The following is a 230,686-nucleotide window of genomic DNA, read 5'->3' on the forward strand; positions in this document are numbered from 1 at the left end:
GTTTTCGGCGTGGTGAAAATTGTAGAAAATTACAGCCCGGGCTTGTTGAAAATTATTTTTAATGTCTTGGACGATGGCTTGTTTCTGACTGGTGGCAGACATATATATTATATTTTACAGTTTATGGTCTTACGAAATTGCTTTACTTTATTTGGGTTTTTCGTTTTTTTCACTCGGTTAAAAACAAATCCTTATTCTTTTTTACAATTCTTTCAGTTTCGTTTTGCTCCTGCTCCGAGACTCGTCCTTTAATTTTTTTTATCCTTATTTCGTCCTTTGATTTAGTGTCAGTTGGTTCCAATCAAAACTCTATTTCGCCGCACGCAACTTCTATATGAATGTGAGCAGGCTTATTTTTAGTTAAATCATTAACTTTAAAATAACATCAATAACCCTTTATCTTTCAACTTGGCATAAATTATTCACACGGAGCATCAAAACCATGGATAAAAACTTCCATCCCCAGCACTTCATCTATGTCCGGAAAATAAATGTTTTTTCCTCTTTTTATCTCGTAATTTTTCAATTTATTCGCGTTAATTCCTTTTACTCCCCACTTAGCAAACCAATCAATAGGAATACTCAATTCTCGTCCATCGCTTAACTGAGCCGTCAATTTTTCTAAATGAACCGCTAAATTAATTATTTTTGGTTCTTCTTGTTTGGTTTTGACACGAAAAGTAATTAGTGGTTGCTTAATTTCTCTTTTACTTACAGTAATATTTCTTGCCTCTTGAGTTCTGGTTCGCATATTATTATTTTCTCCTCATTTAACTTCTCCAGCCTTACTATTTCTGATTGCTGTTTCAAAAGCAAGAAAAAGATTTTTTTATTCTACTGCTTTTCTCTTTCGTGAACGAACAATTAATATTGCTCCTGCCACTATACCCACTACTGCCACTCCTGAAACTCACATTAGCGGATTATTAGGACGGAAAAACCCTTCATTATTTTGACTATTTTGAGTAGAATAATTTTTGGCTTGGTCTAATAATCGCTGAACTTCATCTCCTTTCTTTTCATAAGCCGATTTTTTGTAATCAACTTGACTATTCACAAACTCTTGTAATTTTTTACTTTGGCTTTCAACCTCATTTTTATTTTTGTTTTTAATCGCTTGTTCGAGAGTAGCGATTAATTTTTCGAGAGCCTTTTCTCCCATATCATTAAAAATCTCGGTTCGTATGGTTTGGGCTTGGCTCGTTTCGATATTATTATTATTATTATTATTCAATTCGTCGTATTTTTGTTTGACCTCCGTGCTTAAATCCTCTGGTTTTATTCCGTTTTCGTCTAAAACACCATTTACCTCATCTCGAATAATTTCTTGGACTTTTTGTTTATTTCTTTTTCCTAATTCTATTTCTTTTTCCTCTTTTTGTCTTTTTAATTCCTCGTCTGAACTATTATTGGCGATGTCACGAGTTTTTTTCAAAGCCTCTGCCAATTCTTCTTCACTTTTAGCATTTTTCAACTTTTCTGCAGCCTCGTCAATTTGCTCCTTAGTTGGTCCCTTGGGAGTTTGGTTCTGCTGGTCGTCTTGACCTTTTTTATTTTTGGCAATTCAGTCGTCAATGGCTTCTATTCTTTCGGTTTTGAAACCCTCAATTTCCTCCTCTTTTGAACCTGTTGCTCCCATCGCTTTATAAGTATTTTCTCAAACATTACCCAAGATTTCTATTTCCTGTTCGGTGGTAATTCCAGCCGCTTGTAATTTGGCCTTGATTTCTTTAATGTATTTATCAATGAGGGCCTGTTTGTCGGTATCACCGCTTTTTTTCTTAGTTTGGTCGCCTGATTGATTTTGGTCTTTCCCTATATTATTCTGATTATCGTTTTGCTGCTCTCCTTTAACAGTCAGAGTAATTAAATTAAGTTCTCATATTCTTAATTCCTTTTTATCAGCACTTAATAAATGCATTTTTTTCTTTTCCGGGCCGTGTTTATTTGGACCGGAATCAGACGACATGCTCGCCATCATTTCAGGTCCTTCCTCTACTTCTAAATCCTCGTCGTCATACGCTAACTCGAATTCTTTATTTTCGGTCCCGTCGGACTTTTTACTTTCCAAAATATTTTTTAGGTCTCCTCTTTCAGAGGGAGGAATAGCAAAAAAAATCTTTTCTACTGCCTTTTTGCCTTCTTTTGTTTCGAGTTCGGCACTCTCAATGGTTAATATTAATGGTCCTGATTCGTCTATACTTTTTACTGTAAATGTAATTTTTTTAGTTGACATATTATTATTTTATAATTTTTTGTATGATTTGTATAATTCCTTTTTTACTTGATTTCTAAACTGCTGCTCTTTAATTATATTTATTATGTATACATGGTAGCAGCGAGAGGATTTGAACCTCCGACCTAACGAATATGAGTCGTTTGCTCTAACCACTGAGCTACGCTGCCCCTTTGAAAATTATAATAAGATTTTAAAGAAAAGATGTTTACTCGCTGGCATTCGCTTCGCTAGAATAAGGTTTTCCAATTTGTTTTAAATAAGGGGCAAGGAGATAATAATTTCATTTGCTTAAATGACAACTGATTACATGAATAACTTCCTCTTGGAGGCCTTTTCGATGATAAACGGTGTAGTAAACCGGAGAAAATTTTTTCAACAATTTCAAACCTTTGTTGCGATTTTCTTCGGTTAGGGAATGGAGACGTAAGAGGATAATTTGGTCTCGGGGGAAGATTTGGCTAATCAAAAACGAGGAAAGAAAAATGTAGACCATGGTCGCTCATAGCCGCTCATTATTGGTAATATAACTTAAATACTTATGAACTACGCTTCTTTCTTTTTCTTTGTCTAATTCTTTAATTCGGTTTTCTAAATCATTTTTTCTCCGTAATTTCCGGACTAGCTTTTCACCGCTCACACTATTTATTTTTCTCTCAATTTTGTCCCTTTCGGCTTGTAATTTTTCTTTTTTTTCGTCGGGACAGGCTAAATAATATCGGATTTCTTGGGGATAATTTTCTAACTTTTGAAAGCCGGTTTTATTTTTAAGAAGGGAGGTAAGAGAACGATTTTTTTCTCTGAGAGCGAAAATTTTTTTCAGGTCTGGATTTTCGTTTTTTTCTAATCGCTTGGCCTTTTTTATGTCCTCTTCTCAACTTTTCAGGATAGCGTCTGTTTCTCGACCCGTGATTTTTAGCCCATTTTCCTCAAATTTTTCCTTCTGTTCTTCGATTTCTTTTTGAAGTAGACTTTTTCTCATTTGAGAGTCGTCCTCAATCACGGCGAAATTAATCAGAGTAACTAAAAAAATAATACCCAGCCCAAAAATCTTCATCAAAGTGCTAATCGAGACTTTTTTTTTGCCTTTTTGGGAAGAAAAATGAGAAGTAAAAATCTCCAGGCCGCCGGGGGTTGCTTGGGCCCGAAAAATTAGGCTGTATCCATAGGTATGAATAATCGCTGCCACAATGGCGATAACTATGTAATAAGGAAGGGTAAAAGATAATTGACTATTAGCACTTAATCCTTGCCAACTGCTGGGATTAAAGCGATTGAAAACGTATTCTCGCAGTTTAAAGGCTCCAAATATTTGGGTTCAAATAATCTGGGATAAAACATAAAAAATTGAGGTGCTGATTATTTCCAATTTTGCTTTGAAGAGTGCCCGCAAAATCAAAATAAAAAGTAAATTAGTAACAAATCCTAAGCCATAATAAATGAAGTAATAACTGCCTCAACCGATATTGCTGCGACCAACTATTAATTTAGAAACGGCTTGGAGCAGACCGTTTAACCCGCTATTGTAGAGACCATTCGGATCAATTAAAAAATAAAAGGTTAGGGTGGTAAATAAAGCCCCAAAAAAGACAATGGCTAATTTGCTCAAATATTTGAGAGTTAACTGTTTGCCAGTAGGTCGTTTGAGCGGTCTTTCTAAGTAAAGACGACGAATAAAATCATTGTACTTATGTCAAACGTTATACGTGCCTTGGTCGGGCGAATTATTATCTACAGGAAGTTTTTTTGATTTTTTTTTGATTTTATCCGACTTTTTCATCATAATTGTTAATTTAGTAAAGGTGTATAAGGGGAAATTTGGTTGATGAAGATGTAATTAATATCTTCTTTTTGGAGAGAATTTTTGGCTAAAAGTGCGGCTGCCAGCAAGTGTAATGCTCTTTTTTTTTGGCGTAATATTGCCTTGACTTTTTTTCAACATTGATTCATTATTTTTTCTCGCTCCTGCTCGATTCTTTGCTTGGCAACTTCGGGCAATTCTGGCGGTATCTCTTCACTAGAAAAAAAAGTTTCTTGGGTCGGAACAATCCCCAAATCCGACATTCCATAACGCAGAATTAGGTCTCGAATAATGCTGGTGGCTTGCTTAAAATCGCTATAAGCACCAATCGTGATATATTCCAAACCGAAAATTAATTCCTCACTGGCCCGTCCACCTAAAAAAGACATCACTTGGGCTAGCATCTGACTTTTGTTGATAAGATAATCATCACCTTTCTCCCCATACAAATCAATCCAAGTATAACCACCGGCTGACAAGCGTGGAATAATAGTAATTTTTTTGACCGTTGTTTCTGGTAAACTCAGGCCAATAACCGCATGACCGGCTTCATGATAAGCCACTATTTTCTTTTTGGCTAGAGTTAGAGTTTGACTGGTCCAAGAAGGCCCCATTAATACTCGGTCATAGGCTTCAAAAATCATTTCGTAGTCAATGTACTTTTTGCCGCTGCGGACACTTAAAATATAGGCCTCATTAAACATACTAGTAATTTGAGCACCACTTAGGCCTTTGGTTAGAGCCGCAATCTCCTCTAAGTCAACGTCAGGTTTGAGTGGCAGTTTGCGGACACAAAGTTTAATGATCTCACGCCGACTTTTTAAATTAGGAGAAGGGACATAAATCTTGCGGTCAAACCGACCGGGCCGCAATAGGGCATTATCTAGTACATGTAGGGAATTAGTGGCTGCTAGGACAATAACGTTATCACGAGGATGAAATCCATCCAACTCAGTTAGTAATTGATTAAGGGTCTGTTCGGCGTGTCCGGGATGGGCCGAATATCTTTTACGACCAATTGAGTCAATCTCATCAATGAAAACAAAACAAAATCCATATACTTTGGCTAGTTCACGGGCCCGGCGAAAAAGTTCCCGCATCCGTCGGGCTCCCAACCCCACTACTGACTCCTCAAATTCGGAACCTGAGCGAAAGATAAAAGGCTTCTGACACTCGCCGGCAGTAGCCCTAACTACCAAAGTCTTGCCATTGCCAGGCGGCCCATATAATATCGTGCTAGTAGGAACCTTGATTCCTCTTTGTCAAAAGGGTCTGGGATTCTTAACGTATTCGGCTATTTCGTTCAATTCCTCTTTTACTTCATCGTAACCTCCCACGTCTTTGTAGCCAATTTTCGGAACATCTACTTCTCCGGCTCTCCTTCCCCAATTGCGAAAAGGATAAGCAATTGTCCCGAGAATATTGGTGCCAAAAAACGTATCAAAAATGAAAAACGCTACTAAAAGAGAAGCAAAAGTAATTACTCATTTACTTATATTCTCAAAAGTAAACCACGAAGTTTCTTCTTTAAAAAAATCAAATTTACTGCGAGACTCAACAGTGGCAATTTTGAACTTTTTGGAGTTGGTAAAACCGACAAAATCGATTTCTTTGTCTCTTACTTCGTGTGGTTTGAGTTCACAAAGAGCATTGTAAATAGTAGGCTTGCCGACCAACCTTTTGAAGAAATTTTTTGCTTCTCCGTAAAGACGATAGTGGCCGTTTTTCCCCCAGGGATGGGCGGCATATTCAGCCTTTTGTCAATTTATTTTATCCACTTCGGCTTGGGTCAATCCAGCAATTTCCAAGGTCCCGTCCTCTTTCTTATGCAATTCAAAAGTTTGTTGGTCGGGTTTGGAAAAACGCACTATAAGAAAGCCGACCCCAATGACAAGAAGAAGTAAGATTATTAATGGACCGAGCCATTTTCATGAGTTTGCGGACTTTTTATTTTTTTTTGCTAGCGCTTGGTCTTTCATTATTTAATATTAATTAATTTTAATAGCCACAATACGGACTTGACCAGCGTTTTTTACTATCTGAAAATCATTTCCTAGTTCGATAATTAAATTGGCTTTGGGACTGATAAACAATTGTTTGTAAACCTCACACAGAAGTTTTTTTTTTCGTTGGTGGAGAATTCCGTCCGTGGCTCGGTTAATTCAAAAATAAAGTAAACGCAAATATATTTCAGGTTCGTATTCATTTTTTTTAGTAAGTTTGAGAGTCGAATGTGAAATGCCAGGCATTCCCGGAGAGCAAATGATTAATCGTTTAGCAGCAGTTTGCACGACCTTTTTGATTTCTTTTAATTCACAGTTTTTTTTTTCAATTTCTCGGTCCAATTGGGCTTTTTGTTCGGGGTTTAAATGGGCTAACTGCTGGCGAATAATATTGCGCTGATAAATCAGCAGTTGGTTAGTAGTGTCGGTTGCGTAATCTATTTTGTTTTCAATTAAATATTGATAAATCTGCTGCTTGTCAAGAGACAAAAGGGGACGGAGTATTCAGCATTTGCCGTATTTGGTGCGAGCGGGCAAACCCCAATATTCTACTAATGATTTTTTTTGCTTTTGGAGCAAGTAAGTTTCGCGGTGGTCGTCGCGGTGGTGGGCAGCAACGATATATTTAGTTTGGTATTTGGCGGCTAGTTCCTGAAAAAAATTGTAGCGAATTTGGCGGGCTCGGTCTTGAAAATTACTGATTGAATTGTATTCTGAATTTTGAACTTGGTAGATTTCACAGGGCAAAGAATATTTTTGACAATAATTTTTCACTATTTTTTCATCGTAATCGCTGTTTTCTCGCTTATGGTAGTTGATATGAGCGACCACCAAATTGTATCCTGCGAGACGCATTTTTTCGAGCAAAAAAAGGCTATCTGGACCACCCGAAACAGCTAGGATATACAATTTATTTTTGGCAAGTATTTTACTATCAATTAGCACTAGGGTTTGTTGCGTTTTTTACGTGCTTTCAAGAGAATAAGAGACTTTCGTTTTTATACTTCGATTATGAGGTCAAATTTAATCAATTAACAAACTATTACCTTTTTTATCTTTGAATTGGCGAGCAATTCGTTTTTTTTGACCGTCCTTTGCTTGAAAACTAATTCTGGTAGTTTGTTTTTTATCCTCTAATCAATAAGCAACATTCGAAATATGAACGGGGGTCATGATTTCTTTTTTTTCTTTATTTTTCTTGCTTTCGGGGGTTGATTTATCATATTTTTTGCGGCTGACTTTTTTCAAATAGACTACTTGATTTTTTGGGTCCAGACGAGAAATGAAATCGACTGTTCCTCGGTATTTTCCAGTAATAACTTTTACTTTATCACCACTTTTTAATTTAATTCTAAGACTTGACATGAGATTTATATTTAATATTTTTTAACTTTTTTTCTATTTGCCATCAATGAACTAAATGATACTACCTACTCTTTTCTTGACAATTTTGTATATAAAAAAGTTGAAATAACAACAACAATTCCAACCACTAGAAACCAAAATGTTTTACTTTGATAAAATGGCTGCTTTTGTGGAAGTGAAGGGTTAGTTGGGGGATTATCTTGGGGAGGATTATCTTGTGGTTTATCTTTTTTTTCACCTTTTAAAACACTTAAAACCTCATCTCATTCCTCTCGTAAATCCCCAAAACCTCATATCCCATGTTTGGGAGTATAATGCTTTCTACCTGATTTATGTTCGATTAGATAACAATCAAAATAAGGGTCTGAATTGGGTGCTTCTTTAAGTTGTCAGTCTTGGGGATTTTGCTTAATTTCTTTAAAAAAACCTTTTGCTATTTCCTCATATTTTTCTCATTTTTCCTCTGGTTCTATCACTTTGTTATTGTTTTCTCCCTCTCCTCAAAAAACTAAATTAAAATGCCCTTCTTTTCCTTTAATACTTCCATTATAACTTCATTTAGATAGGTCTTTTAGAACTTCACTACTTTTAACCATAATTGATTTTGTAGACTTTTGCTCGTAATAACAGTTTTTATTTATGAATTATTTTTGGCCTACGGCAAAATATTCTTATCTATTTTTCAGCCATGATATCTTTTTTTACTTTTCAAAAAGCCACAATTTTATCTCCTTCTTTAAAATTATCAAATCCTTTGAGGACAATTCCGCACTCCTGACCACTGCTGATTTCGTTTTTTTCTACTTTATTGCTCTCTAAACTTTTAATTTCACCGGTGAAAATTTTCTGGGCTTCTTTACCACGCAACACATAAACCCGTTTATTACGGCTAATTTTTCCCTCAGTCACTTGACAACCCGCAATATTGCCTTTGGAAAATTCAAAAACTACTTTCACGACCGCTGTTCCCACGATTTCCTCAACTTCTTCTATTTCTTGTTGGCTATCAATAATTTGGTCCAATTTTTCCCCAATTTCATAGATAATTTTGCTGCTAAAAAAAGAAATATTATTTTCTTTTAATGTTTTTATTTGAGATTGAGGAGGTTGATAGCCAAAAATTAAAACCTGGCTATTAGTAATTTTTGTTAAATCCAAGGCAAAACTGTTTAAATTTCCCACCGCTTTGTAGACTGCTGAAAGGTCACAATGAAGAGCATTTTTTTTTTTCACTAATTCAGTGAGGGCTTCCAGGCTATTTTGGCTATCGGCAACCAGGACTAAATTAACATTTTTTTTCTTGCTGGAGGGGGGCGTTGGAGTAATTTTTTTCTTTTTTTCTCAATAATGGGCTAATTCTTGTTCTACTTTGGCTGCGACTTTTTCGTCATTTAGCGCCAAAAATCGGTCGCCTAATTCGGCGGGAATATTAATGCCTGATACTTTAACTATATCGCTCGGTTGGGCAGTGGTGACTCTCTGGCCTCGAATATCAGACATTATTTTGGCCGAACCAAACTTGCCATTGAGGAAAATGCTATCCTTAATCTTTAGGGTTCCGTCTTGAATCAATAATTCATTTATTTGAGAGCCGGTTTGTGGGTGAAGAAAACTATCAATTACTACTCCGTGAGCCGGACTTTGAGGATGAGATTTAAAATCGGCAAAGAGTAGAATATTTTCGAGAAGATGATTAACGCTGTCTTTTTCTTTGGCGCTGCCAGAAACCACAATTATTTCTCCGCCTCATTCGAGAGGAGTTAATTCTTTTTCCTGTAATTGGGTTCGTATCCGATTTAAATTAGTTTCATTGTCTGTTTCACTAGGTTTTTTGTGATTAATGAAAACCAGCGTAGGCAACTGATAATTATGAAGATAATCAATAATTTCAGCAGTTTGAGACATTATTCCGTCTTTGGCGTCAATTACCAATACCACTAGGTCCGTCAGAGAAACCCCTCGCTGGCGCATTTTAATAAAATCACTGTGTCCAGGAGTATCCAAAAAAGTGATTTTTTGACCCTGAAATTCCGCTTGGGAAGCACTAACCTTTTGGGTTATGCCTCCAGCCTCTTTTTTTTGGACTTGGGTTTGACGAATAGTGTCTAATAAAGTTGTTTTCCCGTGGTCGATATGGCCCATGATGCTAACAATAGGTGGACGGTTAACCAAGAGTCCTTGGAGTTGGCTTTTTTGCGAATATTCTTGAATAATCTGGCGAAAATCTAATTCACCTTTTTTTTTTACTCTGATATTAACGCTACGGCAATAATCGCTTAATAAATCGTCAGTTAATGCTTGATTACGGCTGACACTTTGCCCTCGGTTTCAAAAAAAAGCAATAATTTCACTGATTGGACGACCAATGGTTTCTCCTAACTCTGCGGCAGTTACGCTTTCGTTCGCCAAATAAAGAGTGTTATTTTTTAACTCATTGTCCGTATTTAGAGTATGACGACGAATTATTTCCACCAACAAATCACTATTCGTGTTTGTTTGCTTATTAAGAGGATTTTTGATGTCTGACAAGATTACTTTGCTAATAATATATATTTTTGTCTAATGTTTGATATAAATAACTATTTTGTTTTTAACCAACCCCCCAATTATTTTTTTGAATCTTTCTTGATGGTCTTGATCCAACCCATTATCAGCCTCATCGAAGAGGAAGATTTGGGAGTGGGATTTGCGTTGGAGAGTATGGTTAATATTGGTTCATTGTTTTTGACCGGTAGAACCTTCTTCTAGGAGAGTTTCATGAGAGCAATAGGCTATATTATTTTTTCTCCAAGATTGGAGATTAATATCAGTAAGCAAATTATAATTATTACCTTGGTTGTCAGTAATAATTATTTTGCCTTTGTTGGGGGTTAAGAGACCTAAGAGGAGATAGAGGAGAGTACTTTTACCGGAGCCATTTTTACCGGTTAGGTGATTGAGAGTGCCAGGGGTAAAAGTACGACTGTAATTTTTTAAGAGTCATTCTTTTTGTCCGGGATATCTAAAAGAGATATTTTGGCAATCTATAGTTATTATTTTTAAGTTAGTGGGGAATTTTAATTGGGCTAAATTGTCGTTTTTTTGGGGGAGGGAGAGGAAGGTGTTGATGCGGGTGAGGGAGGAGGAGAAGTCAGCGTAGTCTCAAAAGCACTCAAAAATATCCCCAAAGTTTTGAAAAATAAATCAGATTCCCATTAAGTTCCCCTGTGCCACACCAAAATTGATGCTTACCAGAATTAAAAGGTAGGGGAACATTTGTGCCAAGAAGTAATTAGGAACTGTTTTGTTAAGTGCTTTGATCGGATTAAAAGAAAAAAGCAAATTTTCATTTTTTTTACTTATTTTTAATTGCTTGGTGCGATAATGAGATGTCAGGCCCATGCTGTCGATCAAAATAGAATGACTGGTTTCCTTTTCGCGCGCTGCCCATTCTTTCGTCAACTCTTTTTTGTATTTTTTATCATTCCTCAAAACTAATTTAGTAAAAAAATAACTAACAAAATTAAGTAAAATTAATCAAACAAAAGCAAAAGCGGCTTCTTTGACTCCCATTTGACTAAAATCTTCTCATTTTATTCATAATAAAAGAACAATAGTGAGAGCACTATGGTAAATATGATTAGGCAAATGTTCTCAATAACGACCAAATTGTCCCGAATCTAATTCGACCAGAGTGCTAATTTCTTTTTGTCGTGCCTTTCTTTCGGTCAAAGGCAATTGGCGAAATTTTTCCAAGAGTGTATTTTTGACATAATGTCCTCCTTTAATTCTTAATTCTTCCTCCCAGAGACTAGAAAAATAAGAAGTAAACGCAAAGAGGCCAACCAATACTAATCCCCAAAAAACAAGTTGCTTTAAGGTTAAATTAGGAAATAATCCTTGTAATTTTTCTGGTAATAGGAGGGAAAAATTATCACCAGCAAATTTTTTTTCAATAATGTTATTGATGAGAGCAAAGACTATAGTATAAAGTATCGTCCAAACGGTGATAAGTAGAAAATGTCTAAATACTTCTCATTTAAATTTCTTAACTAGGGTTCAAAAACCGATTTTTTTAGGTGGAGATTGGCAAACAGATGGATAATTTGGTGATTTTCTCGGCATAAAGATGTATTAATTATTTTTTTAGCCTATTTGCTTATATCTTTCTACTGTACCATTCCACTACTAATGAAGTATCAATGTCTCTATTTAACTCTTCAGGTTGAGGAACACGTAAATAATTAATAGCCAATTTTTGTTTGTCAAAATTTAGATAGGAGGGAAATTTAATATTCTGTTCTAAATTACTTTTAACCAGTTTATTTTCAGCCATTTTTTCTTTTTTTAGGCTAATAACCTGACCGGGTTCTACTTTAAAAGAGGGGATATTGACTGTTTTTCCGTCAACTAAAAAGTGCCTATGGTTAACTCATTGACGAGCACAACGAAGGGTGCTGGCTAATCCCGAACGAAAAATTATGTTATCCAAGCGTGACTCAGAACTGGTTAACAAATTAACACCAGTATCACCTGCCTTGGACTTAGCCTTTATGTACTCATTTTTTAATTGTTTATTGCGCCAGCCAAAGCCATGCATGAGCCTCTGTTTGGCTTGTAATCGCAACCCATAAGAGGACAATCTTCTCTTTCTTTTCCCACCGTGCATGCCGGGAGAAGTAATTCTCTTTTTGCCCCGACTAAATTCTTTTTTATTTCCTAGTAGGGAAAAATGCAAAGCGCGTGATTTTTTTCACAAGGGACCGAGTAATTTGGACATATATAATATTATTTTTACATTTATACTGTTTATTGTAGGTTTAACATTTTTGTTCCGTGCAGTCTGGCAGCATCAAAGCAAAAAAACTCTAAAATTAAAAAATAAGGAGGTGTGGCCGAGTGGTTTAAGGCGGTAGTCTTGAAAACTATTAATATGTGAGTATTCAAGGGTTCGAATCCCTTCGCCTCCTCCATTTTGGACTTAAAAAAGTAAAGATTAGAGAATATTTTCAATTAGAGGAGACATGAAAAATGTATTTAATTTTAGGGACCATTGGCAGAAACTATCCCCAATCGCATGAGTATCTTTGCTAAGAACTTTGATAAAATAATTGTATATGTCTTGAAAGTGAATTTTTATTACTTTAATTATAGCCATAGTTGCTGTTGTTATTACTTCTCTTTTTTCCTACTATCTTTCAAAATGATTAGCCAAATGAGCGAAAAACGTCAAAAGAATTGATGACCGTAGAGATTTGAATCCCAAACTAAAAGAAATAGTGAGAATAGTGCGGGAAATATCCCGCATTTATAAAATGAAAATGCCCGAAGTGGGTGTTTATCCCTCCCAAGAAATTAATGCGTTTGCTACTGGTCCGGCTGGCAATACTTTGATTGCCTTTTCCAGTAATTTAATTAATACCATGAGCCTCTCCGAAATTAGAGGGGTGGTCGGTCATGAGTTATCTCACCTTATCCATTATGATATTGCTCGGATTTTGGTAGTGCAAGGAATATTTGATGTTCTTCATTTTGTACTTTGCGTTTTAATTGCTTCCTGACTATTTCGACCCAGTGAGGAGGAGAAAAAAACCGGCGAACTTAATATCGTCAAATTTATTTTGAAATGGATATTTTTTGAAATACTTTCTGCTATTATGCGGTTGGGTGGGATTTTGCTGGTTCTGTGATATAACCGCAAACGAGAATTAGCCGCCGACAAAAGAGGGGCTGAAATAGTAGGAATAGACGATATGCTAGCGGCTTTACGGAAACTTTTGGAATTAGAAAATAGGTCTTGAATAGTGGACGGAATTGACTTAACCGAGGACGAAAATACCAAAGCGACCGGTGAGCCAAATTCAGTGTCCTTATTGAAATTCAACCCGGAAAAGAAAAAAAGGGGGCTACTTGAGTTATTCCGAACGCACCCTCGCTTGGAAGAAAGAATTGAGAGATTGGAAAAATTAAAAAAACAGCGAAAACTAATTGGTATTATTTAGAAAAATAGATAACGATATTTTGCCACGGGCTAAAAACAAACACAGATATTTTACACAAAGAGGATATTTTTCAACTGGACGGAGATATGAGAAAAGAAACAGAAGCAAAAACTAAAACACAAGGTTTCCAACAAGAACCTAAAAAAGAAGAAGTGGATATTTACCTCGAAGGAGAAAAACTTCCTTTGGCTAATCTCCACCCGTTAACGCAAATTACTCAAAAAATCTACGACATTTTTTGACGTTTAGGTTATCAAATTGTTGAAAGCCCCGAAATTGAAACAGAGGAAAATAATTTTACTTTGTTAAACATGCCGCCCGGCCATCCTGCTCGGGCCATGCAAGATACTTTCTACCTTAACCACAATTTGCTTTTACGAACACACACCACAACTATTCAGCCTTGAGTAATGAAAAATATACTCAATATTTTGCCTGACAAGGCCAAAAATAGACCTGATATTTTGTCTGAAAAACAGAGTTTTACCATGGGTCAAAAACAAAGTGTTGTCGAAGACCATAAGCCCAAAAATAAACACGGATATTTTCGAATAAGTGATAATATGAAAAAAATTAATGCTGAATTAAAAATCGTCAGTATTGGCAAAGTTTACCGCCGCGACGAGGATGATGCTACCCATACTCATCAATTTACGCAAGTAGACTGTTTTACGGTTGGCAAAAATTTTTCTTTTTCTCATTTAAAGGGAACTTTAGAATTAGTGGTCCAAGAATTACTGGGTAGAGAACAAGCCATTCGCCTTCGTCCTTCTTATTTTCCCTTTACCGAACCGAGCGTGGAAATAGATGCCTGCTGTTTGCTATGCCAGGGTCAAGGCTGCGAAATATGTAAAAAAACCGGTTGGGTAGAAATTGCGGGGGCTGGATTAATTCACCCACAAGTCTTAAAAAATTGCGGTTTTGACCCCCAAAAATTCACTGGATTTGCCTTTGCTTTCGGTTTAGAGCGATTATTAATGCTAAAATACGGCATTGAGGATATTCGTCATTTTTATCTGAATGACATCCGTTTTTTAAGGCAGTTCAGAGGTATAAATTGTCTTTAAAAGAGGATTGAATTTGAAAAAATATCCTGCTATTATTCGTAGTTTAACTAACAATAATCACCATTTCGAAATTTTAATTAAATAATGAGTCACTGCTAAATTGAAAACCACCAAAAAATTAAAATTAATGTCCGAGCAAAACAATCCCTTCCCTACTCGGGAATATGAAAATTGAATTACTTTTTATCTCAATTACTTAAGTCCTTATTTGGCTGAGGATAATTTCCCCCTTTTTCAAAAAAAATGACAATCCTACTGAAAACTTTTTCAATTGTGAAAAGAAAAAAGATTAGAAAATGAGGAAATAAAATCAATAGTTAAAGGGTTGGTAGAAACAAAAAAACCCTTGCCTTGGCTAGTAAAAAAATATGAAAAAAAAGGCACTATTAACGAAAATTTAATAGAAAAAGAATTAAAAAATCTGTGAAATGACGAATTGACTCAAATGGTTAGCACTAACCAACAAAAAGTTCACAATTATCTTTTAGGTCAAATAAGAAAAAAATTTCCGGACTACCCGCCTAAAGAAGTAATTTTAGTTATTGCTAGTTTTTTGAAAGAAAAGAGGGGTTAAAAGAATAAAATTACAATAATGGAGATATACCCAAGTGGCTGAAGGGGGCAGTTTCGAAAACTGTTAGGGAGTAAAAATCCGCGGGGGTTCAAATCCCTCTATCTCCGCCAGAAGTTAAAATAAAAATATATCAGCACGGAATGTGGCCTAGTGGCTAAGGCACCTGGTTTGGGACCAGGGGATCGCGAGTTCAAATCTCGCCGTTCCGACCATTTTGATTTTATAATAATAAATTGTATATATAGTCATATGACAGTAATTTCACAAAAAAAAAAAAAAAAAAACAGTTAGGCATAAAGCAGAAAAATCTTTTCTGACAATCCAGGACTAGTTTGTTAACAAAATTATAATGCCATGGTAAATTGAAAAAATTTTAAAAACTGACTAGAAAAGGAAGTGGTAATTTCCGACGGCTTAAAAGTTAAAATTAGACCGGAAAAACAAGTAATATACGGCGAATTGTCAGAAATTGTTTTGACTAATTTTTGCGATAGTTTGGAGGCTACTTTGGACCAAAATGGGAGTTATCATTTATTTCCTGATTTTGCTAACAAAAAATTTGGAGAATTGTTTGTGCGGCAAAATTGTTGCTTTGGCAAGAGGACTAATCAAAACAAAATAGACAATAACGACTGAGAATTGCTGGAAAAATTATTTGATGATTGAAAGAGAAGCCAAAATAGAACCGAATTGGCATGGTGATATGAAAGAGAATACAAACTAGTTGACGAGTTTCTTGGAAACAGAGGGACTTATTATGTAGATGCCGATGGATATATTTACAATGATTTAGATATAACATTTAGAATAAAACAAAAGGAGGTCGAAGTTAATTGACTAAAAGAAAAACTAAAAAATATTCTCGGCGAGGAGCAATATCAGGCTCGAATTGAGACTAATTACCCAACAAAATTTTTACAAAATCATGACACAAGGAATTAATGGACATTTAAGGTTACATATTTACAAAGTTTTTCGTCTTCCCAACAATGCTTCTAAAGCAGATGTCAAAAAAAGGTACAATAAATTATCCTTGCGGTTTCACCCCGATAAAATCAGTCAGGGAAAGGGTCGAGCGCCTACTCGGGATGAGAAAAATGCTTGAGATGACATCGCAAAGGCCTTTGCGATTTTTAATGATGTAGAGCAAAAAAGAGATTGAGACCAATACGATAACATTATGGATGCAGGTCGCACAGTTTTTCAATGTTTGTGTGATAATTGCATGCGAGTGGTTAGATGTATTGACCGCCATACTGGTTTTGAGTCCAACATCAGTTTACGTTGGTTCTGTACCCAAGCCGGAGCACAGCAGTGAGAAGCCCTTAATGGCTACACGACCGAAACTCATGGCTATGCCGAAGCCGGCGGAGCACCACCACCGCCTCCGCCACCACCACCGCTAGTCACGAGAAATTGTCCGCAGTGCGGTTATGATAAACCCTTTCAGGAGAACGGAAAATGGTGGGTTAATTTAAATAATGGAGACGAACTATTTTGCTCGCACGATTGTTTATACACTTATTGTCGCTCCCATGGAATTAATGCTAAAAAGTGCGCTTATTGTGGCATTGTTAAAACTTGGCGTAATAGTGCCTTGGCATGAGTAAGAGAGAAAGGAGAGATATATTGTGGTGATGAGCATAAAAGAAAAGGACCAATCAGTTCTGGTCTAGGTGGAGGTAGTGGAGGCACAGACCCATATCAAGCCGACCGAGACGCAGCCATCGCGGACATTGACAATGCCCTCAACCAAAATCCCACTATCAATACTAATGAATTAGAAACCACTAACCAAAATTGACGTCACGATATTCAAAATGCGAACGATTTGCCTACTATTACGGCGATTAAAAATCGAGTGTTGGCTGATATTCAAAATAAGAGGCATACTAAACAAGGAGGGGGTGGCGACCCTTTACTCGGTCTCAAAAACACCGCCATCGCTGAAATTGATGGGGAAATGCTAAAAGACCCGGAAATCCAACTTTCTGAATTAGAGGCTGCCAATCAGAATTATGGAGCTGACATTCTGGCCGTCAACAACCCCAACGGTGAAAACCAAATCAACCAAATCAAAGATAGAGTTCTAGCAGATATAAGAACGAAAAGACAAACCAAAACCGGAGGCGGTGGAGGAGGAAACAAAAATCTCGATACTCTCCGGCAGGAAGCCATCAACCAAATTCGGACCGAGTTAAGCCAACAGCCGGCCATTGACGAAAGCCAATTAGCCAATCAGAATTGAGAAGCCGAAATTAACCGAGCGTCTAGCGAAAATGCAATTAACGAAATCCGCGACCAAACTTTAGCCAATATTAGAAGCAAAAGAGCCGCATTAGCAGAAAAAAACCGCTTAAACGACCTCTTGATCCAAGCCCGCCAAGAAGAAAATTGAAATAATTATCAAAATCTGGCTAACATTCTCTCCCAAATCAAAGAATTGCGGTCTTCTAATGGTTATGAGGAAAAAGAATCCGAAATCCAAGCCATTGAAAATAGATTACGGGAACTAAATCCTGATGAATACAAGCAAACGCAAATAAAATTATTAGACCAACAGATAGAAAATAATAATTTAACCGACAGCAATATGGATGAGGAGACGAAGGCCGCTGTTGCGGAGGCCAAGGCCGACCCCACACCGGAAAAAATGGCCTATGCAGAAGAAAAAGTCGCCCAAAATGGAGTCAATAATTCTCTAACTAACCTTTTAACCCAAATCAGGGCGAAAATTAAAAATCTTTCACCGCAAGAAAAACAGGAAGCCATAACCAAGATTCTAGAATTTATTATTTCTGAAAATAAGTATCAAAAACAGGCTTATCAAAAAGAAAAACCACAAGTGGATGCTCTATTAGCTGAATTACGGGGTCAAAAATCCCAAGACAGTACTAATCCTGGGTTGACAAAAGTTCTGGTTCCGATTTTAATAATTGGTTTTCTGGGAATAGTGATAACGGGAGTTCTAATTTGACGAAAAAAGCGACAGCAAAAAAAGTTGCGGCGGCACAATTAGACTATAGTTGCGTGCGGGTATCGGAAGCAAATCTAAATAAAGTGACTTTTGTCGGTCAAAATTAGGTTAATTTAATTAATGGAAAGTGATACTGCTAACGCAAAAAATTTTTTTGTTCTGAAATTATTCAATAGTCGCAAAAAAAAGAGTACTGAATTAATTCTCCAATCCGGTCAAACTCTCAACATATACCTGTGCGGTCCAACCGTTTACGATCACATTCATATTGGCAATTTGCGCCCAGTCATCATTTTTGACATTCTTCACCGCCTTTTGCTACACTTAAATATTAGGGTTAATTATATTCAAAATATTACCGACATTGACGACAAAATAATCATCAAGGCCCAAAAAGAGAAAAAAACCGAGTCTGAAATCAGCCGGCATTATGCAAAATCCTACTGAACTAATTTAATTCGTTATAACATTTTATTTGCTACACGCTGGCCGCGAGTAAGTAATTATATCTCCCAAATCCAAGATTTTATTGGTTTATTAATCAAAAATGGTGCGGCCTACCAGCGAGTTGGTGAAGTATTTTTTCGTATAGAGAAAAATCCCGAGTATGGCAAACTCTCCGGCCAAGTTCTCACTAAATTAAAGGAAGGAACACGTGAAATTACTTCAGCAAATAAGGAAAGCAATCATGATTTCGTACTCTGAAAAAAGACCACAGTCGGAAAAAATTGACCCTCGCCCTGGGGAGCCGGAAGACCTGGTTGACATACCGAATGTGCCGCTTTTATTAATAAACTGTTGCATGGTCAAACACTTGACATTCATGGTGGTGGCAATGATTTATTGTTCCCCCATCACGAAAATGAAAGGATTCAGTATTTAGTTGCCAATGGCCGCGAGTTAAGCCAAACTTGGCTCCATATCGCTCATATCAATTGAGGTCAAGAAAAAATGTCAAAATCGTTGGGTAATGTTATTTCGGCTAAACAATTTTGCCAAAAATATGGGGCTAATGTTCTGAGATATTTAATTTTAAATGCTCAATATAATCAAGTAATTAATTTAAGCGAAGAATTAATTCAACAAGCCACAGATTACATACAAAAAATTAAAAATCTTCTCAAAAAATTGAGGTTTTTTTTGTACATGAATAAGACAAAAATTGTCGTCCAGAATACCACACCCTTACAGCAAGAAATAGTTGCTAATTTACTGAATAATCTCAATACAGTTAAGGTTCTTTTTTTTCTCGAACAAATAATCAATTTTCTTAATAGATTTATCGACCGGAGAGAGAATGACAAGAAAAACTTTTCCGAGACAATTAATAATTTTTACTTCATTCTCGACTTATTAGGGTTTAAATTTACTTTGCCAACTTATAATCTGGAAATTAAACTACTCATTAAGAAATGGCAGGATTGGCGAAACAAGGGTGATTATATTCAGGCTGATAAGGCCAGAAAGCGGTTGCAAGAATTAGATATTATATAAAATAATAATTTTTGCTGATAAATGCAAAGTGGAAACAATTAATTTTTCTCTTTCAAAATTTTAATTTCTTCCACAAAATCTTCGCGGCGGCGGGGTGTTTCTAATATTTTGGGTATTCCATTTAATTTAGGATGTCAAACTATTTTTTTTAAGGCTTTTAAACCAATATTGCCATAACCGATATTTTCGTGGCGGTCAACTTTGGCTCCTAATTCCTGAGCACTGTCGTTAATATGGATAACTCACAACTTTTCCAAACCGATTTTCTGGTCGAATTCCTTAATTACTGCCTCTAGATTATCCTTAATGTCATAACCGGCCGTATACAAATGACAGGTATCTCAACAAATACCCACCCGTCCTTTTTGTTCAACTCGGTCAATAATATATTTCAACTGTTCAAAATTTACTCCGACTTCGCTGCCCCGACCGCACATAGTTTCCAAAACGACACGAACTTGGGAACTTGATTGGAGAACCAAATTGATTCCTTTGGCTACCTGGGATAGAGCTTCATTAATGGGAGCATCGACCGCACTGCCGGGATGAAGAATAAGAGTTTTTAAACCAATTGCTTCCATGCGAGCAACTTCTTTTTTTAGAAATTCCGTCGATCAGTGAAAAATTTCTGCACGCGCAGGATTAGCTAGATTTACCACATATGGTCCATGCACTATCACATTATCAATATCAATGTTATTTTCTGCTAGAATTTGACGAAACTCCGGTATTTTTAACTCAGTTAGGGGCCGACGACGAGTGTTTTGAGGCGCTCCTAAATAAATCATTACGGCATTAGAACCATAACTTAATGCTTCCTTGACTGCCCCTAACAGGTAATTAGGGGCTTTGAAGGGGCAGTGGCGTCCAATTATCAATTTGTAATTATCATTATTTTTACTTGTGGTCATATATTAATATGATGTCTAACGTTTTTTTTTTTTTTTTTTTTTTGCCCTAATTTTAGTAAAAATTATTAAGAACAATATCGCTATAACTGTTCCCCCTAATATTCACGGTCAATATTTAGTTTTATTTTGGTTGGAAATGGAGATTTTCTGTGTCAGACATTTTTCCAGAAATTCGACTATGTCTTCGTCTTTTCAGCCGTGTCCCAAACCCGGTCTAGTTTTGAACTCAACATTATAATCTTTATTTTTCAAAATCTCGTAAGTTTTTTGACCGGTTCACAGGGGAACTCAGCGGTCATGCGAATTATTAATAATAAGTATCGGAGTGTTCTTATTTTTGTCTTGGGCTATTTTTAGTAATTTATCTGGTCGTGGTAAAAGACCACAAAGAGAAATAAATCCACCTAATTTATGCTGGGAAGTAAGGGCCATTGCCAAAGTTAATAAGCCGCCTTGGGAATAACCAGAAATAAAAATTTTTTCTGGTGGGATGCCGCTGGCAATTTCTCTTTCAATAATCTCATTAACATAAGCCATTGCCCGCCTCAATTGCGGATAATCTAAATGGATTGACTGGTCCACTTTCTCGTAATCTACTTGGGAGGGATTGTTTGGGACAACATCATTTTCCATAATTTCCCAAGCATCACCAGTAATATTGATTCAGCCTTTTTCTTGGCCACCTGGGGCTCTTGATGAACCATGTCACATATCGTATTGGAGAGTTGGTGAATGAGGATGAATAATTTTTAGACCCGGAATTTTTTCTACTAATTGGTTCAGAGAACCGGCTCCATAAGTGCCATGGAGAAAAATTAATGTTGAGGCATGCTTTCCTTTTGGCTTGCATTCTCTTGGTTCTCTGATTATGACCGAGTCGCCATTATATAGATAATCTCAATTTGTCCTTAAATCATCAATTATTCCATTAATTTGGGGATTAAAATAAATTATTTGTCCGGTTTCTTCATTGACTAATGTTTCTTTTTTAATTCTCCATTTTTGCCTCGAACCTTTAACATAATTAAAAACAGCATTTATATCTCGTTGGTATTCAACCTCGTCAATTTCATACTCTCAACCAGAAAAAATCATTTTTCTTGGTATAATTTCAATTCTCTCCTTATTTTTCTCGTCATAAATCCAGTCATGAAACTTCTCATAATCAAAATCAACTTCTTCTAAAACTTTATCGTATCTTTCTTTGACAATTTGTTCGGAGGTTTTTTCATGAAAACGAACCAACCCCCGATATGGTTTTTTTAAATGCTCGCGGATTTTGGTTAAATTTTCCTCAATTGCTGTTTCGCTATCTTTAATTCGCACAAAATCTCCACGGCGGGTAATAATTCATTCTCCTGGATTGGCGGTTATTCTCTGTTTTGTCATTTTTCTACTGGTAAGCAATATCTCCCAACCTACTGCTTAATTGTCTAAATCCTTGCTGGAAAGAATTAATGGTCTCTCAAAAAAAGGCTTCTTGGGGTTCTTGGGGCAGATAAGCCCTGACATTAACTAAAGTGCGGATTTTATTTAAAGATTCCAAATATTCCGACCAAAAATTGTCAATTTCTTTCACCAAACGGGCCTTTAAATATTCTTGTTCGATAGACACAATTTCTCCTTTTTTAGCCGAGGACTTTTTTTTGATTATTTTAGTTAGGTCATCTGTCTTTAATAATTTATCACGGTAATTATAAATGAATTGTCTTTGCCGATTAATAAGCAAGTCATAATTAAGGTGATATTGGCGGTTGGAAGCGTGAACATTTCGTAAAGTTTCTTGGGGTTCAGAAATGAGATAATTGAATATTTTGCCACTTAACGGCTTGTGAAAAAGTTCTTTTAATTGTTTTTGGTTGAAAAATTTGCCTACTTGTTCTTTAACCCCAAAATTTTTTAACATTTCATCCTCCAAAGAGACAAAAAATTGACTTTCGCCTGAGTCTCCTTGGCGTCCAGCCCGACCCCGCAACTGGTTATCAGCCCGCCGAGTAGTATTTCTTTCTATTCCTAATACTCCTAGACCTTTTACAAACTTATCAATTACTACTTGAACTTTTTTTGTATATTTTTTGCCTCGCAAATCTCTCAAAAATTCATTAATTTTTTCTCTAACTTTTTTCGTTTCCTCTTTATGCTCTGAACACCATTTTAAAAATTCATTAATTTTTTCTCTAACTTTTTTGGCCTCATCGGTATCGATATCACGAAGTTTTTCAGCCACAAATTTCAAGTTAAATAGGAGAAATTCCAGATCAAGAATGATATCAGTCCCCCGTCCGGCCATATTAGTAGAAATGGTAATGGTGCCAATTTGCCCGGCTTTGGCAATTATTTCGGCTTCTTGCTTATGATTGACTGCGTTAAGTAAATTATGAGGAATATTTTCTTTTTTCAATAGCGAGGATAAATGTTCGGAAACTTCCACGCTTGGAGAACCAATCAAAATGGGTTGACGAACAGTTTTCTGATTTTTTTTGATTAATTTGATGATATAATCATATTTGCTCTTTTTGTCCCAGAAAACTAAATCGTTGCGATCCTGACGGATTAATTTTCGATAAGGAGGGATGGCAATCACTTCCATGCCGTAAACTTGACGAAACTCATCCGCTTCGCTCGCAGCGGTCCCGGTCATGCCGGACAATTTATCAAAGAGGCGGAAAAAATTTTGGTAGGTGATAGTTGCAATGGTTTTGCTTTTGATGCTGACTGGCAAATTCTCTTTGCTCTCAATAGCTTGGTGAATACCAGAACTGTAAACTCGATTTGGCACCAAACGACCAGTCAAGGCGTCAATCAACACTAATTTTTGTTCCTCTCTATCAGCAATATAATCAATGCCCTTGAAGTAAAAATGTTTGACTTTCAGGGCATTATGAAGCAGAAAATTATAACGATGGTTTTTGAAAGCAAAAAGATTATCTATTTGTCAAAATTTATCACATTTTTTGATCCCTTTTTGCGTTAACCAAACCTCTCTTTCTTTTTGGTCGACTTTGTAATCTTTTTTTTCTACTAAAGCATTAGCCAATTTGGTAGCCAATTGGTATTCGGCTGGACTAATGACATTTTCTCCTTGAACCCTTTGGGAAATGATGAGGGGATTAGTACATTCGTCAATAAAAAGCGAATCGATTTCATCAGCGATCGCGTAATAATAGTCCTGTTTTTTTTTGTCCTCAATATTAGTCACTAAATTATTCCGTAAATAATCGAATCCTAATTCGCTGCCGGTAGTATAAATGACCGTGCAATCATTATATAGTCGTTTTTTCTCCTCAGTCGAAATATTAGTCAAATTAACTCCAGAACTAATTTGGAAAAAATCGAGAATAGGTTTAGCAAGACTTCAATCCCTTTGGGCTAAATATTCATTGACTGTAATAACGAAAACCGTTCGTCCCAAGAGAGCATTGAGGCAAATTGGCAAAAAAGCAGTCAAGGTTTTGCCCTCTCCCGTATTCATTTGAGCGATATTACCATAATGAAGTACTATTCCTCCAAATATTTGAGTAGGGAACAGAAAAAGCCCCGTTTTGCGCTTAATAACCTCACGCACCAGAGCAAAAACTGGAACCAGATATTTATCCAAGGACTTTTCACGGCCTTTTTTAGGCATCCGGCGAACTCTTTGCCGATAATAAGCAAACTTTTTCTGTAATTGTTCTTCAGTCAGTAGTTTAGTCTTTTTTCGCAAAGCGATTATCTTATCGCGTAGAGTCGAAAATTTTTTTAAAGTATTTTTTTTTCACAGGTAATAGAACATGTTCTAATATTATATTTTTTAAGGTTTTGAGTATAGCATCATTAATTTAAAAGTGTAGCAAGGATGTCAAAGTGCGTAAAAACAAATATATAGATCAATGAAATTCCTATTAGTAATAAGGAATTAATAATTCTATGTATATTGTGTAATTAATATCAATTGCTTATGGTCGGGACGATATGAGATAGCAAATTAGAATAACCTCGAAATCAATCACTCCTAATTTGCTATAATTTGACGTAATTGCTACAGTAGTGATTGTAAGAAATAATTTTTAAACATATTCAATAATTAAAATAAAACGAGTAAGAATAGCATTATGCCAAAGACGGAAATTGAAACAAGAATAGAAGAACTTTGAAAATTAATTAAAGAACAAGGTTCAGAATCCATAATAGTAGATGGAAAGACATTGACTGAAATGATAGATGGTTTAGTAAGTGAAAATGCCGATTTGAAAAAAAAGATTGAAAAATTGGAAACCGAATCCGAGGGGCAAGCAGCAGCGAGCGAAGTGGTTCCCCCAGCTACTGATGCGGTGACAAAAGAGGAATATGAGTTGCTAAAACAACAAATGGCAGATTTAGAAGATAAAATTGCTAATTTGAAAGTGGGTGGTAATGACATCGATTTGACCAAAGAATTTTCGCCAGAATTATTATCATTAAATCAAACTGACTTAGAACTAGATGAAATAAAACCAGCCATTAGCCCAGAAGCTCTGAATAAAGCCTTAAAACTAGATCCCAAAGGCAAAGGAGTAGCAGAGGATTTTCCTTTTCCTAGTGGTCGAGTAATTCCTAACCAGTATCCACCGCTAACCATGAGAGATTGAATAAATCCTAGTTCTAGCACTTCCAAGTTTAAGGTTAGTGGGACTACTGTAGATAACTCTTTTGATACCGCTAGCCCCGTGCAGGATGAAAGAATTGAAAAAGGAGCAGCCGTAAAATCAGCTCCCACCGGAGGAGGAAAGTCGACTACTCTTTTAAGATGTGGGGCTTTTCGAGGACTGAGTAATGAAGAAGTGGATGCTTTATCCGAAGCCGATCGAGCCAAATTAGGAGTTAGTTTAGTAGTTCCTGAAAAATCCTTGGTGGGTTCGGTTTTAAGCGGTCACAACGACTGGCTATCAGACGAAGCAGCGGCTCTAGACATTATTAAAAAAATGGAGCAGAAAATTGCTAATCAAGAACGGAAAGCAAATGGTGAACTTTATACCGAAGACGACATTGATTATCGAGTAATTAAGTGTCCAATCTGCTATAAAAAACATACTGCTGTTGGTGGCAAACCTTATGAAACGGTCCATAACGGAGCCAGCAATATGATTAATGTCTTCTTCTGAACCGAATTTTTAGATGCTTATGTTAATAATCCGAGCATTATTAAACCATGAGTATATTTTGATGAAGCTCATTTAAAAATACCGGTCATTTATCGGACTTTAATTACCTGTTTGATAGGAGGGCTGGTAGACGGAAAAGAAAAGGAACTACATCGTAATGTCCGAAAAGATCAATTTAGCGTGCTGCTTTTATCAGCCACTTATCCCAAATTACCTACTTCCATACAACTGTCGAGCAAGTATGTCAAGGATTATTACTTAAATGATTTTACTAAAATGGCTGGCCTCAAAGACGAAAAGGACCCATCAAAACCAAGACATCCTAATCTTTTTAAACGAAAATTATTAATCTTTGCTGATAAGCCAGAAAAGGATGAAAAAGGTGTCTCGATTGTCTGAAAGAAGCCAAATAAAGGAGAGAAAAAATTTGACAAAATAGATGTGGAACTATTAGAAAAAGATACGAAAGTCATAATTGCTAATAATGCCTTACGGCCCTATATCACTGATATCATTAAGACCTTGGAGCCTCCATTAATTTTTGTTCTTTCCAGTGCTTATGAGATGGGATTTAGTCTTGGTGATGTTGACTGCGTTACCACGGGGTATATAGTTATAACTATCGTAGTTGAGGAAAATGGCAAATGAGTAGAAAAAGAAATAGAGGTTCCGGCGGAATTTTATAATTGATTACAACAGAGGGGTCGTGTAGGCCGGGATGGAATATATATTGAACCAGTTTGAATGTCAACAACTAAGAAAGCTGAAGTTTATCCTCCTAAAGAATTAAGCAAGGATGTTCCCTCAAAACTGTTAGTAGCGGAGTTTGAAAAAAAGGGCGGTGTGGCAGCCATTGATAAAAATGTGATTAAAAAAATAGTTGACTTTTACAACCAAGACAAGCCTGTTCCTGAGTTGAGCCAAGATGAAGGCGGCAGATACCTTCACATTATGCTAATTAAAGATTTAAAAAGTAAATTAAGCCCCACTAAACTTTTTAATGTAACCAAAGAGGAAAAAGAGAAAGTGGCAGAAAAAAAGAAGTCTTTGCTGGCCAAGGCTGCAAAAACCAAAGATCCTGAAACGAAAAAGAAAATTACTGCTGCCGCCAATGCTCTAAAAGCTAGGGAGGCGGGAGAATATATTTTTGAAAGTGAAATGCTGAAGTATTTTCAAGAGGATAAATTGGAAAAAGTCTTAAAAGAAGCAACTAATGACAAATTAAAAAAGTGAAGACAAAACGAGAAAGATGAATATATATTTGACGCTACTGAGGATGCTGATGCAGCGATGTGCGGGTTTTTGTTAGGTTGTCGAGATAAAACTAAATATGAAGTCAAAGTAACGCAAAATTCCAAAGGAGAAAATGTCAAGTTATCAATTAAATTCAAACCTTACAAAAAAATCAAAGAAGGAACCCAAGCACAATTGCGGACATTAGAAGTGCCCAATGAAGTGGTTTACGAAAAAGAAACAGAAGAAGTTTATCGCGAAGCCTTGTTTGAAATTCCTCCAAAAGGTTCTGATGGTTGATGATAAAAGTTCAATTAACAAAAAAACGAGAGGGGATGGTTTCCCCTCTGTTTGATAAGATTCGAAAAAAAAGTTGATGATAAAGAAACAAAGGTCAAAGGTGAGGTAAGAGTTGAAAAATTAACCAGTTTAGAAAATAGAGTTGAATTAAAAACATAATTTTAATAAGTAAATGACAGAATCCGGGAAAAAACCAGGATCATCATTAGCAAAATGATAACTGATAAACAAAAAAATAAAATAAATCCTAAAATGAAACATATATAGAAGATACAATTCCTATAAATAAGGAATTAGGATTTTATATATATAGAGTAAAGTAAGTTAATTAACTCAAAAGAGTTTGATTACACCTAAAAAGTAGAATTAAATTTTAAGTCTAAACATATATTAAAGACATAAATATAAATAAAAGAATATGGTAACAAAAACAGAATTGCATCAAGCAAGAAAAAATTTATTAGATGCGGGGGCTTCCCTTGTTTTTCAAGGCGAGGGAGTGCTACATGTTGATTATCTTGGTAGCAAAAGCCCATATGACAACACAGACACCGAACTAGCACTATTAAAAAAAATATTGAGTATTTGAAAGAATAATACTTACAATGTTGACAATATTAAAAAAGTAAAAATTAGAAACTATGACAATTAACTGAAAAATAAAATTAACCAATAATAAATCCTCTTATTATGGTAGAACGGATGGGACAATAGTAGACGATTTGGATGTTATTTCTCAAAAGCTAGGAGTTAGTAAAGATAAATGTGCTGATACAATTACTAATATTAGAGTAGTAAAAGTAGTTGTTGATGGAGCAGGAGCAATCGACAGAGTTAAGTTTACTTATTTAGTTGAGACCAAAGATAAATCGCTTGAAATTGAAGGAAATCAACATGGAAATCCAAATGGAGGGGGAACAACCTACGAGTTTAAAAATGATTTATGACTTTTAAATGTTAAAGGAACTTGGGGAAATAATAGTTCAGGGCAGACATTATTTAACCGATTAGATTTTTGGGGTTGAAATGTTAAAAATAATACTCTTTGAACGGATGGTGCTGGAAACAAAGAGAGCAAAGGTAGCACTTGTGAACTTTTTTCCCCTGCTTGTTTTTTTTCAAGGACAGCAGGCCCAGAGACTAACACATGAAAGGTCACCTTATTAGGCGCTATTGGGTGCTATTGAGGAGAAATATCTGATGGTAATGTTCCAAAATTACAGGCTGAAAAAGCAACATCAGAACAAAAATGAACAGAATGAGCAAATTGGGGTAATAGTTTAACTAATGTTTGAATTAAGTATGATACTTTGAAAAAGTTTGGAGACGATATAACTGTCGCCAGACTAACCCAAGTCGCCGATGCTTTAACCCAATTAGAAAAAGATAAAACCAACCTTAATTCCCAAATAACCACCTTAACAACAGATAAACAAAAACTACAAACTGATTTAACTAATTCCCAGACTAATAATACCAAATTAACTGCTGATAATCAAGCCAAGGATACCACTATTTCAGACCTTAATCATACCATTAAGGACTTACAGAAAATAGTTGATGATAATAAAGATTTGCCCGACAAAATAAAAGACTTAAATAAACAATTATCCGATAAGGATACTGAACTTGGTAAAAGGAATGATACAATAAATACTCTAACTAATGAAAAAACCAAGGCAGAACAAGAACGAGATACTACCAAAGGGGAATTAAAAAAATATACTGATGTTTTTCCTAATAAAACCCCCGAACAACTAAAAGCCGATATTGAAACATTAAATAAACGACCAAATATTACCCAAGAGGAATATAATAAGATACTTAATAACCAAGAAAAACACACACCTGACCAATTGGAGAAGCACACCGAGACAGATTTAAAGCCCGCAGACTATGAGACAATTAAAACCGATTTGAATAAATGACTTGGGGCTTTTCCGGCAAATAAATACTCAGAGGGAGCGGAAGATGTAAGTCAAGCATTAACCGCAGCTGAGGCCAAAGTAACGAAATTAAAGTCTGATAAGGAAGAACTTATGAAAATTGTGCGACAAAATATTCGCAAAGAATTGACCCTGTTTTTCCAAGCAATGGAAATCTCCAGCAGTCTCATTGGTAAAAGATTTAAAAGTGATGAAGTTTGGAAAAAAACATATGGAACCAATTTTGACTATGAAGATATTGTTGATGAAAAATTAACCTTAGAAAATAGAGAAAGTATGAAAATGGCCTTTAAAGTGGTGGCCTGTATTTGTGCTACCGAAAAAGCTGAAGAATTAAAAGCACAATTAAAAAAAATTGACGCTAAATTAAAAAAGAGGATTGACAACATTAATGAGAATTGAAAAGTAGTAGAAAACTACACTCAAATAGATGCTAAAGATAATCCTTTCTATCTAAATGTTATTAACGAACGACAAAAATATAAAACCAAAGCAGAAAACTTAATGAATGAAGCCCTACAAGTCCAACCTGATAAATAATAAATAACGGGATAATCAAAATGATGAAAATTTTTAGCAATTAGAACCTAGACTATAAGACTATAAAAATAATATGAAAAGAACATTAACAGTTTCCATAAAATTTCAGGATTTAGCCAGCGAAAGAACCCTTTTTCAAGTTTTAAGCAAAGAAGGAGGCGGGACTAAAATAAAGATAGAAAAATACTTAGATTGGTTAAAAGAGGAATACCCCAACGCTATAAACGATATAGAAGCGAAATGAAATCACGACAGAACTAAGAAAGAATGAAATGAGTATTCAGATGCAACTGAGAAAAAAGATTTATTAAGTTTTATTCAACGGTTTACTGAGGACGACGATATAGTTGAAAAAATTAAAGAAGAAGCAAAGACAAAATTAGAAAATTTATTTTCCATTAACGAGTTAGATGATGATGTTGTTGTCAAAAATCTAAAGACCCAGAATAAAGACGATTTATTAAATGCGTTTTTAACTTACACGGGGGATGATGTGGCTTATACCACAGAACTTTATAAAAAATTCTATTTAGAATGACTACCTGCATATATTAAAAAAGGGCTAACTGATAAAAACTTAACTTTAGACGATTTGGAAAAGGAGAGTTGAGAACAATTTAGGCAAAAATTGTTTACTGATTTATATGAATCTTGAAGCAATACCAATGAAGAAGGAGAAATCGACAAATTACAAAAAAAGTTAGGGACAGATGTACTGGAATTGGATGGGTTAATCGATACGGCTACGGCTTTAAAAACGGCCAAAGAAAAGTACAAAAAAGAGCGTCTGGATGGTAAATCTTGAAGTCTAACGGAAGCAGAAAAATCTCAACTTGAAAAAGCAACTAATAAACAGGATTTAGAAGATACTGTCAAAACATTAATGGACAAAAAGGATGAAGCAGAACAAAAAATTAAGGATTGAATTGAGAAAAATATTTCCGGCAAGACCAAGAAAGAAGATTTACCCAGTGATGCTGACATTGATAATGACTCCGAACTGCCCGCTAATTTCAAGGAGGAAGCAAAATTGATTAGGGAAGAAAAAGCAATTGAACTTACTCCCACACCAACCACAACTATGGGAGAAATTAAAAAGCATTTAACTGAGACTCTGTTTAAATGAAAAAGATGAAAATTTTTAGTTGAAAATAACAAAAAGGATGATAAAAGTTATATCGTGGCCTTGATGTATAGCCAAAATTTTGGCAAAACGGTAGCGGAGGAAATGAAACCCAAAATTGAAAATGCGATAAAAACCGACACTTTGGATGGTTATAGAGAATTAGATAAGGAATGGGGACAGAATAAAGTGGACTCAGAGGGACAAGTAGAATACAATGCCGACCGGGAATATATGGCCGCCTGAGAAACCTTACGCGAATTGCTGAAAAAGACTGCTGTTTCTAAATACGACCAAATTAAAGAATACTTGATTACTAATTATTTTGGCGAACAAAGATGAAAAGAAATAGAAATCCAGGCTCAAATAGAAGTAAGTAATCCAAACTAATCATGGTTAACAAGCATCTTGCAGCAGCATGAATAAAAGGAGATAGATGAAAAGAAAAAAACGCGGGGAGTTAATAAATACTCCCCAACAAAATTAAATAATTACAAAGTAAAAATAAATCTAAAAATAATATGGTAAACACTCAAACATGGCTAACAGATAGTTACGAAAATAAGAAAAACGAAACAACCGCAATAAGAATTAGTAAAGGCACAGAATTAGAAGGAGTATTAGAAATTAAGGATTATCCCCAACTAAAAGAAATTTTTTTGGGTGGAGCCAAGGGAATAACCGAATTAAAAATCATTAATTGTCCAACTGTTGAAACACTTTTTGTATCCGACAATCAGATTACTAAAATAGAGGGATTGACTGACTTATCTAAACTGAAAAAATTGAGTTTTGGAGGTAATAAGTTAGAGGAAATTGACATTAGCAAAAATACTGAATTAGAAATGCTTTATTTTCGCGACAATCCAGCCACTCTCAAATTTGCTAATGGCATAAAAAATCTCTCTAAATTAATCAGTTGAGATAGTTATCAAACTTTTCCTCTGACGAAAATATTGGATCAGGCTAATGAAGAAGAATTAAAAGAAATAGCAAAAGAATTGGGATTAGACGGAGAAGGAAAAAGTTTAGATGAAATCAAACAGGCGATTAAAGACGAATTAGACAAAAATAAGGAAAATAAGGAAAAATTAGAGCAAGAATTACCGGGTCTATTTGGCACCGATGGTAAAGTGGATGAAAGTAAGTTGGGAGAAATAAAAGATAAGGCGGAAAAAGGCAATAACTATGACGATTTAGTAGAAAAAAATCCCGACCTGATTGTGGATGGCAAAATCGATCAAAGTAAACTTAATGATCTGAATGATAAAGGGAAAAAATTTGATGATTTGAAAAACACTATGGACGCAATTGGAATAGATCCTAATAATGCAGCCGAAGCCAAGCAAAAAATGGCAAAATTAAATAATTTAGAATTACGGATAAAAGAACTTTATGGTGAGAATTATGAGGAACGATTGGATATTCAATATCAGGCTAATATAGAAATAAATACAATTAAAAATTAGTATGACAAAAACAGCACAAAATTGGTTAGATACCAAATATTCTGACAAGACTGTTAGCAAAATAAAATTACACGACCAGGAAAACCCAGTGGAAGAGTTGAGTGGTGAATTAGTAATTAAGGACTATGCAAAGGTGGAAGTAATTGATTTTACTAGGCAAGATAAAAAAAATGTTAAGGATAAAATAACTAAAATAACTATTGACAACTGTCCGCAAGTAAAAAAGATTAGATTTAATGATAATGGAATTGCCGAGATTATTTTCCAAGGTGTTTTTTCTAATGTAGAATGACTGGAATTACTCGGCAATAATTTGACTAAAATTGACCTTAGTAAATTTCCTAATCTCGCCTGATTGGGTGTGGTCCGCAATCCTAATCTTACAGAAATAGAGGGTTGGGAAAATTTGACTAAATTGCAATCGGTTAATTTATTTGACACGCCCGGACTTAATGGCAAAAAGTTTAAGGAATGAAAAGAAGCCATTAATTCCGCATTGGGTTCGACTTCTGATGACCCTTTGCCGAACGATTGAAAAAATAAATTAGATGACTTAAAAAACCGACCGACCCAAGAGGATTTAAACAAAGCAGCAAAAGACGCAGAAGACAAAGCGGTAAAAAATACAGAGGACAAGTTCAAAGATTACATTAATCCGAACGACCCCGCTCAGAAAGACAAATTGGAAGCAGCAGCCAAAAATCAAGGTATGGTTCCTAAAAATGAATTTGATGGAGTGAAAAATGAGTTGGGTCAGTGAAAGGATAAATTTCCTAATAAAACACCAGACCAAGCGGCCAAAGAAACAGGGGGGGCAGGAACGGGTGCCACTCTCACGGCCGAACAACAACAAAAATTAAATGATTACGACAAAGTGGTAGCCGAAAGAGATGCCAGAGCCAATATTTCAGCAGCCGATTATGCTAAAATAGTAGAATGATTTTTAGAAAATGAGGGAAGTGGTTGACAAGCGCAAATACTACAAGGATAATAAGTAGAATATGGTAAACATTAAAAATGACATTTTTCCTTACGCAGAAGAAAAAATTATTAAAAATGAAAAATCCACCCAAACGGATTTAAAAACCCCAACTCCCATTCCAGATAATTTTCTGACCTTAACTACCGAAGTCGGCAATTATTGCGGTTCTACTAATCCAAAGTGGAAAGACAAGCTCCTGTGCGAAAGATATGGTTTTGCGGTTGACGGACAGTGAATCCAATTAGATATCCCACATGATCTAATGAAAGAACTTGATTTACCCCTAGGCGAGGATATTCCTCATACCGTTTATATCTCTCCACAAGTATTAGAAAAAAGCCCCACTTTTGGCGGAATTACTATTAATAGTAAGGAGGAGATATTTATTGCTGAACCTTTTCATAAAGAGCAAGAGACTCAAACAGAGTTGACCGGAGAAAAATTATTAGCACAAATTAAAGAAGTTCAACAAGAGAGTAACTTAAGTCAACAAACTATTGTTAACTTTCAAAAGGAAGTAGCGGAATTAGAAAAAAAATTATCCGACTTGGAAAAACTAAAAGAGGTTTGGAGAAATAAATGATTAAAGGAAAAAGAAGAAAATGATAATTTGACTAAGGAGAAAAAAGATTATCAAATCAAGCAGAAAAAAGTTGAAGAAGAGTTAAGGCAGAAAACGGAACTAATTGATAATTATTTAAAAAAAATAAGGGAATTAGGAAGAGAAAAAAAACAATTGAATGATGATTTACGAGATAAACAAAATGAGGTAGATGAGAAAGACGAGAAAATTAATCAATTAAACCTACGAGTTAAGGTGCTGGAAACAAGTTTGAAAGATTACTTTGGTGACAAGTATGAAGAACATTTAAGGATTGACAAGTACAAAAAATATTTGGAGATAGAATTAAAAAAATAATTTAATATGGCAGATAAAGACATTCAACAATATTTAAAAGACAACTACGACCCTAGCGGGGGAAATAAAATAATAAAAATAGATGATTCGAAAAAAACAGCACCAACAGATAAATTAACCGGCAAAGGAGTTATTGAAGGCTATCCAGATTTGGAAACAATTGATCTTAAAGGTAACAATGAAATAGAAGAATTAATTATCCGCAATTGTCCAAAACTTAAAAAAATAGATGTCAATGAGAATAAAAAGTTAAAAACATTAAAATTTGATGATATGGTGCTGAACGGTGATAATCAACTAGAAACTTTACTTTGTATAAATTGTGAGGAAATTGAAGAACTCTCGCTTAAAACTTGCAAGCATCTGAAAACGTTAAACATCAACAATTGCAAAAAGTTGAATAAGATTAAAGGAATTGAAGATGTTGATTCTATTGATGAACTTAAAGCACGCGGAGTTCCTAAAATTAGATTTATTCACTCGGACAAATTAGATGGATTTATAGAAGCCAAGGATGCTTTGAAAGAATTGCTAGGTCTGAGTCCAAACGACAAGTTGCCAGATTCAGTAAGAAATAACGGTAAAATAGATAAAGATAAGTTAAAAAATGAGTTAACAAGTAAAGTGGCCGGCAGTGCTAATAGTGAAAAAGACCAAGCCAAGCAAGAAGCCCAAACTGCCAAAGCAGAATTGACTACTGCAAAAGCTGAAAAAACTAATTTAGAAAGTCAATTAAACGCTATAAAAACCGAATTAGGAGTGGGGAATAATGCTAATCAACAGCAAATTATTGCTAAAATTAAAGAATTAATGGGTCGACCAGCAAGCACCGATTACAACACCATTAAGGCCGAAAGAGATAATTTAAAAACTGAAAAGGATACATTAAAAACTGAAAATACTCGATTAAAAAATGATAACAAAGAGAATGTTAACCCTAATACTTTAAGAAACAATACTAAAACTAACTTGGAAAAATGAGGAATTAAAATGTCCGAAGAACAGAAAAAAACTCTACAAAATGCCACTTCCTCTCAAAAAGTTGAGGAAGTTAGAAATAGCATAATTAGTGGTGAAATAAATAAATTAAGAAGTGAAAATTCTAGTTCTACAAAATTAAGTATCGGTCTTGGAGTTGTAACCATTTGTAGCCTGCTCCTTTTGGGTTGAGTGCTAATGCGACAAGCTGATTTGCCGGAAGAAGGACCGAAGAAAGAGGAAAAATAGATGTGGATATTTTACCGGAGGTTAAAAATAGATAAAATATTTTGGGGGGTGGTTTTATCCCCCCTACAAATTATAAATTATGATTACCGAAAATTATCCTTTAATTCACCCGAGTGAAATTCTCGAAGCAATTATTAAAACCATATAAAATTTAACGCCGAGCAATTGCACTAGAGTTAAGTAGAACCACAAGTAATTCAGGATTAATAAATGAGTGGGAGTGTTGTCCGCTGATTTAACTATAGCATTATGCAAATTAAATGTCAGTTCTAAAACAACTCTTAAAATATTTAGTTAAATCATGCTTCTGTAACTCCTTTATCGCTTCCTCAATAACTTTTATTAACTCTTTTTCGCTCCTAGGCCTTTGTTGTCTATAATAACTTTTTATTACGCTAAAACAATTCTCGACTGGATTTAACTTGGGTGCATAACCAGGTAAATATTTGAGTTCAATATTCTTTTTCTTAGCTAACTCAGCAATAGTTGATAATTTAACTTTCTTACAAGAATCAGTCGCATGATGAATGCGAGCATTATCCAGTAACAAGTATTTTTTTTCATCAGCAGGAAATTCAACACTACTAAGGAAGTGGTGAAAATCTGCTGACTTGGCTCCGCCTTTAATCATTTTCCAACTTATCGCTGCATTACTATTTACATTCCTAACACACAAAAGTAGTGTGTAATTTTCACCTCTCTTACCAGGTCTTTTAACTACTGCTCGCTGATTCTTGGGAGCGTAAGCATAACCAGGCACTGCTCCCAAGTTAAAACCACTTTCATCTAGAGCATAAAAAGAAGATGAAGATAGTAAACAAAAGTTATCAATAACAAATTGTCTGACTTTCTCCTTATCTTGCTCCGAATATTGCTTTTCAGCTTTTTTATAAGTGATATTGTGCTTTTTTAAAGTTCGAGAAATAGTTGATTGATTTACTTTTAGACCTGTTTCTTGAAATAGGTAATCAAGCATATCATGCTGAGTTTTAGTATTGTGTTTTTCTATATAATCATGCAAGAGTGGCAAAACAATTTCATTGATTTTTGGCTTACATCCTACTTTTGACTCAGTTAGTTTGATTGATTCGCCTAATTTATTCCAGCGATAAGCAGTTCTTTCACTAACTTGATAAAAGTCAGCAATTCATTTTCAAGAAGCTTTCTTCTCTCGCAATTTAGTTATTTGTTCAGTTCTAAGGTTATATTCTTGTATCATTTTGTAGGTATTTATATGTATATGTAATAAAAAGTAAAAAAATTAAGAAATAGTGCCATCATAAACATAAGTTCGCATTTGTTGTCTCTTTCTTAAATTAGTTACTAGTTTTCAGTATTCTTTTTTATGGTTATAATATAAATCCAGCAAGCAATCATTACAAATATACTTTCCTTTGTTTTCCTCTTTTTCGGTTCAATAGTCTCAATTGTTTTTAGAGCTGTAATCTCATTTAGGAACCACAAAAGTAAGAGAAAAAGTTTTTTGGCACTGAAAGCATTGAACTTCTTTAGGGGAGTTAAGTGGTGAGATTGGTTTTTTCTTTTTAGTTTTCATATATATAATTTTATAGGTGTTTATATGTTTATGTAATTGTTTTGAAATATTAAACTGTTTCTAATATCAACTTAACACATTCTTCCATATCTATTGCTTCACTAACTGGAACTGGTTGATTATTTTCATTTACTTGGTAAACTTGGTATTTATCTTTCTTGTTAGTAGTGGTTATTACTCCTACTACCACTTTGCTAGGTGGAATTATTGCTGACTTTGCTTTGGCTTTCTCTCTATCAAAACTTTCAATTTTAAACAATTTCCTATCAATTTTATCTTGTAATAAACTCTTGCCTGTAGTCTCAATAGCCACTACCAAATCATCATTCAACCAAACTAAGAAGTCGGGATAGAACTTTTTAGTAGTTCCTTTACTCAATAGAGGGATTCCATAACCGCTAAAAACTGGGTTACGAGTTCAATCAAGACCTAAACCATCAATTACTTTAGCGGCTTCTTCTTCTAATGGATTTAGATTACTATAATACTGATGAACACTATTGTCAAATTCATAGATATCTTTTTTCTTATTTATGCTAATACTAGGAATTGGTTTGCAATTATCATAAGCAGTAATTAACTTAATAGTGTTCATAAAAGTATTGACAATTTCCCGAGCAATGATTTTTAATTCATTATCAGCATCTGAGTTAACTCCAATTGGAAACTTCAGTTTTTCCCTATATATCTTATGGTTAAAATCAGTTAAATCTAAAGCTCGCGGGTTAATTCTAATAATATTCCTTCTTAAGACATCTTTAACACTTACTTTGTTATAACTAGCAAGTTTTTCTCACTTACTAATAGCAGGAGATTTTTTGCCTATCTCAATGTCTGTAATAGTTCTTCCTCCATATGGTTCAACGAAAGAAGGAGAAACTTTAGAATAGTCTTTAACCTTATTTTCTAAAATGTATTGAATATTTAATTTGGCTAAGTCTTCATTGATAGTTCCTATCTTAGGAAAATATCTTGTTTTTCTGGTAGGGCAAATGGTTAGTTTATCTTTTTCAGAGGCTAAAATTATTTCATTTTTAATCTCGGGAACAGTATTTTCTAACTCTTTATTAATCTTTTTCACTATTTCCTTAAATTCTTCGTTACTGTTAGCCTTAATATGAAAGTAAGCAGTATTAAGGTCTTCAAAATCTTGTTCGTAATGGTGTCGCTCTGGCATTCTTAATACTCTGCCAATTAACTGTTCGGCTTGGATATCACCTCCAATATTGCGGTCAATGTAAGCCATGTAAACGAGAGGGTCATCTCAACCTTCTAACAATCCTTTGTTAAAAATTATGTGTTCATATTTACCTTTTAAAAAAGTTTGATAATCACTATTTTTAGTGCTACTGTCAAAAAGGTTAAATCTTTTGTCAGGAGGATTATCTTTATTAAAGTCTACCCTAGCACAAACAGCAATTTTACGAGGGTCTATTTTACACTTATCTACTAAATGTCATCAGATTAGAATAGGAGGTGACTTTCTTTGCTCAAAGGGCAAATCTAGATTATCCTTTTGCCTAGTTTCGGTTTCTAATAGATTAGTTTTACAGACATAAATGGCTTTTAAGTTTGATAAACCTTTCTTTTTGGCTAATTTATTCAACTTATTTAAGTCTTCTATTAAACTATTGATTATTTCTCCCATTGATGATGATTCATCGTAACCAATAGACCGCAATTTAGTTTTAATTAACCCTTCGCCAACTACATCTGAAGTAGGAACTGCTACAATTAAATCTTCCATTTTTTGCCCTGATTCTTTAATCAAGCCTCCTAATCTTCCAGCATAAGTTGGAGTTCCTGAGGCTAGAATTATCCCTTCTGGCTCTAATTCTAATAACATGTCTACTTGCTGAGAAGTAAAGTGGTGACCTTCATCGTAAATAATGAATAGTTTTCGCTTTTCTCCAGCAAAAGTTCTCTGTTTTAATAACTCTCAACCCGAAATACCTCCTTCATCTTCTCCTTTATCATAAATTAAGCGATAATCCTCCTTATTCTTAACATTGATATTAAAAGTGCTAGTAGTGGCTAAATAAATAACATGACCAGCAGTAGTTGGCAAAGTAGAACGTAATTGAGAAAGAGGATAAACTTCTACTTTAGGAATCAAAGGGTTAAGCTTACTAGGAAGATTCTTTAAAGTCTGTTCGACCACTACTTTGCTATAACTTAGTCAAAGAACTATTGTATTCTTACTTTTTTTAAGTAATCGGTTAGCAGTAGCAGTTAGCATGGCAGTTTTGCCGCTTCCTGTAATTGACTTTAAGAAACAGACAAAAGGGAGTTCATTAGGTATTTCTTGTTTAAAAACCTTTTCTAAATATTGGTCGAACTTTTCTTCTATTTTGTTGACTACTTCTTCTTGATAAGGATATAACTTTATGTTCATAATACTTTATTTGGCTCCTAGGTCTTGCAATATTTTTTCAGGTATTTGTTCAAATTCGATGCTAGAAGTAGAGAAACTACATAAGCGGGCATAAACATGATATTTATTAGTTGATAAGTTGGCTTGTTGTGCTTCTCGAGTGATTTGATAATAAATGTCTTGGGTTAATTGGGAATTGCTGTTTCCGTTTCAAATGAGGAAAATCCCCTCTTCCTGCTTATTTTTGGCAATTAAATACTTAAAATTAGAATTTTCAGGAATAAGTAAAAGGGAAGTTATTTGACTAGCAAAAATAGCCTCGATGATTTCTTTCCTTTCCATCTTCAGCAAAGTTTGTTCATCAATAGCTTTGTCTAGAGATAAGAATTTAAATCCTCCTCCTAGTGGTTCATGTTCTTTTTGGTCGGCTCACTGACCACTAATGACTGCCTTTAAGCGTTTTTGAAGTAAGGTTCGGCAGTAATTGTCATCATTTTCGGGTCTTCCTTGCTCAATCAAAATGAATTTTCGTCTCTCTCTCTCTCTCTCTCTCTCTCTCTCTCTCTCTCTCTCTTATGTCATCATTCTTATTTGACATTAAGATTACTTCCCCTGTTGTTCCAGAACCAGCAAAAGGGTCTAATACTAATCCGTTAGGAGGGCATCAGAGTTGAATGATTTTTTTGAAAAGTTTAAGAGGTTTTACGCCCTCAAGCCATTGTTCTTTTCCAACTCTGTTACAAAGTTCTTTAACTGCCCCTTGATTATGACCTGATTGCTGATGCTCTCAAGAAACTGAAGTTAATTCTGCTACTTTTTCATAATTCTCATTTGCTCAGTATGTAGTGGCTACCACTCCTTCTTGCAAGTCAGATAAATAACGCTTTATAGTAGGATTACTTGTTCCATCTTTACCAAAAAGCAATTTTGGTCAGGGTTTTTTAGAGTGTATTTTCTGTGCTTTATCTCTTGAATTTAAAAATATAGGGTCTTTCTCGGGATTTCCTAAGTTTTCCATTTTAAACTTTTTTAAAAGTAACCCTTTAACATTGCCATCATTTAATTCTTTTTCCTCGTATTCTGAACCTCACTCTTCCAATAAAGACTTTAAAGTAGTTTTTTTTACTACTCAGTGTCTGTTTGCTGGTGGATAAATAAGTTTACCAGTGAAAGGATTTTGGATAGCATAAACCATAGAAGGAGTAGGAGTTTTGGCATTAGCGCTGTGAGCCTGTCACGAGCCATTTGGGTCATTATCAGGATTTTGATATCGTTTTATTTGTTCTTCACTACGCAACAATTTCCCAGTCTCTGCTTTTTCTTCATTTTTAGAATAGACCAATACATACTCCGTTTGATTAGATAAGTGTTTACTATCGTTTTTTAAAGCAAAAGTTTTTTGTCAATTAATAATTCCTAATCTATTCTTTTCACCAAATATTTCATCCAGCAAGCAAATTAACCTAGACAATTCACGATAATCAATACAAATTGCTAAAACTCCACCAGGTTTTAACATTTTCCACATCATTTGTATTCTGGGTAACATAAACTTCATTCATTTGGTATGTCGGCTCGAATCATCTGCCTTAACTAAGTCTCCAATTCCTTCATCGTTAGGTTCCTCATCTCATCTATCATTATAACGAAAATCTTTACCAGTATTATAAGGAGGGTCAGTAATAATTAAGTCAATTTTGCCGTGATATTGGTAGAGAGTAACCATCGACATTAAGTTATCCCCTTCAATTACTAAATTCTTGCTTTTTTCTTCTTCACTACCAATACTTAATTCAGAAACTTCCTTTAAGGTTCTTGGTTTGACTTTTCTGGCTACTTGTTGGGCATTAGCTTTACCAGAAAAGAGAATTTTGATACCTCCTACTGTGAATTCTTCTCGTTCGCTTTCTAACTCTTTTATTCTCTGTTGGAGAGAAGCAATTAATTCCTGTTCTTTACTCACCTTGATTGTAGACCCCAACCATTATTGCTTTCTTGCTTTTTACTTTATGCCCGACTATTTTTTTTGCTAACATATGTTCATTTTCGTTTTTCTTTATATGATTAATTTTATAAAAAATATCTGTTTAAAATCAGAAAATAATGTAAAATCAATTAATATGAGCAAACTAAGAATGCCCTTTCGAATCACAAGAACCAGTATTTACCAAGACTATCTTACTTTCTGATTAGATGCTAACTTAGATTATAAAGATAAAAGTGCTAACTGCATTACAGTTTACAATAAACCTCCTTTTAATAGTTTTAAAGTAGGTGATGATATTACTATTGATACTGAGATAACATCTAACCATCCCCAAAGTGCCACTTTTGGTGAAAGTGTGATTAGTAAAAGAGGATTTTAGAAAGATTGAAAGTGGAAATTAGTTTTTTGTAGAGTAATAAGTCAAAATCTTGCTGGTTCTTGGTTTGGTGATGAGAGTAAGGTGGTTAGTAAAGTTGGGTAACAAAACTAAAAAACAAACAGGATTTTGCAATTTGTAATAAATGAATGAGTAAAAAAAAAGCATCTACAACAATAACTAAAGAATCTGACATCCAAAAAAAGTATGTTAGTTGTTGTGAAATACTATTCTTGCTTAGTGCTTATAGTGAAGTAATAAAAAAAAGAACTGAGATTGAACAAATCTCATTCGCTACATTCACTTATAGTTTTCTAATGGCTTTGCGACAAGATGATAGTTTATGTGCGAGGTGCACCAAGTTTTATCTCACTTTAAAAGAAAAAGTTAATAATTTAGGAAAAAAAAGAAAGACAAAAAAAGAATCCTAGAATAGGTTACTGACATTTAATTTGCATAATGCTATATTTAACTCTCTACTTCCAAATCGGGCCGAATTTTGAGTGAACCCGTCTCGAAGGATACGAAAAAAAATGAGATGCATTTAACCTCCTCATCTTTTTAAGAAACCGCAACAAATGATAACCCACCAAAAGAACATTTTAAGGAAATTCCCGAATTGATAGGCTTCCGTCGTTGTTCCTGAATAATAAGCGACTATTTTGGGTTCCGTCAAAATAAACTCCATATTTAGCATTAACTATTTGCATAGCCGGTATTAATTGATGGCGAATGGCTGAATTTTTATTTTCTTTGGAGTAATTTTTTTTCACTTCGGCGACACAGATAAATTTCTTTTGTTCTTTGATTACTAAATCAACTCGCAGCGTATTGTGTCCTTTGTGTCCGATTGGTATTGCGTATTCAACAAGAAACTGATGTTTAGGATAACCTTTTTGTAAAAGATATTTAATCAATCTAATTCTTTGGTATTCTTCTGTGTAATTTCCCCTTCTGTCATATTTTCGGACTCGTAGAGGGCCACGAATGGGACAGATTAAGAAACTTTCTGATTGCTCTTTTTTCTCAACTTCTTCTCAATTTACAAAAAAAACGAGAAGTAAAAAAAATAATATTATTAATACAACAATTAACAGTCAATTTTCTCGAAAAATACCTTTTCAATCCATATTAAGTGTTTTTAACTGGCTAGCATAAACTCGTTTTCTAATTAGTGAAACCTTAATTTTCCGTTTTATTTAATTTCCATGATGTTTTTGCTGACTTAATTCTGCTATTCTATTTTTTTTGCGCCTTTTTGGTTATTCGGTCAATTTTTCGATCCTGACGATATTGATAGAGAAGAAATAAAATTGCTGATACTGCTATAACTATTAAAGAGATTATTAAAATCGTGCTAACTTGCTGTCAATTTTTATCTCTTTGGGTTTTAATTTCCTCTTTTTGCTGCTGAAAACACTGTGGGCAAAGATAATAGATAAACCAATTTCTTGGTCCATAGGAATAACGATAACCACGATAATTACTGCCTTCCTCAATGAGATTTTTACACTTTTGACAATAATGCTTTTGCGTCATATTATAGTATTTTTACCAAGTAAGCAAAAAAATTTCACCTTTTCCTACCCCAATTTATATTATAACTTCTTAAGAAAAAACTTTATTTAAAAAACATGCTGTCGCGACAAAAAACTTACAAAATACATAGATAAAAATATAAAACTTTTGCCGTAAGGCTTAAAAAATAATTCAACTATTCAAAATTTTTACTGTATACTCAAAAGACGAAAAATAACAAAAGAATAGAAATAAACAATAAAAGAAAGGATAGTCAGCGACGAGAAAGCAACCGAGGCTTTTTTAATGAAAGGTAAAGAAAGTAAACAGAAAATACCAAAAGAGACAATATTATTAGTGAATAATCAAAAAAGAAGTTAATTCAATAACGATCTGACATTAATAAATTTAGGCAACTATATATAATTTTACACCAAAATCAAAAACAGGAGTTTTATAAAGAACTTTTATATTTTATAAATAAAATATAATATATGTCATTGAACCTTAAAAGCCTATTTGATTTCCTAAAATCTAATCCCTCCGAGCAAGATTGTATTGGTTATTTTGAAAAACGGAGATGAAAAGACAAAGTAATCTCCCCTTTTGACCCCAATTCCAAAGTCTATAAATGTGCTAATAATCGCTATAAGTGTAAGAATACAGGCAAATATTTCACTGTTAAAACTGGTTCAATATTTAGAAACTCCAATATATCTTTACAGAAATGATTTTTAGCCTTGTATTTGCTCTCTACTGATAAAAAAGGTATTTCATCTTGCGAATTAGCAAAAAAGTTAAATATTACTCAAAAATCAGCATGGTTCGTATTACATCGTCTACGCTATATCTCTAACTTACCTGAATTTAAAGTTATGTTAGGAAACAGTGTAGAAATAGACGAAACCTTTATAGGAGGGAAAAACAAAAATAGGCACAGAGATAAAAAGGCTCCTCATTGCCAAGGTCGCAATTGAAAAGATAAGATACCAGTATTAGGAATTATTGAGAGAGATGGCAATTTAATCACTCAAACTATCCCTAACACTAAACAAGAAACAGTTAACCCCATAATTAGAGCTAATGTTAAAGAGGGTTCTAATGTTTATACGGATGAATGATATAGGCATGGTGATTTATACAAAAATTTCAATCATCAAATAGTAAATCACAGCATTAAGCAATATGTCAATGGTAATGCTTCTACTAATGCTATTGAGAATGCATGGTCTCATTTAAAAAGAACCATCATTGGCACTTATCACCAAGTAAGCAAAAAACACTTACAAAGATATCTTAACGAGTTTACTTTAAGGTTTAATACAAGAAAGCACAGCGAACAAGAAAGGTTTGATTTAGTGCTTTTATCAAGTGTAGGTAAAAGTTTAAGTTATAAAGAATTGTGTAAAATAAGTATATAGTTGTCTATTTTCCTACCCTACCTATTTAGACCCAGTTTAGTCAGGGATTTGGAATCTTCCTCATAGTTGGCTGGGCTGGATAGTCTGGGTAGCAAAGTAGATAACTATGAAACAGGTTCCCATAATTACTGCTAGTCTAAAAATTTTAAGAAAAAGAGGGGGATTTTTTTCGCTTATTTTTATGGAATTAACTTTTGAGCGAGGGTAGCCACTGGTGGATTTAGTTTAAGAACCGACCCAAATGTTTTTTTGTGATTGCCCTCGCTGAAAAATTAACCCCTTATAGAAGTTTTAATATCAATTTCAAATTGCTATTTTTGCTCTCTCTCTCTCTCTCTCTCTCTCTCTCTGTATCACCCTTATCACTACTAATAAACATGCTTGCTATACAAGCGAAAAAGAAAGATATTAATAAACCAACTCCTAATATAGCTCACATTCCACCTTTGCTTTTATTTTTACTTAATCTAACCACACTATATATCCAATAACCAAAAATAAGAATTCAAAAAGCATAAAACACTCAAACAGCAACACCACCAGGAAACATCCCTGATATAAATAATGAGGCAAACAAATCTATTATCATAATATATTATATTTTAGCATTTTTTACAATTTTAATACTATTTACTAGGTGATTTTATAGATAAATAATTTACAATTATTGATTATAATGAAATCTAATCAGTAAATGATTAATCTTAAAATTGTAAGTAATCCATAAAACTATTTATATGACAAAGAAATTAATTCACTGTCCGAAATGTGGTAAAGGTTCTTTTATTAGTCTAAACGAAAAAGAGGAAAAAAGAAAAGTCAGAAAAAAAGACTTTGATAAAATGGTAGAGGCTATGTTTAAAATTCCTCCACCTAAAAATTGAAAAGAAAGAGAGAAAAGATAATTAGTGTAAAATTCTATATAATTACCTAATTTTTTATATCTCCGTCTAACCTAAATGCTTTATTTCGTCCATTTTTAGTCTACGACAAAATATTTTCATCTATTTTTCACAAAATTATTTTCTCGGCTTTTACTTCTGCTAATTTTAGAGCCTGGTTAATATGAAAATTACCGGAACTAATTCTCCTCAATTGGCTTACAGTGGCAATGGTTCCCAATTTTTCGGCTATATCCTTGACTAAACTACGAATATAAGTGCCTTTGCTACATTTGACTACTAATTTTATTTTTTCTTCAACTGGTGAATAATTTAGCAATTTTATTTTTTTGATTTTTACTAGACGAAGAGGGATTTCAACAGGGATATTTTGGCGGGCATATTGATATAATTTTTTGCCTCTGATTTTAATAGCCGAATAGCGTGGGGGCTGTTGGTGGTATTCATAATTGTTGAAGTGGTTAAGGGTATGCTGTATTTGCTTGACAAAAAACAGACGAGGTTTTTCCCGGTTGACGATTTTGCCCGTTATATCACCAGTATCAGTCTCACAAAACAATTTCATTTCTACTTCGTAGGTTTTGGATTGGCTAATTAATTGATTGCTTAATTTGGTGGATTTACCAAGCATAATTATTAGCAGACCAGTTGCCAAAGGGTCTAGAGTTCCCGCATGCCCCACTTTTTTAATGTTTAATTTCTTGCGAATGATTTCAATAACCTTATGGGAGGTGATTCCGGAGGGTTTGTCAATCAAAAGAAAGCCGTCCATATTGAAATTTATTTAAATAAAAATCGCATAAAATTAATTAATCAAAAGCATGGTCTACAGACAAAAAGGTAAGAAGGGATGAACCAGCAAACTCATTTTGGCTTCCTTGTTAATGATAAACATTTTTTTGCTGGCTTCGCTGGTTTTACACTGGTACACTGCTCGGGGAATGAAAGATAATTTCAATGATTTTTCCCAGCAAATAAAAAAAGAATTAAAAAATTTTTCTCAAATAGTTAACCAAGCCGAAGAAGAATTACAAAATATCCAAAAAGAAATCAAAGGATTAACCAAAACTATTGAGGAATTAAACGCGATTGAAAGGGAATTAAAAAATATCGCCACTAGTTTGGCCAAATTGAACAAAACTGGGGAGGAGTTAAAAGAGACCGGAGAAAATATTAAGGGGAGTTTAGACGATTTGGGAGAAATAAAAGAAAAGATTGCTGAATTGGCTAAATTAGAAATTCCTTTATCAGAATTAGAAAAGACTGTCGGCCAAGAAGGGGGAAAGATTGCTAAAGAATTAAAAGAAAAAATTGGTGGTCTTATTTACAACCTTAACGAACTCAAAAAAATTATCTGCCCCACCTGTTTTAATTGAAATTTTAAAATTAATTCCTTTACGTTAAGCAATAACATTATCGAAGAAAGAAAATGAAAAAGAATCTTTGCTGACGAAAAGTTGGTTATTTCCGGAAAAATAGTCACGGTTAAGTATTCGCAACCACAATCATGATCATTATTTGGAAATGGCACATTTGATAGAGAAGAAAAGGATCCTAAAAAAGATGTTACTTTTAACAAAAAGGAGGAAATAGGAAATTGAAAAGACAAAGAAGAACCCAAAAGTGATGGTGAAGAAAGAGAAGAATTTATTTTACAAGCGACTTACTGCAAAGATTGTGAACGAAAATTAGACTTAAACAATTTTAGTATTAAAGAATTAAGAACGATTTGAGAGGATTAAGAAATCGCTAATTAATTGACTTTTTATTTATTTTTTTATTAAAGGCTGAAAATGGCCGCCGCTGTTATAAACAACTCATTCTTCGGAATATTTATCAGGTAGCGAATCAAAATACGAACTAGGAAGGAATTCGCCGCCAAAACCAGTACTAAAGTTAGGGAACCAATAATAATACATTTCGGTTCAGGTTTGTTTGTCTTTTCCTTCACCTTTCTCGCGACCCATTCTGGATACCGCCATTAATGGTCTTTTTAAAATCGGGGCTAAAAATTTGATAGTATCGCTGTTTAGTCAGGCCCCATTTTTAAGAATTAATTCATCTTTTATTATCCTTTTTGCTTCGGCTATTTGTTTTTCTTCGGTGTCGTCATGTTGGCTTTGGAAATATATGTCAGCATGCTCCAACATTTCTAAACATATCGCCACTCTTAAACGTAAAGTTAAATCCACACTACTTTCACCCGTCAAAAGTACTGAAAAAGAGTGCAAAAAACAATTGCCGTCTCCGGCTGCTGGTATTTGAACGTAATCTTTATATTTGACGGCTAAGTTTTTTTGATCCGCCGAGGTCAGGCTCTCCAAATCTGATACCTTACCGTAATCGGATTTGTCTCTTAAATCTACTCCGGCCAGATTTATGCCTTTTAACGGATCATAATTTTTGTCTTGTATTCATTTTTTCACTTCTTGTAAAGTTTTTGGATTACTATTAAGAAAGTTTTGGATTTCTCCTAATTTTATTTCTCATTCTGACCTTGGAGTCGGTGTTGGAGTCCTTGAAGGTCCTGGTGTTTGTCCTGGTGTTTGTCCTGGTGTTTGTCCTGGTGTTTGTCCTGGTGTTTGTCCTGGTGTTTGTCCTGGTGTTTGTCCTGGTGTTTGTCCTGGTGTTTGTCCTGGTGTTTGTCCTGGTGACTCTTTCAATTTACTAATAACTACTTTCACATTTCCCTCTCGTATTTGTAATTCCTCGGAAGTAGTGGCCTCATTAATATAATCCTTTCAATCGGTTTTGTCAGCCGTGAGATAATTGCTGTTTTTTAATTCTGTTAATAAATCTTCCTCTCTAATACTATCTGCACTCAATGCCAATTTAAAAAAATTAATCTTTTGGGCTTTGGTTTGGAGTAAATTGGAATTATCGGCGGGAGAATCATTTTTCTCCGGAATTCGCCCCGAGGAATTTTTTTGATTTTTATTTGCTAGCAAAACAGCGGATAATATTGCGGCAAGTACTAAAAAAAATGAGATGATGGAGGCTAAAAGTATTTTTTTTTGGCGACGGGCTAATTTCATAAATGTTATTGGGATTTACGTAGTTAATTACACTAACTAAAATTATTTTGGGGTTGGGGCCTTTTTCTTATTAGCCACAGTCCTTCTTTCATGCCCTTTAGCCGTACGAGAGTTACTTCTAGTGCGCTGACCATGGACTGGCAAAGGATTAGGTTTGCGAGAACGTCTTAATCCTTGATAAGTACCCAGACTAATTTGTTCGCTAATATTTTTTTGAACTTGTTCCTTTAATTCTCCCTCAGTAGGGATTTCTTTTACTTTCTGACTAATTTGGTTAACTTGTTCAGGAGTTAAATCCCTAACCTTAACTAACGGATTAATATTTAACTCGGTCAAAATTCGTCGAGAAGGGGAAGTTGGACCAAATTTTTTCCCGAAGCCGTGAATATGACTCAAGGCCACCCAAACATTTTTATTTTCTGGCAATTCTTTATTTGCAATACGTACCATATATTAATTATAGTTTTTATTAACCTTGTCTTTGATTATGTTTACGATCCTTTTTGCAGTAAATATAACGGCGCCCCCCTCTTATGATTACTTGACAACCTCCTTTGCCTTCACACATTTTTTTGATGGAACTACGGACTTTCATAATATATTATTTTTAAATTAAATTTTTAGACATGACGAGACGAGACAGGTTATATATTGCTATTTGTTTTTAAAGAAAATTTTACAACTTGCTCAATTTTAAATGTTTTTGAACTATCATCTGAACTCTCCTTTTTATTAAACTTTCTAAATGTAAAACAAAAACCAACTTCTCCTCAATTTCGTTCATTTCTTTTTCGTTAATTGTCCTAATTTCTTTACAAATCGTTCAATAGTAATTGCTCGCACTTGCTCGCATTTGGCTTTGCCTGGAATTCCGCGGAAAAAAGTAGCCACTTGAAAGGGATAAATTTTTTTACCTTGCTAGATAATGACACAATAACTATCACATTCTTTTTGGCGTTTTGCTGATTATTAGAAACCACTACGGCCAAACGCATGTTATCCTCGTTTCCTTTTTGTTCGTAGCCTTGGGCGTCGTCTATTTCTACCCGATAAACTTCACCTCGGCAGGGATTTATTTCAGCAATTCTACCGGCTAACTGCTTTTTTGAAATATCCATCTTACTTATCTCAATTGTCCTTTTCTACTTCTTTTCAGGCCTTTATTTCTGCCTGCTCCTCAGGGTCATTGGCCCATTCCTCATAAGCAGCGGCTAATTGTTGCTCGCTTTGAGCGAAAACTAATTCAGTTAAAATTTTGGCCAATTGGCTTTCTTTGATTTTGTTTTCCCGCAAGCGATTTTGTAATTCAGAGAGGAATATTTTGTTAGGAACTTCTTTTATTTGAATATTGGGGCTTTTCATAATATGTTATTTTACAAAATTTTAATAATAAAGTCAACTTTTCCCTCCTAGTCAATTTAAAATTCGATGGCATAAAAAAGCCTGTTGACCGCAAATTCATAATCTATTTGCTTAAATTTAATGTCTGCGATCTTCTCTAATTCCTTGTTTTTTACCTCCCCGGAGTATCTATTGACCTTGACAAGATAACCTATGCAACTCTGATTTTTTCCAGAAAAAACTTTTTCGGCCACTATTTCTAAATCCTCAATTACTAAATTAGTTTCCTCAAATGCCTCTCTTTTAGCAGCCTCTAAAGGTGCTTCATTCGGTTCTATTTTCCCACCCGGAAAAACCCAACAATTCCATTTTTTTTCAAAAATTACCAACAACTCCCCTTTTTCATTTTGAATAATTACCCGCACGAAATTTTTAACAGACATTTTTAATATAATTTTGTTTGTTGTTCTATAACTATACCATTTACCAGAGCAGCATATTTGCTAACATAAATATATTTTCGTGGAGGAGATATATTATATCTACTTTTTAATTCTTTAATGCCGATTGGTTTATTAAATTTATATAAATGTTTAATCTTATAGGCAAATTTGCTTTGATTTATGCCTTGGCCTTGATTAAATTCTTTGTTACCAATACCATCTTTGGGTATTTGGTTAGGATACTCTACGGCCGGATCAATTTCAGCGATGTAAAGTAATTGAGAAACGGGCTGATTAACATAAAATCACATTCTTTTGGTTTCTGGGTGAAGTTTGTATCTTCTAAAATCATAGGTTTTTTCTTTACTTACCACGGGCAAAACTCATTTTTCATCAAAACTAAGGATAATGTCAGATTTACCACTTACTACATATTCAACTCCTCGATTTTCAGTATTTAACCTTTCCATTTTTTTGTTCGTTGATTTTACCACAAAAATCAATACTTTTTTAGCAAATTATTCTTTTGTAATTATTATTGTTATAACTTTTTTCTTTTTTTGGGTTCTATCTCTGGTAATTTATGCAGCACCTTTTGTAAAGATTTATGGTGAACCTTGATTTTGCTAATTTCTAACGAATTATCGGTTATCTCTTTCACTTTTCAAAATATCATTTGGATAGAGCCAGCAATTAGACCAACGTCCACAAATTCGGTCGTTTCTCAATTGGTCCCTCGGATGGCTACAAAAATAAAACAAAAAAGAACACTGAGTCCCGGAATAATTAAATTAGGCAAATAAGAAAGAGTTTTTTTTTTTAGAGAAAAGCGGCTTTTTTGCAAATTAGAATCAATTAATTTTTCGACTTTTTGTGGCTCAGAGGGATTTTCTAAATATTTTTCTGCGGCTTGGTTTTCTTGTTGGCGAAAATTATCCTGCTGCCGGTTAATTTTTTTTTGAATTTGATAAACAAAAAAACTCAAAAAGGCCAAAATTAACGACACAATTATAACAAAGGAGACAGCAAAGTCGCTGTCTCTGAAACTGGCTAAAAAAATGAGAATTAAACTAGTATTGACAATTGCCGAGTATATTCTGTGAGGGACAAGGACAAAAAGGGGAGCAAACAATTCGGTTTCCCCTCAAAAATTACTCAATATTTCTTGATGGTTGAGGTGGGCTTTTGACGGGTTTTTAGCACTGCGCCTAATTAGCAACTTTCGCAAATGAGCCCGACATAATTCGAGAGTGTAATTTTTTAAATAATCACAAATCAGATTAGTCAACAAGCTGCCGATAAAAAAACAGAAAAGAGCATAGAAAAGCAAACCACTTCGGGTCCTAATAGCAACAGTTTTGAAAAAAAAAGAGATAGGAAATTTTGTGCTTTCATGACCCCATCTTTTCAGGCTAAAAACCGATTGATAATAAAAAAAGGAAGAAACAAAAGTAAAAAAATATCAGATAATTAATTCCGACCGGAGTTTTTTTAGTAATCAGGAGTAGAGGGAAAATCTTTTCTGAAGAGAGACGGGCATAAAATTATTTTAAAGAAATGGATTAACTTTTCAGTGCCGGACTTCCAGGCAGACTAGCCTATGCTGCCACCAGGCTGATCCGCCATTCAAAAATTAATTTTTCGCACTTCTTCGGGTCTAAAAACAATTCTAGTCATACTACTATATAACATAATTACTAATCTGCACTAAATATCAATTCCTCTATTAATCATGAATTTTTTAACTTTTGGTTTCCATTGATAATTGAGTCAATGGCTTTTCTTATTTCTCAATAACAATAAAAGAATAAAACATAATAAATAAAAACTAGCAGCAATTCCCAAGACAATGATTCAATTTAATTTGCTATTATTTTTTTCAGTATTAGTTAGTCGTTTTGGTTTTTGTTTTCGTAATTTGGCTAATTCTTTTTCTTTTTCTAATTACTACCAAAGCAATTATTATCAACATTACTGCTAACAACGAAACAGGAACAACCACTTTTCAAGGAAATTTTTCCAGTGAATTATTTTTCTGCTGTTTATAGTTATCTAATTTAGATAATAAGGACCGAACCTCACTTTTTTTGCTTTCATAGAATACATTATCAGCATTAATAAATTCTATCATTTGCATTTTAAGTTTTTCTATCCTTTCTTTTTTACCTGATTTTAAGGCTATTTCTACTTCATTTCTAAAAAAATTAACTTTTTTCTCGGCTCCTTGCCGACTAATGGATTGTTTAATTTTAATTTCTTTTTCCACTATCTCTTCACCTTGAATTTCTCCATTTTTTAATTTTTCTCAATCTCTTTTTGTCTCATCATCTAACTCGTCTTCTCTAATATCGTTTTTTGCCATTGTCTCCTTAATTCCTGGAATAGCAACATTCCGACGATATTTGTTAGGGTCTTCCAAAGCAGACCGTTTTTTTTGAGTTTGAATTTCCTCTTTCTTTTCTTCGTAAGCTCTGGTATCGGATGCTTCATCATTTTCTTTTATTTTCTCATTTAACTCCTCGCCAGTTTTATTTTTCATATCATTTACATTCTCATTTACTTTTTGACTAGTCTGTTTTTCTCTTCGTTTACTTCCAATGGCCGATAACATTTTTTTTACCAAATCATTAATAATTTCCTCCTTATCCAAATTATTTATTTTTTCATTTCAGCCTTGAAATTCAGAACTTAACTCGCTTTCTTTTACGGCAGGTTCTAGGTTTAGAGCAGCAGTGATGGTTTGAATAGCATTTTTTTTAGTCTGAGCAAGCCCATCTTCACTAGGAGGAGAACCGTCACTTTGAGAGCTTTTTTTTTGAGGATAAATTTCTTCAAGTTTGTTTTTAAGAAATTCATATTTAATGAATTTCCGTTGGCTGTCTATGTGGTCTTCATTTACAAGCCCACTTTTTATTAACGACAAGAAAAGCATCTTTTTTTCATCTTTACTGCTGCCAGGAATATACTGGTTAACTAATGTTCACAAATCTTGGTCTTCGTCTGCCAACTTTGCTTCGAAATAATCATAAACGCTAATAGGTTTAGGTGTGTGTGTGTGTGTTTTGTTCTGGCATTTGTCCTGAATTCCCAGTTGTTTCCGTTTGTGGTGTATCTCCGGTCTCTCCCGTTTCCGTTGCGTGTGTTTCTGTGGTTGGCTCTGGTTTTTTTGGAGGCGGTGTTGTTTCTTCTTCCTCCGTAAATGCTTCTCCTATTTTACCAAATTCTCTTATTCCCAAACCTTTGGAACTCATTCAGACTTTTTCCCAATCAACTCCTTCAACAACGCAATGTGTTTTATTATTAAACTCTTGGTATTTTTTATCTCTTTCTTCACGATTTGGAAATAAAATTGTAATTTCATTAATAGTAGGAAAAACCCACTCTTCTCCTGTTGTTTCTATTGCCATTCCCGCCGTTCATCCTTCAAAAGTAAGATAATTATCAAGAGAAGAAGGATATTTACATGATTTATAAGAAAAAGATATGTCTTTCTTTCCTTTTAATTCATCAATAGAAACATCATCTCCGAATGAAAGGGCATTATAAACTTTTCCGGATTGAGTTCATTCTTCGATTTCTATTTGTTCTTCCGGAATAGAAAAAATGTAAATGTTTGAACCACGTAAATTTTTGATTTCTTGCTCCTTATTTTTTCCAATTTTTATATATTTAGAACTTTTAAGTTCATTCTTCTTATATAAAAATTTATTATTAACTTGGTAAACATTTTTTTGAGCATCTTTTTCGGGATGTCTCCACGCGTGGCTCTGAAAAATAAAGTATTTTTTTGACATAATTAGTTTAAATATTTTTTTAACTCCTCATTAATATTAACCATGGCTAATCGGTAAATTTCCTCTTTAAATTTTTTTATTTTATTGGCTTTGTCAATAATCGCATTAACTGCACTTTCTTGGTTTTCTAATTGTTTTTGTAGGTCAATTATATATTTAGGCAACTTACTGTTGGCCCACTCCTCAATTTTTTTCAATTTTTGTTCTTGGTCGGTTGAATTATCATTTCTTGTGAGGTTATATTTGGTAATTAATAATTCCCGGATGGCCTTTATTACTGAGGATAGATTAACATTGTCGCCGCTGATGTAAATTTTTTTGTGGGGGTCGATAGTTTTGGCTGACCGAATGATTTTGTCCCCTTCACAGGTAGCCACAATGAAACCATAATCGGCCTGATGAGATACCATGTCCCTCTCCAATTTGTCAACTCAACCATTGTCCCATTTTTCAGCGTTTTTGGTTTCGTAAACAATCCGACCAACCACCTTTTTTGGTTCACTGGCGGTTAAGACCTCTTGGAGAAAATCGGCTCTTTTGCCAGCACCAATCTGCCCTTTACTTATATCGGTAATTCTATCCTGACCGTCAAAAACTTTCAATAATTCCTCATAGAACCATTTTTCCAGGTCTTGTCCTTTGCCTTGTCCTTTTTGTCTTAATACTAAATTTTGAATTTGTTCTTTTTTTTCGGTCAACTGTTTTTGTAATTCTTGGTTTTGATTTTGTAAACTTTCAATAGTTTTTCAGTGCTTATCCGCAATTTCTTTTTTTTCTTCCTCCAACTTCTTAACTCGAATGGAATTTTCTATATGGGCGGGAGATTGAAGATAAATTATTTCTTTTTGGTTGTGTTCAATGGTCTCTCTTAATTTTTTGACTTCTGGAAAATTTTCATAAATTTTTTGTTCTTCTAGTTCTTTAGTTATTGCTGCTCGGTGACGATATCATTGAGGAATAATTTGTTCTTCCAAGACTTTTCGCACCATTTCATTAATGTAATGAAAAGCCTGTTGTTCTTTGCCAAAATCCTCGTCCTTGATATGTTTCTGACAATGCGGGCAGGGAAAAGTGAACCGACTTAATTTTTCTCTTATTGCTCGCCTAATTTCCTCTTGGAGAAGTTCATTAGTTTTTTGTTGTATTATTTCCATAATTATATTTTTTAATTAATTTGTAGGCTCGGATGCGAAATTTGATTTGCCTGTCGCTATTCTTTAAACATAGTAATTTTCAAACTTCTGTATGTAATCTTATCTATTTTTCTTTCTCGCTTTTCTATTTCTAACCACTACTAACGCCGCCCCAACTAAAACTACTAGCAAAAAAATTGGAACCACCACTTTCCAAGGAAAATCCTGTTTGGACGGTGAACCCGCATTTTGACTAGAATAATTTTCTAAATCTTTAATCATTTTTTCGATATCAGATTCTCTGGCCGAAACAACATTTTTTTCATAAACATTCGTACTTTTCAAAAAATCCAATAAATCATTTTTGGCTTTATCTATTTCGGTTTTTTGACCTGATTTTAAGGCTACTTGAGCCTGGTTTAATAATTTAGTCAAACTTTTTTCGGCTCCGGTTGAACCAACAAATTGCGTTAATTTTTGGTTAATTTCGTCAACTTGCGTAGTGTTTATATTTTCCCCACTTTTTAACTTATTTCATTCCTCTTTTAACTCAACGCTCAATTCACTTTCGTCAATTTCTCATTTTTCCATTTTCCTGGTTAGAACATTAATTACTTTTTGGCGATATAATTCGGGGTTTTCTTGGGCCAATTTTTCGTTCAATTTTTTTATTTCCTCCTCTTTCTTTTTGTAGGCCTCGCTGCCTTCATTTTCCTCCATTTTTTCTAATTCTTTTTCCAAATCTTCGCCGCTTTTGTTTTGAGCATTTTTAATTTCTTCATTTAATTTACTTTCTTTTTCTTTGTTTTGCCTTTTACTCCTAATATTGGCTAAAACCTTATCTCGGAAATTATTAATCTCGTCTATTTTTGAAAAAGAGTTTATTTTTGCTTCTCAATTGGCGTAATCAGAGCCTAATTCGCTACTTAATATTTTCGGTTCTTGGTTTAGAGTCTCGTTTATTTTCTGAATGGCATCAGTTTTAGTCTGTTCGTGATTGTCAGGAGTATTATTTTGTTTTGGTTCTTGTTGTTCTGGCTCGACCACTCTATCCCCAAAAGCAATTTTGAAAAATCCTTCCAGAGCCGTTAAGTCAATTTGGCGGTCAGAAGTTAGATAACTTTCGTTAGCAACATTCAAAAATTCGGTTTCCATAACCTTGTATTTGTTAATTAAACTTTTTAACTGGCTATTTCCATCTTTTCCATTCCAAGCCTTCTGAAAAATTTCGGTCGGAGTAGGGGGCAGATTGTTATTGTTGTTTGAATTAGAATCATTATTATTGTTATGAGACGAAGTATTATTATTTGTTTCGTTTGTTTCCTCCTCGCCTAAAATAGCCTTATCAAAAGCATTATCGTCCAAATACAGGTAGGCATTAGAATAATTTGCTTTAAAAACGGCTCTTGCTGCGATAATTCCTTGTAAAGTAATTTTCTTTTCTTGATTATTCTTTCATTGTTTTATCAATTCTCACACTTCACGAGCCTTTTCCCCCTCAATCACCAAAGTTTTTCCACCTTGATAATCAGTAAAAGTAAAATTGGCCTGGGTTTTGATTTTTAACTTTAATTCTTTTTTGTATTCATCTCATTCTCCTAAAGTGTTTTCTCTGCTATTAAAATCTCATTTTTTTTCAATTTCATCAATGACTAATGTTGATTGTTGAAAAGTAATTGGTTTAAAATAACTATCATGTTTTCGTGTTTTGTCAAAATTAATTTCTACTACATTAAACATTCCTAACTCCTTTTTCGTTTGGGAAATGTCACTATCATCCATTTCAAAACAATATTTTTTGCGAGTATTAAAATATTGTTGAAAAAAAAGAATATCATCATGATGAGCAATAATCCTAATACGATTTATTTTATCGACATTTTGTTTATTTTCATCTATTTCGCGGACATTCATAGTTAACTCGTATTCGCTACCATACACTATACTGGGAGCACCACCCACAATCGAGTCATAAGAAAATTGTAATTTAGCCATGTGAATATTTATTGACGTCTCGTATATTGTAATTTAACACTTCCCGCACCATTCGACTAACTAATAAAAAAAATAATCTTGCCTCCCTGATTTTTGGCTAGGGCTTCGCGGTGGGTTAAGAGACCAAACGGAGTAGAAATAAAATAAAAACCCCGACCGCGGCAATTTTTTTTTAATTCTGCCACTTGCCAATGGATATGTTGAGAAGGCTTGGAAATCTTTTTTATCTGGTGGATACGGCTATTTTGATTAGCATATTTAATATCTACTTTGATATTTCGGTTTTTATCGTCGTATCAGCACTGTGAAAGAAAATTATTTCCTACCAACTTTTTACATATTTGTCATTTAAAAACGGAATAAGGAAAAATAACTGTTTTATAACCCCGCATGTTTGCGTTACGAATGGAGGTTAGCATATTAGCCACTGGGTCGGATAAATTCATATTGTTTTCTATAAATTAATTTTATATATCATATACATTATGCAAAATTTTAAACTGAAACTGGATTTTTATCTTTTTTTAAAACTTCATTATAATTTTCTATGTTCCGTCTTACCACTAATTTTCAACCCTGCGGAGACCAACCGGAAGCGATTAAGAAAATCGTTGCTGGCATTAACCAAGGACAAAAAGAACAAGTATTATTAGGAGCCACCGGCACCGGCAAGACTTTCACCATGGCAAATATTATCCAACAAACCCAAAAATCCACCCTAATTTTGGCCCATAACAAAACCCTCGCCATGCAAATTTATCAAGAAATGCAAGGATTTTTTCCCCACAACAAGGTCGAATATTATGTTTCTTACTTCGATTATTACCAACCCGAAGCCTACAAGCCAGCAAGTGATATTTATATTGGCAAAAAGGTTCAGCGTAATGCCAGTATTGCCAAGATGAGAATGAAAACCCTAAATGCTTTAATTACTGACAAGCAGGTAATTGTGGTAGCGTCCGTAGCCGCCATTTATGGTTGTTTTAATCCTACTTCTTATCGAAAAGTTGTCGTTCATTTAGAAAAAGGACAGCCAATAAAAATTAATTGAATTAGAGAAAAATTGCTCCATTTAGGATACAAGGAGGAGAAAAAGATTAATCCTGGCCATTGTCAAATAGAAACCGAGAAAATTACTTTTATGTTGAGTTGGGAAGAAAATCATTATTTTCAGATAGAAATCAGGGAGGGAAAAATCCAAAACTTTAACAAAAGAAATAAGACCACTGGTGAAAAAATGGACGAATTGGCAGAAATATCCATTCCTCCCAGTCAGGATTATGTGGGTGAGGAAGGTGAAGAACTGACCGAAATTTTGGCAGAAATTGAGAAAGAATTGACCACTCAAAAAGAGCATTTTTACCAAGAAGGAAAATTTTTACCAGCCGAAAGGTTGGAAAAAAGAGTTCAGGAGGACCTACTTAATTTGCGGGAGATGGGATTTTGCCCCGGCATTGAAAATTATGCGCGTTATTTTGACGGCCGAAAAGAAGGTGAAACCCCCTTTGTTCTATTAGATTATTTTCCGGACGATTTTTTGACTATTATTGACGAATCTCATATCACTATTCCTCAAGTCAAGGCTATGTATAATACGGACCGATGCCGCAAAGAGACCTTAGTAAAATATGGTTTTCGTTTGCCTTCGGCTCTGGATAATCGTCCTTTGAACCAAGAGGAATTTTTTGCCAAAATTAATTATGTTCTTTATGTTTCGGCCACTCCTGGCAATTTCGAATTAGCCAAAGTAAATTATCAACCAGTCGAACAAATTATCCGTCCGACCGGCTTGCTGGACCCCCAGATAGAAGTAAGAACCACTCGCAATCAAATTGCTGATATCATGGAAGAAATCCAAACCAAAAGCCGTTGTGGCGAAAAAGTTCTTATTTACGCCTTAACCATTGCCATGTCCGAAGATATTGCTAATTACTTACAAGAAAGAGAAATTCGGGTGGTATATTTACACAGCAGATTAGAAATTTTTGAGCGTTATCAAACTATTACTAGTTTACGACGGGGAGTTTATGACGTAATTGTAGGGATTAATCTCCTCAAAGAAGGAATAGATTTGCCGGAAGTTTCCTTGGTCTGTATTTTGGACGCTGATAAACCTGGGTTTTTACGAGATACTCGCTCGCTGATTCAAATAATTGGTCGGGCTTCCCGCAATAGTAATGGCAGAGTGATTTTATATGCTGATAAAATTACGGAAAATATGCTTGGTGCCATTGAGGAAACTAATCGCCGACGGCAAATCCAACAGGCATATAACCTATGGAACAATATCACCCCCCAAACAGTAGAAAAACCGGTTAAAGATATTGTTCTGGACCCGTTAATAGCCCTTTTAGTAGAAAAAGCCCAAAGAGGAGAAATGAAGACTAAAGAGTTAACCAAATTAGTGAAAGACCTCCGGCGGCAAATGAAAAAATTCACTCGAGAGTTCAAATTCGACCAGGCGATTGCCTTTCGCAACGCTCTTTTAGATTTAGAAAAATATGATAAAAATGTTTTTGAATAGACAAAAATATTAAAAATTAGATAGCGACAATTTTGCTGGAGGCTAAAAAATTGAGTCGATTGCTACATAAAACACTGAAAAAGTTTGAAAAAAATAATTATAGCACTTTGCGCTCGTGGCTCAGCGGATAGAGTATCTGACTTCGGATCAGAGGGTCGGGGGTTCAAATCCTCCCGAGCGCGCCAAAATAAACTGTTTTTTAAGTAAAAAAGGATATGAAAAATTAAATCTCTGATTTGATTTTCTTGGAAAAGGAAAATTAAATTAACAAGCCCACGTAGCTCAGTGGATTAGAGCAAACGCCTTCTAAGCGTTTGGTCAGGAGTTCGATTCTCTTCGTGGGCGCCAGTAGTTATCAAAATTATTTTATATGAAAAAAACCATACTTCCAGAGTTCGATATTATAGTAATAGGGGGAGGGCATGCTGGCATTGAGGCCTCCTTAATCAGTGCCCGATTAGGACACAAAGTTACTTTAATTACCTTAGCAAAAAACCAAATTGGAGTCATGCCTTGTAATCCTTCGGTGGGGGGAGTAGCGAAAGGAATAGTAGTGCGGGAAATTGATGCTTTGGGAGGAAAAATGGGTCAAGCGGCGGACGCGACGGCTCTCCAATTTAAATTACTAAACACTTCTAATGGTCCAGCAGTTCAGGCCCTTCGAGTGCAATCGGACAAAATTGCTTATGGTCGTTATATGCAAGCCACGGTCAGCCAACAAAAAAACCTCACTATTATCGAAGGGGCTGTGAAAAATTTATTAATAGATAAAGGCAAGATTAAGGGAGTAGAATTAAATAATGGGGAAATCATCTTGGCTAAAATAGTAATCTTAACTACTGGCACTTATTTACAACCGATCACATATCGAGGAAAAGAAAGCCGCGTGGAAGGACCGGGTGGAGAAAAAAGAGTAGCAAATAATATTTCTCAACAATTGCAAGAGTTAGGATTTAAATTAAAACGCTTTAAAACCGGAACTTCCCCACGCATTTTAACTAATACTATTGATTTTTCGGGTTTAAAAGTTGAACCGGGCACCAATTTGCCCTTGCGCTTTTCTTCCCACAGCGATTATACGAAATTATTATCATGAGAAAAACAATTGCCGTGTTATCTACTCCATACCAGTGAAAAAACGCACCAAATTATTCGGGAAAACTCGCACCTGTCTCCAATATTTTACAAGCCGGATATTGGCACCGGGCCACGCTACTGTCCCAGTATTGAGGATAAGGTTTACCGGTTTGCCGACAAGGAAAAACACCAAATATTTTTGGAACCAGAGTCTCGAGAATTAGACACTACCTATATCCAGGGTCTATCCACTTCTTTACCGGCCGAAATCCAGGCTGAAATTTTGAAAACTTTGCCGGGACTAGAAAAATCCCAAGTAAAAAATTGAGGCTATGCTATTGAATATGATGTGATTGATTCAACACAATTAAAACCTAGTCTAGAAAGTAAATTAGTTGACGGCCTATTTACAGCCGGCCAAATTAACGGCACTACTGGCTATGAGGAAGCCGCCGCCCAAGGGTTAATGGCCGGCATAAATGCCAGTCGTAAAATAAAAAAACAGGAGCCATTAATTCTCCGCCGCGACCAAGCCTATATCGGGGTATTAATTGATGACTTGGTTAACAAGGAAATCACTGACCCTTATCGACTTTTGACTTCTCGGGCTGAATATCGTTTATTGTTGAGGCATGATAACGTTTGTACTCGTCTTTGACCGATTACTTGCCAATTGGGTTTGTTAACGGACGAGGAATGAGAAAAATTCCAGACCCAACAAAAAATACAAAAAGAAATTAACCAAGAATTACAAAATTTAATCTTTAAGGCTGACGATAATTTGACCAAAAATTTCCCCTCTTTAGATATTAGCCAATGAAAAACCATCAAGACAATAAGTGGTTATGATTTGTTGAAAAATAATAAAATTTCCTTAAAAGAATTTCAGACCTGGATACCAAAAATAAAAAACTTAAATTGAGAAGAACAACGGGAATTGGAGGTTAATATTAAGTACGAAAAACAAATTGTTAACCAACTACAAGAGATAAAAGAATTAAGCAAATACGAAGCCCGAAAAATTCCGGTTCATATTGATTATTACCAAATCGACAATTTAGCCAAAGAGGCCCGTGAAAAATTAACCAAAATCAAGCCGATTTCTCTGGGGCAGGCCCTACGAATAGGAGGGGTTAATCCGACCGATATTCAAATGTTAAATTGCTATTTGAATAAAAATTACCCACGAAATTAATGTATAAGTGATAATAAATAATTAATATGATGGTAGAAATTAAAATACCTTTTGTTAAAACTAAATTGGAAGAATTTCCTCACGTGCCTTCCCCTGATAATCCACTGGAATTTTTTAGATCACTGCATCTCCAAGTAAGCACTTGTTTCCCTGTCAGTTCGCTTGGTTTTGATTCGGCTCAATTACGTAAATTAGGAGCCGATCCAGATAGTAATTTGAACGAAATACATTTTTATTTTAAAGAGGAAACACCACCCACCTTTTTTAATGATTTGCTAGATAACAAAAAGACCAATTTTGAATTAGTTTTTGACACCAAAGAAGTTAATCTAACCTTTATTATTGGTTTTAATTCTTCTTATGAGACTGACAGCAATGGTCCAATAATTAATTTGCGTTGTCCGCGTTCATCTAAAAAACAGATATTAGAAACTTTTATTGAACCCAAAAAGACTGGTATAATTAAAGTGCTCTCCCAAAATTCAAATATGCCTAATAGCGGACCGACCAACCAGCAGAGAATCCAACAATTAGAGGACAAAAGTAAAGACGATTTTTTCTACAAATCAATCAGCGGAGGGATACTGATAATTTTTTTCCTAATCATTATTCTGGTCCTATGGACCAGAAATCGACGTCGTGCTAACTAGAACATGGTCAGTCGGTTAATCTCCCAAGCCAAAAAAAATCTCCGCGATTATAAAATTATTGACCGCTGGATGGCCGGTTTAGAATTGACCGGCAACGAAATAAAGTCGATTCGTAATAATCGAGTAGCAATCGACGAGGCTTACGCTTTGCCCCAACAAAAAGAATTGTATGTTTTTAATATGAATATCGCGGCTTATCAATATTCTCATGCCCGCAACCTAGCCCAGGCTCGTGATACTCGGAGAAAGAGAAAATTACTCCTCACCAGACGCGAGATAAATAAAATAATTGGGGTTATGAAAGCCAAAAATTATGTTCTCGTTCCGCTACAACTTTTTATTAACAACAAGGGTTGGGCGAAATTGGAAATTGCCCTAGCTCAACGTTTACGAAAATATCAAATAAAAGAAAAAATTAAGGAAAAAGAAATGAAAAGAAAACTCCGCGAGGGGGATTTTTAGTAAAAATACTTAAAAAAGTGGACAACGGGCTGTTGTTATAAGCCATGTCCTCAACTCCATTTATTTATTTTACGAAATATCAAGGTAAATAAGATAGTAAAAAAGTAATTACAAAAAGAATAATAAGAGCAACTAAACCTCATTTAACCAATTCTAATTGATTATTATTTTGCTTATTTTTAGGCATCTTTCTTTTAGAAAAAAGATAGAATAAAACTAAAAGTCCTCAACTAAAACCAAGAAATACTACCACCGCAATTGATAAAGGCCTTGACACAACACTACATTATCCGACAATATTAATAATATTATTTTGTCGCTCGATAAGCACTCGTGCGTTTAATACAACTTAAATTTTATCTAATCCGAAATTTGAAACTCTTTTCCATTTAAATAAGCAAGCGGTGCTGGCAAATTGACAAATAATATTTTGTAGGCTAACAAGTAAATTTTATCTTTTAAATCTATTTTACTGCCGTATTTTTTATCACCGACAATTGGCAAGCCAAAATAGGACAAAATACTGCGAATTTGGTGTTTTCTCCCTGTGTGTAAAGTAATTTCTAAGGTTTGATAATTGTTCTTAGTGTCAACTTTTCTCACCTCCAAAGCACAAAATTTGGCTTGGGAATTGGTTGGCTCCCGAGAAAATTCCATTTTCTGTTCTTGATTGTTTTTGCTTAAATAACCGCTAATATAACTAGGCAATATTTTTTTAGGTCTTTTTTCACATACCGCTAAATACTTTTTGGTTATCTTATTCTTGTCAGCAATTACCTGATATAATACCCTCTTTGTGGAGGGATTTTTCGGATAAATGACTATCCCTTTAGTTAGTTTATCCAGCCGGTGTGCGGCCGTCAAAACGAAAAAATTCGCTATTTGCCTCTGATATTCGGCCGGATTTTTTTCGGCTAGGTAATTTCGGACAGCATTGTCTAGACTAGGCATGGTTATTCCGTGCTCTTTGAGAGCCAACAGAATATTCTGGTCCTCATAAATAATTTCAAAATATGTTTTGGACTGGGAAAGTGGATAAATGGTTAAACTAGACTTTTGTAAATAGTTATCATATATTTCAACCTTTTCGCCCTCTTTTAAGCGATGATGATAATAACGAATATTTGTTCCATCAATTTTTATTTTTTTGGTGCGAAATAATTTGTAAATTAGGCTCAGGGGGGTAGTTTTAAACCTTTTTTTGAGAAAACTAATTATAGTTTGGTCGCCTTCTTCTTTTTGAATAACAAATTCAATCATTTAGATAAAATAAATTCAGCATTACTCTAATTTCTGACACCGCGGACAAAAAAATGTGCTTCGTTCTTTTGGTTTTTTTTCAGCGGCTTTTTCTTGGTTAATTTCCAGTTTTGCAATTGCACTTCCACAATTGTTATGACAAGGTTTTCCTTTTCGATTATAGACTTTTAATTTATTTTGAAAAGAACCCTCTTTACTTAAAGGATTAACAAAATCAAATTCTGAAGTTCCTCCTCATTTCAAAGCCTCTCTTAAAATGCTTTGAGCCGAACAAATTATATTTTTTACTTCCGATTCAGTAAGTTGATTTGTTTTTTTTAGAGGGTGTATTTTAGTGCCAAAAAGTATTTCTGAAGCGTAAATATTGCCAATTCCGCTAATTATTTTTTGTTCTAATAAAGCATTTTTAATGGGAATTTTACGTTTTTGATAATGCTGAAATAGCGATTCAGCGTCCACTTTTTCATAAAGCAAATCAGTTCCAATATTTTTGTAAGGTTCCATTTTTTTATAGTCCTCAAAAGTTTGTAGGCGAAAACCCCCAAATCGGCGAGCATCCCGATAAGTTAATGTTGCTGATTTTTGCCCGTTTTCTAAATAAAAAGTTAAACCTTTTGCACTTTCATTATTGTGTTTCTCAAACATTTTTTTTTGTTCCGGAGTAAGTAACCTTTCCTCTATGAAATATTTTCCGGTCATTCCCAAATGACTAATTAAAACATGGGTTTTGTTTTTTTCTTGGTCGGTAAGAATAAAAAACAATCATTTTCCTTTTCTTTCTATTTCATGGATAATTTTGCCTGCTAGTAAACTAACAAATTCTTCCTCACTGATGTTTTTAATTAAACTCACTCGTTTATTTGTTTCGTCTTTTGGCTTGTAAATTTCTACTTTTCGAAATTTTTTTCCAATTATCTCGGCTCTTAATATTTGACGAACAGTTTCAACTTCGGGTAATTCTGGCATTTTTAATTAAATTTTTTTAATTCCTCAATAATTTTGTGGTCCACTTCACAGATTTTTCGTTGGTAGCGAGGAAGTTTGTAACAGCAATCAAAAACATTTCGCACAAGAGTGAACCACCACAAAAACAGACTAATTACCAGAATTATGATTCGAACTGCCAGACACCAGCCCGCTTCGGTGAAAAAAATAGTCCCTCTTTGGAAAAACACCCAAATATAAACCATCAAAAAAAGAAAAACGACAGCATTTTGCTGATAATTCCACACTATTCGGTTATACAAATTATCTCTTTTGTGTTCTCAAAAATGCTTTCTTTGAAATAATTCTGCTAATTTTGCGTTCATTTTTAACGACTAACCACTTTTTTTAATCTTTTTCAATCGCTACTATTTAATAAAGAACTCTTTCGTAAATGCCTTTTTTGTTTAGTTGATTTACTATAAGCTAGATGGGAAGTATAAGCCCGTCAATGTTTTAATTTGCCTTTGGAGAGGGTTTTAAAACGTTTAGTAATAGAACCTTTGGAGTGAAGTTTGACAGTTGACATATATATTAATTATTTATTTGTGTAAGATTAGTTATAAAATAAATTATAGCAATTTGGAAATTGAAATCCTTTAAAAGGGTTTAAGACAAGTCAAGTTGCATAAAATTAGCAGGAATTATTTTCATAAATAAATCGCGGGGTAGAGTAGCTGGTCTAACTCGTTGGGCTCATAATCCAAAGATCGGAGGTTCAAATCCTCCCCCCGCTACCAAAATAAATATATATGAATAGTAGTGAATTTTTAAACGACTTCGATGGAAATCGACACACACACACACACACACACACACACCAAAAAATCATTATATAGATGAATTGGGCTGGTAATTGGCCTGATTTTGGGAATAATTTTTGGCTTTGTCTATTATAGTTGATGAAAAAAACAAGTAGGTATACATTTCCAAGAAAGTATCGGAGAAAGAAAATTCATTGCAGAATATCAAAAATGAGCCACGAAAAACCCTTTACAAGCCCGAGAGATGGCAATAATACTGTGAAAAGAAATGGGTCTTTACGAGGAACTAAAAAATGAAACTAATCAAGAAATAATTCAACGAAAAGTGATGAAATGAATAGAAGAAGCGACTGATGAGGAAAAAAAGCGATTTACGGAAAAATCAATAGAAGTTTATAAAAGCCACGCTCCTTCATTTTTAAAAATAATAGAGGAAAAATTCCCTTGACATTTACGCTATTGGTGAGTTATTTGTTTGGTAATTGTGACGGGAATGATAGGAAGTGGTTTTCTAGTTGGTTATCTGGTTGAGCCGAAAAAGGTGGTCGAATATTAAAAAAAGCCCACATCGCGCAATTGGTAGACGCCGCGGATTCAAGACCCGTCCAGTGTGGGTTCGACTCCCACTGTGGGCACCAATAAAATAAGATAGTTAGTTATTGTCTGTTTTTTACTATAATTTATGAAGTGAATAATTTGGTGGTGTGCTTTAATGGTTATTTTGCCGTTTCTTTATCTTTTTTGGTGAAAAAAAAGATGACGAGTACTGTGGGGAGTTATTATTCTAGCGGTTTTAGTAGTTGGTTATATTTTGCCGGGTGAATATGCTCGTTCAATATTAGCCACTAAAATTGGAAAAGAAAAGCCAGCCCAACAACTAGAAGAGGTTTTTCAAACTATTCCGAATGCCGAGCCCAATCCGAATGATCCGGAAAAACTTAAATTAGAAAAATCAATTCTTAAATTACAACGAGAAATTCAAAAAGATTTAGAAAAATTTCCGAGAGAGGCAGAGCAGGAAAAACAAAAAGAGGAGTGGTTAAAAATATTAGAAAAGAAGTCACATGAACGTAGGTTAATAAATAATTGAGTCGAAAAATGAGGCCAAAAAGAAAACAGTCGTGCCCTCTTATTCTGTGGTGAGGAATTTAATGAACAATTAGCGACAAATAGAGACAAGTTGTGAACCGCAAAAGAATATAATATCATCGATTTTGGATCGACCGAAAGTAGCAGTCCTGAATTTCTCCAAAAAAAAGTCGCAGAAATCTGTAAACAAGAAAAAAATTACGAGGAAAAACTAGAAGGCCATTCACCGACTATTTGGTTAAAAAATATTGATAAAATCACTAATCCGGAATTAGAAAATGAATTGGTGAAAATAATTGACCCAAAACAAAATACTAATTTGGGAAAACAACAAGTAGAAAGAAGTTTTTATTTTCTTGGAAAGAAAATCAGAATAAACAAAGTAGAAGAAATTATCGACCTATCCCAATTTACTCTGGTTGCCACCACCTCCGTTTCTAATCCAAAATTATCGAACAAAATTAAGGCGGAGTTAAAACCTATTGAACCATTTTTTGATAAATATCGTTGAATTATTTTTGGCGTCTCAACCACAATGGAAATTATTGTTTTGCTATGGCTGACACGAAGCCGAAAAAAAGAGAAAAAAGTAATTAGCAAAAATTAAAGAATTAAAAAACTAATGTATGAAAGGAATTAAGAGAAAAGGAGCGCTAAAAGACATTAATTTAAAGGAATTAGGTCTAGAAAAAAATCCGCTATTATTAAATGATTATCAAAAAACGTTAAAGTCAAAATGAAGCAGAGGCATGACAGCAAAAGAAATGGAGAGTAAAAATGAGGAAATTTTTTTTGCTGAAAAAATGTATTCTCCAACTTTTGAGAAAAGACAAATTAACAAAAATTATATAATGACGCCTCCTAATAAAAGCAAATTTTTGTCTCATTTAAATTTTGTAACAAAAATCGAGAATGACACCGGTATTTTTATAGATAAAGAAATTGACTATGAAAAAAAGCATTATGAGAAAGAATTTGTTCCTCCTCTACAAGAACCAAAAAAAGTATTAATTCCTTGTACTTTTAAAAAATTTTTCTCTAAAACTGTCAAAGAGGATATTTTAAAAATGGCTGTGGAAAATCCCAAAAAGTTATCTGAATTAGTGGAAAATTCTCGAAAAGAAATTACCAACGAGGCTCTTTATTTTCTAAATAGTCAGGTTGACTACCAAATTAGGGAAATGATTTGTCAACCTAATAATTATAGCAAATCAGCCAAAATCTACAAAAAGGAAAAAGATTTCCAAAAAATCCCCGAAGTGTTGAAATGAATAATTGATAAATCTTGCGAAATACAATATCCTTCAACCAAATGGAATCAGGTCGGTCAAAAGACTTTTACGCAAGAAAAAGAGGCGATTTTGATAATTGATACTACTCTCGATAGAAAAATTGAGATTGAAGAAGAAAAAATAAAAGAAAGCAAAGACGGCAAAAATCCTCGTTTTTTCCCCCTGCCACTTTATAAAATATGAGGATACTTTTCAGCAGTAATTAGTTATCCCTTAAAAAATGACTTTCAATTTATTATTACCGACCAAAAAACTCTGCTTGGCTGGGAGAAAAGTGGGGAAATGAAAATTAAATATGATGAAACTAATAAACTTACTTATTTCTTAAAAGAGGTGAGTGGGGGTTTTGAATTCTTGGATTATTCTAATTCAGTTGCTTTTATTAAAAAAAATTAATGTCCCACAAAATCGGTCTGATCGGTTTACCAAATGTCGGTAAATCCACTTTATTTAATTTTTTAACCAAAAAAGATATTTTGATCGCTAATTATCCATTCGCAACTATTACTCCTAATGTGGGGATAATGCTACTTGCTGATTCTCGTTTGGAAAAATTAAGCAAATATTGGCAAAGCAAAAAAACGACTCCGAGCGTTATTGAAATCGTTGATATTGCCGGTTTAGTGAAAGGGGCCGCCCAAGGTTCCGGATTAGGCAATGAGTTCTTATCTCATATTCGGGAGGTAGATTTAATTTGTCAGGTTCTTCGTTGTTTTCCGGACCAAGATATAGTCCATGTAGAAAAGTCGGTGAATCCAATTCGGGATTGAGAAATAATTCAATTAGAGTTAATTGAAGCAGATTTACAACAAATAGAAAGAAAGTTAACCAAACTAAAAATTCGGGATGAAAAAGCCCAGCGAGAAAAAAATATTTTACAATCAATTCAGGAGAAATTAACCCAAGAAATACCAGTAAGTCAACTAGATTTATCCACTTCTGAAAAAGAGCTAATCAAAGGTTATAATTTTTTGACTAATAAACCTATTCTTTTATTGGCTAATTATAGCGGGGAAGAAAAAGAGGTCCACAAATTAAGAGAATACGCCAAAAAGAAAGGGTTGTTTTTCTTTCCTTTGGCCGTTAAATTAGAGGGAGAAATGACTGAATTATCGGCAGCAGAAAAAAAAGAACTCGGTTGACAAGACACTGACCTCTCCTTACTAACAGAAAAAATTAAAGAATTGCTGAACCTGAAAGTTTTTTTCACTGCTGGTGCAGAAGAAACTAAAAGTTGATTAGCCAAAAAAGAAATGACGGCCCGAGAATGTGCGGGGCTAATTCATACCGATATCCAAAAGAATTTCATTCGGTTAGAAGTATACAATTATATTGACTGATTAACTAATTCGAATGAAATCCAATTAAGAAAACTGGGCAAAATTAGAAGGGAAGGTTCGCAATACATCGTTAAAGAAGGAGATATTTGCCATTTTCTATTTGGTAAAGGTTAACAGGATTTAGCAATAGCCATTAATTCAAACCTTTTAAGTCTCAATTATTAGAATAGCCAGCCGCAAAAGGAGGATTTTTGCGGCTTGTAAGGTTTTTAACTGTGTTAACTTTTGCCTAAAAGCAGATTCATTTTTTAAATCAAGATATTATTACTTGGGCTGTTTTAATACCACAACAATTAAAAGTCCGGTTAGTAGGCCAAAAATAACCACAACATGAAACAAAAAAAATTCTCTTCAAAATTGCTTTCTCCGCTTTCTTTCTTTTTTGGCACAAGGGGGGCAAAATATTCCTTTGCCCCCTAATCTATTTCCTCTCCACCCAACCCAAGCAAATCATCTGCTGTTGCTGCCTATTTCAACGAATTTTTCTTTTGTTCTTAATTGTTTATTACACCTAGTACAACACAACACTTATCGAATTATTGAATAACGCAATCGTCAAAATCAACTGATATTCCTCCAAACGGAGTACTTATCCCCGTTTTTTTACCAAGACTAAAACCAACACCGGCTACTTTAGCCTCTATACCGTCAACTCCTGCTGTCACTCCGCTACCAACATCAATGCCAATGTTCGCCCTAACTGCACCTACTCGGGCATTAGCCACATCCACATTTGCCGAATATCTAGCGGTATAGCCACCTACACCCATTCCAGCTTCGCCTCCAACCGAAACACTACCAATTCTAATATCTGAACTATCGTTATCACTAATCCTAAACGCTGAATAACCAATATCTCCGCTAGCTATCATTCCACCAAGCCCCACACTTCTTTTTGCTGAAGTTGTAAAATTATGAACCTTCAAATCCTCATTTTGGCAAACCGACTCATCCTCGTCTCATCAATCGTGTTTGTTAAAAGTTTTAACTCCATTTAAAGTATTAATCAAATGCTCTTCACCAATCTCAACCTTCCTTTTATTCTTACTTTCACCCGCACAATGAACATTAGAAAGAAAAGTTTTTGCTAATCAATTACTTTGATAATTATCTTGCTCTTTTAATTCATAAACTATCTCAATCGACTTTTTATTTACCTCTATGGGTATTCCATTATTGTTATTTACCATATAATTTTAATATTTATTGATTTTCTTTATTTTTGCTAATTTTAACCGCATTAGCGGCTGTTCTTTTTAATTCTTATTCCATTTTTAAAAATAATTTCTCCTATTCCTTACGCCATTATGGCGTTATATAGTCCTCTTTTCAAATGGAGGCAATTATATTTTTGAGAGAATTGATATGTTTGTTTGTCATGGTTTTTTTGTTTTGTATGTCTTTAATTTAATTTTTTTAAAAGACAACTCGCCCTCAAATATATTTTAGCAACTTTAGTAGTCAAGAACCTCAATTGTGATTTTAATTGTTTTATTACTTGCTTTGTTTTTCTTTGCTATATCTTATAATAAATTATAATTTTTAATCAACTAAGTTATCAAAAAGTGCAATTTTCTTTCTTTAGCCAGTTTTTGGAGTTCCTGGAAAGTTTTCGATCTTAATTGGCGGGTCGTATTCTCTGACTTGCCGAGAATTCTACTTATTTCGATAAATTTGTAATTTTTGGTGAATAACGACAAATATTTTTTCACTACTGGCAAATTGCGGATTGTTGACCCTTCTAAGGGGCGTTTTTTTAATTGTTCCAAATTAAACTTTTTACTCAATTTCAGATTTTCTTGTAGTTCCTTTTTTTCTTTTTCGTCAGCCAGGTAATAAATATCCACTAAACTAGAAGGCTTAATCTTATAGAGAAGACGATTTAACAAAATTGCTTCCCGATTGCCTAAGGTATTAATTAGATTGTTGGTCTGAATTAGCACATCCTGGCGCCGCAATTCTTCAGCCGTTAATTCGTTATTTTGCTCGTCATGTAAAGTTTCTTGCAAAGAATAAGATTTACTTTCTTGGTCATCATTTTGATAACCGCTGTCGTAATAAACTACATTTTTTTTGTCTTTAACTCCTCCTTGATTAATAAATTGTTCTTTGTTGATACAACTTTGAATATATTGTCTAACCCAACAGCCGGCATAAGTGGCAAAACGAAATTTAGTGTTAAGATCAAATTTTTCCATGGCCTTGAGAAGAGAAAGGACTCCTTCCGAGTTCAACTCCTCAGAACCCACTCAACCCTTTAATGAAGAATAACCCCTTGCTATGTATTTGACTATATTTTGATTACGGTCGAGGAGAGAACGAATAGCGTTTATGCCTTTCTGGAGTTTTTCCTGGTCTATTTCGGCTAATTCTTGGTTTTTTTTTTCTAATTCGGATTTTAATTTTTTCAATTCATCTTGGTCTTTTTCTGACTTAACTTTTCTCACTTTTTCCTTTTCGGCAATTTTTTTTTCTAGGCTAATGATAGCTAAAATAATTTTAACTACTGGTTGGGCGTCTCGTAATAATTCTTTTTCTTCGTTGGCTTCGAGAGGGTGAAATTTATTCATAATTTAATAGAAATTGTTTGGCGTTATCTAGTTCTTGAAGTGCTATATTAACAATTTTTGACTTTTGGTCGGGAGGGAAAAAAGCGGTTGAATTAGAGCCGCGGTAGCCAGAAAATTCGGGGACAGGATAATTTTTTGAGTAAGAGTCATGAAAGGGGGAGGATATATAATAATTATAAAGGTCATAATATCAGGCACGATGACTTTGAGTGGAAAAAAAGGGGATTTTTTCTTGGGTTAATAGTCAAAAATCTCGTTCTTGAGTACAAAGACTGATTATTTTTTTTTCCTTTCCAACAATTAATTCTTGACCATAAATAATTTGATAATGGCGAGTATTGAAAGACGGCAAATTTCATTTGATAAAATGGGGTTCGATTTCAGTTTTTTTTCAGCCGGTTAAGGAGGATATTTTGCCGATTAAAAAATCGTAAATATTTGGTTTAAATTTTTGGAAAACATTGGCTACTTGGTTAATAAAACGGACAGTTCTTTGGGGATTATCTCGGACTGCTAGTTTGAAAAAGTAATATTTTAGGATAAATGAGTAGGGATTTTCACGACTATGGAGTAGGATTTGAATGCTTTCTTGGCTTTGTTGACGACAAATTTCGTCGGGATCACCTGGATAGTCATTTTTCACTACTTCACAATCAATTTCCCGTTCTAGCAATTTTATGGCTACATTAACTGTGGCTTCCTGTCCGGCTTTATCGTTATCTAAAAAGAGGATAATTCGTTTTTTTAACCCGAGCAAAAGTTTAATTTGTTCTTCTGATAAATTGGTTCCCAACAGAGCCAGGCAGTTTTTAATTTCCAATTTACTCAAACTGATGACATCAAAAAATCCCTCGACCAAATAACATTCTTCGGCTCGGTTTTTTTTAACGATTGAATAATTATATAACAAGGCCGATTTTTGATAATATTGATAACTAGGCAAATATTTGTATTTTCCTTCGTCGGCGGATATTTCTCCGACTTTTCGTGCCGCAAAAGCCACGACTTTCCCCTCCGTATTGGCTAAAGGTATAATTAGATGGTGGGCGGGGAAAAAATCACAAGTTTGATTCTGGTCCGTTATCCAAACCAGATTAGTGGCTAATAAATCCTCGGAGGAAAAATCAGCATTTTTTTGATCCAAAAGTAGGCGGCTTAATTGGCGATTATTGATGCTACATCCTAAACCGAAGCGATTAATTGTTGTCTTGTCTAAATGCCGTTCTTGACGGAGATAATTTAATACTTCCTGGCCGACCAGGGTCAGCAAATTATGTTGATAAATGTCGGCTATGAGTGAAAGCAAATAAAAAATTTGATTTTTTTCTTTTTGCTCTCGTTTTTTTTCTTCTTGTAAGATTGCCAAATCAAAATAGCCCATTTTGCCGATTTCTACAATGGCCTCTTCCTGGTCGATTTTTTGATACTGGGCTCAAAAATTAAAGATATCGCTAGCCTTAAAGCCACAAGTAAAACAAGTAAATATTTTGCGATTGGGCTCGAAACTACAACTGGGATTTTTATCACTGTGAAAAGGACAAAGAAAGAAAACACTGCGCCCTTTTTGTTTCAAATTAAGGTTTAACTTGCTAGTTAATAAATTAAGAATATCATTGGTATTTAACAAATCTTTGTGTCTCATTATAGTAAATTTTAAGGTTCTTTTGCTCCAATTTCAGAAAAAAAACTTCTATCAGGCTTGACCTATAAATAATTTTAGCCGAGTTTATTTTTTTGCCATAGACCCTATTTACTTAAATTTATAATAATTTTCAACTCTAGTGTTAATTATATATATAAAATTATAAATATATAAAATTAGATTTACAAGGATTTATGACCGCACCAAAAATAGTTAACCACAAGAAATATCGTAAAGTTAAAGAAAAAAAACAAAAATTAGAAACAACCAGCTGCGAGGCCAGCCAGGCAACAAATGCTTTGATTAATGAAAATGCGGACCTAAAAAAACGAACAGCCGCTCAAAAAGAAGAAATTGACCAAAAAGCCGCTGAAATCAACCGGTTAACAGCCGAAAATAAGAAGTTACAAAATAGAAGAAAAGATTCTGGTTATGAAGAAGACGAAGAAGAAACAATTAACAGGATTATTGCTGAAAAGGCCGAAAAAGAAGCCCAAATTAAGGAATTAGAAAAACGACCAACGGTCGAACAACTGGCCGAAGCCGAGAAAAAAATGCTTGATGCTAATGAGGTCAACACCGAACTCCAAAATCAAATTGCCAGCCTAAAAAAAGATTACAAGCAAGCCCAGAAAAGTTTTGATAATAAATTAAAATCCCAAGAGGAGTCATTTGAAAAACAGAAAGGGGAAATTACTGCTAATTTAATTAAACAGACAGAGGAAACGTGACGGAGAGAGAGAGAGAGAGAGAGAGAGAGAGAGAGAGCAAAATGGAAATTAGAAAAGGAAAATGAGGTCAAAAAATACAAAGAGGGTTATGATAATTTGATCGCTCAAATAAAGAGTGATTTTCAATTAATTGAAGAAGAAAAAAAAATAATTGACGAGAAAGAAGAGGAGATAGAAACAAAAGCACACGATTTATTTTTGCGAGAGGGGGAAGTTAATGCCATAGAAAACGCTTTGAAAAATGTCTTGGAAATTGAAGTAAAAGGCGATTTCAAAGAAAAATTAATAGCAATTCAGCAGGAGTTAGAAAAATGAAAAAATCATACATGCTCCGTCGGGGAAAACAATGAGGATATTAAAGAAAAATTGACTGCTCGGGATAAGGAAATTGAAAAAATACGGCAGGAAAAGGCAGGTTTAGAAACAAAATTGACCGAAAAAAATGCTGAAATTACTGACTTGACCGAAAAAATAACGGCCAAAGAGGCTGAATTTACCCAAAAAAGCGAAGAATTGAATGAGGCTAATGCGGCGAAAAATGATGTGGAAAGGGCTCATGATGAGGCCAAGAGAAAAATATCTACTGCCGAAAAGGAATGCGAGGCATTTAAAGACGAATTAACCCGCGAACAGAGCGTCCATAAGAGTACCCGAAAGGCCCTTGAAACTTGAACTGCTACCTTTTTCAGCCGAAATGCCGCCCAAGTAAGTAAAGACTTCCAAGATGCGAAAGCTGCCAAAACCCAGGCCGAATCCGAACGGAATGCCTACCGAGAATCCCAAAACACTATCCAGCAAGAAAAAGATAAAGTTCTTGCTAACCTAAACAAGGAGCAAAAACAACACCAAAACACAAAAGACCAGTTGGCTATTGTTAGCCAAGCCAAAGAAAAAGTTGAAAAGACCCTGGTCGCCGAAAAAGCCGCCCATGCTATTACCGCCGCTGCTAAAAATGAAGTAGAAAGCAAATTAAATAATAAAGTTGATGACCTAGAAAAAACGGACGAGCAGTTAAGAAAGGAGCAAAAGAAAGTCCAAGCCCTCCAAGCCAAATGTCGCAAATTACGGCAAGTAAAATCAATCCAACAGGAGCAGGAAAATGAAATATTAATCCGCCTAAACACTGATTTACACCACCAATTAGAAACGGCTTTAAAAAATTATCAGCAAACCAAAAATGACCTCCAAACCGAGCAAACTGCTAACCAAAAATTAAGCCAGAATTTAGAGAAGTTGCAAGCGGATGTTGACAATTATCTTGCTCGAATTGCGGAATTAACCCAACAAAAAGAGGAATTATCCTCGACCAAGGAGCAAAAAGAACGAGAGTTGAACGATTTGCGGACCCAAAATAGGGAATTGTTTAATCAAAAACGACAAGCCGAAACACTAAAAAATAATACTCTGCGAAACCTGGCTGATTTACAAAATGAAAATCAACAATTTCGCCAAACTATCGACCAAAAAACGGCCGAATGCGATACTACTCAACAGGAACGAGATAGAGAAATAAGAAAAACGAGTTTACTAAAAAAAGCCACTAAATCGCTCCGGGATAAATTGAATCAACAAACTAATAATTTAACTGGACTGTTGTCAGCAGCCAATAATGCTATAAGAACCTACGAAAAATACTTGAAAGAAGAATTAAAAATAAGTGATTTAAATAATTTACCATCAGTGCCGGCTCCTTTGGCAACTCTGATTAATTTTTTCAATAACCCCCCGAACTGTTTAAATCCCCAGCATAGTGATTACGATAGTCTAAAAAGTCGTCTACTACAAGCCGAAACCGAGTGCGATCGATTGGCAACTGAGAACCAAAAACTTAAAAACCAAAACGATCCGGCTAGAAACGATAACCCTCAAAAAAGATCCGGCTCGCAACCAACCAAAAATAAATCTCCTGCTGATTCTCAACTAGTAAATGAATTGCGGAACCAGATAATGACCCTGAACCAAAAAATTAGGCAAGGTGAGAGTATCAATGAAAAAGAATTATTGAGCCGAATTAATTCTGATTTGTCCTTGGATTTAATCCCGCCCATCAACTATGACCAGGTAATTACGGCTATTCAACAATTAATCAAAAATAAGCCCACTGAAAGTTATAATCAAGAACTTGCATCCGGCTCAGATAAGGTCAATAAAAATTTGATTCCCTGATGATTTTGGTTATTTTTGCTAATTTTAAATGCTACATTTTTAACCTGTTGACTGGTGAAAATTAGGAAAAAAAGAAAGCATTAATATAACCGCTAATCTGAGATTTTTTAAAAAGTAGGGAAGTTCAATGCTTCCCTAATAAAATATTATATATATATACTTATCGCTGAAAAAAGTTCAGTAGGTGCATTGGTTATTGGAAAGTATAGTTCGTTAATCTGCCTAGTAGCCTATCAGGACTGCTTTGAACGAATGAATTATGAAAGAACGGGTTGGGTGCCTCCTCTGTCTGATTTATTGCCTTGATCTAACCCTAAAACTAATTATTCTTCAAATTGCTTACTTTATCCATCAATCTTGCCTTTACTGTTTATTTAATAAGAATTATGCCAAATTTTCAAGAACAAGAAACAAAAAAAGAATTTCTGGATTTTATTTATCCTTTATATCCCGCGGACATTCCGGAGTCAATTTCCTATTCTGATTTGCAAACGATAAAAGGAATAGATAAATTTATTGCTAGTCTTGAACAGGAGCCTGAGAGTCTCAGAATCCTCAATTTGATTTTAAGATTGAAAATTCGCAAGCATAAATTATTCTATGGTAGTGAATCAGGTAAAGCAAAAAGAACAGAAAGGAGAAGAGAATGGAAAAATATCTATCCTTTTGAAGTTTTTGAAGGAATGGAAAGTTTATCAGTGGCAGATATAGAAGAGGCAATAGAAAATGAAATGATAAGAAGAGGGATAGAGTTTGATGAATTTCTTGAAGCTGACCGGAAATATAGAGAAGGAAAAAGTGTTGGTGCTCTATTTAATGTTTTTGCTACTGGTGAGACTGTTGAATTTAGAAAAACCACGGCGGCCATGAGAGAAAATTATCAAAAATTGGAAGATTGTTTGGAAGAAGTTAGGGACTGAAACCTTGGGAGTTCAGATACAAAAATTTGTATTGAAGATGCACTTTTTTTGAGAGAAAAATCAAAATACGAGCAATCAAGATACCTTTTTGATCTAATAAAAGAAATTTTTTTTGAAAGGAAGTTAAACGTGATGCTTTTTTTAAAATCTTCGCCAGCCTTACCAAATGAAACTTCAGATGCAATTATAGACATTGTGCTAAACTGTTCTGAAATTGAAACAGAGGAACTTATTAGTTGCATTTGATTTGCACATGTAATGATAAAAACCGAGGCGGAAAGAAAACTTAAACTTAAAGAAAGTTTTCGGAAGTTAAGTTCAAAAAAATTGCTAGAAATTAAAAATGAAAATGAATCAGAAAAGAGCAAGAAAGTTTTGTCGATGTATTTGATAATAAGAAAAATAATATTAGAGAGTTTTGAGGAAGAAAAGAGACTGCAAGCCGCCTCTACTATTGCTAATATTTGAAAGGCTCGTAAAATTTATCGGCAATTAAAAGTAGAAAGGCAAAACCGCGAAAAAGCCCAAGCCCTCCTAAAAAATCATATTAAAAATTGAAAAGCCAAAAAAGAACGAGAACGCCAACAATCAGAATATAGTCAACAACAGTGGCAAAATCATCACCAATTGGAACAAGATCAACAACAAACTTATGAACAAACTTGAACTCAGGAAAGTGAACGATTAAATCAAGAATATATTCAAAAAGAATATCTTCACCAAGAACACCAATCCGAACAATCCTACTACCATGCTTGAGAACAAGAAGCAGAAAGACTAACTCAAGAGAGAGAGAGAGATAAAAATCGAACAAGCTGCTCGTAAACTCACTAAATGGTGAAAGAAAATCCTTAATAAGCGAAAAAAAACTTCCTCTCCAACTGATGAAGAACACAATCCTAATCAGGAAGAAGAAACAAAAAAACCCCAACCGGAAGATGAAGGTTATTATTCTGGGGATGAGCAAGAACCATCAACTAACCCTCTAAACCAAGAAAAAGAAAATAATGATGAAGAGAAAAAACAAGATCAAGGGTCAGATAAAGATATTAGTGAAGCAAAAAATAATGCTAAACAGCAAATTATTCAACTCTTAAACTCTCATAATTTAACCTCTTCTGATTTGCCTCCCCAATATCAAAATTGGGAGGAGCAATTGCTTAAATTAACTAGTGAAAAGGAGATTAATGATTTTAGGATTGCTCTTGAAAGAGAAATTGAACAACAAGCTAGACTAGCAATCGCACTCTCCAACGAGAGTAAAAATAATAAACAAAATGGTGGGTGGATTTGGTTAATATTAGTGATAATAACTACTTTGAGTATTGTCAACTTGGTATTGGCAATTAGAAGAAAAACCAGAAGAAAAATAATAAGTGGTTAGGTTTGGTTTTTAAGTGTATCACTTGAGAAAGTGTCGCTTAACCTAAAAGCGAGAAGAATAAAAATTTATGGTTTTTGCGGAGAAATATTTGGAGATTTATTTGATTTAAACTTTATAATTAAACAAGGGAGTATGTATTGTAATTGCGTTTTTAGAGATTAATTTTGTATATTATCCCGACTCTCAACATCAAAACACGAAAGTATAAATTAGGTCGAGGGTAATTCACGAATCAATTTCATTTCTTCCAACAAAGACAAATTTTTGGGTTCTGACAAATATTTTTTTAATTCTTTTTGGGTCTCTTCTCCCAAAATCTCCCTAAATTTTTCTCATTCTTCATTTTTTACCGCTGTAAGAAGACTGGATAAATCCGGATAAAATTTGGTTAATTTTTGGGTTTTGACTGAACTAAGAAGGGGGATTCCCAGTGCCGTTAGTAAATTAGCCAGAGGCCTTTTTTTGGAATTCTCTATTGAGTGTAACATATTGCCAACGCTCTTTTTCCGAAATCCCTCTAATTTTAACAATTGTCGCTCTTTTTGATAAAGATGATAAAAGTCAGCCGGCTGGTTCAATAAATTATTCTCATAAAGTTTTTGAATATTTTTCGTGCTGATACCCTTAATATCCAAGCCTCTTTTAGAGGCAAAATGAACTAAGTAATTAACAACTTTTTGCGGACACTTTTTGTTTTTGCATAATTGATAAATATTGGTGGAATTTCATTTTAAATTAGAGTTACAAGAAGGACAATTAGTCGGTGGCTGTCAACTAGCACTACCATTTAATTTAATTACTTTGGTTATTTGGGGAATAACATCCCCAGCTTTCTTGATTACTATTTCATCACCGATGTTTAGTCCTAAATTGGCGATAAAAGCGTAATTGTGAAGCGTTACTTTGCTAATTTTACTGCCTTGTAAAATCACCGGAGTTATCTCTGCTACATAAGTTATGCGACCATTGCGACTCACTTCCACGTAAATATTTTGGACTTTACTAACCGCCAGCGAAGCCGGAAATTTATAGGCTATGGCTCAACGAGGAAAACGGCTGGTCTGGCCTAATTTTTCATAATGTTTGTAGTCATTAACTTTAACAACCACCCCATCACTTTCAAAATCCAAACTTTCCCGTTTTTTTTCTTGCTGCTGAATAAATTTTTCCACTTCCTCAATGTTTCTGAATAAACTATAATCAGGACTAACCACAAACCCCAATTTTTCTAATTCTTGGAGGCAAGACAATTGGGTCGGAAAATTACTAGTAAATAATTGATAAGCAAAAAAATGTAAATTTCTATTTTGGAGAGGAATTAGGGTGCGTAAACTGCCGGCTGCTGCATTACGAGGATTGGCTAATAATTTATGACCGGATTTTTTTAATTCTTCATTCAGACGCAAAAACTCTTCTTTTTTCATGTAAACTTCCCCGCGCACTTCACAATTAGCAACTTCTTTTAAAAAAAAAGGGACATTTTTTAATAATTCTTTGTTAAAGGTTATATCTTCCCCGATAACTCCATCGCCACGGGTGCTGATTTGACTTAAATGATGATTGCGATAAACCAGACTCACCGATAAACCATCGATTTTTCATTCACAAATATATTCAATTTCTTGGTCAGTTTTCAATATCTTTTTCACTCTTTCATCAAATTTCAATAAATTTTCATAATCATCCACACTATCCAAACTTAACATGGGATTTTGGCGGGCCACTGGACGGAATTTGGGGCTGGCAGTCTGGCCGGCTTTTTGGGTTGGAGAATTAGGCAAAATGTAATTGTATTTGGCTTCTAACTCTCGTAATTCTTGTCAATGCTTATCATAAACCGCGTCCTCGACACTGGGTTGATTAAGAATGTAATATTCGTAATTTCATTTTTCAATTAAGGAAATCAATTCCTTAATTCGGGACATTGGCACCTCAATTTTTTTATTCATTAGTGACAAGACTATTTTATAAAAAAGATTTTAAGGAGTACAATATTACAAAACTGCTAAAATTGATAATATAAATAAAGCATAAATTTAGTTAAAACTGCTCGGAAAATATCCTCTTATTAAAATTAATTTACAATAAACTAGGGAGCGGCCAATACTCTTCCTAATATCTATTCGCTTTCAATAACAAAAATATTGGATTAGATATTAGTAAAAGTGGAAAAAATTGAGTGTATAAAAAAAGCCGGGCAAGCCGTCAGTAACATTTTAAAAAGGTTAAAAAAAGAAATCAAAGTGGGTGTTTCTGGCCAAGATTTAGATAAATTGGCCCAAAAATTAATGAAAGAACAAGGAGTTCAGTCGTCCAGCCTCGGTTATAAGGGCTTTTCTGCGTCCATTTGTGTGGCTATTAACCACGAATTGACCCACGGCATACCGGATGAACGGGTTTTTCAAGAGGGTGATTTGGTCTCAATAGACGTAGCCTGTCATTATCAAGGTTATCATGCTGATGCGGCTCTGACGACCATCGTCGGAACCGGGGATGAAACCAAAAAAAATCTCCTCAATACCACTAAAAATAGTTTATATTACGTTATTCAAAATATCCAACCAGGACTTACTACTACTCAAGATATTGGTGCTATGATAGAAAAATACATCCGAACTCGTGGTTATTATCCCATTAAAGAATACGGCGGGCACGGTATTGGGGAAAAACTTCACCAGGAGCCATTTATTCCTAATTATAAAACCCCTAGCAAAGGAGAAATCATTAAAGAAGGAATGTTTATTTGTATTGAACCTCTGGTGCAGATTGGCGATGCCGAAGTAGAGGTTGCTCCAAATAAATGAACGGTTTTTTCCAAAAATGGTCATTTGAACGCTCATTTTGAGCATACTGTATACATTGGCCCCGCTGGTGCCGAGATTATAACTAATTATGAAGAATAGACGTGGATATTTTAAGTTAAACAAAGACAAAAAGCATAGAGAATTTTTTACCACTCAAGGCGAAGTAATTGAATTAATAAATAAAAAAAAATTTCGGGTTGCGTGCGTTAATGGCAAAATAATTGAAGCGGATATGCCAGCCCGCTTTCGGACTAAACAAGGACGCCGCCGGACTGCAATTGTGGTCGGGGATAGAGTGAAAGTAGAAATAATTTTGGGTGATTTAAGCAAAGGACAAATCGTTTCTTTGGTAGAGGAAGATATTAAAAAAGAATAAACGTCTATTTACCAGGACTAAAAATAAAACACGAAAACCGCTAAAATACTAATATATACAATTTAGATTTTTACAATGAACAAAAAAAATAATCAGATAAAAATTACTGTTTATGGTTACGATGTGGAAACCACGGAAGAAGCAACTCGCTTGATGACGGAAAAAATTTCGCAATTGAAATTAAATTTTAGTGGTCCGATTCCTTTCCCTCTTAAAGGCAAATGAAAGAAAATCGTTACGGTACTGATTTCCCCTCATAAGCACAAGGATGCACAGGAGCAATTTGCTAAGGAAATTCATCGTCGGATAATTTATGTCTCTGACATTTCCTCCTCTGCTTTGGAAGCCTTAGAAAAAGTTAAAATACCTAACACTGCCCATCTGAAATTAGAAACTTCGCTTTAATTTTTCGTCTTGGCCCAATAAGTGCGAATTAATTTAGTAGGAATGTAATAGGTTTTAACTCCAATTCGAAACTTTTGCCGATTAGTAGCAAATTTTCTTTTTGTGGCCCGCATAGAAAAAGAACGATTGTTCCCAGCTAACGGCTTACTTTTTTTGCTTAATAATTTCAAAAATTCTGACTTTTTCATATGAACTTTTTACAATGAATAAGAGATGGTTATGGATACTTGTTCCTTCTTTTCACTCTTTTCCTTATAATATTATTTTTAGTATTTTTTACCTACCTCAAAAGAGCCTACTGGGGTCGATTAGAAGTGGGAAAGTTACTTCGCAGCCAAAAAAAGCGGGAAGAACAACTCAAAATTAAAGAAAAAAAGTTACAAACCGCCATTAAGCAATTGCTCAGCAAACGTGAAAAATTACAACAAGAAGAAAAAAGAATAAACGAATTTACTAAGCAATTATTCCGGAAAGAGGAACTGTTTACTCAACAATTAGCATTAAGTTCTCACAAAGAAAAAACTATCCGCGAGGAAATGGAAAAGGTTAAGGAAATAAGAGAGAGAGTAATAGGACATTTAGAAAAAATAATTCCGTTAAGCAAAGAGGAAGCTAAAAAAGATCTCTTAATTGTATTAAGAGCCGAAGTGGATCGCGAATTAGAGTGATACAAGGAAGAAAAAATTAGGCAGAGCGAAAGAATAGCAAAAGAAGAGAGTGCGAAAATTATTTGTCAAGCCTTAGAAAAATGTAGTTCAGAGTTGGTTTTCACTAAAACTACTGACGCTTTACGAGTAGAAAGTCCTCAAATAATCAGCAAAATCATCGGTAAGGATGGGCGAAATATCAATGCCTTTCACCGCATTACTGGCACCGAGTTGATTATTGACAAAGAAAGTGACGAATTGACTATTCAAATTTCCTCTTTTAACTCTTTGCGCCGGGCTATCGGTTTGCAAACCCTTCGCAATTTAATTAAAGAGGTCAAATTTTCCCCTCTCCACATTGAGAAAATTTACCAAGAAGTAAGTGCCAAAACCGATGAACTCATTATCAAAACCGGAAACGAGGTTGTGGAAGAATTAGGATTAAGTGATGTTCACCCTGAAATAATTAAGCATTTAGGCAAATTAAAATATCGCACTAGTTATGGTCAGAATGTGCTGGAACATTGTCTGGAGGTAGCTAAATTAGCCGGTAGTATTGCGGCAGAATTAGATTTGGACGTTCTTTTAGCTCGACGAGCTGGACTTTTCCACGATATCGGCAAAGCAGTGGAGGACGGCGGTAATTATTCTCACGTCCGTAGCGGCATCAGTTTAGCCAAAAAATTCCAGGAACCAGAGATAGTTATTAATGCCATTGCTTCTCATCACCGAGACTTTCCCCCTACTAATCTCTATTCTTTAATCGTTTTAGCCGCAGATAAATTGTCCGCAGCCCGTCCAGGTGTTCGGGGTTATCAGTCCGAGGCTTACATCGAGCGGATGAATAGTTTAGAAAATATTGCTAATAATTTTCCAGGTATCAAAAAAAGTTATGCTTTTCAGGCCGGTCGTGAAGTATGAGTATTTGTGGATGCCGAAAAATTAAATGACCATAAAACTTGGGAAATAGCCCGTAAAATTAGAGAAAAAATCAAAAAAGATATCGTTATTCCGGGGGAAGTAACTATTCAAGTAGTGCGAGAAAAAAGATTCACGCAAAGATTACACCATCGTCCAGAACCTATCAAAATCAAATCCCGTTCAAAAAGTTAATTTCACTAGGAAAAGAAAAGTAAACTAGGGCAAATAAGGAAAATAAATGTGAATATTTCGTCTAACAAGAATAAACGTAACTATTTTGAGGTTTTTGACTACCAAATTGCTAAAATATGCTTAGAGACGGAATTGTATCCTCCCGAATGACCAGTAATGTCTATAACATAAGAATTATCTGGTAATCTCAAAAAAACGCCCTACATAAGAGCATTAACATACAACAAACACTATAAAATTAATAAATATATAACATTGTATGGCAGAAGCGAAAACAGGAAAAAAAGAAGTATACGAAAGTTCCAAACCTCATGTAAATATTGCGACTTTAGGACATGTCGATCATGGAAAAACGACTTTGACATCAGCAATTACCCATGTTCAATCCAAGAAAAATAAGGCCAAGTCTCGGAAATATGAAGAGATCGATGCGGCTCCCGAAGAAAGAGCGCGAGGAATTACTATCAAAACCGCTCACGTTGAGTATGAAACTGACACTAGACATTATGCTTTAATTGATTGTCCGGGCCACGCCGACTATATTAAAAACTTAATTACTGGTGCAGCCCAAGCCAACGGTGCAATTGTGGTAGTTGATGCCAGTCAAGGCGGTCAAGATCAAACCAAGGAACATTTGCTTTTAGCAAATCAAGTAGGAGTAAAAGATGTAGTCGTTTTTGCGAATAAGGTTGACGTGGTGGCAGATAAGGAAATGTTGGATTTAGTGAAAGAGGAAATTGAAGGATTATTAGAAAAGTACGGATTTAACAAAAATTCCCCCATTATTTTTGGTTCAGCGAAAAAGGCATTAGAAGGAGACGCCGAACAAGAGAAAAAAATTGAGGAGTTAATTGATGCGGTTGATAAACATATTCCGACACCACCGAGCGATGAGAGCAAGCCGTTCTTGATGTATATCGAGGACAATATGTCGATTACTGGTCGTGGGACAGTAGCCACCGGTAAAGTGGAAAGAGGAACGCTTAAACCGGGTGAAGAAGTGGAAATTGTGGGAATAAATGCAGAAAAATTTAAAACGAAAGCCACTAGTGCTGAAATGTTTCATAAGGAGTTAAAGGAGGCCAAGCCAAATTTTAATATTGGGGTTCTCCTACAAGGCACTACCCGAGAACAAGCGCCACGCGGAGCAGCGTTAGCCAAACCAGGCAGTATTAATGCTCACAAAAAAATTGAGGCTCAAGTTTACATTCTAACCAAGGAGGAAGGAGGTCGCCATACCCCCTTTGAGGCTGATTACAGTCCACAATTTTACTTCTATACTTCGGATATTTCCGGCACTATCAAATTGCCAAAAGGAAAAGAACTTGTCAAGCCCGGAGATGACCTTAGTCTACAAGTTCACCTTATTCATCCAGTTGCTATTGAAATTAATAGCACTTTCTCAATCCGAGAAGGAGGTAGGACTATCGGTAAAGGAGTAGTAACCAAAATTATTGAGTAAAAAATAAGTTAATTATACTTCAAAAAAATATAAATATAATTATAATAAGAGAATATTAATGATTATTAATTTACTATTCTAATGAATTACGTGCAATAATAATAATAATATGACACCAATCGCAAAAAAAAAAAAAAAAAACAATAAGTATTCTTTGTGAAAATATATAAGACGAGTTAAATCAACAAGTACCGGGCGTTTTTTTGTACTTTAAGTAGAATTTAAACAAAAGTAGAACATTAAAATTTAAATCTTAAAAAAATTAATATTAAAAAAGTATCAATAAAACGCTATGTCAAATCAATTTAATAATCAAAGGTGTAGCAAATGCTACCAAAAATATTCAGGTTTAAAAGCAACGTGTTCTGATTCTAGTTGTAATCGGGAACACTTTTTTCAAAAAAATGGACAACTTTTTTGTGTTGTGTGTTTAATGAGAGAAGGAAATATAAAATGTCGAAAATGTAGTAAATCGATAACTTGCTTAGAAGAAATGGGCAAGTGGAGGGGGAACGTGTTTTCGTCGGATGACCATGCTTATGATATCAACAATTTTGGGTGTGAATGTCGCGAGTGTAATCATAGCGAAAACGGAAAAAGAAAGTTAAAACGTTGTCAGGGAACCTTTTCCGTTGATTACAACGGAGGTCGCAAAGCCAAATACGGCTCCACGCAATATAATCAATGTGATTCAACCGTTCCGATTGACGGAGGGGATTTTTGTCAGCAATGTCAAGGTCAAACGGAAAGCTACCAACAACTAAGGGCTAGATTAGATGCCGAACACAAGCGAATGTTTGAAGAATACCGCCGAGCCCGGGAAAAAGCCCAAAATTGGTGGAATACTCTTTCGAGTTCCGAGTGAGAAAAAGAATTAGCGAGGGTGGTCGAAAATATGAAACTAGGAAAATACTGAGCGAATGAAACAAAAGAAGGTTCTGGTTCTGGGTGAGTCCCTGATGGTAGTTATTGATATATCAAGAACGGAAAATTAGTTTCCGATAGCCCGGATTTGGTTCCGCTTCAAATCTCGGATGAGTTTCTGGAAAAAGAAATTGGATTTAGGGATAATTTAGCACTAGAAATGATACATAATCAACAAATGGTAGTGAGGAAAAATAATAATGATAATAGTTCACCGTTGGCTGATAATCCTGTTTCTCCTACTCAACCACCACAATTCGGTAAAAATCAGGAAAATAACCAAAAACCATTAGTAAACAACGATAAAAATGGCGAGAAAAAAATAGAGATCACTAATCCTAATGATAATAAAAACCTGGTTATCGACTTGAAAAATGTCAAAAAAATAACCTTGCGAGGCGATGGAAATTTAGAAATTGAATTTAATAATAGTGAAAATGATGATTATTCAATAAGCCAAATTGTAACTGACGAACAAATAAGTAATAACCAAGAATTACAAAAAATTAAAAATTATTGTCAGGAGAAAGGCAAAAATAGTTTAAACCAGCAAGAATTAAATAGCCTTCTTGCTACTAAAATTACCACTCCAGAAAAGCCCCGTGATGGCGATAATTCTCTTTTAATGATAAGCATCATTGGTGGGACTTTAATAGTGGGAATGGTGATTGGATTATTTTGGAGAAAGAAAAAGAGATAACAAAAAAGGGGACGTTCTGTCCCCTAATAATTAAATTAAAAAGGTTTAAAATGAAGTTTAAAAGTAAGAATTATGTTCTTGGAGAGAAAAGTTTATAAAGAGTATCCATAGGCGATATAAAAAGCCTATATGAGTAAAATATAACAAAGTTAAAAGCCACAAAAAACCCTCCTTTTGCGGCTGGCTATTCTAATAATTGAGACTTAAAAGGTTTGAATTATTAGTAATTTTTTTCAATTGTATGACTACATTATTCATTAAAAAATCTCCCCAGTCTAAATTACTGACTCTCTGTGCCATTACTAACAAGGATAAAGCCCATCCCCTAGTTGAAAAAAAGCCTTGAAAAACCACTTTAATTTCTGAGAAAAAAACTCTCTATTTATACATTGACAAAGAAAATGAAGATTATAATTTTTTCAATCTTTACCATTTTTTTGTCAATTTTTCTGGTAATAATGAAAGAAGTTTAAATATCGATATTCAGTCTTTCATTTCGAAAAATCTGTCTGAAGAAGAAGCAATTCAAGCCATTAGCGAAGGAATATTATTTGGCTCGCATCCTAAAATAAGATTTAGTGAGAAAAAGTCATAAAGAAGAAAATTAAACAACTAAAACCAAGTTAAAAAGAAAATTTTCGACTCAAATATCTAATTTTCCTTTTCACCCTTTTTGTTGTTTTTTCGTCTTGATAATTTCGCAACACTAAATCGATTATTTTCGCAATTCGCAAAAACTCTTTTTTTCCTAATCCCCGAGTAGTCAGAGCCGGTGAACCCAGACGAATGCCACTACTAATTCGGGGCTTTTCACTATCGTAAGGTATCATTTGTTTATTGGCGACAAGACCCGCTTTTTCTAGTATGGAAGCGGCTTCCCGACCAGTTAAATTATAACTTTTTTTAGTGTCAATAACTAGCAAATGAGTCTCAGTACCGCCGCTAATCACCTTTACTCCCTTTTGGTGAAAAAAACCGGCCATAGTTTTAGCATTTTCTAATACTTTTTTTTGATACTCTTTAAATTCTGGTTGTAAAGCCTCAAAAAAACATTGGGCTTTGGCAGCAATGATCGCCAAATTTGGACCACCCTGGTTGCCGGGAAAAACAGCTTTATCTATTTTTGATCCCAATGTTTTTTTGGCTAAAATTACGGCTCCGCGCGGCCCCCGCAAGGTCTTATGAGTGGTCGAAGTAATTATATCTGCATAAGGGACCGGACTGGGAAATAAACCTGCAGCCACTAATCCGGCTACATGGGCGATATCGGCCAACAAATAAGCCCCCACTTCGTCAGCAATTTGCCGAAATTTAGCAAAATCTATTTGTAAACTATAACTACTATAGCCAGCAATTATTAACTGCGGACGTGCTTCCTGGGCTATTTTTCTAATAGCCTCGTAATCTAACTTTTGGGTGCTAGGGTCTAAATTATAATAGTGGACTTGATAGAAAATTCCGGAAAAATTAACTGATGCTCCATGTGTCAAATGTCCGCCAGATAAAAGATTCAAACTTAAAATCTTGTCTCCGGGTTTTAATAGTGCTAAATAAACTGCTTGATTAGCCTGGGCCCCCGAATGGGGCTGAACATTAGCATGTTCGGCTCCAAATAATTTTTTTGCTAAATCGATAGCCAAATTTTCTATTCGGTCAATATATTTACAGCCTTGATAATAACGATTTTCGGGATAGCCTTCGGCATATTTAGTCATTAATAAGGAGCCGCTATAAAACAAAACTTCTGGGGAGGGATAATTTTCACTGGCGATTAGGTTGAGAGTTTTTTTTTGCCGTTTTAATTCTTGTTGGTAATAATAATTAAGGGGGGATTTGCTTTTCATTTTCACCATTTATAATATTTTACGATTGTGGTTTAGTTTTAGTTATTAACGAGAAACAAAAAGCATGTTAAGTCCATCATCAAAAACGTAAAAAATAAATATAATACAAAGTTTAATATAATCAAAGAAATTGAAATCATTCTCGTATAAGTAAATAAAAGATAAAAAAGCCAATTAATATGTCTCGCATTCTCAGTAAAAAAATGAAAAAAGATGTCAGTTGAACCCAAGAGGGGAGAAATCGCAAATTAATCGGGCAAGTGAAAAGTTTAGAAGAAGAGATTGGGGAAAGAGAATAATAAAAATTGTAAGCAATTAAACATGATTGACTATTATCAAATATTAGGAATAAGCAAGGACGCAACCCCAGACCAGATAAAAACAGCCTACCGACAATTAGCCCTCAAATGGCACCCGGATAAAAATCTCAATAATCGTGCCGAAGCCGAACGAAAGTTTAAAGAAATTGTTGCGGCTTATGAAGTTTTATCTAACCCGACGGCCCGGGCTGAATACGATAAAACTGGTTCGGCACCATCGTCATCAACGGGTTTGGGAATTGGTAGTGTTCCGGCAAATTGGCGTTGAGATGCCTGGATGGCCATTAAAAATGCCCTCGACCAACATAATATTTGAAAATACCAAGATTTAGACCCTGAATATACAAGTTTATTTAATCATAGTGGAGGTTGTGGAGCAAGTGGCGAACGTAAGGATTTTTTTCTTCATATTGTAATCTGTTTGGATACTTATTCGGAAGCCGAGGACTTTAAAAATCGGGCTTTGGGTGTTATTAATAAGTATGTAACTGAATTAAATAATTTTAAGGAGGAAGTTATTCGGCGCATTGAGGCTTACTCAGAAAAACTGAATGCCGAAAGCAAAAAAATCTTTGAAAGCTCGAATTCTGACGGCTTAAATTGAAGAGAACATATTCGCAAAAGTGAATATGCTAGTAGCAAAACTTATATAATTACTTTTGAAAATACTATGAAAAACTTTATTGACGGTTTGAAAAATAATGAAACAGATGGAATGAAACGTGAAGAGGAATGACGTAAATGGCAAGAACAATTTAAGAACATAGGAAAAGGTTCTCAATATTCAGGAGACAAGTCCGGAAATGGCAATTCTAAAGACCCTCTAATCCAACTTATACATCAAGTTGAGGATGAAATAAGTGCTAAACTAAATACGGCGGGAGTAGCCGAAACCGATTTAGATTCTTCTCTCTGGTCGCCTTATAGTTTTTGGCAGAAAAAATTACATAGTTCTAACCAAACTAGCGAAGTAAATGATTTCAAAAATAAAATGTTTGCGGCCATTGACGAAGCCCAACAAAAAAAGAATAATCAGAATGGAACCGGACCCAATGGTCCAACACCAACTCCTAACGGAAACCCTAACCAAAATAACCCTAATTATAACCAAAAGAAAAATGATTTAACCACAAAAATTAGCACCTTGAAGCAAGAAATTGAACAATTAAAAAACAACTCCAATCCAACTTCCGACCAGCAAGAACAATTGACAGACAAAGAGAACGAATTACAAGATTTAGAAAAAGAATTAGAGGATGTGGAAAAATCTAATCCTACTCCACAACGGTCACAATCCGACAACAATTTCCCTACTGGTTGAGTGGTTGGTGGCGGAATTTTAGTGTTAACAGGAATAGTGGTAGCATTCATTATCAGGAAAGCAAAAAAAAAAAAAAAAAACACTAATCGAGCCACAACCTCAACTGAAAAATATTTTTCCTCATATTCCTAAAAGTCGCTAATTCAATCTGGCAAAAAAATAATTAATATAATTGCTGGAAAAGGAGCGGTAGCCTAGTGGTCGAAGGCGCTTCACTGCTAACGAAGTAATTGTTTCCAATTCGAGGGTTCGAATCCCTCCCGCTCCGCCATTTAATCGTTAAATCAAACAACAATAAAGTCCAAAATTGCGTCTCAGTCACAACAAAGTTATTGTAAAATAATAAATATAAATGATAATGAAAAAAAATTATCAACTTCACGAAAAGGATACGGGTTCAACTGCTCTCCAAATAATCTCATTAAGGAGGGGATTAAAAAGATTGGGCGGACATTTAAAAGAAAATAAAAAAGATGTTCCGGCCGCCCGAGCCTTAAAAAATAAAATAGCCAAGGAAAAAAGATTTTTCAAGTATCTAAAAAGGCGTAATCCTAATGCTTTTGAAAAATTAAAAAAAGAATTAAAATAATATTATATGCCAGAAGTCAAGGAAAAAAAACATTTCTGCCCCGCCTCTTCGGATGGAAAAAAGAATAACCAAATAATCTGTGCGGGAGCAATAAAAGGAAAAGTATTAGCAGTAGAAAGAGTTTCAAACAAACAAAACAATAAAGGTCAAAAATCTTGAAAAATAAGAATAAGCGAGTGAAAAGATTCAAAATTTGACCAAGAGTATGTGGTTTTATACAACCCTGAAGATTACAGCAAAAAGCCCTTGAGAAAATTTCCCAAAGCAGGAAAAGTTTATTGGTTTTTCTTACACAAGTTTGCGAGTGGCAGTCCTAAAAATAACCAGCGGGGTTGACAATTAGTTCACGATTGACAATTGGCCGAAGAAGATAAATCCGAGTCAGATATACTCCAAAAATCTAATCTTTGGCCTTGACTAATTGGTGGTTTGATAGCGTTGGCAGTAATTATTGGAGTGATTGTTTATTTTTGAAGGAAAAATAAATAATTATTAAGAAAAAATCTTGGAGAGATAATTGTAATAAAATAAAAATATGGGTTACTTGTTCTCCTAGAAAAAAACAATGGTTAATAATATCTTTGAAAACTAGACGGAACCAATTTGCCTGTGAGTGAATTCTTACAGTTTATTCTTTTAAGAGTTTGATCCTAGCTCAGGATTAACGTTGGTAGTATGCCTAACACATGCAAGTCGAACGGGATTGTAGCAATACAATTCAGTGGCGAACGGGTGAGTAATGCTTATCTTACTTGCCAATTAGTGGGGGATAACTCTGGTGCGCCAGAACTAATACCGCATTTGTTGCTTCGGCAATGAAAGGGAATCGCAAGATTTTCGCTAATTGATAGGGATAAGTCGTATTAGTTTGTTGGTGGGGTAATGGCCTACCAAGACGATGATGCGTAGCCGGGCTGAGAGGCTGATCGGCCACAAGGGAACTGAGACACGGTCCCTACTCCTACGGGAGGCAGCAGTGAGGAATTTTCGGCAATGGGGGAAACCCTGACCGAGCAATACTACGTGAAGGAGGAAGGTCTACGGATTGTAAACTTCTGTTAGTGCGGAAGAAGGGCTGAATGCAAGTTCAGCCTTGACGGTACGCACAGAGAAAGCCACGACTAACTACGTGCCAGCAGTCGCGGTAAGACGTAGGTGGCGAACGTTATCCGGAATTATTGGGCGTAAAGGGTGCGTAGGCGGCGGAATAAGTTAGTGGTGGAAAATCGGGGCTCAACCTCGTGGAAGTCATTAATACTGTTTTGCTAGAGGACAGGAGAGGTTAACGGAATTCCCTGTGGAGCGGTAAAATGTGTAGATATAGGGAAGAACACCAATAAGGCGAAGGCAGTTAACTATTCTGTTCCTGACGTTGAGGCACGAAAGCGTGGGGAGCAAATAGGATTAGATACCCTAGTAGTCCACGCCCTAAACGATGAGTGCTAGACATTGGAAACTTGATTTTCAGTGTCGCTAGATAACTCGGTAAGCACTCCGCCTGGGTAGTACGCTCGCAAGAGTGAAACTCAAAGGAATTGACGGGGACTCGCACAAGCACTGGAGCATGTGGTTTAATCCGATGCAACGCGTAGAACCTTACCAAGGCTTGACATGTTTGGCAAAACTGTGGAAACACAGCGGAGGTTATCCAAACACAGGTGCTGCATGGCCGTCGTCAGTTCGTGCCGTGAGGTGTATGGTTAAGTCCTATAACGAACGCAACCCTTGGGCTTAGTTGCCAGCATTCAGTTGGGGACTCTAGGCCGACTGCCTGAGTAATCAGGAGGAAGGAAAGGATGACGTCTGGTCGTCATGGCCCTTATGTCTTGGGCGACACACGTGCTACAATGGTTAATACAAAGGGACGCCAACCCGCGAGGGGGAGCAAATCTCAAAAAATTAGCCTCAGTTCGGATTGGAGGCTGCAACTCGCCTCCATGAAGCCGGAATTGCTAGTAATCGCCAATCAGCCATGTGGCGGTGAATACGTTCTCGAGTCTTGTACACACCGCCCGTCAAATCACGAAAGTCGGTAATGCCTGAAACCAGTCTGTTAACCGCAAGGATACAGCTGACAAGGGTAGGATTGGCAATTGGGGTTAAGTCGTAACAAGGTATCCGTAGGGGAATCTGCGGATGGAAATAAAATTTATTAAAAAAGGTTCTGTCTAGTTTTGAGAGTTTATAGAAAAAGCGGCAAAAAAATATCATGGCTAACGAGTTCGAACAAAAAATAGCCCAATATCAATACCGAATAGGGCAAATGGAAGTCGAGGAGATAAGAGACTTTTTTGCTGAATTAAGTCCATTTATCCAAGCCCGCACCAAGGACGACAAGGCTCAACAAGCCGAAGCAGATTTTCAAAAAGGCAAGGATAATTCGCTAACCATTAAAAGTTTGCTGGCCGCATTTAATAGATTAGTTGCTTTGAGCCAAAACGCAACCAGAGAAAAAGCCGATTTATTAATTGAATTATTAGGGAATTTTTCTGTCTCTTATCATCCTAATTCTCCAAGCGGCAAAGGAAAATGGTATGAGCCAAAAAAAATTGGAGTGGGTGGAGTAAGTGCTGCTTGGGAAAGAAATATTTTGGGAAAGATGGGGAATTATCATATAGAGTGGGTGGAGGAAAGAAAAAACTCATTAAGAGCCACCTTAAAAAAATTACAAGAAATAAAAGCAGGGACAGCCCAAACCGAGGAAAATACTGCTAACCAAGACAATAATAACCAGACAAACGAAACTAACAACAATAACGATCAGACAAACAATAATGACGCCCAATTAGCCGCTGAAAAGAAAGTAAAAGTGGTTATAAAAGCCGCTAATGCGGCATTAACCAGTAGTGATTTAGGAGTAGTCGAAAAAGCCACCGCCGAATTAACTGATTTACAGTTTAGCAATAACCAACTAGAAAGAGGAGAATTTAACAAACAAGGCGGAGAGGATTTAGTTGAAAAAATATTAAACAGACAAGAGCAATTAAAAAATTCTGGTCCCCAAGGAGAAAACAACCAAAAAGATGACCCAATTCAACCGGACCGTGCCGCGGCTATTACGGAAATCGCTAATAAACTGACCGAGACGGGAGTCAAGACCAGCGAATTAAGCAACGATTATCACGACTACCAAGCCAAAATGAAAGGCTTCACCAATCTCAACCAAATTAATAATTTCAAAAATAATATGCTAGCGGCCATTGCAGCCAAAGCCCAGGAGAAGCAGGACGCCGAACAAATGGATGATAAAGTCCGAAATAATAGTCAAAAGACCGGTGCAGAATTGAATGAGGCCTTAAAAGAAATAGCCGACGACCACGGCAAAAAAAGTTATGAAAAAAACCGAGACCAAATCGAGGCCGATAAAAGAAGGGCAGCCGTGGCTGACGCCGAAGCCTACCGCCGAGACACTGCCTTGCCATCCTTGGCAAAAATAATGACTAAAAATGAGATCACGGAAAATGAACTAGATGCTGCCACCCAAACCCAATATGAAAAATTAAAAAATGGAGAAATTACCGAACCCGACGCCATTATTGCAGCCGAAAAATTAATTACGGAAAAAATTAGCCAGCAAGGAGCCAGCAAAAAGTTAAATCATCTCCTCAGCCAAGCAAAAAAGGCCTTAAAATCCGGTCAAAAATCCCAAGTAGAAACAGCCTTAAAAGAATTAGTAGCGTTTACAATTGCGGACAACGTTTACTGACAACAAGCCTACAAAGTGCAGCCGGAGTCTAATTCCTTATTATCTCAACTCCGAAATTATTCCGGACAGAACAACACCGAAAACCCAACCCCAGGATTTTTTCGCCCTCAAGTGCTTATTCCGCTCTTTTTGGTTCTCGTTTTTTTGGGCGGAATAATTTTCTCAATCGTTCGTCGCCGGAAACGACAAAAGAAGTTAAAAAAGTAAAAGATTGCTATCTGGCATCTGTTTGGACCAAGAAAAAAATGCGGTTTCAGAACACAAAAATGTATAAAATATATTTGATGACAAAGTTAGAGAAAAAATGAATAAAGGAAAGGTCAGGAGTGGTTAGTTTGTTTCACCGGATTAACTTTTGTTAATTTCCTAATCCCAATTACTCCTAATTATTTTTGACCGAAAAAGTGAATGGGAACAGTTATCTAGTCTGCTAATACTGGGTGCCAGTTACCGCAGTTAAGGTAGCAAAAAATAAATCAAGGGAGTGGAAGAGAGAAAGAGGAAGAACCAAAATCTCTCTCTCTCTCTCTCTCTCTCTCTCTCTCTCTCTCTCTGACAATTCAATCATGATACATAGTAATAACAAGATGAGAAAACATTTTACATATGTGCTAAAATAAAAGGAGAAATATATATAATGAACGTAATAATCAATAATACTCAGCAATAACAAATAAAATAATAATAAAATTATAAATATAAGTATATGACTACAAGAATAACAATTAATGTAAGTGAAATATTAGTAGGTAATGATGCTGGTGGTAAAACAACGATAACTATTAATGCCGGTCATGGTAATAATGGCGCCGGCACTCAGAATCGATTGGAAAGTGAAGATGTTCGTAACGAGGCTGATGGTGCTGTAATGGGTAAACTAGGTAATGCCACTAGTAGTATTAGAACAAGCGCGGGGGGTACAGATGCTAATACTCTCGTAACCAGTATTACGGGAATTAAACTAACACTGCCTACGGCGACAGCCTTAAAGGTGGCTCGCTATATTCAGTGAAAAGGTGCTATAAAAGATAGTAGAGCGGCATCAACAGGTTATTGGATTACTTTTCTGAATATCAGTTATACTGACACTGGTGCTGAACGACTAACACTTAACACCAATAATCTTATTTTGGATGAGAAAAGTTTCACAGGCGGGGATGTTACCGATTGAGATCGGGCAAAAGCCGTAGTCGAAATTGATGATGTTGATATTACCAAAGCCAGTGGTGCGAACGATTTTAGGACTCATAAATATGATAGTGGTACTGCCAATGAGAAAAAAGTGTTTGAGGATTTAGAAGAATTGTTAACTAATACATCTAACAAGTATGAAGATAAAACCGTTAGCAATTTACCAGACGAGGCGGTCATTACTGCCGATTTGGCAAAATTAACTGCTTATTTGAGTGATGGAGCCGGCGCTGCCTCCCTTGCTAATTATGTCCATACTAATGCGGGTGATATCAAAGATGACAATGCTAAAAAAATACTTCGCCTCATAGATAATTTCCAAGTAGCAGGAAAAGGAACTTTTGGTGGTGCAACCAATACTGAAGCATATTACAGAAAACGAATTGACCGGCTGATTATTCTATTAAATGAATTTAAAATCTGAAAAGAGGCTGGATACAATACGATAGAAGAGATTGTTAAAGCCAATGCTAATGGTTATGTAATTTCAAATCGGGGACAAAATGTTAATCCAGGAGCAACTGGAACTCAAACTTTAATTGGTCTAGCAGGGCAGAAAGGTCAAATAGTAGAGGGCTATAAAATAGATAATGGTCCAGTATTAGATGGAGTTGGTGGATATACCACTAATGCTAATAACATAAAATATGTGAAAAAATTTCTGAGTGTAGCCAAGGCGTTCGGTGCCACTATTGGTGGCGATCAAACAACACCAGCAAATACTAATGCGCTAGATGTAAGGCTAAACGACAAAGAATTTAATGCTTCCGATCCGACAGACGCAAATGGAGTTAAATACACAATGAAGCAGATAGAGGCGTTTCTTGGTGACGATTGGTTTGGAAAAAATAATATTGATAATCATAATTACGGAGAAATGAAGGCTGATGAGTACGCCGATGTCAGAAAGACACGGGGCTTCCGACTCAAAGATTTCCTGACAGACGGGAGATACTTTACTACACACGGCATTGCTATTACTGACACTTTTGGGGCTTATGATGGAACAGCAGCCAGCGGAACCAAAGATATGCATCCTACCAAGTTATGTATAGATCTGATACCAGCACCGAGTGCGGATGCAGCGATCGATTTTGCCTTTTTCGGGAAAAGTTACTTTAAGTCAGGTAGTAAATATACCAAAAATGATGATCGATACGATGGAGAAATTTATAAACTTCACTGTAATGAAGTAGACGGGAAAGACGAAAAATGACATTTAAATCTTTATCACGGATGGCTGCTAGAAAGTGGTCATGTTGGAAAGGATGGTAGCACTTATCAAGGAGATGCGAATGACGATTTTGGTGGTGCAGCTTGGACAGGTCATGGTTTTACGGACACTACCCCAGACGGAGATACTGAGAGAGCCAACGCCAAAAAGGCTTACGATGACGTCATGAAATTTTTGGATGTATATACAGTGAATTACACAACAAGCGAAAAAGATAAGTGAGAAAAAAATAAAAAAACTTTACAAGAATATATAGCCAAAGAGACCAGCGATCCAACCAGCAATGAAGGAAAAATTGGTAAGTATTGGAAAACCAGAATAAATGAAAAAATTACTAAAAATGATGCAATATTTAATCCGCAACAAAAAAAATTCGACAGAACTGATGAACTTGATAAACTAATCAAAGCGATCAAAGATGACAACGATAATAAGAAAAAAGTTTATAATGCTTTTAAAGCCTTGCCTGACACAGATGCTAAAAAAACGAATGCCGTTTTCGATGCCTTAAAAACGCTGTTGGGTAAATTAGGCGACACTATTGATAAGCCGAGTGAATTAGAAGCACTAGCGACGGGCAGTGATAAAAAAACTGCTTGGGATATGGTTAATGATAATACCAAAGATAATAGTGGTAAAGGTTGAGCCGAACGAACACTAACCAAAGCCAAAACCGACTTAGCCACTGCGATTGCCACTACTAAAAAAGCGATGGAAAATGAAGGTGATGCAGTAACCAAAACGGATATTGACAATGTTGATAGTATTCAATTAGCCAAAGATATTAAAGTGGTATTTGAAAAGTGTAAAGAAGCCCATAAAGCCAGCGGCTTAACCACTAGCCAATGAGATACTCTCAAAAGTGAAATAACTGCCCTTAAACCCAAAACGGCTGCTTGAAATAAAGTTGAGGCTTACAAAATAAATGATAAAGGATATGCCAGCGAGGCTCTTCGTTTAGCCGAAGAAAATTCAAAATCAGGAGTGGAAAGTTTTGAAGATGCGGTGAACAATTCTACAAGTGTCGAAGAGGTGCGAACCAAGATGAAAGGCAAAGCCGATTCAGACATTAAGCGGGCTCAAATGGCTTGAAAATTAAAAAATTTAACCGGCAGCGACAAAACGACCGAGACCGACCGTTTGCTCCAAATAGTTAATAGGAAGTCTACTAGCACTTACAAAGACAATGACGAGAATGATTACAACCAGATTAATAAAGATATTGAAGAGTTAGAAAAATATATCAATGCTAGTGATTCAGATGTCAAAGGAGTTGCACGGGCAAAAATAGCAAGTTTGGATAGCGAATTTGGTGATGTTAAAAAAAATTTAAAAGCGTGACTTGCTGAATTAAAAAATCGACAAACTACTTTGAAAAGTCAACACCAAAAAAGAGAAGAAAGTAATGGAAACAAAAATCCAGAAAAACCATGATACAAAAAACCAGGCTACATAATCTTGGTTGGTGTGGTAGCGGTAGCGGTGCTTGGAGCCATTGCTTACGCCATAAAAGCCAATAGCCGAACCGAAGGTGAAGGTGATGAGTAGACATTTTGTTGAAAAATAAGGCCGCCAACGGCGGTCAGTAGTTAAAATTGCTGAAAACTAGGTTGAGGAGGACGGAAAGACAAATCGGGTGCTTTGTCCTTTTAAGATTAAATTCAATCGTCCTCCTTTTAATCTAGTTACTGGAGTCTTGTGCTCCCTAATAATTGAGACCAAAAATGTTTGAATGAATAATTGCTCGTAATTATTTATTCCTAAATATGAATAATGTAAACATTATTTCATTCTTAAATAAACAATCTACAATTGTTTTATTCTCAATTATTAGTTTCTTAAGGCAAACATTTTTTCAACTTTTGTGTAAAAATATTACATGACGTAATTAAGACAAGTCAACAATAAAAAGTTCTTACGGGAATTCAAAAACCGAGTAATAGAAAATAAAATTGTGATAAGATGAGTAAAAAAATAGTCAAAAGAGGAGAGATTTATTTATGGCCGGAAATAATCATACACAATTAGGGATGAAAAAAAATAATTGTCTGTGATATTTGTAAAGTTATGCTAATAATTTAGGGGGCTGAATTCCCCCTTATAAACTAAAAATTTAACTTCATGTTTTATAATTGTCACGCTTTTTTCTATGATTAGTCAAAAAACTATTACGGCATTAGTAACGGCACCCATTACGCAAAACATTGCTCTCATTAGAATTTCAGGTAGTAAAACCTATTCGATCATTACCAAAATTTTTGATCACCCATTACCAGAATATCCCCAAAAAAAACCGCAATTAATTTTCGGCAAAATTGTCAATTCTCAGCAAGAAATTATTGATGAAGTATTATTACTTTGCTTTTACAAGCCACATTCTTTTACAGGGGAGGATGTGGTAGAAATTAGTTGTCATGGCAATTTATTCGTGGTCCAACAAATATTACAATTGATTCTCGAAAATGGGGCAGAATTAGCCGAAAAAGGCGAATTTACCAAACAGGCCTTTTTTAATGGCAAACTGAATTTGGTCCAGGCCCAAGCCATTAATGATTTAATTCGTGCCCCTAGCCTTCAAGGAGCCAAGTTGGCCCTCCACAATTTAAGCCCCGAAAGTCAAAAAGAATTGAAAATAATTGAAAATGAATTATTAGACATTATCGCTACTATCAAAGTAAATATTGATTACCCTGAATATGACGGGGTGGAGTATTTGACCGGTCAACAAGTTTTGCCAAGGATAACTAAATTGGGCAAAAAAATACAAATTATCCAAAAAACCGGGCAAAAAACCCGGGTCTACCAGGAAGGATTAAAAGTGGCTATCGTAGGAAAGCCTAATGTGGGCAAATCCACCCTTTTGAACGCTCTACTCCAAGAGGAAAAAGCCATCGTTTCTCCGGTAGCAGGAACTACCCGAGATATAATTGAGGCTCGTTATAACCTGAATGGAATCCCTCTAATTTTACTGGATACTGCTGGCATTCGCGAAACTGCCGACCTAGTGGAAAAAATTGGAGTCGAACGCACTTGGCAAGCCCTCAGTCAAGCCGAAATCATTCTTTTTTTGGTGGATAATTCCGGCTCGTGAGGTTCAGCAGAAGAAAATATTTTTTCTCACATTAGAGACAAAAATCATTTAATTATTATTAATAAAATAGACCAAGGAAGTAAATTACAATTGCCGGACTTTATTTTTCCGGACAAGATTTGCCGAATTAGTGCCAAAAATCAGCAATTAACCGAATTAGAAGCCAAAATCAGCCAATTATTTGCCGGCGATTTAGTAAATAGTCTCTCGCTTTATCCCTATTTAAGCCACAGTTGACAGCAAGCCAAATTAACTAGTCTCATCCAACAATTACAGTCCGTAATTAATGAATTAAAAAAAGGAACTTATTTAGACGCTTTGTGTGGAGATTTAGAAATCGGTTATAAATTAGTCCAAGAATTAAGTGGTAAAGAATATGAGGGTGAATTATTGGATATTATTTTTAGTAAATTTTGCTTGGGAAAGTAAACCAAATGTAGGTTAGAAAAGGCCATAAAGCGATTCATTTTTTAGAAAAAACTTAACCCAATTTCTCTTGTAATTATAAAGTAAAATTATCATGTATAAGACCAATAAAAATAAGTTAAAAAATGATTTGTTATCAATGTCGTAAATTTTTAAAGAAAGGTCATGGTGAAAATATTTGATATCATCCCAATCCCGGAGATATCCGTAGAGTCGGAATAAGAGGAGAATATAGATATTATTGCCATTTTTGCTTAAAAGTCAAAGATTATTGAGAAAAAATGAATGCTGCCAAATGACGTTATGCTATTGCTGATGTTAAATTTAAATCATTTTCGCTCTTAGCGCTTATCATTTTTCTCTTTTTATTTTGGTATTTTTGAAATAAATCTAAGGAAACTGTTTTTCTTTATTTTTTGATAATTTTTCCTATTTTTTTAGTTATTGATTATTGAAGCTATTCTAAAATAAAGAAAAAGAATGCTAAAATTTCTAAGAGAAGAGCTGAGCTTTGAGAACAATATGAAAAGTTTAAAAGGGAACAATGGAGACCATTAGCAATTGAACGAGAATGATTAAGAAAAGCAGAGATTTATGTCAAGAGCAAACACCGATATCCTAATGAATGGTTTTGTCATTGCGAAAGGTGCTTGGAGGCTGAATGAAAGAAGAGAAATTAAATCATTAATCCTCCTCTTTAGCAAAATTAGGCGTTCCGGTCAAAGAGCAAGTGCCGTCAATATTTTTAGGAAAAGCAATTAATTCTTTTAAATTATTAATATTTAATATTACCGCTAACAAACGGTCAATTCCTAAACCAACCCCACCATGAGGTGGAGCCGCAAATTCTAATGCTCGCAAAAAATAACCGAAATTTTTTTCTCTTTCTTCCTGCTTATAACCTAATATTTGTAATACTTTTTCTTGTAAATCTCGTTGATAAATACGGATACTACCGCTTAATAATTCCTCGCCATTACAAATTAAATCAAATGCTTCTCCAATTACTTTTTCAGGCTTAATTTTATCATTTAATAAGGGTTCGATATATTTTTTTTTCGGAATGGTGAAAGGGTGTCTAAAAGATTCATATTTTTTCACTTCTTGATTATACTCAAAAAGCGGTCAATCAGTTATTCAGCAAAATTTTAATTCTCGGTCATTTTGAGGATTTTGGCGCAAATCCGGCTTATCAGTCCCATATTTTTTCATTACTTGCCGATAAGTCAAAGTCGGAAAAGGGGTGGTTATCTGATAACCAAAAACTTTTTTCAAAACGGTTTGGAGCAATTTTTCCACCAACTTTTTGATTTCTCGTTCGGAAGTGAAACTCAATTCTATATCTAATTGAGAAAATTCGATTTGACGATTACTTCGGGCGTCCTCATTGCGAAAACTTTTGTCAATTTGATAATGCTTGTCAAAACCACTCATCATTAACAACTGCTTAAAAATCTGGGGGGATTGGGGCAAAGTATAATAACGATTGGGGAGATTAGAAGGAACCACAAAACAGCGAGCCCCTTCGGGGGAACTTTGGGCTAGGATGGGCGTTTCAATGTCAACAAACCCTCGCTTGTGAAGAAAATTTCTTATTTCATGGCATAATTTATCCTTAATAAGCAGAAATTTTTTGCTGCGGGGACGGCGCAAATCTAAATAACGATAGCGGTATTTAGTGTCCTCATTGATATTGGCATCGTCTCTAATTTCAAAAGGTCATTCTCGGCTTGTATTGATTAATCGAAACTTCGTCAACTCGATTTCTAACCTTTTTTCTGGTCCTTCTTTTTTTTTGACAACTCCTCAGATTTTTAATAAGTCCCCTTTTTTTCTTTTTTTTAACTGTGAAATCAATTCTTTGTCCTTAACTACAATTTGAATATAACCGCTACTATCTTGACCGTTAATGAATCACAAATAACTACTTAATTTTTTAATTTCGACAATTCAAATATAAAGCGTGGTAATCTTGCCTATTTTTTTGGTGGTCAATTTAGCAATTCGGGAGAAAGAAGTCATTGTTCTTATAAAGTAATTTTAAACCAATAACTTTCTTGCTCCGCTACCTATTTTCTACTCCTCATCAATGTTTTTTTGTGAACTTCGCTGAAAATAATAAATAGCCAGTCCTACTACGGCAATTATTCCCACTATAATCAGACCAATAGCCCAAATTGGAAATCCTGACGGTTTATTATCATTTTGACTGTTGTCAGAGCTATCCTGTTTCGTTTGTTGGTATCGTTGCTTTTCTTCCCTAATTTCTTTTAATACTGCGTCAATTGTGCTTTTATACTTCTGATAGACTTTGCCTTTTTCTTCATTCTCTCGTGCCGTTTGGAAGGCTTGTAATTTAGTTTCTAATTCAGTCAATTTGGTTTCGTCAGTATCATTTTTGATCGTTTCCGGAATTAGTTTGATAAGTGCTGTTTGGAGAAATGTTTTGTTTTCGTTAGAAATGCTAGCATCCTTGGCAATTTGGAAACAAACTTTTTTCCGCTCGTTCAGATTATCAATAATGGTTTTACTTTTGCCACCCTGTTGATATAATTTGCTATTTTTGGCTTGGTTATAAGCCGTTGTTAATTCATTTTCGTCTTTGGCATTTTGGATTCCTTTTACCACTTCCTCTCGGCTTTGATCGGCTTTTTGTAAATGTTTGATAGCCGCTTCGGCTTGTTTATTATGACTATTAACCGCGGTTCAGGCTTTATTTTTGTCGCCGGTGGTGGCTTTTTGATAATCTTGCAAAAGAGACAACAAGGAAGCGTCTGTGTCGTTTTTACCTTGGGCCTCCTTAACTTTACTTCATAATTTCTCTGCTTCTTCCAAAGCCGCCACTGAATCCAAAACACTATGTCCGAAAATAGCCTGGGCTTCTGGGCTATTGTTATGTTTAACCAGCAATTCATCTCTTTTCTTTGTTAGAGGGTTTTCTTGTCCGCTTTCCAAATCAGTAATTTTTCGATCCACTCATTTATTATCCACTTGGTTGACAATCGTGTAAGTCGTTTTTTTATCACCGCTGCCGTTCTGATATTCATTTTTTAATTTATTCAGCAGATCCTTGCTGGTGCCAGTGTCCATATTTTCTTCCGCCTGAACCAGCAATTTAATTAACTCCTTAATCTCGGTGAGAATAGCCTCCGTAGTAATTGACGCTTTATGGTCTGTGAAAATCTTTTTCCGTTCGTCGCTCAATTGTCCCTGGCCGTAATCCTCATTAACAGCTGCGTTTATCAATACTTGTAAGTCTGGTTTTTGACCGAGAACTGCTAAACGATTGTTAATTTCCTGTTTCTTTTGGCTAATTTCAGTCGCAAACTTCTTTTGTATTTTTTCCTGGTCGGAATCGGCAGTCGGACTTTCATAATTTTTGAGAATGTTTAAATCATTTTTGCAAGTGGCTTCATTTTCGCTCCCGTAAGAGGTCTTATCCAACACCGAAAATAGGTTCGTCAATTCTTGGTATAAATCAATCAATATTTGGTCGTTTTTAGCCGCAGAATATTCGTCCTCGATCACTTTTCGGTAAGTTTCCAAATGCTCTTGTTTGGTTTTTAGCATTTCGTTAAAAGAGACTTCGCTTTCGAGCAAGATTTTTTTCATGTCGTTAATCGTAATTGCTAAATTGCCATTTCCTCAAACAGTTAACTCATAGCCAGTTTGCGTAAGGACTTCGTCTTTCTCTAATCTTACTCCGGTATTCTTTTTATTCTTTATGTTATACCAACGATTAACCACAAAAAAACCGGTCGGATTGGTCCATTCCGCAATGTCCCCCGGACGAAAACCCCGAAAATATTTGGGGTCGTCTTTATCTAAATCGTTAGTAAAAACCTTGCGAAAGACATCAATATTTTCTTTGGTGTAGCGATTTCTTTCTCCTATCGAGACTGCCCCGCCAGAGCCGTAGGTATACCCATATTTCTCAGCTCGGCCGACCAAAAATCCTTTATACTTCCCACCTTTAATCTCGTTTTTCAAAGCCGGTTCATCATCTATATCGAAACCATTGTCCGATGCCTCACGCGAACTAAAAAAATCGACCCCTAACTGTTTCCACTCAGTAGACCATTTCTCGACACTTTCGATAACAAAGTCGATGAATTTTTTTCTAACTTCTTCGTCATCAGTAATGATATCTTTCAGGTGGTAAAACTTATTTTCGAGAGAAGTGGGGGCGGCTGTTTTATATTTTTTAAATTCAGGGAATATATTATTAACTAATTCACTTTCGCTTTTTTTGTTAAACACTTCTCCAACTTTAAAAATCAATTCGCCAAAATCACTTAAAATTTTTTTAACATTGGGTGTGCTACTACTCAATTCAATGGTCTCTATTAAATTATAATATTTATCAATACTTCTTACTTGAAAATCTTCGGCTTGTTTTAATTCGAGAACATTTAAGGGCTGACCAGAACCCGTGGCTAAAAAATTCCTAGTCCCATTTAATCCCGTTGTTTCATCATATTTAACATTTTTAATAGTTATTTCAACATCAGTATCCCCCCCCCCCCCTGTTTTCTCAAGCCCAAGAAATGGGAATGTCAAAACCATCAGAATCTACTTGGATTTCGGTCAGATCGCTTATTTGAATTTGTCCTCCGGCCGGACCTTTATTTTTAATTTGGGTCAATTTGGTTCCGTTTTGGTCGGTTATTTCCGCTTGACTCACTAATCCAATGATTCTGTGGTCTGACAAGGAAGTACAATTCGTTTTGTTAGTTCTTAATTTTATATTTAACAATTTTACCATATTTTCTTTATTATTAATTTATTACTTTTTTATTATCAGAAAGAGAGAGAGAGAGAGAGAGATTTTTGCCTCTGCCTCATTCCCTTCCTCCGTCTCCTTAATATAATTTTATTATACAAAAATCCCAACCGAAGTATAAAAAATGATTAAAATAATTTAATAATGAATCTAGAAAATATATCCTTATCAGAAAAAACCAAAAATAATTTGCGTCAGGCTGGCTATAGCCAACTGACTAACATTCAATTACAAACCATTCCTCCTGTGTTGGCGGGTCAAGATATTATCGCTCAATCCCAGACGGGAACCGGCAAAACGGCCGCCTTTCTAATTCCCATTTTGGAGAAACTAACTGTAATTCACAAACCCCAAGTACTTATTTTAGTCCCTACCCGTGAACTGGCTCTACAAGTGAGCGAAGAAGCTCGTAAATTGTCTCCTCATAACAATTTACAAGTGGCAGCCGTTTACGGCGGTGCACCAATTTATCAACAATTGCAAAGTTTTCGTCGGGGCGTTGACCTAGTGGTAGGGACTCCCGGCCGAATTATCGACCACATTTTTACGCGCCAAAGTCTCCGTCTGGACCATTTAAAATTCGTCGTTCTGGACGAAGTGGACGAAATGATTAGCAAAGGATTTTTGCCGGAAATTGAAAAAATAATGAAGAAAATCCCAACGCAACGCCAAACCTTACTTTTTTCCGCCACCGTTTCTCCGGAAGTAGAAAGGTTTGCTCGTCGCTTCGCTCACGAGCCCATTCTTATCACCAGCCCTACCAACGATTTGCCTAGCAACACCAAGCATTATTATCTAGAAACGGCTTCCTGACGGCAAAAAAACCGCGATTTAGTTAACTTTCTCTCTGCTAACAAGTCCAATTCCGTAATCGTTTTTGCCAACACCAAAAGAAAGGTTGAAGAAATTAAAAATATTTTGCTTGACAATAATTTAAGAGTTGATTATATTCACAGCGATTTATCCCAAAATCGCCGCACCCGTGTTTTTCAGAAATTTCGAGCGAAAAAGATTTCTTTGTTAATTGCTACTGACGTGGCTGCACGAGGTTTAGATATTAAGGATATTTCCTACGTGGTTAATTATGATTTTCCGCAAAATCGAGAGTTTTATATTCACCGCACAGGACGGACCGGACGGGCTGGAGCCAGCGGCAAAGCCCTAACCTTTGTTAGTTCGTCCCGGGAAAAAAGTCAACTATTAACCATTTCTCGTCAAAGAAATTTCAAGGTGGAGAGATTTAGTAATCCAACATTATAGTAAAATACAAAAATACTTAAATATTAGGTTTATTTTCTAAAACACTTTATTGATTCTTTTAATACTTATTAATTTATTATTATCATCAAATTCCCAAACAACTCCATTAAATTGTCCGTTATCTTTCTGGGGAGTCATTTTGGCAGACAAACCATATTTAGACCGCTGTCAAATCACTTCTGGTTTAGCCCCAATAACCCCGCTATAAGGACCGGTCATACCTAAATCGGTAATAAAACCAGTTCCTTTTGGTAAAATTCTCTCATCGGCTGTTTGTACATGAGTGTGGGTTCCTCACAAAGCACTAATTTTTTTACTCTCTCCGGCGACATTTTTTTCGTCAAAATATAAGGACAAGGCAATTTTTTCGGCCGTGGTCTCGGCGTGAAAATCTACCAAATGAAGGTCCCAGTCTTGTAAGTTTAGTATTTTTTCCAAAGCAAAATAGGGATTTTCAGTTGCAAGAGGCATAAAATTAGTTCCTAATAAATTAGTAATACGAATTTTTTTACCTTTTATTTTAGTTCAAATGGTTCCTGGCCCTGGATGATAAGGGTTCGAGTTAAGAGGCCTTAATAAATCTGGCACTTCGCTAATAAGTTTTCTAGTTTCTTCGTTAGCAAAGATATGATTGCCGGAAGTCATTATATCAATTCCATAACTTTTTAATTCTCAGTAATGCTTGCGGGATATTCCTTTGCCGTGAGTAGTATTTTCTACATTAGCAACAGTTAGGTCAATTTGATATTCTTTTTTTAATTGGGGGAGATAATTTTTAATGACTTGCCGGCCGGTTTCTCCAAAGATATCGCCAATGGTTAAGATTTTCATACTTATTAATTATTTATTTACGATCCAAATAAAAAAAGCGCTTTAAAATGAAAAATATTCCAAGAAAAATAAATATTAAACCACTCATTTCGACCCGAAATTTTTTGGCGGGAATTATTCAGGAGGCAGAAAGTGATTACGAAAAGGCCGGAGCTATTCAAGCTTTTGAAGTCTGCAATGGGGATTTGGTGGCGATAAATTAGTAAAAAGTCGAGAATATCTGTTTTTCAGAGTGATCGGTAGGAATGGCTTCTACCAACACCATGAGAAAAAAAGTGGTTATCAATGTGATATCAATATAATAAATCTTAATATATAATCATATGACAGAATTAACAAAAAAAAAAAAAAAACAGTAGGGAAAAAATAATACAGTCTGGCAATTTAAAACTTGCCAAATAATAATAACAAGAAAATAATAATGCCATGACTGACACAGCAAAAAATATAAATCTTAGTACTCTACTAAATAGTATACCAAAAGCCGAGAATCTTTTGCGCCAATTTGCGACGGTTTTTAATATTCCCTGAACCAATCATAAAATCGTCCGTGCTAAATTACAACAACAATATGAAAAGAGAATATTCCCACCTATAAACACTAGGGTAAAGGGAGAAGTGCGAACAAGGTTGAAAAGTAAATGACAACGAGAAGGAAAAAACCCGAGTGGAGGAGTTTTTGAAACACAAGTAGTAATTGAATTTGACGAATGAACCAAGTTAGGAAAAGACAAAGAACACCGCCGTCGTTCACAAAAGCAACAAAGAATAAATACCTGTCATGATATAATTGAGGGCAAGAGTAGCCCGGAAACTGATTTGCCGTCCGGTTTTGAAATGGATAATGATGGGAATAGCCAAACCCCGAATGCGGGTCCCAATACGGACAATGCCCCTTGTTATAAATGTAAAAAAAAACAATCAGTTGATTGAAAATACCGAAAGCCACCCAAAAACCAATGATGATGCATTAACTGCTGAAATTTGGTCCCTAATTGTGCTTATCCCGGATGCTACAAGAAAGGTTGAAAGGTATCTGCGGAAACCGGAACCAAAAGATTTTGCACGGGCGAACACCTTAAAGAATGACTGAAAAATAAAGAAAACCAGCAAAATTCTCCTCCAAGACCCAGAACAAAACAACAATATTTCCAAGAGTTAAATAATTTAATGGATTGAGAATTACTAAACTACAATGAACAAGAAAAGTTTAAAGACATGATTAGGAATAGTTCTTCGGAAACAGACTGAAAAAACGCTATTCAACAAGCCAAACAAAAAATAGCCGAACGAAGAAGAGAAAACGGCGAGGAGGACGAAGAAGAAGATAATAACAACAATACAAATCTCGCTGCTGAAATCCAAAAAGCCATTCAAGAAATTAAAACCGAATTAAATAAGGAACCAAAAATTACTCTTACTAATGATGATTGACAGACTTATATTTCTACTTCCGCTAATTTGGGAGAACTACAAAGCCGAAAACAAGAAGTGTTGGATAATGTTCGAGACCTCCGCCGACAAAATGCCTTAAATGAGGCTATTCAAAGGATTAAAAATGCTCTGAGTCAGCAACCGGTCATTAAAAATGAGGAATTAAGTAATCCGAATTGAGAAAATGAACTGAATTCTCTCAGCGAAGAAAATCAAATTATAAGTCTTCGCGACCGGATATTAGGAGAAATCAAACAAAAAAGAGCCAAAAAAGAAATTGCCAGTAAATTAGATAACCTAATTAGCCAAGCCCAGACCGCGATTGCTAACAACGATTTAATAAACTTGGAGAAATTACTCAGCCAAATTGAAACCTATCAGGGCACTTCTTCTTATGAGGAAAGAAAGTCTGACATTGAAAAATTATTCCAACAATTAGCCACCGTCAATTTACCAAAATATCGTGAATTAACTATCAATTCACTAGATGAATTTTTACAGCAAGACCCACCTCTGTCGTTGGATGAATTAGAGAAAGCGAACCAAAATTTTGCCGAACAAATCAAAAATGCGAGTAGCGCGGAGGAAATTAAAAATATTAAAAATTCGGTTTCTAATAATATCAACCAGGGACGAAGCAATAAAATAGTTGTTAACCTCATTAACCAGGCCAAGCAAGCCCGGACCGAGCAAGAAAAATCAGACGTGCGGCAAAAAATTTCCGAATTGGAAAATAGTGGTAACCGATGGATAAAGGATGCTTTGGAAGCCAAAAAAGACGAATTGCAACAAATTGTCAATTCCTGGATTCTGGGGGAAATCCCAAGTAATACTAACTCGCCTCCTTCTAACGACAAAAAGCCCAACGACAATTTACCATTAACCATTTTCTTAGTGGTGGTGATCGGAGGAATAGCAATTGTTGGAGGCTGATTGTTTACTAGACGACAAAAGAGACAAGTTTATTAGTTTGTTTTTATACACAGTAAAAGAAGGAAAGAGTTGGTTCTATTGAAACTACTTGCCTTTTGTTTCTTTTGCTCTCTTGGCTCCATAGAGAGAGCGACCTTGCTTTCTTTCTTTGACTCCCTCCGCATCGCCATAGCCTCGAATTATATGGTATTGCACCCCAGGTAAATCTTGGGCGCCACCTCCACTAATTAGCACCGAGGAATATTCTTGAAGATTGTGCTTTTCACCAGGAATATAGACAGTAATTACTTTTTTATTTTTGAGACGAACTCGAGCGAAGGGTCGATTAGCTGAATTAGGTTTCATTGGCTTTGTTACTCCTATCTTTTCGCATATTCCGGACTTTTGTGGATTATTAGCCCACGAATATTTTTTTCGGCGGGAATTTCAATTGGTTTTTAGGGCCAACAGTTTAGCCTTTTTGAGTTTAGGTACTCGGGGATTGTTAATTAATTGATTAATAGTAGGCATATTTATTTTTGTTTACTTTTCCTGGCTTTCAATTTAATAGTCTCGGCTTCTCCCAGATAATAAATGCCTTTGTTTTTCTTATAGATACTGGGAAGACGAAGGCTTCTAATGGATGCGGCTAGACTCGTAACTTTTTGCTTATTTTTACCTTTAATTATTACTTTATTTCCTTCTACCTTTGCCGTCAACTCTGGTGAAATATCCATGTAAATAAGATGCGATTTTCCCAAAGAAAATTCTAATTTTCCTCCTTGTAAAGATACTTTATATCCGACCCCTTTTACTTCCACCACTCTTTCGTGACCTTCTACTACTCCCTTTATCATGTTAGAAATTAAAGCATTGTAAGTGCCAGCCAGAGCCGAATTGTCAGACTTCGTGGTTAACTCGTTTTTTTGTTGAGTGATTTCCAGACTGGAAGGAACAATTAATTCCTCGCCTTGACCTAACGGTCCTTCGGCTGAAATGGTTCCTTTTCCGAAATTAATTTTTACTTTTTCGGGGATTAAAATAATTCGTTTAGCGATTTTGGACATGACATTATTTAGAATATTTAATTTTGAAATTTACTGCGTATTCAAATCTCTCAGTGATTAAATATTAAATAATAATATTATCATCATCCGCACTTAAGTATGTTGCTCTTCTGTAAACCCTCTCTTTCCCATCTTCTTTCGTTACTCTGCTTTCTTCGTATTCAATTTCAATGCTAATCGGAGCCGGACTTCTCGTTAAAATATCCCAGCCTGTTTCTTTTAGCATTCTTTCAAAACAAAAATACGCTTCATCTTCGTTCTCTCTATTCACAATCAAATAAAAAGTATTAAAATTCTTGTCTTTCAGTTCTTTAATTTCAAAATTAGTTAATTTAGTGATTAATTTAGTAGTTTCCATTTTCAATTCTATTATATATTATTATTTTATCACTATCTTTATATTAGCAATTATTTTATTACTTAATTTTACTTTTATTATATTTTCTCCCAATTTATTAAGAGGATGAAAGTCTAATAATTGATTCTTTTGACCGGAAAAACCAACTTTTTCTAAGGCTGTTAAAATCTCCTTAAATCCCACTGAACCAAATGGTTCGCCTTTTTCATCTTTTTTCAAAGTAAAATCAAAGGAAAGATTATTAATCTTGTCATATATTCTTTGGGTTTCGGCTTCTAATAGTGAATCGGCTTGGGTTTGTTGAACTTGCTTTTGTTCTAACCAGGCAAGACTCCTCTCGTTAGCCAAGCGGACTTCTTTGCGAGGCAACAAATAATTCACCACAAAACCCCTCCGTAATTCTTTTATTTCATATTTTTGCCCTCACTTACTTTTCTGTAAGAGGATAACTTTTTCTCGTTTTTTCATGATTTTAGGCTTTGGCTGGTCTTTATATATTAGATTATTTTTTTAATTCTTCGCTCTGGTCGACTATTTCATTAGGTATCAGAGCCATTTGCCGCAATCTTTTGATAATTTTAGCCACCCGTCGGTGATTTTTAGGGGTTAACTGACTATATTTGCGAGAAATAATCCGCCCTTGCTTATTCATAAATTTGCGGACCGTGGCAATATCTTTTCAATCAATATATCCGATGCCTTCTCGGCAAAAATAGTCCGTTTGTGGACCGATTTTTTTTTTGTAACTCTTAACTTTTTTTTCAGGATTTCCTTCTGTCATTTTCTTTATTCTACTGGTTCGTCTGCCGCGGTTTTGGTTTTGGGCTTACTAAAATCGATTTTTCTAATGCTTTTGACTACCCGGGTCAAATTATCGAGGGGTCGGAAAATATCTACTAAATCACTGTCAAGGAGAGTAAATCCAGAGCAGATAATCGAGGAAATACGGATAATTTTTTTTTCTCCTTCTTCCCCCCACACTATTTTTTGGGTTTGTAAAAACCCTTCTAAAAGAATGATATCATTTCTTTGTAATTTTTCACAAAACTCGCTCATTAATTCTTCCTCATTAATTCGGCAAAAGAAAAGAGGTGATTTAACTCCTTCGCGGGGGACTGCCAATTTAAAGGATAACACTTCCGGATTGCGTTTTTCCACGGGTTGTAAATCACTAAGCACTTTGCCAAGCAATCGAACCTGATTAGAATTTTGGATATTAATTTTCGAAAAACTTATATCGAGTTTAGTAAATTCTGTCACTCGCACTAATATTTGGCGGCTATTTTTTTCGTTTCTTAAATAACCCCGCACTTCAATCACATCTTCTTCTTCTTGAACTTCCTCATTAATTCTGGCAGCTATTTCCCCTTGAGTGATACAGCGCAAAATGGTTAGCGAACTACTAGGGACTGGGGCAAACAAGTTAAAATAAAATCAAGGTTCTCTTTTTTTTTTCGGAAACTTAGGTTCCGGTTTTTTGGCTTCTGTTGGCTCTTCTGCTGGTGATTCATCTGTCTTAGGTATTGCCTCAGGAGCAACAGCCGCAGCGTCGTCAACTTTTTTTTCGTTTAGTTTTTCAAACTCTTTACTTCGTATTTTACCAATTATTTTAACTTTGTTCAGCATCTTTATCTTTTTTATTTATTAATTTAATTTTATTCTTTTTTTCATCTTCCAAGTTTACTAAGAGATAGCGATTAAGAAAATCTTTGGGGGCAGTTTGCAAAACGTTCTTTTCCATTTCTTTTGCTTGCGGACGGGCTGAATTAAAATAAATGAGAACATATTTGCCAGTTTTTAATGTATTAATTTTATAGGCTGGTTTTCAATCTTTTTCTTCCACCTTAGTAATATTTTCTTTACCTAAAATCTCTTGTATATTCTTAATCATTTTTTCGTATTTTTCCTTATTCTTCTCCTTTTCGTTGAGAAGACAAAGCAATTCGTAGCGACAATTTACTTTCTTTTTAGTCATAGAGAATTATAATTTTAATTTTAATCTATCTGAAAGAATAATTTTGTCTCTGGTCTAAAAAAATGATAGTAAAAAACGAGAAAAGTTTTGCTAATAATTAAGCATAGAATAATCGGTGATTATTCATTTCAAGTCAAGCCCTCAATTATTAGGCTAACCAACCGCAAATGAGGATTTTTACGACTTTTGACTTTGTTAAGTTTTTTAAAAACAGATTCATTTATTAAATCGAGATATTATTTTTGTTTAATGGGAAAACGTCACCTTACCCCTACTGCTCTAACTCCTGCCGTTCGGCAAAAAGCATAAATCAAACAAAAAAACAAGGGACCTGCTAATCACAATAATGTTGCATATTCTCAAAAAAGAAAATAGTATCTTCATCTTTCCACAAAAATAATCAAAAGTACATTAATAGGCATGATTATCAAAAAAGAAGCCCAAAAATGGAATTTAAAGATTTCTTTCCGCTTTTTCCTTTTTCTAGGTTTATCGTTTTTGATTATTGGTTTTAAATTTTCGTTTACCATATTTTTATAAGATTATTTGTAAAAATTCCCAGGCACACAGAGTTTTTTTTCTATAAAAATAGATTATTAATAAATGTCAGAAAATAATTCAGTCATTCCTAAAGATTTGACCAATTACTTAAAACATTACGGATTTTTCTTTCCCAATGCTGAAATCTATGGGGGATTAGCCAAAGCCTGGGATTTAGGACCCCACGGGGTCGAATTAAAAAGAAAATTAAAAAATCTTTGGTGAAAATATTTCATTACTTCTAACCCTCATAATGTTGGTTGTGATAGTCAAATAATTACTCATCCCCAAGTTTTAGCGGCCTCGGGACATTTGAAAAATTTTCATGACTGATTGGTAGAATGCCGCCAGTGTCGCAAAAGATATCGCCTTGACAATTTAATTAGCACAGAGCAGTTTTTGGCCTTCTTGTCCCAAAAGGATAAAAATAATTATCAAGTGAAAAAAAATTGTCCTCATTGCGGCAAAAATGATTTTCACCCGCCCCGACAATTTAATTTATTGCTAACCACTAATTTAGAAATTACAGAAGCCAAAGAGAATGTGGCCTATTTGCGACCGGAAACTTGTCAAGGGATATTTACCAATTTTGCTCTTATCCAAAGAAGCACACACCGACAATTGCCATTTGGAGTCGGCCAAATTGGCAAAAGTTTTCGCAATGAAATTACGCTCCACCATGGCATTTTTCGCACCCGGGAATTCGAACAAATGGAATTAGAATTTTTTTGTGAACCAGAAGAAAGTGAAAAATGATGAAATTATTGAACCGAAAAGGCTTGAAATTTCCTCAATCAAATCATTGTTAACGACCAAAAAAAAAACAAACAGGTTGACCTATCAAAAGAGGAATTGCCTCATTACGCCAAAAAAACCCAGGACCTCTATTTCAATTATCATTTTGGGTGGGGGGAATTATGCAGCAATAGCCACCGAGGAAATTATGATTTATCCCAACACAGCCAACATTCCCAAAAAGATTTACGAGTTAACGGGATTATTCCGGAAGTGATTGAGGTCTCGTTTGGTGTAGAAAGATTAATGCTTGCCACATTACAGGATGCTTACCACGAGGAAAAGGTGGTCGGCTCTCAAACAGAACGCACAGTTTTACGGCTGCCACCTCTCCTGGCTCCGTTTTTTGTAGCGATTATTCCGTTAAGCCAACAATTAAGAAACACGGCCTATCAATTATACCTCGATTTACTGCCCGAAGTCAGTTTTTCCTTAACCTACGAGGAGGCTACTAATATTGGCAAAGCCTATCGTCGCCAAGATGCGATTGGAACCTATTATTGTCTGACAGTCGATTTTCAAACGGCTCAAGATAACACCCTAACGCTTCGCCACCGCGACAGCATGAAACAAGAGAGAATAACTATCTCCAACCTTAAAAATTACTTATATAATTTATATGAAAGACACTGGTTCGAATTCTCGCAAAAATAGCCAACAAAGCAACGATACGTTAATTTATATTCTTTTGATTTTGCTGCTGGCTCTATTAATTGGTGGCTTGGGATATTGGTGATGGCAACGCTCCCACCCAAAAAATAATTGAGTTTACGACTACGAAAGTGCACTGGGGAAGTCAACCGACACTCCCAAAGTGGAAGATCTCAAACGTTTGATACTCGGCAATCGCGAACGCTGAAAAACGGTAAACAGATTTTTAAATGACAAAATGAAGAGCCGAAAATTAACTGACAAGGAAAAAGCCGAAATCCGTGAGGAATTGAAGGGTGTTAACATGAAAGCAGATGAAATTTTAAAAGAACAAAAATTATCGGAATTAGACCCTTCAACTATTCCCCAATTCTACAAACATTTTTACGAGCAAGGCAAAATGTTGGTTAGAGCAAGGACCAAAGCGTCCGTTAATCGGACCAAGGAGGAATTGAGGCGTCAACTAGAAATTCAAGAAAAATGAAGTATTTCTGAAGCCGAGGGGAAAGAAATCAACAAGCAAATGAAAGTCTGAATAGACAAATGGTATAATCAAGCCAAAAAAGAGATAATGCCGAAGTATGAAAGTAAGGGAAAATGGCCTAGAAATCGAAACTTTCTTCCTGAAAAGATTAAAGGCAAGAAAGTATCGGGTTATCCCCCCCCAGATGCGACTTTTAATTTTTTTCTGGACGTGAATAATATGAATAGAAGTGGTGGACAAGAACTGATTGTCCTATTCCAAAAGCCTTTTCAAGTCAATTACATAGGCTATGATGGCTTCCTTACATCCGAGGATAAAGAAAACACCGAGGAAGGAGAACTTTTTGGTATAACTGATTATGGAAAATTGGAAGGAGATGAGTGGAATGATGGAACTTCATATCGAGCGTGGGGAAAAGGTGATAACATAAAACCAATACGAATTAGATTAAAAAAAGAAATATTTTTTAATCGGTTGGGCCACGAGGAATGATTAACCAAATTAGATGAAAAAGGAACGAGATTTTATGATGATATCTGTTTTGAAGCATTGGTGGATACTATTGCCCATGAATTGGCTCACGCCATAGTTGCCACATTTGAGTTTAGATATGAGGGTGAAGAAGAAGGAGGTCACGGCAAATTATTCTATGACATATGCAAAGAAATAGAAGAAATGGTTAGAGCAGACCCGAAATTTGAAGAATTTGAAAAATGATGATATTTAGCCTAATAAATAATGCCTAAAATCAATATTGCCATTGACGGACCAGTCGGCTCCGGTAAAACTACGATTGGTCGCCTGGTAGCACAAAAATTAAATTATCAATTTTTGGATAGTGGTTTGCTATTTCGCCATTTTGCCCGATTTTGCCAGGCTAAAAATGTCTCCACGCAGCCTTCGCCCGACCGAACAATTGAATTATGTTCGGAATGACAAAGCCGGTTTTTAATTGATAACCCGGAAATTGCCGTTCAATTAGAGCAACAAAGAGACATTTTGGGTTCTGAAAAAATTGGCAATTTGGCTTCGCAATTGGCAATTATCAAAGAATTGCGAACCATCATTCTCAATTGTCAACGATTATTGACCCAGAACAAAGGCTGGGTTGTAGTTGGGCGGGATATAACCTCAGAAGTCTTGCCACAAGCCGAAGTCAAGATTTTTCTGACCGCCAGTTGAGAAGTCCGTATCCGCCGTCGTTATCAACAACACCAGGGAAAAATAAACCAAGAACAAGTTGAAAAAGATTTACTGGCTCGCGATGAAAAAGATAAAAACCGCATCCTTTCTCCCTTACGAAAAACGGCCGATAGTTGAGAATTGGATACTACCCATTTATCCCCAGCAGAAAGTATTGTCAGAATACTGGACTACATTAAAGCAAAAAAATATTAATATGTCATCAAAAAAGGAACTCAAATCAGAGCAAGAAGTTAGCAATAATGTGCTAGCTGAGATAGAAGACATTGTTGAAAGTATCAAAAAAGATTTTGGAGAAGAATCAGTTATTCTACTGGGAGAAAATGAAAAAAAGCCCCGAGAGGTGATTTCTACTGGCAGTTATTTGCTAGACCAGGCCATTGGGGCAGGTGGTTATCCGTGCGGGAGAATTGTGGAGATATACGGTTTAAAATCCAGCGGCAAAAGTACTTTAGCATTACAAGCAGTTAGCGAATGTCAAAAATTAGGCAAAAAAGCGGCTTACTTTGACTTAGAAAATAGTCTAGACATTAAACACGCTAAAAGTATTGGTGTTAAAATTAAAGAATTAATCACTCCTTATCCAAGTTCAGGAGAGGAAGTTTTTGATATGATGATTAAATTAATTCATAAAAACATTGACTTAATTATCGTGGACTCCGTTTCTAATTTGGTCCCTCTCGTTCAGTTAGAAGCCAATTTGGGGAAGCAGAGAGTTGGTTCTCATGCCGCTTTAATGTCAGCCGGTTTAAGGAAACTTAAACCAGAATTAGTTAACAAAAAAACTATTGTCATTTTCATTAATCAAATACGCAAAAATATCGCTATTAACCCTTATGCTCCCTCCGAGACCAAGACGGGAGGAATGGCTCTGGATTTTGATGCTGATTTGCAGATTAAATTAAAAAAAAAAGAAGATCTCAAAAAAAATGACAAAATTATTGGTATTGAGACTGAAGCCAAAATAGTAAAAAACAAAATGGCTCCTCACGGAGAAGTGGCTAGTCTAGTAATCATTTTCCCTCATGGCGTAAAAAAAGAACGAGAAATTATCGACTTAGCCACAGAATTAAGTATTATTCACAAAAGCGGAACTTGATACTCTTATCAGGACAAAAGATTAGGTCAGGGCAAAGAAAATGCGGTGGATTATTTGTTAGAAAACCCGGAATTGTACCAGGAAGTTGAGAAAAATGTTTTAGAAAGGATTAATAATAAGGAATATTGTTAGAGCCAACAAATTTTTTTCTAGTAAGGTGAATGCCAATAATTATTCGGAGATTTACCAAACAGTTTTAGATAATTTCTACTTTTCCCTAATCATTCTTGACCAAGAAACGGATTCCGAAATTTTTATGACTTTAAATACGGCTGGGGAGGATTTAACGATTCCTGACTTGGTAAAAAGTTTGCTTACGCGACGAAATGATTACCAAGCCCGACAGTTTGTTGAAGATTGAGAGAAAGGAATAGTCAAAAAAATTTGTCCCTCGCCCAGTTCCAAAAAGACGAGAAGTGACAAGGTGAAAAGATTTTTAATTGTTTTTTGGGAGGTTCAAGAAAATAATTGCTACAAAAAGACGTTAGACGACAAAATAAAGCGCTTTTACCGGAAAAAAATTAAAGGCGAGAAACGAGATGAAGGAGGTCCGGAAGAAAATCGTAAATTTCTTGACCGATTGATGGAATATGCCGAAATCTACGTAAAAGTCTACGTAAAAATGAAAGAGAACTACCATTGATGATGAAAACAAAATTGGTCTTCTGAAATGTGAGAAATCATTTCTGGCTTGGCCTTGCTTGACCGCTGAGAATTAACTTCCTCGATTTTAGCGATATATTTTCAATTTCGTGATAAAACACTTGAAGAAAAGTTGGCGATTACTAAAGAATTGCAAAAACTAGTGCTTTATTTTTTTCGTGCTATAATTGTCAAAAAAAGTGGCGATGATGAAAGTGCTTTGCGTGCTATCCGGATTAATATCCTCGAAATGGTAAATTCTGGTCAAAATCCACCACTATTTCAACAAGAAAGATATCCCATAAACTTAATTAACAAAGAATTTCAGTCGGACTCATTCTACCAAGCACTTGCAGAATACCAGAACAAGAAAAACAAGGAGTGGGAAATCGAAAAGTTTATTTTGTTTGCTTATTACCAAAAGAAAATTAAGAATCGCGGGCTAAACATAGACTTATTTGATTACGAAATCGTTCAACTAGTATCACAAAATTCAGAAATAGAAAAAATGAAAGATATTAGCAATTCGTTGGGCAACCTAACCTTGGTAAAAAAAGATAACGATCACCCCCTTCTTCCGTGGAACGAAAAAAGAGAGATTTATAATAAATTAGGAGATAATTGTTTACTCAACCTGGAAGAAGAAAATTGAACCGAATATCAAAACATAAATGATTTAATAGAAGAAAGAAAAAAATACTTGTTGAAAGAATTTAAAGAACTAGAAATTTTTGAGTCCAATTAAAATGTTAACTGCCGAAACCCTAAAAAAATTACAAAACGAACAAAAAAAATTAGACGAATTTATTGTTCAAAAAAATAATATTGTTGATAATTTTAAAACCGGAAAAAGCTTTATCCGGACTAAAATTGCTCTCTTGGTTGAGATTGGCGAATTAGCCAATGAATTAAAAACTTTTAAACATTGAAAAAAACAGAAAGAAGTTGATTGACAAAAGGCCCAGGAAGAATTGATTGATTGTCTACACTTTTATTTGAGTTGGACCAATGCTTTTCAAATAGATTTTGCGGATTATAATTTTAAAAAATTCGCCCTTGAACCTGATTATAATGAATTATTGCTGGCTTTTTTTTCTGAAACAGAAAAATTTAGTATAAATCCCCCTTTAAATACCACAATTAGACAAAAAGAAAATGTAGTGGTAAGTAGTAATGGTCGAATAACGACTAATAAAAGAATAGCAGAACAAATTAGAGATGAAATTATAAAACGAAGTAAAAAACAGCGGTGTGCTGGTGTATACTTAAAAAGCGGTGAGTGAGTGAAATGCCATGAAAGATGGCATATAAGAACAGCAGAAAAAGTCCAAAATGAGATTAACAACCAAGACAGCCGGGGATTAATTGTCCTTTCTCGCATTGCTGTCAACATTTATCCATGACTAAGAAAAAATTTTGTAAATAAAAAAGAAGTAGATAAAATAAGTAGTAATTTTTTGGAAGAAATTAAAATAGAAAAAAATAAATCCTGTTTCTACCGCTGATTAATAATTTTCGAAGAATTGGCTCAAAAATTAGGTCTCAAAAGCGAAAAAGATATCATGGACGCCTACCTGGCGAAAAACCGGATTAATTGAGAAAGACAACAAAAAAATTACTAAAAAAATATTAATATGAAATATGGAAAATAATTGAGAAGTCATTAAACAAAAAAAAACCGAACACTTAGAAAAAGAATTAACCATTTTTGTTGGCAAATTAGAGAGAATTCGGAGTAATCAGATCTCCTTGGAACTCTTAAAAGGATTAATAATAAGTTATGGTAAAGGAAAAAAGCCTTTAAAAGAGATAGCCAGTTTGCGTATTTCCCCCAATAATGAATTAGTAGTACGAAGTTTTGAGCCAGGGATTACCTCGTTGATTAGCAAAACAATTTTAGATAAAAAGTTGGGGTATAAAGTTGAAAGAATCACCAAAGAAGAAGTTTATTTTACTCTCACCTCCATTGCTACCGAAGACAAAGAAAAATTGATTAAAGAAGTTAAATTAATTACTGAAGGAGGGAAAAAGGAATTTCGTATTATCCACCAAGAAATGAAAAATTGGTTAAAAAAAGCCTCCGGTCTCTCTCAGGACCAGAAAAAGAATTATGAAAAACAGAGTGATGAGTTGGTTAAGGATTACCAAAACAAATTATTAAAGGCCGAAGAAAAGAAAATCAAAGAATTGAATTCTTAAAAATTCTAGTCAATCTCGAAGTTCAACAAAAAAGATGAGAGTCAAAAAATCTAATTTCAAATATCCCTAAAAAGAATAATTTAATTAAGCAATTTTGCGTAAGTTGTAAGTATTTTGTATTCATTTATTTTTACCTATAGAGCAAAAGTTGATCTTCTTGAAAAATGAAAAATATACGTGATATTTCGCCTGATAAGGACAAAAAAGAACCAAAAACTTGCTTAATAACTATCGCTTATGACGGCAGTGATTTTGCTGGTTGAGCCACCCAACCGAACAAAATAACCGTCCAGGGTTGTATCGAAACAATTTTAAGTCGGGTTTTTCAAAAAAAGATTAATATTTTAGCCGCCAGTCGCACTGACAAAGGAGTTCATGCTCGCGAGCAAAAATTTACTTTACGGCTTAATTTAGATTTTTCCGCAGAAAAATTATTTAATTTATTACGAAAAACCCTCAGCAAGTATATTTTAATCAAAAGAGTGCAAAAGGTAGACAGTAATTTTCACCCCCTTTGCAATGTTGTTAGTAAAGAATATCGTTATTTTATTAATACTGGCAAGCATAACATTTGACAAAAAAAATATCGCTGGGAGTATAATTTACCAATTGATATCAAAAAGTTAAATGACATTCTCCAAATTTTCCAAGGCCGACACAATTTTTTTAATTATTCCTATTGCCGTTGACCGGAACGAAACCAAGTAAAAAATGAGCGGGCAATTACCGCCCTAAAATGTTGAAAAAAACAGAATATTATTGTTATCAGCATTAAAGCAAAAAATTTTCTCCGCTATCAGATTAGAGCGATAATTGGTGAGGTCATTGATTGTTATGAGGGAAAACAAAATATCACCAATTTACAAGAAAAATTAATTAATTTTGATAAAAAAGGTTATAAGTACAAAAATCTTGCTCCCGCCGGGGGTTTATATTTATGAAAAATTGATTATGAAAGATAATTTACAATAATTTTCCTCCTCCTTAATTTACTTTGTTTTAATCTTTTTATTTCTTATTTTTCTAATCACCACCACACTAACCATTACCATCAACCCAATCACTCCAACAATGGTTAGGATTTGGGGGGTATTATTAGTTGAGGGCTCATTTGACTCATTATTATTATTTTGTTGTTCCAAACTAGACAATTCATTAATAGCCTGTTCCATCCTTTCTTTTAGCAGTTGATAAGCCTCGGTATTTTGTTCTTTTTCTTTAAGTAGTTGGGATAGGGTGTCAGGATTGAATTGATTATCCTTAATTAAGAATTCTGCTTCAATGACTAATTTTAATAATGCTTCGGATTGTTCTTTTTGTTCGGGGGTGGTTGAATTAGAATTGTTTTCAATAGTGGATTTATCTTTGTCGTTATTGTAGTTTTCTTGAATAGTTTCAGGAGAAGGGAGAGGGTTGTTAGTTGATTGTTCTTGTTGTTCTGGTTCTTGATTAGGAGTGGGATTGGATTGGTCGGGATTGTTATTGTTTTGGTTAGGAGGAGTCGGATTTTGGGGTTCTTTGGAAGTTGGGTTTTGTGATTCTTGTTTTTTTTGTTCGGTTTCTGGGTTGGAGTATTGGTTATTATTTTGGTTAGGTAAACTTGAGTTATTTTGTTTTCACTCTTTTCATTTTTTTTCCCTTGCTTGTTTCTTTTTGTCGTAATCCTTTCAATCATATAATCTATAACCAAATTCCCCAATTAAATAGTAGTCATTATCGTATCCCAGTCGTCTCTTGTTTATTATCAGACCAGTTTCTTTGTTTTTAAAAAGTTTGGGGTAAGCAGAGGGACCGGTATCAAAAAGAACCAACTCTCAATCTTTAATATTTTTGATAATCATTTCAGTCATCTTTTTTTTAATTTCCTCAACTGCTTTTCAAGTTAAAGCATTCCTATTAATATAATCGTATTCTTCCCCCAAAATGTTGGGGTCGACGTTAAAAAAATCACCATTGACGTCAATAGTATATTTATCTAAATTGTTTAGAATATATTGTCGGTTTTTCTCTTTTTGTTCTAAAGTTATATTTTCTGCCATGATTAGTACCTATGCTAATAACTATTAGGGTTGATTTTTATAGTATTCGTAAATTAACTCTTTGATAGCTTTTTTGTGATAGTAATATTCTTTTGAAATACGGTAATTGTAGAAAGGAAGAGAAAAAATATTAACGCCAACGAGATTTTGAATATCACCATTTTTGTTCGAATAAAATCCCAGGTTTAAATTGTAATGGAAAGAAACGTCTGTTTCTTTTCCTCATATCACCTTCTCTTTATCATTCATCCACTTATCCCACCAGCCTTTTTCTCGCTCTAACTCGCCTTGTAATTTTTCTTTTTCCTCTTCCAACTTTTTTACTTGTCTTTTAAGTTCAGTTATTTCATTATCTTTTTGAGTAGTCAATTGTTCTTTTTCTCTTTCTAATTCCTCTTTTTCCTGTGCTAAATTATCTCGTTCGTTAGTTAAATTATTGATTTTTTGCTTGGCTTTTCTATTTTCGGCTAATCATTCGTTTTCTCAAAACTTTTTTAGTCCTTCAATTTCAGTTAATTTATTCTCTAATTCCGCTATTTCTCCTTGGAGATTGATAATAGTTTGCTGATTCAAATTATCCTCTTGTTGTAATTGGTTAATTTGGTTTAATATTTGTTGACTGGTTAAATCAGTTTGGGTTTCTTGGTCTTTATTGGAAAGTTTATCGATAATTATTTCTTTCTTGTTCTCAATAGTTAGACCACCACAAACGGGTTGTCTTTCTAATACTTGTGGTGAAATATAAACAGGATAAGAAATATCCTCACCTAGGGGTAAATCAAGTTCTTTCATTAAAGTGTGGGGGATATCCAAAGTTATTCATTTTTCCTCATGAGTAAAACCAAATCTTTCACATAAGGGCTTATCTTTCCATTTGGGATTAGTAGAACCGCAATAATTTCCTGTTTCGCTTTCTAATTTAAGAAAATTATCCGGAATAGGAGTTTTAGTTTTTAAAATATCCTTACTTTTTAAATCAGTTTGGATAATTTTTTGTTCTGCGTAGACTGGGATGTTGTTTTTGTTGATGTGGGTGTGTGTCATAGTGCTATTGTTTTAATTTATTATTAATGTTACTAATATAGAGATCTGCTCTATATTATAATTTTATACAAAGTTTTGAGAGAGGAAATGTTTTTTTGTCTCTATTTTAAAAAATCAGAGTAGCAAAATTACCTTAATATTCTCCATGCTTTTTAAATTGTAATTTTGAATAAGGATTACGATAGTGAACCTTATAACAAGTTTCAACTTTTTCTTCTCCCAGGAATTAATCTGGTAAATAAGAGGTTATAAGGTTTGTTAAAGATTGGACCAAAATTTATTCTTGGGTCGTAGTCAATACCTGGATATTCCGTTTACCTAGTTTTTTTAGCTAGGATATCCAAATTAAGGAACAGAGTTTCAGTGCATCTAGTCATGCTAATTAATTGGTAGACATGAACTTAAACGACGACAAGGACCTGAAATTTGACTTGAACGCCATCTGCCTTACCGATTCCGGACTTAGTTACACCTAGGTAGTGTTAAGAGGCCTGTAGCGAAGTAAAAAAAGGACGCGGGGACTAGGAAAGTTATTGGAAACACTTATTTAAACAATCCTCTTTTATTTTCTCTTTTTGAAGTTTTATTTTTTTTGTTGGATTTTTTTGTTTTTCGGTTTTTCTCTAATTGCGGAGGCTAGCGGATGCAGATCAATCAGGACATTAATAAAACCGTAGGGAGCGAGTAAAGAGAAAGGACTTGGGTCACAAGTAGTTGTCTTATTTCTACAAGTAGAAAACGACAAAAGCCCCCCAACCCCCCAAATTTTTACTATTTAATTGAGCCATGAAATGGCGAGGTAAAAAGGAGTCGGGTCGGAGTCATCAATTAATCCTTACAAGTTTCTTATTTGTTAAAACAAAACGAAACGGATTAGGACAAGTGAAATAGATGAAGAGGCTATGTTTACCAAGTTTCGAGTGAAGCGATGAGCGAGAACGAGAAACGCAGGAAAACATGTAGCGAAACACGATTTATCGTGTGTAGCGTCATTACATAAAATGACGGGCGGGCGTGTGGAAATTCTCCCCACCAATTGCAAAATTGAAAAAGATTTCAAAGAAAAATACAGAAACACAATTTCTTGTGCTCGTATTAAATGTATTTTTCAAAAACATCCCTCCCGTCGCCAATGCTAATCTGATGATAAAAACACTGATTAAAATAGATAAAAACCTTGCTAAAAAAGTTTGCTAGCCCAGTTTGAAACTGAAAAGGCACAGAGCTTAGTTGTATAGTTCCATCGTTAACTTTTTAGCAAAAAAAAAAAAAAAAAACGAGAGGTAAAGCAACAAATAAACTTAACTTGGCGTTAAGGGGTGAAGGGTCTGGTTTCGAAACCCACAGCCTTCATCTATTTTGAGGCAAGCCTTTCTTACGAAACTTACAAATTAATAACTAATAAGAATTAAATAAGAAAGTATGTCACACATAAATAAAAATAGCAAAGATGCAAAATTTTCCAACAATTATAACGAAATAATTAAGAATTTAAGCCTAATTTTAGACGAAAAAGAAACCGATGATACTAAGAAAAAAAGTAAAAAACTCGCAACTCTTTTATCAGAAACTAAACAAATAGTAACTCAAAAAGAGGAAAAAGAAAAAGAAGTCCAAGCCAAAGTTGATGAAAAAAAAGAAGCAAATAACATTGGCCCTCTGTTAACCGGAACCAAAAGAGAAAAAGCCCGATTTACAACCGCCCAAACTATTCCAACTGGAAACTGAGTAGCCAATGATAAGACTGGTTGAACTGCCACTTGAGATTCTTTTATAGGAACTTCAGGAGCAGCTGACCCTTGACGGGGTTCCGGGTGGAATGCCGCAATAACGGCTCACTACCCCTCTACTTACAAGGACAACTTGTATAAAATCCAAGGCCAAACCTTCTCAACCACTGAGGAGCAAGCACTCCAATTATTAGCCCGAGCAATTTATGAATTAGGGAAAATTGATAAAGCAGATTTAGTGGCTAAACATGGCCTATCAGGCACTGATAAAACTAACCTAGAAAATTGATACGACCATATCAAAACTCAATCAGATGCCATTGAAGCGATGAATAAAGATTTAACTATCAAAACTTGAGATTTACCGCAAACTTATAGTAAAGAACAAGCCCTAGGAGCAGCAACTGCCCACTCAACCGCTCTAGATTTTGATCAGGTTTTCAACTTCTTGGAAAAATTGGATGATACTCTAATCAACAAATTAAACCAAGACAATATTACCAAATTAGAAACTTGAAAAATTGCTAAACAAGGCCAAGCCTACACGGCTGATGAATTAGAAGCTTATGGCATTCTTTTAGCTGATAAAACCAAAACCACTCTTTACAAGTCTACTAAACAAAAAGGAGGCCGATGAGTTAAGGATGAGTATGAAGTAAAAATTAGAAATGGTTTAAAAGATTGAACTGAATTGGCTAAACTAATCTTTGCTGACAATGATAACAAAACCAAAATAAAAAACTCCTTCCATGTCTCCCCCAATCAGTATTTATTTACTGATTTAAGAAGTCAAACTAGTGTAAGTGATCCTTTCAAAAATGGCGGACATGATTACCGAATATTTGAAAGCGAAGAAGGGGTGGAAAAATTGGAAGAAGATTTAGAAACCAAAAAATTAGCCGCCTGCTTCCGGGCTGGCCAATTAGATAAAGAAATCTCTGACGGCCAAAAAGAAATAGATGCTAAGCAAAAGGAAATTAATGCCAAAGATGTTGAAATAAAGGCTTTAGTTGGGGAGATTTTAACTAAAAAACGCGAAGCACTAGCCAATTATAATATTAGCAAAGGCTTTGCTAAAACTCCCACCGAGGATAATCGCCGAGAGGTAATGGAATTGGTAAAAATTAACCAATTACTTCTAGAAATTCGCTACTTAGAAAATGACGGAGATGCCACTACTCTTAGTTCAGTAACTGAGGAAAACACCGCTCTAACCGCCATTGGTGACATTATACAAAAGGTCTTTTCTTACAGCGATGATTGTTATTTAGTCCAAGCCTTCAATCATATTGGTTGAAATAAAGATACTAAAAAAAGTGAGGCCGATTTAGCCATTAGTAGAATAAAAGTCGGCAAATATACTGAAAATGGTAAAGAAGAGGATGTTTCTATTTATGGGGGATTGGAGAATTTCAAAACTCACTTTGAAAACAAGGAAAAGTTGGTAAAGTTGAATGAATGAGAGAAAGAAGCCTTAAAAGCTATTGAATTAGCCATTAACAACCAAGACAATCAACAGGAAAATTTAACTGATTGACAAACAAAATTAAAAGCCCTAGACTCCACCCTGGATGAAACTCTTATCACCGAAACTTGAAAAACTAAATGAGGCCAAGTAAAAAAACATGGTAAACTTGCCGAAGTAGAAACTTTGCTTAAAAAAGTAATTGGTTCGGACGGCAAAGTCAAAAAGGAATTTATTACGGAGATTAAAAATTCGGATTCTTCCCTAGTAGATTTAAAATCTCTCCTCCAAAAAGAACCCAAAGACATTATTACTTATATTGCCCGTTTTACTTATAACCAATTGGATGATAGTTCCCCAGAGGAAAAAAACAAGAAAAAGACCCAAATGAAGCGTCGCATTGCTAAAAAGTTGAATAAAACTAAAGAAAGCGAACTTAAAGAGGAGGAATTGAATGACAGTCTCTACAAAATAGAAATAGGCGAAATGATTTTGGATACTAAACATTATAAAGCGGATTTAACTGAAATTACTACCTCTGATACTCCACAACAAGATGACAAACCTAAATGATATCAGTGGGGTAGTATGACTGGAAAATTATTATGAATTGGCAGTTCCTTAACCTTAGTGGGAGGTTTAGTGGTAGTTATTTTTTGAAAGCAGATTAAAAACTGATGACAAGGACCGGAGGCAGTAGAAGAAAGTTCAGCTGATACTACTGAAGTAGAAGAAGATGACAAAGAATAAAACCTGAACTCTTACTCCCACCCACTCCCTCACCCTAGCCCCGCCTAATAAGCGGGGTGAATGCCGTAAGTGCCAAATAGAAAAAGATATCTGACTAATTGCTGATACTCCCTATGAAGTTTGACACTATTGCTGATCCCACTCTTTAGACACTGTTTATAAATTAGAGCAAAGCAATTATCCGGTAAAAAACAAGAGTCAAATAGTTAAAGAGATACGAACTGCCTTGAGGACCGACAACAATTCAGAAATACGAAGTAGTGAAACTACGAGTATTGTCGGAGACTAATCTCAATTATTAGAATGTTATGAATAAAAACCTAGAAGACTATACCCAACAAGAATTATTACAAGAATTAGCCAAACGCATAGTAGTTGGTAAATTAAAATTAGTCCAACCAAGAGATTGAATGAAAGATAAAGCCCCCGAAGAAGTGGTTAAGCACTTCAATGACCCATTATGACTTTACTTTGAATTATTTCATTGTAGAGGTTAGGAAGAGAAAAATAGACACTAGATATTTTGCCGTAGGCTTAAAAACGAAGAAAATAAATCACGGGTTTTTTTGTTAATTTTGCCCCCTCCTTACGGTAAATGAGAAGTTGACTAATGATAATGAACTTATCCGAGTTTTGGCGTTAGTCGCACGCTGACCGTCCTGCGTAAAAAAGGTCTAAAAGCGACAACTCATCGCCCGCTAGTTTTTTATTAATTTTACTAGCGGGCAAAATGGGAGGATATTCCTTATAATTATTACCACGGTCTCATCATCCGTCTAATTTCTAGGTTTGACACATAGCCTAGTTTGGTAATGTTTTTATAAGTGGGTTTATCCTCCCTCCAATTTGGCCCATGACAAACACATGGGTCGCCATAGATGATCAATTCAGTTATAGTTTGTTCATATTACGAGACCTCCCTCGTTAAAAGGTATTATTTATAATTTACTCGTGGCTTAGAAGAGAGACCTGAGTCACGAGGTTTTTAAAATATGTCAAAAATCAAAATAGATTTCCATATTGGATACTGCTCTAATTGCTCCCCTAGTAGTAAAAGAAAAGTGCTTTGCTATCGTCCAGCAATTTCAGGTTTTGTTGACAAGAATGAGAAATATGTAGAAATTGGACATATTGATTTATGCTTGGCTTGTATTAAGCAGGAATTTAAAGTAATATGTTAATGTTGTTGGGTTAGTATTTTACACCAGCAGGAGATTTTTATGTTTACTCCTGTCCCTGAAAAGTTTGTTTGTCTATTCTTGCTTTTCTAAAAAATGCCATTAAGATATTAGAGAGGAACATGAAAAAAAACTCTAATAGTCGAGGGGGTAGCCAATCCCCCTAGTTCTAATATGGGTAATCTGTTCTAAATCTTTACAAGAATGACATTAATTGCGGATTACCCGCCAATATGGTGGGCTTTTTCAACTCTTTGGCCCACCACCTAATATGGCAAGGCTGAATTTTTGTTATCTTGTTCTTTTGGATAACGGCATAAATTACAGTCTTGCCTCCAATATGCTAACCCTGTTCTAATGTCGATACCTACAATTGAGATAATATGTGGGTTAGCGCCATTTATTAATAAAGAAGATGAACCAAAATAACCCCTATCGAGCCTTTTGAGAAAAATCCCAAGAGCAAAGCCTAAAACTAGCCCAATATTACACTCCGGAATGTCTAGTGGAATTATGTTTGGAACTTTTACAACCAAAAGGAGAATTATTTGACCCCTGTTGTGGTTTGGGTTCTTTTCTTTTAAAAGCCAAAAGTAAAGATGAAAACTTGAATATTAGTGGCAATGATATCGCCCAAGATTTAGGGGAATTGCCCTTTGAATTTACTCAGGGCGATTATTTGAATAGTGAACATCAGCAATCTGATTATATTATCGCTAATATCCCTTTTAACCTCAAAAAAACTCATTGCCAGTTGATAGACGAAAACTTTTGTTGAATAGAGAAAATAATCGCTAATACTAGAAAAAAAGCCCTCATAATTTTACCAAGTGGGGTAAATAGTGGACTAAATCCTACCATTACAAAAAAAAGAATAGAGATTATGAATTCGGGAGTAATAGAATTAGTTTGCCAATTACCCAGTCATTTATTCAATCAAACGGGAATTGCCCCTACTATTTGACTGATAAATAAAGAGAAAGTTGAAAAGGATATCTATTTACTCAATGCGGAAAAATATAGCGAATGGGAAAAAAAGAAAAGGATTTTAACGGCGGAAAATATTAAGCAAATTTGTCAAAAAGGGAATTGAATTAAAGCCACCCCCGAGCAAATTAAGGAAAATAATTTTTGTTTAAACCCCCTAAGATTTGAACCAATTAGCGAAAAAGATAAAGAAATGTGAGAAATTAACCAAAAGTTAATCAAATATAATTACGAATTACGCTATTCTTTACATGCTCTAATTGCTGATGCTTACCAGAAATTAATGATGTTAGAAGAACTGGATGACAGTGGCGAAATCCAACTCCAATCCTGTTTTTTAGAAGGCAAAAAAATAGTTGAATTACAGCAAAAGATTAGTAAATTATTATTAGAAAAACATTTTTAATATAATAAAGAAACAGAAAATTGAATATGAAATGACAAGTAAAAAATTGTAAAGAATGTTTTAAATATCAAAACGATGATTTTTTTAGGAAAAATTATGGCCCTTTTTGCCCTTGGCATGAAGATAAAGAATACCAACCACCAGCAATTATCAAAAAAATCAAAGAAAGAAAAAAAGAATTGCGGGTTGAGAGAATAGTTTGAGGAATTTATTTACCATTACTCACCCTCGCTTTTTGCTTTGTAATTTATAAAGTCCTTATTTTTTGAATATTTGCTTATGGCTTTCTTTGATTTTGTTGCCTATGAACGATTAAAGTATTTGAAAAAAGGGTCAAAGAAGATCTAAAAGAATTGCGAGCCAAGAAAAATGAATGAATTAGAGTCGAGAATAAAGAAAACAAGCCAAAAAACCATAAAACTATTGAAATGGAACCAAAAGCAGAAGAAAACAGGGTTAAAACTATAAAATCGGCTTTTTTTAGTATAGATTTTTGTCAAAAAGAAATAAAAGAATGAGAAGCCGAAGCTTTAAAGTGAAAAGAAAGAGTAAAAACTAGTGATTTTGAAAATTTGGATGTTGACGATAAGAAAGCAATTTTTAACCATATGATTGATATTGAGAAGCATATTGAAAAAATAAAAAAAAGATTGACCAATAGTCAATTGCTTTTTAAAGGCTTTTTACTAAATAAAGACCCGGCAGAAATTAGTAAAGAATTAAATGAGTCACAAGAAACCGATTAGCACGAGGATTAAGTATCGAATAAAAAAGGATAGAAAAAGAAAGTAATGGAATTGATATGGAAACCAAAGAATTATTATTTAACTTAATTAAGAAATTAGACAGTGGAGAAATAAGATTTTTGATTGCTGGCAAAGAATGTGTTTTAAAAGCAAGTGGTGTTAAAGCAATTAAAATTGGTGAAATTGAGGAAGTGGGAAAAGATAAAACACCATTTGCTAGGGATTATGAGGAGAATTACCAATCAAACTGAAATAAAGAATTCAAAGAAAACTTCTACAAAGAAAAAGGTTTAAATAAATGTTGAGTTAAAGAATGCCCCAATAAAATCTATCAAAAAGAAGGTGATTACAAAAAAGCAAAAGTCCCTTGCTCAGAAAGCCATACCCGAATGGTTTGTTTAAATTGTTTTAAAGGGAAAAAATAGGCAAATGAGGGATAACATTAGGCAGTATTTTAATTTGTTGGTTAAGAAATTTGTCAAATTAGGCAATCACTCTTTAAAAATTGTTTTTGAAGATGATTTAAGTAGGATTATTGTGAAAGAAAGTGAAAAATTATTATTAAAGCGCGGTGGCACTATTACTGGAAATGTTAATTACAACTCTCAACAAAAAAGAAAATCATTTTTATGGTTTTATAAATGGTGAAGCTTACCAAGGGTGAAATATACTGTTTCATTTTTAAATAGTTATCCCAATAATGATGAATTAAGACAGGTGGCGGTTCACGAATTTACTCACCTCTATTTATTTTGAAAAAAAATAACCAAGAAGTGAAATGAGAAAAAATGGAAACTATTAAAGAAGAAAGATATTGACCACGAGCATGATGATAACTTTTATGCTCAAATGGATTATTTTGAAGCCTGAATAGACCAGGAGTTAAATTTACCGGCGAGGAAAAACAAAGGTGATGATTGAATACAACACATTAATCCTTTAAGGCACCGGCAGCGCCAGGATGAATATATTACCAAGAGTGCTTTTGAATTAGCAAGAACAAGAATAAAGAAATATGTCAGAAATTAGAAGTATAACCGAAAAGAAAAAATTACAAGCAGAAAGATTAAAACTTTTAAAGTCAATTCAAAGAGTTGATAGAAAAGGGACCATTATTCGATTAACAATCATTTTTGTTTATGTGATATTAGGAACTATCTTTGCTTTTGTTGGGTATAGAAGTGCTTCGTTTGGAATGATTGTAACGATAATCCTTTCAGTAGTATTTTTATATCAGCACAAATTAGATGTTGAAAAACAAAAGGATAAGATTGAGGAGATGAAACGATTAGAAGACCGAATTATCGATGAAATAAAACAACAAGAAATTTTAGAGGCCAAAATAAATAAAAACGAGCAAATTCATCAGCAATTATTAAGTGAACTTAAAATGAATAAAGAAAATACAAGCGAACAAATAATTTCAAAGGATATCGAAACCGATGGGAAAATCAATGGCAAAACTATTGAAGAGGTTTTAGGTAAAGATTGAGAAAAAAGATTTGAAAGTTTATCAGGCCAAGACATCATTAAAGAACGAAATAGATTAAAAAGGTTAATTCAAGCAGAAAGAATTAAAGAAATTTTGAAAGAAAATGAACGAAAATAATAAAATTAAAAAGTTTAAATACCCAATTGGGAAATGTCAGGCCTTACAATGCTATTTAAAAAAAGCAGATAAAGAGGATAAAGAACTCGTAGGCTATAGTTTTCACAATACCCAAATGGTAGACACAGAAAAAAATACTGTTAGACCAACCGGAAAAAGAGAAAAGGTTCCTACTTGCTTAAAATGTTATCTCTACGAAAAACCCATGATGGAAAATAGAATGGCCGAGGAAAAGATAAGAAACCCCGGCATTATTCCTTATAAATGATTTTGATTTTATAATGAGGAAGATGAAAAAAAATACCCTGATAACTGGTGGAAAATGTATGAAAAACATTTAGCCAAAAGGGAAATATGAGCCAAGTATAAGGATAAAGATTGTAATACAATCAAGAAAGTTCCTGAATATCAGGAATGACAAAAGAAGTATAAGGATTATTTGAGTTGGGATGAAACACCGCTAACAATAAGAAAATGACAGAAAATAATATAGTATGAAAGGAATAAAATTAGGCGAAATAAAAAGACAATACAAATTTACAATCGACCAAGCAGAACAAATTAATGATGCTAAAAATTGAATGTTGACAAAATATGGAGAATGCAAAGTAAAAACAAAAATAGAAATAATTAAAGGGAAATTACAAACAATTATTATCTTATTTACTAAAAATAAAGAAAGAGAATTTAAATAAAATATGACAAAAAAAATAAATTATAATTTCCCTGCTGAGGAAATGTTAAAAACAAGGTAGACATGCATGAAAAAATAGTATTAGAAACTTGCTCTGATAAGGAATTACTTATAGAGTTAAGCAAAAGAATTAAAGAAAGGAAAATTAAGTTTGCTTTTGATGGAACTGAGCAAACCCATTCTGAATTGGGCTGTTGTTCCTATGATTTTTTATGATGAAGAGGGCTATATAGTGATGATTATGAATTAGACTTTAAAAAAATTGAACCAATCAAAGGTGATTATGACAATGCAGAATAATATGGAAAAAGATTTAAAAAGATGAGAAGAAATAATAGATAGGAAAGTTGATGAGAAGATAAAAATGATTGGGCAAGATTTGAGTTGAATTGATACTGAATGCTTAGTAAAAGAATTAAACAGAAGAAAGAAAGCGGGAGAGTTGAAAATAGTTTTAGCAGGAAATTTAGAATTTGAAGTAATCGAAACATGTCAGAAAATAAAATAACAACCTTATACAACCACTTCAAAAACACTCCCAAAAAACTCAAAATAGTTTGCGATTGGGATGAAGTAATTCAGGCTTGCAAACCTTATGCTTTGTGAAAGGCATTAAGGGGAGAAGAAAGAGAAGGAGAACCCTCGGGATTTTTTAGGGGCTTTTGGTGAAAAAACATAGTTGAATATTTTCCTTATGGTTCAAAACTAAAAGAGGGAATTTTTGAAAAGGATGATTTTGATAGACAAAAAGAAATCAAAAACTCCCCCGACTTCTACCAACAAGCCCCATTTTTAACTATTGCCGAGGATTTATTAAAATTAATCAAAGAAGATAAAGTAGAACAGTTAATCTTTTTAAGTGCTTATGATAGGAGAAAATTTCCGGAAGGGGATGAAAGAAAATCAGAGATGTTTAAGAATTCTTTTGGTAAAATTCCTTTGGATAAATATCTCCGCCAACCATTTAAAGAGCGTATTGATATTGAATTACAATTAATCCCTTTTGACAATGAAGAAAAAGGCCAAACCAAAGCCGACTGAATAAAACAAAATGCCTCTGATTTTGATATTTTTATTGATGATAATCCGAATATTTGTAGAGAAATAGAAAACTACCGAATAATCAAACCTTGCTCGGATTGTATGGATAAGTATATGAATAATGATTGTGTTAAGAGAGGTGAAACTCATTATTCTTGTGGCAATTGCCCTAGAAGAAAAATGACTTTGTTTGCCCCTTATTACCCAGCTACAGCCAATCAGCATCATAAAGAAGTGTTATTGGTTAAAAATGAGGTGAGTGAGTTGAAGAAGGAGGAATTTAAATAAGAAAAAAATACATGAACGAAACAGCAACTAATTACAACATACAAGAATTAAACGAAATCTTTAACCCATTAGACCGAAGCCAAGGACGATTTAATAAGATTTTGGAATATGTAAAGGAACACGCAAAGTTCGAATATTGAGAGCAGAGCAATGGTGAGGAAAGACATATATGGCTTAAATTAACTTTTCCCTACCACCCTAGCCCCGGCCGTAATAAATATCATAGTGAAGTTTATTTATATAAGAAAGGAGCAACCCCAATGGACGAAAGAGTCGAAAAGGATAAGGGAACAAAGAAATTAATAACACAATTAGCAGAAAGGATTTTTAACGATAATTAACTATTATGCCAAATAAAAATATCAAATAATATGAACGCGATATATACAAAATTAGCCAGAATACAAGCCAAAATTAAAGGATTAGCCCGGATTAAAGAAAACAAATTCCAAAAATATAAATATTTTAGCGAGGAGGATGCTGTTAAGAAACTTAAACCATTATTAGAGCAGGAAAAACTGGCCGTATTATTTACCGATGATAGCAACCATTTTTATTACGAAAAGCAGGACAAGGAGCATATTTTAAGATATTTAAAGAAAGTAAACATTAGCGACGGCGAAAATGAGGCATTAAATTTTGAAATATGAGCCGCAGGGCAAGATCCCGACATTAGCAAAGCCAAAGGCAAGGCCGAAACTTATGCTCTCAAATATTTTTACAGCAAGTTTTTTATGATACCGATAGTGGACACGCTAGACCCCGACCAGCAAGGCAAACCTGAAAATAAAAGAACGGAGCAGGCAGAAACGGCCGAGGAAATAGCAGCCCGACACAAAGACAAAATAACAGCCGACGAGTTTTTAAAGAAACACGGATTTAATACAGAGGAAACCAAGAAATAACCCATATGACAGAGACACAAGGACAAATTATAATAGGATTTTTAGCAGGAATTATGGGATTATTAAGTATTATTTATTTTAAATTATGTGAAATATACAATTCTCAAAGAAAAAAGACAAAAACAAAAAATAGCCATGAATAAAGACAATTGCATAATAATAGGCAAGTGCGAAAAATGTAATAAGAAAGTATTTATAAGGGATAATTGAGTGCAAAAAATAAAAAGAAAAGACACACCCGACCTATTTATACATATCATACGGAGTGCTTAAAAAAATAAGACCATGAATAGTAGAAATCAAAAAAAGAGATTAGAATTAAAATTTTTCTTCACTCTCTAATATTTTCAACTTCAAAGTCTCCAAAATTTTAAGCAATTCTTCTTTTTCAGTTTTTGTCACTTCATAATCAACCGGTAGTTCAGCAAGAGATTTATTTGGTTGACTAATTGCTGGTTTTTTCAATAATTCCGCAATTTCTATTCGTAAAAGGTTAATGGGTTCGGTTAATAATTCGCTTATTTTTTTTATTAATTTTTCCTCGACAATAGGCGGTAAATCAGTGAATTTGGTCTCCGACAAAACTTGGTTTTTTTCCTCTAAAACTCTATTTTTTTCTCTTTCATCTTGTAATTGTTGGTTTAGTTTTTGATATTCTGTTTCAGTAATACCGTTTTCTTTTGTTTTATCACTTTTATTTTGTAATTCATCGTATTTTCTTTTAATTTCCAAATAGTTCTCTTTTTGTTTTTCTAAATCGACTTTTAGATTATCATAATCTTTATATTTATCTCTTTCTTGCTGAATAACTTGCTGTAATTTCTCTTGGGTAGGTCTTTTCTCTAATTCTTCAATATATCTCTTTACATTTTCGGGTTTTTCCTCCTCTAAAATAATTGGATAAGTGGTGTAAACTCCTTTTAGTTGCCTTTCCATCTCTTCAATCTTAGCAATTAACTTATCCTTTTCGGCTAATTCTTTTTCTCAATCTTCCGGTAAATTGTCTGGCCTCAATTCTTCTAGTCGATGTTTTTCTTGATTATTTAAGAGTTCTTGATATTTATCATCAGTAATATCTGGTCTTTGCTGCAAATTCTTTAATTCTTCCTCTTTGCTTTGTAAAATTTTTTCTTGCTCTGCTAATTTAGTGGTTAATTCTTGTTTAATTTCGGTAATGGCTTTATCTTTCTCCTGAATAATTTGGTCGCGATTGGTTAAATTATTTTCTAACTCTTTATTTTGAGTGGTTAATTGGGCTTGGGATTTTTTTAACTGTTCCGCTTCTGCCGCCAGTTCTTTAATTTTGGCAATAAGATCGGTTCGGGGAATTTTGCCACTAAAACCTTTTTTCTTACTTTCTAACCATTCTTCAATATCAAAAGGTTGGTTCATATACTACTTTTTTTCTCTTGCTTGATAAAAATAATAATATATACTTGCTGTTGGCAGAAGTCAGAAAACTTCCAAAAACAAGTAAACCATTAGGAAACTCATTTGTAATGGCGTCGAAAGGCAGAATTGAGTTTCCTTTTGTCTTTCTTCGCTCTTAGAAATTTTTTTAAGAGTATGAACCAAAACCAAAACGAGAAAAATAACCAAGTTAGAAATTCCATAATAGAGGAAAATCAAAAATTTAAAGACGCTATTGCTTCACGGGATGCATTGTTAAAGGAAAAAGATAAGGTCATTGAAAGTTTGCAAAAAGATTTAGGAGACAGAGAACTTACTATTTCTTCTCTAATAAGCGAAAAAGATGTAGAAAAATCTTTGCGAATTAAAGCTGAAAGCATGGTTACTAATGAAAAGCAATTGGCTCAAACCGGGCAAGAAATTTATGGTCCTCCAAAATCCAAGGAGGAAAAATTTGCCGATGAATACAGAGAGGCTTGTCAAAAATTAAAAAATAATTAATATAGAACGTTGGTTTGGAAAGTTTAATCGCCAAACCAAGAGGGGAATTGTTTTCTATGAGTTTGAAAACGGTTCGATTCCCCTCGTCGTTTTCGGCTCTTAAAAAATATGGTATTAATAGAAAAAGAGCCGCAAAATTTAGAAAACGAATTTTTATTAGGATTACAAAACCAAACTGTAATCGCTGATGTTTTTGCCCAAATTAGAGCAAAAAGTAAATTTTTACCCAAAATCAAAACTGTTCAGGTTGATGGTGATGTATTTAAAGTTGTTGGATTGAAAAGTAATGAACCAAAACAATTTTCTTGGAATTATAAAGAACAAGAATTTGGACCTAACGAAGTTGCTTCTTATAAAGGAAGGATTGAGGATAAAGACAAGTTAATTTTTTACACTGTTTTCAGTGAGTCAATTGAACAACTTGCTCTTGGGGGCAAAGCCCCAACCTCTGTTGCTCTGCAAACTCAACAATTAAGTAGTAAAGTTGCTAGTTTTTATGACAAAGAACTTGTCCTAAATTATTTTTCAGACGACAAAAGATATCACAAAGAAGCCATTATTCAACTTACTGCTAGCCAATTGCAAGATGTTCAATTAGTAGCCAAAATTTTGATTACTGCTGGTTTTCAAATGACAACTCCTTCACGAAAGTTTAACTTGAAAGAAGATGAGTGCAATGTTGAAGATACTAAGAAAATATTTTGTTGTTTAAATTATCCGTTGTATTCAGCAATGATAACTTCTTCTCTCCACACTAGCCCTAGTCCAATTTTGGCGACTTTGAGAGAAATTTTTGATGTGATTCCAGTCAACATGGCTAATGGAATGCAAACATCTCTTATTGACAGTGATGGAATATTTTTGGCTCAGGGATTAAACAAGCGATATTTAAAATTAGATGAATATGTTGCCGCTCACAAATTATTAGACCACATTTGAAGAAAATGAGTTTTGGTTGACTTCCGACCGGCTTTTGCTATTAAATGCGATGATGCACTGGCAGATATTTCCGACCTTCTTAATAATTTAGGACCAACAAAAGATATCTTAAAAGATTACGGCGAGTTGAAAGATAAAGACGATGAAACAATGAGGGAGGAACAAGCGAACGAATGAAATGATGCTGATTTCACTTACGAACAGGTTAAAGATTGAATAGAAGTTGGGGTATTAACTTCGGAGGCCGAGTTTGCTACATGAATGAGAGATACTAAAGCCAAAGAAAATATTAAATTCAAGGATTATGGCGATCCAAAATGATGCTTGGAAAATTTAGGTAAGAATGATCATAAAGGCTTGGATGAGCTAAAAGAAGAATCAAAAGCATAACAATAAAAAAATGAACTTCAATCCCCAAGCCCTCAAGTCCCAACTTGACCTCTTCAAAAAAACCTTATTAGTTGAGCATAAAGAAGCCAATCAAGCCTTTTTTAAAAAATTAATCAAATCTGAACTTACCAAACTATCCAAAAAAGGAGTAAGCAAAGAGGAAATATTAGTAATTATTGAAGAAATTTTCAGCCCCCAAAACTTCCAAAACGGCAAATATAAAGGCGGCAAAGAAGTAGTCATCCAGACCATTCACGAATTCTTTGATAAAGAAAACTTCAAAAATGGCAAATTTACCGGCGGCTGAAACGAACAACAAGACACCCAATCTCTACAAAAAGCCCTTACTCCTTATAAAAATTGAGAAGACACCCAAAAAGCAATAAACGAACAAATTCTTAAGCCTTATAAAACTTGAGAAGAAACTAATAAGGAAAACATCAATACTATTGAACAAAAACTAGGCGGTCCTCAAAACTTCCAAGACGGAATTTACAACGCCAAACCCCAAATAGTCCAAACAGTTTTAGAAGAACTAAAAGCCAAAGGAGTAATTTTAAAAGAAATCCATAATATTTTTGGCTCTGAAGAGTTTTATCCCACTGAACCCAGCGATAGCATTCCCAAAGGTCGCGAAGGCTTTCGTAAAAATGCCAAAGAACTAGCCTTACAGCAAGCCGAAGAACAAGCCCAAATTAAAGCAATTGAAGCCTGAAGGGAATTCTACGAAGACCACGGCATTGTCGAAAGCAACGATAAACTATTCTGATCCAAAAAATACGGAAGTAATGTCAAAGCGGCAACTAGCGTCTACCAAGATGCTCTTCTAAAAGGGGAAGAAATTGTAGGCGGTGATTTCACTAAACTAGAAGAAAATCGCATTAACAAAGCCCCTACTCCGGAAAAAATTCAAGAAGTCTTAAAAGATATTCCAGTAGTTCGTCGCAAAAAAGCCTGAGAAAACTTTTTCACTAATCATGATACTTTAGGCAATATTAAAGAAGAATGAAAGGATAATTGAAGAAAAAGTAGTTTAAGTATTGAAGTAGCCAAATTAATCTACAACAACGGCTGATATAATAGTCCCAATGGTCTAATCAATAATGATAAAATTATTGAGAATTATACCACCGAGACCTTAGTAATGGGCAACCCTTATTCCCAAACGACTAAGGGAATAGAAACTTTAAAACATTTAGCCGAAGAAGTTGATAAAGTTCATGAATTTATTGTTAAAAGAATTGAAACTGAAACTAATTTAGATAAATTTCCTTCTGAGGAAGAAATAAAAACTACTTATCAAGAAAAGAAGGTTCCTGATACTAGAAGTTGAACAGAAATAGGCAAATTAAGGGATAATCGCATTAAGTCCTTATTCAAACAATACTTTCAAAGCCAAAACCCCACAAAATTATCCGACTCAGAAATAGAATTATGAAGGGTGGGCCACACCGGACTACCTAATACCGGTTCCGACCAAAGAAAAGCCTATGAAAATGGGTGGGCCACTCCTTCTGAAATTAAAGAAGGCAAAATTACTTACCAAAACATCCCCAGTATTGAAGTCTTAAAAATAAAAAGACAAGACATCGACCAAGAAATCCAAAAAGTCGACAATCTAGTTAAACAAATAAACTCTTACAAATATCGCCGCGATTTAGATGCTAATCAGGCTCAAATAGATAAACAATTTGCTGAATTAAAAACTGACTTCCTCCCACCTAACAAGGCCCAAGAAATCAAACAAGCCGAACAAAACCAAAGAAATAATCTCTGATATTCTTTAACCGATCCCAAAGATGGCGGCCTAGAAGAAGCCACTTTAAAAAAACTTTCTGCTAATCTCCAAAACACTTGAAATGTCCCAAATTATGAACCGATGACGGTGGCTAAACTTAATGCTTTCATCGCAGCTGACCCCGATGTTCAAGCTCTCGGACTTTTTAAAGAAGATAGCAAATGAGAAGATTTAATTCAATCGGGTTGATTGAAAGAACAAGGGGGCTACGAAATCCCCAAAGACAAAACCAAAGCGGAAGAAAAATTAGACATTTCGCAACGCGGAACCCACCTCTTAAAATTCTTTTACGATAAAAATAAAGATGGCAAAGGTTATCCTTTCAATCCCGACAAATTAACTAACCCCGAGCATTTTTGTCAAATTGGTAAAAAAGTAGTCAAAAGATTTGTCAAGGGGGGATACACGAGCAAAGACAAGTGAGTGGAAGAAGAAATTGAAGTCATTGGCGGAGATAAAGGAATGGGAGGCCACTTAGCTATTGGAACGGGAATTGGTAAATCAACCAAAGTAATTAATTGTTTAGTGAAAGGCGGTGAAAGAAATATCATTCTAGTTACTTCCAATCAAACTCTGGTAGACAGTGCTTTTAAACATCACTCCCCAGGTAATTGATTGCAACCTTTTTGAGGTTGTGTTTTTCACGGCGGAGCCAAAGGAGAAACCGAAATGGCTTATGTTCGCCGAGGCACCATGGAAAGAGCCACCGAAGAAGATATTAAAGAAAACCGACATGACCCCGAAATGAAATCTCTTTACAAATCCCACGGCCCTTATCCAGTAGCCAAAAATGACTTGGTCTACTGAAAAAATGCCAATACGGGGAAATTAGAAGGAATGGAAGAAGGCAAAAAAGGTCTATCAGTTATGTATTGAGGCCACTTATTAGGATTTGCTGGACGTAATCTGTTTGTAGAAACTGGTGGCATAAATAGTTGAAGCGATGAAAATTTAAAGCAAAAAGTCAAAGAGAAATTAATCCCCAAAGAAGAAACTATTATCGTCTTTGACGAAGCCGATTATAATGACGCTGGTTTTCAAGCCTTACAATTTGAAATGATAAAAGCGGGCTATAAATGTTTAAGAATGTCCGCTACTTTTCCGGGAGTAGACTTCTCGGCTACTTCCACTTATCCCAGGAAATTGATGTATACTGGTAAATTGGACCCGAACATGCCGGCTGGTTTAATGAGAATAAGAAACTCCGAACACGCTGAAAAGTTGGAAACAATGCGAGGTTTACAACCAGGAACTATTAAATGGCAAGATGAAAATGGCCAACCTACTTTTATTGAAGTTAATACCGAAGAAATGGTGCAAACTGGTAGAATTTGGATTTTCCTTAAAAGTTTAAAAATAACCGCCGAACAAGTTAGAATTTTGGGAAATAATGCTTCTTATATGCTTTATACTTCTGAATTTGATGAGAATTGCGAGGATATTACTTATGGCCGTCCTGGTGGCTCGGCCGATGGAGTTGATGGAAATAAAGATAGGGGAGTTAGTCCTAAAATTGATGGGGTAATTTGTGTAGGAGCTACCGAGACTACTAATTTACAAAAATATTTCACTTACTCTGAACCTACTTTGGGACTTGATTCCAAACCTTCTTCAATTCAGAAGTTTGGGCGAGTAGGTCGGCACGACCCCGGTTTAGTTGTTACTTTTACCAAAGAGTTTGGGGAAATTGATTTATCCGACAATGTTTCGGCCGCCATGGTTCGAGCCATTTTTGATGGCAACACTAAGCAAATCGAAGAAAAAGCTTATCAACAAATTTACGATATTGACATTCTACGAGGAGCCGTGGCCTATCCCGACCCCAAAACTTTCGGTAAAGCCCCCGAAGAAATATTGATAGGTTTAAGAATTACCAAAGAACAGCAAGACAAAAAAGTCAAATTGTCTAAATTGGATTGAAGAACAGAAGCTGATAAAGAGGAAGCGTTGGATAAACCTTGATTTGCCAAGGGCGTAGCTGGTAAAGTTTTCGGAAAAGATATCAATCCGAGTGAAAAATTATGAAATAGATATCTGGGCAAATCCGAAGCCATTACTATGGGTGAAGAAACTGCTAAAAATCTACTAAAAGAAATGATTTCCAATTTTATCACCCAAGACCGGAAATATCCCCAAGGATTAGATTTAAAAAATCAATCCAAATTTATTAGTTCGGTGTTTGGAGCCAAGTTGGAAGCGGGCAAAAAGGATGAAGTAGCAAAAGAAACTCGCACTGTGCTAAATGGTTTAGTAGAAGCCAAAGTAAATGAATTAGCCACTAAAGATTATGATGAGACCAACAAAAGAAGTAAAAACCCGAATACTGTCCGTAAATTAGCGGGATTATACAATTTAACTAATGCCGAAATAGATTACAGCAAAGAGAAGAATGGAGAAGGGAAATTAGTATGAACTTTAAGAATGAGAGCATAATAATATAAGAAAATATGAATCAAAATTTAACTGAAAAAGAAATTCAAAGAAGAATAAATATCGCTAAGGCCCTTTTAGCCGAAATTGGTAATTCTCAAACTTTTAGAAAAGAAATTGAATTAGCCGAAGAATTAAGCAAAAAAGAAGGGATTGAGGCCTATTGAAAATTACAGGGTAAATTAAGCCGCGGGGAACTTTCAACTAAACTAATCAGCTATAAAGGGATTGATGATGCTACTGAATTTTGTATCCATTTAGCCAATATTCTAAACGGTATAGAAACTTCCGAGGAGAAATGATACCGAATTAGAGAAAATGTTAAGGAATTTTTACAATCTGATGAAGACATTGCCAAGTCAGAAACTTTAAAAAAACTAGCAGAAGAAGCCACAATAGAAGATACTATGGATGGTTATCGTAATTTACTAAAATCCTTTAGAAAAAATTATGATGAATTGGTGAAATTAAAAGGAAATGAAGATAATGCTAACAATTTCCTAGCCCGAATGACCGGGGTAGTTCACGACAAAAAGCAATAATCATGGATATAAGTTGTGCCAAATTAGTCGGAGGAGTGGCAGTATTATTAACCGCTATGGGCTACGGTTATAAAATACACATTGACCGCAAAACCCTCAAATTAGAAAAAAATGACCTAGAACACCAACGCAAACATTTAATAAATGAGGCAAGAATTAAAGAGTTAGAGAAAAAAAACGGAAGTGAACAAAAACAGATTGACCAATTAAAAGAGCAGTTAGAAGAACAAACTAAAAAATTGGAAACTATTATTAAAAAATGTCAAAAAAAAGAAAAGAAATAATATGCCCGAAAATCAAGATCTAATTAAATTATTGCAAGAAAGTCAAAAAACTAATCGCATTGCCACCATTACTAGTGTTTGCACAGTGATTTTAGGTTCTGTTACTACTCTAATTTTGGCTTGAAAATCTTTATTTCAGAAAAAAAGACCTAGTGCCGCTTTGCGACTAATAAGAATAGAGGCGGCCATGGCTAGATTACAATTAGAAAAAGAACATCTTAAAAAAGAAATAGCTCATGAGGCCGAAAGACTGAAATTAGAAACCGGTTTGCAAGAAGATGCTACTTCCGAAGAGACTGACCTGGTTGGGCAACATCAAAAATATTTAGCTGATAAAGTGGGTTTGGCGGATAGGTTAAAACAACAAGGGGCTAATTTATTTCAAAGAGGGGTTGGCCAAGTAAAAAAGGTAGGGGATAAAGTTAATCAGTTTACTTCTTTACTTGATAAAGAGTCTGATAAAAAAGAAAAAAAGTAAAATACTCGGTAAAATGAAATGAATAATGAAGAAAAGAAATCAGTTTTACAACCTTTGCTGGCGGAATGTTCTTATTACACACTTTATAAGGCTTTTGCTCCTCATGGATTAAGTGACCCTACTAATTGCCTCCAAACTTTTGAAATTAAATATAATCGCTGTTATGGCGATTATGTCAAAAGAAATAATTGAGATTATTGGACGGAAAAGGAAAAAGACCAAGGAAAATATATTTGTAATAATTGTTTAATTACTCTTTATAAAAAAGACAAATATTTTTTTTGAGAGAGTGTTCGGAGTAAGAGAAAAAAGAGAACTTTGGGGAATTATGTTAATAGTGGTTCGTTATCTTTTAAGTTAAAATCTTAACTTATTTACCGGCTTGAGCTTGGTATTTTTTTCATTTTGCTAAAAATAGGTCTTTATTCTTAACCACTAGTTTTTTTACCTCATTCTGTTCCTCTTCAGACACTCGTCCTTTAATTTTTTTAACTTTTACTTCGTTTTTGGATTTTGCATCGGTTTTCTCTAACCAAAATTGGATTTTACCATGGGGCAAACCGCGAACATGAATATGGGCAGGCTTATGTTTTTTTAAAGGTTCTCCGGAATGAAAATAAAATCGATAACTACTTATCTTTCAAGTTGGCATAATTATTCACAATCAGCGTCAAAGCCCTTAGTAAAACTTTCAATTCCTAAAACTTCGTCAATATCGGGAAAATAAATCTCATCTCCTTCTCAAATTTCATAATTTTTCAATTTGTCGACCTTGACTCCTTTTACACCCCACTTTTTAAACCAAACTATTGGGATGCTTAATTCGCGACCATCGCTTAATTGGGCAATTAATTTATCCTTTTGGACTTCCAAATTGATTATTTTAGTATCTTCTTTTTTAACCTCTTTTTTGTTTTGGTTTGGTGTAATAACGGCTTTTTTTACTTCTTTAATGTCGTTTTTTATTTGAGAATACTCATCTTTTACAAGATTTCGTATTTCTTTTAACTCTTGAAAAAACTCAACTTTGGTGACATATTCCCCCTTGCCACTTGCCATTCTTATTTGCTTTTTTTTATCTACCATATTGCTTCACTTTTTAATTATTGATAAAATTTCCCTTAAAGTCCTATATAATATGTTTTATCGTAGTTATAATTTAACATCTTAATTAACATTTTAACTAAAATACAACTTAAAACCTTAAAAAATCCCTAATAAGTCGAAAGCGAAGGTAAAAATACTCATATGAAAAACCTTCAATCAACTCCCCAATCAACCGACATCATTAATCAACTAGAAGACAAAATGTTCGTCACTTCCCCACTTATTTTTCCCCTAGTAGCCCTAGCCTTTTTATTTTTACCTTGTTTTATTTTCTGCCTCTGCTACGCTCGAGGCTTTAAACAACTACCACCAAAAACCCCTAAAACTCCCAAACAAATCGCTTAAATATGACAAAAAAAGAATTAAATTCCCGAAAAAGAAGTAAAAGCTATACCCCAACCCCTTTGTCGCCGGGAGATATCAGAGAAATCCCCACTTCCCCTTTATCCCCTTCAAGAGACCGACCTTTACCTCCTCGCCTTTCAAAATCTCTGCCTGGCACTCCCCTTAACAATTCTTACCAATCTCACTTCTCACCAACCTCACCCATCATTAGTGAAACTAGTGAATATTCTTACGAGAGCGATAGCGAAGCCGAAGAAGTTTTTTACACTACTATCATAAATTCTTATGAAAAAGATCAAATTGAACAAAAAAAAGAAATTGCTGACTTACATAAAGAAGTAGTTCGGTTAGAAGAACGATTAACAATTCTCCAAACCGAAAGTGAAGAAAAAGATAATAAACTAAAAGTAAGTCAAGAAAAAAATCAACAAGTCATTAAGGAAAACAAATCACTAAAAACCGAAAATGAAGCGGTTCATTTAGAATTAAAACTTACTAACTCGGATTATTTAGCCAAAACTGAAGAAAACCAACGCTTAACTGAACGCTTAAATAAGGAAGTAGAAAATAGTAAATCCTTAATTGAGAAACTAGAAACTCAATGAAAGGAAAATAGTGAAATGGCGGTTAAACAGCAAAAATTATTTAACCAAATATCCCGTTTAAACAGTGATAAAAATCTCTGTGAAACTAAAAAAGCTGAGTTAGAACAAGCCATTATAGATAAAGAAAAAGAATATCGGCAACGCTGAAAAGAAAGAGAAAAAGAACATAATAAACAAATCCAAAATTATCGTTTATTTAATTCGTTAGAAGAGGATAAAAAACGCAAAAGGCAGACTGTAGATTACGGAATGTTAGCAAGAACCAATTCTGTTTATTTAGACCATGGCAGAAGCGATTCCATGAGTTCTTTAAATTCTTTATCTACTAGGGTTCAAAGTTCTACTTTGGATTTTGAATTAGCCTTAAAAACTCCACTTACGGATGAATTTGAGAACCTCCCAGCCACTCCTTCTTTAGCCGAAGAGATTAAGAAAAATGAAGAAAGCGAAAAAAGATTAAGCACCACCTTTGATAATTTGCTGGCTAATATTAATGATTATCAGCAAGAAAACAGTCAGGTGGTAGAAATTTCGGCCGAACAATTTGCTGAGTTGGAAGCGAGAATTGTTAATTTAACCCAGCATAATCAACAGCAAGAAATCACTATGCAAGAATTAGTGCAAAAGAATACTTTATTGCAGGAACAACTAACTGCGGCCGAAAGTCAAGCCCAGAGAGTTGAAGATTTAGAAAAAACCTCTTTTACTCTTCACCAAAATAATCTGGAATTGGGGGTAGAAAAAGACAATTTACAGGAACAATTACGGCAAAAAGATTATCAATTACAATCAGCTGAATTAAAACAAACCAACTATTATAATTTCATCAAAAGTTTAGCCGAGATTTTTCCTCTTTCAGAAACTCAAAAGGGTAAATTGGACAAAGCCGAAGAACCTGATATTAAACTTTTATCCCTTTTAAAAACTAATATTTTTGGGGGAGTGAATAAGTTAAAAAACAAAATTGCGGAATTAGAGGAAGAAACGAAGTTGCTGGAAGCCCAAAAAGAAAAAATGAAAAAAAGCCAAGAAGCAAATCTATTGGAAGTAGAAGATGAAGCCCGGGAATTATTAGCCCTAATCGAACAAGCAGAAACAAATATTAAAAAGTAAATATGACAGAAGAAGAAAGAATCAAACAATTAATGAATGTAATTACAGTTAGTAAAGCCAAAATGGAAAAAATTAACGAAGAGTATCAAAAAGTTAAAGTGGAATTGGAAAAAGCCCAAACTGAATTAAATCAGTTAAAACAAGGAAATACCGAAACTGCTAACAAAAACGATAAAGCCCTAACCGAGGCTGAAAAAGAGGCTGCTGAATTATTAGCCCAAATTGAAACATTAGAAAAATCAATGAATATTAAATAATTTCTCCTAAATAATTAGGCTGGTCGTATCGTAATTTGTAATAAAGAGGGGGATTTTTTTTAATTTTTAAAACATGTCTGACTGAACTAGAATAAAGAAATTGACCGAGTTAATTGTTGGATTACAAGGACGCATCAAGGAAATAACTAAATTAAGTCAGAAAAATTGACAAGAAGTTCAACAAAAAGAAAAAGAGTTGGAAGAATGACGAAAAGAATTAGAAACCTGCCGCCAAGAAAAGAAAGCGATTGAAAAGGAAATCAAAGATAAAGTTAAGGAGTTAGAAAATTCCCAAATCTCTAATACTGAAAAGCAAGAAAAAATAAATAAACTCTTAACCGAGCATAGTGAAGAATTAGAAGCAGTGGATAAACTTTTAGAAGATGAACGAACTCAATATCGTTCTTTAAGAGATCAAATAATTAGTAAATTGTGTGGACCTTGTGCTGCTTGTGCTGAAAAAGAACAAGATAAAAAACATTTGAGGCAAAAGATTGTTTATTTTTCTGGGTTGGTTGTCTTGTTAGTAGTTTTATCCTTTATCTTTCATGTTTGGTTTATTAGGTGGGCGTGGGGGAAGAAGGAGAAAGAAAATGGGAAGCCGAGGTGTTGTCAGCAGAAGGTTTCAGTAAGGGTTAATTAAGTTGCAAGTAATTGTTCATTTGTAAAAATGCCTCAACCTTATTTTTTTGCACCTTAATTAACATTTTAACTAATATCTTAAAAAATAAACTAAGTCAATTTTAAATATTGATAAATTAATTATAAATATCATGAACATCATCAAAAAATTTATCATTTACGCAGGATTAGCCCTATCCCTTTTTGGAATAGGAACGGGAGTAGCAACTTCAACAACAGGAACCGGAGTAAAAAATGGTTCTTGAATCTTGGAAAAAACTTTTGAAGCAACCAAATATGCCGGCCAGGGAATAGAAATAGCCGGTGCAAAATTAAAAGATGGTTCTCAATATTTAAATACTTGAGCCACTAATTCTTTACTTAAAGAAGAATATCGGGACTTATATTTTAGCCCTTATACTTTTTCAGAAAAGATAGTAGAACAGGATTGAGTTTTGGTTAATTAAAAATGGTGGGTAGGTTCTTGAATCAGACAATTCTGCCTGCCCACCAAAAAGTGTAGAATCGTCATCCTCTGCTCTCTACTTTAGGGCAGGTAAAACTGCCCATATTGAACTGCCGGACCGAAGTAGTTAATAATCTTCGGATAACAGATTAAAAAACCGCTTTGGGACCGGCACTTGAATATGCTAAACGAACAAAAAGCAACAGTCCAAGAACGAAAGCAAGTTTTAATTAATAGAATTGCCAATTTAGAGGCAACCATTACTGGTAATCTCCAAGTAATTAAAGCTTATTTAGAAAATAATGAACGCATAAAAGCCATAATTGCCGAACTCCAAGAGGAATTGAAACAAATAGAACAGGAATTAGTGGCCCAAGTAGAGACTCCCACTAAATAGATAAGATTTTACAATTATGACAACTTTACAAGAAAAGTTAATCAAAAACTATACACAAGCCTATTATAAAGGATTAGTAGAATTAAAAACTAATGAACCAACTCCCAAGGAGTGTAAAAAACTTTGGGGAGAAGTGACAAAAGAAATATTTCAACAATAAAATTATGACAACCCTTCAAGAATACTTAAATGAAAAATATCCCACTGAGGAAGCAAAATCCGAAGTTAAAGAGCTTATTTTGACTTCTATTACTGAAACTTTGGCCGGAGGAGAATTGGATTTAACTGCTTTTTCTAACTTGGAAAAAATAGAAATTAGCCCACAATTTTTATCTACTCCTTTAACTAAAATAATCACTGATGGCCTTACCAAATTGAAAGAAATTATTTGAGAACAAGCCGAACAGGAAACTGAAGAAGATAAAAAGTTGTGAGAAGAGTTGGGAATTGCTGGTGATATTATTAAGAAAAAAGTAGTTCGGGAAGTTCAAAGATTAGCCAAAATTAAGTCGGTGGAGATTAAGTTTGGAGAACCCAGCGAAGCCCAAGAAGGTGTTATTTTTATCCAATTGGACCAAAAAGATAAGTCAGGTAATTTTTGCCCCAATTTAATTTTCTGAAATTTGGCTCGGGAAATAACTACCGCCAACTTCCCGGAAAAAAACCCAACTTTTTGACAAAAATTTGAGGAAGAATTAGGCTGAATTAAAGAAAATCTGGACCGCCAGTATCAAAAAGTCTTCACTGACTTATTATCCCCGTCCAGTTTTCCCCATCAGCAATTAGAGATTAGGGAATTATTAACTATTTATTTTCCTAATTCAGAGGATATTGCCGGTAGCCAAACAGTAAAAACGACCGTAAGTGAAAAAATAATCGATAAAACTTGATCTGAAGTCCGACAAAAATTAATCGAATTAGTTAGTCAAGAGTTAGCCACAGAAGACAAGGAAAAATTAAGCCTAAAAGCCACTCTTGATTATCAAAACGGAGAATATATTATCCAAGTCCAATATCATTCTCAAATTCCATTTGGTAAAGAAATATCTGAATTAGTTATAGTTGCTCCTTTGCGGTTTGAGATTGACTATTTAAAACAAAAGCAAGAACAATTACCAACTAGTGAAAGTTTTGAGAAATTGAGTAAGCAAAATCAATTATGAGATAATTATCTCCAAGACTTCACTGATAAGGAAAAATATCAAGAAATCAAAGACAAAATTAATAAAATCGATTAGTTATGACAGCTCAAGAATATTTAGCAAAAAATTGGAGTGATAAAAATATCGCCACTATCCACTTGCTTCCGGATAAGGAAGAAAAAAAATTAAGCGGAGAATTAATTATCCAAGATTATCCTAATTTACAAGAGATTAATTTGCCTAATCAGGAATTAACTTCTTTAATTATTAACAATTGTCCTAATTTAAAGAGAATTAATGTAAGGAATAATCAATTAAGTAGATTAGAATTTAGTCAAACTCCTGAGATTGAACAATTAATTGCCGGTCAAAATGAATTTAGCATTCTGGATTTAACTAACTGCCCCAAACTTAAAGAATTGATTGCTCCCGACAATTCTTACTTAACAGGAATTAAAGGATTTAACCTATCAACTGTTATTAACCTTAACATTACTAATACTTCGGTTAATTTGGCTCAAGATTATGAAGAATTAAAAGCAGAAAAAGAAAGATTATTAGGGGTGATAGAAAATTTAAAAAAAGGAGGAGAAGAAGGAAAATTAATGATGACTGAAGCCATTGAAAGTAGCGGTCAAGTTGAAGAAGCCATTCAAAGGCATTTACAAAAAACCGAAAAAGAATGAAGAGAGTATTTGACTCATCCGGAAAAGGCTTTGCCGGCTTTTCAAGTTCCGGAAAGTCGTCAAAAGGTTAAAAAAGTATTAATTTTAATTGCCGAAGCCCAAACTAACCGCAATTATCAAGAATTATACGATGAATGGAATGGAAAAGGGGAATATAATGGCGAAAATGACTTTGATTGTAATAGTTTAAAAACCTTAGAGGATTATTTAAAGGTTAGGAATTATTTTAAAAAAAAAGAAGGACAAATTTTATTAAAATAAGGTAGTATATAAAACAAAAATTATGGAAGGAATAAAAAACGAAGGATTTAGTTATGAATATGGTCAAAGGAAAGTTGTAGAGGAACTGCCACAATGAACCAACCAAGTGGCTAAAAAGATTAACCAACATAGCCAGGAATTAAAGGAACAAAAGGAAAAATCGAAAACGCAAGAAAAGATTAACGAAGTAAACGCATTCGAACAACAAGAATTAAAGAATGAGATAGCGGGATTAAAAGAACAAGTAGAAATATTAAAAGAGGAAATAAAGAAATTAACAGAGAAACAACAAGAAAGTGAGTCAGTAGCCCAAGTATTACAGGTTCCACCTCCGCCAGCATATAAATATTAATTATGGAAAATATTGATAAAAAAAAAAGGCATAGAATTCCTTTTGGTTAGAAGAAAAAATGAAAAGGGAGAAATTTCTCTTTCCTGCATCTATTGCTGAAATCCTTGAACTCCAAATAGACATCAAAAAAAAATAGCAAATACTTATGAACAAGGAATTAAATAATAGTGAAACTGGTCTGAACCAAAAATTTTTTAAAGAAGTAATCGAAAACAGTCAACTTTCGGAAGAAAGCAAAAAAAGATTAGGCGATTTAGAAAAAGGGTGAAAAAATGATCAACCAAAAGAAATATTAAAAGAGGAGGATAAATCCAAAATCCAAACTTATGAAGAATTAGAAGTTAAAGATTTGCCGAAAGATTGAAGAGACCAATTAACTCGTTTAAAATATTTAGAAGGATTATTGGCCGATTACGAACCTAAAATAGAAGAATTAAAAACTTGAACGGATACTTTTGGAGAAAAAAAGCCGTTAGAAGTTCAAGAAAAATTTACTAATCTAGAAGAAGAGTATAATACTTTTAGGCAAAAAAGCGAAGAGCAAATTCAAGAACTAACCAAAAAATGTGAATTGGCGGAAAATAAAGTAAAAGAATGGGAACAATCTTTTCCTAATCAGACCGCTTTAACCGTTCAGCAGGAAAATGAGGAATTGAAAAAAAATTTAGGAGAATGAATTGAGAATTGAGGCGGTAAAGAATTAGAAGAAGTTAGAGCGGAATGAGAGGAGTTGGAAAAAAGACCTGATATTGCGATTACTTCACAGCAATTTTGGGATGATTATGTTCGAAGGGAAAAAATAGAACAAAGCAAATTGAAAGATGAAGAATTACAAAAAGAAAGAGAGAAAGTAAAAAAACTTACTGAAAAAAATAGAAAATTATTTTTTGCCGTTAACAGTTATAAAAAAGCAATCAGAACTAAAAAATATACCTTAATGAAGCCGGTAAAAACCATTAAGCAGGCTCGAGAGGCTATTGCTGAATTATTACAAGAGACCGAAAATGGGTGAAATTACTATTTAGAAGGTAATGATGAAAATATTACCAAGGCAACTCTTGAACTGGGGTTAAGCACTTGGGAAAGGGAAAAAGAAAAACAAGTTCAGCAGATTCTAGAATGAATTAAGGAAGCACGAGTTACTTTGGATTATGAAAAATTGCTGGAAAGGTGAAATAATATCATAAAAGAAAATGAGGAAAATGATTTTGACGGCACCCCTTATTTATTAAAGAAGTTATTAGAAGTCAAAGATTTTGAAGCACCCCCTGCTATTAACGCAAAAGAGGAAGAAGCATTATAATGGAATACGGCGATATTTATAAAAATTTAGATTGTTTTTACAGCTTTCAAAATAGTCTTATTAGAATTGTCAAAACTTATTATTTTGGCTTAGTTTGCAAATTAACGGGAGAGGGCAAATTATTGCCGATTTGGTTTAACTTTGTTAAAGTTCTAATCAATCATGGCAAAGTAGCCATTGTTGATTATGGTGGAAAACTCATGCTGGCTCAAATTGTTGATGGTTATGAAGTGCAAGGGGGCGGTTGAGCCAATTTAAAACTTTTATTCTTTGGAGACCAAAAAGGACAAGAATTCACTCCCCATCCCAGCCAATATGTTATTTTTCAATGAGGGGATGGACAACCTTTTGACCTCTCTGAATTTAGGCACGATATTTTAGAAATGTGATATTTAAAAGGATTAATTGGTTGAGATCAAGACAAAAGTAAAAAAAGGGTAGATGTGGAGTTTGAAAAAAATCCCGGTAAAGATGGTTGAAAGAATGTCTTAAATTCTTATGAAAGTGGGTTTTTGGGAGTAATTTCCCCTAACAAAGCCACTAATCCAATTAAAAAATGAGAATATTTTGCTCCCAAAGACACCGCGGAACGAAAACAATTGTGGCAGGATTTGAAAGAAGTAGAAAGCAGATTTTTTTTCAAAGTAGGGATGCGACATAATCCTTTTGCCAAAGAAGAAAGACAAAATAATCCAGAAGTAATGAGCGGTCAAGCCTACTTTGATGCCTGAGAATTAGACAAACAAGAAGGAGTTGTCCAAGGAATTTTAGATTTTCAAGGAAAACCATGGGGGGGCGGGAAATATAATTTACGATTTGGCAGTCAACCCGCTTTATTAATTGAAAATCAAACCACTCAATTATTATCCCATGTCAATTATCAAAATAATCAACCCTTTTTAAATAGTAAAAATGATTAATATGCTAACATTAGATATAAAATATAAAAACGGAGAAACCCGACACATTACTAACGACTTAAATACGGAGCAGTTAAAATCATTAGTGCGATATATTGAAAATAAAGAGGGGGCTTTGGCTCATTTCACCGAAATAAAAATAACACAAAAAACTAATTAACAAATATGACTAACATTAAAGAATGAATAAATACTGAATATAGTAAAAACGACCGTCCAACTCTAACTGATTTATATTTAAGCAGTGAAAAGTTAGAAGGCGATTTAAAATTGACCTGAGAAGAATTTCCCAAATTAGAAAGGGTTTGGTATAATCATAAATTAAGAGTAATAACCCATTATGACTTGGCTATTGCCACACTTTTGAAAGAGAAAGCACCCCAAGGAATATCTTTAGAAGTAGCAAATAATGTGCAAATTTTAAAATATACTCCAATTGAAGAAGTGATGGAAAAATTATACCCAGAAAATGAGCGAGCCGAAATTATCACTTTGAATTTAACTCAAAAAGGATTGCGAGGGACTTTGGATTTAGGAGATTTTGAAAATCTGAAAGAACTAACCATAAATATGGATTGTCCGTGGGGTAGAAAATACACTAAATCTAATTACATTACCGGACTTAATTTGCCCGAAAGTTTAACCAAATTAACTTTGACTAATAATCCAATAAAAAGAGAATTAGGAACTTTGGTCGGTTTAACTAATTTAGAAGAGTTGAATTTAAAAGGAGATAGCAAATATCCCGCTCAGTGAATTGGTTCTTTAAAAGAATTAGAAAACTTGGAAAAATTAACTAAATTGGATATTTCTTATAATCCAAATATTAAATTAGGATTAGAAAATTTTGAGAATTTGGAAGAAGTAGAAGTAAAAGGAACTGTTTATGAAAAATCTCTGAAATCTTTCAATGGTGATGTGAAGGCTTGAAAAGTAATTATTTATCCGGAAAAGGTTACAAATAAAAACACCATGGAAACTCGAAGAGCCGAAATAATTCAGAAAATTAATGAATGTTTAGAACATTCTCATGGGTTCTTAAAATTTTTAAATGAAAAAGGTTATACTAATCGAGATTTAGTGAATAAAATTGAATTATTAGAAACTAGAAATCGTGAATTACTTGCTCAATAAAGAACCTAATTTCATCTATGACCCTCAAAAAAGCGAGTGAAAGACTATTTTTGTTCCTCTTACCAAAAAAAGACAGCAAGAATTAGCCCAAGCCAATAAAAGTCAAGGTTGGAAAAATAATAATAAAAATACTTCTACTTCGTCGAAGGCTTTTGCCTTTCCTTATACTTTTAACAGATTTAAGCAAGCAAAATCAACTAATCAATATAAAATCACTAAACCAAGTAGAATTAAACAAAATTATAAGTAAAAATGCCTAAATGTTGAATCCATAGCGAAACGGCGGAAAAAAAGCCCACTAAACCCTTAAAAACTCATCCGGGATTTCCTGAAGACAGTATTAAGCAGGGTTTAGCACTGGCTTTGGTTTCTAAATCTCAACAAATTAGGGATTGAGCCATTCAGCCTTATCGTCATTGAGAATTTGAAGGTAACATTAATTTGATAAGGAAGTTTAAAAAAGAAAAAAAACTTTTAACCCAATTTTTAAAAAGTTATGGAATAGAAACGGACGAGTTAGCAGATTTAAAAACTTTTATTGATAATTTGCTTTTGAAAGAACAAAAATACCAAGAATTATTAGACAAAATAGAATTATTAGACATATTATAGAATGACAATTACCCAACAACAAGCCTTTGATAAATTAGATCAATTAGTTCTTAATTCAAAAAAAAAAGACCAAATTATTCAAGAAAAGGACCAAGAAATAATTAGCAAAAATGATCTGATCGCTCGATTAGACGCCATTATTAAAGGCAGTGCTATTATCTTTCAAAATCGACAGCAACGCATAGAAAAATTAATGATCCAGTGTCAAAAAGACCAACACAAAAAAGAGGCTAGTAAAGAATATATTGAACATTGTAAGGAGGATATTAAGCGTTTGGATGAGGAAAAGAAAGAACTGGACCAAAGAATAGAAGAATTAGAAAACTTGAATGAAGAAAACAAACGAGTAAGAGATACTGAAATTAAAGAATTACGGGAAAAATTAATCAATTTAGCCCAGATGAATGAAAATCTTATAAAAGTAGACCAGCAAGTTTACGATATTTTAGGACAAGTTTCTCAACAAACTGGATTACTCCCTCGCGCCCAACAAGTAGTCGCTATTTTAAAGAAACCTAAAAGAGAGATAGAAACTCAAACCGATATCACCATTCCCCCAACTGACCAATGAGAGACTGATTTAGAAAAATATAAGCAAGATATCCAAAAAGAACAAAATAAAGTCTCTCTTTTACAAACCAAACTATCCAATTTACGACAGGAGATAAAAGATTTACAAGAACAATCTCAAATAAATCTCATTGAAAAAAAATTACTAACCTTTGTAAGATGGAAAGACTGAAAATCTAGTGACTACCAAAAAATAAAACAAAAATTAGAAACAGGCCAACTCGCCTACGAAAAAGTGGACTGAGGTCAATTACATTCTCCTTATACAGAAATCAGAACTAAATTATTAGAATTAGTAAATGCTCTAATTGAAGGTAAAGAAAGCCAAGAACAATTAGAAAATAGAAATAAAGAATTGGAAGAAAAGTTAAAAGAAGGAGGTTTGAATGAGGTAGAAAAGGAATTACTAAAATATATGGTCCCTGATTGGCAAACTACTGAAACCCTTACTGGAAATCTCTTTGAAACCCCAAAACCTGATTACAATCAGATATTACAAGAATTACAAGGTGAAAAGTGAAACAAATTAAGAGAAGAATATGAAAATATTAGACAAAAACTAATCCAATTAGCGGAAAAAGAATTAGAAGTCCAACAAAATCAACAAACTATAACTGAACTAACCCAAAAAAAAGACCAATTACAAAAAGATTTAGACTTAGCCACAAAAACCAAGGAAGAATTGGCTGAGGAATTAGCAATAGAAAAAGGGTGGTGGGATAAGTGGATAAATGGAGATGATGGAACAAAACAATCACCTATGTTTGACTTTGTGGCTAAAAAAGTTTTTGTGGATGAAGGTGGTTGAGTTATGAGGGAAAAATCATTTGAACTTTCTTTTATTTGTCCTGATTGACATTCCGAGACAGGTTTACAAAACCAAATCTTTCCTAAATTTGAAATCAAAACTACCAAACCAGAAAAACAAAATATCAGATATGGTAAGCAAATCATCAAATTTATTTATGAGTATTATAGGTGAATTTATGATATAAAAATCAATAATCCTAGTGGTTTATAAAAGGTGTAAAATTACTATATTATGGTAAATGCACAAGAATATATAAACAATAAATACAAAAAGAATGTCACTTATCTGAAAGTAGAGGAACCAATCTCCGATAAATTAACCGGCAGTTTAGATTTATCCGAATTTACTAAACTTAAATGAATCAGTATTACTAAACAAGAATTAACTAGTTTAACTTTGAATAGTCCAGATTTAGAAGTTATTAATTTAGCCGAGAATAAAATTAAAAGTTTAAGTTGATTATCAACTTTGCCTAATAAAAATAGTCTAACCAAACTACATTTATTCAATAATGAGATTACGGATGTTGATTTTAATTTGCTTACTAGTTTTCCCAATTTAGCCTCAATTCATTTAGGGGCTAATCCTTTGAGTTATCTGCATGTGGACAATTTAACTAGTGAACAATCTGAATTATTAAAAAATTGAATTGACGATAAGAAAATAAATATTACTTCCTTAAAAAATAATTTATCGCTTAATCTTTTAGGACAATTAGTAGAATTAAAAGAAGAGAATGAAGAGTTGAGAGGAAGAAAGGAACAATCTCAAAATGAAAAACTAAAAGCCCAAATAGCAAGGCTTGAAGAAGAGAACACCAATTTAAGAAAAGCCCAAGCAGAGGCAATGAAACAAATAAGAATTGGATTAGAAAAATTAGAGGTTAATATAGAGGTTGCTCCTAAATAATTAAGTATTATATGGTCGTAATAGAGCAAAATAGTGAAGAACCACCGCTCAAAAGCAAAAATAAATCTAATATTTTGTCGGAGACCAATAATACTTGATGGCGGAAACACAAAGAAGATATTTTTATCTGAACTTCAATTGGTAGTTTTATTTTATCTCTTTTACAATTTATTATTTTTATAGTTAAATGTTTCAGGAAATAAAGTCTATGAAAACAAAAAAAGAATTAAATCAGAATAGTAAGTGGCAAATTATCCCCGCTAATTTGCCCAAGGGAATAAAAGTGGTGTTATGATGTGGAGAAATTTTTGTTAGTAAAAACCTTGATTGGCAAACTCTTTTAAAATTACTTAAAGAGGCAGGATTTAAACATTTGGATTATGGACAAGAAAACGCCGAACGGAGGTGCTAACTAAATAAAAACTCTTAATATGACTAACATTTTTACTTGTAATAATTGTGGTGAAGAAAAAGATTTAAAAGAATTAGCCAGCACAGTTCCAGTTTATAAATCCGAACCAATTAGAACTTGTCGGAAATGTTATGATTTATATCATAATCCTCCCAAAGAAAAAAAGGAAGAAAAACGCTTCTTTTGTTCTTTTTGCCGATTTGAAGTTATTAGCGTTAAATATCGAATAAGGGTTTCAGTTTCCGAACCCAATGAATTAGGTTTAAAAAACGGAGAAACTTATAATTTTTGTTCGGCTTGCCGAAAAAAAGTAGTAGAATATAATGAGGGAGAAGAAGATAAAGAAGCAGAAATTTGAGAATAAAACAGAAAAGGATATGGAAAATAAAGAACTAATCAGAGAAAAATTAGAAAAAGCAATGAAAAATATTCACAAAATGAACAAAAAAGAATTAGATGAGTTAGAAGAATATTTAAAAAAATTGCCAGAACCAGTGCCAATAAAAATTTACTTCAGTGGCTATAAAAAAACTTAATGAATGAGAAATTATATACTTTTACCTGCGACATTTGTGAAGAAGAAAAAGAAAACCAAAAAATGCATAGGGAAAGAGTAAACGGAATTGGCATAGACCCAAGCAAACTATGTAAAATTTGTGATGATTGTATTAAATGAGCAAATATTATTAAACCAAAAAAAGATGAAGGTTTTATGTAAAAAATAAACTATGGCAAGAATTATTGACAAATTTCCTACTTTCACAAGTTTTTTCAATGATTATAGTGCTAATTTTTTAACTGATGATGAAAAAAAAGATAAAATTGTTAAAACGGCTCATTTAGTAATTGCTCGTAGTGTTTACTATCGATATCGTGAAAGAGATTATTTAGGAGAAGAAAATGATTTTTTTGGAGACATATTTAGCAGAATAAATACTGATTCCGTCTCTTTTGCCAGATCACAAAAAATATTCACTAACATTATTGAGCCTTTAAAAATAAAGGACAAAGTCTTGTTTGTCACTGAAGTCAAAACTGAGCATAGTAAAAGTAATGAAAAAACAACTGAAACCCCTCAAACTACCGAGCAAACTAATATTCCGCTTGTCAAGGGAGAAAATCTTTCAAGTGGAACTTATGGTCGAGCTCAAATTTTAAAACAAAAAAAACAAGAATTAAAAACATTTGAAAGAAATACAATCAAAGGCCGTAAAGTTTTGAATGATGATGGCACTGTAACATATAAAGATACTTACGATATTGAAACAAGAAAGGGAGAAAAAAACTGATTAGGGAGATTAATAAATGCTTTACAGCATATCAAATTCGATGTTACAGAAATTGTTGATTCTTATTGAAATCTTTTTAATATTTATGTTAGCCCACCAATGGGAGAATTCATCACTTTGCCCTCTGGCAAAAGAAAATGAATTGTTTTGGAAGATGATGAGGAAGAAGACTTTTTACCCACCTCGAAAAAGAAAAAAACTACTGACACTGATGATATTACTTGGAAAGAATGAGTGGCAATTTGTGGTAAAAAAGGAGTAACGCCAACTGAAGAAAATTATTATTTAGAATGTATTACTCGTTATCGGGCTAGAAAAGAAAAAGAAAGAGCTCCGGCCGGTTCCTTAACCGCTTTAGCAATTGACAAGCAGAAAGAATTGGCTGATGGAATAATTAAAGGTTGAGAAACCCCCAAAGCCATTCCTGATTTAGATAAATTTGATAATGTTATGGATAAAGTAATTGGTTTTACGGAGTTTAAAAGAAAATTCAAAAAATATATAGTCAATTTAGAAGATGATGTTAAAAAAGGTAAAAAAACTGAGCAAACTATTTATGTTTTACTTGGTCCGCCCGGGATTGGAAAAAGTTATATTTGTGAAATTTTGAGTGAAGCGACAGGATGATATTTAATTAATGTTGATTTGGGAGGCCGAACTGATACCGGAATTTTAGAGGGAGTTAGTCCGGCTACTAAGTCTGCTTTTGCCGGAAGACTTTGCGAAGGCTTGGCTGTGGCTAAACAAAAAACAGCAATTATTCTTTTGGATGAGTTTGAAAAAGTAAGGGATGAAGGATTAGAAAATATGTTAGGTAATGTTTTAGACATTAAGAAAAATAAAGATTTTCGCGATCAATTTTTAAGTTACCGAATAGATTTATCACACTGCATTATCATTTGCACTGCTAACTATGCTAAACAGGTTAAAGATTTTGTTCAAGACCGCGCTACTTTCGTTAACATCGAGCTTTATACTTATGAGCAAAGAGAAAATTATGTAATAAATACTTTAAAGAGAAAACTAGCGGGGGATGAAAATACTGCTCGATATGCTAATCAGATAAACAAAGATTTTTGCAAATATATCATCACCGAGGCCTGGGGATTAAGGCAAGTCAATGCTAACATTGAAGAAATTGTCAAAAGTTTAAAGTTCTATGTTTTAGAGGAAAAAAGGGGAAAAGAAAAGAGTATTGAAGATTTTACCAAGCCTTCCAAGATAGAAACAACTCCCACTCGTTTCAACATGGTCTATAAAAATGGACAGGAAATAAATTTAAATAGAATTAGAACAGCCAGCAAAGTTGAAGATGAAATTACTAAAAAAGAAAAAATAGTGACAGTCTGAACTGAATTAACTTGACCGGATCACAAATTTTCAGTAGAACCAAAATTGAGTTGGACTTTGTAAAAATTAGCATGCCATATTCTAACATGTTTTTTTAATTGCTACAATACTAAGTTTTTATAAGTCGAATAGAATAATTTCTAACTTTTTGCATTGTCAGTTGAATTATTCTTTTTATAATCAATTCAAGCCTCAGGAACTTTTCCGCAACAAGTTATAACAAAGTAAAAAAATATTTTTTTTGTTGTTTCATCTTCTTCTATTGTATAGAAATCATAATTAGTTAAGTATCAATTGTTTTTACCAAAATAAACATCAGCATGCTGATAAAGATTAGATAAAACATGTTGCGTAATAAAATTAGGGTTGTCTTCTAAATTTTTAACCTCAACAAATTCTTTAGAAACTGATATTGTAAATTCTTTTTCTCTAAATGTTAATCCTGTATCAGTAATAAAGTCTGTATATTTTTTATTCATATATTTTAATTTTTATCATTTTTCTTAAACAATCTTTCGAATCTAGACTCGTGCTTTTTCATTTCTCTTTTCGCTATTTGAAATGGAGCATAATGTTTGGTAGCACAATTTCAACAAAGTTTCTCCTTTTCTCCTAATTTTTCTAGCAAATATTCATAAGTTATCATTATTTTATCTGAGTTTTTATCATTTGCTAATTTGTCTGCATCTGAATATGGCATTATATAACTTATTAATTCGCAACAACTGATGGTTTTTAATGTTTTATTAGTTTCTGTCTTTTCCATATGTTTTCTTATTTTTTGTGAACGAATGACAATTTATTTATCATTTCTTTATAGATTTCTTGCTGAAATTTTTGCAAAATATTTTTCTCTCTCTCGGTAATTTGACATTTTTCTATCATTCATTTGATATTTTTAATTGTTTCTATGGTATCATTAACCATTTTAATATTTTCTGTATCTGTCATATTTTTTAAAATTTCACTATCTTTGTTTTTTCCTAGTTAGGAAGTAAATAACCACTCCAATTACTAGAATAATCACTATTCCGCCTCCAATTACTCACGGAGAACCTCAATTAAAGCCATTTTTGCTCTCTCTCTCTCTCTCTCTCTCTCTCTCTCTATTATTGCCGCCGTCGCCATATTTCTTTCTTAATTCTTGTAATCTTTTTTTTTGATTATTATCTAGCATTTGAGGAGTTAATTCCTCTATGTCTTCTAGTTCTTTTAATTCTTCTTTTTCTTTATAAATTGTTCCGCATTCTGTTGAACATGCATTGTCTTTGTCAATAGAACCGAAAGGGTCAAAGTGAAAACTTTTTCTAACTTCTGGTTCGGTGCTTCATTTGGAACAAACATTACATTTTACTACATTGCCACTTCTATAAAACATTGGTTCAAATGCCGGTGCATTAGGATCATATTCTTCATCATCATCTTCGTTAACTTTATGGGCTTCAACATCACTATTTGTAATATGATATCCATTTCCGCAAATTTTTCCTTCATCGACCATTTTTTTGTATTGTTCTTTATTCTTTTCTCAACAATCAAAACATAATTTTAGTCATTCGCCTTGATTATGTTCTCATTCGCTTTTAGTTCCGATTGGAATATTAAAGACACTTCCTTCCTCGCCATACTTACTTTTGATTTTTGGTAAAACTTTTTTACACAAACTACAATTTTTGTTTTTGTCTACCATACTATTTCTTACTTTTTCCAGACTTTAACTGACTGTTTTTTTGCTAGTTTCTATATTATTTACCATATCTATTTATACTTTTACTATAATTATAATTTTATTGTATACATTTTTTTTATACAAATCAGAACCTAAATAATTTAATAATGGTTAATTTATCAACTTATTTCAAAGAATACAACCAAAAACCCGAGCGAAAGAAATATCTTGCTCAAAAGGCTCGCGAAAGATATTGTAAACAAAAAAAAGGAACTGGGAAAATAATTTGCCCGAATTGTAAAACAGTTTGCGTGCTTAGTTTGGAAGTAAAGTAATAGGTATTTCTAATAACTTAAAATTAGTTAATAAATGGCAACGATCCAACCAAATCTAGTAATTACTGATGAAGATGTTGAAGTTAATCCCGAACTTTGGATACAAAAAATAAATGTAATCCTTTTTAATGATACATCTGGCAAAAATTACTGAAATAGAAATTATATTTTTATTCCTCATCACAAAAGATATAATGAGGCGGTTAAATGAATAAAAGACACCAAATTTCACGAATATAGTTGCCGAATTGTTAAAAATACGGATAACGAAATACAAGTAGTTACTCAAAATATGTTCGGTGATCGAAGAGTTTTGGATGATAAAGAAAGAGAAATACTAGTTAAAATTAGAAAGAGAATCTATCAAGAGATAAATAATACCAGCGAAAATAGTTATCAAAAAGAGTTAGAAAAGGGGTTGAAACTAACTACTTATGAAGAATTTTATTACTTTCCTTATTCTGGCTTATTTACTGAAGAATTAGCAGAATTGAAAAAAATAGAAGAAAGAAAAAAAAGTAATGCTGGCAAAAATTATTTTTCTTATGACTTCGCCCGACCTGATTTAGCGATTTTGTGGAGAAAACAACTCTATTTTGTTACTCAACATTTTTACACTAACAATTACCAACTTTATATTAGATTTTGAGCAAAAAAATGTCTTTTAGCAATGTATTATTGAAACTGGATGAGAAGTGCCGGATTAGGATATTTAGAGAGAGGGCCAGTTACGAAAGATCCGGATAATAGGAAACATTTTCCTTTTTGTTCTGATTTAGGAAACAAAAAGATTTACCATAATCCTTTTAAGTCTTACCAACCGAAATTAGCGATCTTTAGGGCTCATGCTTTAGGAAAAGAGTCGATGAGTATGTCGGAGGAGGGCATTGGAGGAGGAGGTTTGAATGGAAAAATGTCTTTTCCGAGCGAAGTAGCACTTGAAAGATTTAGTATAATAGGAATTAAATCGGGGATTCTTGGTTCTTTTTTTTCATCAATAGCCAGTTTTGCCAGAGGTCCATTTAACGCACTGAGAAAATTGGCTCGTGAAATAATTTCGGGAGAAGTCTTTTTAACTATTGGTTGCGGAGAACAAGAAGATACTTTGCCTGCCATAGGAACTGCAAGTGTCAAGAATACTTTTTTTAAAAAAGAAATGTCCGGAGAAGAAGTCTTGTTCGAACAAAATCCTAAAATTGCTGAGTGATTAAAAAAACAACCTCATTTGTGAAGTCATGTCACTTTCCATTTTTACTTTCTTCAAGAAATTGTTTTACCAGCCAATGCACTCTATTTAGGAATTAAAGAAAAGGATGGAAAATTTGTGTTGCCTTGAAAACTTTTTTTAACTAGTGGACCAGGTTCGGTTAATTATCGTTTTGAGTTCGCTCATTTAGGAGCAAATTATAAAATTAGTTCGTCAGAAACTTTTTATCCACTTTTTAACCTTTTTTCTATCATTAAATCGTTTAAAGTAGAAGCGGCTACATTTGGAGCGGGTGCCTCTTGGAAAGAAGATACCACGAACGAATTTATAAAAAAAATAGGTAGTAATAATCAAAAAAAGGGCAAGTTTGAAAAAAAAGCAGCCAGAGATAAAAAGGCTGCGGAGAAAGCCGCGGAATCAAGCAAACTAGTCAATAATGCTGATCCAGATGCATCAAGTTCTATTGATTATCATTACTCCTTCACCGATTTATTTCACCATTTAACTAAAGAAAGTCTTTTTTATCGAATTTACATTAGCGAAACGTTGTATAATAATTTAAAATGAGCAAATAATAAGGAAGGCGAAGTTAATTTGCCAATAGAATGAGAGAATTTTGGAAATTTTTCGCAGAAAGTAGGAATGTGGCAGTGGAGAGATGTTTATTTAGAAAACGATATCGATAATTTTTTCACTGGAATAATGGAGAGAGGGTATTATTTAACGGAAGGAGAGAAATTGACTAATCCAGACTTTGGCTATGAAAGAGTCGCAAATTATTCTAAAATCTCTGGAAATGCTTTTGATGCTTATTTTGCGGAAGAAGAAAGAAAAGAAGAAATAACTGAAGAAAAAGTTGCGGATGGACAAACGGGGAATGTTGGTTATGCCCACACCACTTTCTTACGACCCACTAATCCTAGTCAAATGGATTTGTGACTAAATCAGTTGAGACCGATTAGTCCCGACCCTTCTAGTGAAAAAGGTTGATGTTGAGGTTGTTTCTCCCACCAAATCAATACTCATGGAGGTAATGGAACTGAAATGAAAGTCGATGGTTATTTTGAACCAACTGAGGATACCGACATCGAATTTTTCATGATAAAAAACGACACTACTACTAGGCAAGTTGCTAGTTGTCAAGCCGGAATTAAATACGAGGTTATTTTGCGAAGAACCAATACCACTATTGATGTTTACTTTAAATCAACTACCTCTTACACTACTTTTAAAGAAGCAAAAAAAATTTCTTCTCAAAAATTAGATGAAAAAGAATTAGAAAATATGGAGGGGGAAAATGAGGAATTTAAAGAAGAAGAATTAGATTTAAATGAAGTGGAACAAGAAAATCTTTCAGGAGGTGTCGGCGAAGGATTGGAAAGAGAAAGAGAAAATGAAGATGAAAAGGAGCAGGAAGGGGAAAAGGAAGGAGAAAAAGAAGGTGAGGGGGAAACCGAAACTGAAAAAATTGAGAAGGAAAAGGAAAAAGAGGGAGAAACTGAGCGAGAAAAAGCCGAAAGAGAAAAATTAGAAAAAGAAAAAGCCGAAGCCGAAAAGCAAGAGCAGGAAAGGCAGGCACAAGAACAAGAGAATGAGGGAGAAGAAGAGGGCGAAAATTAAAAAAAATATAAATTATGGTCAGTAAAGATATAATCAAACAAAAATTATTCAAAGAAAAACCTCTTTTTAACGATGAAGAAATAATTGATGCTCATGTTGAAATTTATCAATTAGTTCAAGATGAAGTTAAGCAAGAGTTGAAAAAAGATGATGACAAATTGCGAAATGATTTTATTGATTCGGACAACAAAATAATTAGTCAAGTTAATGATAACGTCAAGGAAATTAATGATTTAAAAAAACGCATGAATGAGGTTATTGAAAGACTTAACAAATTATAATGAATCAACTTTATATAAACTGAAAATATAATGGGCAAATTATTCTAACAACACGCGAAATTGATTATCATTGTAGCATTGATAGTGTGAAAGTAGAGAAAAAAGGAAGTCAAATTTTAATTACTTTGATGCCGAAGCAAAAAGAAAAAGCGAGTAAAACTTTTACTTTCCAACCAGTCAAAGGAGTTAACGCATTAGAAGTTTGAACTGCGAATGGGGAATATCACCAACATGATATAAATATCATTTTACTGAATTTGGCGAGGAAATAATCAAACATATTGAAACTAACGAGCAAAAGAGGTATTTTTGCCCCATTTTGGTCTCCAGCAACACCCATTTCAGTCTCAAAAGACAAAAATAGGAGAAAAAAACACTTTTTGAAAAACTTCAACTCCCAATCTATTTGGCATAGTAAAATTGACTAATTGGAATACCTTTTTCCTTATACTTTAATAAGTAATTGAATAAGGCTTTCCGGACACATTGTTTCTAAAATAACTATATGAGGCAAATTCCAACTAAAAAAGGCAAAAAGTGGACTATTTTGGGTGGAGAAAAGGTTAGTTCACGAAAATTAAGTGAGTGAGGGCGACTCGGTGGTCGACCTCGCAAATGAACTAATGAGGCAGAAAGAAAAAAATGAATGAGACAACAAAAGGCCTTATCGGAAGGTCGGGAATTAAGGGCTTATCGCAGTTATGGCGAAGTTCAGATTAAGAGTTTTGGCAAATGTTCTAATTGTGGAAGAAAATATTCACCTAGCGAAATGTTGGAAAAAATTAAATTTGGAAGTGAACGACTTTGTTGAACCTGTGCCTATTCCACCGTGGAGCAACTAGAACAAAAAATAGCAATTGGGCGGGCTGGTAGCAATGCTGAACGAATTCGGCGAAGCCGAGAAAAAAAAGAGGACGATGAAGAAGACGAAGAGGAGGAAGAATAATTAACGAACAGTCTTTATCTGCTCCAAAAATCAATCCCTACTCCGGAAATCAGTAAAAAATAATTCCCCGTCTTTTAGCATATTTACTCAATTACTCATTAATTTATCTTTATCGCGCAAAACACATTCTTTTAATTTACTTTTGGCTTTTTCTTCTAAATTAAAGCAATAGTTAGTAATATCACTATCCACTTCTTTTTTGTTCTTGGTAAAATGCATCAGAAAGTATTTTTTATTTACTTCCCGTTCTCCTAGTTCGCAAAAAAAGAAATCTTGCACCGCGTGTTCTATTTTGTATTTTTTAATTCCTCCTCCTTTTGTGTAAAGAGAAATCATAAAATCGTCTCAATTAACTAAAAAGGGGTTAATTTTTTCTCGTAGAGACCGGGAATGAGGGTCTTCCTCTCCCTCAATAAGATTGATATATAATAATCATTCCGTCCCTTCTTCATCCTTCACTTTTTCCAGCACCCCACCATTATCCTCCTTTTTTTCTTTTTCTTCGGCTAATTTCTTCAAATTAATCAAATTCTTATAAAAGGCGTCTAAAAATCAAGCACTTCAAATGTAGGGGTTGCCGAGAAAAGTTATTTTAGTTTTAAAAGGAATTTCTTGGCCATCTTTGTCCTTTCTCTTTTTTAAACTATCGATCAAATCATTAAACATTCACTGCTCTGTTTTTAGTTCAGTTTTTTTGTGTAAAACTAAAAATTCTCCGTCAATCGGAATGGCTTCTTCAAAAATTATTTCTTTAAAAGTAACCCGAGCAATTTGTCCTCTGAATCTGCTAAAACTAAACAAATCACAAAAATAGATTCTTCGCTTGCTGTGATAGTAAACGCCTTTTTCATGAAATTCAAAAGAACTATACTTAATTCCAGTCTTTTCACAAAACTTATAAGTTAAGTCTTGAAAATAAGGTTTGGAACAATCCAAACTGTCATGCCACCTTCTTCTTATTCAAGCAAAACAAACATCGTTATTACTGGTTATTTCTTCTAAAAATTGTCAAGCCTTAGTATCGGTTTTTCCTCGTCCGCGAGCAGTTAAATATATGTGGAAAGCAGCGACTATGTCATATATTCCAGTTCAATCAATTAAGTTTTTAATCATTTAGTTGTTAGGTTCTTCGGGCGGTTCAAAGTTATCTCTTCCGCATTTCATACACTTATTATCTTCATTAAACAGTCAACATTTACAATCCCCATTATCTAAGTAGAAAACTCCGTTGTTTCCTTTTTTTCACTCTTTATTAGGCTTATTTTTTTGTTCGTTCATTAGTCTTTTGTTTTTCTCAATTAATTCAATCCTCGTTTTGGGCTTGCTCTCATTGAGCCGACAATTTTAACAAATGGGGATTATTAGTGTAGCATTCTCGATAGGCTTGTTCTAATTTGTCTTTGCCATTCATATTAATCATTTTTATTTATTTGTGTCATAATTATTCCCTTTCCAAATCCAGTAAACTAAAAAAGCATCTACTTCATGAACGCTAATATTTTTATCTTGGTAAGTTCAGGCCTTTCCTCTCTGATAATTAAGACCAGCAATTCCTTTTTCTTTATTTCTAATTTGTTCTTTCATTTGTTGGGTTTGTTTAGCGGAAACGGTATTGACTTTCAAACCCGGAAAGTAATAAGCAAGAGTGTCGATTGCCGCAAATAATTTAAGCAGATTAATTATATCCCTACCGCGATTAACTGGTCCGACATAATTATTAATTTCGTAAACAACTGTATCAAATGAGTATTCTTTTACTAGTTCTAATATTTTCTTAAAATGTTCTTTTCAGTCCTTATTTTCGCATTTTAGAAAGGTTATTTCGCTTCCAACTATACATATTCCAGTAGTGCCAGTCCCGGAGGGGTCTATAAACAATTTTTTATTCATTTTTTCTTTAAAAATTTTTTTTGCGCGCGTGCATGTATAATATTGCTGGTTTTTGCCGCCGACCGACGGGGGCGAAACCGAAGTAATAGAATACTGAAGGTTGAGCCTCCCAGAGGGAGGCCTCACACCTTTAATCCAGTTATCTAATTGACTTGGTTTTCCCCGTCTGTGTCGGGTGCTCCCGCCCCCCCAGAATTAGGCTGAAGCTGAGAAATTGGCTCAGTTCCAATCGGATAAAAGTCGTAAATATCTTTACCAAAAATCGAATTTCAGTATTTAAAGAGCAAATCCTGATTCAAAATTTCTAGTTTTTCAACTTGGGTTCATTTCTCCTCTGGTAAATTATACTTTTTGGCTTTTAAAGTCGTTTTATTTGTTAGTTTTATTAAATAGTAGATTTGTCCGCGTCTCTTGTTTTCTGGCCCAAATATTTTCTGAGTTATTTCTACAACCTGACCAGTCATTGAAGAAATTGACTTTTTAGTATCTTTTTCCTCGCCATAAAAGTAGACAACTTTTTTGGCAATAGCATCCAAACAATTATCATCCAACTCATTTCTAGTTTTACCTAATTGACTAAACAGCATGTCCATAATTTCAGGTTTGGTTTTTTGCGGACAGTTTTCTCAAAAGTTAAATGATAATTTTTTTTGTATTTGTTCCGGAGTTTGATTGGGAAATTGTTTGGTTCACAATTCTAAACTATTCTTTAAATTATCTCTTTCTTTTTCTAAATCCTTATTTACTTTTTCTTTTTCAGTTATTTGCTCTTTTAAAGAAACTATTTCACTTACTTGATTTTCCATTAATTAATTTTTCTACTTTTTAGAGAAGCCGACAGAGGATGAAGAGATTGGGGGGGGGGGGGTGAAGAAATTCATAACTTACTGTAGTCCTGATAAATTTCTTCGTAAGAATTATGGATGTAAGAAGAAGTAGTTTGGATATCACTATGTCCCAATACTTTTTGAATAGTTGTTAAACGTATTCCCATTTTATTAGAAAGAGTAGCAAACGACCTCCGAAAGGTGTGAGGACTGATTCGCTTGTCAAGACCCGCCCTCTTAACCTTTTTTTTAATCATGGACCAAACTCCTTTTTTGTCCATCTGCCCCCTTAGAGTCTTAAACAAGTAATCAGAACTACCATTAAAATGTTTTGCCAAGAAATCAGGGAGAGGAATGTACCTAAACTTATTTCCTTTTCCGTGTATTCATAAACTTCCATTTTGATAATCACAATGTCTAATGTTAATTAATTCACCGACCCTTACTCCGGTATAGAGTAAAAAAACCAACATTAGATTATCGCGCTGGGTGGTGCTTGATTTGTTTTTGGTTTTTGCTTGCTTTAACCGCACCAACTCAGTTTCATCAATAGTAGTAAAAAATTTTTGTTGCACGACAGGAACTAGCCTAGTAATTAGTTCTCATTCAATCGATATCTTTTCAAATTTAGCATAGGAAGACAAGGCTCTTAGAATACATTTTAAGGAGTTTGGGTGATATTTGCTTAAAATTTCCTTAAAAAAATTAACAATTTCGGTGGTGTCCACTTCTTTCTTTCTATACTTCTGCAATGCCCAACTATAAATTTGCACAGTTTTCTGGGACAAATTTCTTCTTTCTAACCATTTTTGATATTCTTTTAGATTTATTTTTACCATATGTATATTTATTAATTAATTTATACTTAAAAAATTATGAAATGATTTTGCTGTAAATATAGACTCGAAAAACACGCCTTCTCTTCTCATTTTTAACTTCTTGCAAATACTGCCCTTTATCATTATAATACAAGTCAAGTAAACAAGAGTTGCAAATATACTTTCCCTTATTTTCTTCTTTTTCAGTCCAGTATTCCCAATCATTTTTTAAAGAGTAACCTTTTTTGGAAAGGACATATTCACGAGTTATTGGTCGCTGACATTTAAAACATCTTTCTTTTTTAGTCATTTTTAAAATTTTTTATTGTTTTAATCTTTTTTTCTTTTTCTTCATCATCTATATAAATATTTTACTTTTTTCATTTTTATTAATAAATATATATATAGTAAGTTAGTTGAAAGTGAAGTGGTAAGAGTTAAACTCAAAACCTAACCTGTATAATTGATAAAATTATATATATAAATTTGTTTATAGATTTTGAAAATCTAATCTCTTTGAAAACTGAAAGATTAATTTCTGAGAAAAGTGTTTATCTTTTATTAACAAGTTAGGGAATTATCCCTAAAAAGAGTTAATAATAATCCCCCCACTAACACCCCTAAACTAGCCCAAATACAAACTCCTAACAAGAATTTAAATTTATCCAGCAAATGATAAAAAGTAGAAAAATTGGAATAATTAGTAAGAATTTGTAAGTCTTTAATAATTTCCATCAATTTATTTTTTAACTTTTTTAGGGCTTTTTTCTGGTTTATTACTTTCTGTCCATATTTGGTAAAAATTCTCAGTTAGCAGCGAAATTACTTTAATGCTTCCGTATATAAGAAGTATTACTTCCCAATTTTTATCGCATATTCTTCATATTATCTTTTCTAATAATTGCTGAGTAGAAATTTTTTGGCTAGTAACTGGAGCAGTTACCAAATTTCAGCAGTTCCACCATGCTTTGGCCGTTAATAGGTTCATAAACTAAGTGCGGCAACGAATTTAATCATTATTTGTTCCAAGTAATAGAGAAAAATTATTTATTCTTTAGTTTTTTTGCTAATTTAAAAAATTCTTCTAACTTCTCTTCAGTTACTTCACCACCAAATAATTTTCTGAAGTTAGACAAATCCTCTTGTGATGAATACCCGCAAGCCCTAAGTAAACTTCTTTCTTTAATTTCTTTCACCTTAATTTCATGTTCCTTATACCATTTTTCTGTTTTTTCTTGTTCTTCCCGTCATTCCCTACTTTTCATCATTGCCTGTTGCTTTTTTACACACTCTTTACTACAGAAAAAAGGCGAAAAAGTTTGAGGAGTGACTTCAAAACGCTTAGGACATTTGGGAGCAAAGCAGTAAAGAAATTCTCTGCTTTTCTTTATCATATAGGCATGGATTTTTCTTATTATCTGAAGTCGTTGATCATTTAGTGGTTTTTCTTTTCATTCCTCTTCGGTATAAATATCGTAAAGAGAAAATGACCCTCTTTTGGCTCGTCAAACTTCGCCGGGGATCATTTTAACTACTTTGTCTAATAAATTACTTTCTGCCGCCTCGTAATCTCTTGTTTCTTTTCCATTCCAAATGTCCATTCGTAATTTACGATGTGACTCCTGATTTTCATAAAATCCTTGGCAATAACGGTCGCAAAAATTACCTTGTTTTTTTCGTGTCTTGTCGGTACAAAAGAAACAACGGCCAGTTTTTGAATGGAATCAAAACCTATTTTTTCCAACTTTAAATATTTTTAAAAATTTACTATCAGCAAATGCTCCTGCCAGAAATTTCCAGTCGATTATAGTCGATGATGATGCATTGATAATTAATTTACTTTTATTTTTTTCTACATTAGTCATGCTTTCTAATTTTTTTTAAATACTCAATCTCTCTTTAGACAACGGACGAATTTGCTGCCTCATTTCTTTTCCTTTTCTAGTGACAATACCTTTTAAACATTCTCGTTCATACTTTTGCTGTAAATTCAGTCAAAATTCCGCTCCCTTCTCCCCCATTTTAAAATAAAAGCCTAATCTTAAGGCGGTATCGGTGCTAATGCCCCGTTTGGCTTGACAAATTTCGTTAATGCGGCGAGTGGAAACGTTAATGGCTCGTGCTAGTTCCGCTTGGCTAATATCTAAATAGTCTAATTCGTCTTTTAATATTTCTCCCGGATGAATAGGAATTAATTTTTGCTTCACTTCCATATTTTTATTTACTTTAATTATTCGTCATGATAGTCAACTGTTTCCACTTCGTAGGCGTTGTTATCTTGACCTCAGATAAAACAGAGCCGATATTGTTTATTAATAGCAATACTGTGTTGGCCTTGTCGTTTGCCTTTTAATTTTTCTAACCGATTACTAGGTAAGCCGGCTAAGGTAGTTAAATCTGGAGCAGCATCCAAGATTAATAAACTTTTTTGTCGTTGCTTAGCGATGTGTTGTCACCGCAAAGGAGTTTTGTTTTCTCGAAAACTTTCGGCTTCGTCTTTATATCTAAAACTTTTAATCATTTACTAGCATAGTGATTACACTATATGTATATTTTATATGATTTGGAAAACATGATTAACTAGTGAAAAATTTGCTAATTACTTCACACAAATCGTTTTAATGTTATTAAAAAAATCTTCTTGCTTCCTTACATTAGCAATAATAAAAAAGAGAAAATTTTCTGAACTATGGTGGATCCAGTCGGTTTCGAACCGACCGCCTTCTGTGTGCAAAACAGATGCTCTACCAAATGAGCTATGGACCCGAACACACGCTTATATAAAAAGTTTATTATTTTACATTCGCATTACATGTAGATATTTTTATTAAAAACCAGTTTGTCAATGCACTCTATCGTCTACTATTTATGGAGTTAAAACAACAGGTCTAGCCACTCGTTTATTAGTTAATTCAACTATCTCCTTAACCGGAAAATTAAACACTATCTCTTTGTAAAGAGCGATTGGTCGCACTTTCGCTTTTTTTCTAACACTCGAACCATTGTCAACAACTTTCTCATTAATTTCCTCTTAAAGATGCATATGTTATATTTTAGGCAAATAAGAGCTTTTCGACCAGAAGTTCTTTTTTCTCTACCACCGAGCATAAGAAAAAAAGGCGCTGATTTGGCAGAATCCACAAAAAATGTTAAAAAATAAATATAAGTAATGCCGAGCAAGGAATATTGTCTAATAACGAAAAATAAAAAAGCCGCTGAAATATTAACTAAATCACAAATAAAATTAGCCGCTGTCAATTTTGCCCGCGATTTGCAAGATGCTCCACCAAATAAATTACACGCCAAAGAGTTTGCCGACCAAGTAAAAGAAAAATTCAGTAAACTTAAAAATATTGAAGTAGAAATTTTAGACAAAAAACAAATTATCAAAAATAAAATGGGGTTGTTGTTAGCCGTTAATGCTGGCAGTCATCACGAGCCATGAGTGGTAATTTTGCGCTATTTTGGTGATAAAAAAAACAAAAATGTTCTGGGATTAATCGGAAAAGGAATAACTTTTGATAGCGGTGGTTATAATTTAAAATCTTCCCCAGCTCTTGCCACCATGAAATTTGACATGTCAGGAGCCGCTGTGGTATGTGCTTCTTTTCTGGCTTTGGCTCAAAATAAGCCGAAAATGAACGTGGTAGCGGTGGCTTGCTTAACCGAAAATGCGATTGGAGGACATGCTACTCTCACTGAATCGGTAATAACTTCTATGAATGGAAAAACTGTAGAAATTAACAATACCGACGCCGAAGGTCGTTTAGTCTTGGCTGACGGAATCACCTACGCCATTCGCAAAGAAAAGGTTAATGAAATTATTTCTGTAGCCACCTTGACCGGAGCAGCCGTGGCAGCACTAGGAGAACAGTTAACGGCGGTATTAACCAACAACCGAACTTTTTATCGAAAATTAAGAAAAGCATTTACGAAATCTTTTGAAAGATACTGGGAATTGCCAATTATTCCTGAAAATGTTGAAAGTTTAAAAAAAAATACTTCTATCGCCGATATTAGTAATATTAGTAGCATTCGCTATATGGGCGCTTCCAGCGGAGCCGCCTTTTTACAAGAGTTTGTGGAAAAAAAACCTTTCATTCATTGTGATATTGCCGGCACAGCCGTAGAAACCAAAAATAAACGTGGAACGGGAGTAATGGTAAGGACTTTGGTCGAATTTTTTTCTCAACCAAAATAATAAAATAATACTTAATATATGGATTGTTGGCAAGTAAAATCAAAAAAAATAATTAATTCTTTAAGTGAGGATGGTCCTTGACAACTAATGACGAAGCCATTTTGGCTGCGAATATCTCCAAACAAAAATAAGCCACCAAAGGTGGCAATAATTACAAACCTTTAATTTTAGTCTTTAAACAAATTGAATACTACTTTTTAATATTAACCCTTTCTTAATTACAAATCTTTTATGTTTTTTTTGATAACTTTCGCAATCAGTATTTTAACCATATTTTTAACTTGAATTCCCAGTTTAGCAAAAACTAAAGTAGGAATAACCGATATTTTCCCTCATTTTCTGAAAACAGCTGGGGAAAGGCTGGCCGGACAAGGCTTATCAATTTTTGCGTTCGCCTTTTTTTTACACGCTATTTTACAAAGTCAAGCCTTTCAAGCCCTTTTTGCTTCCAAGCGAAAATGATTACAGAAAAGAAAATATTTTACTATTGGCTTAATTACTATTTGCGCGGCTCTGCTAAGTTCTAATTTATCCTGATTTGACGAATTTGTTCATTTTTATCCCTTAGTTATTCCACTCTTGCTGGCGATGGGATTTGATTTTTTTTCCTCGTTTCTTTGTCTTTATGGTGGTTCGGTGGCCGGACTGTTAGGCTTAGTCTCGACCGAAAGAATTACTACTCATTTTAATCAATGTTTTAGTGAGGTCAAGGGAAAAATTAATTATACTGGCCTGACCGGAATTGGCTTTCGTGTGGCCTCATTAGCCCTTTTCGCCTCAATTATTATTCTCTTTAATATCTGGTATTGTAGTCGCCACCAGCAAGCGTCTGCTGCCGATTCGGGTAATTTAAGCAAGGAGGGCCCCCCGCCTCGCCTTAATAGGACCAGAAAACTAATATTAGCAGTAGCCGGATTTTTTTTGTTGGGTAGTTTCTTCGCCCAAGCACCCTGAGTGGCTAAAAAGTTGGACGGAGACGCCGCCAGGATTCCGGAATATGTAACCAATGTTGAAACAAAAGAAGAGTACGAAAAGTTAGGAACGATTGAGGAAATGAAAGTGACTAGGATCAAAGAGGAAAAAGTAAAAAATTGAGGCACTTTTGGCAAGTGAGAGGAACAAGCGGTTAATTGCTGATTGATTATTGGGGGAATAATTATTTGTCTGCTAGCCAAACAAAGTATTATGAAAAATCTAATAACGGCCATACAGAATTCTATTCCTCTGCTCTTAATTTACATTTTTGCGGCTGTTCCGGCTTCTATAATAAAAAATTCGGGCATGTCGGAAAAAATTGCCGAAAAATTATTGCCTAACACGGCTCAGACAGCAGCTGCTTCGTTAGCCTTGTATTCCGCTTTTGGCTTTTCTTTCTTAATCACCTTTGTAGTTGGCAGCACCACATCTATTGCTACTACTTTGATAGCCGCTTTTGCCCCTACTTTGCTGGCTTTTGGTGAATCAACTCTCATTTACGCCGCTCTTTTTGCCTGAATAGGAGCCATTATGGGAATGGCCTTTTCACCCAACAATGGGATATTGCGGGCCAGTTTGGAGAAAGGACAGACCTCTTACAAACAGTTTTTCAAGAAAACTTGAATATTAGGCTTGATTATGCTGGCCGCGTCCGCTGGTTTAGTGTTTAGTTGAACCAGATTTGTTATAAAAAACTAAATAAGAATACGTAAAGTATGAATAAAGAAAATTTAGCCAATATGAAATTGAAACCTTTTGTCAAATGAGCCGGAGGAAAGACCCAATTTTTAGAAATAATTAACTTACTTTTGCCAGAAAAATATAACACTTTTATTGAACCTTTTGCCGGTGGCGGTGCTGTCTTTTTAAGTATTCAACCTAATAAAGCAGTCATTAATGATATTAATTGCGAATTAATAATAACTTATCAAACAATAAAAAAACAACCTAAACAACTCCTAAAACTTTTAGGAGAATACGAAAAAAACCACAGCAAAGATTTTTACGAAACTTTACGAAGCCAAGAACCGAATAATTTAACTGAATTAGGAATTGCTGCCCGCTTTATTTATCTTAACAAAACTGGCTATAATGGATTATATCGGGTCAATAGTCGGGGGGGCTTTAATGTGCCGTGGGGAAAAAGAGACAAAGCAAAATTGTTTGATCGAGAAAATATTTTAGCCATTAGTGAATATTTAAATAAGAACGAAGTTGAAATTTTAAACCAAGATTATCAAAAATTATTGCCTCTAATTAAAGAGAATGATTTTTTATTTGTTGATCCGCCTTATGATGATGATGGTTTTGGTTTTTTTACTGCTTATACTGCTAATGGCTTTACGCGGGAAAATCAAAAGGAATTAGCCCAATTCTTAAAAAAATGTGAAAAACAAGGAGCAAAATGGTTATTAACTAATCATGCGACTGCTTTTATTAAAGATTTATACCAAGACTACTGACAATTTTCTTTTAAGGCTCAAAGATTTATCAATTGTCGAGGGGACAAAAGAGTAGGAGCCACCCAAGAAATATTTATTGGCAATTACCAACTAAAACTAACCGAACAGCAAAAAAAAAAATTAGAGTTTTATCAATGATTTGACAGTATTCAAATTACTAATCTTGATTTAAGCCAACTAGTTAATTGAAAAAAAATAGAAAGCAATTTACTAACTTATGAAACAAGTTTATTTATTTTAAATGGTTTAATTTGTGCTAGTAAAGAGGAATTAACTGTACGGATTGAAAGAATTTGACAAGAGGAACCACAAACTTTTCAAATTTTACCTTATTTATTAGCAATTAGAGACCATGAAAACCTTGCTTGATTGGATAAAGAAAACCTTGAATATTGAGAAGAATTAAATTTAGAAAAAGTGAAAAAACTGATTTTTGATTCTGGTTTAGGAGAATATTTAACTAACGGACAGATTAAAGATTTAAAAGATTATTGTTTAGGTATTGAAGTAGGTTTAGGAACACATGGACGAAAAAATATTGGTGGCAAAGTTATGGAAAGAACTATTGAAATTTTACTGGTTCAGCACGGAATTGAATATCAAAAACAAGTGCCAGTTAATTTTCAGGTTAATGGAAAAAAAATATTTGACTTTCAAATCAAAGCAAAAGATAAAGATTATTATTTAGAAACCAGTTTTTTTAATACAGCGGGCAGTAAAGTTCAGGAGGTAATTCGTTCTTATAGTGGAGTATTACAAAAAGCCCAGAATAATGAAATAAACTTCTTGTGAATTTTAGATGGCAAAGGTTTAAAAAGTTGTAAAGAATTGTTAAAAGATACTTATCAGAAAAATAAAGATTTTATGTTTACTATTAGTGGATTTAAAAGGTGACTAGTTAAAAAATAAAATCAAATAATCTATAAAAATATCAACCAAAAGTGGAAATGTTAAAAAAATCTAAACTCTAATAATAATAATTAAGTATGAATAATAAAGATCAAGAAAGAAAAAAATTAGCAGAAATTTTAGCCAACCCTCTCAAAAAAAATCACTCGGGGGAAAATGCCAAAGAAATACTAGATAACCATATCGGATTCCCAAGAGAAAAAGCCAAGTTTGCCAGCGATGTTTATTTGTATGCGGCAGTAGAAGATGGTAAATATAAATCAGAGAAAGAAATTTTTTGCTGTGACGGAAAACCAGGCACGGGAAAAACTACTTTTATTAAGACGCTTAATCGGGCCATGGGACGGGGAGAATTACAAATTATTTCGTGTGCGGGACTGAAAGAATTTAAAGATTACTCCATTTTAGGTGATGAAAACAAACCAAGTTTAGTGGCTTGAGTAATGCTAAAAAGTGGTTGCAAAAATCCGATTATCTCTCTGGACGAATTGGAAAAAATTAGTGACGAGCAAGTGCAAAGAGATTTAATTGAATTGTTTAAAATGTATAAGAATGAAGGCAAAGGAAAAGGTAAAAAATTATTTGATAAATATTACCAGATGAATATTGAATTAGATTATATTACTTTTTTTGCTACTGTTAATTATTCGGACCAATTAGTTCCAGCCTTAAAAAAAGAAGTAGAAATGCGAAAATTAGAGGATTATAGCGACGAGGATAAAGAAAAAATATTGGAATTGAAAAAAAAAGAGATAGAAGATGAAATTAAAAAGATTTATCCGGATGAAAAAAACGAAATTATCCCCAAGGAAATTATTGAAATACTGCCTAAATATATTAATGAAAAAGGAATAAGGCAGACTGAAAGAGTATTATTTAAAATCAAAAAAGAATACATTGAGGCTCGAGAAAATGGGCGGGAGTTTTCTTTGGGCGACCCAAAAGAATGATTAAAAAAAAATGTGCTTGCTTATCAAGAAAGTTTTAGTCCCCAATTAAAACATTATTTCCTCTTTTTGTTGGGAGGAATTATCTGGATTCTCTTGTTAGCAGTAATTATCAAAAAAATTATATTGAGAAAAATAGATAAAATAGTTTGCAGTAGCCCAAAAACAAACAAGGATATTTTATCTGATAAGGTTAAAAATAAACCTGATATTTTGTCGGAAGTAAAAATAAATAGTAATATTTTGTCCGGCAAAACCAAAAATAGACAAAGAAAAAGAAAAGTAAGCAAAAATTAATATATTACTTATGGTAAAAATCAAGAACAAAAACGGGTTTAAATGGATAAATTGTGAAAATCTGGGAGAAGTGGTGGAGGAGTTCAAAAAATTTCGTAATTCCCAGAATCAGTGTGGTAAATATGAGGATTATTTTTTTCTTCAGGGCTTAAGGCACAAAGTATTTAAGGTAGAAGGAGGCGTGATACCAGACGAAAGAATAAGTTCCGTAGAAATCTATCAAAAAGACGGAGTTGATTTAGCCTTGAACCTGGCTCCCCTTGGCTTGAAGGATGAGGATTGAAAACCTTATAAGCAAAAGGTTGAAAAAGTATTAAAAGAGATTTGAGAAACGGGCGAAGTAAAAAATTATCAAGGCTTCAATTTGAATTGACCGAAGCTAACCGACCAGGGTCAATATTTCGCTACCTTCTGCGACCAATGTCATAAACACATAGAAAATAGAAAATTAGCCTATTTTAGCGACCTCGAAAAAGATTTAGATTTTTGTTCCGAAAAATGTCATTCACAATTTAAGGCCCGCGAAGAAGAAAATAATCGGTTAAAAGAACAATTAAGAAAAGAAAAGTCTCACAAAATTATTTGAATGGTAGTGTCTCTGGCGGCAGTGGGATTAATTGCCACAGTTGGCTTGGTCTTGGCAGCCCAAAGAAGTAAAAAGAATAAGCGAAAAAGTTAATATGAATAATGAAACGTTGTTAATAAAAACTTTAAATAAAGAAAAAAAAGTTAAAAAAAAGGCCCAGAAAGAGGGAATTAGTAAAAATTTTTCCTGGGTTCTGTTTTTTGCGGGCGAGGAATATAACCAAGAATTAGCCCAGCAGGAAATACCGGAAAAAAATATTATTGACTTCGCCCAAGTGGGACAGGAAAAAGGCGAGTGAATAGAAACCAAAATTAAAGAAATCTATCAGGATAACAAAAACCAACAAGCAATAGCCGCTCACAATTTTCCTATCATTTGATTTAAAAATATTGAAAAAATAACAAGCAAAGAACTCGAACACTCCTTATTACCAATTTTCGACCACCAACAAAATACTAATCTATTTGGAGAGGCGATTGATTTATCGAATTATATTTTAATTGCCACTAGTTCTACCCGAGACATGGGGCAACTTTCTCTCCCTCTGGTTTCCCGTTTAGAATGCGTTAATGTAGATACTGTTCAACCGAAAAAATTTTTTTTAGATAAATATTTTGGTTGAATTTTGGCCGGAGCAGTTTTGCTAATTATTACTTTTTTGCTGCTAATTTTTTGACCTGGTAAGAAGGATAGTAAGCGAAAAATATAATTCCTGTTACAAAATATTTTAATGCTTCTCCAATTTAGTTTATCCTCTCCTTTTCTTTTTCTGGCCTTGTGAGAAAATGATAAATGTTTGGTTAGCGTTCAGAAAGAAAACCGGCGGCTCCATTCGGAAAACTTTCTCTCCCATTTGTGGCAGATTTTAGCCCAAACCAACCATAATTTAAGAGAGATAAATGAGATTTATTTTACTTCTACCCCCAGCAGACAAACCGGATTAAGGGTGGCTTTGACGTTTATTGCCACTTTTCAGGTACTTAATCCTCAAGTTAAAGTCTATCATATAGATACGTTATTATTACAAGCAGGAACCGAAAATTGTCTCAGCGTGTTAACCATTGACAGCCGTGGAAATAAATATCATACCGCAGTTTATCAAAATAAAAAGTGTTTGTTAGCCAATCAAATTATCCAGCAATCCGAATTAACCACAATAAAAGCAAAGTTTCCTAATTTCAGAATTCTCCAAGATTTTCAAGGAGTAGATTTTTTAACTAATTTTCAGAAATTAAAAAGCAATTTTTTGAGACTGAAAAAAATTGAGGAGATTGATTATTAAGCAATTTGTTTTTTCTCAAATTTTCATCCTTGTTAATTAAGGGTAATTAGAAATAGGCCTAAAATATGTATTATTATTTACTTTTAAAATGGACTTTCTTCAAGAACTAAACGAACAACAGAAACAAGCCGTTTATGAAGAACATCCTCGTATCTGCGTTATTGCCGGACCTGGTTGTGGCAAAACTAAAACTCTGGTCAGCAGACTAATTTACTTATTAGCCAGCCAAAAAGCCCAGCCCCAAAATATTTTGGTCTTAACTTTTGCCAAAAAAGCCATTAAAGAAATAAAAAAACGGGTTTTTTCTTATATTACCACCGTTTCCCCCAAGGATTTGCATATTTATAATTTCCATTCTTTTTGTTTTCATGTTCTTAATAAACATTCGTATTTGTTAGGTTTCCCCGACAGTAAATTTCCGGTTTATGATCGGCACGAGCAAGAAACCATAATTCGCAAAATACTCTATCAGAATAATTATAGTGCGGAAAAAAAAGAAATAAACACCATTCTCGCTTATATTAGTGGTTGAAAAAATGGTAAACTGAATACCGACCCACTACAATTTGACGAATCAACCAAAACCCGGTATGAAATATACCAAAAATATGAGGAATATTTGAAAACCAACCAGGCTCTGGATTTTAATGATTTGCTGCTTTACACCATTGATCTTTTTACTTACCACCCCTCGGTTCGACAGGAATATCAGGCACAATTTACTCATATTTTGTTGGACGAATTTCAAGACATTAACTCGGTTCAATGAGAAGTAATTAAACTAATTTTGAGCGAGAAGCAAAATGTTTTTCTAGTGGGTGACCCGAACCAGGCCATTTATGGCTTTCAAGGGGCCACCCCTGAATTAATTTCCTCTTTCACCAAAAATAAGGAATGAAAAACTGTTTATCTTAGCACTAATTATCGTTCCACTAGCAACATACTCCATTTATCTAATTCTTTTATCAAAAAGAACCAGTCTATTTTGGTTAGTAATTTACTTAACACTTGTAACCCAGAAGGAGTGAAAGTAAATTTCTTGACCCGCCTTTCTGTCCGTTCTATTGTTCGTCATATTCGTTGGCTGCTAATCCGAGAGAAATTGACATTTAGCGATATTGCTATCCTCTATCGCAACAATTATCTTTCTACTCGCTTGGAACAAGAATTAGTGGTTCAGCGGGTACCTTATGAAATATTAGGTTCTTTCAAATTTATTGAACGGGAGGAAATTAAGGATGTTTTATCCTTTTTACGAACCATTATTTATCAGGATAATATTTCTTTGTTGAGGATATTAGGATTACAAGAAAAAATTGGGGCTCGCACCATTGAAAAAATCGAACAAAACAGCGAAAAAGAAAAGATAAGTATCTATGAATATCTGAATAATTTTGCCACTATCACCAATTTAAGTCAAGAAAAAATGATGACCGGACAAATAGAAAAAATTGGGGCTATCATTCTGAAAATTAACAAATGGCAAGAGAAATTGAAATTGGAACTTTCTCAGCAATTAGAGCAAAAATCCCCCCTCAGCACCTTTTTATTGGGAGTACTTAACGATTTTGATTATTGAAAGCATTTGAAGACCCGCATTAATGCAACCGAACGAGAAAAAAATGTCCAACAATTTCTCAATATCGCTCAAAATTGAGAAAATAAACGTAAAAAAGAATATCCTAATCTAAATGAATTAATTAATGCTTTTTTACAATGAATCATTATTGCGTTTGAGGATAAAAAATTGATTAAAACCAGAAATAATTTAATACTTTCTTCGGTCCACCAGGCGAAAGGTTTAGAATTTGAAGTAGTTTTTTTTGCCTATTTGGACCAAGGAACCCTACCTTACAAAGAAACCCAAGACCTCACGGAGGAAAAAAGATTATTTTACGTGGGGATAACTCGGGCAAAAAAATTACTCTATTTAATTAGTAGTCAAGAATTATACTCCCCTTTTTTGGACGAGGTGGATAAGGAGTATTTGTTGAAGAATAGTAATTAGTTTTGTTATTTTCGAGGAGCGCGAGGAGGCCGACAACCACCATGACGCACAGGAGTTCGGTCGATTAAAGTTTCAACATTTAGGGATTTTTCTTCCAATATTCTTCTTATTACCGTATCGCGACCGGCTCCAATATTCTTAACTTGTAATTCAACATTGTGAATCCCAAATTCATTGGCTTTTCTAATTATTTCTTCCGCAACCTTTGTGGCCATAAAAGGAGTGGCTTTTTTAGTGCCGGTAATTTTTTTATTATTGCCGAGGTCAACACTGCCTGCGCTAACCGTAGCCAAAATATCGCCGTTTTCTTTACTTAAATCGAGGATAGTATTGTTAAAACTAAATTTGCCGTGGATAATTCCTCGCCCTTCAGGAATTTTTTTAATTTTTTTTTTAGGTTTAGTGGTTTTAACTTGACTTTTAGAGACTTTTTTTTCTACTGCCATATATTATTTATTTTTTTGTTATCATTCCTCACTATTAAAAGCGATTTTTCATGCCCTTTTTACCTTTTCCATAATTTCTCCGCTGGCTACTCCTAACTTTTTTTCTAACCTTAATTCCTTAAAAACAGTAAAAGGATGATTGAGAACTATTTTGCTGGGCCCATCGAGACCAGTTTCTGGTGTACTTTCAATATAAACCTCGAATAACCGAATATTTTCTAAATCATCAGTAGTCATCATGGCTACCACAACAAAATTGTCAAATTCATTTTGAATATTATCACTAATTATTAAACCAGGTCGTTAATCTTTGGAAAGTTCCTTAATTTTATCACATTTTATTAGTCAGATTTCACCCCTGCGGGGAATACTCGTTCTTCGGGAACTTCGCACTTTATGAATGCTCGTATTTTTAATACTTCGCATTTCTCCTCGTTGAGGAACTTTTTTGACTTTATTCATCTTTTAAGTCTTCAAATTGAACCGCTTCCATGGCTCTTAACTCTTTTTGAAGTTGTTTGCTTTTGGCTTGGGTTTGATAATCTTCAATAAGCCGCTTTCGTAACTTTTCTTTTTGGTCTTGTTCTCCTTTTCTCAATTTTTCCTCCAACACCTCCTTAATGAAAGTGTTGATTTTGCCCTTACCGGCTTTATCCAATAATTTTTGATATAAAGAAAATGGTAAGTAAATACTGAATGTGTGCCTTGGTTCTACTCTTGCTACTCTCATAATATATTAATTTTACGTTTAACGTTAAACAAACAGTAGTTTTACCAGATTATTAATGTAGGGCATAATCATTAGAGGCTATTAATGTTTTTTTTTTTTTTTTTTTCAATCACTAGCCAAGCGACAAGAGCCACAATGATTACTGCAGCCACTCCTAGGCCAATTTTAAGCGAAAGGTTAGAATCATTATTTTTATCGGGTTGATTTTGCTTTGGAAAATTATTTTTTCTTTTTAATTCCTCCAATTCCTCTTCCTTTTCTCTTAATTTGTCCTCTTTATCACGCAAAAGGTCAGAATTGGGAGAGTCAGTGGAATTTTTTAAGTTTTGGACTTCTTGCTTTAAACTGTTAATTTCTTGCTGCAATTGGGTGATTTTTGCTGAATTATCATTTTGGTTTGGGCTAGGTTGGCCTGGTTGGTTTGGACCTTGCGAGCCGGGATTTCAATTAGGGTCAGGGCTAATTGCGATTTGTTTATAAAATTCTTCCTCAACTTCCTCTTCTAACTTTTTTCATTCCTCTTCTTGCATGGATTTTTCAACTTTCTTCATAAACTCCTCAATTTTTTTACTTTTCTCTTTTATTCCTTGCCCCGTTTTATTATTTTGGGGGTTTTTATCCACCAAATCGTCCACTTGGTGAACAATTTCGGGATTACAAACCGAGCAAAATAATAATCAATCAATATGGTCTTGTTTTCCGCCTTTTTTCGCCAAAAAATCCGCAATTAATTTTTCCACTTTCGCAATTAATTCTTGTTCGCTAACACTTCATTTTAATTGAGGTAATAACTGGTTTAACTCAGTTTGAAATCGGGCCGGCAGTTTATTTCGCGTTATGGTAGCCCCCATGTATAAATATTTTTCTTTTATTAGCGAGGGATGAAATTCTAATTCATGTAGCGGCTTCGTTTGCCGACAAGCCGCACAAATACTTTGCTCTTTCCTATTAAGGTGACTTTGGCACGAGTCTTTCCCTTTCTACTTCTCACTGGGATTATTGCAATCAAAAAAACCACATTTTCTTGTCATATATTATAATATTTTAACTGTAACGACTAACGAGCGGTGTAAGAGTAGAATTCCTTATGACTAAAAATTCTTTAAACAACACTCTCTCGCTGGTATTCTCTAAATTGTAAACAATTCAATTAAACTTATAATCTTGCGGAATTCTTTTTATTTATGCCTGGTAGTTTTTGTAATTAAATTTTAAGTCGAAATTTAAAAAGTTCACGTTATTTATCACTACTACTTGACCCACTATTTTTACTAAATAATTCGTTATATTTACCTCTATCAAATAAAAGCATATATACTAACCAAATTAAAGCAACCAAAATACATATTTTTATCACAGTTTTGAAAATCTTAGAAACAATGTAAGAAAGTAATCAAATAATAGTGATAGCCAACAAAAAGGCCACCAAATGACTAGCCGTGATTTTGTCTGCGTCGTTAAGCAAAAAATGCAATCCCTCTTTCGTATATTTTATAAGCAATTGTAGATAATGACCAATACTTTCCATATAAAATTATAATATATTAAACAATTTTAGGATTTTGACCGAAAACAGCAACACTCAACAATTTATCAGACAGTTAGCCGAACGCGAAGGTGTATCGGAAGAAAAAATTAAGGAAATAATCACGGATTCCTTTCGCAAATCATATTGTAAAGGAGAAAATGTCGGAGCCGAATTACATTTTGAGTTTGACTCCGGATTATTAGTTTATCGCCGCTATAAAATAGTTTCTGAACTTAACGATCCGGGAAAGGAAATAGTCGCAGATAATAAATTATTAAAAAGTGGACAAGTGAAGGACGGTTATTTTCTACTTCCTTTGGATGTTAAAAATCTGTCTCTTTCTATTAACCAAGAAATTAAAGACCGCTTGCGAAAAGACGTTGGAGAAATCAGTTGAGAAAGACAATTTAAATTATATAAATCTCAAGAGGGAAAAATAATTAAAGGTGGTATTAAAAGTCTCCAAACTAAGGAATTCCAAGGCAAGAAATATTATACTGTTGACTTGGGAAGAGGCGTCGGTTATTGGGCCAAACCTGAATGAGTTATGCGAGAAGAACCAAGATTAGGTCAACGTTTTTTTCTCCTTATCAAAGAAGTGAAAGAAAATCCTGGAGAGAATACTCCACAAATCATTTTGACCCGAGCGGACGATTCATTTGTTCGCAGACTGCTCGAGCAAGAAATACCTCAGTTAAAAGAAGGATTAGTGGTTATTCATAGTATTTTACGTTTGCCGGGATTAATAAGTAAAGTAATAATGGAAAAAGGTCCAGTGGCGAAAGAAAAAAACTTGTATATTGAGCCAGCCGGAACCTGTATCGGTGAAGGGGGCGAGAAGGCAAAATCGGTTTCTCGCTTGATTTATCCCGAACGTGTAGATTTTGCTGATTGAACTACTGATAAAAAAAAATTACTTTCCAAATTAATTTCTCCTGTGCGATTAATTAAATTAAATATCGAAAAAGAAACTGAGTGAGAAATTGTGGTTCCGAAACAAAAAGCCTCGCTCCTTCTTCAACATGAAGGAAAAATGCTTCAAAAAATTAGTGAGTATTTGGGAATAAACGTTCATGTAAAAATAATGGAAGAAACGAATGAAAGAGAAAGACTGGGGAATAAAGGACAAATCTCGCAGCAAATCGGCAATTACAAAAATATTGATGTACGAATAGTGGAAGAGATTGAATAATAGATATAGTGCTTGAATGGTATAAGACCTTTCTCTTTCAATTTCTAGATTTTCTTCTTTTTCTTTATTAGGTAGCAAATTAATAAGCCTAATGCCATTATCAAAACCATACTACTTAAAATGGTTAAAACTAGCCGTAATGGAGATTGGTTTTTAGTGATTTCTTGTTTTTGGTTTAAAACCCTTTCTAACTCAGTCCATTGTTCGGGAGAAAAGTAATCTTTTCTATACATTTTTGGTCTTTTAATTATCAGAAACCCATTTTCGCTATATTCTATTGGGGATGATTTATGAATGAGTATTATTTGCTTATTTATTCTCTCTCTCTCTCTCTCTCTCTCTCTGTAATATAGTCATAGTAATATTTCCCGTCTCTGCTTCAATTCATTTCTTTAATTTCTCATTCGTTTTTATAACGCTTAATATTTTCAACAAGAGCTTCTTTGACCTCTGAGTAATCGTTATCAATTAAGTAATTCTGATAAGCATATTTGAGAAAAATTTGGCAGTCAATTGAATTTTTGGTTGTCAATTCTTTAATTATTTCCTCTCTTAACCGACGAGAACGAAATTTCTCTCATTTTTCCTTGCAGTTATCACAAAGTTCAAAATTGTTGCCGCTGACTTCTTTTCCTGATTCTTGGAAAATGAAATTTTGAAGTAACTTTTTTTCTTGACTTTCCCCTATATTTCAATAAGAAAACACACTAGCCCTTGAGCAGCAAGCATTACAATTCATAAGCATAATGTTATTATTTTAACCCACTGCCACTTTCTGACAGATACCAACCGGAACGTCACTGACTTCTCAACCCGAAGACTCAATGGTAATCTTAACTTTTTGCTTTTTTTTGTCTAAATAGGTAATTCTTCCTTCCCGATTGCTAAAAGTTCCCTCAGTAATCTTAACCAAATCGCCGATATTGAAATCAACTTTTTCGTAATTTTCAATTACTTTTTTTGCTTTCTCTTCTTTCATTTTGGCTAAGAAATTCTTAACCACTGTTTCAGAAACCGGATCCGGCAACTTATTTTCCTTTCATTGATGGTTCAAAAAACCAATCACTTCTGGTATTTGGCAAAGGTCGAAGATTAATTGAGAGGTCAAATGACAACGAGTAAGAAGATAGCCCTTTAAAATATTTTTTTTATTATTGTCGCTAACAAATTTTAACTCCTGAACGTTATCACCCCAACCTTTTTTTTCTAATTCTACTTTAATTTTGGCAATTAATTTCTCCTCCCGTCCTCCACGTACCGACAAGATATATCATTGATAATTCGTTTTTTTCATTGAATTAGGATATTACTGCTTCCCCTGCTCCGGCTGGGATTTCTAAAGAGGAAAAAACTCCCAAAATAGCGAAAGTATAGAGCAGAATAATGATCGTTATCAAGAGGCACGATAATAATCCCTGATCGAAACTTAAAAATTTGAATAATTTGTTATACCGATTGATAGGATTGGAGCGAACTTTCTTTTTTGCGTTAACTTTCATAATATATTAATTTTAGTCTGCTTTAGCATTTCAAATAATTCTCTTTAACTCTTTTGCCAAAAAAAAGTAACTGTTCTAGCAGAAAAAATACTTCTTTATTTATTGTTATTTTTTTAAGGCCCGCGGCAAAATATTAATGTCTATTTTTAGTCTTAAAAGAACAAAATATTCTTATTTATTTTTTCTATTTTCCTTTTTCCGGTTAATAAGTCAAGCGAATAATAATCCACCCACTAAAATTACTCCACCACTAATTAGTCAAGGAGTTAAGTTGACTGGTGATTTTTCAGCCGATTTTTCTTGATAGATTTGTCCTTGATTATCTTGTTCCAAACTTAATTCACTTTCGTTAATCTTTGTAGCATAAGTTAAATCAGCGTGCTCATTTCCTCCTTGGTTCGGTGAGAAGTAAATGGCAATTTTGGGTTTTTCTAAATTATTGCCACATTCGTGTTCTTCATGATAAGCCAAATCGGCCCGGGCTTGCCGTTTGGCTTCGTCTCATTCCTTAATACTTTTGTCTAATTCAATTTTGCCTCAACAATGTCGGCAGGCATAAAAATAACGTTTAGTTTAATCATTTCTGTTTGATAATCCGAATTTTTAAGTTCGCTGCTGGAAACGACAGGTTTTTTATTCAATTCTGCCTCAATTTCGGTAATGTCAGGTTTAATTTTGACCCCATTAATGAGAGAGATAAGACGATTTTTCTCCGCCTTAATATGATTTTATACAATAATCATCTGTTGCAAGCCTCTCAATTTTAACTTCTTTTTTAAATTGATAAGAAAAATTTTTGTTTTCTCGGCATCACAACAATTTTAAATTATTTCTTACTCAAGACCTCTTGCCAGTTTTTAGCGTTTCAAGAAAGAGGAAAAAACCCGACCCGATTCGGCTTCTTTGTAGAGAGCCTCTTTTTTCTTGAAAGCCTCCCCCGATTTGTTGTAAGCATTGTGGATTTCCTCGGCCAATTTTTCGGACATTGAATAAGGAGTTTTTTTTTCCTTGGCTCCTTCGACTATCCAGCGCAAGAATATTTTTTCACCCCGTTCATCATCAATTTCTTTCGGGACCCGTTGTTTGGTGGCTCCAACCCGCCGACTTTTCATTTCCAAGCCTGGTTTAGCATTCGTTCGCGCCCCTTCAAAAACGGTCAAGAAAGGCAAAGAAGTTTTTTTTTCGATTATTTGAGCGGCTTCATAGACTATATTACGTGCTTTTCTCTTTTCACCATTTTTCATTACTTTATTAATCAAGCGGCTAACAATCACGGAAGCAAATTTAGGGTCAGGATTGATTACATGTCTTTTAATTACTTTTTTTTTACGCATTATTATAATTTTCTTTTTTTAGTTTTTTATATGATACTATTTTACAGAATTACAAACTTCTTGGTTCATTATTCATATTTCGACAAAATGCTATAAAATTAGCCTTTGATATTTTTTTGCCTAAAAATATCGGGTCTATTTAACCCTTTTTCTCACTCTCAACTTACCAATCAGACCAATTATTATCATATAACTCAGCAGAAGCAAAATACTTCAAATTCATCTCTCTTGGATTTGCTCTTGGCCCAAATTTTCTTTTTGACGAATTACTTTTTTTAATTCAACACTTTTTTCTCCTAATTTGGCTTGGATTAAATTATTTCTTTCTCGGGCCACGGCAACCAAAGTAGTTGCCTGGTTAATTTTCTCACTTATAGCAAACGGAATATTAATGCCTAATCGCACACAAGTTTCATTCGTTTCACCTTTCACCCAAGCAAGTATTTTTTGATATTCGGCTTGTTGAATAGCCAAGAAATCAATGTTTTTCTTGTCTTTTTGTAATAATCTAATAACTTTTTGGGCCTGGTCTAATTCTTTTTGTAATTGCTGATTGGTTATTTTTGGACCTCTAATTAATTCCTCAATTCGGCTAATAATTTTTTGAATGGTTAATTCTTCAACTTCTATTCCTAATTCTAATGAATTATTAATTTTCTCTAAAATATCTTTCTCCTGTCTGGCTAATTTCTTTTGTAATCGCTCATAATCGCCCAAGCAACATGGTTCTTGACAATTAATAATTTGACACCACTGCTGATGAGTATCTAATTTATTTTGTAAATTGTCTCGCTCTTGCTGATATCTGTCCCTTTGATTCTTAACGTTATCGTAATCTGCCTGGGTCGGACGCCCTTTTAACCCGACCAACACATTCTTTCAGTCATTAACATTAGTAATATTAAATTCTGCTCGCAAATCATTTTCATAAGTATCGGCTCGTAATTTTTCTGCGTCCGCTCTGGCTGTTTCATTTTGTAAGTTAATTTGGCTAGTATTAAAATCAGCAATCAATTGCCTTAATGTCCCGCCTTGTGGCATATTTGGCAAATTATTTAAGTCTGGCTCCCCCAGTCGGTTTTGAGTGCGGTCAATAATCTGCTGTAAATTGTTTTTTTCTTGATTGACAATTACTAATTGACCTTTTAAATCTTCATTTTCCTTATTTGACACTCGTAAACCATATTCCAAATTATCAATCTGCTCTTTCAAATAAACAATTTGTTCGGAGTGGTCGCTATTTTCGCTTCGTGCCTCGCGGAGTTGATTAGTCAACTCTTTTTTATCTTTTGTGTTCTTTTTAACCGCTATTTGTAATTTTTGACATTTGCTTTCTAATTCAAAAATCTGCTTTTGTAAATTGTTGTTATCCTGAACCCGAACGGCTAGATTTTTTTCGGCAACTTGACGATTTTCTTTTTCCCACTCTAATTTCCGTTTCAATGCTGCTAATTCATTTTCGGCCTTTGTTTTAGTCCTTTTTAATTCCCTTTCTGCTATACGCGCTTCGGCTTCCGATTTCAGCAATTTATTATATTTATCTCTTAACCCTTGAATAATTTGTTGGTCTCGGTCGGATAATTTATTAGCCACTGCCAACTTGGCTTCTAATTTGTTAATTTCTCAGACGGATTTCGTTGCTTCTTTTTTAACCTCTTTTAATTGATTATTTAATTCCGTTATTTTTTCACCTTGTCTTTGATTTAATTTTTCCTGCCGGGTGAGTTTTTTGGTTAATTCTTTGTTTTCCTCTGTGGCCGCAAAATTATTATCTTTGGCTTCTTTTAATTTCTCATTTACTTCTTGTAATTTGTCAACAATTTTCTGATATTTTTTTTGGAGAATGGCTAAATCATCCTCGGTCGAGCGGTCATTCAGAGAAGCCTTTAATTCAGCCGCTCTTTTTCTCCATTCCTCTACTTTCGCTGTAAGTTTGGCAATTTCTTGCTCCTTTTGTCAAATTAAATACCGATTATCTTGCTGCTGCTTTCGTTTCTCCTTTTCACTGTCGGCAATTTGGTCTTTCAATGTTCGCACTTGATTTTGAATTTTCTCCTTATCTTGTTCCCCTAATTCCAGCAGATATTCCAGGGTTTTTACATTTTCATTGAGCTCATTTTGTCGTTCGTTGGTCTGGTTTTTGGCTTGGTCTAACTTTTGCTCCAAACTTTCTTTTGCTTCTTTCAACTCTTTAATTTTTACTTGTCATTCATTTTCGTAGCGGCTATTTTCAACTAATAATTCTTCAACCTTTTCCTCCCATTCGACAACTTCAATTTTTAGATTTCTATTTTGGGCTTTTACGGACTTGAAATTCTCTATAAACGCTTTTGCTACTAACTCTATTTTTTTCATTTCTCGCTCTACATTCCCTAATTCTGCTGTCTTGTTTTTTAATTGGGTTTGTGTTTCTCCGTGTTGAGTTCTTTCAGCGGCCAAATTATTCTGGGCCTGTTTTAAATCTTTTTCTAATGCTGTTTTATCTTTGGCTAGGTTATCAGTTTTCTTTGTCTGTTCTGCTAATTGCTCGTTGGTTGGTCTTCGGGAGTAGTCATTATTTCATTCATCCAGCGTTATATTTGGGCGGTTTTCTCTTTCTTGCCGGGCGTTTTGTTTGTCGGTGTTGGCCGCATCTCGTTCTGTTTCAGCGTTTTCTTTGGCCGTTTTTTCCGTATCCAATTGTCCTTGAATATCAGTTAATTCCTTATCTTTATCTGCTAATTTCTTTTCTAAATCGGCTATTTGTGTTTCTGCTGTGGTTAGTTTGACTCCCGTTTCGTCGGACTTTGCCAAAATTATTTCATTTTTCTTCTTTTCATCCTCTAATTCTTTTGTCTTGCTTTCTAGTTGCCCTTTTGTATCGTTATGTTGCTCTTTTTCTGTTCTCAGTTCAATTTTGACTTTGTTTAGTTCTTCTTTGGTGTCCGCATGCTTTCTTTGCTCTTCCGAATACGAAGTTCGGTAATGGTCGCGGGCTTCTCTGGCGGTGGTTAATAGTCTTTTAGTTTCCCTGTGCTGTGTTTGCTCGGCTTCATGCTTCCTGCGGTAATCGTTGCGTTCGGTTTCCGCACTTTGGCGGGCCTTTTGCTCGCCCTCTAATGCTTGTTGAGCGGTCGTTAAATCACCCTGCATTTTAGTTCACTGTTCGTTAGTAATATTTGGTCGTTTATCCCGTTCGGTTTGGGCGGCATTCAACCCCTTTTGAGTTTCCTCTAATGCTCGTTGAGTAGCGGCATGCTCGGTTCTCTCCCGTTCTAAACTGCCGCTTAAATTCTTTACTTGCTGTTGGGCTAATTCCAAATCTTTCGCTGTTATTGTTTTTTCACCTACAATTTTACTTAATTTATCAATGGTCTGCTGTTTGTCTTTTAAATCTTCTTCAAATTTTTCCTTTTCGGCTTGTCTTTCTGCCTCCTTGTTGGCTAATTCTCGTTGATAATTTTCTTTTGCTGCTTTATCACTTCTATTTTTGCCTTGCTCGGCTTCGGCTGATTTTGTTGATAATTCAACACTTTCTTTGACAGCGGCGGCTAACTGTTTTTCAATTCCCTCGCGGCTTTTCTTTTCAACAGACAATTCCTCCTCCACCTTTTTCTTTCCATTTAATACATTATCATAATCTTTCTTTGAAACCATACCCCTTTCTTTGGCTTTATTTTCCAATTCGCTGGGGTCAATTCAATCCGTCCGGTAAGTAGTGGGGTCAACTCAACCATTATATTTGTCTTTTTCATTATTTACCGCTGTGTTTAAATCCTTTTGCGTATACTTCCAACCGGCTTTTTTAACTTCCTGCTCCAAATTGTTGGGATTAATCCAGTCGGCTCGGTGTGTAGTTGGGTCCACATAACCATCTCATTTTGCTCGCTCGTCCTTAACAGCATTATCAATGTCTTTCTTTTCAAAACCGAAACCAGCCTCCTCGGCGGCATTTTTCAATTTGTCTTTATTGGTCGGGTCAATATGATTTTTATATTTATCGGCCTCTTGCTGCGTTGGTCTCTTGCTTCAATCTTTTTCTCATTCCTCGCGGCTAATTTCGGGTCGTTTATCTCTTTCCGCTACTGCCTTATCGTATGTTTCTTTTGAAACCATGCCTTTTTGTTTTTCGGCTTCCTCCACCAATTTATCGGGGTGAATATAATTTTCATACTCTTTGGCTTTGTTGGCTACTTCTGCGTCCACGTCGTCCTTGCTTTTATATCCTTTTTGACGGGCTACTTCGGCAAAATTGTTGGGGTCGATGTGGTCTTTGTATTTGTCTGTCTCTTGCTGACGAGCATTGTCAACCGCTTCATTTACTTCCACCTCCGTTTTTAGTCTGCTTTTCTGACGGGCATTTTCATCGTTGGGGTTAATTCAGCCCTGATAATCGGTTGCTGGAACATAACCGCCATTTTTTACAATATTTTCTGCCGCATTATCTAATTGTTCCTTCGTTGGTCGTTTGCTGTATTCGTCTCTTTCTGCTACCACTTTTTCATATTCGGCTTGGCTGATATTCGGACGTCTATTTCTTTCGGCCACTGCCCCGTTATAATCCTCTTGGCTTACTGAGTTGGCTATTACCAAACTATTTTCGACAATTTCGGCCTGTAATTCGGTTATTTGGCCGTTTAACCTCTCTATTTCGTTATTTTTATCCTCGGCATTTAATAGCTCGCTTTTTAAATCCTCATTAACTACCTCTAATTCATTTTCTTTTGCCTTAATTTTTTCGTTGGCTTCTTGTAATTGCTGCTTAACATTTACTAATTCTGTATCAATATTTTCCTTACCTCGTTTTAATTCCTCAATAGTTTTGTCGCGGTTGTTAGGGGCCATTACTTCATCTAATTTTCGCTTTTCTCATGCCGCAATTTCAGCCTTTAACCTAATAATTGTTTCGTCCTTTGTGGCATTTTCCGCTCTTGCCTTTTCTAATTCCTTTTTTAAATCTGCGACTTCATGTTCCAATAATTCATGAGTTAAAACATTACATTTTTCTCCTTTCTCTGGTTGAGGGTTATCTTTCTCGGTCAGTTTTTTCTCTAACTCGGCCTTTTCCTCAATTTTAGCATTCGCTTCCTCTAATTTTCGTTTTAACTCGTCTACTTCTTTTTGGCTTTCTTCTCTCTGCCGAACCATTTCCTCATTATGTTCTTTTCTCCATTTTTGCAACTCGTCGTCCATCATTTCCAGCATCAGATTTTTTTCATTTGGACTGCCCTTTGGGCTGGCTAGCGGAGTGCTCGGTCTGCTGGAGCCGAAAATTGGGGTGCTGTAACCCGAAGAAAAAGAAATTCCGCTGCCCGTGCGGCGGTGGCTTTTCAGATCGGGATGTTTTTTCTCCACTTCGGCTAAAATTACTTTTAATTCCTTATTTTCATGCTCCAAAACCCCTTTTTCTCATTTCAATCGTTCTCGTTCGGCGGCTCCCCGTTCCTCTTTATATTTATGTATGGCCGTTAATTTTCTATTTTTTTCAACTGCTTTCTCTAAAAGTCTATTTATGTAGGCATTATACTTATCCGCTTTTTGTCCGTCTGCCTCGGCCTTTTTTTCGTATTCCTCACATCGTTTTTTCAATTCATCAATTTTATCTTCAAAGACAACCTCACCTCCGTCTTTTTTTATTTCCTTAATTGTGGCCAAGAGATTTTTTTGAGCGGCTTTTAGTTCCTCCCTGGAAATTGTGGTGGATTTTCGAATATCTGTTTCATCTGTTTCAGACAATCTTGTTTTGTCTTCAACGGCTTCGTTTATTTTTTTTAATAAGTCTTTCTTATACTCCTCAAAATTGAGTTTACCGAGATTATTTTTTCAACTTTCAAAACCTTTTAGCAATTTTGTAATTTCGGCTACTTTTTCTTTACATTCATCCACCTCTTTGGAACATTCTATTTGCCCCTTCGTTTTCTTGGTCCCATCATCGGTTCCATTAAACAATTCTTCTAATTTTTTTTCTAGTTCTGTTAATCTTTTGCTCTTTTTACTTGTTGCTGGGTTTCATCCGCTTTCTTTGTCTTTCAATTCCTTGATCTTTTTTTGTAATTCTGCTACCGCTTTATTTCTGCGTTCAAGTCTTGCTTGGAGATTTGCCAATTTCGTCTCGCTAGCGTCTTTTTTGGCTGTCAATTCTTCTTCGCGGGTCTTGATTGTAGACAATTCTTCCTCATCTTTTTTGACCACAGTTTCCATTTTCTGGTAAAAATTATCAATTAACTTGTCGCTGGTGTCAATTATTTCTTTAAGCCCTTTTTCAATGTCCGGCACGGGCAAGAATTGGGGAGAAAGTGGCGGCTGGCCGTTTTTTCTTGTTTCGGCCGGCGTTTCTAAAATATTTTTGCCTGAGATCGTAAGTTCCTTAATTTGCTTTGTCATCTCCGTTACGTAAGGATCGTCGGAAAAATTGGAATCGTGGTCCTCGTCGTTGTCTTCTCCTAACGTAGTACTATTTTCAGCTTCTCAGTAGTCTTGGCAATTGTCGTAGAGGTCTCCGTTGTAATCTTTCCCTAGACGGTCCCGAATTGTTTTTCAATCTGCTTTGGCTGGATTAGTCAATTCAGCGGCTTTGGCTCTAATTTCCTCCTTCTCCTCTTCAAATAAATCTTTTTCTTTGGGGATTAGCGGAACATTTACTTGTGCTACTCGTGCCGTTTCGTCAGAAACAATTACGATTGGCGTTATTTCGGAAGGGTTAACTTCGTCGGTTTTCTCGCTCTCGCTCAAAGAAAGATTATCCTCAACCAAGTTCAGATTTTCTAATTCTTGAGAAATGCGCTTCAAATTCTTACTTATAGAGTTAATTTTATTAACGGGGTCGGTGCTTTTGTCAACGGCTTCAGCCTTTAAAATCAATTGAATTTTTAATTTATTTTCCAGTTGTCCGATATTAGCGGCTCAATCTTTTAACGCCTGAATAATAATTTCTCTTTGCTCGGCCAATTTTAGGTCTCGGGAATCATTCTCATTTTTTTGGTTTAATTCGTCAATTCTTTTATCGTTTTCCCGGACTATCCGGTTTAATTCAGCAATTTGTTCTTTGTCGTCTTTGGCTTTGTTCTCTAATTCCGCAACCCGGGCTTGTAATTTTTTGTTTTCTATTACTTTTTCGGCAATTTCTCCTTTGAGTAAATTATAATCATAAGGACTAATAACTTCTCCGTAAAAATAATCGGTTGGTGAATCAAAATTACTTCCATCACTTCCGGTTCTTTTAGGATGGCTGGAATCCGACTGGCTATGTTCAAAATCACTGACCGATGGTCGTTTGGAGTAGCCTCGGCCACGCCCTCTGGCTGATGGTGCTGAATTGTGGTGGGACTTTCCTTCTTTTTCGCTGTGGCTTTCGTCGGACGTTGTTGGTAATCCATAATTTCTTGGATCGTTGAGTGCACTACCTAAATTGTTTTTAAGTTGCTTGCAATGTTTACAATAATAAGGACTATCTTCTTCAATCTCAATGTTAAGACCTTCAATGTAAGAAGTAGCCCGCGAAATGGGTCTGGACGCCGTGGAATTTTGTCTTGTTGGTTGGATTTGTGATAAACTGGGTCGGGCCGAGGAGCGACCGGATATTGAGCCTTCTTTTAATCGCTTATTTTCGGCTTCAAGTGCTTCTAATTCCTTTTCCTGAATGTCACACTTAAGCATTAATTCTGATACATCGACTTCTTTTACTTGCCTTTCATAATTCAACTTCTCTGATAGATTTTCGTTTTTTTCTTTTCATTCTTCAATCTCTCTACTTCTATCTTTCAGTTGGCTTTTCAGGTGTTCTATTTCTAACTCTCTTTTTTCTCGTTCCAAGGCTGCCGCCATCATAACTTGTTCGGATTTTTCTCATCAATCCTCTCATTTTTTATTGTCCTCCTGTAATTTTTTTATTTCTGCTTCTAAATAAGCAATTTCTGCTTTCTCCTCAGATACTGCTATCTCTATATCGTTATTGACCTCTTTTCTAACTTCGGCTAATGTCCTTTGTAATTCTGCAATTTCCTCGTTCTTTTTGTTTCTTTCTTCAATCCATTCTTTATTCAGTCCCTCAATGACCTTTTCATTAGACTCAACTGTCTCTTTTAGTTTTTCAATCTCTTTTTTATAAATGGCGTTTCATTTGTTAAGTGCATCTCCTGCTTCCGCGGCTAGTATTAAATCCTTAGTTAATTCTTGGTTTTTGGTTTGTAATTCTTCTATTACAGAAGCACTGAGGACCAATTTCTTTTCTGTTAAAATACTGTAAGCATTTTGTATCTCTTGGAATTTCTTGGTGCTTTCTTCTGAGTTGCCATTTTTATCCGGATGATGTGCTAAACAAAGTTTCTTATAAGCACTTACAACTTCCTCTTCGGAGGCTCCTTCTGATAATTCTAATGTTTGATAGGCTTTTTGTTCTATTTGCAATTCATTTTCTAATTCTTGTTTTTTTTCCTCTTTTTCTTGTTCTTCTTTAGTAATACCAAAAAATTGCAAATCTAATTTAAATAATCCATATGGTGGGAGGTTCCGCCGGTTCGCGGAGTTGTCCGAAAGAGGCTTCAATTCATTCGTCTCTCGCTTGTTGTCCTTTATTCAGGAGGAGCAGGCTCTCGTTATTCTGCTGCTCTCGTGGGAGGTTCGTCTCTCTCTCTCTCTTTGATTATCACAAAATTAAGAAACTCGTTTATTTTATTTAGGTCCTCGTATTTCTTATTTAATTCTTTTATATTTACTGCCATGATAATGAATAAATTATGAAGTATAGATTCTTTGGGGATTTATCTTACCTACGCCTATTTTGCTTTTTTCATCACTCTTTTTTTTACTCTTATTTTCAAGTCGGTTCTTCCCCAATTGGTGTTAATTGTCGTTATATATTCCCCCTTTCAAATTGAACCAATTATACTTTTGCTGGAATTAATATGATTAGTTGTCATAATACTTGTCCTTATCCTTTATATTATGTTTTTTTGCGTTGTTACTTGTATAGTGCTTAGGGAGGTTTATATTATTAATAATATAATATTAATTAACTTGGGAATAAAGGGAAAATTAAAAAAGGTTGCGCTTGCTATTTCTACAAGTATTAATAATACAATTATTATACGCTATACAAACTGCGGTGTGGGAAATGGGCATGTAACTCTTATCGAGGATAAAAAAATTATTAGAAAAACCCCTAACTAAATTGAAAAGCATATTATCGGAGATTAAATTTTGTCACCAATGAAAGAGACAACACAGGCAAATACCATTACTTAATTATATTAGTCAAATATTTATGCTGTAAAAATAACATTATACTTTTATAGATTATTAGTTTGAAACTTATTAAATGTCAAATTCTAAAAAACCACTAACCGCTAAATGCTTTAATTGTCTAAAATCGCTTACTGTTAAATACGTTCGTGCTACTCATACTTACAGTCAAAAAAACCATTGGGGTTATTGAACCGGAGCCGAGGAAAATCGCGGATATTACGTCTGCGACCAGTGTTTATTTCGTCTTTATCACAATTACAAATGAGAATTTCGCCGCATGATTCCAAACAAGAAAAAACAGGTCTTATTGCGCCAATATATTCTGAGTGGGGTTATCAAAGGAAAAATAGAACCGATATTTAACAAAATAAAAAATGAAGAAATAAGGGTCAGAGTCGATGCCGAACACCAACCAAAACGAAAAAAAGTTTGAAGAAAGAATAATTTTCATAAGGGCATTAACTAGGAACGTGTGAAAAAAAATTATTCACTTTTTTTCAAAATTATTTTAATCGGCAGGTATGGTAAATTCAAACTTTTTCGCAAATAATTAGCCATATAGCGCTGGTAAGAAAAGTGGGCTCATTGGGGATTATTAACAAAAAAAATGAAAGTCTGAGTCAAACCATGTTCCTGCTTGGCAAAATAGATTTTTAACTTGTTGCCCTTGAAATATTTTGGAGGGTGACTAATTACCATTTTTTCCACTATTTCGGCTAATTCTTTTTTGGAAGCTTTTTTTTGAGCTTGGGTCAACATTTCTTTGAGGACTTTAAGCAGCGCTTTCATTCCCGTCCCCTGTAAAGCCGAAAGAAAAATTATCGGCACATAACTTAGTGATTTTAAGCGATTTCTTAATTCTTTTTCTAACTCTTTTTTTGGTTCTGTCAAAATTTTTTTTCGTCTTTCGCTAGCGGCTTCTTGCTCTTTTTTTTCTGCTAATAAGTCGCATTTATTAATAATAATAATGAGCGGTTTGTTGTGTTTTTCTCCTAAATTAACTATTTGAAGGATCTGTTTGGTTAGCGGCAAGGTGGCATCCAGTATCGCCCAAGCCAAATCACAATTTTTTCAGGTTTTTTCTTTTAATTTCTGCTCTTTAGTAATGCCGGCCGTGTCAACTAATTCGAAGTCGATTTTTTGGTCCTCACTAAAAGTTCCTTTTGTTTGCTGAAATAATTTTTTCAAAGTTTCTTGTCAATTTCAATCACTAATCACCGGCTCTTGGGTAGTGCCAGCAATTGGAGTAGCCAGGGAGCGGTTTTCTTGTAGTAAATAATTCATGAGGGTGGATTTGCCCGAATTGGGCGGACCAAAAATTAGTAGTTTTAGTTCTTTGTCTTGGTGGTCGGTTTTTTCATCAGCCGAGTCCGGCAAAAGGGCAATTATTTTTTGGCTCAATTTATCCAAGTTGGCATTTTTGCGAGCCGAAATCGCCAAAAAATGTTGTAGACCTAGGGAAGAATAGGAGAAAAATTCTTCTTCCTCCTCAGTATTTTTTTGGTTAAATATTAAAATCTGTGGGGCTGAAAAATTTTTTAAATATTTTTTTAAAGCAAATGCTCTCTCGTCCTTTTGGTCAATTATTCAGCAAATTAAATCGCTGGTTTTTAATAAATCCTCAGTTTGTTTTTTAATCCCTTTTTCTATTTCGTTTTGGGGTGAAAAAATGAAGGCTGGTGTGTCAATTAATCGGTAAATATTATCATCTATTTTGATTAAATTTTCAGCATAATTAATTACGGGGCTGGGGCTAAATTGGCTCTTGTCTGGTTGAGGTGGAAAACGCCTGATTAATTGGCGAAAAAGAGTGGTTTTTCCAACTCCCTTATCTCCGATTATTGTAATTATTTTCATGAAAAAATTATTCTCTCTTTTGTCCCACTAGTGAATGTTAGATTAATTTTTTTTGTGTTAATTTAGTCGAAAGCGTCTAAATTTCTCTTTTTCAAGTATTCCCATAAATTACAAGCTGACATTATTTTTTCTTGGATTTCTCCCATTTCTTTTTCACTGACTTTCCCTAAAAAAGAATTTTTAATAATTCGTCCCAAACTATAAGTTTTCAATTGGTCGATCATGGCTTTTCCTTTTTTGCCATCAATTATTACTTTCACCTCAAATGGATAAATTTTGGCTAATTCTGCTTTTTTAGTGGTAGCGGGCACTATAATACAGCGCTTATTTAATTTATTAAGGTTTTCACTGATATCACAATTCCCAGTCGAGTTTTCATGGCTTCCGCCCCTTCGGCTTCTTTGCGACTAACACGGAACATGTAAATTTCGCAAGGATAAACAATACTCGGTTTAGGATATTCGCTTGCTTTTACTCCACCAACCATATTATTTTTTACTTAATTCTTCTTCATCCTCTTCGTCGGCTTGCTCTCATAAGGCAATTTCCCTTTCTCGCTCTTTATCCTTAATGGCTTTGCCATAATCCGCAAAAATATCCTCCTTACTTTTAGCCTCAACATATTCTCTTAATTTATCTTTTTTGCCGCCTGGTTTATAAGAAATTAAAGGGTTGGTTGTAAATTATTTGGTGTTTAATATAGTTTTTGGCTAAAACACTTTTTACTTTCCTCGCATCAGCCGTTTTGATAATTAGTAATTTTTCCATAATATTACATTATATTTCTGAATTAACTTCTTTTGTGACTCTTAATTTATTTAGACTATTATATAATTGCCTCTTCTTCCGGTCACGTTTTCTCGGATGAATAATTTTTTTATTTTTGGCTTTGTCTAATATTTTTTGCGTTTCAGCAATCAGATTTTCTAATCCTTTTTGTTGCACTGAAACTGCGCTCTCGTTGCCTTTTTGCTTTTGTAAATAGACTTCAATTTTCTTGAATTGATTCTTGATTAGTGTCTTATATTTCCGATTACGGGCTTGCTTTATTTTATTTTTTTCTGCTTCTTTGACTACCATTGTAATAATTATATTTTTTAATATCAACCCTTCGTTATACCACGCAGAATTTACTTAATAATGAAATCAGAGCAAAAAGACTGAATGATTATTGTTGTCTAAATCTAACAAACTAACCATATATAATATAATTTTACGACTGATTAGCAAAAACAGTTATTAACAATTTATCCCCCAGTTATAGAACAAGGGGACTTCTTGCTAAAATTAGGTTAAATTTTGTTTTGTGATAATTATAGAGGTGAACCTCTACATATAAGTTTTTATATTACTTTATTATCCTTGCCTTTCGCTCTTTTTATTTTTAGTCTTATAATATGCCAAAACTCCAATCATAGCCGCATTGTCCGTGGAATATCTAATTTCAGGAAAAAATATTTTTATCTTTTTGTCTCATTTTTGAATATTTTTTGCCAAATAATTTCTTAAAAATTTGTTAGCGATTACTCCTCCACCAATTATGACAGTTTTAGCCCAAACAGTTAATCAAGCCTTTTTGAGTTTTTTGGCTAATATTTCGGCTAAGAGATATTGAATTGAACAAGCTAGATTATTGACATTTATTTCTTTTTTTTCCTTGCCCACTAGACGACTAATTTCACTTTTCAATCCACTGAAACTAAAATCCAAAGTTTCATCATTTTTGGGAAAAGGCAATTGATAGGTGTTTTTTCCGGTTTGAGCCAATTTTTCAATGGCTGGGCCTCCTGGATAATTATAACCCAGCAAAATGGCCGATTTATCCAAACATTCACCAATGGCATCATCACAAGTTTCACCCAAGAGTATAAAATCAAAGTGGTTGTTTACTTGATACATCTGAGTATGACCACCGCTAATAATCAAGGCCAAGGCTGGAAATTCTCATTCCTCATTTTTTTCCAACAGACTAGCATATATGTGGCCTTCTAAATGATTAACCAGCAGGAGTGGTTTGTTGAGAAACAAAGCCAAAGTTTCCGCTACTATTTTGCCAATTTGGAGACAAATAATCAAACCCGGTTTTTCGGTATAGGCAATATAGTCGATTTGTTCGGGGGAAACTTTGGCAACGTGTAAAGTTTCTTTTAAGACTTTTTGAATATTTTTGACATGTAATTTAGCGGCCAAACTAGGCATTACTCCACCGTACTTTTGCTGTTCTAATATTTGGGAAATAGTAACATTACTGAGAACTTTTTTGTTTTCTAAAATGGCAGCACTCGTTTCGTCACAACTGGTTTCTAGGGCTAGGATTATCATGTTATTTTTTTAGGCGCCAAAAATAGGTCATCATTAGTCACCCCCTTGCTAATACGGGGAGGATATTTTCCTCGCTGTTTCAGCCTTTCAGCCAATATAACAAAGGTAAGAAAAAGTAACTATTTTGAGGTTTTTGACTGCTAACTTTGCTAAAATATATTATAGAGCGAGTTGCTCTGCTAATCTGCTAAAAGTAAGTAATTATATAACAATTTTTAAATATACACATGACTAAAAATGAAAATAAATTAAAATTCTGACAAAAATCTGAACCCCAAACTGATGATAACACTGAAAGTTCTAACATTCCCCCAGAAAAGTTAGCCAAAAAGAATCGCCATTTGGAAAAGAAAAGGCAAGAATTAGAAGCGCAAGTGGCTAATTTAACCCAAGAGCGGCAAGAATTACAAACTAACTTAAAGAATACAAAAAAATCGCTGGACGATTTATGAACTGAGAATAAGGAATTAAAAGAAAAAACAACCTGGTCCGAGTTTGATAAAGGGTCACCGACCCAGGAGGAAAGCAACTTTGATTGAGACGGCCCTACTCGCCGTAATAGTGAATTTAATTATGGCGATGTCAAACCCTTTACTGTTGGTGATTTCGAAAGCGGCTCAGATAGACAGCAAGAAAAAGAAGAAACCACAAAAAAACGTTTCAGTTCTAACCAAAAAGAATTAGAAGCGGAAAATGATAGACTCCGAGCCCGAATTACAGAATTAGAGCAGGCCCAGAAAAACCAACAAGAAAAATCTTTCTTTGATTACTTCGAAAATAAAGAAAATAACCAAGAGAGAGAGAGAGAGAGAGAGAGAGAGATTTTGGAGCAACAAATCCAGGACCTTACTCAGGAATTAGATGAATTACGTCAAAAATATCAATCAATAGCGGAAAAATTAAATAGTTTGGATAAAAAATCAACTTCCAGTTCATACGGCAAATCATACGGGCCTGGTTTTAAACTCCCCTGAGAGAAAGAAGAGGAAATGGAGCCAGAAGGAGAAATCTTCATCCCATCAGACTTAAATCAGCAATTAGAAACAATTTTAAACGATTATCAACAAGTTAAACAAGAATTACAAGAGCAAAAGGAGGCTAATCAGAAACTAGTAGCAGATTTAGAACAAACCAAAGCAGAAAGAGATAATTTTCAAAAAAGTTTACAAGATTTACAGTCTGAAAACCAACAATTACAGGACAATTTAACGACCGAGCAAGATAATCACCAAGAGACCGAAAATCAGCGAGCAGAAACAGTTAAGGATTACGATTTAATCCAAGAAAAATTAAATCTGACCCAAAAAAAATTAGATGACAAAACTACTAACCTCAATAATACTATCCGCAGTTTAAACGAATTACAAACAGAAAATCAAGCCTTACTGGCTCAACTCCAAGACACACAAACCGAAAATAATTTAATCCGCCAATTAGGACAGGATTTTGCTGAACTTAGAAATGGCTATCAAAATTTAGACCAACAAAAGGAAGAATTGCAAACTGAAAACAAAGAATTACAAGGCAGTCTGGATGACCGTTTATCCGAACGGGATACTTTGGCCCAAACCCAAGAACGAGAAACCAAAAAAGTAAATCTATTACGCAACAAGGCCCAGTCGCTCCGCACTAAACTAACTACTGCTGAAACTAATTTGAATGCTAGTCAAAATCAGGTTCAACAATTAACCAACGACAATAATAACTTGCAAGGACAAATAAACATTAAAAATCGTAATATTAATTTACTGAGAACTAAAAGTGGTAATTTGCGGGGTCAAATTCAGCAACATAATAATACTATCGCCACCCTCAACAATACCATTCACCAAGCCCAAAATCATTTAGGAATAACTGATTTAAATAATTTGCCAGCACTACCAAACGGCAAAACTTTAGCAGATTTAATTAATTTCTTTAATAACCCACCACTGTGTTTAAATCCCCAGCATGCTGATTATGATACTATTAAGCAAGAGAGGAATGATTATAAGCAACAATCAGACAATTGTGTTCGTTCTCATTCAGATTATGATAGCATTAAAACCGAACTTAATCAATTAAAATCCCATCGATGTGATTGTGATAGTAAAGTAGCAGCTAAAGAAAAACAAATCGTCTCCCAAATCATTACTGAGTGTCAATTAGGTTTAAATCCGGACAGTGTTTTAGAAGCAGTAATTACGAGAATAAAAGAATTGATTAATAAAGATCCTGATAGTCAAGTTGTTGCTAATTTACAGCAACAATTAAAAGAAAAAGACCAAATAATTGCTGATGCATCCAAACCGAGTGAAGAAATTAAGGAACAATTGGCAAAATTGAGTCAAGAATTAGGTTTAAGCGACCAAGTACAGCAGTCTTTACAAAATGTATCGAGTTATTCGGAGTTAGTAAGTAAACAAAATCAGGTATTTAGTGAAAAAATACAAGGAGTAATTAAACAAAAACAAACGGCTCAAAAATGAAATATTGGTTTAGGGGTGTTGAGCGGGGTGAGTTTATTGATATTGGCTTGGTTGGTGGTTAACTTGCGAGCCAGAAAGGGCAAAGATAAGTTAAAATAGTAGTACATGAACCAAAAAAAATTATGAGGGAGGAGGAAATTTGTTTTCACCCCGATATAGTTAGGTTAGAAATAAGGAAAGAAGAGATTATGGCTTTTTTGAATGATGGTCAAAAAAACAGCATTCCAATTAATTGATTCAAAGAATGGGGGTCATAAAAATATTAAACCCCAGCAATTAGAAAAATACGAGATTTGAGATGACAAAGTTCTTTATTTTCCTTTAATTAATAGATGCCCATGTGGGGACGGAAGCATTTAAAGAAGGATTAAAAGGGGTTTGTCCCGACTGCCATTAGTAAATATAGCATAAAAAAAATATTACAAATTAATCACCAAATTATGTTTTTCTAAATTCTCTAATTGTTGGATATGATTAATATTTAACAACCCTTTTAATTCCTCTTTTCACTGGCTAGTAATGGGTCCTTTTTCTCGACGATAAGCAATAATTTTCTCAGTTACTTTTTCTCCAATCCCAGCAATAGCCGTAAAGGGAAAGTAAATGGTATTGTTCTCGATTTTGAAGTCTTTGATTTCAGAGTTATTAAAATCTAAACCCCGGGCAAATTTTAAGCCTTTCATTTCCATTTCCAGGACTACTTTTAGAGTAAATAATAAATCCTTTTCCTTGGCTGTCAATTTTCAAGTTCGACCATTTTTTCGCAAGTTTTCAACAAACTTTTTGCCCCCCGAAGTATTTATTTTTTCCTGAACGTCGGCTAAAATCTTAGTAATATCCATCCTGTTCCAAGTGTCCCCGAAAGATTTTAGGTCCCTAGTTGTTTTCTCCATTCGCTTTTTTTCTTTATTCAACTCCTCGAAAACTTTAATAATTGATAATAATTCCTTTTCGCTATTTTTATAACTAGACAAACTGCCGAGCAGACTGTTTAAACGAAAAGTGATAGCGACCGGATCCAAAGTCATTAACCAAATGTCGTAAACGGCAGTGTGATAGGTTAAAAGAACCGAATAAAATTCTTGGGGGTGGTAGACTTTATAATAGGCTGTGCGTCAGCCCGTCATAGTGTAAGCAATAGCGTGGGGTTTAGGAAAAATATACTTTATTTTACTTAATATAGAAAAATATAATTCTCCTTCTCTATCACTCAATCTACTTTTCATTTCCTCTTTGATATTGTCAGGCAATTTTTCCCATTTGCCTTTACGAATATATTCAGTAGCAATGAAAGCGTTTTTATTTTCTACTCCTCAGAAGACCAAAAAATTTCAAATATCTTCCCGACAGGCGATTAATTGGTCGAGAGATAATTGACCGCTCTTGTAAATAGCGTGTTGATTTTGAGTTCAAACATTAGTGCCGTGTGAGAAACCGGAAATTTGTACTAGCTGGGAGAATTTAGTTGGTTTGAGGGGAGTTAACAAATTTCTTTTGACAAAATCGGTGCCAAATTCGGGTATTCCTAGAGTGTCAGCGTTAGTAAACAGCGACATTATTTTTTCATCATGAAAAGAAATTTTGCTGGGGTCAACACCGGTCAATTGAAATAATTTTTGTAGAACAGTCGGCTCGTCATGGCCCAAAATATCAACTTTGAGAAATATTTCCGACAAAAAACTATATTCAAAATGAGTCGTCATTCATTCAGACTGGCGGTTGTCGGCCGGATAATTCAAGGGAGTGTATTTTTGAATGTCCGTGTCTGGCAAAGTAATCAAGAGACCGCCTGGATGTTGGCCGGTGGTGCGTTTAATGCCTTTTAGTTCGGCAATAATCTCTTCACGAGGTTTCTCTTTTTCAGCCCGCAATTCTTCCCATATTTTTCTGATTTCCTCGTCCTTTTCGGCAATTCTTTTTTTAATATTCTCGGCTGATTCGATTTTCATACTTTTTTGGTTTTTTAACGGAGATGTTTGACCCCCCTTTGGCAATTTATCATTAATAAAGATTTTAGCCTGAAAAAGTTTGTCTGTGCTTGATAATTTTCTCCTTAGTTTTCTTGTTCCATTACTAAAACATTTTCATTTTTTTCCGGTATTTTTTATTAATGCTAATATATATAGTAAAATAGAGTTATATGGAAGTAGAAAACGAAAATACTCACCCTCAACCAATCCACCAAAAAAAAGAGAGTAATGACAACATTCCGGAAGAAAAAACCCACTGAGAAAAATATAAACTTTACTATCTAGTGGGCGGAAGTTTTTTTTTCACTACTTTAATCATTTTAATTAGTAATTCTCACACTAATAGCGAATTGAGAAAATTAAAAAGGCAATCAGAAACTGTCAATAATCAAGAAAATTCGGATGATGAGGATGGTTCTAGTCGACAAGAACGCCGCCATGAATACAGTTCTAATTTTGTTAAGCCCGACCCGGCCCAAAAAAATGAAAATTGAATCCAAGAGCGTATTGTTAAAGATGATGTTCGTAAAGAGGTGGAAATTTGAATTAATTCTTTCAAATATCTTCCTAATTATTTTGCTAAAGAAGGCCCGGAAGTTGACAAACACGTTTTAATTAGCGGTCCACCCGGTACCGGAAAATCTTACTTGGCTCGAGATTTTTGTGAAAATGAGGCCTTGCGATACGCTTTCGTGAAATTTGATACAGTTCTCTGAAAAGGTTCCAGTATCGCCAAGCAAGAAGCGGCTTTAAAAGAGGCCCGACGAATATTAAAGGTTGAAGAGAACCGCCAAAAAAGATTAGGAATTAAAGAAAAAATTAAACCAGTAGTAATGGTAATTGACGAACTGGACTCAGTGGGGATAAAAGATATTAATGCCAATAATTCCTCTAGCCGGGATGAAGTAAATGGTTTGTTAACCATGTTTGACGATATAAACCGAGAAAAGTTAAATATCATTGTAATTGGGATAACTAATTATCCAGAAGCCTTGGACGACGCATTAGTGCGGGCTGGTCGGTTTGGCCGAAAAATTGAAGTGGGATATCCAACGGACGAGGAAATGGATAAATTGTTCGACTTTTTGGAAAAGGAAATTAAAAGTGAGCGGGGCTATAAACTTTTGGATAATAAGGATAAATGAAATAAAGAAAGGAATGAGGAAAATTTAATAATCAAATGACCTAATGATTTTTGATCAGAAGTGCGTCGAATTACCAAGGCCAAAAGAGCCGAATATTCGCAAGCGAAAAAAGGAAGAATAGGGGACTGGGCCTATAAAATACCAGCCGGTGAAATTAATACTGGCTTTACTTTGCGAGATTTAGAAAAATATATTGGAACTTGTTTAGCCACCAAAAGTGGAAAAAACGTCCAAGAAATCATTCCAGACAGCCGCGATTATGAGACTGAATTAGAAAAAGAAATGCAAAGACGAATTAAAGATATAGTTATGAAAGATGTTCAGAGAAAAAAACAATCCCCAACTCCCAAACCAACTCCACCAACCAAAGATAAAGAAGACGAGCAGTAAAATTAGCGATTTTATGGATAAAGAAAAAGTAGATAAATATAACCGACTTTTGATTGAGGGGAACCTATTTTTTTACGGAGCCACCAAAGGAAGTTTCATTTTTCCCCCACATGGCTACGCTTTGTGAAAAAATATCCAAAACACTCTTGACAAAAAATTTGCAGCCCGCGGCGTTCAAAATGTACTTTTACCGACCCTAATCCCTTTGGATTTACTGGAAAAAGAGAAAGAACATGTGACCGGATTTAGCCCTGAATGCTTTTACGTGGAAAAAATTGGGAACAAAAAACTAGAAACCCCACTAGTTTTGCGACCTACCAGCGAAGTAATGTTTTACGATTGATATCGGCAAATCCTCCACAGTTATCGGCAATTGCCTCTCTTGTATAATCAATGATGTTCGGTCTTTCGTGCCGAAAAAAATACTACTCCTTTTTTTCGGAATACGGAATTTTTATGACAAGAAGGACACACTCTCCATGCTAGCATCCAAGAGGCTCGTCAATTTACCTTAAATGTTTTGTCCGATTATCAAGATTACGCCGAAAACATACTTTGTTTGGGAATAATCGTCGGGCAAAAAACGGCCGGGGAAAAATTTGCTGGTGCTCTGGAAACCTATACAGTGGAATGTTTACTACCAGACGGTCAATGCTTACAATTAGCCACTAGTCATTATTTTGGGGATAATTTTTGCCGTTTAATGGAGGTTAAGTTTCAAAACAAAGACAACCAAATGCAACATCCTTTTTCTACTTCCTGAGGCACTTCTACTAGAGCCATTGGTGCTCTGGTTAAAGCCCATGCCGACCAGTGAGGTTTAATTTTGCCTTTTGAGATTGCCCCCGTTCAAATTGCATTTATTCTTATTGGGGAAAGCCCAGAATTAATTAATTACTATCAAGAGATTTATGGTTTATTAAGTCGTCATTATCGTTGTCAGTTGTATAATAAAAATAAGCAAGTTAATGCAAATGTGCTCCAAGCCGACCAAGAGGGCTGTCCGTTCAAAATGATTATCGGCAAACAGGAATTAGAACATCAAGAAATTACTCTGATAAGGAGGGACGATGTGGAAAGAAAAATTACTATCAAATTGGAAGAGAATGAGTTGGAAAAAAAATACATTACGGCCGCTGAAAAATACTGTAAGGAATTGAGCGAGATTAGCCGAGAAAACAAAAAAGAGTTCGAAAAAGTAAAAATAGTTAACTCATTTAGGCAAGGTCAGAGGACCGGAAAAATTTTTGGGATTATCAGCCGAGAAGCCCAAGAATTACAAAAAAATCTCTATCAAAAAAGTGTGGAATTTCGCAACAAACACATTTTTTCTGTTGCCAACTTTACCGAATTAGAGAAAAAAATAAAAGATGGAAGCAAGGGCTTATTTTTGGTTCCTTTTTGTAATAATTTAGATTGTGAATTGAAGATTAAGGAAAAAGCGCCTTCGTATAGCATCCGTTGTATTGCGGGAGAGAAAAAAGTGGATACATCGCATAAATGTCTTTTTTGCCAGTCGGCAGCCCAGAACAGGGTTTATTTAGGGAGATCTTATTAAAAAATTGTAAATCTAGTTTAATTATTAACAATATTACTATTTCCGAGCCGCCTCAATTAATCTTTTAGTTCGTAAACAATCGTCTCAAGAGCCGAATTCATTAAACAAGCAATAATTAAGAAAATTCCTTTTTGCGGGTTCTTTTATTTTCTTTTCACAAAACTCAATGTACTTAACAACTTTTTGATTCTGACGAGCAAAATCGTCAATTTCTAGATCACTTTCTAAACATTCATTTTTTAGAAAATTAGGACTGTTCTCTAAATAACTGTAATCTCCCAAATTAATATGCTTATTATTGGCCTGGGCTCAACTTTCTTGGTAGTAGTAATAATGTTTAAAATCAGTTACTCGTGGAGTAATACCATTCACTTGGACTCAGAAATCAGTAAAATCTTTTCAGCGATTGCCAATTGTGCCCTTGACGAACCATAACAAAACGAATCAGTGGAAAATACTGAAATTGGTTTGGGTTATTAATCCCATAATAATTTTGGCGGTTGATGAACTATTAATTAAGTCTTGATAAAGTTTAGAAAATCCTTCCGGCGAGCCTGTGAGGGCATTGGTATGAAATGTTTGTATACGACCTATAATAAAAGGGACCACAAAAATAATAATGGTTGAATAAATTAATATCTTTCGGACATACCGATTTTGCCAAGAAAAAAATTTTTCTAGGTGGGGGATTTTAGAGTGCTTTGTTCGGGGAAATGGTTCTCAACTATTATAGGTAATAAACAGCAAAGCCAAAATGACAGTAGTGGCACTAACAAAAGAGGCCGTTAACAAACAAGCACTAGCAATGTGAACTAGACTATTAATAATAAATATAAATTTATTATGGAGGTAAAAATTATTATTTTCAATGTACTTATCTTTTTTTCATAAGTATCGGTTGATTGCGAGAACCAGAATATTTAAAACAATTATTGCCACCAAGAAAAAAATAGCATAGTTAAGGATTTTAGACTTTTCTGCTATCTTATCAGTACCTAAAAAATATTGATTAAAACTTCTTTCGTTTCCCCAGAGAAAATGATGAATCTTTCCTAAAATATCGGTTTCCAGGCATTTTTTTCCTAAAATAGTGAAAAAAATAGCAAAAAATGTTCAAGAAATGGTTCTGAATAATAATCGGAAGGAGAAAAAAGAGGGATAATGGGATAACTGCCCTCCGGAAATGTTTTGCGTTTGAGAACACTTTTGTATTTTATTCTTTTTTTTAGCCATACTGGAATACTACTTTTTTTCTAATAAATTAATCTACTTTGTCTGCAGAAAAATATATTTATTTTTTATTACTTTGCTTGACCCGCACTTTAGAAAAAAACTTATTAATACAATATTATGACAATCTCACAAAAAGAAAAAATTCTTCGTAATTTGGATAAAATATGTTTAGACCCTATGGGCGATTTGGCGAATACTGAACTGCTAAAAAATCGTAGTTATCAGAATGCCACTGACTACTATTTCCGGACTTATCAAGACGACGAAACCAATCCTAAATGAAAAACCGAACCAAAATGAGAAGAGGTTCGAAAAATAGAAGTAGAAGGAAAAAAGATTGATCTCGACCAATTTCAAAAGGGAGACGACTTTCAAGAGATAAGAACAGCATTAATTAACGAAATAAAAGAGAATAAAAGTGATTGAAAAGTCGCTAAAGAGGGTGAAACAACAGTAGTCGTTAACCGCTCCGGACGGAAACATTGAAAAGAAGGAATTATTGGGTTTGGTGGGAAAAAAGCCCAACAAGATTGAACTGAAATTGAAACAGCCTTAAAAAATTCTGACTTTCCGGTTATTGATAATTCTCCCAACAAATCAAACCCCACCTCAACTGAAACTAAAAAAAGGTGATATAAACCAAACGATTATCCTTTTACTTGAACGATAGGCCTCATTTGTAGCACTTTGCTTGCTTATTGCTATTATTTTTGCTCGCAAAAGAATAAAATAAACATATCATGACACCAATCGCAAAAAAAAAAAAAAAAAACAGTTAGATATCAAGCCCCAAAAAGAGTAGCGGCCGAATGAAATCAATCAGTAAATTACAAAATTAATAAATATTCATTATGGCAGCATTAGTAACAAACTACTCGCAATCATGTAAAATTTTAGGAGTTAGTTCTGGGGCTAGTCAATCCGAAATTAAAAAGGCTTATCACAAGTTAATTTTGAAGTGGTCCATTGACAAGTGAAAACAAAATACTAAACAAGGGAAGTCTTGTTCCAACGGAAAATGCGGTCTTGTTCCTAGAGATGGAGGAGAAAGATGATTCCATTCAAACGAGTGCAAAAAGGTTTTTGAAACAGTAGAGAGAAATCGTAATTTAGTCCAAGAAGCCTACGACATTTTAACCGGCAAAAACACTCCCAACCCTAGCGGCGGCAGAGGACAACAGCCACCACCGGAAGAAGAGTGTGACCGTTGTGGCAAAAAGTATGACTTTGCCACCCGATTTGAAAAATTTAAAGGAAAAGGTTTTTTCTTTTGTTCGAAAAAATGTTATGACTGTTTTAATGTTTGTGATAATTGTGGCAAGATAGAAAGGCTGAAAGAAAATGAACTTCGTCAAGGAATTTGAAAGGAAAAAGGTTGAGGAATGACTAAGGGAAAAGTTTTTTGTTCTTCTAATTGCCGACAAAAACTAGAAAAAAATCCGGGCAAGTTTGACACCGATAGTCTACCAAATTGCGACCATTGTGGAGAAAAATTTCGCCTTGATGAGAAAGGCTTCTATACCATTTATTCTTTTACCGGTAGGGAGGAAAAATTTTGCTCACCAAAATGCCGCACTGAGTGAGGCAATAAAAACCAAGAAAAGCCAGAGAATAATAGCGAAACACAGCAGACTAATGGTCCAACAAGCGAGAATGGGGAAGAGGAGGGAAATGAAACAAACGATAGTGATTTGGACGACCACTCGGAGTCTAATTCCGACAATAGTTCCGATAGCAACCCCGACCAAGATGGAAAATCTGATAATAACCTGCCTAAAAACATTCAAGAAATTGCTAATCTTCCCCTTTTGCAAGCCCAAGCCCGTGCCCGACAGAAAATTGAAAAATTGCTAAAAGACAATGATATTTCCGACCACGAATTAAATCAAGAAGACTGGCTCGGGAAAAGCGATTGAAAAGATTATTTAAAAAATTTAGATACTTCGCAAAAGGTGGCTGAATTTGCTAATAAAGTGCAACAAACAATTTTGCAAAAGATGCTGGCTAAAAAAACTACAACTTCAAATCAAAAAAACCCCGAAAGCGACTGAGTATTACCAACAATTATATTAGGCATTTCTCTACTGTCGTTAATCACTTTACTAATAATTGTTCGCCGGCGAAGACAAAGACGTTAACGAGCAAACCAAGCATTTTTTGAAATTGCAATTTGCTTTTTTTTATACTACAAACCACCGAGAAAAAATTTTTAAAGATATTTTTCGAATAAACTTTTAACTGTATCCGTAGGTTGGGCCCCTTGTGATAACCACTTTTTAATGTTATCTTTATCTAATTTTATTTCTTTACTACGAGGGTCATAACAACCTAAATACTCCAAATAGTTGCCGCTATCGCGGGGCTCTCTTTCGTCAATAGCAATTACTCAAAATGAGCGTTGACCTTTACGACCTTTGAGGCTTAAACGAATTTTAACCATTATATTATTATTTTAATTTCTCGGCTACCTGATTCAAATCGTATTTCAATTCGGGTTTGGTGGTTCAAATAAAACCTTTATTTTTCTCATACTTGGGGACAATGTGGAGATGAAAATGGAAAATGCTCTGAGAAGCAATTTCATTCATATTACTAATAATATTAAACCCTTGGGGGAGAGTTGGCAAGTTGGTATTTTTTAATTTATTAATAATTTTTTTCATTAGAGGCAACAAATATTTTCAACTTTGCTCGTCAATTTCGGCAATATTCGGAAAATGTTTTTTAGTAATTAACAATACATGACCGTCACTGGCAGGATAAGCATCCAAAATAGCCAAAATTACTTCATTTTCAGCAATAATATAGGCCGGTGTTTCTTTTTTAACAATTTTACAAAATAGACATTCCATAACTTATTTTAGTCTGAAAATGTTTTTTGTCTGGTTTGTGAAACATTTACTTGTCAAGTAATTTTAAAATACTTCTAAACTTATTATCCATACAAAATTTTTGTAATTCGGGATTATTTTTCCATTCCTCTCAATTAAAATCACATTCAGGAATTTTTTCACCTGACAAATCAATATTTTTTTCTAAACTGATAATTCTCTTGTTAAGATAAACCACTTTTTCCTTATCGGTTAATAATTTTTTGGTATTTTCAGGCAAATTATCTATTTGTTGGTAAACATTCTCAACTGTTTGAAATTGTTGAATTAATTTTTTAGCACTTACTGGTCCAATTCCTTTTACTCCCTCGATATTGTCAACATTATCTCCCAATAGACTCAAATAGTCCACATAATTATTGGGCCTAAAATTATATTCTTGACAAAAATTTTCGCAAGTATAAAGTGTCGCTTTTCCGTCAATATATTTCAAAATATTAATATTTTTATCGAGTAATTGTAGCAGATCCTTATCGCGGGTAAAAATGTCGAAAATTGTGTCGGCGTTTGGGGTTTTTTGTTGAATAAAAGAAGCGATTAAATCGTCGGCCTCGCAATCTATCAATTGAATGAAATTAATATTGGTTTTTTTCAATAATGCTTGAAGTTCGTTCATTTGTTCTCATAATTCGACCGGCATTTCTTCGCGCTGGGCTTTATAGTGAGGGAGCAGATTTTTCCGGAAATTGACGCCGCCTCCATCAAAAACTACCAATAATTTTTGATAATTGCCTTTTTTAAGAACGCTAATCAGCACTCGTAAAAAGAAAAAAATGGTGCCATTCGTTATTTTCCAGGCCATTTTTTGGGACACGTGGTAGGAGGAGTAGAGAAGATTGTTGCCATCAATTATCAATCATTTTTGAGTCATAGAAAGACAATAAAATTTTACATAATAATGAGTAAAGAAAGATTTGAAGAACAAACTAAATAAAAAGAATTAGGGAATGAAGAAATTGCCAGTTTTGATAAGGAATTTTTAGAAGCCTTAGAATATGGTATGCCCCCAGCCGGAGGCTTAGGAATTGGGATAGATAGATTGATAATGTTATTTACCGGTCAAAATAGTATTCTTTCCGCAGTTGAAAAGTAAAGAAATTATTTAAAATTTTAATATTGTCTCATGAATCAAAAAAAAGTAATTCTTCAAAAGTTAAAGATGGTGAAGATCGAGGAAGAAAAACTAGAAAAATATGTCGAAGAAATTTTAAATGAGGAAGAAAACATGAAAAACATTTTCCCTGATTTAATTTTCGTTCTTCCTAAATTTAGTTTTTGAGACAATTTGCAAGACAAAGAACAAATTGTGGATGCTGTTGCTTTCCACATTAAAGAAAAATTTCTTGTCGTTTTTGAGTATAAAAAAGGAAGAAAAAAAGACCACATTGACCAGGCTCGAACTTATTTTAATGGACTTGTTCATGAATGAAATGGCGATGCGCGAGGAGACTTAAAAGAATTAGTGAACAAAAAATTAAAAAAAAGAGGATTAAACTGAGAAGTGGAACGAAAAAACTTTAAATCAAAAATAAAAATGATCTGCCTTTCTCCTTCTTTTTTTGAAAGACAAATTACCGGAATTTCATCGGAAGAAAAGAAAATAATTATTCCAATAAAAATTGAACTGTATAGCGACGGTTTTAATGAGTATTTATACATAAATGAATTGCAAAACAAAGGAACAAAATTAATTACAAGCGGCAATCTTTTTAGAATAAATGAAAAATTAGATGAATTTGCTGAGCAACCTTCACAAGAAACAGAAAATATAGATAAAGTTCATCAAAAGGAAAATATAAACAATTTTCTCAATGAATTAGAGGTTCCCAGAGAAATAAAAAAAATAGTTTTAAAAATCAATAATTTTCTCGAAAAAGAGTTTTCTATGATGTATGAATTATTTGGCAAAAGTAAGAATCATAAATGGATAAAGTACTTGAAAAATTCTGAGCCTTTTCTATCTTTACTTCCTCGCCAAAATTGTATTAGAATTTTTCTAAATAAATTAACTAATGATAACTTTAATGCAGAATTGATAGATAAGTACCAACTTGAAGATTATCGAGAAATACCACACAATGCGCCAGTAAGTTCTAATAATGATTATCGATACACGGTCAAAAAAAGCGAGAATGAACCTCAAGAGGTTTTTAATTTGTTAAGTCAATATCTAAAAAATCATTTCTAGTCTTTAAAGATTTTTGAAGAAAACTCTTAAAAAAAGTTATGAAAAGAACTTGCGGAAATTTGCATATTACCGACCCCAATTTTTTCACTGTTGATGCAGTCGAATTAGCCCAAAAATTACTCGGCAAAATATTGGTGCGAAAAGTTAACAACCAAATTATCAAAGTCAGGATTGTCGAAACCGAAGCCTACATCGGAAAAATTGACCGAGCTTGCCACGCTCACCAAGAAAATAAATCAAAATGAAAAGCCGCCGCCTTATACAATCGCGGCGGCCATGCTTACATTTATCTTATTTACAACACTTATTATTGTTTTAATATTGCCTCCTCAATCAAGGGTGATCCACAAGGAGTTTTAATCCGAGCAGTCGAGCCGTTGGAAAGTCATACTATCCCGGTTAGTTCCCACCAAAATGGAAAAAAAGTTTACTATCATACTAATGGGCCGGGCAAATTATGTCGAGCCTTGAATATTGATATAAGCCTTAACCACACTGATCTAACTACTAGCAATTTAATTTATTTAGAAAATTCTCCTGAAATTACTCCAGACCAAATTATTGCCACCAAAAGAGTAAATATTGATTATGCTGGAGATGACAAAAATCGTTTATGAAGATTTTACATTAAAGACAACCCATTTGTTTCGAAAAAATAACCTCCAGAAAATTAGCAATGGTCAGATTTTTTATTATCAAGAAAAAATCTCCTCTTTTTTAAAAAAAAAGTTTATTTCTCTTTCTGCGGCTTGCGGACTGTCGGAGCCGTGAATAGCGTTAGCATCAATACCAGCTCCGTAGATTTTTCGGATGGTTCCAACTTGGGCTTCATGGGGATTAGTAGCACCCATAATTTTGCGATTAAATTGGATAGCATTTTCTCCTTCCAAGCAAATTGCCACTATGGGCGAACTACACATAAATTCGGTCATCCCTTTAAAAAACGGTTTAGTACTATGCTCCTGATAAAAAGTTTCAGCCAATTTTGGAGTTAAGCGAAACATTTTCATTCCGACTACTCTTAATCCTTTTTTTTCTAGAAAATTAATAATTTCTCCAATTTGATTTTTTTTAATTATATCAGGTTTGATGATGGAAAGAGTTCTTTCAACGGGCATATATTAATATTTTAAAAGTTGTCCAAAAACGTAGACTAAAACGCAAAATAGAAGGTCAAATTTGTGTGGATATTAAACATAATAAATAAGACAAAAACTACTAACATTTAATCTCTAAAATTGTATTATATGGCAGAAAAAAGGTGAATACAAGAGGAGAACAAAAAAGAGAAAAAAAATCAAGAGGAAACCGAAAGAAAAGGGGTAATTAATTGTCTTTATAGCCATTTTAAAAATACTCCCAAAAAATTAAAAGTGGTCTGTGATTGAGACGAAGTAATTCAACCTCTTGAACCCAAAGTATATTACGAATTATCCGAACGAGAAGGGGCATACTATGACACGCCCTGGTGAAAACCTAATGGAACCACATTTGAGGAATTTTTTCGGGATTTCTGGCCCAATTCTCCAATCTATTTTTCGGATTATGGCAGCCATTCTATCTATACTGAAAAAAGCACAATCAGAGGCTGCATAGGCATGGCTCTTGGTCCAAAAAAAGTCAAAGACAAAATTGACAAAATAAAAAATGAACCCGATTTTTACGAATATTCTCCTTTTCTTACTCTGGCTAAGGGATTATTAAAATTAGTTAAAGAAAATAAAGTGGAGGTGGTTTTCCTATCGGCTTATGACAAAAGGGTTTTCTCAGACGGGGACCCCCGCAAGAAAAAAATATTCAAGGAAACTTTTGGTAGATTTTCTAATTGTTCGTTGAATCTGTTGGGATTTGAGAGCGAGGGCCAAGGACAAACAAAAGGAGAATGAATTGAAAAAAATGTGCCTGATTGTGAGGTGGTGATAGACGACAACCCGAACATTCTCCGTAATATAATAAAAAAAAATAACAAAATAATTGCGGTTGCCCCTTTTTATCCCACTATCAAACACCACGAAAAAGTATTATTAATCAAAACTTCTATTAGTAATTTAACCAAAAAAGATTTTCAATCTGAGTAAAGAAATTATACAAATTGTGTTTTTTCCAATCAAACTCTATAAAATTATAATATAGAGTGAACTCTATATCTATGTAATGAATAATATATAAAGAACAAACAATATCATGACACACACATTCATAAACAAAAACAATGTTCCCATTTATGCCGAACAAAAACTAATCCAAACTGATTTAAAAAGTAAGGACATTTTAAAAACCAAAACTCCTATACCAGACAATTTTCTTAAATTAGAAAGTGAAACAGGAAATTATTGTGGCTCCACTAATCCAAAATGAAAAGATAAGCCCTTGTGTGAAAGATTTGGTTTTACTTATGAGGAAAAATGGATCCAATTAGATATCCCACACGAGTTAATGAAAGAATTAGATTTGCCCCTGGGAGAGGATATTACCCATTCAGTTTATATTTCCCCCCAAATATTAGAAAGACAACCCATTTGTGGTGGTCTAACTATTGAAAACAAGAAAGAAATAATTATCGATAAACTTTCTAGTAAAGACCAAGAAACCCAAACTAATTTAACCGGTCAACAAATATTAAACCAAATTAATCAATTACAACAAGAGGATAATTTGAATCAGCAAACTATTATTGGTTTACAAGAGGAGGTGGCTGAATTGGAAGCAAAATTGTTAGAGTTGGAAAAATTAAAAAACACTTGACGCAACAAATATTTAGAATCTAAATCTGAGGATAATAGTAAGGAATTACAACCAAATAACTGAATTAATTAGAGAACGAGATAATATTCAACAAAATTTAAAAAGAAATCTAATAAACTTTTTACTCAAAAATAAGCAAAAAAGCAAAAGAATTAGTGAATTAACTGACGGTTTATCCTTTTTACGGGGTTTGTTAACTAACAAAACCCAAGAAGCAAACAATCTAATTAATCAAAGGAATAATTTAACAAGAGAAATTACTGACCTGCAACAAGAAAGAGACAGAATTCAAGGAGAGTTAGGCAATTTAAAAACTAGGCTCGGTCGTCTTCAAAGCAAGTTTTTAGGCTCTCTATTTAGAAGTAAAAAGAAATCAGGAGCAATTAAAGAATTGAAAGTCCAAATGGTAAGATTAAGGGCTGAATTGATTGAAAAGGAGCGACAGATAGAGGATTTAAATCAACAATTAACGCTTGCTAATAATACTATTGGTACTCTCCATCAAGAATTAAATCAAAAAGATGGTGAGATAAGCAGACTTGAGGATAGAGTAAAAGAAGTGGAAACAGAACGCGATAGCCGCCCTAGAATTGCTCTCGACGAGTGAGAAAATGATTACAGCCAAAGACCAGCCCGACAAGAATTAGAAAATATTCAACGAGAATTAGACCGAGAAAAAGGTTGGTGGGATAAGTGGATAAGTGATAATATAACAGAATGAGGAAATGAACCTAACCATTTATCAATAATGGGTGGTTTTGCTTTTAAAGTTCATTTCCAAAGACACTTCCTTGGGAGATGCCAAGGAATAGAATTAATTACAGATGGTTTAAATGATAAGTCTCGTTTTTTTAAAGAGGCTTTTAAAAATCTCATTTACGAATACTACAAAAATCATGGCAACAACTCCTAATCTAACTCCCGAACAAAAAGAAGCCAATAAAAATTATATTTTGGCTAACTTGGACAAATATACTATTGACGCTAATGGCAACTTGTTTAATATTAACCCAGAATTGTTGGGAGAAGACGGTGAAGACAATATTTTTTGCTACATTGGCAAAAAAGCCTTAACTCCGGAGGGAGTTGTAGAAATTAAAGAGAAAATGGCCAATAATATTTTAAACAATATAAATGACTGAGAGTTAGTTTTTGGAGGAGTCAATTTAATAAATTTTAAAAGCAAGAAAACTGAAATAGAGATAAATAGTTTGGGGTGATCAAGGTTATTTGGCTACGATTCATATTATAAGATAATAGGAGAAATAGGCTACCGAGAAAACATTTGAAGGAACTATAGAGAAAAGCAGAAAGAGAAAGAAAAAAGAGATAAAGAATTTAAGGAATGATGTGAAAAATATTTAAATAATAGCCAAGTGCCAAAACAACCAAAAACCGAACCCGACATTCAGACCAACCAGCAAGCCGAACAAGAAAACCCTAACTCCACTCCCATTAACAACACCCCAAACCAATCCAATCCCATTCCTAATCAAGAACCAGAACAGCCAACTAATAGTCCTCTCCCTTCTCCTGAAACTATTCAAGAAAACTACAATAACGACAAAGATAAATCCACTATTGAAAACAATTCTAATTCAACCACCCCCGAACAAAAAGAACAATCCGAAGCATTATTAAAATTAGTCATTGAAGCAGAATTCTTAATTAAGGATAATCAATTCAATCCTGACACCCTATCCCAACTACTTAAAGAAAAAGAACAAAATACCGAGGCTTATCAACTGCTAAAAGAAAGGATAGAACAGGCTATTAATGAATTGTCTAGTTTGGAACAACAAAATGGTAATAGCAATAATGAACCAGCAGTGAATAATAATAAGTCCGATATTAGTCCGGTCAAAATCTTGACTGTGGTGGGAGTGATTGGAGTAGTAACAATAATTGTTGCTGTGGGAATCAAGAAGGCGCTAATAAGAAAAAAAATAAAGCGGGCCTAATGTTTCTAATAACATTATAAAATTACAATATAGGCAAAGGACAAAAAAGTGGTGTAGAGATGTTGTTAAAAAAATAAAAATATAATTATAATACTATTATTATGAATTATTCAGTTATCCAATTGGCTCGAGAACAATTAAATGTGTTCGAAAATGACTATCAAGTGTTGGTAAAAAAAATCAATCTCTCTCTCTTTACTTTGACTAAAACCAATCTTAGCACGGAGGAAAAGGAAAAAGTGTGGAGTGGGCTATTAGAATATACCAAAAATATTATCAGGAAAGTGGAGGAACTTTTAGAAAAATTGGAAGGGGTGCGCTTTTCGCTTAATGAAGTGGTGCTACACGAGGAAAAAGACAATTTAATCCAGGAGTATCATTTATTAATAAAAAAATTGCGAGAAGAAAAAGAAACTATTCTCCGCCAAAAGGAAAAAAAGAAAATGATTGTTACTCCTCTTCGTAAAAAGGCAGTCAAAATTGGTTACTGTTATTTTTGTGATATCAGTATCGCCACCGATTTTCCCTACAAATTGAAAGTGGAGGAGCAAAATACTCTAGGAATTGAAATTGTCGAAGGAGCCGCTTTTTGCTCTCAAGAGTGTTTGCTAAACTATTGTAAGGAATATAAGAACCGAGAAAAAATGCGCCAAGAGGAGGAAAAAAGGAACAAAGAAAAAATCGCTCGCGACCGACAAATGATTACAGAAATTCAGGGGCAAATAGCCAGTTTGACTGCCAGAATAAACCGATTGGAGCAAAGAGAACGTGAATTGGAATTGTTGCCTGAAGGCGACCAAGTAGAACGACCAGAAAATGATGGTTTCTGGCGTCGTCTCGGCCAAAAACTTGGTTTAGTCAAAAAACCTAGTCCGCTGTCGCGGCTGGAAAGAGTGAGAAAATTGAAAGGAGAATTGAGTATTCAATTGGAAAAAACCGGAGAAAAATTGCAAAAATCTTTAATAATGCTCTCACTAGACGAGCAAAAAGAGGAAGAAAGAAAAAGGTTGGAAAAAAAAATCCTCCTAGAAAAAAATAAACTTACTGCCAAAGAAAAAGAAGTGATTGACGAGTAAGACAAATTGCTCTGTAATGAAAAACAAAAACTTTAAAATAATTAAATATAAGTAATGACAACTAAAGCCTTAATGGTTAAAAGCCAAAAGATTCCCAAATATTCAACCCGAAAGTATACAAGGTGCCTGGTCTGCGGTCGTTCTAGATCAGTTTTTAGTGATTATAAACTTTGTCGTATCCATTTTCGCGAATGGGTTTACGAAGGTCGGCTCCCAGGTTGGAGAAAGGCTTCGTGGTAAAATTTATCCAGCCCAGCAAGAAGACTCCTATCTTCAAATTCTTACCATAAAGAATTAAGCAGAGGGCGAAAGATGATTGGTTCACCAATTCTCTTCTTAAAGACAAAATTTCTAATTTTGTTCTTCTTAATCTAGTTATCTATACAAGAAACGAAAAGTATATGAATTCAATTAGAGATTGTGCTTCAAAGTTAAAATACGATAATTATTAGAAACTCAAATAGAATATAGACTAAAATGAATAAAGAAGAAATTATCAATTGAATAAATGACGATTTTTCGTTAACTATTGACGATGTAAAAAGGTTTATTAATGTTGGAGAAGCCCAAACAATAGAGTTAACATTCGCCTAATTTTCACAAATATTCCCCGATATTTTTCAAGCCATCAAAAATTATCTCAATAATCACCCAGAGGATTTTTTATTAGGTCACGAAGTTCATGAGAATACTTCAGCAGGAGATGAAGGGGTAAGGTCATGATGAAGCCCCTATATTGATAGATTTGATCCGCGAAGTTCCGGAGGCAACTTTGGAGCAACTACCAGGAGAATAGGAAACAGGAACGGAAATTTCATTCATCCTAATTCTCTTACTGAGGAACAGTATGAAGAACTAAAAAATTTAATTCCTACTGCTTGTAAAATCAGGGGTTGTAGTAACAATTATGTCAAAAAATATGTTCCTATTGACGGTCGCTATCAAACGGATGAAGATGTGAGATTAGGAGAAATGTTTGACCAAAAATATGATGTAAGGTGAAATACAACAGTAGTAGATGGTATTTGTAACTATCACAGAACATTTGGCACTAATCAACCACCTCCTCAGGGAAATGGAAACCAAAATAATAACAACAATGACTATGACGAGGAAGAAATAATTGATTACAACATTAAACTAATAGAATTAAAAAGCAAATTGGAAGAAGAAAATGACGAAATTGTCTCCCAAGGTGCGGAAAAACATGCCATTTTAATGTCCTTAGGAAAGGACAAAGAAAGAGAAATTAGGGAAAAATTAGCCATAATTAATGATGAAAACCAACCAACTTTAAATCTTGGGGAGAAATTAGAAAATCCAGCCCGCCACGCGGATAACCAACAAATAGAGGCCAGAAATAAGACTCAGATAGATAATTACCGAAATTGACTAACTGCCAAAAAAGCCGCCCTAGCAAAATTGGAGACCATAATTAATCAAACTAATCAGCCCAAACCAACTGGAGAAACTCCTCAGCCTGAACAACCCAGACCTAACTCCCCAGTAGATAAGCCAGAGAACCCTACTGTAGAAAATAACAAAGAATCTCAGGAAAATATTGAGGAACTGTCTCATCTTCCTTTGGACGAAGCCAAAATTAAAGCCAAAAAGGAAATCGAAACTCTCTATTTGACCGCCACGGAGTTCAAGCCTCCCAACTAGATACCAGGCTGTGAGAAAGTGTGGAAAACTGAGAAAGATATCTGGAAAACCTAACCGACAATGAAAAAATACAAAAATTTGTTAAGAGAATCAAAATCGCCATTATTCAGCAGAATAATAAAAATAACCAAAGAGTTGCTAATCTTCCCTTGGATGAGGCTAAACAAGCAACTCAAAATGAAATCCAGGAATTACTACAAAAACACCAGATAGAACTCAGTCGCTTAGACAAAAGCTCGTGAGGAAACGAAGAAAGTTGACAGGAATATTTGGCAAAATTGACCGATAGCCAAGAAATCGCAAATTTTGCTCGCAAAATGCGGGAAGCGATTATGCGACAAAGCCTATTACAAGAGAAAAATGATAATAAAAGCGTCTCTAATAAACCTGCTAGTTCTCCTTGGCCCATTATTCTTGTTTTATTCTTGCTGCTAATTGTTGTCGGGATGGGGGTAGTCTTAATAGTTAGCAGGAGGAGACTAAAAAGGGGGAAAGTTAATTAAGCCGGGGCTATTTCTTAAACAATACCGAACCGTTGTCCGTAATTAGAGAATTTTTCTTTTGGTCTTGTTGGCTAATTCGGGATTGGGAAAAACCTTTTTTTAATTTTTCTAAATCTCGCAAAGTTAAATAGCCGACATTAATTCTTTTCAGAGGCTTAGCTTTTTTTCCTACTTTAACTTTTTGGAAGTCGGTCAATAATTTTTCTAAATGCTTAAAAACGTCTAAATAATTTTGTAATTCCTCCTCTTTTATCTCTAATTGAACCTTTTGGGCTAATTTCTGTAATTCTTTTTTTTGCATTGGAATTTCTAATAATTTTATTTTCTTAATCTTTGCTTGCCGGATTAATTTTCTATTAACAGTATTTTCATATCTTTGTCTAATTGAAAAGGATAATCTTTGATTGTTGCTTTCTTAAATATTAGGTTTATTTTTGGCTTTCGGCAAAAATTATGTTTGTTTTTGCTAATCTTTTCTTTTTTTCAACAAGAGAATAAAACACAATAAAGAAATAACCACTGCTACAATCCCCAAACCAATCGCCCATTTTAAGCCATTATTATTTTTTGCTTGTTGGGGATTTGTGGGCCGGCTACCACGTAATTTATCTAATTCTCTATCTTTTTCAGCCAGTAGTTGGCGATTAACCTCTAATTCTTTTTCTTTAATTTTTCGTTCATCTTCGTTAAATTGTTGATTAGATAATTTTTGCTCCAATTCTTCAATTTTGGTTTGAAGTTGGCCTTTTTCAGCTTCTAATTTATTTATTAAACTATCATTAGCGGGTCGGCGAGAGTTGGGGATTGTAGGAGAATGGTTGGGATCGTCTCTCTCTCTCTCTCTCTCTCTCTGCTTGCTCTAATTTTTTTTGGGCGGCTTCGACCCGGCCACATAAATCTTCCACTAAAAAGAAATATTCTTCCACCATCTCCCCTTCTGCTTTTTCGTCGGTATTAGATCCTATTATTTCCTTCCCCTTATTCACAAAAAAAACTACCTCTACGACAAATTCACGGTCCTCATCACTCAGATAAGGGATAACTTTTACTCTTTGTTCGTCGTCTTTTCATAACTTAAACAATTTTTTTCACCTCTCTTTTAAGGAAGGTAAATCCATCGGCTGGTTTGGTTTATAATAACCTCCCACTTCGGCGTGTTCCTTTAGCCGGTTTTTTAAATTGTCTAGCCACTGTCGCAATGTTAAACCACCGGTGTCAGAATAGACTTTGTTTTGGACCCCAGTAGTTCAATTTTCCACCATCTTTAAAAAAGAAGCAACCGCAAAAGTGTTTCCCGCTTCAACTGCAACCTGTATAAGGGCTCGCGTTTCTATTAGTTGTTCTTTTTCAGTTTCCGAAATTTGTGATGAGAACACCACAATGAAATTAGCCATTTTTTTGCTAAAATCTTGACTTCAATTTTCGAATTCTTGTTTGGTAATTTTTGACATACATTAATATTTATTATATTTATTTTAGATATTAACTTATTTATTTGACTAATGGCACCAAATCCAACTTAATCAATTTTTGAAATTCTGGGCTCATTCATTTCCAAGCCACTAATTCCACTTTAAAAGGCAAATCAGATTCTTCAAAATCTTCTTGGATATGGCTGAGAATATTCCAAGGTATTTCTTCATAAAAGCAAAGGTCTAAATCCGAATATTTTTTGGCTTGGTTTTTAACTCGGGAGCCGTAAGCATAAAATTTATAAGGATATCGGGATAGTATTGAATGAATAATTTCTCAATGTTTAGTTTCTATTTGTAGCATATTTAGGGGCTTCTTTTTCTATCTGGTTTAACAAATAATCTAAATTTTTTAAAAATTCTTTGGCAGTATTGGAAAATAGATCATTTAGAATTTCCGGTTGATAAGCATGTACTGTAATATTCCTTTTTTGGATATAAGTAAATCAGACTTCGTCGTCTTCCAGCAACTTTAAACGAGCCGCTTCACGAAAAACGTCCCGAGCCGCACCCACTTCCACTCCTCTAAATTCCAAAATTTTTTTCATTATAGTTTAATTTTTTATTTTCCTATTGTCCTCGGCAAAGAAATCGGTCCTATTAAATAACTTTTTTTTCTAGTTGACAAATTTTTTTCGATTAAGATAATTTTCCCGTCAAAAATAATTCCCCTAACTCGTGGGTATTTTCTGCAAAGTGAGTCGTCATTTTGGCTTTTATTTCAGGGGCGACTACATTTTGATAATCTTCGGCCAATACTCATTTTTCTGGTTCTATTATTTTCTGACCGCTGCCTGTATATGCCCCTCTTCATTTTGCTTCGTAGTATTCTAGCAAAAGATTAGGCGAAGACTGATAAAATGAAAGCACCAAGTGATTAATTCCTTTTTCATTGCTAGCCTTCATTTTCTCCCTTAAACCTTTAATTGGCAAATTAGTTCCTTTATCCAAAGTAATTTCCTGGCCGTTAATTTTTCCTTTGATGGCTTCTTCAGCGATGGCCCCGGTGGCGACTACTTGGGCGGAAATAGGTTTTTTGGTTAAGGCGCTTAATACTGCCAAATAAAGAGCGCTGCCCGCCGATTTTCCACCAATTTTTCCCCAGGCAATTTCTCTTTCTTTTCTAAACCGGTCCGCTCCCAGACTATTCAGAATAAATATTTCGTATTGGGCGAGATTAATATTTTGTTCGCCAACCAAATCAACTATCATTTTAGTATATTTTAAGTTTTCTTTGGCGCTGTCGGGTTGCATAGGCAAATCGTGTTTTTGATTTCTATCAACTTCTACTTTCGGCCCGCCGTCAACGATTTTTTGAGCCATAACAACAACATTATGGGTCAAACCTACCCAAAGATTTTCTTCCGTCTTATCTTCCTCTCATCAATTTAAAGTAACTGCTAAGCAGTTCATTACTCCCACTCTCTTTTCAGCCTTTAAATCAGGAATATCCCAGTCAGTCAATTTTCACTCTCATAATTGAATGATGTCATACCAATGATAACCTTTTTTTCATAATTTAACTATGTAATCACGGGGAATTAGTCGTCATTTTTCTAATTCCTCTTTATCAGCCCTCATACCACTATAATCTGGAGAAATTTCACTCAAACTCTTTTCATTATAAGGACAATCATCTTGCTCCTCGGGATAAACGGGAGGGGAAATGGGAGGAGTTTTGATTGGTTGTCTATCCTTATTCTCTGCGGGCGAAGAAGTATTTTTAATTAAAAAAACGACCATTACCAGGCCAATTATCCCACTAATTAAACCAACTAACCAAACCCCGTTTTTTTTTTTTTTTTTTTGCTATTATTCATTATCTTTCTTTTTGGCTAATTCTCTTTCTAAAAAATATAACTTAGCACGGCGAACTTTTTGATTAATTTTGCCGATTTTTTTAATGCTTACTATGAAAGGAGAATGATAAGAAAAAACGCTTCGGACAGCCAACTTATCGCTCCCTTTGCTATCCTTCAATACGGAAAAAGTATAACCGATTTGCCCCGGATTTTTTTGAGCGATTACGGTGCCTTTGAAATGGGTCAGACGATATTTTGGCTTTTCGTCTTTTGAACTTTTTTCATTTTTATTAAAATTTTTAGTAGTAATTTCCACTTTATCGCCGATTTGTAAAGTAGGCAAGTCAGTACGAAAGTATTGTTTGGTTATATCAAAAATAGTATCCATAATATATTAATTTTTACGCAATTAAAATTTTCCGTCTCATCTTTTTATTATTACTTTAACATCGCACTATTCTTTAAGTTTTTTTTTTTGTTTCCTTGGAGGTTCAACGTTTAGACTTCGCTTTCTTTTTCCCTTTTGACACATAAATTATAATTCCTAATATCAAAAGAAAAATCAGTGAAATTACTACTATTTTTGAGACAAGTGAGGAATTGTTGGGTGTAGTTGGCGAGTTTGACCTAGAAGGAGGAGAAAGTTTTCCTTCTAAGTGCGATTTTTCTATAATTAATTCCGCCAATTTTCCGCCCGCTCCTAGTTTACACCAAGCATAATTGTTTTTACCACCATTAGCCGTTTTATCACTTTCAAATGCCTCTAAATCCTGAATTATTTTTTTCAGTAATTTTAAGGCAAGTTGATTTATGTTTTCTCCTTCTTCTGCTTCTTTATCAGTTCATTTTTTCTCTAATAGTTCCTTTAATTCCTTAATCGCCACTTGGGCTTCGGGACTATTGTCGTCAGGAATAACCTCGCTTTCGGGAAACAAATCATAATTAGAAATTTTTGTCACAACTTTTTCAAAAATTTTCTTGCCTTCCTCGGCATTACCATTAGGATTAATTTGTCTTTCCTCAGTTTCTCCGTTTTCTATTTTCTCATATTGCTCCTTGACTGCAGAAATAGTTTCACCTCACGCTTTTTCTCGCTCCTCTTTACTCATTTTGGAAATATTTTCATCTGATTTTCTCGATAATTGTTGGGAAAAATTCTGGCCGCGACCTTCTAAAACTTCGTGAAAGTGATAAAGAAGGAGCCCTAAATCGGCCGGACAATTGTCAACATCAATTTTAACCGCTGCTATTCATTGAAAAAATTTGGTCTTTAATTCTTCTCTATCAAAAAACTTATTTTCACGAAATCCTAACATTACTTTGAGGGCTTTTAA

The 230,686-nt window shown here is 34.3% G+C and carries 243 protein-coding genes, 10 tRNA genes, 1 rRNA gene and 2 pseudogenes (2 of these 256 cut by a window edge); 141 read left to right on the forward strand and 115 right to left on the reverse strand.

The genetic code is table 4. The features are described from left to right. The 13 genes from rplJ to rpsD form a co-directional block, all read right to left on the reverse strand. On the reverse strand, positions 1-102 hold the start of the coding sequence (gene rplJ, locus DHMRE_RS00890) for a 50S ribosomal protein L10 (protein WP_322632511.1). The gene continues 381 nt to the left of window position 1, outside the view; the window shows 102 of its 483 coding nt (coding positions 1-102); the start codon lies at positions 100-102; its stop codon lies off the left edge, out of view. Positions 103-142: 40 nt separating this feature from the next. Next, on the reverse strand, positions 143-415 hold the full coding sequence (locus DHMRE_RS00895; RefSeq protein WP_322632512.1) for a DUF4160 domain-containing protein: 273 nt from the start codon (positions 413-415) through the stop codon (positions 143-145). 3 nt (positions 416-418) lie between these two features. Next, the gene (locus tag DHMRE_RS00900) at positions 419-751 is read right to left on the reverse strand and encodes a DUF2442 domain-containing protein (protein ID WP_322632513.1); all 333 of its coding nucleotides are present in this window, start codon (positions 749-751) and stop codon (positions 419-421) included. 78 nt (positions 752-829) lie between these two features. After that, positions 830-2,236, reverse strand: coding sequence for a hypothetical protein (locus tag DHMRE_RS00905; RefSeq protein WP_322632514.1), 1,407 nt, complete (start codon positions 2,234-2,236; stop codon positions 830-832). Between the two features lie 94 nt (positions 2,237-2,330). Then, a tRNA-Met gene (locus DHMRE_RS00910) sits at positions 2,331-2,406 on the reverse strand. A gap of 38 nt (positions 2,407-2,444) precedes the next feature. Further along, positions 2,445-4,019, reverse strand: a complete 1,575-nt coding sequence (locus DHMRE_RS00915) for a hypothetical protein (protein WP_322632515.1) — start codon at positions 4,017-4,019, stop codon at positions 2,445-2,447. Between the two features lie 5 nt (positions 4,020-4,024). Beyond that, a complete protein-coding gene (locus DHMRE_RS00920) occupies positions 4,025-6,016 on the reverse strand; it encodes an AAA family ATPase (protein WP_322632516.1) in 1,992 nt (663 codons plus the stop codon). A gap of 9 nt (positions 6,017-6,025) precedes the next feature. Continuing rightward, positions 6,026-6,985 carry a tRNA lysidine(34) synthetase TilS gene (gene tilS / locus DHMRE_RS00925; protein ID WP_322632517.1) on the reverse strand — a complete coding sequence of 320 codons (960 nt, stop codon included), beginning with the start codon at positions 6,983-6,985 and terminating at the stop codon, positions 6,026-6,028. Positions 6,986-7,063: 78 nt separating this feature from the next. Then, the gene (locus tag DHMRE_RS00930; protein WP_322632518.1) at positions 7,064-7,405 is read right to left on the reverse strand and encodes a hypothetical protein; all 342 of its coding nucleotides are present in this window, start codon (positions 7,403-7,405) and stop codon (positions 7,064-7,066) included. A gap of 65 nt (positions 7,406-7,470) precedes the next feature. Further along, complete coding sequence (locus DHMRE_RS00935; RefSeq protein WP_322632519.1) at positions 7,471-8,001, reverse strand: hypothetical protein; 531 nt, start codon at positions 7,999-8,001, stop codon at positions 7,471-7,473. Positions 8,002-8,080: 79 nt separating this feature from the next. Further along, complete coding sequence (gene infB / locus DHMRE_RS00940) at positions 8,081-9,934, reverse strand: translation initiation factor IF-2 (protein ID WP_322632520.1); 1,854 nt, start codon at positions 9,932-9,934, stop codon at positions 8,081-8,083. 30 nt (positions 9,935-9,964) lie between these two features. Beyond that, on the reverse strand, positions 9,965-11,509 hold the full coding sequence (locus DHMRE_RS00945) for an ABC transporter ATP-binding protein/permease (protein WP_322632521.1): 1,545 nt from the start codon (positions 11,507-11,509) through the stop codon (positions 9,965-9,967). 34 nt (positions 11,510-11,543) lie between these two features. Beyond that, on the reverse strand, positions 11,544-12,164 hold the full coding sequence (gene rpsD / locus DHMRE_RS00950; protein WP_322632522.1) for a 30S ribosomal protein S4: 621 nt from the start codon (positions 12,162-12,164) through the stop codon (positions 11,544-11,546). 105 nt (positions 12,165-12,269) lie between these two features. Between rpsD and DHMRE_RS00955 the strand changes: the two genes are divergently transcribed. From DHMRE_RS00955 to cysS, 9 genes are all read left to right on the forward strand, one after another. Beyond that, positions 12,270-12,357 (forward strand) — tRNA-Ser (locus tag DHMRE_RS00955). A 144-nt stretch (positions 12,358-12,501) separates the two neighbouring features. Beyond that, the gene (locus tag DHMRE_RS00960; RefSeq protein WP_322632523.1) at positions 12,502-13,386 is read left to right on the forward strand and encodes a zinc metalloprotease HtpX; all 885 of its coding nucleotides are present in this window, start codon (positions 12,502-12,504) and stop codon (positions 13,384-13,386) included. An 86-nt stretch (positions 13,387-13,472) separates the two neighbouring features. Next, the gene (pheS, locus tag DHMRE_RS00965; RefSeq protein ID WP_322632524.1) at positions 13,473-14,453 is read left to right on the forward strand and encodes a phenylalanine--tRNA ligase subunit alpha; all 981 of its coding nucleotides are present in this window, start codon (positions 13,473-13,475) and stop codon (positions 14,451-14,453) included. Between the two features lie 127 nt (positions 14,454-14,580). Next, entirely contained in the window at positions 14,581-15,027 is a 447-nt protein-coding gene (locus DHMRE_RS00970) for a hypothetical protein (RefSeq protein ID WP_322632525.1), read from the forward strand. Positions 15,028-15,047: 20 nt separating this feature from the next. Further along, positions 15,048-15,137, forward strand: a tRNA-Ser gene (locus DHMRE_RS00975). Positions 15,138-15,163: 26 nt separating this feature from the next. Further along, positions 15,164-15,239 (forward strand) — tRNA-Pro (locus DHMRE_RS00980). A gap of 142 nt (positions 15,240-15,381) precedes the next feature. Then, positions 15,382-15,969 carry a hypothetical protein gene (locus DHMRE_RS00985; RefSeq protein ID WP_322632526.1) on the forward strand — a complete coding sequence of 196 codons (588 nt, stop codon included), beginning with the start codon at positions 15,382-15,384 and terminating at the stop codon, positions 15,967-15,969. Further along, positions 15,953-18,046, forward strand: a complete 2,094-nt coding sequence (locus DHMRE_RS00990) for a DnaJ domain-containing protein (RefSeq protein ID WP_322632527.1) — start codon at positions 15,953-15,955, stop codon at positions 18,044-18,046. The genes DHMRE_RS00985 and DHMRE_RS00990 overlap by 17 nt, the downstream gene beginning before the upstream one ends. 78 nt (positions 18,047-18,124) lie before the next feature. Then, on the forward strand, positions 18,125-19,498 hold the full coding sequence (gene cysS, locus DHMRE_RS00995; protein ID WP_322632528.1) for a cysteine--tRNA ligase: 1,374 nt from the start codon (positions 18,125-18,127) through the stop codon (positions 19,496-19,498). A gap of 38 nt (positions 19,499-19,536) precedes the next feature. Here the strand turns inward: cysS and DHMRE_RS01000 are convergent, their stop codons facing one another. The 3 genes and pseudogenes from DHMRE_RS01000 to DHMRE_RS01010 form a co-directional block, all read right to left on the reverse strand. After that, positions 19,537-20,409: a deoxyribonuclease IV gene (locus DHMRE_RS01000; protein ID WP_322632529.1), complete on the reverse strand. Its 873-nt coding sequence runs from the start codon at positions 20,407-20,409 to the stop codon at positions 19,537-19,539. Between the two features lie 15 nt (positions 20,410-20,424). After that, positions 20,425-21,798, reverse strand: a complete 1,374-nt coding sequence (locus DHMRE_RS01005; RefSeq protein ID WP_322632530.1) for a prolyl oligopeptidase family serine peptidase — start codon at positions 21,796-21,798, stop codon at positions 20,425-20,427. A gap of 262 nt (positions 21,799-22,060) precedes the next feature. Then, positions 22,061-24,181: pseudogene (locus DHMRE_RS01010) on the reverse strand (DEAD/DEAH box helicase); the annotation flags it as partial. Positions 24,182-24,500: 319 nt separating this feature from the next. Here DHMRE_RS01010 and DHMRE_RS01015 point away from each other — a divergent pair. From DHMRE_RS01015 to DHMRE_RS01050, 8 genes are all read left to right on the forward strand, one after another. Next, positions 24,501-27,068 (forward strand): hypothetical protein, encoded by a 2,568-nt coding sequence (locus DHMRE_RS01015; protein WP_322632532.1) that lies wholly within the window; start codon positions 24,501-24,503, stop codon positions 27,066-27,068. A 412-nt stretch (positions 27,069-27,480) separates the two neighbouring features. Continuing rightward, entirely contained in the window at positions 27,481-27,714 is a 234-nt protein-coding gene (locus tag DHMRE_RS01020; RefSeq protein WP_322632533.1) for a hypothetical protein, read from the forward strand. Next, on the forward strand, positions 27,704-29,548 hold the full coding sequence (locus DHMRE_RS01025; RefSeq protein ID WP_322632534.1) for a hypothetical protein: 1,845 nt from the start codon (positions 27,704-27,706) through the stop codon (positions 29,546-29,548). Before DHMRE_RS01020 ends, DHMRE_RS01025 begins: the two co-directional genes overlap by 11 nt. 73 nt (positions 29,549-29,621) lie before the next feature. Next, positions 29,622-31,061, forward strand: a complete 1,440-nt coding sequence (locus DHMRE_RS01030; RefSeq protein WP_322632535.1) for a hypothetical protein — start codon at positions 29,622-29,624, stop codon at positions 31,059-31,061. Positions 31,062-31,192: 131 nt separating this feature from the next. After that, the gene (locus DHMRE_RS01035; protein WP_322632536.1) at positions 31,193-32,140 is read left to right on the forward strand and encodes a leucine-rich repeat domain-containing protein; all 948 of its coding nucleotides are present in this window, start codon (positions 31,193-31,195) and stop codon (positions 32,138-32,140) included. A 1-nt stretch (position 32,141) separates the two neighbouring features. After that, positions 32,142-33,131 (forward strand): hypothetical protein, encoded by a 990-nt coding sequence (locus DHMRE_RS01040; RefSeq protein WP_322632537.1) that lies wholly within the window; start codon positions 32,142-32,144, stop codon positions 33,129-33,131. A 10-nt stretch (positions 33,132-33,141) separates the two neighbouring features. After that, positions 33,142-34,041: a hypothetical protein gene (locus DHMRE_RS01045; RefSeq protein WP_322632538.1), complete on the forward strand. Its 900-nt coding sequence runs from the start codon at positions 33,142-33,144 to the stop codon at positions 34,039-34,041. A 6-nt stretch (positions 34,042-34,047) separates the two neighbouring features. Further along, on the forward strand, positions 34,048-35,268 hold the full coding sequence (locus DHMRE_RS01050; protein ID WP_322632539.1) for a hypothetical protein: 1,221 nt from the start codon (positions 34,048-34,050) through the stop codon (positions 35,266-35,268). Between the two features lie 256 nt (positions 35,269-35,524). Here the strand turns inward: DHMRE_RS01050 and DHMRE_RS01055 are convergent, their stop codons facing one another. The 5 genes from DHMRE_RS01055 to DHMRE_RS01075 are packed head-to-tail and all read right to left on the reverse strand — an operon-like array spanning position 35,525 to position 41,160. Next, positions 35,525-36,487 carry an IS630 family transposase gene (locus DHMRE_RS01055; protein WP_322632540.1) on the reverse strand — a complete coding sequence of 321 codons (963 nt, stop codon included), beginning with the start codon at positions 36,485-36,487 and terminating at the stop codon, positions 35,525-35,527. Positions 36,488-36,529: 42 nt separating this feature from the next. After that, the gene (locus DHMRE_RS01060) at positions 36,530-36,823 is read right to left on the reverse strand and encodes a hypothetical protein (RefSeq protein ID WP_322632541.1); all 294 of its coding nucleotides are present in this window, start codon (positions 36,821-36,823) and stop codon (positions 36,530-36,532) included. 49 nt (positions 36,824-36,872) lie between these two features. Then, entirely contained in the window at positions 36,873-39,218 is a 2,346-nt protein-coding gene (locus DHMRE_RS01065; protein WP_322632542.1) for a DEAD/DEAH box helicase, read from the reverse strand. 6 nt (positions 39,219-39,224) lie between these two features. After that, positions 39,225-39,716 carry a hypothetical protein gene (locus DHMRE_RS01070; RefSeq protein ID WP_322632543.1) on the reverse strand — a complete coding sequence of 164 codons (492 nt, stop codon included), beginning with the start codon at positions 39,714-39,716 and terminating at the stop codon, positions 39,225-39,227. Next, on the reverse strand, positions 39,637-41,160 hold the full coding sequence (locus DHMRE_RS01075; protein ID WP_322632544.1) for a site-specific DNA-methyltransferase: 1,524 nt from the start codon (positions 41,158-41,160) through the stop codon (positions 39,637-39,639). The genes DHMRE_RS01070 and DHMRE_RS01075 overlap by 80 nt, the downstream gene beginning before the upstream one ends. 172 nt (positions 41,161-41,332) lie before the next feature. On the opposite strand from DHMRE_RS01075, the gene DHMRE_RS01080 reads away from it, so the two are divergent. Beyond that, positions 41,333-41,563, forward strand: a complete 231-nt coding sequence (locus DHMRE_RS01080) for a hypothetical protein (protein WP_322632545.1) — start codon at positions 41,333-41,335, stop codon at positions 41,561-41,563. Between the two features lie 599 nt (positions 41,564-42,162). Here the strand turns inward: DHMRE_RS01080 and DHMRE_RS01085 are convergent. After that, entirely contained in the window at positions 42,163-42,690 is a 528-nt protein-coding gene (locus DHMRE_RS01085; RefSeq protein WP_322632546.1) for a type I restriction enzyme HsdR N-terminal domain-containing protein, read from the reverse strand. A gap of 109 nt (positions 42,691-42,799) precedes the next feature. Beyond that, positions 42,800-43,099: a hypothetical protein gene (locus DHMRE_RS01090; protein ID WP_322632547.1), complete on the reverse strand. Its 300-nt coding sequence runs from the start codon at positions 43,097-43,099 to the stop codon at positions 42,800-42,802. A gap of 473 nt (positions 43,100-43,572) precedes the next feature. Between DHMRE_RS01090 and DHMRE_RS01095 the strand changes: the two genes are divergently transcribed. After that, positions 43,573-44,499, forward strand: a complete 927-nt coding sequence (locus DHMRE_RS01095; RefSeq protein ID WP_195909738.1) for an IS1595 family transposase — start codon at positions 43,573-43,575, stop codon at positions 44,497-44,499. A 280-nt stretch (positions 44,500-44,779) separates the two neighbouring features. Here DHMRE_RS01095 and DHMRE_RS01100 read toward each other — a convergent pair whose 3' ends face one another. Beyond that, positions 44,780-45,088: a hypothetical protein gene (locus tag DHMRE_RS01100; RefSeq protein ID WP_195909737.1), complete on the reverse strand. Its 309-nt coding sequence runs from the start codon at positions 45,086-45,088 to the stop codon at positions 44,780-44,782. Positions 45,089-45,236: 148 nt separating this feature from the next. Between DHMRE_RS01100 and DHMRE_RS01105 the strand changes: the two genes are divergently transcribed. After that, complete coding sequence (locus DHMRE_RS01105; RefSeq protein WP_195909736.1) at positions 45,237-45,404, forward strand: hypothetical protein; 168 nt, start codon at positions 45,237-45,239, stop codon at positions 45,402-45,404. A gap of 79 nt (positions 45,405-45,483) precedes the next feature. On the opposite strand, the gene truB is transcribed toward DHMRE_RS01105, so the two are convergent. Then, the gene (gene truB, locus DHMRE_RS01110) at positions 45,484-46,173 is read right to left on the reverse strand and encodes a tRNA pseudouridine(55) synthase TruB (protein WP_322632548.1); all 690 of its coding nucleotides are present in this window, start codon (positions 46,171-46,173) and stop codon (positions 45,484-45,486) included. A gap of 49 nt (positions 46,174-46,222) precedes the next feature. Between truB and DHMRE_RS01115 the strand changes: the two genes are divergently transcribed. Next, positions 46,223-47,143 carry a hypothetical protein gene (locus DHMRE_RS01115; RefSeq protein ID WP_322632549.1) on the forward strand — a complete coding sequence of 307 codons (921 nt, stop codon included), beginning with the start codon at positions 46,223-46,225 and terminating at the stop codon, positions 47,141-47,143. Between the two features lie 27 nt (positions 47,144-47,170). Here DHMRE_RS01115 and DHMRE_RS01120 read toward each other — a convergent pair whose 3' ends face one another. The 13 genes from DHMRE_RS01120 to DHMRE_RS01180 all read right to left on the reverse strand — a co-directional run bounded on the left by DHMRE_RS01120 (position 47,171) and on the right by DHMRE_RS01180 (position 57,588). Beyond that, positions 47,171-48,436 (reverse strand): hypothetical protein, encoded by a 1,266-nt coding sequence (locus DHMRE_RS01120; RefSeq protein ID WP_322632550.1) that lies wholly within the window; start codon positions 48,434-48,436, stop codon positions 47,171-47,173. A 42-nt stretch (positions 48,437-48,478) separates the two neighbouring features. Then, a complete protein-coding gene (locus DHMRE_RS01125; protein WP_322632551.1) occupies positions 48,479-48,886 on the reverse strand; it encodes a ribosomal protein uS13 in 408 nt (135 codons plus the stop codon). Positions 48,887-48,905: 19 nt separating this feature from the next. Next, positions 48,906-49,031, reverse strand: coding sequence for a 50S ribosomal protein L36 (rpmJ, locus tag DHMRE_RS01130; RefSeq protein ID WP_322632552.1), 126 nt, complete (start codon positions 49,029-49,031; stop codon positions 48,906-48,908). 217 nt (positions 49,032-49,248) lie between these two features. Continuing rightward, complete coding sequence (locus DHMRE_RS01135) at positions 49,249-49,554, reverse strand: type II toxin-antitoxin system PemK/MazF family toxin (protein ID WP_322632553.1); 306 nt, start codon at positions 49,552-49,554, stop codon at positions 49,249-49,251. Between the two features lies 1 nt (position 49,555). Next, complete coding sequence (locus tag DHMRE_RS01140; RefSeq protein WP_322632554.1) at positions 49,556-49,798, reverse strand: hypothetical protein; 243 nt, start codon at positions 49,796-49,798, stop codon at positions 49,556-49,558. A gap of 56 nt (positions 49,799-49,854) precedes the next feature. After that, positions 49,855-50,220, reverse strand: a complete 366-nt coding sequence (locus DHMRE_RS01145) for an NUDIX hydrolase (protein WP_322632555.1) — start codon at positions 50,218-50,220, stop codon at positions 49,855-49,857. A gap of 2 nt (positions 50,221-50,222) precedes the next feature. Further along, the gene (locus tag DHMRE_RS01150) at positions 50,223-50,690 is read right to left on the reverse strand and encodes a hypothetical protein (RefSeq protein WP_322632556.1); all 468 of its coding nucleotides are present in this window, start codon (positions 50,688-50,690) and stop codon (positions 50,223-50,225) included. A gap of 71 nt (positions 50,691-50,761) precedes the next feature. Continuing rightward, positions 50,762-51,760, reverse strand: coding sequence for a hypothetical protein (locus DHMRE_RS01155; protein WP_322632557.1), 999 nt, complete (start codon positions 51,758-51,760; stop codon positions 50,762-50,764). Between the two features lie 345 nt (positions 51,761-52,105). Next, on the reverse strand, positions 52,106-53,227 hold the full coding sequence (locus DHMRE_RS01160; protein ID WP_322632558.1) for a hypothetical protein: 1,122 nt from the start codon (positions 53,225-53,227) through the stop codon (positions 52,106-52,108). Positions 53,228-53,261: 34 nt separating this feature from the next. Next, complete coding sequence (locus DHMRE_RS01165; protein ID WP_322632559.1) at positions 53,262-54,014, reverse strand: hypothetical protein; 753 nt, start codon at positions 54,012-54,014, stop codon at positions 53,262-53,264. Between the two features lie 2 nt (positions 54,015-54,016). Continuing rightward, positions 54,017-55,168: a DUF2130 domain-containing protein gene (locus DHMRE_RS01170; RefSeq protein ID WP_322632560.1), complete on the reverse strand. Its 1,152-nt coding sequence runs from the start codon at positions 55,166-55,168 to the stop codon at positions 54,017-54,019. Between the two features lie 99 nt (positions 55,169-55,267). Then, positions 55,268-57,142, reverse strand: coding sequence for a hypothetical protein (locus DHMRE_RS01175; protein WP_322632561.1), 1,875 nt, complete (start codon positions 57,140-57,142; stop codon positions 55,268-55,270). Between the two features lie 56 nt (positions 57,143-57,198). Beyond that, positions 57,199-57,588, reverse strand: coding sequence for an uS8 family ribosomal protein (locus tag DHMRE_RS01180; protein WP_322632562.1), 390 nt, complete (start codon positions 57,586-57,588; stop codon positions 57,199-57,201). 101 nt (positions 57,589-57,689) lie between these two features. Between DHMRE_RS01180 and uvrB the strand changes: the two genes are divergently transcribed. From uvrB to smpB, 6 genes are all read left to right on the forward strand, one after another. Then, positions 57,690-59,666, forward strand: a complete 1,977-nt coding sequence (gene uvrB, locus DHMRE_RS01185; RefSeq protein ID WP_322632563.1) for an excinuclease ABC subunit UvrB — start codon at positions 57,690-57,692, stop codon at positions 59,664-59,666. A gap of 109 nt (positions 59,667-59,775) precedes the next feature. After that, positions 59,776-59,851 (forward strand) — tRNA-Arg (locus DHMRE_RS01190). 86 nt (positions 59,852-59,937) lie between these two features. Then, positions 59,938-60,014: transfer RNA gene (locus DHMRE_RS01195), tRNA-Arg, on the forward strand. Positions 60,015-60,048: 34 nt separating this feature from the next. After that, positions 60,049-61,938: a tRNA uridine-5-carboxymethylaminomethyl(34) synthesis enzyme MnmG gene (gene mnmG / locus DHMRE_RS01200; protein ID WP_322632726.1), complete on the forward strand. Its 1,890-nt coding sequence runs from the start codon at positions 60,049-60,051 to the stop codon at positions 61,936-61,938. A gap of 26 nt (positions 61,939-61,964) precedes the next feature. Then, entirely contained in the window at positions 61,965-62,588 is a 624-nt protein-coding gene (locus DHMRE_RS01205) for a hypothetical protein (RefSeq protein ID WP_322632564.1), read from the forward strand. A 3-nt stretch (positions 62,589-62,591) separates the two neighbouring features. After that, on the forward strand, positions 62,592-63,050 hold the full coding sequence (smpB, locus tag DHMRE_RS01210) for an SsrA-binding protein (RefSeq protein ID WP_322632565.1): 459 nt from the start codon (positions 62,592-62,594) through the stop codon (positions 63,048-63,050). A gap of 360 nt (positions 63,051-63,410) precedes the next feature. Here smpB and DHMRE_RS01215 read toward each other — a convergent pair whose 3' ends face one another. The 4 genes from DHMRE_RS01215 to rpmI are packed head-to-tail and all read right to left on the reverse strand — an operon-like array spanning position 63,411 to position 65,823. Next, a complete protein-coding gene (locus tag DHMRE_RS01215; protein ID WP_322632566.1) occupies positions 63,411-64,310 on the reverse strand; it encodes a pseudouridine synthase in 900 nt (299 codons plus the stop codon). Positions 64,311-64,331: 21 nt separating this feature from the next. After that, positions 64,332-65,276 carry a bifunctional DNA-formamidopyrimidine glycosylase/DNA-(apurinic or apyrimidinic site) lyase gene (gene mutM / locus DHMRE_RS01220; protein ID WP_322632567.1) on the reverse strand — a complete coding sequence of 315 codons (945 nt, stop codon included), beginning with the start codon at positions 65,274-65,276 and terminating at the stop codon, positions 64,332-64,334. Positions 65,277-65,278: 2 nt separating this feature from the next. Beyond that, positions 65,279-65,620 (reverse strand): hypothetical protein, encoded by a 342-nt coding sequence (locus DHMRE_RS01225; protein ID WP_322632568.1) that lies wholly within the window; start codon positions 65,618-65,620, stop codon positions 65,279-65,281. A 2-nt stretch (positions 65,621-65,622) separates the two neighbouring features. Continuing rightward, on the reverse strand, positions 65,623-65,823 hold the full coding sequence (gene rpmI, locus DHMRE_RS01230; RefSeq protein ID WP_322632569.1) for a 50S ribosomal protein L35: 201 nt from the start codon (positions 65,821-65,823) through the stop codon (positions 65,623-65,625). Positions 65,824-65,956: 133 nt separating this feature from the next. Between rpmI and DHMRE_RS01235 the strand changes: the two genes are divergently transcribed. From DHMRE_RS01235 to ychF, 6 genes are all read left to right on the forward strand, one after another. Beyond that, a tRNA-Met gene (locus DHMRE_RS01235) sits at positions 65,957-66,034 on the forward strand. Between the two features lie 43 nt (positions 66,035-66,077). Further along, the gene (locus tag DHMRE_RS01240; RefSeq protein WP_322632570.1) at positions 66,078-66,614 is read left to right on the forward strand and encodes a hypothetical protein; all 537 of its coding nucleotides are present in this window, start codon (positions 66,078-66,080) and stop codon (positions 66,612-66,614) included. Between the two features lie 5 nt (positions 66,615-66,619). Continuing rightward, positions 66,620-66,696: transfer RNA gene (locus DHMRE_RS01245), tRNA-Leu, on the forward strand. Between the two features lie 44 nt (positions 66,697-66,740). Beyond that, a complete protein-coding gene (locus DHMRE_RS01250; RefSeq protein WP_322632571.1) occupies positions 66,741-67,754 on the forward strand; it encodes a hypothetical protein in 1,014 nt (337 codons plus the stop codon). Positions 67,755-67,773: 19 nt separating this feature from the next. Next, positions 67,774-68,835 (forward strand): hypothetical protein, encoded by a 1,062-nt coding sequence (locus DHMRE_RS01255; RefSeq protein WP_322632572.1) that lies wholly within the window; start codon positions 67,774-67,776, stop codon positions 68,833-68,835. After that, positions 68,835-69,893: a redox-regulated ATPase YchF gene (gene ychF / locus DHMRE_RS01260; RefSeq protein ID WP_322632573.1), complete on the forward strand. Its 1,059-nt coding sequence runs from the start codon at positions 68,835-68,837 to the stop codon at positions 69,891-69,893. Before DHMRE_RS01255 ends, ychF begins: the two co-directional genes overlap by 1 nt. A gap of 422 nt (positions 69,894-70,315) precedes the next feature. On the opposite strand, the gene DHMRE_RS01265 is transcribed toward ychF, so the two are convergent. The 3 genes from DHMRE_RS01265 to DHMRE_RS01275 all read right to left on the reverse strand — a co-directional run bounded on the left by DHMRE_RS01265 (position 70,316) and on the right by DHMRE_RS01275 (position 73,991). Continuing rightward, positions 70,316-70,969 (reverse strand): hypothetical protein, encoded by a 654-nt coding sequence (locus DHMRE_RS01265; protein ID WP_322632574.1) that lies wholly within the window; start codon positions 70,967-70,969, stop codon positions 70,316-70,318. 360 nt (positions 70,970-71,329) lie between these two features. After that, a complete protein-coding gene (locus DHMRE_RS01270) occupies positions 71,330-72,349 on the reverse strand; it encodes a sigma-70 family RNA polymerase sigma factor (RefSeq protein WP_322632575.1) in 1,020 nt (339 codons plus the stop codon). After that, on the reverse strand, positions 72,342-73,991 hold the full coding sequence (locus DHMRE_RS01275; RefSeq protein WP_322632576.1) for a toprim domain-containing protein: 1,650 nt from the start codon (positions 73,989-73,991) through the stop codon (positions 72,342-72,344). Before DHMRE_RS01275 ends, DHMRE_RS01270 begins: the two co-directional genes overlap by 8 nt. Before the next feature lie 194 nt (positions 73,992-74,185). Between DHMRE_RS01275 and DHMRE_RS01280 the strand changes: the two genes are divergently transcribed. The 3 genes from DHMRE_RS01280 to DHMRE_RS01290 all read left to right on the forward strand — a co-directional run bounded on the left by DHMRE_RS01280 (position 74,186) and on the right by DHMRE_RS01290 (position 79,192). Then, entirely contained in the window at positions 74,186-76,972 is a 2,787-nt protein-coding gene (locus DHMRE_RS01280) for a hypothetical protein (protein ID WP_322632577.1), read from the forward strand. A 302-nt stretch (positions 76,973-77,274) separates the two neighbouring features. Further along, on the forward strand, positions 77,275-78,633 hold the full coding sequence (locus DHMRE_RS01285; protein ID WP_322632578.1) for a hypothetical protein: 1,359 nt from the start codon (positions 77,275-77,277) through the stop codon (positions 78,631-78,633). Positions 78,634-78,931: 298 nt separating this feature from the next. Next, entirely contained in the window at positions 78,932-79,192 is a 261-nt protein-coding gene (locus DHMRE_RS01290; RefSeq protein ID WP_322632579.1) for a hypothetical protein, read from the forward strand. Between the two features lie 209 nt (positions 79,193-79,401). Here the strand turns inward: DHMRE_RS01290 and ligA are convergent, their stop codons facing one another. Continuing rightward, positions 79,402-81,141, reverse strand: coding sequence for an NAD-dependent DNA ligase LigA (gene ligA / locus DHMRE_RS01295; protein ID WP_322632580.1), 1,740 nt, complete (start codon positions 81,139-81,141; stop codon positions 79,402-79,404). 216 nt (positions 81,142-81,357) lie between these two features. Here ligA and map point away from each other — a divergent pair, with 216 nt between their 5' ends. The 3 genes from map (at position 81,358) to DHMRE_RS01310 (ending at position 82,777) form a co-directional block, all read left to right on the forward strand. Next, entirely contained in the window at positions 81,358-82,095 is a 738-nt protein-coding gene (gene map, locus DHMRE_RS01300; protein WP_322632581.1) for a type I methionyl aminopeptidase, read from the forward strand. Beyond that, entirely contained in the window at positions 82,085-82,372 is a 288-nt protein-coding gene (locus DHMRE_RS01305) for a hypothetical protein (protein WP_322632582.1), read from the forward strand. The genes map and DHMRE_RS01305 overlap by 11 nt, the downstream gene beginning before the upstream one ends. A gap of 75 nt (positions 82,373-82,447) precedes the next feature. Next, positions 82,448-82,777: a 30S ribosomal protein S10 gene (locus DHMRE_RS01310; RefSeq protein WP_322632583.1), complete on the forward strand. Its 330-nt coding sequence runs from the start codon at positions 82,448-82,450 to the stop codon at positions 82,775-82,777. Here DHMRE_RS01310 and DHMRE_RS01315 read toward each other — a convergent pair. Then, on the reverse strand, positions 82,774-82,965 hold the full coding sequence (locus tag DHMRE_RS01315; RefSeq protein WP_322632584.1) for a large ribosomal subunit protein bL28: 192 nt from the start codon (positions 82,963-82,965) through the stop codon (positions 82,774-82,776). The two genes, DHMRE_RS01310 and DHMRE_RS01315, sit on opposite strands and share 4 nt — an antisense overlap. Between DHMRE_RS01315 and DHMRE_RS01320 the strand changes: the two genes are divergently transcribed. From DHMRE_RS01320 to DHMRE_RS01335, 4 genes are all read left to right on the forward strand, one after another. Next, positions 82,966-84,537 (forward strand): HDIG domain-containing metalloprotein, encoded by a 1,572-nt coding sequence (locus DHMRE_RS01320; RefSeq protein ID WP_322632585.1) that lies wholly within the window; start codon positions 82,966-82,968, stop codon positions 84,535-84,537. A 259-nt stretch (positions 84,538-84,796) separates the two neighbouring features. Next, positions 84,797-85,999: an elongation factor Tu gene (gene tuf / locus DHMRE_RS01325; protein ID WP_322632586.1), complete on the forward strand. Its 1,203-nt coding sequence runs from the start codon at positions 84,797-84,799 to the stop codon at positions 85,997-85,999. 292 nt (positions 86,000-86,291) lie between these two features. Continuing rightward, positions 86,292-87,623, forward strand: coding sequence for a hypothetical protein (locus tag DHMRE_RS01330; RefSeq protein WP_322632587.1), 1,332 nt, complete (start codon positions 86,292-86,294; stop codon positions 87,621-87,623). A 241-nt stretch (positions 87,624-87,864) separates the two neighbouring features. Then, positions 87,865-88,218: a hypothetical protein gene (locus DHMRE_RS01335; RefSeq protein ID WP_322632588.1), complete on the forward strand. Its 354-nt coding sequence runs from the start codon at positions 87,865-87,867 to the stop codon at positions 88,216-88,218. A 28-nt stretch (positions 88,219-88,246) separates the two neighbouring features. Here the strand turns inward: DHMRE_RS01335 and glyA are convergent, their stop codons facing one another. Then, positions 88,247-89,467: a serine hydroxymethyltransferase gene (gene glyA, locus DHMRE_RS01340; protein WP_322632589.1), complete on the reverse strand. Its 1,221-nt coding sequence runs from the start codon at positions 89,465-89,467 to the stop codon at positions 88,247-88,249. Between the two features lie 321 nt (positions 89,468-89,788). Between glyA and DHMRE_RS01345 the strand changes: the two genes are divergently transcribed. The 6 genes from DHMRE_RS01345 (at position 89,789) to DHMRE_RS01370 (ending at position 95,610) form a co-directional block, all read left to right on the forward strand. Further along, complete coding sequence (locus DHMRE_RS01345) at positions 89,789-91,240, forward strand: J domain-containing protein (RefSeq protein WP_322632590.1); 1,452 nt, start codon at positions 89,789-89,791, stop codon at positions 91,238-91,240. A 51-nt stretch (positions 91,241-91,291) separates the two neighbouring features. Then, positions 91,292-91,379: transfer RNA gene (locus tag DHMRE_RS01350), tRNA-Ser, on the forward strand. 81 nt (positions 91,380-91,460) lie between these two features. After that, positions 91,461-91,697 (forward strand): 30S ribosomal protein S15, encoded by a 237-nt coding sequence (locus DHMRE_RS01355; RefSeq protein WP_322632591.1) that lies wholly within the window; start codon positions 91,461-91,463, stop codon positions 91,695-91,697. A 6-nt stretch (positions 91,698-91,703) separates the two neighbouring features. Then, positions 91,704-92,186 (forward strand): hypothetical protein, encoded by a 483-nt coding sequence (locus tag DHMRE_RS01360; protein ID WP_322632592.1) that lies wholly within the window; start codon positions 91,704-91,706, stop codon positions 92,184-92,186. A gap of 143 nt (positions 92,187-92,329) precedes the next feature. Beyond that, a 16S ribosomal RNA gene (locus DHMRE_RS01365) occupies positions 92,330-93,849 on the forward strand. A 57-nt stretch (positions 93,850-93,906) separates the two neighbouring features. After that, positions 93,907-95,610, forward strand: coding sequence for a hypothetical protein (locus DHMRE_RS01370; protein WP_322632593.1), 1,704 nt, complete (start codon positions 93,907-93,909; stop codon positions 95,608-95,610). Between the two features lie 223 nt (positions 95,611-95,833). Here the strand turns inward: DHMRE_RS01370 and DHMRE_RS01375 are convergent, their stop codons facing one another. Next, a complete protein-coding gene (locus DHMRE_RS01375; protein WP_322632594.1) occupies positions 95,834-95,971 on the reverse strand; it encodes a hypothetical protein in 138 nt (45 codons plus the stop codon). A gap of 138 nt (positions 95,972-96,109) precedes the next feature. Here DHMRE_RS01375 and DHMRE_RS01380 point away from each other — a divergent pair, with 138 nt between their 5' ends. From DHMRE_RS01380 to DHMRE_RS01390, 3 genes are all read left to right on the forward strand, one after another. After that, on the forward strand, positions 96,110-99,376 hold the full coding sequence (locus DHMRE_RS01380; RefSeq protein ID WP_322632595.1) for a hypothetical protein: 3,267 nt from the start codon (positions 96,110-96,112) through the stop codon (positions 99,374-99,376). A 601-nt stretch (positions 99,377-99,977) separates the two neighbouring features. Next, positions 99,978-101,348, forward strand: coding sequence for a tRNA uridine-5-carboxymethylaminomethyl(34) synthesis GTPase MnmE (mnmE, locus tag DHMRE_RS01385; protein WP_322632596.1), 1,371 nt, complete (start codon positions 99,978-99,980; stop codon positions 101,346-101,348). Between the two features lie 122 nt (positions 101,349-101,470). Further along, positions 101,471-102,025, forward strand: coding sequence for a hypothetical protein (locus DHMRE_RS01390; protein WP_322632597.1), 555 nt, complete (start codon positions 101,471-101,473; stop codon positions 102,023-102,025). A gap of 4 nt (positions 102,026-102,029) precedes the next feature. Here the strand turns inward: DHMRE_RS01390 and DHMRE_RS01395 are convergent, their stop codons facing one another. From DHMRE_RS01395 to DHMRE_RS01405, 3 genes are read right to left on the reverse strand one after another with little or no spacing between them, the layout of a single operon-like run. Further along, entirely contained in the window at positions 102,030-103,367 is a 1,338-nt protein-coding gene (locus DHMRE_RS01395; protein WP_322632598.1) for an amino acid--tRNA ligase-related protein, read from the reverse strand. A 54-nt stretch (positions 103,368-103,421) separates the two neighbouring features. Then, positions 103,422-105,911, reverse strand: a complete 2,490-nt coding sequence (locus DHMRE_RS01400; protein WP_322632599.1) for a hypothetical protein — start codon at positions 105,909-105,911, stop codon at positions 103,422-103,424. Continuing rightward, positions 105,835-106,110 carry a hypothetical protein gene (locus tag DHMRE_RS01405; RefSeq protein ID WP_322632600.1) on the reverse strand — a complete coding sequence of 92 codons (276 nt, stop codon included), beginning with the start codon at positions 106,108-106,110 and terminating at the stop codon, positions 105,835-105,837. The genes DHMRE_RS01400 and DHMRE_RS01405 overlap by 77 nt, the downstream gene beginning before the upstream one ends. A 162-nt stretch (positions 106,111-106,272) precedes the next feature. Here DHMRE_RS01405 and DHMRE_RS01410 point away from each other — a divergent pair, with 162 nt between their 5' ends. Continuing rightward, positions 106,273-107,388: a DEAD/DEAH box helicase gene (locus tag DHMRE_RS01410; protein WP_322632601.1), complete on the forward strand. Its 1,116-nt coding sequence runs from the start codon at positions 106,273-106,275 to the stop codon at positions 107,386-107,388. Positions 107,389-107,424: 36 nt separating this feature from the next. Here the strand turns inward: DHMRE_RS01410 and DHMRE_RS01415 are convergent, their stop codons facing one another. Further along, positions 107,425-108,219 (reverse strand): TIGR00282 family metallophosphoesterase, encoded by a 795-nt coding sequence (locus tag DHMRE_RS01415; protein ID WP_322632602.1) that lies wholly within the window; start codon positions 108,217-108,219, stop codon positions 107,425-107,427. 47 nt (positions 108,220-108,266) lie between these two features. On the opposite strand from DHMRE_RS01415, the gene DHMRE_RS01420 reads away from it, so the two are divergent. Together DHMRE_RS01420 and DHMRE_RS01425 are read left to right on the forward strand one after the other, a co-directional pair. Continuing rightward, entirely contained in the window at positions 108,267-108,422 is a 156-nt protein-coding gene (locus DHMRE_RS01420; RefSeq protein ID WP_322632603.1) for a hypothetical protein, read from the forward strand. 223 nt (positions 108,423-108,645) lie between these two features. Beyond that, complete coding sequence (locus tag DHMRE_RS01425) at positions 108,646-110,622, forward strand: hypothetical protein (protein ID WP_322632604.1); 1,977 nt, start codon at positions 108,646-108,648, stop codon at positions 110,620-110,622. A gap of 48 nt (positions 110,623-110,670) precedes the next feature. On the opposite strand, the gene rpsL is transcribed toward DHMRE_RS01425, so the two are convergent. The 8 genes from rpsL to DHMRE_RS01465 form a co-directional block, all read right to left on the reverse strand. Continuing rightward, a complete protein-coding gene (gene rpsL / locus DHMRE_RS01430) occupies positions 110,671-111,096 on the reverse strand; it encodes a 30S ribosomal protein S12 (RefSeq protein WP_322632605.1) in 426 nt (141 codons plus the stop codon). Between the two features lie 2 nt (positions 111,097-111,098). Further along, entirely contained in the window at positions 111,099-111,632 is a 534-nt protein-coding gene (gene rplF / locus DHMRE_RS01435) for a 50S ribosomal protein L6 (RefSeq protein WP_322632606.1), read from the reverse strand. A gap of 64 nt (positions 111,633-111,696) precedes the next feature. Beyond that, the gene (locus tag DHMRE_RS01440) at positions 111,697-111,990 is read right to left on the reverse strand and encodes a hypothetical protein (RefSeq protein WP_322632607.1); all 294 of its coding nucleotides are present in this window, start codon (positions 111,988-111,990) and stop codon (positions 111,697-111,699) included. A 21-nt stretch (positions 111,991-112,011) separates the two neighbouring features. Then, a complete protein-coding gene (gene rplI / locus DHMRE_RS01445) occupies positions 112,012-112,458 on the reverse strand; it encodes a 50S ribosomal protein L9 (RefSeq protein ID WP_322632608.1) in 447 nt (148 codons plus the stop codon). Between the two features lie 34 nt (positions 112,459-112,492). Further along, positions 112,493-112,771 (reverse strand): 30S ribosomal protein S18, encoded by a 279-nt coding sequence (gene rpsR, locus DHMRE_RS01450; RefSeq protein ID WP_322632609.1) that lies wholly within the window; start codon positions 112,769-112,771, stop codon positions 112,493-112,495. 5 nt (positions 112,772-112,776) lie between these two features. After that, entirely contained in the window at positions 112,777-113,616 is an 840-nt protein-coding gene (locus tag DHMRE_RS01455; RefSeq protein WP_322632610.1) for a hypothetical protein, read from the reverse strand. Next, positions 113,600-113,965: a 30S ribosomal protein S6 gene (locus DHMRE_RS01460; RefSeq protein ID WP_322632611.1), complete on the reverse strand. Its 366-nt coding sequence runs from the start codon at positions 113,963-113,965 to the stop codon at positions 113,600-113,602. Before DHMRE_RS01460 ends, DHMRE_RS01455 begins: the two co-directional genes overlap by 17 nt. 236 nt (positions 113,966-114,201) lie before the next feature. After that, positions 114,202-114,495 (reverse strand): hypothetical protein, encoded by a 294-nt coding sequence (locus DHMRE_RS01465; protein ID WP_322632612.1) that lies wholly within the window; start codon positions 114,493-114,495, stop codon positions 114,202-114,204. A gap of 73 nt (positions 114,496-114,568) precedes the next feature. Here DHMRE_RS01465 and DHMRE_RS01470 point away from each other — a divergent pair, with 73 nt between their 5' ends. The 8 genes from DHMRE_RS01470 (at position 114,569) to truA (ending at position 122,540) form a co-directional block, all read left to right on the forward strand. After that, complete coding sequence (locus DHMRE_RS01470) at positions 114,569-115,954, forward strand: glycine--tRNA ligase (protein WP_322632613.1); 1,386 nt, start codon at positions 114,569-114,571, stop codon at positions 115,952-115,954. Next, positions 115,920-117,167 (forward strand): hypothetical protein, encoded by a 1,248-nt coding sequence (locus tag DHMRE_RS01475; RefSeq protein WP_322632614.1) that lies wholly within the window; start codon positions 115,920-115,922, stop codon positions 117,165-117,167. The genes DHMRE_RS01470 and DHMRE_RS01475 overlap by 35 nt, the downstream gene beginning before the upstream one ends. Positions 117,168-117,173: 6 nt before the next feature. After that, the gene (cmk, locus tag DHMRE_RS01480) at positions 117,174-117,833 is read left to right on the forward strand and encodes a (d)CMP kinase (RefSeq protein WP_322632615.1); all 660 of its coding nucleotides are present in this window, start codon (positions 117,174-117,176) and stop codon (positions 117,831-117,833) included. Position 117,834: 1 nt separating this feature from the next. Beyond that, on the forward strand, positions 117,835-118,869 hold the full coding sequence (recA, locus tag DHMRE_RS01485) for a recombinase RecA (protein ID WP_322632616.1): 1,035 nt from the start codon (positions 117,835-117,837) through the stop codon (positions 118,867-118,869). A gap of 25 nt (positions 118,870-118,894) precedes the next feature. Further along, the gene (locus tag DHMRE_RS01490) at positions 118,895-120,124 is read left to right on the forward strand and encodes a hypothetical protein (protein ID WP_322632617.1); all 1,230 of its coding nucleotides are present in this window, start codon (positions 118,895-118,897) and stop codon (positions 120,122-120,124) included. A 1-nt stretch (position 120,125) separates the two neighbouring features. After that, positions 120,126-121,001, forward strand: coding sequence for a dUTP diphosphatase (locus tag DHMRE_RS01495; protein WP_322632618.1), 876 nt, complete (start codon positions 120,126-120,128; stop codon positions 120,999-121,001). Between the two features lie 19 nt (positions 121,002-121,020). After that, a complete protein-coding gene (locus tag DHMRE_RS01500; protein WP_322632619.1) occupies positions 121,021-121,578 on the forward strand; it encodes a ribosome recycling factor in 558 nt (185 codons plus the stop codon). A 164-nt stretch (positions 121,579-121,742) separates the two neighbouring features. Further along, positions 121,743-122,540, forward strand: coding sequence for a tRNA pseudouridine(38-40) synthase TruA (gene truA / locus DHMRE_RS01505; protein ID WP_322632620.1), 798 nt, complete (start codon positions 121,743-121,745; stop codon positions 122,538-122,540). A gap of 27 nt (positions 122,541-122,567) precedes the next feature. Here the strand turns inward: truA and DHMRE_RS01510 are convergent, their stop codons facing one another. After that, a complete protein-coding gene (locus tag DHMRE_RS01510; RefSeq protein WP_322632621.1) occupies positions 122,568-123,617 on the reverse strand; it encodes a hypothetical protein in 1,050 nt (349 codons plus the stop codon). Positions 123,618-123,641: 24 nt separating this feature from the next. Further along, positions 123,642-124,661 carry a hypothetical protein gene (locus DHMRE_RS01515; RefSeq protein ID WP_322632622.1) on the reverse strand — a complete coding sequence of 340 codons (1,020 nt, stop codon included), beginning with the start codon at positions 124,659-124,661 and terminating at the stop codon, positions 123,642-123,644. A gap of 1,422 nt (positions 124,662-126,083) precedes the next feature. Between DHMRE_RS01515 and DHMRE_RS01520 the strand changes: the two genes are divergently transcribed. The 17 genes from DHMRE_RS01520 (at position 126,084) to DHMRE_RS01600 (ending at position 136,603) form a co-directional block, all read left to right on the forward strand. Then, on the forward strand, positions 126,084-128,606 hold the full coding sequence (locus DHMRE_RS01520; RefSeq protein WP_322632623.1) for a hypothetical protein: 2,523 nt from the start codon (positions 126,084-126,086) through the stop codon (positions 128,604-128,606). Continuing rightward, the gene (locus DHMRE_RS01525; protein ID WP_322632624.1) at positions 128,593-128,895 is read left to right on the forward strand and encodes a hypothetical protein; all 303 of its coding nucleotides are present in this window, start codon (positions 128,593-128,595) and stop codon (positions 128,893-128,895) included. Before DHMRE_RS01520 ends, DHMRE_RS01525 begins: the two co-directional genes overlap by 14 nt. 19 nt (positions 128,896-128,914) lie before the next feature. Then, positions 128,915-129,103 carry a hypothetical protein gene (locus tag DHMRE_RS01530; RefSeq protein WP_322632625.1) on the forward strand — a complete coding sequence of 63 codons (189 nt, stop codon included), beginning with the start codon at positions 128,915-128,917 and terminating at the stop codon, positions 129,101-129,103. A gap of 495 nt (positions 129,104-129,598) precedes the next feature. Continuing rightward, positions 129,599-129,787 carry a hypothetical protein gene (locus tag DHMRE_RS01535; protein WP_322632626.1) on the forward strand — a complete coding sequence of 63 codons (189 nt, stop codon included), beginning with the start codon at positions 129,599-129,601 and terminating at the stop codon, positions 129,785-129,787. Between the two features lie 412 nt (positions 129,788-130,199). After that, positions 130,200-131,177, forward strand: a complete 978-nt coding sequence (locus DHMRE_RS01540; protein WP_322632627.1) for an N-6 DNA methylase — start codon at positions 130,200-130,202, stop codon at positions 131,175-131,177. A 26-nt stretch (positions 131,178-131,203) separates the two neighbouring features. Further along, positions 131,204-131,923 carry a hypothetical protein gene (locus DHMRE_RS01545; protein WP_322632628.1) on the forward strand — a complete coding sequence of 240 codons (720 nt, stop codon included), beginning with the start codon at positions 131,204-131,206 and terminating at the stop codon, positions 131,921-131,923. Positions 131,924-131,979: 56 nt separating this feature from the next. Next, positions 131,980-132,348 carry a hypothetical protein gene (locus DHMRE_RS01550; RefSeq protein ID WP_322632629.1) on the forward strand — a complete coding sequence of 123 codons (369 nt, stop codon included), beginning with the start codon at positions 131,980-131,982 and terminating at the stop codon, positions 132,346-132,348. A 4-nt stretch (positions 132,349-132,352) separates the two neighbouring features. After that, positions 132,353-132,952 carry a hypothetical protein gene (locus tag DHMRE_RS01555; protein WP_322632630.1) on the forward strand — a complete coding sequence of 200 codons (600 nt, stop codon included), beginning with the start codon at positions 132,353-132,355 and terminating at the stop codon, positions 132,950-132,952. Continuing rightward, positions 132,939-133,532 (forward strand): hypothetical protein, encoded by a 594-nt coding sequence (locus tag DHMRE_RS01560; RefSeq protein ID WP_322632631.1) that lies wholly within the window; start codon positions 132,939-132,941, stop codon positions 133,530-133,532. Before DHMRE_RS01555 ends, DHMRE_RS01560 begins: the two co-directional genes overlap by 14 nt. Continuing rightward, complete coding sequence (locus DHMRE_RS01565; protein WP_322632632.1) at positions 133,519-134,025, forward strand: hypothetical protein; 507 nt, start codon at positions 133,519-133,521, stop codon at positions 134,023-134,025. Before DHMRE_RS01560 ends, DHMRE_RS01565 begins: the two co-directional genes overlap by 14 nt. A 1-nt stretch (position 134,026) precedes the next feature. Beyond that, positions 134,027-134,227 (forward strand): hypothetical protein, encoded by a 201-nt coding sequence (locus tag DHMRE_RS01570; protein WP_322632633.1) that lies wholly within the window; start codon positions 134,027-134,029, stop codon positions 134,225-134,227. A gap of 62 nt (positions 134,228-134,289) precedes the next feature. Continuing rightward, on the forward strand, positions 134,290-134,526 hold the full coding sequence (locus DHMRE_RS01575) for a hypothetical protein (protein WP_322632634.1): 237 nt from the start codon (positions 134,290-134,292) through the stop codon (positions 134,524-134,526). Position 134,527: 1 nt separating this feature from the next. Continuing rightward, the gene (locus DHMRE_RS01580; RefSeq protein WP_322632635.1) at positions 134,528-134,734 is read left to right on the forward strand and encodes a hypothetical protein; all 207 of its coding nucleotides are present in this window, start codon (positions 134,528-134,530) and stop codon (positions 134,732-134,734) included. Then, positions 134,716-135,555, forward strand: a complete 840-nt coding sequence (locus tag DHMRE_RS01585) for a hypothetical protein (protein WP_322632636.1) — start codon at positions 134,716-134,718, stop codon at positions 135,553-135,555. The genes DHMRE_RS01580 and DHMRE_RS01585 overlap by 19 nt, the downstream gene beginning before the upstream one ends. Positions 135,556-135,566: 11 nt before the next feature. Beyond that, the gene (locus DHMRE_RS01590) at positions 135,567-135,896 is read left to right on the forward strand and encodes a hypothetical protein (RefSeq protein ID WP_322632637.1); all 330 of its coding nucleotides are present in this window, start codon (positions 135,567-135,569) and stop codon (positions 135,894-135,896) included. A 30-nt stretch (positions 135,897-135,926) separates the two neighbouring features. After that, on the forward strand, positions 135,927-136,460 hold the full coding sequence (locus DHMRE_RS01595; RefSeq protein WP_322632638.1) for an ERF family protein: 534 nt from the start codon (positions 135,927-135,929) through the stop codon (positions 136,458-136,460). Positions 136,461-136,465: 5 nt separating this feature from the next. Next, positions 136,466-136,603, forward strand: a complete 138-nt coding sequence (locus DHMRE_RS01600) for a hypothetical protein (protein WP_322632639.1) — start codon at positions 136,466-136,468, stop codon at positions 136,601-136,603. Between the two features lie 175 nt (positions 136,604-136,778). Here DHMRE_RS01600 and DHMRE_RS01605 read toward each other — a convergent pair whose 3' ends face one another. Next, on the reverse strand, positions 136,779-137,852 hold the full coding sequence (locus DHMRE_RS01605; protein WP_322632640.1) for a hypothetical protein: 1,074 nt from the start codon (positions 137,850-137,852) through the stop codon (positions 136,779-136,781). Positions 137,853-138,026: 174 nt separating this feature from the next. Here DHMRE_RS01605 and DHMRE_RS01610 point away from each other — a divergent pair, with 174 nt between their 5' ends. The 7 genes from DHMRE_RS01610 to DHMRE_RS01640 all read left to right on the forward strand — a co-directional run bounded on the left by DHMRE_RS01610 (position 138,027) and on the right by DHMRE_RS01640 (position 145,601). Then, positions 138,027-138,371 (forward strand): hypothetical protein, encoded by a 345-nt coding sequence (locus tag DHMRE_RS01610; protein ID WP_322632641.1) that lies wholly within the window; start codon positions 138,027-138,029, stop codon positions 138,369-138,371. Positions 138,372-138,479: 108 nt separating this feature from the next. Next, positions 138,480-139,700: a hypothetical protein gene (locus tag DHMRE_RS01615; protein WP_322632642.1), complete on the forward strand. Its 1,221-nt coding sequence runs from the start codon at positions 138,480-138,482 to the stop codon at positions 139,698-139,700. A gap of 10 nt (positions 139,701-139,710) precedes the next feature. Then, the gene (locus DHMRE_RS01620; RefSeq protein ID WP_322632643.1) at positions 139,711-143,931 is read left to right on the forward strand and encodes a hypothetical protein; all 4,221 of its coding nucleotides are present in this window, start codon (positions 139,711-139,713) and stop codon (positions 143,929-143,931) included. Between the two features lie 14 nt (positions 143,932-143,945). Then, positions 143,946-144,470, forward strand: a complete 525-nt coding sequence (locus DHMRE_RS01625) for a hypothetical protein (RefSeq protein WP_322632644.1) — start codon at positions 143,946-143,948, stop codon at positions 144,468-144,470. A gap of 2 nt (positions 144,471-144,472) precedes the next feature. Then, complete coding sequence (locus DHMRE_RS01630) at positions 144,473-144,754, forward strand: hypothetical protein (protein WP_322632645.1); 282 nt, start codon at positions 144,473-144,475, stop codon at positions 144,752-144,754. Between the two features lies 1 nt (position 144,755). Further along, positions 144,756-145,232, forward strand: coding sequence for a hypothetical protein (locus DHMRE_RS01635; RefSeq protein ID WP_322632646.1), 477 nt, complete (start codon positions 144,756-144,758; stop codon positions 145,230-145,232). 18 nt (positions 145,233-145,250) lie between these two features. Then, on the forward strand, positions 145,251-145,601 hold the full coding sequence (locus tag DHMRE_RS01640) for a hypothetical protein (protein WP_322632647.1): 351 nt from the start codon (positions 145,251-145,253) through the stop codon (positions 145,599-145,601). A 1-nt stretch (position 145,602) separates the two neighbouring features. On the opposite strand, the gene DHMRE_RS01645 is transcribed toward DHMRE_RS01640, so the two are convergent. Beyond that, positions 145,603-145,884 carry a DUF4160 domain-containing protein gene (locus DHMRE_RS01645; protein WP_322632648.1) on the reverse strand — a complete coding sequence of 94 codons (282 nt, stop codon included), beginning with the start codon at positions 145,882-145,884 and terminating at the stop codon, positions 145,603-145,605. A 2-nt stretch (positions 145,885-145,886) separates the two neighbouring features. Beyond that, positions 145,887-146,318 carry a DUF2442 domain-containing protein gene (locus tag DHMRE_RS01650; RefSeq protein WP_322632649.1) on the reverse strand — a complete coding sequence of 144 codons (432 nt, stop codon included), beginning with the start codon at positions 146,316-146,318 and terminating at the stop codon, positions 145,887-145,889. Positions 146,319-146,480: 162 nt separating this feature from the next. Between DHMRE_RS01650 and DHMRE_RS01655 the strand changes: the two genes are divergently transcribed. From DHMRE_RS01655 to DHMRE_RS01765, 23 genes are all read left to right on the forward strand, one after another. After that, complete coding sequence (locus DHMRE_RS01655) at positions 146,481-146,684, forward strand: hypothetical protein (RefSeq protein ID WP_322632650.1); 204 nt, start codon at positions 146,481-146,483, stop codon at positions 146,682-146,684. A 2-nt stretch (positions 146,685-146,686) separates the two neighbouring features. Further along, complete coding sequence (locus tag DHMRE_RS01660) at positions 146,687-148,402, forward strand: hypothetical protein (RefSeq protein WP_322632651.1); 1,716 nt, start codon at positions 146,687-146,689, stop codon at positions 148,400-148,402. A 2-nt stretch (positions 148,403-148,404) separates the two neighbouring features. Then, positions 148,405-148,659, forward strand: coding sequence for a hypothetical protein (locus DHMRE_RS01665; RefSeq protein ID WP_322632652.1), 255 nt, complete (start codon positions 148,405-148,407; stop codon positions 148,657-148,659). Positions 148,660-148,732: 73 nt separating this feature from the next. After that, the gene (locus DHMRE_RS01670) at positions 148,733-149,302 is read left to right on the forward strand and encodes a hypothetical protein (protein ID WP_322632653.1); all 570 of its coding nucleotides are present in this window, start codon (positions 148,733-148,735) and stop codon (positions 149,300-149,302) included. A 130-nt stretch (positions 149,303-149,432) separates the two neighbouring features. Further along, complete coding sequence (locus DHMRE_RS01675) at positions 149,433-149,747, forward strand: hypothetical protein (protein WP_322632654.1); 315 nt, start codon at positions 149,433-149,435, stop codon at positions 149,745-149,747. A gap of 180 nt (positions 149,748-149,927) precedes the next feature. Continuing rightward, on the forward strand, positions 149,928-150,143 hold the full coding sequence (locus DHMRE_RS01680; RefSeq protein WP_322632655.1) for a hypothetical protein: 216 nt from the start codon (positions 149,928-149,930) through the stop codon (positions 150,141-150,143). 16 nt (positions 150,144-150,159) lie between these two features. Further along, the gene (locus DHMRE_RS01685) at positions 150,160-150,303 is read left to right on the forward strand and encodes a hypothetical protein (protein WP_322632656.1); all 144 of its coding nucleotides are present in this window, start codon (positions 150,160-150,162) and stop codon (positions 150,301-150,303) included. A 4-nt stretch (positions 150,304-150,307) separates the two neighbouring features. Then, positions 150,308-151,381 (forward strand): hypothetical protein, encoded by a 1,074-nt coding sequence (locus DHMRE_RS01690; protein ID WP_322632657.1) that lies wholly within the window; start codon positions 150,308-150,310, stop codon positions 151,379-151,381. A gap of 2 nt (positions 151,382-151,383) precedes the next feature. Continuing rightward, positions 151,384-152,232 (forward strand): hypothetical protein, encoded by an 849-nt coding sequence (locus DHMRE_RS01695; RefSeq protein ID WP_322632658.1) that lies wholly within the window; start codon positions 151,384-151,386, stop codon positions 152,230-152,232. Positions 152,233-152,254: 22 nt separating this feature from the next. Continuing rightward, positions 152,255-152,584, forward strand: a complete 330-nt coding sequence (locus DHMRE_RS01700; protein ID WP_322632659.1) for a hypothetical protein — start codon at positions 152,255-152,257, stop codon at positions 152,582-152,584. Positions 152,585-152,729: 145 nt separating this feature from the next. Beyond that, positions 152,730-153,887, forward strand: coding sequence for a hypothetical protein (locus DHMRE_RS01705; RefSeq protein ID WP_322632660.1), 1,158 nt, complete (start codon positions 152,730-152,732; stop codon positions 153,885-153,887). Continuing rightward, entirely contained in the window at positions 153,887-154,807 is a 921-nt protein-coding gene (locus DHMRE_RS01710) for a hypothetical protein (RefSeq protein ID WP_322632661.1), read from the forward strand. Before DHMRE_RS01705 ends, DHMRE_RS01710 begins: the two co-directional genes overlap by 1 nt. Position 154,808: 1 nt before the next feature. Continuing rightward, positions 154,809-154,967 carry a hypothetical protein gene (locus DHMRE_RS01715; protein WP_322632662.1) on the forward strand — a complete coding sequence of 53 codons (159 nt, stop codon included), beginning with the start codon at positions 154,809-154,811 and terminating at the stop codon, positions 154,965-154,967. 5 nt (positions 154,968-154,972) lie between these two features. Further along, complete coding sequence (locus DHMRE_RS01720) at positions 154,973-155,941, forward strand: hypothetical protein (protein WP_322632663.1); 969 nt, start codon at positions 154,973-154,975, stop codon at positions 155,939-155,941. Next, positions 155,922-156,191 (forward strand): hypothetical protein, encoded by a 270-nt coding sequence (locus DHMRE_RS01725; RefSeq protein ID WP_322632664.1) that lies wholly within the window; start codon positions 155,922-155,924, stop codon positions 156,189-156,191. Before DHMRE_RS01720 ends, DHMRE_RS01725 begins: the two co-directional genes overlap by 20 nt. 2 nt (positions 156,192-156,193) lie before the next feature. Further along, positions 156,194-156,553, forward strand: a complete 360-nt coding sequence (locus DHMRE_RS01730) for a hypothetical protein (RefSeq protein WP_322632665.1) — start codon at positions 156,194-156,196, stop codon at positions 156,551-156,553. Between the two features lies 1 nt (position 156,554). Next, positions 156,555-158,144, forward strand: coding sequence for a hypothetical protein (locus tag DHMRE_RS01735; protein WP_322632666.1), 1,590 nt, complete (start codon positions 156,555-156,557; stop codon positions 158,142-158,144). 21 nt (positions 158,145-158,165) lie between these two features. After that, positions 158,166-158,843, forward strand: a complete 678-nt coding sequence (locus DHMRE_RS01740) for a hypothetical protein (protein WP_322632667.1) — start codon at positions 158,166-158,168, stop codon at positions 158,841-158,843. A 208-nt stretch (positions 158,844-159,051) separates the two neighbouring features. Continuing rightward, positions 159,052-159,255 (forward strand): hypothetical protein, encoded by a 204-nt coding sequence (locus tag DHMRE_RS01745; protein ID WP_322632668.1) that lies wholly within the window; start codon positions 159,052-159,054, stop codon positions 159,253-159,255. Positions 159,256-159,274: 19 nt separating this feature from the next. Beyond that, positions 159,275-159,619 carry a hypothetical protein gene (locus DHMRE_RS01750; RefSeq protein WP_322632669.1) on the forward strand — a complete coding sequence of 115 codons (345 nt, stop codon included), beginning with the start codon at positions 159,275-159,277 and terminating at the stop codon, positions 159,617-159,619. Between the two features lie 13 nt (positions 159,620-159,632). Next, positions 159,633-159,791: a hypothetical protein gene (locus tag DHMRE_RS01755; RefSeq protein ID WP_322632670.1), complete on the forward strand. Its 159-nt coding sequence runs from the start codon at positions 159,633-159,635 to the stop codon at positions 159,789-159,791. Beyond that, positions 159,791-159,973 (forward strand): hypothetical protein, encoded by a 183-nt coding sequence (locus tag DHMRE_RS01760; protein WP_322632671.1) that lies wholly within the window; start codon positions 159,791-159,793, stop codon positions 159,971-159,973. Before DHMRE_RS01755 ends, DHMRE_RS01760 begins: the two co-directional genes overlap by 1 nt. Before the next feature lie 10 nt (positions 159,974-159,983). Beyond that, a complete protein-coding gene (locus DHMRE_RS01765) occupies positions 159,984-161,957 on the forward strand; it encodes an AAA family ATPase (protein WP_322632672.1) in 1,974 nt (657 codons plus the stop codon). Between the two features lie 77 nt (positions 161,958-162,034). Here DHMRE_RS01765 and DHMRE_RS01770 read toward each other — a convergent pair whose 3' ends face one another. The 4 genes from DHMRE_RS01770 to DHMRE_RS01785 are packed head-to-tail and all read right to left on the reverse strand — an operon-like array spanning position 162,035 to position 163,584. After that, positions 162,035-162,373, reverse strand: a complete 339-nt coding sequence (locus DHMRE_RS01770; protein ID WP_322632673.1) for a hypothetical protein — start codon at positions 162,371-162,373, stop codon at positions 162,035-162,037. 5 nt (positions 162,374-162,378) lie between these two features. After that, complete coding sequence (locus tag DHMRE_RS01775) at positions 162,379-162,660, reverse strand: hypothetical protein (RefSeq protein ID WP_322632674.1); 282 nt, start codon at positions 162,658-162,660, stop codon at positions 162,379-162,381. 8 nt (positions 162,661-162,668) lie between these two features. Then, positions 162,669-162,845 (reverse strand): hypothetical protein, encoded by a 177-nt coding sequence (locus tag DHMRE_RS01780; protein WP_322632675.1) that lies wholly within the window; start codon positions 162,843-162,845, stop codon positions 162,669-162,671. A 16-nt stretch (positions 162,846-162,861) separates the two neighbouring features. Further along, positions 162,862-163,584 carry a hypothetical protein gene (locus tag DHMRE_RS01785; protein ID WP_322632676.1) on the reverse strand — a complete coding sequence of 241 codons (723 nt, stop codon included), beginning with the start codon at positions 163,582-163,584 and terminating at the stop codon, positions 162,862-162,864. A 146-nt stretch (positions 163,585-163,730) separates the two neighbouring features. Between DHMRE_RS01785 and DHMRE_RS01790 the strand changes: the two genes are divergently transcribed. The 5 genes from DHMRE_RS01790 (at position 163,731) to DHMRE_RS01810 (ending at position 167,952) form a co-directional block, all read left to right on the forward strand. Next, the gene (locus DHMRE_RS01790; protein ID WP_322632677.1) at positions 163,731-163,898 is read left to right on the forward strand and encodes a hypothetical protein; all 168 of its coding nucleotides are present in this window, start codon (positions 163,731-163,733) and stop codon (positions 163,896-163,898) included. Between the two features lie 34 nt (positions 163,899-163,932). After that, the gene (locus DHMRE_RS01795) at positions 163,933-166,725 is read left to right on the forward strand and encodes a hypothetical protein (RefSeq protein WP_322632678.1); all 2,793 of its coding nucleotides are present in this window, start codon (positions 163,933-163,935) and stop codon (positions 166,723-166,725) included. A 14-nt stretch (positions 166,726-166,739) separates the two neighbouring features. After that, positions 166,740-167,006, forward strand: coding sequence for a hypothetical protein (locus tag DHMRE_RS01800; RefSeq protein ID WP_322632679.1), 267 nt, complete (start codon positions 166,740-166,742; stop codon positions 167,004-167,006). Further along, positions 167,006-167,278: a hypothetical protein gene (locus tag DHMRE_RS01805; RefSeq protein ID WP_322632680.1), complete on the forward strand. Its 273-nt coding sequence runs from the start codon at positions 167,006-167,008 to the stop codon at positions 167,276-167,278. The genes DHMRE_RS01800 and DHMRE_RS01805 overlap by 1 nt, the downstream gene beginning before the upstream one ends. 233 nt (positions 167,279-167,511) lie before the next feature. Then, positions 167,512-167,952 carry a hypothetical protein gene (locus tag DHMRE_RS01810; protein WP_322632681.1) on the forward strand — a complete coding sequence of 147 codons (441 nt, stop codon included), beginning with the start codon at positions 167,512-167,514 and terminating at the stop codon, positions 167,950-167,952. On the opposite strand, the gene DHMRE_RS01815 is transcribed toward DHMRE_RS01810, so the two are convergent. From DHMRE_RS01815 to DHMRE_RS01875, 13 genes are all read right to left on the reverse strand, one after another. Continuing rightward, positions 167,953-169,065 carry a hypothetical protein gene (locus DHMRE_RS01815; RefSeq protein ID WP_322632682.1) on the reverse strand — a complete coding sequence of 371 codons (1,113 nt, stop codon included), beginning with the start codon at positions 169,063-169,065 and terminating at the stop codon, positions 167,953-167,955. Then, positions 169,066-169,230 carry a hypothetical protein gene (locus DHMRE_RS01820; RefSeq protein WP_322632683.1) on the reverse strand — a complete coding sequence of 55 codons (165 nt, stop codon included), beginning with the start codon at positions 169,228-169,230 and terminating at the stop codon, positions 169,066-169,068. Further along, on the reverse strand, positions 169,211-169,363 hold the full coding sequence (locus DHMRE_RS01825) for a hypothetical protein (protein ID WP_322632684.1): 153 nt from the start codon (positions 169,361-169,363) through the stop codon (positions 169,211-169,213). The genes DHMRE_RS01820 and DHMRE_RS01825 overlap by 20 nt, the downstream gene beginning before the upstream one ends. Positions 169,364-169,374: 11 nt before the next feature. Further along, positions 169,375-169,842, reverse strand: a complete 468-nt coding sequence (locus tag DHMRE_RS01830) for a hypothetical protein (protein WP_322632685.1) — start codon at positions 169,840-169,842, stop codon at positions 169,375-169,377. A 143-nt stretch (positions 169,843-169,985) separates the two neighbouring features. Beyond that, entirely contained in the window at positions 169,986-170,648 is a 663-nt protein-coding gene (locus tag DHMRE_RS01835; protein ID WP_322632686.1) for a hypothetical protein, read from the reverse strand. Next, a complete protein-coding gene (locus DHMRE_RS01840; protein ID WP_322632687.1) occupies positions 170,648-171,508 on the reverse strand; it encodes a tyrosine-type recombinase/integrase in 861 nt (286 codons plus the stop codon). Before DHMRE_RS01840 ends, DHMRE_RS01835 begins: the two co-directional genes overlap by 1 nt. A 34-nt stretch (positions 171,509-171,542) precedes the next feature. Next, the gene (locus DHMRE_RS01845) at positions 171,543-171,797 is read right to left on the reverse strand and encodes a hypothetical protein (RefSeq protein WP_322632688.1); all 255 of its coding nucleotides are present in this window, start codon (positions 171,795-171,797) and stop codon (positions 171,543-171,545) included. Positions 171,798-172,048: 251 nt separating this feature from the next. Beyond that, positions 172,049-172,222, reverse strand: coding sequence for a hypothetical protein (locus DHMRE_RS01850; RefSeq protein ID WP_322632689.1), 174 nt, complete (start codon positions 172,220-172,222; stop codon positions 172,049-172,051). A gap of 4 nt (positions 172,223-172,226) precedes the next feature. Continuing rightward, on the reverse strand, positions 172,227-172,475 hold the full coding sequence (locus tag DHMRE_RS01855; RefSeq protein ID WP_322632690.1) for a hypothetical protein: 249 nt from the start codon (positions 172,473-172,475) through the stop codon (positions 172,227-172,229). Between the two features lie 55 nt (positions 172,476-172,530). Further along, positions 172,531-173,352, reverse strand: coding sequence for a hypothetical protein (locus DHMRE_RS01860; protein ID WP_322632691.1), 822 nt, complete (start codon positions 173,350-173,352; stop codon positions 172,531-172,533). Positions 173,353-173,367: 15 nt separating this feature from the next. Continuing rightward, a complete protein-coding gene (locus DHMRE_RS01865) occupies positions 173,368-173,700 on the reverse strand; it encodes a HigA family addiction module antitoxin (protein ID WP_322632692.1) in 333 nt (110 codons plus the stop codon). Positions 173,701-173,717: 17 nt separating this feature from the next. Beyond that, the gene (locus DHMRE_RS01870) at positions 173,718-174,008 is read right to left on the reverse strand and encodes a type II toxin-antitoxin system RelE/ParE family toxin (protein WP_322632693.1); all 291 of its coding nucleotides are present in this window, start codon (positions 174,006-174,008) and stop codon (positions 173,718-173,720) included. Positions 174,009-174,177: 169 nt separating this feature from the next. Then, positions 174,178-174,253, reverse strand: a tRNA-Ala gene (locus DHMRE_RS01875). Between the two features lie 403 nt (positions 174,254-174,656). Here DHMRE_RS01875 and DHMRE_RS01880 point away from each other — a divergent pair. The 8 genes from DHMRE_RS01880 to DHMRE_RS01915 all read left to right on the forward strand — a co-directional run bounded on the left by DHMRE_RS01880 (position 174,657) and on the right by DHMRE_RS01915 (position 184,155). Then, positions 174,657-175,688: a M17 family metallopeptidase gene (locus tag DHMRE_RS01880; RefSeq protein ID WP_322632694.1), complete on the forward strand. Its 1,032-nt coding sequence runs from the start codon at positions 174,657-174,659 to the stop codon at positions 175,686-175,688. Positions 175,689-175,928: 240 nt separating this feature from the next. Next, on the forward strand, positions 175,929-177,362 hold the full coding sequence (locus tag DHMRE_RS01885) for a hypothetical protein (RefSeq protein ID WP_322632695.1): 1,434 nt from the start codon (positions 175,929-175,931) through the stop codon (positions 177,360-177,362). Between the two features lie 17 nt (positions 177,363-177,379). Continuing rightward, entirely contained in the window at positions 177,380-179,035 is a 1,656-nt protein-coding gene (locus DHMRE_RS01890) for a DpnII family type II restriction endonuclease (protein ID WP_322632696.1), read from the forward strand. 77 nt (positions 179,036-179,112) lie between these two features. Next, positions 179,113-180,279, forward strand: a complete 1,167-nt coding sequence (locus tag DHMRE_RS01895) for an AAA family ATPase (protein ID WP_322632697.1) — start codon at positions 179,113-179,115, stop codon at positions 180,277-180,279. 10 nt (positions 180,280-180,289) lie between these two features. After that, complete coding sequence (locus DHMRE_RS01900) at positions 180,290-180,958, forward strand: hypothetical protein (protein WP_322632698.1); 669 nt, start codon at positions 180,290-180,292, stop codon at positions 180,956-180,958. Between the two features lies 1 nt (position 180,959). Next, positions 180,960-181,574 (forward strand): hypothetical protein, encoded by a 615-nt coding sequence (locus tag DHMRE_RS01905; protein WP_322632699.1) that lies wholly within the window; start codon positions 180,960-180,962, stop codon positions 181,572-181,574. 21 nt (positions 181,575-181,595) lie between these two features. Beyond that, positions 181,596-182,147, forward strand: coding sequence for a hypothetical protein (locus tag DHMRE_RS01910; protein ID WP_322632700.1), 552 nt, complete (start codon positions 181,596-181,598; stop codon positions 182,145-182,147). Between the two features lie 88 nt (positions 182,148-182,235). Beyond that, positions 182,236-184,155 carry an ATP-dependent helicase gene (locus DHMRE_RS01915; RefSeq protein WP_322632701.1) on the forward strand — a complete coding sequence of 640 codons (1,920 nt, stop codon included), beginning with the start codon at positions 182,236-182,238 and terminating at the stop codon, positions 184,153-184,155. A gap of 5 nt (positions 184,156-184,160) precedes the next feature. Here the strand turns inward: DHMRE_RS01915 and rpsK are convergent, their stop codons facing one another. The 6 genes from rpsK to DHMRE_RS01945 form a co-directional block, all read right to left on the reverse strand. Beyond that, a complete protein-coding gene (gene rpsK / locus DHMRE_RS01920) occupies positions 184,161-184,601 on the reverse strand; it encodes a 30S ribosomal protein S11 (RefSeq protein ID WP_322632702.1) in 441 nt (146 codons plus the stop codon). Between the two features lie 18 nt (positions 184,602-184,619). Continuing rightward, positions 184,620-184,895 (reverse strand): type II toxin-antitoxin system PemK/MazF family toxin, encoded by a 276-nt coding sequence (locus DHMRE_RS01925; protein ID WP_322632723.1) that lies wholly within the window; start codon positions 184,893-184,895, stop codon positions 184,620-184,622. A gap of 9 nt (positions 184,896-184,904) precedes the next feature. Then, positions 184,905-185,063, reverse strand: coding sequence for a hypothetical protein (locus DHMRE_RS01930; RefSeq protein WP_322632703.1), 159 nt, complete (start codon positions 185,061-185,063; stop codon positions 184,905-184,907). Beyond that, positions 185,056-185,331: a hypothetical protein gene (locus DHMRE_RS01935; RefSeq protein WP_322632704.1), complete on the reverse strand. Its 276-nt coding sequence runs from the start codon at positions 185,329-185,331 to the stop codon at positions 185,056-185,058. Before DHMRE_RS01935 ends, DHMRE_RS01930 begins: the two co-directional genes overlap by 8 nt. A gap of 71 nt (positions 185,332-185,402) precedes the next feature. Further along, positions 185,403-186,182, reverse strand: coding sequence for a hypothetical protein (locus DHMRE_RS01940; protein ID WP_322632705.1), 780 nt, complete (start codon positions 186,180-186,182; stop codon positions 185,403-185,405). A gap of 386 nt (positions 186,183-186,568) precedes the next feature. Further along, a complete protein-coding gene (locus DHMRE_RS01945) occupies positions 186,569-186,859 on the reverse strand; it encodes a hypothetical protein (protein ID WP_322632706.1) in 291 nt (96 codons plus the stop codon). Between the two features lie 34 nt (positions 186,860-186,893). Here DHMRE_RS01945 and DHMRE_RS01950 point away from each other — a divergent pair, with 34 nt between their 5' ends. Continuing rightward, complete coding sequence (locus DHMRE_RS01950) at positions 186,894-188,051, forward strand: NusA N-terminal domain-containing protein (RefSeq protein ID WP_322632707.1); 1,158 nt, start codon at positions 186,894-186,896, stop codon at positions 188,049-188,051. A 44-nt stretch (positions 188,052-188,095) separates the two neighbouring features. Here the strand turns inward: DHMRE_RS01950 and DHMRE_RS01955 are convergent, their stop codons facing one another. The 8 genes from DHMRE_RS01955 to DHMRE_RS01990 form a co-directional block, all read right to left on the reverse strand. Further along, on the reverse strand, positions 188,096-188,434 hold the full coding sequence (locus DHMRE_RS01955; RefSeq protein ID WP_322632708.1) for a hypothetical protein: 339 nt from the start codon (positions 188,432-188,434) through the stop codon (positions 188,096-188,098). Then, complete coding sequence (locus DHMRE_RS01960; RefSeq protein ID WP_322632709.1) at positions 188,365-188,796, reverse strand: hypothetical protein; 432 nt, start codon at positions 188,794-188,796, stop codon at positions 188,365-188,367. Before DHMRE_RS01960 ends, DHMRE_RS01955 begins: the two co-directional genes overlap by 70 nt. 12 nt (positions 188,797-188,808) lie before the next feature. After that, the gene (gene nusG, locus DHMRE_RS01965) at positions 188,809-189,345 is read right to left on the reverse strand and encodes a transcription termination/antitermination protein NusG (protein WP_322632710.1); all 537 of its coding nucleotides are present in this window, start codon (positions 189,343-189,345) and stop codon (positions 188,809-188,811) included. A 4-nt stretch (positions 189,346-189,349) separates the two neighbouring features. Next, a complete protein-coding gene (locus DHMRE_RS01970; RefSeq protein WP_322632711.1) occupies positions 189,350-189,550 on the reverse strand; it encodes a hypothetical protein in 201 nt (66 codons plus the stop codon). 171 nt (positions 189,551-189,721) lie between these two features. Beyond that, the gene (locus tag DHMRE_RS01975) at positions 189,722-190,021 is read right to left on the reverse strand and encodes a hypothetical protein (RefSeq protein ID WP_322632712.1); all 300 of its coding nucleotides are present in this window, start codon (positions 190,019-190,021) and stop codon (positions 189,722-189,724) included. A gap of 386 nt (positions 190,022-190,407) precedes the next feature. Continuing rightward, a complete protein-coding gene (gene rpsG / locus DHMRE_RS01980) occupies positions 190,408-190,884 on the reverse strand; it encodes a 30S ribosomal protein S7 (RefSeq protein ID WP_322632713.1) in 477 nt (158 codons plus the stop codon). Between the two features lie 135 nt (positions 190,885-191,019). Continuing rightward, positions 191,020-199,338, reverse strand: a complete 8,319-nt coding sequence (locus DHMRE_RS01985) for a DnaJ domain-containing protein (RefSeq protein ID WP_322632714.1) — start codon at positions 199,336-199,338, stop codon at positions 191,020-191,022. Between the two features lie 119 nt (positions 199,339-199,457). Further along, positions 199,458-199,583, reverse strand: coding sequence for a hypothetical protein (locus DHMRE_RS01990; protein ID WP_322632715.1), 126 nt, complete (start codon positions 199,581-199,583; stop codon positions 199,458-199,460). A 596-nt stretch (positions 199,584-200,179) separates the two neighbouring features. On the opposite strand from DHMRE_RS01990, the gene DHMRE_RS01995 reads away from it, so the two are divergent. After that, positions 200,180-200,572: a hypothetical protein gene (locus tag DHMRE_RS01995; RefSeq protein WP_322632716.1), complete on the forward strand. Its 393-nt coding sequence runs from the start codon at positions 200,180-200,182 to the stop codon at positions 200,570-200,572. Between the two features lie 17 nt (positions 200,573-200,589). Here DHMRE_RS01995 and DHMRE_RS02000 read toward each other — a convergent pair whose 3' ends face one another. The 4 genes from DHMRE_RS02000 to tsaD form a co-directional block, all read right to left on the reverse strand. Further along, entirely contained in the window at positions 200,590-201,963 is a 1,374-nt protein-coding gene (locus DHMRE_RS02000) for a GTPase (protein ID WP_322632717.1), read from the reverse strand. A gap of 62 nt (positions 201,964-202,025) precedes the next feature. Next, positions 202,026-202,316 (reverse strand): type II toxin-antitoxin system PemK/MazF family toxin, encoded by a 291-nt coding sequence (locus DHMRE_RS02005; RefSeq protein ID WP_322632724.1) that lies wholly within the window; start codon positions 202,314-202,316, stop codon positions 202,026-202,028. A gap of 424 nt (positions 202,317-202,740) precedes the next feature. Further along, positions 202,741-203,043: a 30S ribosomal protein S20 gene (gene rpsT / locus DHMRE_RS02010; protein ID WP_322632718.1), complete on the reverse strand. Its 303-nt coding sequence runs from the start codon at positions 203,041-203,043 to the stop codon at positions 202,741-202,743. A 276-nt stretch (positions 203,044-203,319) separates the two neighbouring features. Continuing rightward, on the reverse strand, positions 203,320-204,285 hold the full coding sequence (gene tsaD / locus DHMRE_RS02015) for a tRNA (adenosine(37)-N6)-threonylcarbamoyltransferase complex transferase subunit TsaD (RefSeq protein WP_322632719.1): 966 nt from the start codon (positions 204,283-204,285) through the stop codon (positions 203,320-203,322). 227 nt (positions 204,286-204,512) lie between these two features. On the opposite strand from tsaD, the gene DHMRE_RS02020 reads away from it, so the two are divergent. Continuing rightward, positions 204,513-206,852: a hypothetical protein gene (locus tag DHMRE_RS02020; RefSeq protein ID WP_322632720.1), complete on the forward strand. Its 2,340-nt coding sequence runs from the start codon at positions 204,513-204,515 to the stop codon at positions 206,850-206,852. Between the two features lie 320 nt (positions 206,853-207,172). Here DHMRE_RS02020 and DHMRE_RS02025 read toward each other — a convergent pair whose 3' ends face one another. Continuing rightward, on the reverse strand, positions 207,173-208,702 hold the full coding sequence (locus DHMRE_RS02025) for a hypothetical protein (RefSeq protein ID WP_322632721.1): 1,530 nt from the start codon (positions 208,700-208,702) through the stop codon (positions 207,173-207,175). Between the two features lie 191 nt (positions 208,703-208,893). On the opposite strand from DHMRE_RS02025, the gene DHMRE_RS02030 reads away from it, so the two are divergent. Continuing rightward, the gene (locus DHMRE_RS02030) at positions 208,894-210,258 is read left to right on the forward strand and encodes an ATP-binding protein (protein ID WP_322632722.1); all 1,365 of its coding nucleotides are present in this window, start codon (positions 208,894-208,896) and stop codon (positions 210,256-210,258) included. Then, a complete protein-coding gene (locus DHMRE_RS02035; RefSeq protein WP_322632043.1) occupies positions 210,185-211,816 on the forward strand; it encodes an aminoacyl--tRNA ligase-related protein in 1,632 nt (543 codons plus the stop codon). The genes DHMRE_RS02030 and DHMRE_RS02035 overlap by 74 nt, the downstream gene beginning before the upstream one ends. A gap of 36 nt (positions 211,817-211,852) precedes the next feature. On the opposite strand, the gene DHMRE_RS02040 is transcribed toward DHMRE_RS02035, so the two are convergent. Next, a complete protein-coding gene (locus DHMRE_RS02040) occupies positions 211,853-213,049 on the reverse strand; it encodes a hypothetical protein (protein ID WP_322632044.1) in 1,197 nt (398 codons plus the stop codon). A 117-nt stretch (positions 213,050-213,166) separates the two neighbouring features. Between DHMRE_RS02040 and DHMRE_RS02045 the strand changes: the two genes are divergently transcribed. Further along, on the forward strand, positions 213,167-213,913 hold the full coding sequence (locus DHMRE_RS02045; protein ID WP_322632045.1) for a hypothetical protein: 747 nt from the start codon (positions 213,167-213,169) through the stop codon (positions 213,911-213,913). Further along, positions 213,901-215,187 carry a hypothetical protein gene (locus DHMRE_RS02050; protein WP_322632046.1) on the forward strand — a complete coding sequence of 429 codons (1,287 nt, stop codon included), beginning with the start codon at positions 213,901-213,903 and terminating at the stop codon, positions 215,185-215,187. The genes DHMRE_RS02045 and DHMRE_RS02050 overlap by 13 nt, the downstream gene beginning before the upstream one ends. A 71-nt stretch (positions 215,188-215,258) precedes the next feature. Here the strand turns inward: DHMRE_RS02050 and rpsP are convergent, their stop codons facing one another. Genes rpsP through DHMRE_RS02065 form a run of 3 tightly spaced genes read right to left on the reverse strand, consistent with a single transcriptional unit; the run spans position 215,259 to position 216,811 of the window. Beyond that, positions 215,259-215,489, reverse strand: coding sequence for a 30S ribosomal protein S16 (gene rpsP, locus DHMRE_RS02055; RefSeq protein ID WP_322632047.1), 231 nt, complete (start codon positions 215,487-215,489; stop codon positions 215,259-215,261). Positions 215,490-215,496: 7 nt separating this feature from the next. Beyond that, a complete protein-coding gene (locus DHMRE_RS02060) occupies positions 215,497-215,901 on the reverse strand; it encodes an HIT family protein (protein WP_322632048.1) in 405 nt (134 codons plus the stop codon). A 46-nt stretch (positions 215,902-215,947) separates the two neighbouring features. Then, complete coding sequence (locus tag DHMRE_RS02065; RefSeq protein ID WP_322632049.1) at positions 215,948-216,811, reverse strand: 5'-3' exonuclease; 864 nt, start codon at positions 216,809-216,811, stop codon at positions 215,948-215,950. A gap of 24 nt (positions 216,812-216,835) precedes the next feature. Between DHMRE_RS02065 and DHMRE_RS02070 the strand changes: the two are divergent. The 3 genes and pseudogenes from DHMRE_RS02070 to DHMRE_RS02080 form a co-directional block, all read left to right on the forward strand. Continuing rightward, positions 216,836-217,033, forward strand: a pseudogene (locus DHMRE_RS02070) (amino acid--tRNA ligase-related protein); the annotation flags it as partial. 30 nt (positions 217,034-217,063) lie between these two features. Beyond that, positions 217,064-218,128, forward strand: coding sequence for a hypothetical protein (locus DHMRE_RS02075; RefSeq protein WP_322632050.1), 1,065 nt, complete (start codon positions 217,064-217,066; stop codon positions 218,126-218,128). A 38-nt stretch (positions 218,129-218,166) separates the two neighbouring features. Continuing rightward, the gene (locus tag DHMRE_RS02080; RefSeq protein WP_322632051.1) at positions 218,167-218,787 is read left to right on the forward strand and encodes a DNA-3-methyladenine glycosylase; all 621 of its coding nucleotides are present in this window, start codon (positions 218,167-218,169) and stop codon (positions 218,785-218,787) included. Between the two features lie 33 nt (positions 218,788-218,820). Here the strand turns inward: DHMRE_RS02080 and ndk are convergent, their stop codons facing one another. Further along, complete coding sequence (gene ndk / locus DHMRE_RS02085) at positions 218,821-219,246, reverse strand: nucleoside-diphosphate kinase (RefSeq protein ID WP_322632052.1); 426 nt, start codon at positions 219,244-219,246, stop codon at positions 218,821-218,823. A gap of 129 nt (positions 219,247-219,375) precedes the next feature. Here ndk and DHMRE_RS02090 point away from each other — a divergent pair, with 129 nt between their 5' ends. The 8 genes from DHMRE_RS02090 (at position 219,376) to DHMRE_RS02125 (ending at position 226,078) form a co-directional block, all read left to right on the forward strand. Further along, positions 219,376-220,206: a hypothetical protein gene (locus tag DHMRE_RS02090; RefSeq protein WP_322632053.1), complete on the forward strand. Its 831-nt coding sequence runs from the start codon at positions 219,376-219,378 to the stop codon at positions 220,204-220,206. A gap of 106 nt (positions 220,207-220,312) precedes the next feature. After that, positions 220,313-220,945, forward strand: coding sequence for a hypothetical protein (locus DHMRE_RS02095; RefSeq protein ID WP_322632054.1), 633 nt, complete (start codon positions 220,313-220,315; stop codon positions 220,943-220,945). Between the two features lie 118 nt (positions 220,946-221,063). Then, the gene (locus DHMRE_RS02100) at positions 221,064-221,786 is read left to right on the forward strand and encodes a hypothetical protein (RefSeq protein WP_322632055.1); all 723 of its coding nucleotides are present in this window, start codon (positions 221,064-221,066) and stop codon (positions 221,784-221,786) included. Beyond that, on the forward strand, positions 221,770-222,834 hold the full coding sequence (locus DHMRE_RS02105) for a hypothetical protein (RefSeq protein ID WP_322632056.1): 1,065 nt from the start codon (positions 221,770-221,772) through the stop codon (positions 222,832-222,834). The genes DHMRE_RS02100 and DHMRE_RS02105 overlap by 17 nt, the downstream gene beginning before the upstream one ends. Positions 222,835-222,935: 101 nt before the next feature. Continuing rightward, positions 222,936-223,910 carry a hypothetical protein gene (locus tag DHMRE_RS02110; protein ID WP_322632057.1) on the forward strand — a complete coding sequence of 325 codons (975 nt, stop codon included), beginning with the start codon at positions 222,936-222,938 and terminating at the stop codon, positions 223,908-223,910. 54 nt (positions 223,911-223,964) lie between these two features. Then, entirely contained in the window at positions 223,965-224,150 is a 186-nt protein-coding gene (locus tag DHMRE_RS02115) for a type Z 30S ribosomal protein S14 (RefSeq protein WP_322632058.1), read from the forward strand. A gap of 732 nt (positions 224,151-224,882) precedes the next feature. Further along, positions 224,883-225,575 (forward strand): hypothetical protein, encoded by a 693-nt coding sequence (locus DHMRE_RS02120; protein WP_322632059.1) that lies wholly within the window; start codon positions 224,883-224,885, stop codon positions 225,573-225,575. 20 nt (positions 225,576-225,595) lie between these two features. After that, positions 225,596-226,078: a hypothetical protein gene (locus DHMRE_RS02125; RefSeq protein WP_322632060.1), complete on the forward strand. Its 483-nt coding sequence runs from the start codon at positions 225,596-225,598 to the stop codon at positions 226,076-226,078. A 7-nt stretch (positions 226,079-226,085) separates the two neighbouring features. Here the strand turns inward: DHMRE_RS02125 and DHMRE_RS02130 are convergent, their stop codons facing one another. The 8 genes from DHMRE_RS02130 to DHMRE_RS02165 all read right to left on the reverse strand — a co-directional run. Beyond that, positions 226,086-226,379, reverse strand: coding sequence for a hypothetical protein (locus tag DHMRE_RS02130; protein ID WP_322632061.1), 294 nt, complete (start codon positions 226,377-226,379; stop codon positions 226,086-226,088). Positions 226,380-226,544: 165 nt separating this feature from the next. After that, positions 226,545-226,796 carry a hypothetical protein gene (locus DHMRE_RS02135; protein WP_322632062.1) on the reverse strand — a complete coding sequence of 84 codons (252 nt, stop codon included), beginning with the start codon at positions 226,794-226,796 and terminating at the stop codon, positions 226,545-226,547. A gap of 61 nt (positions 226,797-226,857) precedes the next feature. Beyond that, positions 226,858-227,529, reverse strand: coding sequence for a hypothetical protein (locus tag DHMRE_RS02140; protein WP_322632063.1), 672 nt, complete (start codon positions 227,527-227,529; stop codon positions 226,858-226,860). A gap of 40 nt (positions 227,530-227,569) precedes the next feature. Next, a complete protein-coding gene (locus DHMRE_RS02145) occupies positions 227,570-227,854 on the reverse strand; it encodes a nucleotidyltransferase family protein (protein WP_322632064.1) in 285 nt (94 codons plus the stop codon). Beyond that, on the reverse strand, positions 227,835-228,098 hold the full coding sequence (locus tag DHMRE_RS02150; RefSeq protein WP_322632065.1) for a nucleotidyltransferase substrate binding protein: 264 nt from the start codon (positions 228,096-228,098) through the stop codon (positions 227,835-227,837). Before DHMRE_RS02150 ends, DHMRE_RS02145 begins: the two co-directional genes overlap by 20 nt. A 91-nt stretch (positions 228,099-228,189) precedes the next feature. Next, positions 228,190-229,293, reverse strand: a complete 1,104-nt coding sequence (locus DHMRE_RS02155; RefSeq protein ID WP_322632066.1) for a S16 family serine protease — start codon at positions 229,291-229,293, stop codon at positions 228,190-228,192. A 69-nt stretch (positions 229,294-229,362) separates the two neighbouring features. Further along, positions 229,363-229,740, reverse strand: coding sequence for a 50S ribosomal protein L19 (locus DHMRE_RS02160; protein WP_322632067.1), 378 nt, complete (start codon positions 229,738-229,740; stop codon positions 229,363-229,365). A gap of 73 nt (positions 229,741-229,813) precedes the next feature. Beyond that, positions 229,814-230,686, reverse strand: the 3' portion of a protein-coding gene (locus tag DHMRE_RS02165) for a hypothetical protein (protein WP_322632068.1). It continues 189 nt past the right edge of the window; only the last 873 of its 1,062 coding nucleotides appear in the window; its start codon lies off the right edge, out of view; the stop codon is at positions 229,814-229,816.

The sequence above is a fragment of the endosymbiont DhMRE of Dentiscutata heterogama genome (assembly GCF_002888635.2).
Lineage (GTDB): Bacteria > Bacillota_I > Bacilli_A > Mycoplasmatales > CGIF01 > CGIF01.